This window comes from Caulobacter sp. P1_D6 (genome assembly GCF_056406095.1).
In genome coordinates this window covers 167,258-331,342 of the sequence record NZ_JBFUAW010000008.1, presented here as the reverse complement: position 1 = coordinate 331,342, position 164,085 = coordinate 167,258, and the positions used below count along the sequence as shown (strand labels likewise).

Annotated in this window: 127 protein-coding genes and 1 tRNA gene (1 of these 128 running past the window's edge); 72 read left to right on the top strand and 56 right to left on the bottom strand. The window is 68.8% G+C overall.

What is annotated here, in order from left to right; all coding sequences use genetic code 11:
* Positions 1-434: 434 nt before the first annotated feature.
* A complete protein-coding gene (locus AC1DYP_RS06315) occupies positions 435-563 on the top strand; it encodes a hypothetical protein (RefSeq protein WP_477045617.1) in 129 nt (42 codons plus the stop codon).
* A gap of 171 nt (positions 564-734) precedes the next feature.
* On the opposite strand, the gene AC1DYP_RS06310 is transcribed toward AC1DYP_RS06315, so the two are convergent.
* Entirely contained in the window at positions 735-1,313 is a 579-nt protein-coding gene (locus tag AC1DYP_RS06310) for a hypothetical protein (RefSeq protein ID WP_477045616.1), read from the bottom strand.
* Between the two features lie 120 nt (positions 1,314-1,433).
* Here AC1DYP_RS06310 and AC1DYP_RS06305 point away from each other — a divergent pair, with 120 nt between their 5' ends.
* Together AC1DYP_RS06305 and AC1DYP_RS06300 are read left to right on the top strand one after the other, a co-directional pair.
* On the top strand, positions 1,434-1,748 hold the full coding sequence (locus AC1DYP_RS06305) for a hypothetical protein (protein ID WP_477031510.1): 315 nt from the start codon (positions 1,434-1,436) through the stop codon (positions 1,746-1,748).
* A gap of 276 nt (positions 1,749-2,024) precedes the next feature.
* Complete coding sequence (locus tag AC1DYP_RS06300; protein WP_477045615.1) at positions 2,025-3,194, top strand: DUF3089 domain-containing protein; 1,170 nt, start codon at positions 2,025-2,027, stop codon at positions 3,192-3,194.
* A gap of 161 nt (positions 3,195-3,355) precedes the next feature.
* Here the strand turns inward: AC1DYP_RS06300 and AC1DYP_RS06295 are convergent, their stop codons facing one another.
* The gene (locus tag AC1DYP_RS06295; RefSeq protein WP_056436239.1) at positions 3,356-3,535 is read right to left on the bottom strand and encodes a DUF1328 domain-containing protein; all 180 of its coding nucleotides are present in this window, start codon (positions 3,533-3,535) and stop codon (positions 3,356-3,358) included.
* A gap of 134 nt (positions 3,536-3,669) precedes the next feature.
* Between AC1DYP_RS06295 and cobT the strand changes: the two genes are divergently transcribed.
* Positions 3,670-5,598: a cobaltochelatase subunit CobT gene (gene cobT, locus AC1DYP_RS06290; protein ID WP_477045614.1), complete on the top strand. Its 1,929-nt coding sequence runs from the start codon at positions 3,670-3,672 to the stop codon at positions 5,596-5,598.
* Positions 5,595-6,659, top strand: coding sequence for an esterase-like activity of phytase family protein (locus AC1DYP_RS06285; RefSeq protein WP_477045613.1), 1,065 nt, complete (start codon positions 5,595-5,597; stop codon positions 6,657-6,659). The genes cobT and AC1DYP_RS06285 overlap by 4 nt, the downstream gene beginning before the upstream one ends.
* A 1-nt stretch (position 6,660) precedes the next feature.
* Here AC1DYP_RS06285 and AC1DYP_RS06280 read toward each other — a convergent pair whose 3' ends face one another.
* Entirely contained in the window at positions 6,661-6,921 is a 261-nt protein-coding gene (locus AC1DYP_RS06280) for a hypothetical protein (RefSeq protein WP_477045612.1), read from the bottom strand.
* A gap of 119 nt (positions 6,922-7,040) precedes the next feature.
* Positions 7,041-7,910 (bottom strand): aldo/keto reductase family oxidoreductase, encoded by an 870-nt coding sequence (locus tag AC1DYP_RS06275; protein WP_477045611.1) that lies wholly within the window; start codon positions 7,908-7,910, stop codon positions 7,041-7,043.
* Positions 7,911-8,233: 323 nt separating this feature from the next.
* On the opposite strand from AC1DYP_RS06275, the gene AC1DYP_RS06270 reads away from it, so the two are divergent.
* Both AC1DYP_RS06270 and AC1DYP_RS06265 read left to right on the top strand, forming a co-directional pair.
* Positions 8,234-8,533, top strand: a complete 300-nt coding sequence (locus tag AC1DYP_RS06270) for a hypothetical protein (RefSeq protein ID WP_477045610.1) — start codon at positions 8,234-8,236, stop codon at positions 8,531-8,533.
* Between the two features lie 349 nt (positions 8,534-8,882).
* Positions 8,883-9,173, top strand: a complete 291-nt coding sequence (locus AC1DYP_RS06265) for a hypothetical protein (protein WP_477031518.1) — start codon at positions 8,883-8,885, stop codon at positions 9,171-9,173.
* 121 nt (positions 9,174-9,294) lie between these two features.
* Here AC1DYP_RS06265 and AC1DYP_RS06260 read toward each other — a convergent pair whose 3' ends face one another.
* The 4 genes from AC1DYP_RS06260 to rpmB form a co-directional block, all read right to left on the bottom strand.
* On the bottom strand, positions 9,295-9,819 hold the full coding sequence (locus AC1DYP_RS06260; protein WP_477045609.1) for a hypothetical protein: 525 nt from the start codon (positions 9,817-9,819) through the stop codon (positions 9,295-9,297).
* Between the two features lie 180 nt (positions 9,820-9,999).
* On the bottom strand, positions 10,000-10,743 hold the full coding sequence (locus AC1DYP_RS06255) for a hypothetical protein (protein WP_477045608.1): 744 nt from the start codon (positions 10,741-10,743) through the stop codon (positions 10,000-10,002).
* Positions 10,744-10,797: 54 nt separating this feature from the next.
* Positions 10,798-11,151 (bottom strand): hypothetical protein, encoded by a 354-nt coding sequence (locus AC1DYP_RS06250; RefSeq protein WP_477045607.1) that lies wholly within the window; start codon positions 11,149-11,151, stop codon positions 10,798-10,800.
* 201 nt (positions 11,152-11,352) lie between these two features.
* A complete protein-coding gene (rpmB, locus tag AC1DYP_RS06245) occupies positions 11,353-11,655 on the bottom strand; it encodes a 50S ribosomal protein L28 (RefSeq protein ID WP_477031522.1) in 303 nt (100 codons plus the stop codon).
* A 234-nt stretch (positions 11,656-11,889) separates the two neighbouring features.
* On the opposite strand from rpmB, the gene AC1DYP_RS06240 reads away from it, so the two are divergent.
* Positions 11,890-12,348, top strand: coding sequence for a DUF3617 domain-containing protein (locus AC1DYP_RS06240; protein ID WP_477045606.1), 459 nt, complete (start codon positions 11,890-11,892; stop codon positions 12,346-12,348).
* 286 nt (positions 12,349-12,634) lie between these two features.
* Complete coding sequence (locus tag AC1DYP_RS06235; protein ID WP_477045605.1) at positions 12,635-13,942, top strand: DUF1254 domain-containing protein; 1,308 nt, start codon at positions 12,635-12,637, stop codon at positions 13,940-13,942.
* Between the two features lie 202 nt (positions 13,943-14,144).
* On the opposite strand, the gene AC1DYP_RS06230 is transcribed toward AC1DYP_RS06235, so the two are convergent.
* Positions 14,145-14,552: a nuclear transport factor 2 family protein gene (locus tag AC1DYP_RS06230; protein ID WP_477045604.1), complete on the bottom strand. Its 408-nt coding sequence runs from the start codon at positions 14,550-14,552 to the stop codon at positions 14,145-14,147.
* Between the two features lie 71 nt (positions 14,553-14,623).
* On the opposite strand from AC1DYP_RS06230, the gene AC1DYP_RS06225 reads away from it, so the two are divergent.
* Complete coding sequence (locus AC1DYP_RS06225) at positions 14,624-15,544, top strand: LysR family transcriptional regulator (protein WP_477045603.1); 921 nt, start codon at positions 14,624-14,626, stop codon at positions 15,542-15,544.
* Between the two features lie 180 nt (positions 15,545-15,724).
* Here the strand turns inward: AC1DYP_RS06225 and AC1DYP_RS06220 are convergent, their stop codons facing one another.
* A complete protein-coding gene (locus AC1DYP_RS06220; RefSeq protein ID WP_477045602.1) occupies positions 15,725-16,312 on the bottom strand; it encodes a methylated-DNA--[protein]-cysteine S-methyltransferase in 588 nt (195 codons plus the stop codon).
* Positions 16,313-16,389: 77 nt separating this feature from the next.
* Between AC1DYP_RS06220 and AC1DYP_RS06215 the strand changes: the two genes are divergently transcribed.
* Positions 16,390-18,024 carry an amidohydrolase gene (locus AC1DYP_RS06215; protein WP_477045601.1) on the top strand — a complete coding sequence of 545 codons (1,635 nt, stop codon included), beginning with the start codon at positions 16,390-16,392 and terminating at the stop codon, positions 18,022-18,024.
* A 1-nt stretch (position 18,025) separates the two neighbouring features.
* On the opposite strand, the gene AC1DYP_RS06210 is transcribed toward AC1DYP_RS06215, so the two are convergent.
* The 5 genes from AC1DYP_RS06210 to AC1DYP_RS06190 form a co-directional block, all read right to left on the bottom strand.
* The gene (locus tag AC1DYP_RS06210; protein ID WP_477045600.1) at positions 18,026-19,051 is read right to left on the bottom strand and encodes an alpha/beta hydrolase; all 1,026 of its coding nucleotides are present in this window, start codon (positions 19,049-19,051) and stop codon (positions 18,026-18,028) included.
* Between the two features lie 67 nt (positions 19,052-19,118).
* Positions 19,119-19,547, bottom strand: a complete 429-nt coding sequence (locus tag AC1DYP_RS06205) for a nuclear transport factor 2 family protein (RefSeq protein ID WP_477031529.1) — start codon at positions 19,545-19,547, stop codon at positions 19,119-19,121.
* A gap of 101 nt (positions 19,548-19,648) precedes the next feature.
* Entirely contained in the window at positions 19,649-20,320 is a 672-nt protein-coding gene (locus AC1DYP_RS06200; RefSeq protein ID WP_477045599.1) for a hypothetical protein, read from the bottom strand.
* A 54-nt stretch (positions 20,321-20,374) separates the two neighbouring features.
* Positions 20,375-21,895: an MFS transporter gene (locus tag AC1DYP_RS06195; RefSeq protein WP_477045598.1), complete on the bottom strand. Its 1,521-nt coding sequence runs from the start codon at positions 21,893-21,895 to the stop codon at positions 20,375-20,377.
* Between the two features lie 86 nt (positions 21,896-21,981).
* Complete coding sequence (locus tag AC1DYP_RS06190) at positions 21,982-22,554, bottom strand: hypothetical protein (RefSeq protein WP_477045597.1); 573 nt, start codon at positions 22,552-22,554, stop codon at positions 21,982-21,984.
* A gap of 87 nt (positions 22,555-22,641) precedes the next feature.
* Here AC1DYP_RS06190 and AC1DYP_RS06185 point away from each other — a divergent pair, with 87 nt between their 5' ends.
* A complete protein-coding gene (locus AC1DYP_RS06185) occupies positions 22,642-25,185 on the top strand; it encodes a helicase-related protein (protein WP_477045596.1) in 2,544 nt (847 codons plus the stop codon).
* Positions 25,182-25,481: an RNA-binding S4 domain-containing protein gene (locus tag AC1DYP_RS06180; protein ID WP_477031533.1), complete on the top strand. Its 300-nt coding sequence runs from the start codon at positions 25,182-25,184 to the stop codon at positions 25,479-25,481. The genes AC1DYP_RS06185 and AC1DYP_RS06180 overlap by 4 nt, the downstream gene beginning before the upstream one ends.
* Before the next feature lie 22 nt (positions 25,482-25,503).
* Here the strand turns inward: AC1DYP_RS06180 and AC1DYP_RS06175 are convergent, their stop codons facing one another.
* On the bottom strand, positions 25,504-26,958 hold the full coding sequence (locus AC1DYP_RS06175) for a hypothetical protein (protein WP_477045595.1): 1,455 nt from the start codon (positions 26,956-26,958) through the stop codon (positions 25,504-25,506).
* A gap of 114 nt (positions 26,959-27,072) precedes the next feature.
* Positions 27,073-29,151 carry a putative bifunctional diguanylate cyclase/phosphodiesterase gene (locus tag AC1DYP_RS06170; protein WP_477045594.1) on the bottom strand — a complete coding sequence of 693 codons (2,079 nt, stop codon included), beginning with the start codon at positions 29,149-29,151 and terminating at the stop codon, positions 27,073-27,075.
* A 244-nt stretch (positions 29,152-29,395) separates the two neighbouring features.
* Here AC1DYP_RS06170 and fdxA point away from each other — a divergent pair, with 244 nt between their 5' ends.
* Together fdxA and AC1DYP_RS06160 are read left to right on the top strand one after the other, a co-directional pair.
* Complete coding sequence (fdxA, locus tag AC1DYP_RS06165) at positions 29,396-29,737, top strand: ferredoxin FdxA (protein WP_012288128.1); 342 nt, start codon at positions 29,396-29,398, stop codon at positions 29,735-29,737.
* Positions 29,738-30,041: 304 nt separating this feature from the next.
* Positions 30,042-30,548 carry a CarD family transcriptional regulator gene (locus AC1DYP_RS06160; RefSeq protein ID WP_019848404.1) on the top strand — a complete coding sequence of 169 codons (507 nt, stop codon included), beginning with the start codon at positions 30,042-30,044 and terminating at the stop codon, positions 30,546-30,548.
* 109 nt (positions 30,549-30,657) lie between these two features.
* Here AC1DYP_RS06160 and AC1DYP_RS06155 read toward each other — a convergent pair whose 3' ends face one another.
* The 5 genes from AC1DYP_RS06155 to AC1DYP_RS06135 all read right to left on the bottom strand — a co-directional run bounded on the left by AC1DYP_RS06155 (position 30,658) and on the right by AC1DYP_RS06135 (position 38,604).
* A complete protein-coding gene (locus AC1DYP_RS06155; RefSeq protein WP_477045593.1) occupies positions 30,658-32,136 on the bottom strand; it encodes an OprO/OprP family phosphate-selective porin in 1,479 nt (492 codons plus the stop codon).
* A 96-nt stretch (positions 32,137-32,232) separates the two neighbouring features.
* A complete protein-coding gene (locus AC1DYP_RS06150) occupies positions 32,233-33,237 on the bottom strand; it encodes an alpha/beta hydrolase (protein ID WP_477045592.1) in 1,005 nt (334 codons plus the stop codon).
* Between the two features lie 38 nt (positions 33,238-33,275).
* Positions 33,276-35,147, bottom strand: coding sequence for a methyl-accepting chemotaxis protein (locus AC1DYP_RS06145; RefSeq protein WP_477045622.1), 1,872 nt, complete (start codon positions 35,145-35,147; stop codon positions 33,276-33,278).
* Between the two features lie 493 nt (positions 35,148-35,640).
* On the bottom strand, positions 35,641-36,033 hold the full coding sequence (locus tag AC1DYP_RS06140; protein WP_477045591.1) for a response regulator: 393 nt from the start codon (positions 36,031-36,033) through the stop codon (positions 35,641-35,643).
* Between the two features lie 69 nt (positions 36,034-36,102).
* Positions 36,103-38,604, bottom strand: a complete 2,502-nt coding sequence (locus tag AC1DYP_RS06135; protein WP_477045590.1) for an ATP-binding protein — start codon at positions 38,602-38,604, stop codon at positions 36,103-36,105.
* A gap of 194 nt (positions 38,605-38,798) precedes the next feature.
* Here AC1DYP_RS06135 and AC1DYP_RS06130 point away from each other — a divergent pair, with 194 nt between their 5' ends.
* The 3 genes from AC1DYP_RS06130 to AC1DYP_RS06120 all read left to right on the top strand — a co-directional run bounded on the left by AC1DYP_RS06130 (position 38,799) and on the right by AC1DYP_RS06120 (position 39,889).
* Complete coding sequence (locus tag AC1DYP_RS06130; RefSeq protein WP_477045589.1) at positions 38,799-39,173, top strand: GFA family protein; 375 nt, start codon at positions 38,799-38,801, stop codon at positions 39,171-39,173.
* Between the two features lie 102 nt (positions 39,174-39,275).
* The gene (locus AC1DYP_RS06125) at positions 39,276-39,680 is read left to right on the top strand and encodes a hypothetical protein (RefSeq protein WP_477045588.1); all 405 of its coding nucleotides are present in this window, start codon (positions 39,276-39,278) and stop codon (positions 39,678-39,680) included.
* Positions 39,677-39,889, top strand: a complete 213-nt coding sequence (locus AC1DYP_RS06120) for a helix-turn-helix transcriptional regulator (protein ID WP_477045587.1) — start codon at positions 39,677-39,679, stop codon at positions 39,887-39,889. Before AC1DYP_RS06125 ends, AC1DYP_RS06120 begins: the two co-directional genes overlap by 4 nt.
* On the opposite strand, the gene AC1DYP_RS06115 is transcribed toward AC1DYP_RS06120, so the two are convergent.
* From AC1DYP_RS06115 to AC1DYP_RS06105, 3 genes are all read right to left on the bottom strand, one after another.
* Positions 39,886-40,254: a response regulator gene (locus tag AC1DYP_RS06115; protein ID WP_477045586.1), complete on the bottom strand. Its 369-nt coding sequence runs from the start codon at positions 40,252-40,254 to the stop codon at positions 39,886-39,888. The genes AC1DYP_RS06120 and AC1DYP_RS06115 overlap by 4 nt on opposite strands.
* Positions 40,251-41,414 carry a sensor histidine kinase gene (locus AC1DYP_RS06110; protein ID WP_477045585.1) on the bottom strand — a complete coding sequence of 388 codons (1,164 nt, stop codon included), beginning with the start codon at positions 41,412-41,414 and terminating at the stop codon, positions 40,251-40,253. Before AC1DYP_RS06110 ends, AC1DYP_RS06115 begins: the two co-directional genes overlap by 4 nt.
* A gap of 128 nt (positions 41,415-41,542) precedes the next feature.
* Complete coding sequence (locus AC1DYP_RS06105; RefSeq protein ID WP_477045621.1) at positions 41,543-42,829, bottom strand: dicarboxylate/amino acid:cation symporter; 1,287 nt, start codon at positions 42,827-42,829, stop codon at positions 41,543-41,545.
* A gap of 113 nt (positions 42,830-42,942) precedes the next feature.
* Between AC1DYP_RS06105 and AC1DYP_RS06100 the strand changes: the two genes are divergently transcribed.
* Both AC1DYP_RS06100 and AC1DYP_RS06095 read left to right on the top strand, forming a co-directional pair.
* A tRNA-Arg gene (locus AC1DYP_RS06100) sits at positions 42,943-43,019 on the top strand.
* Positions 43,020-43,264: 245 nt separating this feature from the next.
* Entirely contained in the window at positions 43,265-45,847 is a 2,583-nt protein-coding gene (locus tag AC1DYP_RS06095; protein WP_477045584.1) for a calcium-binding protein, read from the top strand.
* Between the two features lie 162 nt (positions 45,848-46,009).
* Here the strand turns inward: AC1DYP_RS06095 and AC1DYP_RS06090 are convergent, their stop codons facing one another.
* On the bottom strand, positions 46,010-46,138 hold the full coding sequence (locus AC1DYP_RS06090) for a hypothetical protein (RefSeq protein ID WP_477045583.1): 129 nt from the start codon (positions 46,136-46,138) through the stop codon (positions 46,010-46,012).
* Between the two features lie 183 nt (positions 46,139-46,321).
* Complete coding sequence (locus AC1DYP_RS06085) at positions 46,322-47,269, bottom strand: calcium-binding protein (RefSeq protein WP_477045582.1); 948 nt, start codon at positions 47,267-47,269, stop codon at positions 46,322-46,324.
* Positions 47,270-48,062: 793 nt separating this feature from the next.
* On the opposite strand from AC1DYP_RS06085, the gene agaR reads away from it, so the two are divergent.
* Positions 48,063-48,857, top strand: a complete 795-nt coding sequence (agaR, locus tag AC1DYP_RS06080; protein ID WP_477045581.1) for a transcriptional repressor AgaR — start codon at positions 48,063-48,065, stop codon at positions 48,855-48,857.
* 61 nt (positions 48,858-48,918) lie between these two features.
* Here the strand turns inward: agaR and AC1DYP_RS06075 are convergent, their stop codons facing one another.
* The gene (locus AC1DYP_RS06075) at positions 48,919-50,829 is read right to left on the bottom strand and encodes an NPCBM/NEW2 domain-containing protein (protein ID WP_477045580.1); all 1,911 of its coding nucleotides are present in this window, start codon (positions 50,827-50,829) and stop codon (positions 48,919-48,921) included.
* 14 nt (positions 50,830-50,843) lie between these two features.
* On the bottom strand, positions 50,844-51,953 hold the full coding sequence (locus AC1DYP_RS06070) for an amidohydrolase family protein (RefSeq protein WP_477045579.1): 1,110 nt from the start codon (positions 51,951-51,953) through the stop codon (positions 50,844-50,846).
* 168 nt (positions 51,954-52,121) lie between these two features.
* Between AC1DYP_RS06070 and AC1DYP_RS06065 the strand changes: the two genes are divergently transcribed.
* The 8 genes from AC1DYP_RS06065 (at position 52,122) to AC1DYP_RS06030 (ending at position 63,999) form a co-directional block, all read left to right on the top strand.
* The gene (locus AC1DYP_RS06065) at positions 52,122-54,173 is read left to right on the top strand and encodes a glycoside hydrolase family 36 protein (RefSeq protein ID WP_477045578.1); all 2,052 of its coding nucleotides are present in this window, start codon (positions 52,122-52,124) and stop codon (positions 54,171-54,173) included.
* On the top strand, positions 54,170-55,084 hold the full coding sequence (locus AC1DYP_RS06060) for an EamA family transporter (RefSeq protein ID WP_477045577.1): 915 nt from the start codon (positions 54,170-54,172) through the stop codon (positions 55,082-55,084). Before AC1DYP_RS06065 ends, AC1DYP_RS06060 begins: the two co-directional genes overlap by 4 nt.
* Before the next feature lie 182 nt (positions 55,085-55,266).
* Positions 55,267-56,556, top strand: a complete 1,290-nt coding sequence (locus tag AC1DYP_RS06055; RefSeq protein WP_477045576.1) for a D-tagatose-bisphosphate aldolase, class II, non-catalytic subunit — start codon at positions 55,267-55,269, stop codon at positions 56,554-56,556.
* Positions 56,549-57,712, top strand: a complete 1,164-nt coding sequence (locus AC1DYP_RS06050; protein ID WP_477045575.1) for an SIS domain-containing protein — start codon at positions 56,549-56,551, stop codon at positions 57,710-57,712. Before AC1DYP_RS06055 ends, AC1DYP_RS06050 begins: the two co-directional genes overlap by 8 nt.
* 2 nt (positions 57,713-57,714) lie before the next feature.
* The gene (locus tag AC1DYP_RS06045) at positions 57,715-58,689 is read left to right on the top strand and encodes an N-acetylglucosamine kinase (protein WP_477045574.1); all 975 of its coding nucleotides are present in this window, start codon (positions 57,715-57,717) and stop codon (positions 58,687-58,689) included.
* 13 nt (positions 58,690-58,702) lie between these two features.
* Positions 58,703-59,401, top strand: a complete 699-nt coding sequence (locus AC1DYP_RS06040) for an HAD family hydrolase (RefSeq protein WP_477045573.1) — start codon at positions 58,703-58,705, stop codon at positions 59,399-59,401.
* A 270-nt stretch (positions 59,402-59,671) separates the two neighbouring features.
* Positions 59,672-62,467, top strand: coding sequence for a TonB-dependent receptor (locus AC1DYP_RS06035; protein ID WP_477045572.1), 2,796 nt, complete (start codon positions 59,672-59,674; stop codon positions 62,465-62,467).
* Between the two features lie 77 nt (positions 62,468-62,544).
* Positions 62,545-63,999 (top strand): DUF4832 domain-containing protein, encoded by a 1,455-nt coding sequence (locus AC1DYP_RS06030; protein ID WP_477045571.1) that lies wholly within the window; start codon positions 62,545-62,547, stop codon positions 63,997-63,999.
* Positions 64,000-64,101: 102 nt separating this feature from the next.
* On the opposite strand, the gene AC1DYP_RS06025 is transcribed toward AC1DYP_RS06030, so the two are convergent.
* Both AC1DYP_RS06025 and AC1DYP_RS06020 read right to left on the bottom strand, forming a co-directional pair.
* On the bottom strand, positions 64,102-66,159 hold the full coding sequence (locus AC1DYP_RS06025) for a response regulator (RefSeq protein WP_477045570.1): 2,058 nt from the start codon (positions 66,157-66,159) through the stop codon (positions 64,102-64,104).
* Positions 66,152-67,663: an ATPase domain-containing protein gene (locus AC1DYP_RS06020; RefSeq protein WP_477045569.1), complete on the bottom strand. Its 1,512-nt coding sequence runs from the start codon at positions 67,661-67,663 to the stop codon at positions 66,152-66,154. The genes AC1DYP_RS06025 and AC1DYP_RS06020 overlap by 8 nt, the downstream gene beginning before the upstream one ends.
* A 477-nt stretch (positions 67,664-68,140) precedes the next feature.
* Between AC1DYP_RS06020 and AC1DYP_RS06015 the strand changes: the two genes are divergently transcribed.
* A complete protein-coding gene (locus AC1DYP_RS06015; RefSeq protein ID WP_477031591.1) occupies positions 68,141-68,350 on the top strand; it encodes a hypothetical protein in 210 nt (69 codons plus the stop codon).
* Positions 68,351-68,365: 15 nt separating this feature from the next.
* Here AC1DYP_RS06015 and AC1DYP_RS06010 read toward each other — a convergent pair whose 3' ends face one another.
* From AC1DYP_RS06010 to AC1DYP_RS05960, 11 genes are all read right to left on the bottom strand, one after another.
* Positions 68,366-69,889 (bottom strand): sensor histidine kinase, encoded by a 1,524-nt coding sequence (locus AC1DYP_RS06010; RefSeq protein WP_477045568.1) that lies wholly within the window; start codon positions 69,887-69,889, stop codon positions 68,366-68,368.
* Positions 69,890-69,905: 16 nt separating this feature from the next.
* Positions 69,906-70,232, bottom strand: coding sequence for a circadian clock KaiB family protein (locus AC1DYP_RS06005; RefSeq protein WP_477031593.1), 327 nt, complete (start codon positions 70,230-70,232; stop codon positions 69,906-69,908).
* Positions 70,229-70,567: a circadian clock KaiB family protein gene (locus tag AC1DYP_RS06000; RefSeq protein WP_477045567.1), complete on the bottom strand. Its 339-nt coding sequence runs from the start codon at positions 70,565-70,567 to the stop codon at positions 70,229-70,231. Before AC1DYP_RS06000 ends, AC1DYP_RS06005 begins: the two co-directional genes overlap by 4 nt.
* Positions 70,564-72,258, bottom strand: a complete 1,695-nt coding sequence (gene kaiC, locus AC1DYP_RS05995) for a circadian clock protein KaiC (protein ID WP_477045566.1) — start codon at positions 72,256-72,258, stop codon at positions 70,564-70,566. Before kaiC ends, AC1DYP_RS06000 begins: the two co-directional genes overlap by 4 nt.
* Positions 72,259-72,610: 352 nt before the next feature.
* Complete coding sequence (locus tag AC1DYP_RS05990; RefSeq protein WP_477045565.1) at positions 72,611-72,853, bottom strand: ComEA family DNA-binding protein; 243 nt, start codon at positions 72,851-72,853, stop codon at positions 72,611-72,613.
* A gap of 138 nt (positions 72,854-72,991) precedes the next feature.
* The gene (locus AC1DYP_RS05985; protein ID WP_477045564.1) at positions 72,992-75,184 is read right to left on the bottom strand and encodes a TonB-dependent receptor; all 2,193 of its coding nucleotides are present in this window, start codon (positions 75,182-75,184) and stop codon (positions 72,992-72,994) included.
* A gap of 123 nt (positions 75,185-75,307) precedes the next feature.
* Positions 75,308-76,312, bottom strand: coding sequence for an ABC transporter substrate-binding protein (locus AC1DYP_RS05980; RefSeq protein ID WP_477045563.1), 1,005 nt, complete (start codon positions 76,310-76,312; stop codon positions 75,308-75,310).
* Positions 76,312-77,157, bottom strand: coding sequence for a class II aldolase/adducin family protein (locus AC1DYP_RS05975; protein WP_477045562.1), 846 nt, complete (start codon positions 77,155-77,157; stop codon positions 76,312-76,314). The genes AC1DYP_RS05980 and AC1DYP_RS05975 overlap by 1 nt, the downstream gene beginning before the upstream one ends.
* Before the next feature lie 11 nt (positions 77,158-77,168).
* Positions 77,169-78,119: a D-isomer specific 2-hydroxyacid dehydrogenase family protein gene (locus AC1DYP_RS05970; RefSeq protein WP_477045561.1), complete on the bottom strand. Its 951-nt coding sequence runs from the start codon at positions 78,117-78,119 to the stop codon at positions 77,169-77,171.
* Positions 78,116-79,291: an acyl-CoA dehydrogenase family protein gene (locus tag AC1DYP_RS05965; RefSeq protein ID WP_477045560.1), complete on the bottom strand. Its 1,176-nt coding sequence runs from the start codon at positions 79,289-79,291 to the stop codon at positions 78,116-78,118. The genes AC1DYP_RS05970 and AC1DYP_RS05965 overlap by 4 nt, the downstream gene beginning before the upstream one ends.
* Before the next feature lie 182 nt (positions 79,292-79,473).
* On the bottom strand, positions 79,474-80,121 hold the full coding sequence (locus AC1DYP_RS05960; protein WP_477031602.1) for a helix-turn-helix domain-containing protein: 648 nt from the start codon (positions 80,119-80,121) through the stop codon (positions 79,474-79,476).
* Between the two features lie 135 nt (positions 80,122-80,256).
* Here AC1DYP_RS05960 and AC1DYP_RS05955 point away from each other — a divergent pair, with 135 nt between their 5' ends.
* From AC1DYP_RS05955 to AC1DYP_RS05900, 12 genes are all read left to right on the top strand, one after another.
* Positions 80,257-82,299 (top strand): serine hydrolase domain-containing protein, encoded by a 2,043-nt coding sequence (locus AC1DYP_RS05955; protein ID WP_477045559.1) that lies wholly within the window; start codon positions 80,257-80,259, stop codon positions 82,297-82,299.
* Entirely contained in the window at positions 82,299-83,312 is a 1,014-nt protein-coding gene (locus tag AC1DYP_RS05950; RefSeq protein ID WP_477045558.1) for a dipeptide epimerase, read from the top strand. The genes AC1DYP_RS05955 and AC1DYP_RS05950 overlap by 1 nt, the downstream gene beginning before the upstream one ends.
* Complete coding sequence (locus AC1DYP_RS05945) at positions 83,309-84,601, top strand: peptide MFS transporter (RefSeq protein WP_477045557.1); 1,293 nt, start codon at positions 83,309-83,311, stop codon at positions 84,599-84,601. Before AC1DYP_RS05950 ends, AC1DYP_RS05945 begins: the two co-directional genes overlap by 4 nt.
* Before the next feature lie 143 nt (positions 84,602-84,744).
* Positions 84,745-86,982 (top strand): TonB-dependent receptor, encoded by a 2,238-nt coding sequence (locus AC1DYP_RS05940; protein ID WP_477045556.1) that lies wholly within the window; start codon positions 84,745-84,747, stop codon positions 86,980-86,982.
* Between the two features lie 4 nt (positions 86,983-86,986).
* Positions 86,987-88,042 (top strand): N-acetyltransferase DgcN family protein, encoded by a 1,056-nt coding sequence (locus AC1DYP_RS05935; protein ID WP_477031607.1) that lies wholly within the window; start codon positions 86,987-86,989, stop codon positions 88,040-88,042.
* Positions 88,039-89,160: a YkvI family membrane protein gene (locus AC1DYP_RS05930; RefSeq protein WP_477045555.1), complete on the top strand. Its 1,122-nt coding sequence runs from the start codon at positions 88,039-88,041 to the stop codon at positions 89,158-89,160. The genes AC1DYP_RS05935 and AC1DYP_RS05930 overlap by 4 nt, the downstream gene beginning before the upstream one ends.
* A complete protein-coding gene (locus tag AC1DYP_RS05925) occupies positions 89,157-90,731 on the top strand; it encodes a serine hydrolase (RefSeq protein ID WP_477045554.1) in 1,575 nt (524 codons plus the stop codon). Before AC1DYP_RS05930 ends, AC1DYP_RS05925 begins: the two co-directional genes overlap by 4 nt.
* Before the next feature lie 135 nt (positions 90,732-90,866).
* Entirely contained in the window at positions 90,867-91,388 is a 522-nt protein-coding gene (locus tag AC1DYP_RS05920) for a hypothetical protein (RefSeq protein WP_477045553.1), read from the top strand.
* Between the two features lie 283 nt (positions 91,389-91,671).
* Positions 91,672-91,998 carry a helix-turn-helix domain-containing protein gene (locus AC1DYP_RS05915; protein ID WP_477031611.1) on the top strand — a complete coding sequence of 109 codons (327 nt, stop codon included), beginning with the start codon at positions 91,672-91,674 and terminating at the stop codon, positions 91,996-91,998.
* A gap of 20 nt (positions 91,999-92,018) precedes the next feature.
* Complete coding sequence (locus AC1DYP_RS05910) at positions 92,019-93,299, top strand: hypothetical protein (protein ID WP_477045552.1); 1,281 nt, start codon at positions 92,019-92,021, stop codon at positions 93,297-93,299.
* Between the two features lie 263 nt (positions 93,300-93,562).
* A complete protein-coding gene (locus AC1DYP_RS05905) occupies positions 93,563-94,714 on the top strand; it encodes a glycosyltransferase (RefSeq protein WP_477045551.1) in 1,152 nt (383 codons plus the stop codon).
* Complete coding sequence (locus tag AC1DYP_RS05900) at positions 94,711-96,084, top strand: ArnT family glycosyltransferase (RefSeq protein WP_477045550.1); 1,374 nt, start codon at positions 94,711-94,713, stop codon at positions 96,082-96,084. Before AC1DYP_RS05905 ends, AC1DYP_RS05900 begins: the two co-directional genes overlap by 4 nt.
* Here the strand turns inward: AC1DYP_RS05900 and AC1DYP_RS05895 are convergent.
* Positions 96,059-97,645 (bottom strand): tannase/feruloyl esterase family alpha/beta hydrolase, encoded by a 1,587-nt coding sequence (locus AC1DYP_RS05895; RefSeq protein WP_477045549.1) that lies wholly within the window; start codon positions 97,643-97,645, stop codon positions 96,059-96,061. The genes AC1DYP_RS05900 and AC1DYP_RS05895 overlap by 26 nt on opposite strands.
* Positions 97,642-99,060, bottom strand: a complete 1,419-nt coding sequence (locus AC1DYP_RS05890) for an MFS transporter (RefSeq protein WP_477045548.1) — start codon at positions 99,058-99,060, stop codon at positions 97,642-97,644. Before AC1DYP_RS05890 ends, AC1DYP_RS05895 begins: the two co-directional genes overlap by 4 nt.
* A gap of 95 nt (positions 99,061-99,155) precedes the next feature.
* Here AC1DYP_RS05890 and AC1DYP_RS05885 point away from each other — a divergent pair, with 95 nt between their 5' ends.
* On the top strand, positions 99,156-101,105 hold the full coding sequence (locus tag AC1DYP_RS05885; protein WP_477045547.1) for a cellulase family glycosylhydrolase: 1,950 nt from the start codon (positions 99,156-99,158) through the stop codon (positions 101,103-101,105).
* 137 nt (positions 101,106-101,242) lie between these two features.
* Here AC1DYP_RS05885 and AC1DYP_RS05880 read toward each other — a convergent pair whose 3' ends face one another.
* Together AC1DYP_RS05880 and AC1DYP_RS05875 are read right to left on the bottom strand one after the other, a co-directional pair.
* Positions 101,243-103,447 carry a TonB-dependent receptor gene (locus AC1DYP_RS05880; RefSeq protein ID WP_477045546.1) on the bottom strand — a complete coding sequence of 735 codons (2,205 nt, stop codon included), beginning with the start codon at positions 103,445-103,447 and terminating at the stop codon, positions 101,243-101,245.
* A 53-nt stretch (positions 103,448-103,500) separates the two neighbouring features.
* Entirely contained in the window at positions 103,501-105,075 is a 1,575-nt protein-coding gene (locus AC1DYP_RS05875) for a carboxylesterase/lipase family protein (RefSeq protein WP_477045545.1), read from the bottom strand.
* A gap of 177 nt (positions 105,076-105,252) precedes the next feature.
* On the opposite strand from AC1DYP_RS05875, the gene AC1DYP_RS05870 reads away from it, so the two are divergent.
* The 3 genes from AC1DYP_RS05870 to AC1DYP_RS05860 all read left to right on the top strand — a co-directional run bounded on the left by AC1DYP_RS05870 (position 105,253) and on the right by AC1DYP_RS05860 (position 109,601).
* Positions 105,253-105,864: a TetR/AcrR family transcriptional regulator gene (locus AC1DYP_RS05870; RefSeq protein WP_477031620.1), complete on the top strand. Its 612-nt coding sequence runs from the start codon at positions 105,253-105,255 to the stop codon at positions 105,862-105,864.
* Between the two features lie 94 nt (positions 105,865-105,958).
* Positions 105,959-106,345: a hypothetical protein gene (locus tag AC1DYP_RS05865; protein WP_477045544.1), complete on the top strand. Its 387-nt coding sequence runs from the start codon at positions 105,959-105,961 to the stop codon at positions 106,343-106,345.
* A 7-nt stretch (positions 106,346-106,352) separates the two neighbouring features.
* Positions 106,353-109,601 carry a family 78 glycoside hydrolase catalytic domain gene (locus AC1DYP_RS05860; RefSeq protein ID WP_477045543.1) on the top strand — a complete coding sequence of 1,083 codons (3,249 nt, stop codon included), beginning with the start codon at positions 106,353-106,355 and terminating at the stop codon, positions 109,599-109,601.
* On the opposite strand, the gene AC1DYP_RS05855 is transcribed toward AC1DYP_RS05860, so the two are convergent.
* Positions 109,553-111,028, bottom strand: a complete 1,476-nt coding sequence (locus tag AC1DYP_RS05855; protein ID WP_477045542.1) for a LytR/AlgR family response regulator transcription factor — start codon at positions 111,026-111,028, stop codon at positions 109,553-109,555. The two genes, AC1DYP_RS05860 and AC1DYP_RS05855, sit on opposite strands and share 49 nt — an antisense overlap.
* Before the next feature lie 75 nt (positions 111,029-111,103).
* Here AC1DYP_RS05855 and AC1DYP_RS05850 point away from each other — a divergent pair, with 75 nt between their 5' ends.
* Entirely contained in the window at positions 111,104-112,603 is a 1,500-nt protein-coding gene (locus AC1DYP_RS05850; RefSeq protein ID WP_477045541.1) for an alpha/beta hydrolase, read from the top strand.
* A gap of 75 nt (positions 112,604-112,678) precedes the next feature.
* On the opposite strand, the gene AC1DYP_RS05845 is transcribed toward AC1DYP_RS05850, so the two are convergent.
* Positions 112,679-114,127, bottom strand: coding sequence for an MAC/perforin domain-containing protein (locus tag AC1DYP_RS05845; RefSeq protein ID WP_477045540.1), 1,449 nt, complete (start codon positions 114,125-114,127; stop codon positions 112,679-112,681).
* Between the two features lie 380 nt (positions 114,128-114,507).
* On the opposite strand from AC1DYP_RS05845, the gene AC1DYP_RS05840 reads away from it, so the two are divergent.
* The 5 genes from AC1DYP_RS05840 to AC1DYP_RS05820 all read left to right on the top strand — a co-directional run bounded on the left by AC1DYP_RS05840 (position 114,508) and on the right by AC1DYP_RS05820 (position 126,283).
* Entirely contained in the window at positions 114,508-115,197 is a 690-nt protein-coding gene (locus AC1DYP_RS05840) for a response regulator (RefSeq protein WP_477045539.1), read from the top strand.
* Positions 115,184-117,157 carry a sensor histidine kinase gene (locus tag AC1DYP_RS05835; protein WP_477045538.1) on the top strand — a complete coding sequence of 658 codons (1,974 nt, stop codon included), beginning with the start codon at positions 115,184-115,186 and terminating at the stop codon, positions 117,155-117,157. The genes AC1DYP_RS05840 and AC1DYP_RS05835 overlap by 14 nt, the downstream gene beginning before the upstream one ends.
* Positions 117,158-117,410: 253 nt before the next feature.
* Positions 117,411-119,108: a ShlB/FhaC/HecB family hemolysin secretion/activation protein gene (locus AC1DYP_RS05830; protein WP_477045537.1), complete on the top strand. Its 1,698-nt coding sequence runs from the start codon at positions 117,411-117,413 to the stop codon at positions 119,106-119,108.
* Positions 119,109-119,135: 27 nt separating this feature from the next.
* A complete protein-coding gene (locus tag AC1DYP_RS05825) occupies positions 119,136-125,450 on the top strand; it encodes a YDG domain-containing protein (RefSeq protein WP_477045536.1) in 6,315 nt (2,104 codons plus the stop codon).
* Positions 125,451-125,548: 98 nt separating this feature from the next.
* Positions 125,549-126,283, top strand: coding sequence for a TRADD-N-associated membrane domain-containing protein (locus tag AC1DYP_RS05820; protein WP_477045535.1), 735 nt, complete (start codon positions 125,549-125,551; stop codon positions 126,281-126,283).
* A gap of 45 nt (positions 126,284-126,328) precedes the next feature.
* Here the strand turns inward: AC1DYP_RS05820 and AC1DYP_RS05815 are convergent, their stop codons facing one another.
* Complete coding sequence (locus tag AC1DYP_RS05815) at positions 126,329-126,706, bottom strand: hypothetical protein (RefSeq protein ID WP_477045534.1); 378 nt, start codon at positions 126,704-126,706, stop codon at positions 126,329-126,331.
* Between the two features lie 338 nt (positions 126,707-127,044).
* On the opposite strand from AC1DYP_RS05815, the gene AC1DYP_RS05810 reads away from it, so the two are divergent.
* From AC1DYP_RS05810 to AC1DYP_RS05795, 4 genes are all read left to right on the top strand, one after another.
* A complete protein-coding gene (locus AC1DYP_RS05810) occupies positions 127,045-127,680 on the top strand; it encodes a response regulator (RefSeq protein WP_477045533.1) in 636 nt (211 codons plus the stop codon).
* A gap of 84 nt (positions 127,681-127,764) precedes the next feature.
* Positions 127,765-129,123 (top strand): DUF1254 domain-containing protein, encoded by a 1,359-nt coding sequence (locus tag AC1DYP_RS05805; protein ID WP_477045532.1) that lies wholly within the window; start codon positions 127,765-127,767, stop codon positions 129,121-129,123.
* Positions 129,120-129,950, top strand: a complete 831-nt coding sequence (locus tag AC1DYP_RS05800; protein WP_477031632.1) for a DUF2092 domain-containing protein — start codon at positions 129,120-129,122, stop codon at positions 129,948-129,950. The genes AC1DYP_RS05805 and AC1DYP_RS05800 overlap by 4 nt, the downstream gene beginning before the upstream one ends.
* Positions 129,947-130,933 carry a hypothetical protein gene (locus AC1DYP_RS05795; RefSeq protein WP_477045531.1) on the top strand — a complete coding sequence of 329 codons (987 nt, stop codon included), beginning with the start codon at positions 129,947-129,949 and terminating at the stop codon, positions 130,931-130,933. Before AC1DYP_RS05800 ends, AC1DYP_RS05795 begins: the two co-directional genes overlap by 4 nt.
* Positions 130,934-130,996: 63 nt before the next feature.
* Here AC1DYP_RS05795 and AC1DYP_RS05790 read toward each other — a convergent pair whose 3' ends face one another.
* The 4 genes from AC1DYP_RS05790 to AC1DYP_RS05775 form a co-directional block, all read right to left on the bottom strand.
* A complete protein-coding gene (locus AC1DYP_RS05790) occupies positions 130,997-131,728 on the bottom strand; it encodes a hypothetical protein (RefSeq protein ID WP_477045530.1) in 732 nt (243 codons plus the stop codon).
* A 73-nt stretch (positions 131,729-131,801) separates the two neighbouring features.
* Positions 131,802-133,169 carry a sensor histidine kinase gene (locus AC1DYP_RS05785; protein WP_477045529.1) on the bottom strand — a complete coding sequence of 456 codons (1,368 nt, stop codon included), beginning with the start codon at positions 133,167-133,169 and terminating at the stop codon, positions 131,802-131,804.
* A gap of 82 nt (positions 133,170-133,251) precedes the next feature.
* A complete protein-coding gene (locus tag AC1DYP_RS05780; protein ID WP_477045528.1) occupies positions 133,252-133,959 on the bottom strand; it encodes a DUF3313 family protein in 708 nt (235 codons plus the stop codon).
* 116 nt (positions 133,960-134,075) lie between these two features.
* Entirely contained in the window at positions 134,076-135,737 is a 1,662-nt protein-coding gene (locus AC1DYP_RS05775) for an OprO/OprP family phosphate-selective porin (protein ID WP_477045527.1), read from the bottom strand.
* A gap of 152 nt (positions 135,738-135,889) precedes the next feature.
* Here AC1DYP_RS05775 and AC1DYP_RS05770 point away from each other — a divergent pair, with 152 nt between their 5' ends.
* The 10 genes from AC1DYP_RS05770 (at position 135,890) to AC1DYP_RS05725 (ending at position 147,676) form a co-directional block, all read left to right on the top strand.
* Positions 135,890-137,131, top strand: coding sequence for a DcaP family trimeric outer membrane transporter (locus AC1DYP_RS05770; RefSeq protein ID WP_477031638.1), 1,242 nt, complete (start codon positions 135,890-135,892; stop codon positions 137,129-137,131).
* A gap of 22 nt (positions 137,132-137,153) precedes the next feature.
* The gene (gene glsA / locus AC1DYP_RS05765; RefSeq protein WP_477045526.1) at positions 137,154-138,200 is read left to right on the top strand and encodes a glutaminase A; all 1,047 of its coding nucleotides are present in this window, start codon (positions 137,154-137,156) and stop codon (positions 138,198-138,200) included.
* An 18-nt stretch (positions 138,201-138,218) separates the two neighbouring features.
* On the top strand, positions 138,219-139,784 hold the full coding sequence (locus AC1DYP_RS05760) for a hypothetical protein (RefSeq protein WP_477045525.1): 1,566 nt from the start codon (positions 138,219-138,221) through the stop codon (positions 139,782-139,784).
* Positions 139,785-139,799: 15 nt separating this feature from the next.
* Positions 139,800-140,861: an amidohydrolase family protein gene (locus AC1DYP_RS05755; protein WP_477045524.1), complete on the top strand. Its 1,062-nt coding sequence runs from the start codon at positions 139,800-139,802 to the stop codon at positions 140,859-140,861.
* Between the two features lie 123 nt (positions 140,862-140,984).
* Entirely contained in the window at positions 140,985-141,566 is a 582-nt protein-coding gene (locus AC1DYP_RS05750; protein ID WP_477045523.1) for an OmpA family protein, read from the top strand.
* A 132-nt stretch (positions 141,567-141,698) separates the two neighbouring features.
* Positions 141,699-142,469, top strand: coding sequence for an outer membrane protein (locus tag AC1DYP_RS05745; protein ID WP_477045522.1), 771 nt, complete (start codon positions 141,699-141,701; stop codon positions 142,467-142,469).
* Positions 142,470-142,681: 212 nt separating this feature from the next.
* Positions 142,682-144,019 carry an MFS transporter gene (locus AC1DYP_RS05740; RefSeq protein WP_477045521.1) on the top strand — a complete coding sequence of 446 codons (1,338 nt, stop codon included), beginning with the start codon at positions 142,682-142,684 and terminating at the stop codon, positions 144,017-144,019.
* A 7-nt stretch (positions 144,020-144,026) separates the two neighbouring features.
* Entirely contained in the window at positions 144,027-145,007 is a 981-nt protein-coding gene (locus AC1DYP_RS05735; protein WP_477045520.1) for a helix-turn-helix domain-containing protein, read from the top strand.
* 77 nt (positions 145,008-145,084) lie between these two features.
* Positions 145,085-146,065, top strand: coding sequence for a polysaccharide deacetylase family protein (locus AC1DYP_RS05730; RefSeq protein ID WP_477045519.1), 981 nt, complete (start codon positions 145,085-145,087; stop codon positions 146,063-146,065).
* A gap of 15 nt (positions 146,066-146,080) precedes the next feature.
* On the top strand, positions 146,081-147,676 hold the full coding sequence (locus AC1DYP_RS05725) for a carboxylesterase/lipase family protein (protein WP_477045518.1): 1,596 nt from the start codon (positions 146,081-146,083) through the stop codon (positions 147,674-147,676).
* A gap of 141 nt (positions 147,677-147,817) precedes the next feature.
* Here AC1DYP_RS05725 and AC1DYP_RS05720 read toward each other — a convergent pair whose 3' ends face one another.
* Positions 147,818-150,352: a glycoside hydrolase family 9 protein gene (locus tag AC1DYP_RS05720; RefSeq protein WP_477045517.1), complete on the bottom strand. Its 2,535-nt coding sequence runs from the start codon at positions 150,350-150,352 to the stop codon at positions 147,818-147,820.
* Between the two features lie 675 nt (positions 150,353-151,027).
* Between AC1DYP_RS05720 and AC1DYP_RS05715 the strand changes: the two genes are divergently transcribed.
* From AC1DYP_RS05715 to AC1DYP_RS05695, 5 genes are all read left to right on the top strand, one after another.
* A complete protein-coding gene (locus AC1DYP_RS05715; RefSeq protein ID WP_477045516.1) occupies positions 151,028-154,135 on the top strand; it encodes a TonB-dependent receptor in 3,108 nt (1,035 codons plus the stop codon).
* A 138-nt stretch (positions 154,136-154,273) separates the two neighbouring features.
* On the top strand, positions 154,274-154,996 hold the full coding sequence (locus tag AC1DYP_RS05710) for a SapC family protein (RefSeq protein ID WP_477045515.1): 723 nt from the start codon (positions 154,274-154,276) through the stop codon (positions 154,994-154,996).
* Between the two features lie 34 nt (positions 154,997-155,030).
* Complete coding sequence (locus tag AC1DYP_RS05705) at positions 155,031-156,062, top strand: cupin-like domain-containing protein (RefSeq protein ID WP_477045514.1); 1,032 nt, start codon at positions 155,031-155,033, stop codon at positions 156,060-156,062.
* Positions 156,063-156,163: 101 nt separating this feature from the next.
* On the top strand, positions 156,164-157,708 hold the full coding sequence (locus tag AC1DYP_RS05700; RefSeq protein WP_477045513.1) for a tryptophan halogenase family protein: 1,545 nt from the start codon (positions 156,164-156,166) through the stop codon (positions 157,706-157,708).
* 194 nt (positions 157,709-157,902) lie between these two features.
* A complete protein-coding gene (locus AC1DYP_RS05695) occupies positions 157,903-160,020 on the top strand; it encodes a multicopper oxidase family protein (RefSeq protein WP_477045512.1) in 2,118 nt (705 codons plus the stop codon).
* A gap of 155 nt (positions 160,021-160,175) precedes the next feature.
* Here the strand turns inward: AC1DYP_RS05695 and AC1DYP_RS05690 are convergent, their stop codons facing one another.
* Positions 160,176-162,161 (bottom strand): sensor histidine kinase, encoded by a 1,986-nt coding sequence (locus AC1DYP_RS05690; RefSeq protein ID WP_477045511.1) that lies wholly within the window; start codon positions 162,159-162,161, stop codon positions 160,176-160,178.
* Entirely contained in the window at positions 162,158-162,877 is a 720-nt protein-coding gene (locus AC1DYP_RS05685; protein WP_477031655.1) for a response regulator, read from the bottom strand. The genes AC1DYP_RS05690 and AC1DYP_RS05685 overlap by 4 nt, the downstream gene beginning before the upstream one ends.
* Before the next feature lie 434 nt (positions 162,878-163,311).
* Here AC1DYP_RS05685 and AC1DYP_RS05680 point away from each other — a divergent pair, with 434 nt between their 5' ends.
* Positions 163,312-164,085 carry the 5' portion of an autotransporter outer membrane beta-barrel domain-containing protein gene (locus AC1DYP_RS05680; RefSeq protein ID WP_477045510.1) on the top strand. The gene runs 2,469 nt beyond the window's last position, so only the first 774 of its 3,243 coding nucleotides appear in the window; its start codon is at positions 163,312-163,314; its stop codon lies beyond the right edge, outside the window.

The window sequence follows — 164,085 nt, the reverse complement described above, 5'->3', positions numbered from 1 at the left end:
CCAGTCGGTGGGCTTTCAGGACGTCAGCAATACCCTTCACCCACGTCCCACCAACGGCCACAAAGACGAAGATCATGAAAGCTGCAAAGATGAGCGCAGAGAGACGGTTCATAAGCGCAGCTTAGCAGCAGCGTGACCGCCATCCACCCTTCCCGGACGATCGGAATGTCCGCTCTCGGGTGGCAACGTGCGTCAGTCATGCCGCACGGACCTAGCCGGGCGGTGGCCCGCCGCATCGGGATCGATGCGATCATTCGCGAAGGCGTCGTGAGCCCTCAGGCCTGTCCGCTCTGATCGTTTTCGACGCAAAAGGCGCCATCGCCTGCTCAGGTTGTGGATAACCGATCACAGCCACGTTAACTCATGCAGCGAAAATACGGCCAAGCCCGTTCCAGACTCCGCGAACGCAAAGCTGCGTTTCCTGGAGGCTGGGCATGGCGCGTCATCAGATCCACGAGTTCCGCGACCGTCGGTCGCCGCGTCCGGTCTTCATCGTGCTGGGGCTCGGCCTGTGGCTGGTCCTGGGCGTCATCAGCCAGGCGGCGTTCCAGGTCTTGGGGTAGGACCGCGACGGCTAGGGTGATGCCGCATCTTTTGCGAGAGCATGGCCCTATGTACCGTTCAAGATTGCAGGCGTACTCTGCCGGCAAGGCACGCGCATGACGTGTCCGCTGGGAGAAACGCGATGCGTGACGGGCTCTCTCGCCGGTCGCCGGAGCCGCATGTGGCGGGGATCAACGTGGTCCTTGTGGATGTGGCTCTGTGGCTGCTCCTGGGTATCGCCGCCCAGGTCGCGATCCGCCTGATCCGCTGAGCGGGGCGGCGCCGCCCCAGGCGTCCCAGCAGGCGAACTTCTCCTCCTCGGTCATGTGCTCGTCCGACTGGCCCCAATCTGGCTGACCAAAGCAGGCGCGCTTGTAGCGGCGATCCTCGGCCGCCTCCCAGGCGCGACGCGCGCGACGGGCCGTGGCGGGATCCAGATACTCGCCGCCGCCCACCCGCCAGCGGGGCTCCACCGTCCTGGAGAGGTCGGACCCGGTCGCGGCTGGAGCCGTGGCGAGGGGCTCGACGTCCGGCGGCGGCGGGAGGCGCGGCGAGGCCGTCGAGGTCGGCGCCCCCGCCCGGCGCGCGGTCGGGGTCCGCCGCCGGTCGACCCTGGTCTCGCGCGGGTCCAGGGTGACCAGGACGGCGGGCGGATCGACCATCGGCGGCGCTTCGGGGACCAGGGTCAGCAGGGCCAGCAGGCCGGCGTTGACCGCCATGCCGACCCCGCCGGCCGCCAGCCGCGTTCTCCACCGCCCTCGCGCGATCATCGACCGGCTCCGCCCGCTTTCGCCCGAAGGTTGTGTGGAGCCGACGGGCCGATTTACGGCGGCGCTTAGGCCGATTGTGGCGGAGCTTGAGCCGGCCCACGAAATCGCTACACCGGTCGCATGTTCCGCCAGCGCCCCGACGCCGATCTGATCGTTCAAGGCTGGGTCGTCGGCGTGATGGTCGAGATCGCGGGCGAACGCCTGCCGGTCCGCCACTACTTCGCCGTCGGCAAGCCCGACCGCGCCCAGGCCGAATGGGCCGCCGTCGACCTGGCCATGCAGACCGGCCCCGTCGCCTCCAGCCCCTCGGGCGGCCGCGAACCGGTCGAGGCGTTGCGCGAGGTCGTGGCCTTCAAGATGCGCGAACTGGGCCTGAAGTCCGGCGAGGCGCGGGCCCTGGGCGACAAGTTCCCGAGGCGCTGGCTGCCGGCGTAGGCTGGGGACATGCACTTGTGCGTGTCGGCGAGGCGCGGCTGAAGGCGATCGTGCCCGGGATCTGAGGCCCGGCTTCGAAAAACGGCTGTCATCCCGGGCGGAGCAAAGCGAAGACCCGGGACCGACGCCTGAGCGCGGCGCTTCGGGGCGGTCCCGGATCGGCGCGCTGCGCGCTTGTCCGGGATGACAAGCTCTATTGAAAGCTTGGGGTTGGGCTTCCCTTCCACGCCCGCCCAAGCCATCCTCAGCGCCAAACAAACGTTGGAGGGGATGTCGATGTCACGGAAGCTTTGGGCCGCGCTGGGCCTGATCACGATGCTCGGCCTGAGCACGACGGCCTGCGCCCGCAATTCGGCCACCCCGCCGCCGGTGCCCAACGACTATGCCAAGGAAGAGAACTGGCTGTGCCGGCCCGGCCGCCAGGACGCCTGCGCCGCCGACCAGACCGCCACCGTGGTCCAGGCCAACGGGGCGACCAGCGTCGAGACCTTCAAGGCCGACCCCAACGCCCCGATCGACTGCTTCTACGTCTATCCCACCGTGTCGTCCGACCCGGGCGGCAACAGCGACATGACGCCGGACCTGCCGGAAAAGGCCGTGGCCGACCAGCAGTTCGCCCGCTTCGGTTCGGTCTGCAAGCTGTACGCCCCCAGCTACCGCCAGGTGACCATCGCGGCCCTGCGCAAGGTGATGATGGGCCAGGCCTCGACCGGCGACGGCGAGCTGGCCTATGCCGACGTGCTGGCCGCCTGGAAGGACTACCTGGCCCGCGACAATCACGGCCGCGGCGTGGTGCTGGTCGGCCACTCGCAGGGCTCGCGCGTCCTGCTGCGGCTGATCAAGGAGGAGATCGACGGCAAGCCGGTGCAGAAGCAGCTCGTCTCGGCCCTGATCCTGGGCATGAACACGCCCGTCGACCCGGTCAAGGACAGCTACGGCTCGCTGCCCCTGTGCCGCAAGACCGGCCAGATCGGCTGCGTGATCAGTTACGTCTCGTTCCGCGCCGACGTGCCGCCCCCGGCGACCAGCAAGTTCTTCGGCAAGGTCGCCGAGCCCGGCATGAAGGCCGCTTGCGTCAACCCGGCGGCCCTGGCCGGCGGCTCGGCGCCGGTGCGCAGCTACTTCAGCGACCGCACGATCATGGGCACGGCCATGCGCCCGGCCACGGTCTGGGCCAAGGACGTGACGGTCTCGACGCCTTATGTGGAGCTGCCCGGCCTGGTCTCGGCCGAATGCGTCAGCAAGGACGGCTTCGACTACCTGGCCGTGACGGTCCACCCCGACAAGGCCGACGCCCGCGCCGACAACATTCCCGGCGACCTGCTGGTGCTGGGCCAGCCGCTGAAGGACTGGGGGCTGCATTTGGTGGACGTCAACCTGACGATGGGGGATCTGGTGGCCGTGGTCGGGGAGCAGTCGAAGGCTTACGTGGCGGCCGCGAAGTAGGTCAGCGGATCACCCACTTGCCCCCACCTGACCGCTGCGCGGTCTGTCCGCCCCCAGAGGGGGCGGAGGACGCGCCTCTTCCCTCTTTTGGGGGAAGACGGTCGCGAAGCGGCCCGTAGGGGGCAAGTGTTCGCCGCACGAACACTTGCCCCCTAGTCTCGTCAGTCCCTGGTCACGCTCTTGAACACCGTCACGCCCAGGACGGCGAAGATGATGAAGCCGATCAGGAACAGGAAGAACAGGATCTTGGCGATGCCCGCCGCCGCGCCGGCGATGCCGGTGAAGCCCAGGGCGCCGGCGATCAGGGCGACGATCGCCAGGATGATGGCCCACTTCAACATGGTCGTTTCCTCAAAAGCACTGGCCCGCCCGTCGCGAGCTTGGATCACGCAAACGCGGCCTTGAGGCGCACTGTTCCCTTTGGCGCCCCCATCCGCGCCTTGTGTTCGCCGCCCTGGCTGGGTAACCCACTGACATGGCCTCCAAGCCCGAAAGCCCGACCGAACCGTTCAAGCGCGCCCTGGCCCACGCGGCGCGGTCGCTCGCCGAGACCCCCGACCTGGAGGTGGTGTTCTCGGGCGAGGGGCCCAGCCTGATCGGCAACCGGGCGGTGCTGCCCCATCCGCCGCGCGACCTGAACGCCAAGGAGGCCGCCCGCATCCGCGGCCTGGCCGACCAGATGGCCCTGCGCCTGGCCCACCACGACGCCGCCAAGCACGCCCGCGCCCGCCCCAGCTCGCCCGACGGCCAGGCGGCCTTCGAGGCCATCGAGCAGGCCCGGATCGAGGCGATCGGCGCCAACAACCTGGGCGGCGTGCGCGCCAACCTGACCGCCGCCCTGGAGGCCCGTCTCGAAAAGCAGGGCCTGACCCGCGCCGTCGCCACCGACCGCCAGTCCGCGCCCATGGCCGAGATCCTGTCGCTGCTGGTGCGCGAGCGCCTGACCGGCGACGCGCCGCCCGACGGCGCCAAGGCCCTGGTCGACATCCTGCGCGCCGACATCGAGAACCGGGCCGGCAAGGACCTGGACCGTTTGGCCGCCGCCATCGACGACCAGGCCGCCTTCGCCAAGGTCACCCGCGAGATCCTGCGCGACCTCGACCTGGGCGAGGACATGTCCGACGCCACCGAGCAGTCCGACGAGGACGAGGGCGACGAGGACCAGAACACCGAGGCCTCGGAAGACGATTCCGGCGAAGGCGAGGGCGAGCAGTCCGACGGCGCCCAGCCCGAACAGGCCGAGACCTCGGACCGCGAGTCCGAGGCCGGCGACGAGGAGATGGTCCAGTCCGAGCAGGACGGCGAGGCCGAGGACACCGAGGAAGCCCCGGAGATGGGCGACGGCGCCAAGCCGGCCCGTCCCGACCCCGGCGCGGGCGGCGCCAACGAGCCGAGCTACAAGGTGTTCACCACGGCCTTCGACGAGGTGGTGCCCGCCGAGGACCTGTGCGACGCCGACGAGCTGACCCGGCTGCGGGCCTATCTGGACCAGCAACTGGCGGCCTTCTCCAGCGTGGTCTCGCGGCTGGCCAACAAGCTGCAGCGCCGCCTGCTGGCCCAGCAGAACCGCGCCTGGACCTTCGACCTGGAGGAGGGGATGCTGGACGTCGCCCGCCTGACCCGGGTGATCATCGACCCCACCGCCCCCCTGTCGTTCAAGCAGGAGGAGGACGTCGAGTTCCGCGACACGGTCGTCACCCTGCTGATCGACAATTCCGGCTCGATGCGCGGCCGGCCGATCATGGTGGCCGCCGTCTGCGCCGACATCCTGGCCCGCACGCTGGAGCGCTGCGCGGTCAAGGTCGAGGTGCTGGGCTTCACCACCCGCGCCTGGAAGGGCGGCAGCGCCCGCGACGAGTGGATCAAGGCCGGCAAGCCGCCCGCGCCGGGCCGCCTGAACGACCTGCGCCACATCATCTACAAGAGCGCGGATGCGCCTTGGAGAAGGGCCCGCAAGAACCTGGGCCTGATGATGCGCGAAGGGCTGCTGAAGGAGAACATCGACGGCGAGGCCCTGATGTGGGCCCACCAGCGCCTGATCGGCCGGCCCGAAGCCCGCCGCATTCTGATGGTGATCTCGGACGGCGCGCCGGTGGACGACTCCACCCTCAGCGTCAATTCGGGCCACTATCTGGAGCGCCACTTGCGGCAGGTGATCGCCGAGATCGAGACGCGGAGCCCCGTCGAGCTGATCGCCGTCGGCATCGGCCACGACGTGACGCGCTACTACCGCCGGGCGGTGACCATCGTCGACGTCGAGCAACTGGGCGGCGCGCTGGTCGACCAGCTGGCCGGGCTGTTCGACGAAGAGCCCAAGGCGGTGAAGCGGGCGAGGGGGCTTCTGGCCGCCCCGCCGACCGTCCAGCCGTCCGCCCCGAAACCGGCCCGCAAGGTTCCCGCGTGATCGGACTGCGCGGCTTCCTCGCGATGGGCCTGGTGTCGGTGGCGCTGGGCCAGTGCGCCAAGGCCCCGCCGCAGCCGGCCGTCCTGCCGGTGGCCCCGGTCAAGGTCGGGCCCGAGATCAGCCTGACGACCACGCCCGTGCCGCTCAGCTCGGCCAACCCGCCGCCCGTTTCCATCGGCCGCTTCGTCTATGCCGGCGGCGTCGCCATCAGCAGCCCGGACACCCAGCGCCTGCATGGCCTGTCGGACCTGAAGTTCGACCCCGACGGCGGCATGGTGGCGATCAGCGACGACGGCGACCTGTTCGAGGCCCGGCTGAAGCTGGACGAGACCGGCCGCCTGATCGGCTTGACCGACGGCAAGCTCTCGCCGCTGAAGGGCCTGGACGGCCAGCCGCTGCAGGGCAAGGCCCGGTCCGACGCCGAGGGCCTGGCGATCCTGGCCAACGGCGACCGCCTGGTCAGCTTCGAGCGCGAGCACCGCATCTGGCTCTATCCGCGCCAGCCGGACGGGACCTACGGCCTGCCGCGCGCGGTCAACAAGCCCGCCACCACCTTCCCCGACAACGAGGGCATGGAGGCCCTGACCGCCTATCCGATCGCCGGCCCCGACGCCTATCTGGTGGGCGGCGAGGAGGGCGAGGTGTGGCTGTGCAAGCTGTCGGCCCCGTGCGTGGGCCTGGCCCCGCAGTCGCCGCCCGACTTCACCTGGGGCCTGACCAGCTTCGCGGCCTTCGAGGGCCAGTCGATCGCCAGCCTGTTCCGCGCCTACGACCCGATCCGCGGCTGGCGCGGCCAGGTGCGCTTCGTGATCGACCCCCGCGCCCCGGCCGCCAAGCAGTTCCTGGCCGCCACCCTGACCCTGGACGGAGCGGTCAGCCGCGACAATTTCGAGGGCGTGGCGCTGAGCAAGAGCTCTTCGGGGGCGACGCGGATCTACATCCTGTCGGACGACAACGACGCCCCGCAGGAACGCACCCTGCTGATGGCGTTCGACTGGACGGCGCCCCCGCCTCCGCCGCCGGGACCGCCGTCGACGAAGAAGCCGGCGCGGCGCCGGTAAGCTAACGTCGGCCGGCCGTGACCGTGGTTTTGAGCAGCCGGAAGCCGATCAAGCCAAGGCCCAGCGCCCCGAAGACCAAGCTGGCCGCGCAGGCGAAATTCAGGATAACGACCGGGATGAAGGCTCCCCAATGCAGCGCACCAGTGGCCGGGTCGTGGAACTCGCCTTGATTGTTGTTGTCCAGCGCCATCTTTCCGCAGAGCGATGCGAACGAAAGGCCTGAGGCGAGGGCGATCCAGGCGAAGGTTTTGAGCGGTTTCATGCGGCTATCCTGGCGCCGACCTGTCGAGACATCGTGCAGGGATTATGGAATGGGCTGAGCACACTTGCCTCCGACCACTGTCATCCCGGGCACAAGGCCCGCGATGACCGCGTGTTGAGTTAAGCCCTCGCGATCCCGTCCAGCGCCGCCATCGCCTCATCCGGCAGGACCAGTTCCGCCGCCGCGAGGTTCTCGCGCAGGTGGGCGACCGAGGAGGTGCCGGGGATCAGCAGGATGTTGGGCGAGCGGCGCAGAAGCCAGGCCAGCGCCACCTGCATCGGCGTGGCGTTCAGACTCGCGGCCACCCGCGACAGGGCGTCCGACTGCAGCGGGCTGAACCCGCCCAGCGGGAAGAACGGCACATAGGCGATCCCGTCTTCGGCCAGGGCGTCGATCAGCGCGTCGTCGTCGCGGCGAGCCAGGTTGTATTCGTTCTGCACGCAGACGATCTCGGCAATCCCGCGCCCTTCCCGCACCTGGGTCATGGTCGCGTTGCTGAGGCCGATGTGGCGCACCAGGCCCTGCCGCTGGAGGCTCGCCAGCACTTCGAGCCACTTGGCGATGGAGCCCTCGGCGGGTCCATGCATGTCGAACATGATCCGCAGGTTGACGACGTCCAGCGTCTCCAGGCCCAGATTGGCCAGGTTGTCGTGCACCGCGCGTTCCAGCTGGTCGGCTCCGAAGGCGGGCTTCCACGAGGCGTCGTCGCCGCGCGTCGCGCCGATCTTGGTGACGATCGTCAGGTCATCGGGATAGGGCGCCAGCGCCTCGCGGATGATCTGGTTGGTGACGTGCGGACCGTAGAAGTCGCTGGTGTCGATATGGTCGACGCCGGCCGCCACCGCCTCGCGCAGGACGGCCAGGGCCGCGTCCCGGTCGCGCGGCGGGCCGAACACGCCGGGGCCGGCCAGCTGCATGGCGCCGTAGCCCAGCCGCTTCACCGTCCGGTCGCCGAGGGTGAAGGTTCCTGCGTGATCGATCGCTCGCATGTTTCGTCTCCTTTGAAGGTGACCCAAGTTAGGGATCGGCGGACCTTCCGATAACCGGGCGTAATCGGCACGGGCTGTGCGGATTTGCGAACAATGCGGTCGTCGCGCGCGAAGGACTCAGCACCCTGGCGATCGCCGCCCGCCGCGCCCATTTTATGGGCGCCCGGAGGTAGTTTCTTTTGAAACTCAATATTTTAATTCAAACGACAACGTTGTCATGTTACCGCTACCTTAGATGACTGAGCAGGGCGAGATCCCAACGGTCATCAGAGGAACGCGTCGGGAGGTGGTTGAACCCCAACCCCCTTTCGGAAGTAAACATCATGAAGACTCTGTTTGTCCTGGCCGCTTCGGCCCTCGCCCTGACTACCGCTTCGTCGGCCTTCGCCGGCGAGCAGCACGTCAAGGTCCGCGGCCGCACCGACGCCGCCATCCACGCCGACATCGTCTCGGCCGCCTCGTCGATCTGCCGCGAAGACCTGGGCGGCCGCGCCGACGACCTCTACGCCTACTGCGTCCGCGAAGTGACCCGCGACGCCGTCCTCAAGGTCGGCAGCCCGACCCTGAAGGCCTATGACCGTCAGGCGTTCCGCGCCAACGGCCTGATCAAGGCCAGCTTCTAAGACTCTGTCCGAGGCGGCGGGATTTATCTCGCCGCCTCACTCCTCTCCCGTCTCCCCGGCGAAGGCCGGGGTCCAGGTGAAGCCATGAGCTGCTCTGGATGAATCTGGGTCCCGGCCTTCGCCGGGAAGACGGGAAGAGGATGTGCTGCGTAGATGCGAACGATCCATTTCAGCGTCATTTCGTGTCAATCGGTTTTGCGACCGCACTGCAACATAACCGTTGATAAGTGACGTGCGGCAAGTTATAGCTTGAGCAAGGCGGCAGAGCGGGCGAGATCCTGGACCAGCCGCCCACGGGGAAACGCATTTCGGACGGGTTGAAAATCAACGCTGTCCTGGAATCCGTCCCATGATCCGCACCATCGTTCTGGCCGCCTCGGCCGCCGCCCTGTTCGCCGCCGCCCCCGCCGGCGCCGCCGAAATCCGCATCAAGACCGCCGGCAAGGCCCCGGCCGAGCTGCGCGCCGAGATCGTCAAGGCCGCCTCGACCGTCTGCTGGCAGAACGTCCGTGGCGAAACCCTGGCCACCTACCTCTACCCCTCGTGCGTGCGCGCTTCGGTCAACGACGCGGTCAGCAAGCTGAACAACCCGGACCTGGTCGCCTACAACAGCGCCAACCCGGCCGTCTTCTCGCGCTAAGGCCAGTACCGCTTACAGTTCGAGGGGGCGGCGTACCGGCCCTCTCCGCCTTTGACGTGAGCAGGAAGAGCCCTCCCCGGCGACGGGGAGGGCTTTTTCGTGGGCGTCCGCGCCCGGGAGGCTATTTCTCGGCCTGCGACTGAACCAGCGGCATGGCCGAGGCCACCTTCAGGTCGACGGCCATGCTGATGCGGCGGTCGATCTGGAAGAAGCTCGCCGCCTTCACCCCCGGCAGCGCCTTGCCAACGATCGGCACGTATCTGGCGCGCAGGGCGGTCGTCTTGGCGTCGATGTCCACCCAGCGGGCGATGAAGTCCGCCGCCGTCTTGTCGTCGTACTTGCCGAAGGTGTTGACGTATTCGGCCACCAGGGTCGCCTGGCCGTCCCTGATCGCGGCCGTTTCCGCGGCGTACCGGTCGTAGATCGGCCAGAACCGGGTGGCCTCCGCGTCGGTCAACACCAGCAACGAGGCGGTCAGCTGCTTCTTGGACGACTGCAGCTCGGCGCGCAGATTCGCGAGGTCGGCGGCGGTCAGCGGCTTGTCCGCCGCGGCGGCGGCCGGGTCGGCCTGGGCGTGGGCCGGAGCCTGGGCCAGGGTGACGCTTGCGCCCAGCAGCAGCGCGACGGCGAGGGTCTTGAGGGTCATGAAATGCTCCTGGGAGAGCCCCAGGGAACGGAGCGTCGCCGCCGAAAGCATCTTCAAGGGACCTGGGCGCCGCAATCGGGGTTTACCCGGTCAGGCGGCAGGGTTTTGCCGGGGGCTGGGGATCGGAGAGGCAGGCGCGCCTCCGGAAACGGTCCGGAGGCGCGCGCCGTTCAGCGTCGTTTAGTACTGGCGCGGCGTATCGCCCAGGCCCGGGGCCGACTGGGCGCGGCGACGCTCTTCGTCGTCGATCACCGGATCGAGGCCGGCGTCCGAGAACGAGCGGTCCTCGGCGGCGTAGAGGCCGCGTTCGCGGCGCACCTGCTCGGCGGTATAGGGGGCGGCCTCCTGGTCGAACCGCGACCAGCCGTCCGCGCGATAGGCCTCGCCTCGCGTCCGGGCGTCGATCCCGCGCCGGCCGTTGAGGATCTGCTCGATCCGAGCCGCGTCGTCGTCATCGGCCTTGACGCTGACCAGGGTGCCGCCGCGACGGACGCCCTCGGAATAGACATTGGCCTCCTCGTCGGTGTGGCCGGCTTCCTTCAGCGCGCCCAGCAGGCCGCCGGTGGCCGCGCCCGCCACGGCGCCGATCGCCGCGCCGACGGCGGTGGAGGCCAGCCAGCCGGCCGCCACGACAGGGCCGAGGCCGGGAATCGCCAGCATGCCCAGGCCGGCCAGCAGACCGGCGCCGCCGCCGATCAGGCCGCCGGTGGCCGCGCCTTCTCCGGCACCCTCGGCCGCTTCGTTTTCGCCATCGCGATTGGCGTCGCCCAACGGGCCGGCGTCGCGTTTGCCGTCATGCCAGTTGTCGCTGTTGTTGGAGACCAGGCTGATGCGGTCGCGATCGACGCCGCCGCGTTCCAGGTCCTCGACGGCGCCGAGGGCTTGGGTGTGGGTGTCGTACAGACGGGTGATGGTGCGGCTCATGGTCGTGTTCCTCGAATATCTTTTGATGGGTGTGTCGATGGGGGGCGGCGCGACCTAGAGCGCGGTGACGGCGCCCTTGTAGTCGACCGAGACGGTGACCGACTTGCCGTCCTTGGTCGCCGGTCCCTGCCACAGGCCGTTGGTGTTCTGGGTCAGGGCGCCGACGCCGGTGTAGCCGGCCGACTCGATGGCGCTCTTGGCCTGGGCTTCGGTGTAGGAGCTGGCGCCGGGGGTGGGGCCGCTCTCGCCGGTGGTCGGGGTGGTGTCGACCGCTTCGTTGCGCGGCGCTTCCGAGGTGGAGACGGCCGGACCTTCGGTGCGGTCCTTGCCGGCGTCGGCCTCGGTCTTCGGGCCGCAAGCGGTCATCGTCGCCGCTGCGAGAGCGACGGCTGCTAGGGTTCTGATCATCGTGTTGTGCTCCCAAAAGTGGGATAGGAAGCCCCCGCCGGTTGGGTTTGTTCCAACCGTCAGCACGAGGTTTTAGAGCTTTCGACCCCTAAGTCGGAAGGGCGACAGACGGGCGCTCAGCTGACTTCGCGGACCTTCAAACGCGAAAAGGCCCGCGAGGCGAACCTCGCGGGCCTTACGTCGGTCGAAACCGAGAAAGTCTTAGGCGGCGGCGACCGCGGCGGCCTTGGCCTTGGCCTTGACCTGCGTCTTGATCTTCAGGGCGCGCGGCGACAGCTGCTCGTCCTTGGCGTTCAGCAGGAACACGTCCAGGCCACCGCGGAAGTCCAGGGTGCGCAGGGCGGCGTTGCTGATGCGCAGCTTGAAGGTCTGACCCAGCGAGTCCGACTGCAAGGTGGCGGGCGACAGGGCCGGCAGGAAGCGGCGCTTGGTCTTGATGTTCGAGTGGCTCACATTGTGGCCGACCATCGGACCGATCCCGGTGAGTTCGCAACGGCGCGACATGGTGGATACCTTGGCTTGGGCGAAGCTAGGGCTCCGCGACATGAAATTTCGGCCACGCGAGGGACGGACCGCCGCGCGAGAGCGGGCGATATAGGCGAAGGGGGCTTGCCGAGTCAAGCCGCGCGGCGCCCAACCCGCCGAATGTAAGCCGCCCAAACATGGCCATCAGACGCGGTTCATCTGCCGGCCTTATATCGTCCCCTATATAGAGACGAGCTGATGAGAAGGAATCCCATGCGCCTGCTTGCTCCTGTCGCGGCTTCGGTCGTCACCGCCTGCGGCCTGCTGGCCGCCAGCGCCGCCGTCGCCCTGGTCGGACCCCAGGAGGCCGACGCCAAGGCCCCGGTGACCACGATCCTGACCGGCCAGTGGGAATACAATACGCGCTTGGGACCGATTCCCATCGACAGCGACCTGCACTGCCTGACCCAGAAGGACGTCGAGAACTTCAATCGCGGCATCTGCCTCAAGCGCTACACCTGCGACTACGACACCCGCGTGGTGGCCGACGGCAAGATCGCGCTGAAAGGCACCTGGACCGACAAGAAGGGCCGCGTGGCCCCGGTCAACGCCAAGGGCTCGTACACGCCCGAGAGCTTCACGATCGCGGTCAACGGCAAGACGGTCAACGGCCTGCCCATGGCCGCCACCCTGAACGCCAAGCGCGTCGCCGCCACCTGCCCGGCCAGCTAGGGGGTGAGTTCGCGTAACGGCGATTGCCAAGCTCGCGCTGGAGGTCTGGCGCCAGTCGATGGCCGAGGCCGTGGAGACCTGTCGCCAGGCGTTGGGCGCGGCGATCGACCTGGGCAAGACGATCTCGCCCTGACGCGCGCGATCCGGGAAATGATGCGAGCCGCCTGAGGGCGTGACCCGATAGCGGGCCCGTCCCGCCGAGGGTTCTCTGTCGCGAGCCGACAGGAGCCTCGCCATGACGAAGCCAGCCGCGACCTAGTCCCGGGAACAGCTGGCCGAGCGCACCGTGCACCGGCGGGCGGTCGAGGCCATCAACTGGGGCATTCCGGCGGTCAACACCGAGCTGATGTTCCAGGCCGCCTTCAAGGCCGGCGCCCAGGCCAACCAGATCGTCTACTGGTCGCGCCTGCTGGACTGGAAGAACCAGACCCTGACGCCCAATCCCGACACGCTCTATCTGATGCCGTTCGTCGACACGACGGAGGCCGGGCCGATGGTGCTGGAAATCCCGCCGGCCGAGGGTGGCTCGATCACCGGCTCGATCATGGACCTGTGGCAGGTCCCGCTGGAGGACGTCGGGCCCGCCGGCGTCGACAAGGGGCAGGGCGGCAAGTACCTGATCCCGCCGCCGGGCTGGGCGGAGACGCCGCCGGAGGGCTACATCCTCCTGCCGTCGCAGACCTTCAAGGGCTACGCGCTGCTGCGGTCGATCCTGAGCAGCCGCGACGAGGCGGGCATCGAGGAGGCCGTCGCCTACGGCAAGCAGGTCAGGCTCTATCCGCTGTCCCAGGCCGCGAATCCGCCCGAGACGGTGTTCGTCGACGCGGCCGACGTCCTGTTCGACAGCGTCATTCCGTATGACGCGCGGTTCTTCCAGTCGCTGGACCGGGTGGTGCAGGGCGAGCCGTGGCTGGAGCGTGACCGGGTGATGATCGACATGCTCAAGTCGCTGGGTCTCGAGACGGGCAAGCCCTTCGCGCCCGATCCCGCGACGACCACGATCCTCGAGACGGCGGGCCAGGAGTCCCTGGCGCGCTTCGACGTGCTCTACGAGACCCTGTACGAGCCGCACGCCCCTGGCGCCCGCTGGTTCCTGCCCGCCGACAAGGCGATGCTGGAGGGGGCCGGCAACGGCTTCACCACCCCCGGCACTTACCCGATCGATGCGCGCGGCACCGCCTACTACTGCGCCTTTAGCGGCATCAAGCACATGGGAGCGGGCCAGTTTTACCTGTTCGCCACCCGTGACAAGGACGGCCAGCCGCTGGACGGCGACGCGGCCTACCGCCTGCACGTGCCGCCCAACCCGCCGGTCCAGCAGTACTGGTCGGTGGTGCTGTACGACTTCGCCACCCACGCCCTGATCCGCGACATGGCCTGGGCCAGCCGCTCCTCCCAGTCGCCGGGCCTGCAGACCCGGTTCGACGGCTCGGTGGACGTGTTCTTCGGCCCGAAGGCGCCGGAAAGCGGGGAGTCCAACTGGATTCCCACCAAGGCCGGCGGGCGGTTCGAGGCGCTGGTCCGCTTCTACGGACCGACCCCGCCGCTGTTCGACAAGACCTGGGTGCTGCCCGATATCGAACGACTGGGCTGACCCTGGCCGAGGGAACGTCCGGCGAGAAACGCCGCCATGCCGATTGTGGTTAATCCGAATTAAGCTACAATAGCTTGTAGGGAACAAACACTGAATCGGGCGAAGTCGCTGATTCGGTCATGATTCGTTTCGCTCGTGTTCGGGCCAAGGTTAGCTGGCGTTAACCGGTCAAGCTCCCAGTCCTCACGCATCTTCCAGGACCTCACCTGACCGGCGCCTCCAGGGCGGTCGCGACCAGCTGGGTGTCCATGTATTCCGTCAGCGAGGCGATCTTGTCGCCGGCCATGCGGCACACCCAGCAATAGGTGTTGTCGTAGCGCTTGCCGGCTTTGGTGGTGACCTTGCCCCGGCATTCGACCACCACCGTGTCGCCCTCGGCGATGATCGCGTCGGCGACGTTGACGTACTGATCGGCGAACTGGGCGAACAGCGGGGTCAGCAGGTCGCGGCGGATGGCGGTCTTGCCGGTGTAGACGCCGCTCCAGGCGTTGGTCCCGATCATCCGCCAGACGGTGGTCTCGTCCAGGCTGTCGAGGAACAGGCGGGCGTCGCCGCGCGCCAGGCCGTCGAAGATCCGTTGCATCAGGTGTTTATGGTCGGTCGCGCTCATGGCGGCTCTCCGGGTTCGAGTGGAGCCCCATGATCCGGCGATAAGCATCATTCATCCAATCGATGCTTATGATGATCTATATTCGTCGCATGAACCTGACCGGCCTCGACCTGAACCTCCTGGTCGCCCTCGACGCCCTGTTGGCCGAGGGCGGCGTCAGCCGCGCGGCCCAGCGCCTGAACCTGTCGCAGCCGGCGGTCAGCCACGCCCTGCGCCGCCTGCGAGAGGCCACCGGCGATCCCCTGCTGGTGCGGGTGGGACCACGCATGGAGCTGACGCCCCGCGCCCAGGCCCTGCGCGCGCCGCTGGCCCAGACGCTGGACCAGGTGCGGGGGCTGTTCCAGGCCCAGGGCTTCGACCCGGCCACCAGCGCGCGCGGCTTCCGGCTGATGATGCCCGACCTGTGCGTCGACCTGCTGATGCCCGCCGTGCTGGCCCAGGTCGCCGCCGCCGCGCCGGGCGTGCGGCTGGACGTCGTGCCCTGGCGCGGCCCGGCGGTGCTGACCCCCGACTTCGCCCGCACGGTCGACCTGGTGGTGGCCTGGACCGGCGAGGCCTATCCCGGCTTCCACCGCCAGACGCTCTATACCGACCGCGACGTCCTGGCCGTGCGGCGCGGCCATCCCGACATCGGGCGGCTGTCGACCCTGGAGGGCTTCAACGCCGCCCGCCACGTGGCGGTGGTCGGAGCGGGCGAGCGCGACGACGCCATCGAGCCCTTCCTGCGCCAGAACGGGATCGAGCGCCGCATCGCCCTGGCGGTGCCCAGCTACCTGCAGGCTCTGCGGATGACCGCCCGCTCAGACCTGGTGGCCTTCGTGCCCGGCCGGCTGCTGGCCGCCCTGGCCGGGCCGCTGGACCTGGCGCGGGTCGAGCCGCCGATCGATCCGGGCGAGGACCAGCAGTACCTGTTCCACCCGGTGGTGGCCCAGATGGACCCGGGCTCGGCGTGGATCAGGGAGCTGGTGTTGCGGGTGGGCAGGGGGCTTTAGGGCGTTGCTCGCTTCAGCTAAAGGCGAACGATTCCCACTCCCGTCTTCCCGGCGAAGGCCGGGACCCAGATTCATCTGGAGCGTCTCGTGGGTTTCACCTGGGCCCCGGCCTTCGCCGGGGAGACGGAAAGAAGCAACGGCCAGCGAGGTCCTAGAGAAGTCGGACGATGGCGGTTTGAACTACCGCCCCCGCTGCGGGGCCACCGAGAACTCCATGTCGAACAGGGTCGGCGCGTCGTTGGTTTTGGCCCGCTCGATGGTCAGCATCCGCGCCTTGGTCTCGACCCCGCCGGGGGCCGAGAAGCCGCCGCTCTTGCCGTCGGCGCCCAGCACGCGGTGGCAGGGGACGATGATCGGCCAGGGGTTCTCGCCCAGGGCCTTGCCGACGGCGCGGGCCGCGCCGGGATCGTCCCCGGTCTTGGAAATGGCCTTGGCGACCTGGCCGTAGGTCAGGGTCTGGCCGGGCGGTATGGCGCGGGCGATCTCGTAGACCCGGCGGTTGAACGGCGAGACGACGCTGAAATCCAGCTCGACGTCGGTCAGGTCGTCGCGCCCGCCGGCCAGCAGGTCGTTGATCCGCTCGATGACGCGCTGCACGGGCGGCGGGGGCGGGGAGGTCTCGACCGCGTCCGGATAACGGCGGCGCAGGCGGGCCCAGGCGGCGCCGGGCGCGGCCTCGGGCAGCTGGGCCCCGACCAGCCCCTGCTCGCCCCAGGCCAGGCCGCACAGTCCGATCGGCGTTTCGAAGAGCGTGAAGCCTTGTTCCATGACCCAAACATAGCATCGCTGTTGCGCGGATCGAGCGGCGCCCTACGATTTCCGTTTCTTGCTGTCGGGAGATCTTCGTGCGCCGCACCTTCGCCCTCGCCGCCCTGTTCGCTGTCTCCAGCCTGGCGACCGCGAACGCCGGCGACATCCTGATCCACGGTGGTCCGATCCACACCGGCGTCGCCGCCGCGCCGACGGCCCAGGCCGTGCTGATCCGCGACGACAGCATCGCCTTCGTCGGCGACTTGGCCGCCGCCAGGGCCAAGGCCGCCAAGGACGCCCGCGACATCGACCTGAAGGGCGCGGCGGCCTTCCCCGGCTTCGTCGACGCCCACGCCCACCTGACGGGCATCGGCCTGCGCGAACTGACCCTGAACCTGGACCAGATCGACTCGGTCGAGGCCCTGGTCGCCGCCGTGAAGGCCTACGCCGCCGCCCATCCCGACGGTCCGATCTTCGGCCGGGGCTGGATCGAGACCCACTGGCCCGAGAAGCGCTTCCCCAACCGCGCCGACCTGGACCGCGCCGCGCCCGGCCGGGTGATCGTGCTGGAGAGGGCCGACGGCCACGCCTCGGTCGCCTCCACCGCCGCCCTGGCCAAGGCTGGGGTGACCAGGGACACCGCCGCCCCGGCCGGCGGTCAGATCCTGAAAGGGGCGGACGGCGCGCCCGACGGCATGCTGATCGACCACGCCCAGAACCTGATCGCCGCCGTGATCCCGCCGCCGTCGCAGGCGCTCAAGCGCCAGGCCCTGGAAAAGGCCGGCGCCCTCTACGCCTCGCGCGGCTGGACCGGCCTGGGCAACATGAGCGTCGAGGCGCCGGACCTGGCGATCCTGACCGGCCTGGCGGCCGACCGGAAGTTCAGCCTGCGCGTCGACAACTACATGGACCCCAGCGGCGCGGCCGAGGTGCTGGCCAAGGGGCCGTTCGCCGACTCGACCGGCCTGATCCGGGTGCGCGGGATCAAGCTTTATATGGACGGCGCGCTGGGCTCGCGCGGCGCGGCGCTGCTCGAGCCCTACAGCGACGCCGAGGGCCTGGGGCTGCAACTGACCCCGCGCGACAAGGGCCTGGCCCTGATGAAGCAGGCCAAGGCCGTGGGCGCCCAGGTCGCCATGCACGCCATCGGCGACCGCGGCAACCGCATGACCCTGGACTGGTTCGAGCAAAGCCTCGGCGGCGACACCATGGCCCGCTGGCGGATCGAGCACTCGCAGATCGTCGCCGACACCGACGTGCCGCGCTTCGCCAAGCTAGGCGTGATCGCCTCGATGCAGCCCAGCCACGCCATCGGCGACCTCTATTTCGCCCCCGCGCGCCTGGGCAAGGACCGGCTGCACGAGGGCTATCGCTGGAAGGACTTCCTGGACAGCGGCGCGGTGATCGCCGCCGGCTCGGACGCCCCGGTCGAGGTCGGCGACCCGCGCATCGAGTTCTACGCCGCCGTCTACCGCCACAGCCTGACCGGCTTCGCCAACGCCGACTGGCATCTGGACGAGGCCGTCAGCCGCGACCAGGCCCTGCGCATGCTGACCTGGGCCCCCGCCTACGCCGCCTTCGCCGAGAAGGACCGCGGCACGCTGGAGGCCGGCAAGAAGGCCGACGTCACGGTGTTCTCCAAGGACCTGATGACGATCGCCCCGCCCGAGATCCTGAAGGTCGACACGGTGCTGACCGTGGTCGACGGCAAGGTGGTGTTCGAGAAGTAGGCTACCGCCGCGTCCGCTCCACCATCTCGCGCACCGCGTCGATCACCGCCTGGGGCTGGTCCAGTTGGATCTGGTGGCCGGTGTTGGGCACGGTGACGACCCGTCCGCCGGGCGCGGGCGCCTGCGCGGCCTGCTGGGCGGCGGCGTCGCCGATCAGGCCGTCGAACACCGCCTGGTCCATCGCCGGCGGCTTGGCGATCGGGCGCTTGAGCAGGATCACCGGCAGGTCGGCGGCCAGCGGCGGGGCGGCGTTCCACTGCACCTCGTCGGGCCGGGGCGCGGTCGGCGTCTCGCCGCCGAAGCTGAGGTCTTCCGACGAGGTCGCCGCCTGGGTCTGGGCCCGGGCCAGCTGGCGATCGGTCTCGGCGTGCAGGACCGGGTCCTCCAGAGGCGGGTCGTCCAGGCACGCCGCGTCCGAAGCCCGGCCGGGAACCAGCTGCCCGGCCTTGGCCAGGTCCAGGCAATGGCGATAGCGCGCCACCTGCTCCAGCCGGGAGGCGTCGCGCTTGGCCATGGTCTCGGGACCCAGCAGCTTCAGGAAGAGGTCGCGCCGGTTGAAGGTCGAGGGATCGACCAGCACCAGGCCAGCGACCTGTCCGGGGCGCGTGCGGGCGTAGTAGCCGACATAGAGCCCGCCCAGCGAATGGCCGACCAGCACGGGCTTGCCGAGCCCGGCGGCCTTGATCAGCCGCTCCAGATCGGCGGCGTTGTTCACGAGGTCGGACGGATGGTCGGCCGCATCGCTGAAGCCAAGGCCGGCGCGGTCATAGGAACAGGCGGTGGCGAAGGTCGCGATCCGGGCCTGCACCTTGCGCCAGGTCATGGTGGTGTCGCTGAAGCCGGTCTCCATCAGCACGACCGGGCCCTTGCCCTCGCAGAACAGGTTCAGCCTGCGGCCGCCCCCGACGTCGATCAGCCGGGCGGGCGCGGTGTAGGTCGCCGACGGGATGACCTCGGGAGCCTGGGCTTTCGCCGCGCCGGCCAGCGCGCAGGCCGCCAAGACCGCGGCCCCGATAGGATGTCTCATGCTCGCCCCCGTTTCGGGAGAAGCTAAACCGGCGAATGGGGTGTGATCATGGCGCGGGCACGCGCCCCTAGCGCACGATCGTCGCCTGCCGCGCCGTCAGCAGCCAGGCCTCGCCCTCGGGCCGCCACAGCTCGGTGAAGCGGCGGCGCACGGTCTGGCCGGCCAGCGGGTTCTTGCCCTTGGGCACGACGGTCTCCTCGCCCATCAGCAGCACCATGTCGCCGCGCAGGGACGCGTGCTCGATCAGCCGTTCGTACTGGCTGTAGCTGATCTTGCCGTCGGCGTTCAGCTGGCGGACCACGGCGCGCGGAGCGCAGATGTTGACCGGGTTGTTGACCACCAGCTCCGGCGCCAGGGCGGCGGCGAACACCGCGTACTCGTCGGCGACCAGGGCCGCGTCCACCTTCTCGACGGCGTGCATCACCGCGGCGATCTTCGTGTCGCGCAAGGCCTCGTGAACCTCGGGACTGGCGGCCTTCCATCGGGAATTCTGCACGGCACGAGCCTCCGGTCGATGACTTGAAGGGCTGACGTCGAACCATAGGCCTCGCGGGAGCTGAGTCCATGCGGGCGAACCCGGCGAACGGCGGGGCGGCCCTAGTAGACCGGATCCAGCTTCCATCCCGTCAGGCCCAGGAAGGCCAGGCCGACCTTGTGGACGGGACCGGCCTTCGGGGACCAGCGGTCGGCGTAGCTCAACTTGCCGCCCTCGACCCCCTCCAGGATCCATTGGGAGCCGTCCAGGCCCATGTCGCATGAGGTGGGGGCGACGGTCTTGGCGCGGTCAAGCAGGCCAAGGATGGCCCGGGTCTCGTCGGGGGTCAGGAACCGCTCGGTCTTGCCGGTCACTTGGCCGGGATCATAGCCGCCCTTGCCCGACAGCCGCTTGGCGGTCATCCAGAACCGACCCCCGTCACGTTCGTCCAGCCTGACGACGACGGGCGCATGGAAGGTACGCAGCCAAGTGAAGCGATAGGTCCGACGGAGCGGCGGCTTGGCGTCCCGGCTCTGCAGATAGAGCGATGGCTCGTCGGCGGCCCGCCACACCTTGGCGTACCATTCGGCCCGGAGGTCATCGGCGGCCGGCCGCCCGTCAGGGGCGTCTCCCGGGCATTTCACGATCGTGCCAAGGACTTCCTGGGAAAAATAGGCCCTCTGGTCGCTCAGGGTCGGTGTCGTCATCACGAACCAGCCGATCCCCGCGACCAGGGCGCACAACAAAATGGTGAGCAGCGGCGGCGGCGATTTCAGCATGGCGTTCTTAAGCATGCTCTCAGGATGTTCGCCCACCCACATGGTGGTCAACGCCTAAGCTTGGACCGTCTAGCCGTCCACGTTCCGCGGCCCGTGCCGGTGGAACAGGTTGGCCGGAAACTCCGTCAGCGATTTCAACCCCGCCACCGGCATGAACCGCCGCCGGCCGTGGCGCAGGCGTTCGAACAGCTCGTGCATCATCTCCTGGCGTTCGACCTCGCCTTTCTCGTGCACCAGGGCCAGGCGGTGCAGGGCGTAAAGGCCGAACAGGGCGGAGATGAGGAAGTAGAAGTCCCACGCGCGGATGGCCAGGTGGACGACGTCGCCATGGAAGCGCGGCCCCGACCACTCCAGCACCAGGCGGAACTCGCGGGCGGCGAAGAAGTCGGCGCACAGGCCGCCGACGATCGGCGCGAGGCCCGCCGCCGCCGAGGTGATCAGGGCGTTGGCGGCCATGTAGGGCTCGGCCGCGCCGCGCGGCGACAGGCGCATGACGATGTTGCCCGAGGCCAGGGCCACCCCGGCCGAGGCCGCGCCCATCACCAGGTGCAGGACGACCAGATAGATCCCGGCCTCGACCTTGTCGGGGAACTGCGAGGCCACGATCATCGCGGCGATGCAGGCGATGAAGGCCGGAGCGGCCAGGTTCAGCACCGACTTGTTGCTGAACCGGTCGGCCAGGTCGCCCCACTTGCGCAGGGTGAGCAGGTTGGCGAACTGGCTGATCAGGCTGAGCGCCATCACGAAGGTCATGCCGAAGCCCAGCTGACGCAGGAAGAACACCGTGAAGAACGGCTGGGCCAGGTTCACCGCGAACTGCCAGCTGGCCAGGAAGGCGATCAGCTTGCGGAAGTTCTCGTCCATCAACGGCTTCTTCAGCAGCGGCAGCAGGCGCTCGCGCGCGTCGGACGGCGGCATGGCCGGCTCGGGCGCGCGGCTCAGCACCGTGGCGCTGGCCAGCTCCGCCAGCAGGCCCGTGGCGAACAGGGCCAGGAACACCCAGCTGCGCCCGGGCGAGCCCTCGGGCGCGCGGTCCAGCAGCCAGGCCGCGGCCAGTCCGGACACTAGGCCGACGGCCGTCGATAGGGCCGAGCGCCGGCCGAAGAAGCGTCCGCTGACCTTGCCCGGCACCAGGTCGCGCACCCAGGCGTTCCAGGCGCAGCCCGCGAAGGCGCCGGCCCCGCCATAGAGCGCCACGGCGATCACCACCCCCGTCCGCGAGGCCGAGGAGGCGTGGGCGAAGGCCAGGGCCGCCAGCATCGCCGGGGCCAGGGCCGAGACCAGGCTGCCGACCACGGCGATCAGCTTGCGCCGCTTGAGCCGGGCGACCAGCAGCACGCCGGGGGCCTGCAGCAACTGGTCCCAGAAGGTGATGGCCGCCAGCGTGCCGATCAGGGCGTTGGACGCGCCCAGGTGCAGGGCGAAGGCCGTCAGGATCACCCCGCCGGCCACCGCGTCGGCCAGGGTCGAGAAGATCACCTCGGCCGTCAGCACCCGCATGCCGCGCCGCTGCTCGGCGTCGTCGAGCTCGGGGACCGGCTGGAGGGTCCAGGCCGGCTTGGCGGACGGGAAGGTTTCGTCGGCGGCCATGGACGCCGAGCCTAGGGCGCGGAGCGTGGGGAGCTATCCAGCCGAACCCTCGCGGCGGCGGGGAAGAGGCCGTAGGGCGGAGCGCCCTAGAGCGTCGCCAGATGGGCGTGCAGCACGGCGACTTCCTCGCGCAGGCCGCCGAGGCATTCGACTTCCATGGCGACCGGATCGTCGACCCAGAGGTCGCCCTTCAGCAGATCGTCGAGCTGGTGATAGGCGCCGTAGACATATTCCAGGCCCAGTTCCTGCTCGGCATAGGCGCCGTCGGGGCTGTCGGTCAGGCGTTGGGGGTGGACCACCAGGCGGCGCTCGCTGACGTTCACGAAGCGGGCCATCACCAGGTCCATGGCCTCGACCAGCCGCTCGTCGGGCTGGACCATGGCGACGGCCAGGTGCAGGCGCAGGGCGATCGGCAAGGCCTCGTCGCGCGACAGCGGCGCGCCGGTCAGGGCGGTAAGGACACGTTCGAAGCGCGGGCGCAGGTCCTCGATCCGGGGATCGACCTCGCCGGCCAGCACGGCGACGTCCGGCGCCTGTTCGTCGAGACCCTCCTCCAGCCAGGCCAGGCAGACCTGGACCACATCCCGGGCCGTCAGCAGGTCCAGTCGCCACAGGGCGGCCAGTTCGGTGGGCGAGGCGGCTGCGACGATGGCGGACATGCGTCTTCGATGACCGATCGCCGCCGCGACGTCCAGTCGCTCAAGCCTCCGCTTGCCCCGCCGCGATTCCCATCCCACCTTTGGAGCATGAGTGACCGTTCGACAGGCCTGGCCCCTTCCAAGCTGACGGCGGTGCTGGGCCCCACCAACACCGGCAAGACCCACCTGGCCGTCGAGCGGATGCTGGGCCACGCCTCGGGGATGATCGGCCTGCCGCTGCGCCTGCTGGCCCGCGAGATCTACGACCGCATCGTCAAGCTGCGCGGCAAGGCCTCGGTGGCCCTGATCACCGGCGAGGAGAAGATCGTCCCGCCGCGCGCGGCCTATTTCGTCTGCACCGTCGAGGCCATGCCGCTGACCCGAGAAGTCGAGTTCGTGGCCATCGACGAGATCCAGCTGTGCGCCGATCCCGAGCGCGGCCACATCTTCACCCACCGGCTGCTGCACGCCCGGGGCCGGTTCGAGACCATGCTGCTGGGCGCGGGCACCATGGCCCCGCTGGTGCGCCGCCTGCTGCCCGACGCCGAGATCGTCACCCGCGAGCGGTTCTCCAACCTCACCTATTCGGGCTCCAAGAAGCTGACCCGCCTGCCGCGCCGCTCGGCGGTGGTCGCCTTCTCCACCGACGCCGTCTACGCCATCGCCGAGCTGATCCGCCGCCAGCGCGGCGGGGCGGCGGTGGTGATGGGGTCCTTGAGTCCCCGCACTCGCAACGCCCAGGTCGCGCTCTACCAGTCCGGCGAGGTCGACTTCCTGGTGGCCACCGACGCCATCGGCATGGGCCTGAACATGGACGTCGACCACGTGGCCTTCGCCGGCCTGCGCAAGTTCGACGGCAAGCGCACCCGCTGGCTGCACCCCCAGGAGGTGGGCCAGATCGCCGGCCGCGCCGGGCGCTATACCCGCGACGGCACCTTCGGGGTGACCGGCGACTGCGAGGAGATGGACGAGGACCTAGTCGAGTCCGTGGTGAACCACCAGTTCGAGCCGGTGATGGGCGCGGAGTGGCGCAACGCCCGCCTCGACTTCGGCTCCCTGCCCGGCCTGCTGCGCTCGCTGGCCGAGCCGCCAAAGCGCGGGGGGCTGTCGCTGTCGGAAGAGGCGCTGGACGAGCGCACCCTGCGCAAGCTCGCTCAGCAGGAGGACGTGGTCGCCCGCTGCAAGGCCGACCGCTCGGCCCTGATCCGGCTGTGGGACGTGTGCCAGACGCCCGACTTCCGCAAGACCACGGACGACGACCACCAGCGCATGGTCCGCACCCTGTTCGACGACCTGACCACGGGCCGCAAGCGCCTGCCGGAAGACTGGATCGCCGGCCAGTTCAAGGCGCTGGACCGCACCGACGGCGAGATCGACAGCCTGGCCGCGCGGCTGTCGGGCGTGCGCACGCTGAGCTACATCGCCAACCGCGGCGACTGGCTGCACAACCCGGTCCACTGGCAGGGAACGACGCGGCAGCTGGAGGACCGGCTGTCCGACACCCTGCACGAGAAGCTGATGGCCCGGTTCATCGACCGGCGCACCAGCGTGCTGATGCGCCAGTTGGGCGACCGCGAGACCATGCTGGCCGGGGTCGGCGCCGACGGGGCGGTGACGGTCGAGGGCCACATCGTCGGCCGGCTGACCGGCGTCACCTTCGTCCAGGAAAAGGGCGGCAGCGCGCTGGAGGAGAAGGCGCTGCGCAACACCGCCCAGCGGGCCGTCACCCCCGAGATCGCAAGACGGCTGGGCAAGCTGGCGGCCGAGGCCGACGACGCCTTCACCCTGACGCCGGACGGCGCGGTGCTGTGGAACGGCGAGGCGGCCGGGGCGGTGCGCTCCGGCGGAAACCTGCTGGCGCCGCGCGCCCGGCTGCTGGGCGACCTGGGCGACGCCTCGGCGCGGGAGCGGGCCGAGCGGCGGCTGGACGCCTTCCTGGCCGGCGAGGTCGACCGCAAGCTGTTCGGCCTGCGCAAGCTGGAGCGCGCCTTGAGCGGCGGCGAGCTGAAGGGCCTGCCGCGCGGCCTGGCCCACCGGCTGCTGGAGGCGGGCGGCGTGCTGGACAAGCGCGCGGTCGACACCGACCTGAAGGCCATGAGCCAGGCCGAGCGGCGCAATCTGAAGGCCCTGGGCGTGCGGATCGGGGCGTTCAGCCTGTTCCTGCCCTCGGTCCTGCGCGACGAGGCCCTGGCCGCCGCCCGGGCCCTGACGCCGGGCGGCTGGCGCGGCCAGAGCGAGCGCCTGGCCGCCGCGCCCAGCCCGACGCCCGACGCCCGCGCCCTGGCGGCCAACGGCCTGCGGCTGGTCGGCAAGTTCGTGGCCCCGGTCGAGATGCTGGAGCGCCTGGACGCCCTGCTGCGCGAGGGCCAGAAGCCCGGCGGGGTGGTGCTGACCGACGCCGCCCGCGACAGCCTGGGCTGGACCCCGGCCGAGGCCGCCGCCGTGCTGCGCGCCCTGGACTACACCCCCGCCATCCGCCCCAAGGAAGGCGACCCGATCCTGTGGAAGCGGCGCGGCGCCCAGCGGCCCGAGCCCAAGGTCACGGCCCGTCCGGACTCGCCGTTCGCGGCGCTCGCCAAGCTGACCGAGCCCCCGCCGCGGCGGAAGAAGCCGCGCCGGAGGAGGCCCGCCGCCGTGAAGGCCAGCGCATGAGCGAGGAGGACGGCTTTTCCGATCCTGGGCACTGCCGCGCCGACGTCTGGCTGTGGCGCGCGCGGTTCTTCAAGACCCGCTCCCTGGCTGGCCGCTTCGTCGAGGAAGGCCGCATCCGCCTGACCCGGGCGGGGGCGGAGAGCCGCGTCGACAAGCCCTCGCGCGGCCTGCGCATCGGCGACGGCCTGGTCTTCGCGATCGGCGGCCGGATCGTCTCGGTGCGGGTGCTGGGGTTTGGAGAACGACGCGGGCCGGCGACCGAGGCGCGGGAGCTTTACGAGGCGGTGGAGGGGTAGGACCGGCGCCGAGGCCCGTCGCTCAATAGATGAACGCCGCCTCGATCGGCTGGCGATTGATGCGCCCCACCTTGTCGACGGCCTGCCGAACGTCGGGGCGATCGCGCAGGGCGACCCTGCGCGTCTCCATCTGGGCCTCGAAAGGGGTCTGGACCGGCGGTGGCAGGAAGATCTGGAGCGCGCCGAGGATCAGGTGCCGTCGACGCGGATCGGCCAAGCTGTCCCGGACATGACGCGCCGCGCCTTCGGCGTCGTCGACGCAAAGCAGGGCGTTGAGCGTCTGGCCCGGATCGTAGAGCGGGTGGGCGCGCAGATAGTCCAGATTGTCGCGTTCGACCGCGCGGTCGCCGGCCTGGTGCGCCGCGCAGACCCGTAGGGCGGCGAGATAGGCGCGGGTCGGCAATTGCTTGGTGGCGATGTCCACCGGGGCCAGGACTTTGAGCGCCCGACGTCCCTCTCCCAGCGCGACCAGCCATTGTCCCATGAGCTGCGGATCGGCCTGCACACGGGCCTCTTCCAACGCCTCCCCCGTGCGGCCCAGCTTGAAGAGGATGAAGGATCGCTGGACGACCGCGTGGTCGTACTGCCCCAAATAGTCCGGATCCCGCTGGTTCAACGGAAGCGGCGCCTGTTGCAGGGCTCGATCCAGGATGGCGAGCGCTTCGGTTTCACGTCCCATGGCGGACAGGTGCCCGACCACGGCGCTCTGGTAGGCCAGATTGTCGGGCGCGTTGGCCGCCAGGGCCTTGAAGCGCGTCAGGCGCCTGAAGTTGGCCAGGGCGACGTTGGTGCGGTCGGGATGGCCGGCCACGATGGCGTCGAACCGCTTGTCGGCTCCGACCGTCGCCACGACCATCGGCTCGTCGAAAGTGTCGATCAGCCAACCTAGGTGAATGGTGACGCCGTCCTCGGCCTGATGCAGGGCGCGGTGGAAGCCGACGACGTCGGGCGAGAACAAGGGATCGACCGGCTTCCAGTCCATGGCCGCCAGGTAGCTTTCGAACATGCGCTGCTTGGCCGGGCCGTCGGGCAGCGTGCCGAAACCCTGCTCGAGCACCGAGATCGTCAGGTCTTCGGCTTGCCTGGCGACGAACTCCGGACGTTCGTTGGCCAGACGCAGGAAGCTGGCGAACGTATCGTCGAAGTCGTCCGTCAGCTTGGCGGTCTCCATGCGATACCAGAGATCGCTCGGCGCGTGGCTTTGCGCGTCGCTGGCGCGCACGTAGCGGGTGTGAGCTTGACGCCATTGGCGCAGCTGGAAGAAGGCGAAGCCGGCGGTCTGGTCGAGGTCGTGGCGCTGGGCGTCCGTCATGCCGCCGTAGAACTTCCCCTCGATGGCTGGCGTGACGGCCTTCAGCACCGCCCGGGGGTCATTAACGGCGGCGGCGACATGGGCCTTGTCCATCGCCCTCCGATACGCCTCCTGCGGCGTGGAGGGACCGGCGCAGCCGCTGGTGGCGATGGTGAGCGAAAGCATCGCTCCGAGCATTCCAAGTCGCAACAGTCGCACAGGCCCAGCCCCACTCTACTCGACCGGTGGTTTAAGCGGCGGGATTAAACGCGGCGTTGAGCGACGTGGTGAATCGCGAAGCTACTTCCCAAACCCCTTCAGATACCCCGGCACCATCGCCGCCGGCATAGGCCGTGAGAAGTGGTACCCCTGGATCTGGTCGCAACCGTAGTCGGCCAGGGCGTCCAGCTGTTCCTGGTCCTCGACCCCCTCGGCGACGACCTTCATGCCCATGGACGAGCCCAGGGTGATCACCGCCTTGACGATGGCGGCGTCCTCGGCGTTCTGGACGAACGACTTGTCGATCTTCAGCCGGTCGATCGGGAACTGGCGCAGATTGGCCAGGGACGCGTAGCCCGTGCCGAAATCGTCGAGGGCGATCATCACCCCGGCCTCGTGCAGTTGGCGGACGCTGTCGCTGACCATCTCCGAGCCCCAGCCCATATAGACGTTCTCGGTGACCTCGATCGTCAGGCGGTCGCACGGCACGTTCCAGCGCTTGAGCCGGTCCTGGACCTCTTCGGCCAGGCGCCCGCTGCGGAACTGGGCGGCCGAGATGTTGACGGCGACCCGGCCGAACTCGACGCCCTGGTCCAGCCAGTCGCGCATCTGGGCCAGCGCGGCCTCGAACGCCAGGTCGCCCAGCTTCAGCGACAGGTCCTGGTCCTCGAAGGCGGCCATGAAGCGGTCGGGCGTCAGGATGCCCTGCTCGGGATGGTCCCAGCGCATCAGCGCCTCGAAGCCGGCGACGCTGTGCGAGGCGATGTCGACCACGGGCTGGTAGTAGAGCACGAACTCCTTGGCGGTGATCGCCGCGCGCACGTCGCGCAGCAGCTCGACCCGTTGCTCCAGCGACGAGCGCATCGAGGGCGTGAAGACGACGCTGCGGTTGCGGCCCTCGTCCTTGGCCCGGTAGAGCGCGATGTCGGCGTTCTTGATCATGTGGCTGGGGTCGGCGTCGAGGTCGCCGTGCAGGGCCGCCCCGATGCTGGCGCTGACCGAGAAGCTGCGGCCGCCGTGCTCGATGGGCCGGCGCAGCAGGTCCTGCAGGGCGTTGACCGGCCGCATCATGTCGGCCTCGGAATGCAGGCCGCGCAGGATCACCGCGAACTCGTCGCCGCCCAGCCGGGCCACGGTGTCGCCCGCGCGGAACGCCGCGTGCAGCATCTCGGCCAGGCGTTTCAGCAGGGCGTCGCCGGCGTCGTGGCCCAGGGTGTCGTTGATGTCCTTGAAGTGGTCGACGTCGATCATGATCAGGCCGAACAGCTCGCCCATGATCTCCGAGGCGTCGACGGCCTCCTGGAACTTGCGATTGAAATACGCTCTGTTCGGCAGGCCGGTCAGGCTGTCCTTGAAGGCCAGGTTCTCGACGGCCTCGGTCTGGCGGCGGCGGTCGGTGATGTCCTTGAACAGGTTGACCAGGCGTTCGGGCTTGCCGTCGGCCCCGAGGAACTTCTTCCCCACCGAGCGCACCCAGGTCTCGACCCCGTCATCGCGGTTGAGGCGGAACTCGAAGACCTGGGCCTCGCCGTCCTTGCGGGCGCGGACCAGCTCGGCCATCCGCTCGCGGTCGTCGGGATGGACGATCTCCAGCGGATCGTTCTTGAACAGGCACCACTTCTCCAGCTCTGGCGAGGTGCCCGAGCAGTAGATCTCGCCGGTCCGCAGGTCGTATTCGCGGACCATCAGGTCGTCGAGCTCCAGCGCCATCTTCAGGCGCTGCTGGTCGCGTTCGGCCTTGAGGGCGGTCTCGGCGTAGCCGCTGACGTCGCGGGCGGTGACGATCACCGCCAGGGTGCGGCCGCTCTCCGTGAGGGTGGCGGCGAATTCGGTGCGCCAGATGCGGGGTTCCGCGCCCCCGAGCGAGATGGAGCGGTAGCGCGAGAACGGCTCGCCGAACGCCACGCAGCGCTCCAGGCTGTCGACGTCCTCGGGGCTGAGCAGGGCGCGGCGGAAGTCGTCGCCGATCTCCAGATCGGGGCTCAGGCCGTGGCTGGCCCAGTCGGGGCTGACGGCCGTCAGGCGGAAGGCGTTGTCGACCAGGGCGGCGGCGAACGGCGCATGGCGCACGAAGGTCTCGAAGGCGTCCATCTGGGCGCCCGGGGCCTTGATCTCTGGGGGAGTGGTCGAGACAGGGGTGCGCACGGCCGTACTCGTCATGGTCGGGTTGTCGACTTCTTGTTTGTTTTCCTCGGCTTGGTTGTGACCGAGGTTCGATAAGAAAGGGTAACGTAACGACGGTATATGAAGAACCACGCCTATTTAACGCGGCGTCGGACGTCCCTATCCGGGGCGGTGTGAGAAATCCTGGGCCCCCGCGCAGCCAAGCCGCATTGACAAGCGGGCCCATGGCTTCGAAAACGCGGCCTCTCTCGCGCTAGTCCCGGAACGCACCGAGCCTTCGATGACCTACATCGTTACCGACGCCTGCATCAAATGTAAGTTCATGGACTGCGTCGAGGTGTGCCCGGTCGACTGCTTCTATGAGGGCGAGAACTTCCTGGCCATCAATCCGGACGAATGCATCGACTGCGGCGTCTGCGAACCCGAGTGCCCGATCGACGCCATCAAGCCCGACACCGAGGACGAGCCGGACGGCAAGTGGCTGCGGATCAACTCCGAATACGCCAAGATCTGGCCGAACATCACGGTCAAGGGCGTGCCCCCCGCGGACCGCGAGGCGTTCGAACGGGAAACCGGGAAATTCGAGAAATATTTCAGCGAAAAGCCCGGCAAAGGCTCCTGATCCGGTCGGATCGGGCGGCTAAACAGGTCGCAAGCCTTTCATCAAGCTGAATTTTATGATATTGTCGATTTCGACGTAACGGTCGCGAACACTCGCGCCTGCCCGTCATGTGGACGATATCTGCCGGGAAACCGGCGCGCCCGATCGAAGGCGAAGGGTGACTTAAGCACTATCCCAATCCCTGACCGGTACTGGCCCCGCAAGCATTTCGCGGACGGGTCCCTATCGCCGTTTTGGGACGCCCTTTGGATGCCTTCGAGACGCGGTGTTTTGGGCTTGGCCCGAACTTATTGAGGACGAACGAATGAGCAAGAGCGGTCTGGAATTCTCGGTCGGCGATCACGTCGTTTATCCCGCGCATGGCGTGGGCAGCATCCAGGGCGTCGAGACCCAGGAAGTGGCCGGGATGTCGCTCGAGGTCTACATCATCACCTTCGACCACGAAAAGATGACCCTGCGCGTGCCGACCAAGAAGGCCAAGACGGCCGGTCTGCGCCCGCTGGCCGAAGGCAATGTCGTGAGCCAGGCCCTGACCACCCTGAAGGGCCGCGCTCGCGTGAAGCGCACCATGTGGTCGCGTCGCGCCCAGGAATACGAAGCCAAGATCAACTCGGGCGACCTGATCTCGATCGCCGAAGTGGTCCGCGACCTGCACCGCGCCGAGAACCAGCCGGAACAGTCCTATTCGGAGCGTCAGCTCTATGAATCGGCTCTGGACCGCATGGCCCGCGAAGTCGCCGCCATCGAGCGCATCGACCGCGAAGCCGCCATCGGCATCCTGACCAAGTCGCTGGTCAAGAACGCCGCCTAAGCTTTCCAGGTCGGAATGAAAAGCGCCCCCGGACTTCGGYCCGGGGGCGTTTTTCGTTCGGGGTCCCGACGACCGGCGCGGGGCCGGCCGTCGGGCGCCGGGTCGGGTCCTAGAACGCCAGCTCGCCGCGGATGCTGAGGCTGTCGCCGGTGTCCTTGCCCTTGAAGCTGCCGACCTTGTTCTCGGTCGTCCAGTGGACGTAGTTGGTCATCAGGCGGGCCCAGTCGTTCAGGTACCAGTTCAGGCCGACGGTGACCGCGTCGCCCTCGCCGCCGTTGGCGACGTCGGTGAAGTCGATCTTGTCGTAGCGGCTGGTGACTTCGAACGCGCCGGGGCCGCCGGCCGTGAACGGACGCGTCACGTGCACGCCGCTCCAGATGCCCGAGCGGGTCGAGAAGCCGGGGCGCTCGCCGGTCAGCAGGTAGCCGGCATAGACCGAGGCGGCCTTCTGCTTCACGTTCGGACCGACCTGCAGGCTGATGTCGCGCACGCCGTACTCGGCGAAGGCCCAGAACGAGCCCTTGGCGCCGCCCAGCTCGTAGCCGTAGCCGTTGTCATGCTCGGGATTGGCCAGCGAGCTGGCCGAGACCTTCAGGTTGTCGTTGAAGCCCGGGCCGATGTAGCTGGTCTTGTTGATCGTGGCGGTGGTCGGCGCCAGGTCTTCGCTGAAGCCCCAGACGCCCAGGTGGACGAAACCGTCCTTGGTCTTGACCGGGTTCCAGTGGGCGCGGCCGGCCAGGGTCAGCGGGCTGCGGTCGGTGCCCGCCTGGCTGATCGGGCCGCCGGTCAGCGAGACGCTGGCGTGCCAGCTGTCGCCATAGACCTTGGTCATCACGCCCAGGCCGAAGAAGCCCTTCTGCGGGGCGACGACGTTGGCCACCACGCTGCGCTCCATGAACGGCAGCGAGACGCCCGAGGTCGAGCCGTCGATCGTGCGGTCGTTCAGCTTGTTGCCCAGGTAGTACTCGGTCTTGTGGCCGAACAAGGTGGAGTCGTAGGACAGGTAGGCTTCCTTGATCGACACCACCTCGTCGGCGAAGTCGGCCTCGACCTTGTAGCCCAGCTTGCCCATCGAGCCCTCGGCGCCCAGGCGCAGCGAGGCGGCCTCGGTGCCCGAGATGTTGCGGGCGTCGAAGTTCGAGCCGCGGGTGGTCGAGGCGTCGATCTGCACCCGGCCGCGCGGGTGGAAGGTGAAGAAGCCGTCGCCGCTGGTGAATTCCGGACCGCCGTCGGTCCACTTCACCTTCACCGCGCCCTGCTGGCCGTCCTGCAGCTGCAGGATCTGGGCCTGAACGGCCTGGATCTCGGCGGTGTGGGTCTCGACGGCCTGGGCGCTGGCCTGGACGGCCTCCTGGGTCTCGGCCGGAACGGCCGGGGCGGCGGCCTTGGCCTCGACGGCCGACAGGCGCTGCTCCAGGGCGTCGATCTTGGCCTGCTGGTCCTTGACCAGCTGGATCAGGGCCGCGTTGGCGTTCGAGCCGGCGGCGGCCTTCTTCGGCGCGGCCAGGGCCACGCCGCCGGTGGCGACCGACAGCGCCAGGGCGCTGATCGTCACGGCCAGGCCGTGCTTGAAGGTGAGTTTACGCATGAGTTTCCCCTCCGCGCCGAGCAGCGCCCCCCTTGGGCCCGCTTGCGGCGCGTTGACTTGGATGGATGGGTGGTGGGTTGACGGGTGGAGCGGTGGTCAGTCGCCCTGCGGCGCCCGGGCCGCGACGGCCTTGCCGCCGAAGAAGCCGTGCGACTTGGCCCAGGCGGCGAACAGGCCTGGCCAGGCCGAGGTCGGTCCGCCGGGCACGCCCATGTTGAAGCTGTGGCCGCCCTGCTCGAAGACGTGCAGTTCGACCGGCGCCTTCGCGGCCCGCAGCGCCTGGTACATGATCAGGCTGTTGTCGATCGCCGAGATGGCGTCGTCGGTGCATTGGGCCAGGAAGGTCGGCGGGGTCTTGCCGTCGACGTGGGTCTCGACCGACATCGCCGCGCTCTGCGCCGCGGTCGGGTTCTCGCCCGCCATCATGCGGCGGGTCTGGGTGTTGTCGAACGGCGGCTTCAGCGTGATCACCGGATAGATCAGGCCGCAGAAGTCGGGGCGGGCCGAGACCTTGTCGGCCTCGTCGACGGGCGCGTAGAAGGCCTCGTCGGCGCGGCTGGCCTCCATGCCGACCAGGTGGCCGCCGGCCGAGGCGCCCACGGCGCCGATCTTGGCCGGATCGACCGCGAACTCGGCCGCGCGGGCCCGGACCAGGCGCACGGCGCGCTGCATGTCCTGCAGCGGCGCCTCGGGCGCCCAGCCGTCGACCGGCATGCGGTAGTAGAGCACGAAGGCGGTGACCCCCATGATGTTCAGCCAGCGCGCCATCGCCTCGCTGGTGTTGCGGATGTTGATCCGGCGATAGCCGCCGCCCGCCACCACGATCACGGCGGTGCCGTTCGGCTTGGGCGCGCGGAACACCCGCATCCGGGGACGCATGACATTGGTCACCGAGCCGTCGTGCGAGCCGTCCTGCAGGACGACCTCGTCGCCGCCCTTGCCCTTGCCGGCCGCCGGCGGGGCGCCGGCCCACAGGTCGACGACTTCCGGCGCGGCGGGCGCGGTCGAGGCCGGGGCGGGCGTGGTCTGGGCTTGCGCCGCGCTGGCCGCGGAGAAGGCCAGGGCCGCGCCGCCCAGCAGGGCTCTGCGATCAAGTTGCATGGTGCTGACTCTCGAAGGGGAGGTGGAAAGGCGGAGCTCTAGAATTCGGTCCAGCCGTCGGGCTGGACCTTGCGGGCGGCCGTGCCGCCGACCACGGCGACGCGGGGCCGGGCCTTGGGGGCGGGAGGCGCGGCGGCGGGCGGGGCGGCCCGCGCGTCGCCGACCTCGAACTGGTCGACCAGCCGGGTCAGGTCCTCGGCCTCGCGGGCCAGGGCGTGGCTGGCCGCCGTGCTCTCCTCGACCATCGCCGCGTTTTGCTGAGTGACCTGGTCCATCTGGCTGACGGCGACATTCACCTGGGCCAGGCCGCTGGCCTGTTCCTGGGCCGAGGCGGCGATCTCGCCGACCACGGTGTTGATCTCCAGCACCTGGCGGACGATGCGCTGCAGGGCCGCGCCCGTCTGGCCGACCAGGTCCACCCCGGCGCCGACCTGGGTGGCCGAGCCGGCGATCAGCAGCTTGATCTCCTTGGCGGCCTCGGCCGAACGCTGGGCCAGGGCCCGGACCTCCTGGGCGACGACCGCGAAGCCTCGGCCGGCGTCACCGGCGCGGGCGGCCTCGACGCCCGCATTGAGGGCCAGCAGGTTGGTCTGGAAGGCGATCTCGTCGATGACGCCGATGATCTGGGCGATCTCGCGGGCCGAGGCGTCGATGGCGCTCATCGCCTTGACCGCTTCGCCGGCGATCGTCCCGCCCTGTTCGGCGTCGACCTTGGCGGCGGCGACGATCTGGCGGGCGTGGTTGGCGCCCTCGGCGGTGCGCTTGACCGTGGCGGTGATCTCCTCCAGCGCCGCGGCGGTCTCTTCCAGGCTGGCGGCCTGCTGCTCGGTGCGGCGCGACAGGTCGTCGGACGCCTGGCTGATCTCGCCGCTGCCCGACTTGATGCCCTGGGTGTTGCCCGAGATCACCGCCATGGTCCGCTGCAGCGTGGCGACGGCGGCGTTGAAGTCGTCCTGCAGCTTGCGATAGTCGACGGCGAACGGCTTATCCAGGCGGTGGGTCAGGTCGCCGCGCGACAGGCGCGAGAGGCCGTCGGCGATCTGCTCGACCACGAAGGCCTGCTCGCGAGCGGCCTCGGCGCGGGCGGCTTCGTTGCGCTGGCGCTCGGTTTCGGCCAGGCGGCGCGCCTCGACGGCCTCGCCCTCGATCCGCAGCTTCTCGAGCGCCGCTTCCTTGAAGGCCAGCACGGCCTGGGCCATCTGGCCGACCTCGTCGTGACGGCCCATGCCCGGCACGGCGACGCCGTTGTCGCCGGCGGCCAGGCGGCCCATCACGCCGGTCATGCCGACGATCGGCTGGGCGATGGTGCGCGACAGCAGCCAGGCCATGGCGACGGCGATCAGGATCGCCATGGCGCCGCCGATCTCCAGGGCCAGTCGGGCGTCGCGCAGGGCCCTGTCGCGTTCGGCCAGGCGGACGGCCGAGCGCTGGTCGGCGGCGGCGTTGATCTCGGCCTGCAGGTCGCGGATCGGCTGGAGCTTGCCGGTGGTGATCATGGCCGCCGCCTGGGCGTGGGTGGCCGGGTCGCGGGCCAGGGCGATCTCGACGTCGCCGCGCGTGCGGCGCCATTCCTTGGCCATGGCCGACAAGCGCTCGGCGCGGGCGATCTGGTCGGCGCGGGTGCTGCCCTTGATGAAGGCCTCGATGTCGCGATCGAACGCCTCGCCCTTTTCCCGATAGGTGCGGGCGAAGGCCTCGTCGCCGGTGATGATGAAGCCGCGCACCGCCGCCTGCTGCTCGTTGATCAGGGTCTCGGTGTGGGCGGCGAACTTGGCCAGCTTGAAGCTGCGCTCCACCGCCACCGCGTTGTCGCGGATGACATTCAGGCAGGCGAAGACCACCCCGCTGGCGACGAAGAAGGCGCTGATCAGCGCCACGAACGTCAGAACGATCTTCCCGGTGATTTTCATGCGGATCACGGCCGGCCCTCGAAGCAATGCGATCGAACAAATCCGATCTTGCCGCCGACGGTTTGAATGTATTTTGTTACTTAAAGGTTTATGTCGGCATTAATACTGCAAGATATGTGAATTTATGAGAATATATAACGACGATATACACTACACAGTAATGTCATAATTCAGATATTCGCCGAAATTCGCATGTATATGCTTCTGGCGGGCACGAATTCGCCCTGGGAAGACTGCTTCTCCAGGTCGCTGGCTGAGGCTGATTGAAGGCGCCTGAAGCTTGGCTGTCTCGACGCCCTTAAGGCAGCACGGCGGACCAAGTCGGCGCAAGTCGCCGGCGAGTTTGATGTTTCGCATTGAAAAGTATAGGGTTTTCAGACAACTCGGCCGGTCGGGCCGTAGTTCGCGGAGCGTCTTTCCGCATGCTTCTGGCAGCATTTGTGCGGAAAACCGCATCGCCTCGTTCGGCGAAGGAGAGGGTCGAGGCCCGCGCCTAGCTCAGGACCAGTCCGCCTTCGCCCCGTCGGGCGATCAGGTCGCCGATGGTGGTGAACAGGGTCGACAGGTCGACGGGCTTGCGGATGACGTCGTCGGCGCCGGCGGCCTGGCAGTCGGCCTCCAGGGTCAGGCCGCTGTCGGCGGTGACCACGATCACCGGCAGTCGGGCCTTGGCGTCGGTGCGGGTGCGGATCTCGCGGATGGCGGTCAGGCCGTCCATGCCGGGCATGCGCAGGTCCATCAGGATCAGGTCGTAGGCGTTGGCGTCGATCATCGCCAGGCCGGACGGGCCGTCCTCGGCCTCGTCCATCTCGACGCCGCCGGCCCGCAGCATCTCGGCGATGACGCGGCGGTTCATCTGATTGTCCTCGACGAACAGCACCCGCATCGCGGAAGGATCCCCGGCTTTCCTGGCGTTAGGCGTCTAACCTAGGTCAAACAATAGTTTAGACGGCGTTCAGGCCGTGGCAATCGTCCTGGCGTCGCGATCGTCCGGCGCCTGCGTTTCGAGCAGGGCGGCCAGGGCCTCGACGAGCCCGGCGGCGGTCACCGGTTTGCGCACGATCAGGGCGGCGCCGGCGTGGCGCAGGGCGGTCTCCTGGTCGTCGTCGCCCTGCGCCAGCAGCACCGCGATCGGGGCCGGGGCCAGGGCGTCGCGCAGCGCGCTCATCGCCGCCCGGCGCGCGTCGAGATCCTCGCCCAGCTCGGCCGCCTCGACCAGCGCCAGGTCGAAGCGCTCGTTCCGGGCCGCGTCCAGGGCCTCCTGACGGCCGGCGACGGCGCGAAGCTCGCGGACCTTGGGACGCAGCACGCCGGCGATCACCGACCGCGTCAGGGGATTGGGATCGCAGAACAGCAGGCCGCAATCCCGCAGCCCGGGCGCGCCCTGGGCCGAGGCCGTCGCGACCGCCCGTTCCAGCGGCAGGTCGACGGTGGCGGTCGTGCCGACGCCCACCGTGCTGTCCAGGCGGATCTCGCCGCCCATGGCGTCCACCAGCCGGCGGCAGATCGCCAGGCCCAGCCCGGCCCCGCCATGGGCCCGGGTGCGGCTGGAATCGACCTGGCCGAACGGCTCGAACACCTCGGCCAGCTTCTCGGGCGGGATGCCGGCTCCGGTGTCGGCGACCTGGAGGATCAGCCGCTCGCCAATCTGTCCTTGGCCGGCGGGGCCGGGCTCGACCGACGCCGACAACCGCACGGTCCCCTGGTCGGTGAACTTCACGGCGTTGGACAGCAGGGCGAACAGGATCTGGCGCAGGCGGCCCGCGTCCTCGACGATCCGGCCGGGCGCCTGGGAATGGTCGCAGGTCAGGGCCAGGCCCTTGGCGGCGGCCTTGTCCGACCACAGATGCACGGCCTCGCGGCCCAGCCCGGGCAGGTCGAAGGCGGTGCGGTTCAGGGTGACGCCGTCGGTCTCGATCCGCGCCATGTCGAGGATGTCGTCGACCAGGGCCCGCATGGTCTCGGCCCCGGCGTTCACCACGGCGACCCGGTCGCGCAGCTTGGGGTCCAGGTCGGGCTGGGCCAGCACCACCTCGGTCATGCCCAGGATGCCGTTCAGCGGGGTGCGCATCTCGTGGCTGGTGTTGGCCAGGAACTCGGTCCGGGCCCGCACGGCCTTGGCCAGCGCCTGGTTGGCCTGGCGAAGCCGCTCGTTGGCGGCGCGGGCCAGGTTGCGGCCGCGACGCACGCCCAGGACCGCCGCCAGCAGGCCGGCGGCGACCAGCAAGGCACCGACCAGCAGCAGGGTGACGACCAGGTTGCGGGCCCGCGCCAGCTTGATGTCGCGCTCCAACTGGCCGGCCTTGAGCTGGGCGATGCGCGAGGCCTGGTTGGCGTAGTCGAACTGGGCGGCCATCAGGGCGGCGTTGGTCGAGGCGGCCAGGGCCTGGCCCTGGTCGTCCAGCCGCTTGAACGCCTCCAGGTGGTCCAGGGCCAGCTGGGTCTGGCCCAACTGCTTGTAGGTCTTGTAGGCGGCCGAATGCAGGTCGGCGTAGTCGGGGCCGGTGGTCTTGAGGTCCACGCCGTCGAACAGCGGGGCCAGCACCTCGGCGGCGGCCTTGGGGCGTCCCCGCGCCAGCTCCACCTGCACCGTGGCCTTCATCACCGAACGCTGGGCGCCCTGGGCGTCGGTCAGCGGGCGCAGCAGGGCGTTGGCGGCGTCGATCAGGCTCTTGGCGGTGTCGGGATGACCGTTGTGCGCCTCGGCGATGGCCTGGTTGGCCACGATCCGGGCCTCCAGCTGCGGGCTGCCCATCTGGCGGGCGATCTTGCGGGCCTTCTCGAACTCGGTCACCGCCCGGCCGTACTGCTCGTCCGACATCAGGGCGTTGCCGATGTTGTTGGCCGCGCTCAGCTGCAGCAACTGGTCGGCGGGATAGGCCTCGGCCGACTGGGCGTAGTAGTGCAGCACCTTCTTGTAGTCGTGGGCGTCCTGGTAGATCGAGCCGATGTTCTGCAGGGCCACGGCCTGGCCGCGCGGATGGCCGGCCTTGCCGAAGATGCGGTAGGCGGCCTGGAAGTCGCGCAGCGCCGACTGGACCTGGCCGCGATCGGCCTCCAGCGCGGCCTGGGTCATCACCAGGTCGCCGTGCAGCTTGGTGTTGGGGACCTTCCGGGCGGCGACCGCCAGGCCGGCGGCGATCACCGGCGCGGCCTCGTCGGAACGATTGAGCCGCAGCAGCGCCTCGCCCTGCAGCCACTGGGCGGCGGCGATCTCCTGGTCGCGATGCGGACCCACGTCGGCCTTGGCCATCGCCAGGGCCTGGCTCGACAAGGTCAGGGCGGCGGCCGGATCGCCCATCATGGCGTCCTTGGCGGCGGCCAGCTGCTTGTCGATGGGGCTCGCGGGAGGCTTGGCGACGGGATCGGCGGCGCCGGCGGCGCCGGCGGCCAGGGGCGCGGCGACCAGCAAGGCGGCGAGCGCCGCCGCCGACCAAATCCGTGTCCTGCCGACCATGCACCCGCCCGATTTTTCGCCGACGTGTCGCGAACGCTCCAAGGAGTCGTCGCGAGCGCGTGGAGAATTCGTGAACCGTGACGATAGCAGGCCTGGGGCGGACCTCCCGCCGCGACCGGACGTCGCATGTTGACAGCAGGCTGTCAGCAGGAGCCGCCTAAGGTCCCGGACGTTGATCCACGAAGGAGAGCGCCATGACCGACCTGCCCCTCAAGGCTCGCTGCCACTGCGGCGCCACCCAGTTCGAGGTGACCCAGGCGCCGACCGAACTGGCCGACTGCAACTGCTCGTTCTGTTCTCGGCGCGGGGCGCTGCACGCCTACTACAAGCCGGCCCAGTTCAAGCTGACCACGGCCCGCGACCGGGTCGCGACCTACCAATGGGGCCACTACATCGGCCAGCATCACCACTGCGCCATCTGCGGCTGCCCGACCTATTCGGAGTTCCCCAGCTTCGACAGCGGCCAGCCGGACTTCGACGACCCCCGGATCAGCATCAACGCCCGCCTGTTCGTCGACTTCGACTGGGCGGCGCTGCCGGTGCGCAAGCACGACGGCAAGGCCTACTGATCGCCGACCTCTCTTGCCTGTTCGCCGCCCGGGCCTGTAAAAAGTATTTGACAGATGCTCGGTGTCTGTAAAATACTTTTTACAGGCAAGAGGGCGAACGACATGTCCATCGAAAGACGACAGAAGGCGATCTGGGTCGCGGGAGGCATGGCTCTCCTGGCGGCGATGGGCGTGGGACTGCTGGCCGGGATGTTCGTCCGGACGGGCCCCGGACATCTGCCGCCGAGCCTGGTGGTTCTTGGCTGCGCCGTGCTGGTGGGGACGGCCCTCCTGGCCTCCGTGCCCTGGTGGCGAAAGCTGGACGACATGGCGCGGGACGCTCATCTGACCTCCTGGTATTGGGGCGCCTCCTTCGGCGGCGGCGTCGCGCTCATGGTCACCGCGGCGATGGGCGGCGTCCAAGGCGAACTCTTCCAAGGCGGCGTCATGGTCTTCGGAGCCCAGGCCGTCGTCTACCTTGTCTTCTGGCTGGGCTGGTGGGCGCTGCGCCGGCCGAGGGCCTCGTGAAGAACCGCCTGCGCGAAGAGCGCGTGGCCCGCGGCTGGAGCCAGGGCGAACTGGCGGACCGAGCGGACGCCTCCCGCCAGACGATCAACGCCATCGAGGCCGACAAGTACGACCCGTCCCTGCCGCTGGCCTTCCGCCTGGCCGCGCTGTTCGACCTGCCGGTGGAAGGGCTGTTCTTCAATCCGTTCAAGGACGTGAAGGAAGGCTAGGCCGCCTTGCCGAACGCCTCGACCGCGTCCTTCAGCAGGTCTGGATTGATCGGCTTGTTCAGCACCGTGATCCCCTCGAACCCGGGCCTGGGCAGGGCGCCGTAGCCGGTGGCGAACACGAACGGGATGCCGGCGGCCCGCAGGCGCTCGGCGACCGGGAAGACCATCGTCCCGCCGATGTTCACGTCCAGCACCGCCCCGTCCAGCGCCGGCGGCGGCGTGGCCGCGTCCTTCAGATAGGCCAGGGCGTCGTCGACCGCGCCGAACGAGCCGGAGATCTGGCAGCCGAAGTCGGTCAGCAGGTCCTCGACCATCAGGGCCACCAGGGCCTCGTCCTCGACGATCATGATGCGGGGGGCGGTCATGCCGACGTCCTCGTGACGGGGCCCGCGACGATCCGGTCCGACAACGGCACGCGCAGGAGGTAGGTCAGGCCTTTGGGCTGGTAGGTCAGCTTGGCCTCGCCGGCCAGGTCGCGGGCCACGCCGCGCTCCAGCAGGCGGGTCCCGAAGCCCTGGCGCTTGGGCGCGAACACCGGGGGACCGCCGCGCTCGACCCATTCCAGGGCCAGGCTGGGAACGCCGTCCACGTCCTCGACCCGCCAGACCACGGTGACCTGGCCGCTGATCGCCGTCAGCGCCCCGTGCTTGGCGGCGTTGACCATCAGTTCGTGCAGGGTCATGTGCATCGCCACCGCCGTCTCCGGCGTCAGGGCGATGGCCGGACCGCGGGCGGTGAAGCGCGGATCGGCCAGGCCGCCGAACGGCTCCAGCGCCGCCTCCAGCACGTCGCGCAGGTCGGTGCGGCCCCAGCCCTGGCGGGTCAACAGTTCGTGGGCCCGCGACAGGCCCATCAGCCGGGACTCGAACGAGTCGGCGAAGTCCGCGGGCGAGGGGGCGTTGCGCAGGGTCTGGCGGGCGATCGACTGCACCGAGGCCAGGGTGTTCTTCACCCGGTGGTCCAGTTCGCGCAGCAGGAAGGTGCGGCGGTCCAGGGCCTCGGTCAGCGAGGCGTAGAGGTTGGCGTTCTCGATCGCCGCCGCCGTGGCCCGGGCCATGGTCTCCAGCCTGATCACCGTGTCGGCCGAGGGCGTCTGGCCGACCGCCCAGTAGGCGCCGATCGCGGCGATCGGGTCCTTGGCGCGCACCGGCGTCATCACCAGGCTTTTGACGAAGGTCGGGCGGTAGGCGTCGTGCGGGATGCGGTCGTCGGCGTAGATGTCGGGGATCACCACCGTCTGGCCGTGCAGCATGGCCCAGCCCGAGATGCAGGCGCTCATCGGGAAGCGCTGGCCCTTCCACATCGGGCCGATGGCGTCCTCGTCCAGGTACCAGCACAGGTCGCCGTCGCGCAGCACGAAGCACACGCCGTCGGCCCCGGAGATGCGCCGGGCGGCCGAGCGCACGACCGCGGCGACCTCCTCGATCGTCCGCGTGGCCGACAACGCCTCGATCGTCTCGACCAGGGTGATCAGGGCGGCGTGGTCAGCCTGTTCCGAGCGTTCCGCGTTCGCGACGTTGAGCAATCTTGGATGTTCCCGGATACGCGTGTCCCTTCGCCAGCCTACCAGCGGCAAGGGTCGCGACAAGGTGGAGTCTATCCTTAACGATCGTCGCTCGCGGCCATCGGGGAGGTCGGGCGGCGGCCCCTCGTTCAGTCGGCGGGAAGATCCTCAAGGACTTCAAGGCGCGTGGCGTTGGGACCCCGGGTCAACTCCCGCGACAATCGGTCGCTGTCCAGCGCGCCCTCCCACTTGGCCACCACCAGCGTGGCCACGCCGTTGCCGACGAAGTTGGTCAGGGCCCGGCACTCGCTCATGAACCGGTCGATCCCGACCAGCACGGCCAGGGCGGCGATGGGGATGTCGGGGACCACGGCCAGGGTGGCGGCCAGGGTGATGAAGCCCGCCCCCGTCACCCCGCTGGCCCCCTTGGAGGTCAGCATGGCCACCCCCAGCAGGGCCGCCATCTGCATGAAGCTGAGATGGGTGTTGGTGGCCTGGGCCAGGAACAGGGTGGCCAGGGTCATGTAGATGTTGGTGCCGTCGAGGTTGAAGCTGTAGCCGGTGGGCACCACCAGGCCGACGACGGACTTCCTGGCGCCCAGGCGCTCCAGCTTCTCGATCAGCTGGGGCAGGGCGCTTTCCGACGAGCTGGTGCCCAGCACGATCAGCAGCTCCTCGCGGATATAGGCCAGGAACTTCAGGATCGAGAAGCCGCTGGCCCGGGCGATCGCCCCCAGCACCACCAGCACGAAGATCAGGGCGGTGACGTAGAAGGTGGCCACCAGGGCGCCCAGCTGGATCAGGCTGGCCACGCCGTACTTGCCGATCGTGAAGCCCATGGCCCCGAACGCGCCCAGCGGGGCCAGCTTGACCACTACGTGGATGATCCCGAAGAACAGCTTGGCCATGTCGCTCATCGCCGTCGCCGCCCGGTCGCCGAACGGACCCATGCGCGTGCAGGCGAAGCCCGTCAGGATGGCGACCAGCAGCACCTGCAGCAGGTTGCCCTCGGCGAACGCCCCGAAGAAGGTGTCGGGGATCAGGTGCAGCAGGTAGGGGACCAGCCCCTCGCCGTGATGGGCCTTCTCCAGGTAGCCGGCGGCGATCTTGGGATCCAGGTGCGCGGGTTCGATGTTGAAGCCGCGGCCCGGCTGCAGGATGTGGCCGACGATCAGCCCGACCAGCAGGGCCAGGGTCGAGACCACCTCGAAATAGACCAGGGCCTTCACCCCGACCCGGCCGAACGCCTTGATGTCGCCCATGTGGGCGATGCCGCTGGCCACGGTCAGGAAGATCACCGGGGCGATCACCAGCTTGACCAGCTTGATGAACGCATCGCCGAGCGGCTTCAGCGCCACCCCGACGTCGGGCCACAGCGCCCCGACCAGCACCCCCAGGGCGATGCCGATCAGCACCTGGACATAGAGCGTCTTCAACGGCCGCAGCAGACCCATGCCCGTTCCCCTTTGACGCCCCCCGGCGCCGCTTTTCCACCCCGGGGTTCGCACGCCCGGAAACTTGCGCTATGGACCCGAAGCCCGCGCAACGCGGCCCGGTAGCTCAGCAGGATAGAGCAGCGCTTTCCTAAAGCGAAGGTCAGGGGTTCGAGTCCCTTCCGGGCCGCCATGCGAGTGTTTGTCGTTTGTCGTCACTCCGCTGGCCAGTGCTCGCCGCCGCTCCTACGCCAGCCAGGCGATGAGGCTGGAAGGTGAGCTCCGCGTTGCGGCGGGTGCGGTGAAGGCGCAGCTTTTTTCGCAGCTCGCAGGATCTGAAGATGCAGCATCGCAACCTGAGATCTGTCTGTTAAGACTTGTGTCAGTTCACGTTAGCCCGCCCGCTGAGTGGCGCCTGCGCGAGAGTTGGGGGAAAACATGCAAATCGACGGGACCAACGGGAACGACGTGCTGGTTGGCACGGACGGCGCGGATGTCATCCGTGGCATGGCGGGTGATGACATCATCACCGGCGGCGACGGCGACGACGACATCGATCCCGGCTCAGGCGTCGATGTGGTCGATGGTGGCGCCGGTTCCGATCTCCTCCGTCCCAGTTCAGTGAGTTCAGGCTACGACGACTCCCGGTACGATGGTGGGGCCGGCCGAGACACATTCGACTACTCGGTCGCGGGATCGGGGTTGTACTGGGGCTTCCACGCCGACGGGCGCGTAACGGTCGCGGACAACGCGATCATCAATGTCGAGCGGTTCATAAGCGGTAGCGGTAACGACACTTTTGGTCTGACTTACAGCCCGTTTAGCCTCGAAGTGTACGGTGGTGCTGGAGACGATTACTTCGTGTCCTCCAACGTCGGTCACACAATCTATGGGGGGCTGGGTGACGACTATGGGCAAATCGCGCCGGGCACTACCCTGTTCGCCGACGAAGGCGACGACAGGTTCTTCGTATCCGGCAAGTTTGGTGGCTCCCCCGTTTATGGCGCGCTAGACGGCGGAACAGGCCGCGACATACTGCAGACCAACATTCAATTTGAGGTCGATTTGGCCGCCGGCACCGCCGTCAGCGGCGTAGCTCATTATTCGGTCGCGGGCTTCGAAGAAGTCCAAGTGGACGCCAACGGCAGCTATATTTCGACCGTTTACGGCGACGACGGAGCCAACACCTTCGCCGTAAATTCCATCTTTGATGGCGGAGCCAGCGTCTTTTTCTTCGGTCGGGGCGGCAACGATACTCTGAAGAGCGGCGCGGGGAGCGACACTCTCGATGGCGGCGCCGGCTACGACTTGGCAAGTTACGAAATGGCTAAGTCCGCCGTTACGGTCAGCCTGGCTCTAAGTGGCGCGCAGAACACTGGAGGCAGTGGCCAAGATATCCTCTCGGGCATCGAGGCACTGCTGGGTTCGCGCTACAATGACAGTCTTTTTGCGGGCCTCAGCAACGACAGCGCCAACCTATCTGGCGGCGATGGCGACGACCAATTGTATGGTGGAGCTGGTGCGGACTACCTCGTGGGCGGCGATGGCGGCGACCATCTTTACGGCGACGCGGGCAACGACATCCTCGACGGCGGGGCGGGCTTCGACATTGTCCGTTATGATCTTTCCGACGCTCGAGTTGCCGTAGACCTTGTGAATGGCCTCGGCTCTGGAGGGTTAGCCCAGGGCGACGCCTACATGAAGCTGGAAGGCGTTGTCGGTAGCCGCTTCGCCGACATCATGTTCGGCAATAGCGCTGATAACCTTTTCTACGGGCAGGGCGGCGACGACGTGCTTAGCGGCGGTCTGGGCGCTGACTCCCTGGAGGGCGGCGACGGCAACGATCACCTTTATGGCGGAGCGGGCGGGGACGCACTGCGCGGTGGCGCGGGCTACGACTTCGCACGCTTTGACGAGGCCTTAGCCAGTGTAGCGGTCAGTCTCGCGCCGGGGGCGGTTTCAGCCGGGGACGGCCTCGGCGACGTCCTTTCCGACATTGAAGGCCTGGTTGGCTCCAACTTCTCGGACCTGCTCGGTGGCGACGCCGGCGCCAACACCATCTATGGCCAAACCGGCGACGACGTATTGCGCGGCGAGGCCGGCGCCGATCTCCTCGACGGGGGCCTTGGCAACGATCATCTCTATGGCGGCGCCGGAGGCGATGTGCTCGACGGCGGCGCGGGGTATGATTTCGCGCGCTACGATGACGCCTCCAGCGGCGTGGAGGTCACCCTGCGCTTGAGCGTGTTCACGGTACAGGGCGGAGGCGCGGCCGGCGACGAACTTTACGGAATCGAAGGCCTAGTCGGCTCGTCCTTCGCGGACACGCTCTTCGGCAGCTATGGCAGCAACACCCTCTACGGCGCGGCCGGCGACGACGTGCTTCGCGGCGGAGAATCGGGTGATGATCTGCTCTACGGCGGGGTGGGCAACGATCGCCTTTATGGTGATTCCGGGAACGATGCGCTGTATGGCGAGGACGGCGCCGATCATCTCTACGGCAGCAGCGGCGCGGACCTGATCGATGGCGGCCAGGGCTTCGACTTCGTCCGCTTCGATGGGGTGGGCGACGGCGCCGTTATTGTCGATCTCAAGAACGGCCTGACCGCCGAGGGCGACCAATTGGTCTCCGTCGAAGGTATTGTGGCCACCGACGCTGGCGACATCCTGTTCGGCGGCGATGGCGACAACGTGATCTATGGCCAAGGGGGCGACGACCGGATCGTCGGCGGAGGCGGCGGCGATCACCTGTACGGAGGCTCCGGAGCCGACGTTTTCGCTTTCGACTCCCGTTCGGGCGCCGACGTGATCTTCGGCTTCGAAATCGACGGGGCCGGCCATGATGTGTTCGGCGTTCAGACTAACGTCAACGGCTCTGGCATCGTGAACTACGCCACGTTGGTCATGCACGCGACCGATGTCGGCGCTAACCTCGTCATCGATCTGGGTGGGGGCAACACCGTGACGCTGGTCGGCTTGCATGTGGCCGATCTGTCGGCGTCGTTGTTTATGTTCTATTAGCGCACGCCACCGAGCGCAGGATGTTGCCTCGGTTGGCTGATGTTTTTGTCGTTGAGCCGCTGGCATCCCGGGCGATGGGGATGCCGCGGCGCTTGGACAGGCATTCCGCCGAACTCGCGGCCTCCTCGCACCGGCCGGCACGAAGCGCCTGCTCAGCTTTCCTCAGACTGGTATCTGGCCGCAGCCAGCGTCGTTGTCCGCGCGGACCATCATGACTTCGAGGAGATCTGACAGCTGCCGGCGCACCAGCGAGGTCGTCATACCGGGGGTCGATTTGAGCAGGGCGGTCATCGCGTGTCCTGGGGCGTGAGCCGGCGTTCCGCTTATCGAAGCGGCAGGACCATTTTACCGCGGAATGCACGAGGGGAGGACGGTCAGGTCTGGGAAGCCGCCATTAGCGAACCTCAACCCGATACGCACGAGGTTGAGGCCTCGCCACACTGGTGCTAGACAATCCTCACGTTTGGAGCAGACCTAGAAGAAGATGAAGCTGTCCGTCCAGTCCGTCGGTACAGTCGAAAACTCAGTCAAGATTATTTGATTTCTGGCGCCCAAGTTTATTACGAGCTGTCCCCCAGGGGTTACTTCCATGTGGGGTAACAGGGAGGCGTAGTCGACGACGTCTGTGCCGTTGATATGCTTCTGTATTTTGATGAAATCTTCGTTTGGGTCAAAGTCAGGCAGCGCATCAGAGCCAAAGTCGCTGTCGAAGCCGAAGGTATCAGAACCAGGCCCGCCATAGATGCTGTCGAAACCGTTCAGCCCGACAATGTAGTCATCGCCTTCTTGTCCATAGATTACGTTGTCCCAGCGGTCGCCAAAAATTATATCGTCGCCGCCCGATGCGAAAATGTTCTCGATGTTAAACAGCTGATCCCCGTTAGCTGTCACGCCGTTTTCCAAGTCGATGATAACGCGGTTCACGTCGTCGAACCGGACGTAGTCCACGCCGTAGCCGCCATCGATCCAGTTGATTCCGGCGCCGCCATACAACTGGTCGTTGCCTTCGCCGCCATACAGCTGGTCTGCGCCACCGCCCCCGTAAATGACGTCCTTACCTTCGCCGCCGTAGAAAACGTTGCTCCCGGCGTCGCCGGTCATCTGGTCGGCAAATACAGATCCGATCGCACCTTCGATGGAGACGTAGTGGTCTTCGGTCAGGGTGTGGCCGCCCTGTTGAAGCGATAGGTCGATGATCACGCTGGCGGCGGTGTCATAATTCACCAAGTCGTAGCCGCTACCGCCATCCAGAAGGTCGTCCCCGCCACCGCCACTGAGGTGGTCGTTTCCATCCTCTCCGAACAATTGATCGTCGCCATCAAGTCCGTAAAGGGAGTCATCGCCTTCATCAGCGTAGATCAGATCCGCGTTGAGCGTTCCGAGCAGCATTTCACTACTGGTCGTGCCGTACAGCGTAGCCATGGCGCGCCTCGAGGTTGACCGAAGGTAGTCATCTTGCCTCAAGGTTGCTCGCGCGTCGATGTTCCTGACGCCCAGATGCCGTTGACGGCCAAACGGAACATGTTGCGATCATGGAAGATCGTCGAGACGACCCGGCCCCAGAAGCTAGAAAAGCCCATCCCTCCGCCTGGTGAGACCGGACAGGTTTTGCAGTTTCGGCCGCTGTCAGAGCCGTCTGACTGACCCGTGCGCGTTCGCGACCTCGTGGTCGCCACGGACGCGACAGTTGCCGCATCGGCAAGCTCGACCGGTGCGCATGGCGTTCCGTGGGCGGCCTTAAGTTGGATCGTCCCCTCCAAGGCTAGTCTTAAGTTGGGACCGCCAAGTTGGCAAAATGCCCGGTTGAGGGATTTCAACGCATCCGCCTGCATGCGTTAAGTCGGCTCCACATGCGGCGAAAATACACTTTATTTTTCAATGGGTTGATCTGAATTTTGTCTAACTGGCTCGGCTGGGTTGGGCTGACTTCGGTTCTGGCTTTGTGTTTTGGCCGGTGATCGCGGCGATCTGGCGGACCGTGCAGCCAGCTTCGGCCAGGCGGCGGGCGGCGGCTTTGCTTAGGCCGTGGGCGCTGCGTCCGTAGTCCTTCGTTTTCTATCCGATGGAGGGGAGAAACGTTGCAATAGCTTGCTGTGAGACGGGCGCTGACAGCTTTGTCCCATCATTGACGATGAGTGGCTTAAAAGGCACGCTGATGCGCGCTATACCGAAAGCCGTGCCGGCCAGTTGCGGTTCGGCCAGGGAGATGCGGTTTATGGCGGATGGCTCCGTGAAGGTGATGCGCGATACGTCCGAACGCCGCCGCGAAATCACGGCCATGCTCCGCAGCCGCGGCAGCGTTCAAGTCACGCCTCTGTCCGAACAATTCGGCGTGTCGATGCAGACCATCCGCAAGGACTTGCACTACCTCGAGGAACACGGCGTGGCGACCCGCGCCTACGGCGGCGCCATCTCGTCCGAAGTGGTCAACGCCGGCGCCGAGCCGGCGATCGAAACCAAGCGTGTCAGCCACACCGAGGAGAAGGAACGGATCGGCAAGCTGGCCGCCGGAATGGTCAAGGCCGGCGACTCCATCATGCTTGATTCGGGCACGACGACCTTGCAGATCGCCCGCTTCCTGCCGGACGAGGAAGACATCACCGTCGTCACGAACGATTTCGATGTCCTGGGCGTGCTCAACCAGAAGCGAAAGATCAAGATCGTCATGCTGGGCGGCGAACTGCGCCGCCGCAACATGGCCTTCTACGGCGCCCAGACCGTCGCGGCGCTGGACGACCTGTTGCTGGACAAGCTGTTCCTGGGCGTCGACGGGTTCGACGTCGAGCGCGGCATCACCACGCATCACGAAGCCGAGGCGCAACTGAACCGCAAGATGGTCGAGACGGCGCGCGAGGTCATCGCGGTCACCGACGCATCCAAGTTCGGCAAGGTCTGCCTGCACCGGATCATCGATGTCGGCGACCTCGATATCCTGATCACCGACGCCGCCGCTCCGGACTATATCGACCAAGCCGCGGAGCGTCTGGGGATCAGCCTCCACAAGGCCTGACGCCAATCGACATCTAGAGCGTAGCGGACGCCGAAACCGCTCACACTTTCGGCTGCCACGCTCAGCGGCGCAGGGCCGCGTCCCCCCAGGTGACGACCAGCGGAAGGTCGCTGGTCGCGGTTTCCGATCGGGCGACGATCTCGACGATGCGCACGCCCTTGATGTCGGCGGTGAGCGGACGCGAAGCCTCGCCCAGGCCCATGGGCGGGCTTTGGGTCAGCAGCTTGCCGTCGCCGTAGACGGCGAAGCGCACCTTGTCCTTGGTGTTGCGCGTGGAGTCGTCCACGCCGACCCGGGCTTCGAAGCGGGCATGGCCGCTGTTGCGCACCTCGATGCGGGAATTGGCCAGCACCCCGATGCCGGTGTCGAAGCCCTGGCCGTCGATGCGCAGGGCCTGGTCATAGGGCGTTGCGTCGGCCTGGGCGCCGCCCCAGCCGGCATAGGTCGGGCGCTCGCCCGAGCCGCGGGTCTCGCCCCAGGCGTTGCGCATGCGGTGCACGACCGGATCGGGCTCGGGCGCGATCACGCCGTCGACCGCCACGTTCACGTCGCCCGGAATTTCCGACAGATAGACGCCGTCGCCGAGCGCTCGCGCGCCCGAGGCTTCGAAGACCAGGGTCTGGCGCGCCTCCAGCGTGAAGCTGGTCTCGCCCGTGAACGCGGTCGCGGTCCTGTCCCACAGGTTCCTGAGCTGGATCGGCCCGTCGCCCGCGAACTTCAGCTGCGCGGCCGTGAGGGTCACGTCGGTCTTGCCCAGGCCCCGGTTGAACAGGGCCACGGCCTTCTTGCCGTTGGCCAGGGTCTTGACGATGATCTGCACGTCGTCGGAGGCGTAGGCGATCACGCCCTGGTGGCCGCCCGGATCCTGGTTGAGCCGCACGATGTCGCCGTTGCCCCAGATGTCCATCAGGCTTTGCGGCGCCTGGCGCAGGTCGTAGCTGATCAGCAGCGGTGCGTTGATCATGGCCCACAGCGCGAAGTGCGAGCGCGCCTCGGTCAGGTGGTTCTGGTCGAACTCGCCATGGCCGATGAACAGGATGTCCGGATCGTTCCATGCGCCGGGCTTGGCGTAGAGCGCGCGGGTCGAGGCGCTGTCGAAATTGTGCAGCATGCGCGTCCAGGTCGGGGTGATGTCGCCGCTGGTGCGCCACATGTGGCCGACGTCCTTGCCCCAGGACCGGACGTCGGCCGAGCCCCAGTTGCAGATCGCCAGGATGTAGTCGCCGTCCGGATTGTAGGTCTTCAGCGCCTGGGCCACCTCGGCGTACCGGGCCCGCACCGCCGGCACGTCGGTGCGGTTGATCGTCACCTGGTCGATCAGCGGCGGCTGCGCCCTGTAGGCGTGCTCGCGCACGATGTCGGTCTCGGGGCCGTAGACGTTGATGCCGCAGGCGTCGACCTTGATGTAGTCGAAGCCCCAGTCCTTGAAGTAGAGGGCGATGTCCTGATCGACGTGGCCCTGAAGCCCGACCTCGCGTTCGGCCGTCGTGCCCTCGGGCAGGTTGGGGGAGTGCAGGTCGTAGGCCTGCGAGCAGGCGTTGCGGCCGATGTCGGTATAGATGCCGGCCTTCAGGCCCATCTTGTGCAGGGCGTCGGTGTAGGGGCGGAAGCTGGTGTCCTTGCCCTTGACCTTGGCCGACGGGAAGATCGCCGTGCGGATCTCCAGCCGCCCGTCCGACTGGCGGCGCTTGAGCCACCAGCCGTCGTCGATGTTGACATAGGTGTAGCCCAGCTTGGACAGGCCGCTGTCGACCAGGACCTTGGCCGCGCCCACGACCTTGGCCTCGTCGACCTCGGTGCGGAAGGCGTTCCACGAATTCCAGCCCATGGGCGGCGTGCGCGCCTGGGACCGCTCGGGAATGGACCACTTGCCCGTGGCGGCCAGAGGATCGGCGACCTGGGCGACGGCGGGCGCGGACAGGGCCAGAAGGCCGGCGACGGCGGCCGAAGCCAGCAGGAAGCGGACGGTCATGAAGCCCCTCGTGATCAGTGCTGGCGCTTGGCGAGGAACTCGCGTTGGGCGTTGCCGTAATAGATCTTGTCGATCACCGACTTGGGCAGGGCCAGGCCTCGCGCGTCGGCGTCGATGTCGTCGACGCGCTGGGTCTCGCCGGTGGCCAGATAGGTCCAGTCCGACGTCCAGTAGTCGTGCGCGACCTTCTTGAAGCCCTGGGCGTCGTCGCCGGGATTGAGCGTCAGGTCGGTGCCGTAGAGGATGCGGTCCTGATACTTGATGAAGAAGGCGCGCACCTTCGCGTAGTCGCGGACCGACTGGTATTGGATCTGGGCCATGCGGGCGGCGGTTTCGATCACCGCGTTCGGATGGGCGTCCAGGAATTTCGCCGCCTCGTCCACGTTCCATTCCAGGCTGGCCATGTGCGCGCCGACAAAGTGCATGTCCGGGTGCTTGGCGACCATGGCGTCGCGCTTGGCCATCAGTGTCTCGTAGCGCGGCATCTCCGGGTGGAGATACATGTGGTATTCCGGGTGCTCGCTGAAATAGGTCTTGTCGTTCTTGGTCGTCATCTGATCGAGCGGCAGCCAGCAGTTGTACGGCTCGCCCTGGTGGGCGATCAGGGGAACGCCCTTGGCCGCCAGGTGATCGAAGACCGGATCCAAGCCCTTGTCGTCGATGAAGATCAGCTGGCCGGCGGCGTCGCGCTCGACCATGCCGATGTTCTTCCAGACCTTGACCGCCAAGGCGCCCTGTTTGAATTCGGAATCGAGATAGGCGTTGGCCTTCTGCGCCCAGCCGTCGGTCCCAAAGCCCTTCATCGTGAAGGTGGCGGCATAGTGGAAGCGTTTCGGATCGATCTTCGTGAAGTGATGGGCGGCGTCGGCCTGGAGGGCGATCGGCGGGAAGGCCGGATAGTCGACATTGATCGACAGGAGCTCGAAGTTGTCGGCCGCCGCCTGGTCGAGGAACGCCGGGTCCTTGGCGTTGACGTGGACGTGGGCGTCGAACTTCCGTACGCGGGCGAAATCGGCGACGCTGTAGGTCGCGGCTTCGGGCGCGGGTTGAGCCGATCGCGGCGCGCAGGCCAACAGCGCCAGGGGCGCTGCAAGGGTGAGTAGCAAACGCCTGTCGAGCCGCATGGCCGCCTCCATTTTCCTGAAACGCACCCTAAAACAACGAAATCGAAACTTGTTGTTTCGGTTGTATGTGTTTTTGTTTGCCTTTTAAAAATGACCTATGCAAGATCATTTTTGTACGCATCGAGGGGGCTGCCCGTGATCACGAAACCGCTTGTGAACAGGCGCGGCATGCTGGCCCTCTTCGGCGGGACCGTTCTGGCGACCGGGGCGCTCGGCGCCAGCCGGGCCTGGGCCGCGGTGCCGGTGGCCCGCGCGGGCGATGCGGCCCTGACGATCGAATTCGACGCCGCCCTGAACAGCCGGCTGATCTCCAGCCTGACCGGACAGGCCACGCCCCTGACCGACTTCGCGCCGTCCGAAACGGTGACGCTCAAGAGCGGCCAGGTGATCGACCGCTTCACCTTCGCCGAACACGGCCAGGCGCCCGTCAGCGACGTCCACGGCAAGGGCGTGCGCCACACCGTGCGCGGCGTCTCGGCCGAGGGGCTGGAGAAGACCGTCAGTCTGACCTTCTACGAGCGCTATCCGGGCTTCCCGCTGATGACGGTCACGTGGCGGCACACGGGCGGCCAGTCGCTCGAGGTCGAGCGCCACCGGATCGGCGCGCACGTGCTGAAGTCGTCGGGCGCGGGCTTCTGGTCGTGGTCGGGCTCGACCCACTCCGACCGGCGCGACTGGGTGCAGCCGATGAAGGACGGCTTCGACCAGCCCAACTTCATGGGCATGAACGCCTCCGACTACGGGTCCGGCACGCCGGTCGCCGATGTCTGGCGGCCGGACGCCGGCATCGCCGTCGGGCATGTCGAACTGACGCCGAAGCTGGTCTCGCTGCCGATCGTCGCCTCGTCGGCGGGCGCGTCGGTGGCGCTGGAGGAGGCGAGGGCGGTGACGCTGAAGTCCGGCGACACCCTGGTCTCGCTCGACGCCTTCGTCGCCGTCCACCAGCGCGACTACTACGCCACGCTCGACGCCTACCGCCGGGTCATGGCCGACCGCGGCCTGGCGGCCCCCAAGGCGCCGGAAGGCTCGTACGAGGCCATCTGGTGCGCCTGGGGCTATGACCGCAACTTCACGGTCGCCGAGATCGAGGGGACTTACAGCAAGGTCAAGGAGTTGGGCTTCAAGTGGGCCGTGCTCGACGACGGTTGGCAGACCAACGAGGGCGACTGGGCGCTGGACCCGCGCAAGTTCCGCACCGAGGCGGAGATGGTGTCCTTCGTCAAGGCGATCCGCGCGGCGGGCCTCAAGCCCAAGCTGTGGCTGGCGCCCCTGGCCGTCGATCCTGGCTCGGACCTGCTGCACGACCACACCGACATGCTGCTGCTGGACGCCGACGGCGCGGTGCAGAACGTCACCTGGTGGAACGCCTTCTATCTGTGCCCCGCCTACCAGCCGACCCGGGACTACACGCAGAAACTGGTGCGGAAGATCATCGGCGAGTGGGGCTATGAGGGCCTGAAGCTGGACGGCCAGCACATGAACGGCGTCGCCCCCTGCTACAATCCGGCCCACAACCATGCGCGCCCGCAGGAGTCCGTCGAGAAGCTCCAGGACTTCTGGAAGCTGGTCTACGACACCGCGCGAGAGGTCAATCCGAACGCCGTCGTCGAGTTCTGTCCCTGCGGCACCTCCTACGCGTTCCACAATCTGCCCTACACCAACCAGGTGCCGGCCTCGGATCCGCTGTCGTCGTGGCAGGTGCGCCTGAAGGGCAAGTCGCTGAAGGCCTTGATGGGGCGTGACGCGGCCTATGCCGGCGATCATGTGGAGCTGAGCGACGGGGGCAATGACTTCGCCTCCACGGTCGGGATCGGCGCGGTGATCTCGACCAAGTTCACCTGGCCGGGCGAAGGTCGGGGCAAGGACGCCAATTTCCGCCTGACGCCCGAGCGCGAGGCGGTGTGGCGCAAGTGGGCCGACCTCTACAACGCCAAGATGCTGCCCAAGGGCCAGTACCGGGGCGAGCTCTACGACATCGGCTTCGACAAGCCCGAGGCCCATGCGATCGAGAAAGGCGGCCGGCTCTACTACGCTTTCTACGCCCCGCAATGGGATGGACAGGTCGAGCTGCGCGGCCTGGGCGACGGCGCCTACCGCCTGACCGACTACTACAACAACAAGGGTCTGGGCACAGTGACCGCCAAGACCGCCCGCATCCCCGCCAAGTTCGAGAAGTTCCTGCTGATCGAAGCCGTCCCCCTGAAAGGCGGCCGCGCATGACCGACGCTTCCGTAGCCGCGCCCACTGAACCCACCGAGCCCGTTGTCGCGCCCCGGCGCTGGCTGCTGTTCGCGCTGCTGACCGTCGCCCTGTGGGGCGTGTGGGGCGCGTTCGCCAGCATCTCGGCCCAGCGCGGCTTTCCCGAGACGCTGGTCTATTGCGTCTGGGCCGTCACGATGATCGTGCCGGCGGTGATCGTCATGCAGCGCGAAAAGTGGAAGCTGGACCGCGACCCGAAGTCGATCTTCTACGGCCTTCTGATCGGCCTGACCGGGGCCGGCGGCCAGATGATCCTGTTCTACGCCGTCTCCAAGGGGCCGGCCTATCTGATCTTCCCGATCATCTCGTTGTCGCCCCTCGTCACCATCCTGATGTCCTTCGTCCTGCTCAAGGAGCGCACGACCAAGCTCGGCGCGCTGGGGGTGGTGCTGGCGCTGATCGCCTTGCCGTTGTTCGACTTTTCGCCGCAGGGCTTCTCGTTCGCGCAAGGCGGGGCCTGGTTCCCGCTGGCCCTGGTCATCATGCTCTGCTGGGGCGTGCAGGCCTACTTCATGAAGCTGGCCAATGCGCGCATGAGCGCCGAGAGCATCTTCTTCTACATGATGGTCAGCGGCCTGCTGGTGGCGCCGGTGGCGCTGGGCATGACCGACTTCTCCAAGCCGATCAACTGGGGCTGGGACGGGCCGTGGCTGGCGGCCGGCATCCAGATGCTCAACGCCGTCGGCGCCTTGGCCCTGGTCTATGCCTTCCGATACGGCAAGGCGATCGTGGTCGCGCCGCTCACCAACGCCGGCGGACCCTTGGTGACCGCGGTGATTTCGCTTCTCATCGCCGGGGTGATGCCCGGCGAGCTCAAGATGATCGGCCTGGCTTTGGCCGTCATAGCCTCGGCGCTCCTGGCCCTGTCCTAGGACGCGCCGCACCTCCCCCCTTGGAGCGGTCGTTGCCTGCAGCGGCCGCTCATTTTTTATCAAGCGGGCGGAGTGCGGGTCGAAACGAAATATGTATGTTTCGTTTTCATTGCTTTCATTGCGTTGTGGTTGGGGTTGCGTTAGGTTGGCGTCTGTTCACCGAAGGGTTCCCTATGAAGGCGATGCTCGATCTGGTCGCCCGGCATAAGTCCGGTCAGGCGTGCGGCATATATTCGGTCTGCTCGGCCCATCCGCTGGTGATCGAGGCGACCTTCGTCCATGCGCTGCGGGCCGGCGTCGACGTGGTGCTGATCGAAGCCACCTGCAACCAGGTCAATCAGGACGGCGGCTATACGGGCATGACGCCGGACATGTTCCGCGACTTCGTCCACGCCATCGCCGACAAGGTCGGCCTGCCGCGCGAGCGCATCCTGCTGGGCGGCGACCACCTGGGTCCCAATCCGTGGACCGGCCTTGGCGCCGAGGAGGCCATGGGCAAGGCCGAGGTGCTGATCGAACAGTACGTGGCCGCCGGCTTCCGCAAGATCCACGCCGACTGCTCCATGTCGTGCGCCGACGATCCGACGCCGCTGCCCGAGGACACCGTCGCTCGCCGCGCCGCGCGTCTGATCGGCATCGCCGAAGCCACGCAACGGCGCGTGGGCGGCGAGCCCTGCGTCTATGTCATCGGGACCGAGGTGCCCGTGCCGGGCGGCGCGGCCGAGGATCTGCCCGAGCTTGAGGTGACGACGCCGCAGGCCGCGCTCGCCACGATCGAGGCCCACCGCGCCATCTTCGCGGCGGAAGGCCTGTCGCAGGCGTGGCCGCGCGTCATCGCCGCCGTGGTGCAGCCGGGCGTCGAGTTCGACCATCACAAGGTCATCGACTACGACCGGGCCAAGGCCGTCGCCTTGAGCCGCGCGCTCGACGATCAGCCCCACATCGTCTTCGAAGCCCATTCGACCGACTACCAGACGCCCAAGGCGCTCAAGGCCCTGGTCGAGGACCATTTCGCCATCCTCAAGGTCGGGCCGGGCGTCACCTTCGCGCTGCGCGAGGCCTTCTGGGCCCTGGACGCCATCGAGCGCGAATGGATCGGCGAAGACCGCGCCTCGCGCTTCCGCCATATCACCATCGAGCGCATGAAGGCCGATCCGCGCAACTGGGGCAAATATTATCACGCCACCGGCGCGGACCTTCAGTTCGACCTGCAGTATAGTCTCTCTGACCGGATACGCTACTACTGGCCCGACCCGCAGATCACCGCGGCCCAGGAGGTGATGTTCGCCAACCTTACCGACAATCGCCCGCCCCTGGCGCTGATCAGCCAGTACATGCCGGACGCCTATGCGGCCGTCCGCAATACTGACCTGACGCCCAGTCCGGCCAATCTGGTGATCGCCCATATCGGCGCGACGCTCGACGCCTACCGCGCGGCCTCCACCGTTGAGCCGGAGTTTGCTTATGCCTGACGTCACCCATCTGGGCCTCACGGAGTCCGCGCTGGACCAGCTGGGCGGTCTTTGGACCGCGCGCGAGATCGCGCAGCAACCCGCCATGCTGCGCGAGACCCAGGCCCTGCTGATGGCGCGCCGGGCCGAGATCGAGGCCTTTCTCAAGCCGCTTCTGGCCTTGCCGTCGCTGCGCGTCATCCTGACCGGCGCGGGCACGTCGGCCTTCATCGGCGAATGCCTGGCGCCGGTCCTGTCCACGCGTCTGGGCCGCCGGGTCGAGGCCATCCCGACGACGGACCTGGTCTGCGCCCCTCAGCTCTATTTCGAAACCGACACGCCGACCGTGCTGGTCTCCTTCGGGCGCTCCGGCAACAGCCCCGAGAGCGTGGCGGCCGTCGAGCTGGCCGACCGCCTCGTCAAGACGCTGCATCACCTGGTCATCACCTGCAACGCCGAGGGCGCCCTGGCGGCCTACGCGCAAAGGTCGCGAGGCCTCATCGTGCAGCTGCCCGAACCGACCCACGATCGAAGCTTCGCGATGACGTCGAGCTTCTCGTGCATGACCTACGCGGCCCTGGCGGTGTTCAGCGGCATCGCGCCGATGGACGCGCGGATCGACGCCATCGCGCGCGCCACCGAGCAGGTGATCGACACCTGCGCCGCGGTCATGCAGGCCGCGGCCGGCGAAGGTTATGAGCGCGTGGTCTATTTGGGCAGCCACATCTTCCAGGGCCTGGCGCGGGAGTCGGGGCTCAAGCTCCTGGAGCTGACCAACGGCGCCCTGGTGACGATGTTCGATTCACCGCTCGGCTTCCGGCATGGTCCCAAGACCATCGTCAACAACCGCACCCTGATCGTCGTCTTCTTCTCCAACAACGCCTATACGCGCAGCTACGACGTGGATCTTCTCGGCGAGCTGCAGCGCGACAACGACGCCGCCCGCGTCATCGCCATCACGGCCCAGGACGGGGTGGGGCTGGCCAAGAGCGACGAGTTGAGCGTGCTGGGCCTGGAGACGGCGGACGACGCCGAACTGCTGTTCCCCTATATCGTGGCGCCGCAGATCTTCGCCTTCTTCGAGTCTCTGCGCCTGGGGCTGACGCCGGACAATCCCAACACCTCCGGCACGGTCAATCGCGTCGTCCAAGGCGTGCGCATCCACGAGCTGAGCTGACGATGGACCAGGCGAACCTGTCCGCAGGATGTTTTCTGGGCGTGGACGGCGGCGGCACCAAGACCGCCTTTGTCCTGACCGACGCCGGCGGGCGCGAACTGGCCCGCCACGAAGGCGGGTCCAGCTACCATATCCAGGTCGGTTTCGAGGCCCTGCACGCCTTGCTGCATGACGGCGTTCGCGCCGTGCTCGATAAGGCCGGCGCTTCGCCCGAGGACGTGATCTTCGCCTTCTTCGGATTGCCCGCTCACGGCGAGGACTCGCAGGTCCAGCCCTTCCTCGACGTGATCCCCGAGGCGGTGCTCGGTCATCATCGCTACGCGTGCGGCAACGACATGATCTGCGGCTGGGCAGGCTCGCTCGGCGGCGAGGACGGCATCAACATCGTCGCGGGCACGGGCTCGATCGGCTATGGCGAGCGCCAAGGCCTGTCGGCGCGAGGCGGCGGATGGGGCGAGGTGTTCTCCGACGAGGGCTCGGCCTACTGGATCGCCGCGCAGGGGCTCAACGCCTTTTCGCGGATGGCCGACGGGCGCCTGCCGCGCGGGCCGCTGCATGATCTGCTGACGCGCGAGCTGGAGCTGCAAAGCGATCTCGACATCTGCGCCTACGTCTACGCCAAGTCCGCGCCCCAGCGTGACCGCATCGCCGCCCTGTCGCGCCTGGTCGCGCGAGCGGCGACGCAAGGCGACGAGGTCGCGCGCCGCATCTTCACCGAGGCCGGCCGGGAGTTGGCGGCGATCGTCGAGGCGATCCGCAAGCGGCTGCGATATCAACCCGGCGAGACGGTGAACCTGTCCTATTCGGGCGGGGTGTTTCAGGGCGGCGAGCTCATCCTCCAACCCTTCCGCCAGCAGCTGTCGCTCTATTCGCCCGACTACCACCTGATCACGCCGCGCTTCAGCCCCGCCATCGGCGCGGCCCTCTACGCGGCGCGCCTGAGCGGCCAGGCCGTGAGATTGCCGATCGATGCCTGACGATACGGGAACCTTGCGTTTTCCTGCTGATCGTTTCGCGTTCGCGCGGCTCGAGGCCTTGCTGTTCGACATGGACGGCACGCTGAGCGACACCGACGCGATCCACCGCCAGGCCATGGTCGACACCTTCGCGGCCCGAGGCGTGGGCATGAGCGACGAGGACTTTCACCGGCACGTGTCGGGTCAGTCGAACGACGCCATCTTCGCGCGCTTCTTCCCCGGCCTCTCCGAAGACGAGCGCCGACGTCTGGCCGACGAGAAGGAGGCGCTCTATCGCCGACTGACGCCGCGGATGACGCCTATGCCCGGCCTTGCGCGGTTGATCGACTGGGCGAAGGCGAGGGGCGTGGCCTGCGCGCTGGTCACCAACGGTCCCCGGGCCAATGTCGAGCACACGCTGAAGGTTCTCGGCCTCGCCGACAGCTTCGACACCCTGGTGCTGGGCGAGGACCTGCCGCGCGCCAAGCCTGATCCGCTGCCCTATCTGGAGGCCCTCCAGCGGCTGGGTGTCGCCGCGGAAAACGCCATGGCCTTCGAGGATTCCGAGCCCGGCGTGACCGCCGCCCTGGCGGCGGGCGTGTTCACCGTCGAGGTCACCGGACCGTCGCGAAAGGCGGGGCTTGGCCTCGGCGCCGACCTCACCGTGCCCGATTTCGGCGCGCCGGCGCTGTGGGCGCGCCTGACCGCAACCGATGTTCACGCTACCACTTGATCGAAAGGATGTTTGGTGGCTGTGGGGGCGGTGCGCGATTCCAAGGCAATACAAGGTCTTAAGGGAAGCTCTGGCGAAAATTTCGACATTTATGCAACGAATATGCTTCCGAAGCGCGCTTTCGTTAAGTAGCGATTTGACACAACATCGAAACCGTTGTTACCTTTTGTAATATAAATAAGGTGCAAACCGAAACTTCGGAATTGCATCCGATCAAGCGAGGAAAAGGGGTTCGCTATGGCACGTCGTCCATCACACCGGGGGGCCATCATGGCCGGCGCAGGCATTGCTGCCCTGCTCACCGCAAGCGCGGCGATCGCGCAGGTTCCCGCCAACGCCCCCGATGACGATACGGTCGAGGAAGTCGTCGTTGTCGGCGTGCGCGCCAGCGTGGCCAAGGCCGTCAAGCTGAAGCGCGACGCCACCACGGTCCAGGACTCGATCAGCGCCCTCGAACTGGGCATGTTCCCGGACGACAACGTCGCCGACTCCCTCAGCCACATCACCGGGGTCTCGATCTCGCGCACCGCCGGCGGCGAGGGCCAGAAGGTCAGCGTCCGGGGCCTGGGTCCCGAATACACGCTGTCGACCTTCAACGGACGCATCCTGGCCACCGACGGCGCGGGCCGTGACTTCGCCTACGACGTGCTGCCGTCCGACGTCATCAGCGGCGCCGACGTGATCAAGGGCGCCGAGGCGGCCAACACCGAGGGCGCCATCGGCGGCTTGATCAACCTGCGTTCGGCCAGCCCCTTCGACAAGCTCGGCCAACAGGGCATCGTGCGCCTCGAGGGCGATCGAAACCAGATGTCGGAGATGGACGGCCGCAAGCTGTCGGCCGTGTACAGCAACACCTTCGCCGGCGACACGCTCGGCATCCTTCTCGGCGTGGTGCTCGAGAAGCGCGACGACCGCACCGACGTGGCCGGCAACGACGGCGGCTGGAGCCGCAACGCGGACCCGACCGACGAAAGCTGGCTGTGGGGCAATACCTGGGGCGGCGCCATCGACCCCAACAACAACGGCGTGCTGGACCCCGAAGAATACGGCCTGATCGGTCCCGGTCAGTTCCGCGTCGGCTCGATCCTGGAGAAGAAGAAGCGCACCGCCTTCACGGGCAAGCTGGAATGGCGGCCGTCCGACACGTTCAAGCTGGTCGTCGACGGGCTGGCGACCAAGCTGGATTCCCCGCAGGTCGGCTACCAGCAGTCCTTCTACCCGCTCTATGCGCCGGGTCGCTGGTCGAACATGGTGATCAAGGACGGCATCGTCACCAGCTTCGACATGGACAATCCCGATCCGGAGATGCGCCTCAATCCGGAGCTGCTCAATCAGACGTCCTACCGGGTCGTCGAGACGCAGCTCTACGGCGCCAACGCCGAATGGAACGTGTCGGACAACCTGACCATCGTCGGCGACGTCTACCGCTCGACCTCCAAGCGCCATTCCGGCGGACAGGACAGCTACGTCGTTCTGCGGATGAACCAGGCCAACACGGCCCACATCTCGCTGACGGGCGCGCGCGTGCCGAACGTGACGGTCGACTTCGATGACGGCCGCGACCTGGCCAGCGGCCTGGCCAAGGGTCAGTTCGGCGACTCCGACTTCAACACCCACTACTTCTCGCTCGCCGGCGACAACATCGACGACAAGATCACCGGCGCCTCGTTCAAGGGAAAGTGGGACACCAAGCGCGGCTGGCTCGACAACGTGCAGTTCGGGGTCAACTACACCGACCGCACCAAGTCGCGCGACCTGGTCAACAATGCGCTGACGGGCGGGGCCGACTACTATTCCGGCAACTACGCGATCAATGTCGGCGCCCTTCAAGGCAACGTCATTTCGAACAATTTCAGCCTGCCCAACTTCATGAACAAGGTTGACGCGGAGTTCCCGCGCACCTTCCTGGCCTTCGATGTCGCCAGCTATCAGAAGGCGTTGGCGGCCTATGACGGCACGCCGCGGCCGGGCGGCGGCGTCTACGACTATTCCGCCGCGGCGCCCAAGTGGAACCCGCTGAGCAGCTACCGCGTGGGCGAGGAGACTTGGTCCGGCTTCGCGCAGGCCAACCTGGAGGCCGAACGCTGGAGCGGCAACGTCGGCCTGCGCGTCGTGCACACCACGACCAACGCCCAGGCCTGGGACGCGAAAATCCTGGAGATCATCCAGAACGGCGCCTTCAACTATACGGCCGTCTATGACGAACCGACGACCGTCGAGCAGAAGAACGACTACACCTATGTTCTGCCGTCGCTGAACCTCAACTACCGCATCACCGAGGAGCTGCGCCTGCGCTTCGGGGCGGCCAAGACCATGGCCCGTCCGTCGGTCGAGACCCTGGCGCCGAGCAGCACCACCGAAAGCGTGTCATGGGGCGAGTTCACCCAGATCTACAGCGGCAACGCGGATCTGAAGCCCTATTCGGCCAAGCAGTTCGACCTGTCGCTGGAATACTATTTCCGGCCCAACTCGATCTTCAACTTCGCGGTGTTCCAGAAGCGCATCAAGGACCAGATCACCACGAGCTGGGAGCCAGGCCAGGATATCGGCGTGCCAAACCCGGACCCCACTGTGCCGGGTAACCAGCTGTTCAACATCAGCCGTCCGATCAACGGCGACTACGCCAAGGTGAAGGGCATCGAGGTCGGCCTGCAGCACTTCCTGGACAACGGCTTCGGCGTGCGCGCGCAGTACACGCGCAACTGGGCCAAGAGCTATGTCGGCGAACAGGAGCGTCCGCTCGAAGGCATCGCGCCGTCGGTCTATTCGCTGGGCGTCTTCTATGAACACGGCCCGGTGTCGCTCAGCGTGTCTGCCGACCACACCGACGGCTTCGCCACGGCGGTCAACGTGCTCGGCGAAGGCTACAACGAACAGGCCGATCCGATCACCTGGGTCACGGCCCACGCGTCGTACAAGATCACCGAGAAGATGGACATCTCGATCGAAGGCCAGAACCTGCTGGACGAGGCCAACACCTACAGCATCAACGGCAATCCGATGCTGCCGCAGGGCTACTACCGCTACGGCGCCAGCTACAAGCTGGGCCTGAGCTACCGCTTCTAAAGCGCGCCGCCGCCGGTCTCGCCCATCATGGCGGCCGGCGGCGGATTCTTTCCAGTACACATCAAACAGGTGGCGTCTTGCCCTCATCGCCCAAGGCGAAGGAACGGCTCAGCCTTGCGCGGTCGGCGTTGCTGTCGGCCGCCTTCCTGCTGGCCGGAGTCCCTCAAGCCCAGGCCCGGGCCGAGGCTGGGCCGAGCTCGCCCGCCGCCGTCGCGGGCGCCGATTTTCGCTTCACCGAAGCCGATCTCGCCAACCCCGAGCGGGGCTTCTACCAGGCGGCCGACACCGATCTCGACGCCCTGGGCGCGGCGTTCGTGGCGCGGACCTACGCCAAGGGCGATCGGCTGATCTATGCGCGGATCAACCTCGAACCCTATCGCGACAGCGACCTGCCGGCGGCGTTCCTCGACCGGATCGACGCCGCGTTCGAGACAGCGCGCCAGGGCGGCGTCAAGCTGATCGTCCGCGCGACCTACAACTATCCACGCGGGGAGACCCAGTACCGCGACGCGCGGGACGCGTCCCTGGCTCGGGTGTTGGCGCACCTGACGCAACTCAAGCCGCTGCTCCGGCGCAATGAGGATGTGATCGCCTTCATGCAGGCGGGCTTCATCGGCGCATGGGGGGAATGGCACACCTCGTCAAACGACCTCACCACGCCCGCGAGCCGCACCCGGATCAAGGACGCCCTGCTGGATGCGACGCCCGTCACGCGCTTCGTCCAGTTCCGCTATCCGCCCTACATCCAGGCCTGGACGCCCAAACTGCCGGGCCTGGACGCGGCGCTGGACGGCTCGTTCCGCATCGGGTTTCACAACGACTGCTTCCTGGCGAGCGACACCGATGTCGGCACCTATGACGAAGCGGCGGACCCGCGCGAGCGTGAGCGGCGATATGCCGACGCGCAGGGCGACCTGGCGCCCTTCGGCGGAGAGACCTGCAATCCGGCCGACGATCCCGATCCTCGGCCGCGCACGGCCTGCGCCGACATCCTGGGCGAGGGCGCGCGCTATAACCTTACATATCTGAACGACGACTATTACCGCCGCCTGTTCCATGACAACTGGCGCAAGCAGGTGTGTATCGACGAGGTGCGCCGCCGGATGGGTTACCGCTTCGCCCTGGTCAAGGTCAGCCATCCCGCCGCGATCGCCCCGGGCGGCGTGTTTTCGGTCTCGCTCGTGTTTCGCAACTCGGGCTGGGCCCGGCTCTACAACCCCCGGCCGGTGGAGATCCTGCTGCGCGACCGCGCGTCGGGCGCGGTTCGCCGGCTGCCGGCGCGGGGCGCCGATCCGCGCCGGTGGCTGCCAGGAGCGGACACGAGCGAAACGCTGGCGGTCACCCTGCCCAACGACGTGTCGGGCGCGCAGGAAGTCTGGCTGGCCCTGCCGGACGCCGGACCGCGCCTCAAGGACGATCCCCGCTTCGCCATCCGCCTGGCCAACGCCGACGACGGCGCGAAGGGCCAGGGGTGGGATGAACAGCGCGGCGCCTTTGCGTTGGGGACCACGGTGGACGTGACGCCGAAGTAGCAACTTCAACTTCGCCGCGGAGGCTTGGCCCCGCCATGGGCCGCGATGAAGGGCCGGCCCTTCGACCCATTCCGGCGAGAAGGGCGCGCCGACGCCTGACGTTCAGCCAGCTTGGTGCGGAAGAAGCGCCGGGGGGCCGGCTTCCTCCAGGGCGCGCCGCACCGCGATGGCCAGATCGCTGACCTTGAAGGGCTTGCGCAGCACGGCCTCGGACTTGACGAGGTCCTTGATCGCTTTGGCGTCGGCGTAGCCCGTGACCAGCAGCACGGCCAGGGCGGGCGACGCCTCCCGGGCCTGGGCCGCGACCTGGGCGCCGTTGACGCCCGGCATCGCGAAGTCGACCACCATCAAGTCCGGCCGGTCGGCGGCGATCCGATCAAGGCCGGCCTGGCCGCCCGACGCCTCGGTCACCGCGTATCCGAGCGATCGCAGGCACTGGACGATGAACCTGCGCACGCCGGCGTCGTCGTCGACCACGAGGATCCGTTCGCCGTGGCTCAGGGGCGTTTCGCCGGTCGGGATTTCGCTCGCATGCAGGCGTTCGGCCGCGTCGCTGACCGGCAGCCAGATCTCGATCGTGGCGCCTTCGCCGACGGTGCTGTCGATGCGCACCGTGCCGCCCGACTGGGTGGCGATGCCATAGACCTGACTGAGGCCCAGGCCGGTGCCCTTGCCCACGCCCTTGGTGGTGAAGAACGGGTCCAGCACCTTCTGCAGCAGCTCCGCGGGGATGCCGTGGCCGGTGTCGCTGACGGCGATGACCACGTGGCGTCCCGGCTGCAATCCCTCGTGCCAATCCTCGGCCAGGCGGCTCGAGACCGTGACGGTCCCGCCGTTGCTCATGGCGTCGCGGGCGTTGATCGCCAGGTTGAGGATCGCCAACTCCAGCTGGTTGGGATCGGCGTTGGCCCGGGCCGAGCCCGCCCGCAGATCGGTCCGGATCTCCACCGTGTGGCCCAGGGTCCTGGCCAGCAGATCGCCCATGCCGTCGATCAAGGCGTCGACCTCGACGGCCTGCAGGTCCAGTTGCTGGCTTCGCGAGAAGGCCAGAAGCTGGGCGGTCAGCTTGGTGGCCCGCTCCACGCCCTCCCTGGCGTTGGCCGCCATACGCTGAATGCGCGGGTCGTCGCTGCGCCGTTCGATCATGTCGATATTGCCGACGATGGCGGTCAGGAGGTTGTTGAAGTCGTGCGCGATGCCGCCCGTCAGCTGGCCGATCGCATCCATCTTCTGGGCCTGCACGAGGGCCGCCTGGGCCTGCTCTCGCTCGCCGATCTCGTTGAGCAGACGCTCGTTGGAGCGCCGCAGCTCATGGACGCTTTCACCGATGCGGCGCTCCAGCGTCTCGTTCATCGCCAGCAACGCGGCCTCCGCCGCCTTGCGTTCGGTGATGTCGAGCGTCACGCCCGTCATGCGTCGCGGCGCGCCCGGCTTGTCCGAATTCAGCCGCCCGCGAACCTGCAGCCAGTGGACGCTTTCGTCGGGCCAGATCACCCGGTACTCGACGTCGTAGTCTCCGCCCTTGCTGAGCGCGGCGCCCAAGTCGGCCGAGCGTCGTGCAGCGTCGTCGGGATGCACCGCCGCCTCGACATCGGCCAGCGTCAGGGTCTGCTCCGGCGCGCGGCCGAAATGCGCCTTGGCCATGGGCGAGGCGGAAAGCACCTGGCTTCCGAGCTCGAGCTCCCAGGAGCCCAGATGGCCCGCGTCCAGCGCGAAACGCAGTTGCTCCTCGGCCTTGATCTGGTCTGCGAGGTGATCGCGGGCCCGGTATTGCCGTTGCCGGGCCCGCACGGCCGAAGCCGCCGCGCTGACCAGCGTTTCGGCGTTGATGGGGCGCTCCAGCAGCACGACGTTGCCGATCGCCCGCAGCCGCTCGGCGTCGACTTGAGCGCGTTTGCCCGGCTGCTTGGTGACCAGCACGATGAACGGAAAATCCGACCAGGACGGCTGAGCCGCGAGCCAGGCGGTCAGGGTTTCGGTCGCATCCTGCGCCAGCGCCTCCTCGGTGAGGATCGCGGCCCCGGCGTTTTGAGCGAGGGCCTCGGTCAGGGTCGACAGGTCCGGGCAAATCAGGACGCGGTAGCCGGTAGAGGTCAGGGTTTCAGCGATCACCGGCGCGTCCCGACCCCGGGGGGCCAGGATCAGGATGCGCTTATCCATTCGCGCCGGGCTCCGCTGCGCCGAGCATGGCGACCTTGCCTTCATAGGAGGGCAGGCCCGACATGACGCCCTGGAAATCGGTCAGCGCCTCGCCGACCTGGATGCCGGCGCTGGTCAGTCGGATCTCCCGAATGGTCTTTTCGTGTTCGGTGGTGCGGCTCTTGACCGCCGAGATCGCCGTGCGCACCGACCCCGCCGCCTCGAAGAACCGAAACAGCAGGATGCCGTCGCTGAGATAGCTGAGGTCGATGTCGCTGCGGACCTCGCCGATGAAGCCGTGCTGACCCAGGATGAGCAGGGTGACGACGCCTTGCTGGTTCAGATAGGTCAGCAACTCGTGCATCTGCAGAAGCAGGAACTTCTGACCCGGCATAGCTTGCAGATAGGCGTTGAGGCTGTCGATCACGACCTGGGCCGCGCGGCCCTTCTCGACCGCATCCCGGACGTGGCAGGCGAACTCGCCCGGCGACAGTTCGGCCGGGTCGATCGCCCGGATCGTCAGCTGGCCGTTGTCGAGGAAGGGCTGCAGCTCCATGCCCAGGGCCCTGGACCGCGCCAGCAGGGTCGGCAGGCCCTCGTCGAACAGGTAGTAGGCGACCTTCTCGCCGCGTTCGAGCGCGCTGAGCACGCACCGCACCGCCGTGGTGGTCTTGCCCACGCCGGAGGGGCCGCTGATCAGGGTGTTGGTGCCGCGCGACAGGCCGCCGCCGATCAAGGCGTCCAGTTCGGCCGATCCGGTCGAAACGATCTCGTGAGTGAACTCCGCGTGATGACGGGCGGCCACCAGCCGCTCGAAGACCGTGATCCCGCCGGTGTCGAGTTCGAAATCGTGGAAGCCGCCGCGGTACTTGATGCCGCGCATCTTGACGATTTCCAGCCGGCGGCGCTGGGAGCCGTATTCCTGGGGGCTGCGCTGCAGGCTGATCACGCCATGGGCGATGCTGTGCAGCTGCAAGTCGCCGTCCTCGGCGGTCTGGTCGTCCAGCAGCAGCACCGTGCATTTGCGGGTCGAGAAGAAATGCTTGAGCGCCAGGATTTGCCGGCGGTGGCGCAGGGGGTTCTGGGCCAGGAGGCGCATTTCCGACAGACTGTCGAACACGACCCGCATCGGCTTGGTCGCCTCGACCTGTCGCATCACGCCGCGGGTCGTTTCGCCGAGTTCGACGTCGGAGGGGTGCAGGACCGATTGTTCGCTGTCGGGATCCAGGCCTTCCTCGCTGACCAGCTCGAACAAGTCGACGCCGTCCAGCGACCAGCCATGGCTGGCGGCGGCGGCCTTAAGTTCGGTCTCGGTTTCCGACAGGGTGATGTAGAGGCCGCTCTCGCCCAGCTCGCGCCCCTTGAGCAGGAACTGCAAGGCCAAGGTCGTCTTGCCCGAGCCTGGCGTGCCCTCGACCAGGTAGATGCGATCGCGGGTCAGGCCGCCGCCAAGGATCTCGTCCAGGCCGGGCACGCCTGTGGCGACACGGGGCTCTGTCGTTGGCGGGATGAGATCGACCGGCATGCACGCTCCTCGCAGCGGGTCTCCCGACCCTGTGGCGGTCGTCCTTGGGCCGACCCGCTGGAAGATAACCCCGAGCTAAAGCCAAGGTTTCTTCGACGGGCAGAGGCGTTGGACGATGGGCGCGCGACCGAGACGGGAAGGCGCCGCAGTCTTGCCGTCGCGCGAACTCGCGGATGAAGTCGAATTGCCAGGCAGTAATGTCGGACTCATGACATAGCCGCGTCATGTTCTCGCGAACCTACAGGCGCCTGCGGGCGGACGAATGTGAACGGCTCGCCGCCGCCGCCTTAGATTCCTTGAAGCGCAGGCAGTATGAGGTCGACGCCCTGGAATGGCGGCTGCTTGCCGGCGAGTTTCTCGAAACGCCTCCCGTCTTGAAACTCGTCTGGATCGCGCCCTGACGTCCGGCGGATTTTTCTGAAGCACTTATATTTTCGGCGACGCCGGGCCAAACCCCAGGGCACGCGTTGCTAGCGCATGCGCACCGCCGAGGATTGTCGCCGTCAGGCGACGAAGATGAATTTGCTGGCGGCCCAATCGCCCGTGTTGCGCGACCAATACCTGCGGATGGCGCAACTTTGGGAGCGTCTCGGAGACGAGTCCGCGCAAACCGAAGGGCTGGAGGATGAGCAACCCTCGCGCCCGGGCGAACCTTCCAGCGCGGGGGCGCCGTCCGAAGACGATTAGCCCGCCGACGCGGCGTCAGCCGACGATGCTGAGCTCGCGCGAGGAAGCCGCCACGGGCGTGATGACGGCGGTTATCACGCAGATGACGCCGCTGGGGGCGAAGTCGATCGCGGCGTCGCCGCCCAGGGCGGCCGAGAGGCTGCGTTCGATCAGGCGGGATCCAAAGCCGCGGTGCAGGGGCGGAGCCACGACCGGGCCGTCCTTTTCCTCCCATTCGAGGCGGATGACCCCGGCCTCCAGGGTCCAAAGGATGCTGAGCCGGCCCGTCGGCGTCGAAAGCGCGCCATACTTCACCGCGTTGGTGGCCAGCTCCTGCAAGGCCATCGCCATGGCCAGCGCCATGGTCGGCTCCAGGCGGACCTCGGGACCGCCCGTGACGATGCGAGACGCGTCCGCGCCCACATAGGGCGATATGGCCAACGTGACGATTTCGCGCATTTCCGCCCCTTCCCAACTTTCGCGGGTCAGGACGTCATGGGCGAGCGACAGGGCGATGAGGCGCTCTTCCAGCGCGGCCCGGGCGTCGTCAACGCTCGCCGCGGAGCGCAGGGTCTGGGCCGCGATGGATTGAACCGTGGCCAGCGTATTCTTGACCCGGTGGTTCAGCTCGTTGATCAGCAGGCTTTGCTTCTCGTCCGCGGCGCGCTGCTCGGTGCGGTCGCGAAGGATTTTCAGGAAGCCGATCAGCTGACCGTCGTCGCGGCGAAGCGGCGTCATCAGGGTGTGGGACCAAAAGGCCGTTCCATCCTTGCGCACGTGCCAGCGCTCTTCTTCGGTCCGGCCGTCTTGCAGGCAGCGCGCGCGCTCCCGGTCGTCGGCCTGGAGGGCCTTGTCCGCCTGGGTCCAGATCGGGGGGAAGGCCCGCCCGATCAGTTCGGTCGCCTGCCAGCCCAGGATTTGCTGGGCGCCGGCGTTCCAGATCGTCACGGTCTGATCGAGATCGGTGGCCATGATCGCGTAGTCGCGCACGCCTTCGAGGATCAGGCGGTAGCGTTCGTCGCTTTCACGGTGCGCCGCTTCGACCGCCAGCGCGGATTTGGCTTCGGCCACTTCCCTGGCTTGCGCGTAGGTCGCGGTCAGGTCGGTGAGCACGCCGCAGAGAAACGGGCCGTCCGGCGGGTCCATCTGGGTCAGGGACAGCTGAGCGATGAAGGTCTCGGCGGTGGCCGCGCGCTGCAGGGCCAGTTCGGCCTTGCCGCCCTCTCCGAGCAGGCGTTGCAGGTCGGCCAGCGACTCCGGCCTGACGAACGGTCGAAGGCCCGTGGCGATCAGGGCGCTGGGCTCGGCGCCCAGCATCTCGGCCAAGGCGCGATTGCCGTACAGCAACGCGCCGTCCCGGCTGACCATCAGGGCGCCTTCGGTCATCTGCTCGATCAGAAGCCGGTAGGACCGGTCGGCCGTTTCGAGCGTGTAGACCTTTCGGTTGTCGGGTCCCCCCACCACCACGGCGTCCACTTCGCCGTTGCGGATCGCCTCCAGCGTCTCGAGCGCCTCGGCCAGTTGCAGCCGAAGGTCCAGAACCTCCGAGGCAAGCGACATGGGCGCGGAGCGGGGACTACTTTGATCCATCGTCAAGGCCGCCTTTCGCCGGCAGGCCAAGGCCGCGCAGCACGCGGTCGGTGTCCGAAAGGTCGCCGATCATCCGTTGCACGGGTTCCGGCTGCAGCTTGATCAGGGTCGGCGCGGCGAGGATCTGATGCTCGCTCGCCGCCTCCGGGTTTTCGTACATGTCGACGACTTCCAGGTCGTAGCGGTCGGGCAGTTCGCTTTCCAGCACTCGCCGCAGGTTGGCGATCGCCCGGGTGGACCGTTGCGTCGAACCGGTGACGTAGAGCCTCAGCACGTGCCTGGAAGCAGGGGTGTTGTTGTCCGGGCGGGTCATGACGCGGGCCTGCTGTAGTCGAGTCCGATGAGGAACTTCTCGGGATCGGCCAGCGTGCCGATCATGCGCTTGAGCGGCGGGGGCAGGCTGCGCACCAGGGTGGGGATGGCGATGATCTGGTCCTGGGCCGCGAGTTCGGGATTCTCGGCCAGGTCGAGCACCTCGATCTTGTGGCGGCCCGGCAAGTGCGTGTCGCAGAGCAGGGTCAGGTTCCTGATCGCCGCGAGCGACTTGGGCGTCTGGCCGGCGACATAGAGCCGGAAATGGAAGATCCCGCCGTCCGGAACCTCGGCGTCTCCTTCACCCGGCGCGTCCGGCGTCGTGGGCGAGGTCATGTCGTCGCCCCGCGGCGGGTGGCCGCCGCCGACCGGCTGGCGGTCAGGGTCTGTTCCTTGCGCTCATCGACCGTGTCCAACGCAAGCAGTTCGGCTTCCTCGCGCTGGAGCGCCTCGCGGGTTTCGGTGATCTGGCGTTCGGCGGCGTTCTTTTTCTCGGCGAATTCGCGCTGGCGACGATTGACCTCGTCCCGGCGTTCGAGGGCGGCGGCTTCTTCCTGCGCCTCCTGGACGATGCGGGCGCTGCCGGTCAGCACGCCGTGAGGTCCGATATAGGGTTCCATCAGGGTGACGCCGTCGGAGCTCAAGTGATACTCGCGGATCTGATTGGAGTGGCTCATGCCGCGCGCCTTGAGCACGAACAGGCCGCGGTTGCGTTCGCCGTTGGCTTCCAGGTCGTGCAGGCCGATCCAGACGTCCATCAGCGAGGACAGGCTCTGTTCGTTGCGGTCGTCCTGCTCGCCGTTGACCAGGTTGTTGAAGACCACCGTGATGCCCTTGACCTTGAGGTAGTCCACCAACCTCAGCAGCGTGGCGTGGATCTCGCTTTCGGAGCCCCGGAACGCGGAGATCGGATCGACGACGACGACCGCCGGGTTGAAGGCGTCGATCTGGCGGATCATCAGCACCAGGTGCATCTCGAGGCCAAAGAGGCTGGGCCGGGACGACTCGAAGCGCAGCAGGCCGGCGGCCACGTGCGAACCCAGGTCCAGGCCGACGGAGCGCATGTTTCGCACGATCTGCTCGGGAGATTCCTCGAACGAGAAATAGATCGCCCGCTGTCCCGCCAGGCAGGCGGCGTTGACGAAGTTGGATCCGAAGGTGGTCTTGCCGGTCCCCGAGGGACCCGACAGCAGCACGCTCGAGCCGCGATAGTAGCCGCCCACGCCCAGCATGGCGTCGATGCCGCCGATCCCGCTGGAAACAACCTCGTCGGAGATCGAATGCGAGAGGCCGGCCGAGGTCACCGGCAGCACGCTGATGCCGCCCTTGTCGATGAGAAACGGGTACTCGTTGGTCCCGTGGGCCGAACCCCGATACTTCATGACCCGCAGGCGCCGCGTGGTGATCTGTTCCTCGACCCGGTTGTCGAGCGCGATCACGCAGTCGGAGACGTACTCCTCCAGGCCGTGGCGGGTGAGCTGGCCTTCGGAGCCGCGCTCGGCGGTGATCACCGCGGTGACGCCGCGATCCTTGAGCCACTGGAAGAGCCGGCGAAGCTCCGCGCGGAGCACGGGACCGTCGCCCAGGCCGGAAAACAGCGCTTCCAGCGTGTCCAGGACAACGCGTTTCGCCCCGATCTTGTCGATGGCGTGTCCGAGCCTGACGAACAGGCCTTCCAGGTCGTATTCGCCGCTATGCTCGATCTCGCTGCGCTCGACGCGCACATAGTCGATGACCAGCTTTTTCTCGGCGATCAGCCTTGGCAGGTCATAGCCAAGGGAGCTGACGTTCTGCACCAGATCGTCGGCGCGTTCCTCGAAGGTCATGAAGACGCCTGGCTCGTCATAGGCGGTCGCGCCCTTGACGAGGAAGGTCAGGGCAAAGAGCGTCTTGCCGCAGCCTGCGGCGCCGGCGATCAGGGTCGGGCGGCCCTTGGGCAGCCCGCCGAAGGTGATCTCGTCCAGGCCGGCGATGCCGCTCGGCGCCTTTTGGAGGTGTTCGGCTGTCGTCTTGATCTGTTGGGTCATGGCGTCGTCGCTAGCGTGAACTGTCAGGCCGAAGTACAGCAGCGATGGCCTCAAGTCGCGCGAAAGATCGAATTTTATAGAGTAAAAAGGCGTGAATCTCGGCGCGCCTTCAAAATAATTCGCAGTAAAAATTCGATATTTTCTAGTTTTTGGACGCCGTCAGGAAGGGGTTTTTACGGGCAAGATCCGAGCAAAATCTACGAGATCAGGCCGTCCAATCGACGAATTTCGCCGGCAATAACTTGATAAAACTTTCGTCGGATGCCCCCCCGCTGTCGAGGCAAGGGCCCTGGCCGTGCAAGCCGCCCGCCGCCGATCGCGGGCGCTCCACGAGCACCGAAATCAGGCCTTCTCAGTGGGCTGTGCTGGCCGCGGAAAGTCTGAACGGCTTTGGCATGGTCCAGTTTGCGTCGGCGCCCCGGCCAATCTCGAATTCCGTTCTCAGTCGATCCAGGATCGCGTCGTCGACGCCCTGGATCCAAAGGAGATCTTCCCAGGTCCGGAAGGGGCCCCAGAACACCACTTCGCGGGCGACCGCGGGCTCGATCCCGGCGTTGGCGATGTCGTGGATGCTGGCGCTGTTGAGATCGATCATGGCGATAGAAGGTTCGGCTAAGGCTAAGGTTCCACCGCCGAGGGCAAGAGCGCCTTCATCGTATTCGCCGGCTTGCGCGACGCCCTCCCCGGACCGCTTCGCGCAGCCCGGGGAGGCGGCCCGCTCACGCTGGGCGAATCACAGCGCGTATTTCAGCGTGACCAGCCAGGTCCGCGGGTCCGGGTAGTTCTTGTAGTAGACCCCCGTGGCCGGCGTGTAGGTGACGCTGACCGGTTCGTCGGACTCCAGCAGGTTGCGGCCCGACAGCACCACGCTCCAGCGCGGGTCCGGGGTCTGCCAGGTGACCACGCCGTTGAGGAAGGTCTGGGCCGGGGCCTCGTCCTGCGGGCGCTGCAGGGCGTTGAAATAGGTCTTGGTCTGGAACTGGGCGTTCAGCCCGACGCGCAGTTCGCCGGGGATGTCGATGGGAACATCGTAGGTGATCGCGCCCGACAGGCTCCAGCGCGGCGAGTTCAGCAGCCGGTGGCCGTCGGCGTTGACCCCGATCCCGCCGGCGTTGCGGTACTTGTCGTAGACCGCGAACAGGTAGCCGGCCGAGGCCTGGAGGCTCAGGCGTTCGGTGGCGCGGATGTCGGTCTCCAGCTCCACGCCGTAGGTGTGGGCCTTGCCGGCGTTCGACCGCACCGAATTGCCCGGATAGGCCGGGTCGCTGTAGCTGACCTGCAGGTCCTGGTAGTCGTTGTAGAACACCGCCAGGTTCACCCGCGCGCGGTGGTCGAACAGCTCTGTCTTCAAGCCCGTCTCGTAGGCGTCGACGTTCTCGGGGGCGAAGGGGCGGGTGGCCAGGTCCAGCCGCGTGGCGCGGTTGTCGAAGCCGCCCGACTTGAAGCCCTTGGACCAGGTCACGTACTGCAGGACGTCCGGCGTCCACTGGAACTGGGCCGACAGCTTGGGCGTGACGGCCGAGAAGATCTTGTCGGCCTGGCCGGCGATCGACTGGCCCACCACCTGGCCCTGCAGGTTCAGGACCTTGTTGTCGAAGGTGAACTCCTTCTCCTCGTTGGTCCAGCGCAGGCCGCCGGTGACGCTGAGGCGATCGTTCAGCGCATAGCTGGCCTCGCCGAAGACCGCGTAGGCGTCGGTGTTGGTGATGTTGTGGGCGCGGGCGAAGCCGTAGTTGCCGGGCGTGGCCACGGGGTCGGTGGGCAGGGCGTTGCGGCGGCTGTAGCCGTCGCGCTCCACGAAGAACCGCTCGTGCAGATAGAACAGCCCGCTGGTGAAGGTCAGCTTGCCGTAGTCGCCGTTCAGCTGGACTTCCTGGGTGACGTACTGGTCGTTGTAGTGGATCAGGTTCTTCTGGATCAGCGCCGCCTGGCCGTCATTGTCGTAGTAGACGGGGTTGAGGTTGAAGCCGCCGTACGAGGTGACGGACTTCAGTTTCAGATTGTCGTTCAGCTCGTACTGCACGCGCAGGGCGCCGCTGATCTGGTCCAGATCCTGCTTCGGCTCGACTTCCGAATAGGAGCGGTCGGTGCGGTGCGCGCCGTTCGGCTGGGTGACCGGCACATAGCTGCGGCTGTCGCTGCGGTCCTTCAGGGCGTTGAGCGTCAACAGCACGTCCCAGCGATCGGTCGGCGTCCAGCGCAGCTTGGCGCGGTAGGCGTCCAGGTCGATGCGGTTGACGTCGTGGTTCAGGGTCGGGTCGAAGGTGACGCCGTCGCGGCTGTGGTGGATGTAGGACAGGCTGCCGGCCAGCTTGCCCTCGACCAGCGGCCCCTCGATCAGGCCGCGCACGTCGACCGCGCCGTAGTTTCCCAGACCGACCTCGGCCTTGGCGCGGAAGGCGTCGCCCGGGTCGCGGGTGATGATCCGCAGGGCCCCGGCGCTGGAGTTGCGGCCGTACAGCGTGCCCTGCGGGCCGCGCAGCACCTCCACCCGCTCCAGGTCGTTGAACTCGACCATCGAGCCGATCTGGCGCGGGATGTAGACGTCGTCGACATAGACCGCCAGCACCGGCTCCTGGATCGGATCGCTCTCGCCCACGCCGCGCAGGGCGTAGGTCTGGGTGGTGTGGCTGATCGTGACCCGGCTGATGCTGAGATTGGGGATCTGGCCGGACAGGTCGCGGATGCTGTCGACCTTGCGGTCGGCCAGGACCTGCTGGCTGAAGGCCGAGATGGCGATGGCGGTCTTCTGCAGGTCGGTGGCCCGGCGCTCGGCGGTGACGACCACCTGCTCGACGGCCGGGGCGGCGTTGGCGTCGGGCTCGGCGACGGCGGGCGACGTCGGCGTCGCGGCCTGAGCGGCGGTCGCCAGCGCCAGGGCGGAGGTTCCGGAAATCCAGTACAGCGAGATAGAGCTTAGCGACATGATTATCCCCGTTCTTGTTGTCGAGGATAAGTGTCGAAGACTTGTCGCGCCTCAATCCATATAAAATCTATAGGCTTAGAGGTTCGCTCATATCGTGATCTCGAATATACTGATTGAGTATTTCTATCCCTTGGGAAGAACACTGCTCAGGCGGTCGTCCCACAGGGGGCGAACGTCGACCTTGCCGGGAATCAGGCCAGCGGCCGTGAAGGCGTCGGCGACGCCCTGCTGCGAAGCGATGGCGGCGTCGCTGATCCGCAGCAGCCTGGTCGGGCTGCTGCGCTCCTTGAACTCGCGCAGATACAGCTCGGCGGGAACGCCGGTGGCGACGCTTCGGGCCTGGGCCCACCGCGCGTCGTCGGCGTTGGCCCATTCGGCCACCTTGGCGTAGCGGCCCAGATAGTCGCCCACCGCCTGGCGCTTGAGGGGATCGTCCAGGGCCGACTTGGAAGCGGCGACCAGGTAGTTTCCCGACAGGATGCCCAGGGCCGTTCGCAGCACCCGCGCTCCGGCCTGGCGAGCCTGCTGGACGACGACGCCATAGATCACCCAGGCGTCGACCGCACCGCTCGAAAACGCCGCCAGCCCGTCCTGCGGCGACAGGGCGATCGGCTTGATGTCGGTCCAATTCAGGCCGGCTTCGTCGAGCAGGCGCAGCAGGATGTAGTGCGAGGTGGTGGCCTTCACATAGCCGATCCGCTTGCCCTTCAGGTCGGCGAAGGTCTGGGCCCGGCTGTCCTTGGGGACCAGCACCACCTGATTGTTCACGTCGCCCTGCAGCACGGCGACGATGCGGACCTGGTTGCCGGGCGCGCCGGCCACGAAGATCGGCGGGATCTCGCTCATGCCGCCGACATCCAGGGCCCCGGCGTTGATGGCCTCGGCGATCAGGTTGCCGCCGGCGAACTGCGACTTGGCGACCTTGTAGGGCGTGTCGGCGACGCCGGCCTCCTGGAAGAAGGCGTCGAGATTGCCGCGATAGGTGGCCGCGCGCAGCGTCAGGTCTTCGAGCGAACCGGGCCTGGCGGTCTTGCCGGGCGAGCAGGCGGCCAGCGCCGAGAGGCCGGCGACGGCCAAGCCGGCGACTGGGAGGCCGCCGGCGAGGAGGTGGCGTCGGGAGAGGATCATCAGTCGAACAGGTCCGGCTCTTCTTCGGTGACCACGTCCCAGTAGGGCTGGAAGGCCCAGAAGCCGCCGGCCTCGCTGCCGACCTGGCCGGCGGTGTGCTTGGCGACCTCGGGCGGCATCGGCTTGGTCGGGCCGGCGGCCTCGGCCAGCAGCTGGGTCTGGCAGGCGTTCTCCAGCGCCAGGTAGCGCCAGACGGCGGCCTCGACCGACTGGCCGACGGTCAGGATGCCGTGGTTCTGCAGGATCACGGCCTTCTTCGGCCCCAGGGCCTTGGCGATCTTCTGACCCTCGCTGGCGTCCAGCACCACGCCCGAGAATTCCTCGAACAGGGCGTGGTCGTCGTAGAAGGCGGCCGAGTCCTGGGTCAGGGGGTCCAGCAGCCGGCCCAGGGCCGACCAGGCCTTGCCGTACAGCGAGTGCGAATGGGCGGCGGCGACCACGTCGGGCCGCGCCTCGTGCAGTTGGGAATGGATGGCGAAGGCGGCGCGGTTCAGCCGGGCGGGGACCTTGGCCGGCGGCTGAACGATCTCGCCGGCATGGCTGACCAGCATCAGGTCCGAGACCTTGATCCGCGAGAAGTGCACGCCGAACGGATTGACCCAGAAGTGGTCGGTCAGCTCCGGGTCGCGGGCGGTGATGTGGCCGGCCCCGCCCATGTCGAAGCCGTAGCGGCCGAACAGGCGATACGAGGCGGCCAGCCGCTGCTTGCGATAGAGCCGCTCCTGCTCGTGGGTGGGTTGGACCGGCAGGACCTTGGAGCCGAATTCCGGCAGCACGGTCTCGATCTTGGCGGGGTGCGAACCCCCTTGAGCCTGGAAGGCCCGGGCCGGGCTGATGGCGGTCATGGCGATGTCCTTCAGTAGCCGCGCGACAGATCGACGACGTCGGCCAGGGGCGCGCCGGACCGGAAGCGGGCGAGGTTCTCGGCGAAGCGGGTCGCCAGGTTGATGCGGGTGTCGGGGGTATGGACCGAGGTGTGCGGCGACAGCCGGACCTTGGGGTGGCTGTAGAACGGGTGGCCCTCGGTCAGCGGCTCGGGATGGGTGACGTCGAGGCTGGCGCGGGCCACGCGGCCGTCGTCCAGCGCCTCCAGCAGGGCCTCGTCGTCGATCAGGGCGCCGCGGGCGATGTTGATCAGGTGCAGGCCGGGCTTGGCGGCGGCCAGCACCTCGCGCCCGATCAGACGCTGGGTCTCCGGCGTGGCGGGGGCGGCCAGAACGACATGGTCGCTGCGGGCGAACAGGGTCTTCAGGTCGGCGACGCGCTCGACGCCCGGGGTCGGGATCGGCTTGTCCGAGCGGCGGGTGGCGATGACATCCAGGCCCAGGGCCTGGGCGCGCGGGGCCAGGGCCTCGCCGATCGCCCCGAAGCCGACCAGGCCCAGGGTGGTGCCGGAGATCAGTTTCAGCGGCGACGGCGACCAGCGCTCGGCCTTGTCGATCCAGATGTCGGGAAGTCGCTTGGCCTCGGCCAGGATGGCGGCCAGGGCGAACTCGGCCAACGCCACGGCCGAAGAGCCGCGCGCCGAGGTCACCACCGGGCCGTCGAACAGCCAGTCGGGATAGAAGTCGATGCCGACCGAGACCAGCTGCACCCACTGGACGTCATAGGGCCAGCCGGGCGGCGCCTTGGCGGGCAGCACGCCGCCGGCCTTGCGGAACGGGGCGGCGACCAGGACCTTGGCGTCGTCGGGCAGCGGCGCGTGCAGGCCTGGCGGCACGGCGATGATCTCGGCGTCGCCGACATGCTGGGCGAAGACGCTGTTGAACAGCTCGGGCAGTTGGCTGGCGACGACGAGACGGCTCACTTGGCGGCCTCATGCGCGGCGAAGGCGGCCTTGCCGGCGCCGGTCAGCACGACGTCGGACTGCGGTGTGTGGACCCGGCCGCACAGCACGTCGCGGTGATGGCGCTCCAGGTCGTTGTGTCGCGTCAGGCCGGGGTTGCCGGTCAGCTTCAGGGCCTTCTCGACCACGCTGATGGCGTTCTCGGTGACCAGGTGCTTGACCAGGCCCGCCTCGACCCCGCCGACCTCGTCGCGCGCGGCGGTGTCCAGCAGGACGCGGTTGGAGAGCAGCAAGCCGTCGATGTCGCCGACCGCCTCCTGGAAGCGGGGCAGGGTGGACAGCGCCGCGCCCAGATTGGCCGGCTTGCGGTTGGCCAGGAACTCGACCAGCCAGTCGCGCGCCGCCCGGGCCACGGCGTCGTAGATCGCCGCCGTCAGCACCGCCGACCAGGCCGCGAAGGTCGCCGGATAGGGCGGCGGGGCGCCGACCGGCTGCGGGTCCAGGGCGTGGTCCAGCGGAACCAGCACGTCCTCGAAGATCACGTCGTGGCTGGCGCTGGCGCGGAGGCCCAGGTGATCCCAGGTCTCCTCGATGACGACGCCCGGCGTGTCGGCGCGGACCAGCCAGCCGCCGACCAGGGGTTCGGGATCGTCCGAGCGGGCCCAGACCACGAACCAGGTCAGGGCGGTGGAGCCGGTGGAGTAGATCTTGCGGCCGCTGATCCTCCAGCCCTCGGGCGTGCGGCGGGCGATGGTGGCGGGCAGGCCGCCGCGCGCGGGCGTGCCCAGGTCCGGCTCGACCCGCAGGGCGTTGATCAGGGCGCCGTCGGTGATCGCCTCGCCGATCACCCGCTGCTTCAGGTGCTCGGGCCAGCCGGAGCGGCCCTCGACCGAGGCGTGGAACAGGTACTGCATGACCAGCACCAGGGCCGTGGCCGGCTCGCCCCGGGCGACGGCGGAGACCACCTTCAGGGCGGTCGGCAGGTCGGCTTCCAGCCCGCCCAGCCGGCGCGGCGCGGTCAGGGCCAGCAGGCCGGCGTCGCGCAGGGCCGCGAAATTGGCGGTCGGGAAGCTGGCCTCGCGGTCGTGTCGGCCGGCCGTGGCGGCGAAGGCGGCGGTCAGGCCGGGCAGGACCGTGTCGAGATCGGGCAGGGCGGGCGGCGCTTCGGTCACCCGCAAAGCGGCGCCGCTCACGGTGCGACCTCGCGGGGCGGCTGAGAGTTTCTGGGGGTGACCGTCGAGGGCATGGGCGGCGCCGTTCCGTGAACCGTTGCGGCGCGAGCGCCCTTCTTCCCAGAGAAGGGCGCTTAATTCCTACTGAATCAATAGACTTATCCTAAGAAGCCTTATCAGGGTTTCTGATGGTCCGTCCGCGATCAGGCGCGCGACAGGTGGATCTGCTTCTGGTCCTCGTGGATATCCAGCAGGGCCTTCATCAGCTCTTCGTCTTCGCTGGACATCACGCCCAGGACCTCGGCCTCGTCGCAGCCTTCGGCCGCCAGGTAGGCGTGGCCCATGCTGGAGTCGAGATAGATCGACTGGCCCTGGTCCAGGATCACGGGGTCGTAGAACTCGGTGTTCACGACGATCCGGCCCTTCAGCACGTAGATGTATTCCTCGCCGGCGTGGCGGACGAGATCGCCGAACTGCTCGGCGCTCTTGGCGCGGATCTTGGTGATCACCGGGATCATCCGTTTCCCGCGCAGCTCGGTGTGCAGGTAATAGTAGTCGTAGTTCGGGGTCTCGACGCGCACGGCGCGCTCGACCTCGCCCAGGCTGCGGCGAGCGGTGACCGCCTGGGGCGGGCTGGCCGCGTCCTCGGCGAACAGTTCCGACATGCGCATGCCCAGGCGCTGGGCCAGTTGGTGCAGCTTGTCATAGGTCAGGGTCAGGCGGTCGTGCTCGACCTTGGAGAGCGTCGAGACGGGGATGCCGCTCTTCTCGCTCATCTGCTTGAGCGTCAAACCCTCACGATCTCTCAGGCCACGAAGCAGGGTTCCAAGCGTGTGGGGGTTTGCAGGCACGCGCCGCGACTCCTCATGGCTGTTGACGAATTCTCCAATCAGGATAGCAATTGTCCTGATCAGGATAGTTGCTTCCCAATTTATCGGCTGGGCCGTGTGGGAGCAATCCTGCCATTGGCCGAGGGGAGTCAAGGAATGCGAGCGATCAAGGGGGCCGCAGTCGCGGTGTTCGCGCTGCTGGCGGGGCTGGGCTCGGCCCAGGGCCAGACGCGTCAGGAGACGGCGACGCCGCCGGTCGTCAAGGCAGGAAGACCTCCCGCGGCGGCAACGTCCGCCCTGACCGCCCCGTCGGCCAACCCTGTCCTGACCAAGGCCGACGTTGACCTTTGGCTGGACGGCTACATGCCCTACGCCCTGCGCACGGGAGACATTCCCGGCGCGGTGGTCACGGTGGTCAAGGACGGGCAGATCCTGACGACGCGCGGTTTCGGCTACGCCGACCGTGACAAGGGCACGCCGGTCGACCCCTACAAGACCCTGTTCCGGCCCGGTTCGATCTCGAAGCTGTTCACCTGGACCGCCGTGATGCAGCAGGTCGAGGCCGGGAAGATCGACCTGGACACCGACATCAACACCTATCTCGACTTCAAGATTCCGGCGCGCAACGGCAAGCCCGTGACGACGCGCCAACTGATGACCCACACGGCGGGCTTCGAGGAAGTGGTCAAAGAGCTCATCTTCTATGGCAAGCCAGAGCCGGAGCTGGGCGCGTACCTGAAGAACCATGTGCCCAAGCGCATCTTCGATGCCGGCACGACGCCGGCCTATTCGAACTACGCCACGGCCCTGGCCGCCTATATCGTCGAGCGCGTGTCGGGCGAGAAGTTCAACGACTATCTCGACCGCCACGTGATGGGTCCGCTGAACATGCCGAACACCACGTTCCGGCAGCCGCTGCCCGCGAACCTGGTCGGCCGTGACGCCACCGGCTACGACAAGCCCGGCAAGCCTTCGAAGGGCTTCGAGATCGTCGGCCCGGCCCCGGCCGGCTCGGCCTCGTCGACGGGTTCGGACATGGGCCGCTTCATGATCGCCCAGCTGCAGGGCGGCGAGCTGGACGGGGCGCGCATCCTGTCGGCCGAGACGGCCAAGACCATGCACGACAGCCCGCTGGACAAGGTCGATCCGCGCTCGCTGATCCCGCCGCTGGACCGCATGGAGCTGGGCTTCTTCCAGACCTCGATCAACGGCCGGACCGTGATCGGCCACCTGGGCGACACCGAGGGTTTCCACTCCTCGCTGCACCTCTACATGAACGACGGGGTCGGCCTCTATCTGTCGCTCAACAGCGGCGGTCGCGAAGGCGCTGCGGGCGTGCTGCGCACGGCCATCTTCCGCGACTTCTCCGACCGTTACCTGCCGTCCGCCGGCGGGCCAAATTGGGCGGGGGGCGGCAAGGTCGACCCCAAGACCGCCGCCGAACACGCAAAGGCCATGGCCGGCACATGGGATGTCAGCCGCCGCGCCGACAGCACCTTCCTGTCGCTGTTCTACATGCTGAGTCAGGCCAAGGTCGCGGTCGGGCCGAAGGGCGAGCTGGTGGTGCCCAGCATACTGGGCCCCAACGGCCGTCCCAAGGCGTGGGTCGAGGTCGCTCCCTACGTCTGGCGCGAGGTCGGCGGCCATGATCGCCTGGCGGCCCAGGTGGTCGACGGCAAGCCCGTCCGCTGGAGCTGGGATTTCGGCTCGCCGTTCATGGTCTTCGACCGCATCCCGGCGGGCCGCGACAGCGCCTGGCTCCTGCCGGCGATCGCCGCCAGCGTCGGCGTCCTGCTCCTGACCTTCTTCTACTGGCCGGTCGTGGCCCTGGTGCGTCGCCGCTACAAGACCAGCGCCGACATCTCGGGCAAGGCGCTGACCGCCTCGCGGGCCGCGCGCGCCGGGGCGGGTCTGCTGCTGGCCCTGATCGTCGGTTGGGGCGTTGGCGTGACGAAGCTGACGTCGAGCGCGGCCGCCATGGCCGGCGGAATGGACGGCGTGCTGATGCTGCTCCAGGGGCTGGGTTGGATCGTGCTGCCGCTGGCCGTGCTCACCGCCGGGTGGAACCTGTGGCTGACCTGGACGGACGGACGCCGCTGGGGTCGCAAGGCGTGGAGCGTGCTGATGCTGCTGGCGCCGCTGATGCTGCTCTATGTCGCCCTGACCTTCCATCTGCTGGCGATGTCGGTGCACTACTGATGGGCCCGCTGACCCTGGACATCGCCAGCGAAACGCTGCGGCTGGCCCAGCCCTTTCGCATCGCCGGCCATGTGTTCGACAGTTGCGACATCATCGTCGTGACGTTGGCGGACGGACGCGCGAAAGGGCGAGGTGAAGCGTCCGGGGTCTTCTTCCTGGGCGAGACCGCCGACGGCATGCGGGCGCAGATCGAGGCTGTCCGCGCGGCGATCGAGGCGGGGCCGACGCGCGAGGCCCTGCGGTTCATCCTGCCGCCGGGCGGCGCCCGCAACGCGGTCGACTGCGCCCTGTGGGAGCTGGAGGCCGCCCGGACCGGCCAGCCGGTCTGGCGGCTGGCGGGGCTGGACGCGCCCCGGCCGCTGCGCACGACCTTCACCCTGGGCGCCGACACGCCCGAGGCGATGGCCCAGGGCGCGGTGGCCTACGCCCAAGCCCGGTCGATCAAGATCAAGCTGACCGGCGATCTGTCGCTGGACCAGGCGCGGGTGCGGGCGATCCGGGCGGCGCGGCCCGACGCCTGGCTGGGCGTCGACGGCAACCAGGGCTTCGTCCGCGACCAGCTGGACGACCTGGTCGCCACTCTGGTCGAGGAGCGCGTCTCGCTGCTCGAACAGCCGCTCAAGCGCGGTTGCGAGGCCCAGCTCGAAGGCTTCGACAGCGCCGTGCCGATCGCGGGCGACGAGAGCGTGGTGTCGCTGCCCGACGTGGCGGCGGCGGTCGGGCGCTTCCAGGTGATCAACATCAAGCTCGACAAGTGCGGGGGGCTGACCGAGGGCCTGCTGATGGCCGCCAAGGCGCGGCGGCTGGGCCTGGGCGTCATGGTCGGCACCATGGTGGGCACCAGCCTGGCGACGGGGCCGGGCTTCGTGCTGGGCCAGGTCTGCGATCTGGTCGATCTGGACGGCCCGACCTTCCTGGCCAAGGACCGGCCTCCCAGCGTGGTCTATCGCGACGGGACCGTCTGGGCCGACGACGGCGTCTGGGGCGGCCCCGCCGCGGCGGCCGCCGCATGAGCCGGACGGCGCTGGACGCCCCGCCCTGGTTCGGTCAGCCGCGCGGCCTGACCGTGCTGTTCCTGACGAACATGTGGGAGCAGTTCTCCTACTTCGGCATGCGGGCCCTGCTGGTCTACTACATGACCAAGCAGCTGCTGGTGGCCCAGGGGACGGCGTCCCTGATCTATGGGACCTACACGGCCTGCGCCTATTTCACCCCCATCGTCGGCGGGGTGATCGCCGACCGGCTGCTGGGCAAGCGCCGGGCGATCATCATCGGCGCCAGCGTGATGGCCGCCGGCCATTTCATGATGGGTTTCGAGAACCTGCTCTATGTCGCCCTGGCCACGATCGCCCTGGGCAACGGCCTGTTCCTGCCCACCCTGCCCAGCCAGATCAACGACCTCTACGCGGAGGGCGATCCCCGGCGCGGCTGGGCCTACAACGTCTACTATCTGGGCATCAACATCGGCGGCTTCCTGGCGCCGCTGATCTGCGGCACGCTGGGCGAGGTGTTCGGCTGGCACGTCGGCTTCGCCGCGGCCGGGATCGGCATGCTGGCCGGCCTTGTGATCTATCTCTGGGGGCAACGCTACCTGCCGGCCGAGCAGGGAAGGGCGCGGGCCGCGCCAACGCCGCCGGCGTCGCTGGCCGCGCGCGGACGGATGGGCCTGCCCACCGTCCTGGTCCTGGCCGCCGTCGCCCTGTCGGTCACCGTCTTCCGCGGCGCCTACGAGCAGGCCGGCAACACGGTGGCCCTGTGGGCCGACGCGGGCGTCGACCGGGCGCTGGGATCCTGGACCGTGCCGATGACCTGGTTCCAGTCGCTCAATCCGCTGCTGGTCATGGCCATGACGCCGATGCTGCTGGCGAGTTGGAAGAGCCGCGCCGACGCCGGACGCGACACCTCGCCGGCCCTGCGGATGTCGACCGGGGCCCTGATCGTGGCCGGCGCCTACCTGATGCTCTGCGCCGTCGACGCCTTCAGCGGCGGCAAGGCGCACTGGCTGTGGCTGGTGGCGTTCTTCGGGGTCTACACCTTCGGCGAGCTGTTCATCCTGCCGACGGGCCTGGGCCTGTTCGCGCGCCTGGCCCCGCCCGGATTCGGGGCGACGACCGTGGCGGCCTGGTATCTGACCATCTTCGCCGGCAGCCTCAGCGCGGGCCTGGTGGGGACTCTATGGGGCCGGATGTCCCACACGGCCTATTTCGCGCTGCTGGCCGGACTGGCCGTCGTCGCCGCGATCCTCCTGCGACTGATCGATCCTTGGGCGCGCCGCGTCGAAGCGGGCGAACCGTCCGCCTGACCGCGCGATTGCCGTTGACAATTCTCTAATTGGGATAAAAGTGTCCTGATCAGGATTAAATTTACGTAATGACCGGGGTCGAGCACGGGAACATCCGAGCGGACTCCAGCGCCGGCGGGGGCGCTTCAACAAGGGGGAATGGGATGAAAATCAATCGTGAGGCCCTACTGATCTCCAGCGCCATCGGGACGCTGTTGGCCCAGGCTCCGGCCTTCGCGGCCGAGGAGCCCAAGCAGAACGCGTCGATCATCGAGGAGATCGTCGTCACCGCGCAGAAGCGCGAGCAGACCCTGATCGACATTCCCCAGGCCATCTCGGTGGTCTCGGGCGAGACGCTGGAAACCCAGCAGGCCACCAACTTCACCGACTACCTGAAGCTCGTACCCGGCCTGCAGCTCACCCAGAGCGGGCCGGGGGAGGGGCGTCTGGTCATGCGCGGCGTCAACACCGGCGGCGTGGCCTCTACCGTGGCCATCTACATGGACGAGACGCCGTTCGGCTCGAGCAGCGCCCTGGTCAACGGCGCGGTGCTGGCCGGCGACTTCGACACCTTCGACGTGGCCCGCATCGAGGTGCTGCGCGGGCCGCAGGGCACGCTGTACGGGGCCAGCTCGATGGGCGGCCTGCTGAAGTTCGTGACCAACGCGCCCGACACCGACGGCTATAGCGCCCGGGGCCGCGTTTCGGTCGAGGACACCAAGGGCGGAGGCCTGTCGTATCGGACCACGGCGATGGTCAATATCCCGCTGAGCCCGACGGTGGCCGTGCGCGGCTCGGGCTTCTACCGCAAGGAAAACGGCTTCATCGACTCGATCGGCACCGCCGGCTCGGACGTCGAGAAGGACATCAACGACACTGAAGTCTATGGCGGCCGCGTCTCGCTGCTGTACAAGCCGAACGAGGTCTTCGACCTGCGCCTGACCGCCATGCTGCAGGACATCAAGGCCGACGGCTCGACCGTCGCCGAGAGCGATCCCGACACCTTGAAGACCCTGTACGGCAGGCCGAGCCTGTCGCAGTTCGTGCCGTCGTTCTCGGACATCGACTACCGAGTCTACAACGGCCTGTTCAACTACGACCTGGGCTTCGCGACCCTGACGTCGTCCAGCAGCTACACCGAACTGAACCAGACCAAGCGGGACGACGCGACGACCAATCTGAGCGGCCTGATCGAAGCGGTGTTCGGCCCGGCCAACGAGCTCTATCTGGGCCAGAAGACCAACAACCGGAAATACACCCAGGAGGTGCGCCTGGCCTCGAACGAGGGCGCGCCGTTCGAATGGCTGGTCGGCGGCTACTACACCGACGAGAAGGGCCTGATCTTCCAGGAATACGTGGCCGTGACGCCGGGCACGCTGACCGAGCTCTCGGGCCTGCCGCTGCTGGCCGAACTGAACCTGAACTCGCGCTACAAGGAATATGCCGGCTTCGCCAACGGCACCCTGCACCTGGGCGAGCGTTTCGACATCGACGTCGGCGGCCGCTACAGCCACAACAAGCAGACCGCCAGCCAGGAGGCCGACGGCGTGCTGGCCGGCGGCATTCCGATCAACAGCGACCTGAGGTCCTCGGACAACGTCTTCACCTATTCGGTGGCGCCGAAGTTCAAGCTGGACGAGCGCCGCTCGATCTATGGCCGGATCGCCAACGGCTACCGGCCCGGCGGCCCGAACGTGCTGCCGCCCAACGCCCCGGCGGACACCCCGACCAGCTTCGCGCCGGACAAGGTCACCAGCTACGAGGCGGGCTTCAAGGGCGAGAGCGCCGATCGCCGCTTCAGCCTGGACCTGGCCGTCTACCACATCGACTGGAAGGGCATCCAGCTGCTGACGGTGGTCAACAACTTCGGCATCAACGCCAACGGCGCCGACGCCGACAGCGACGGGGTCGAGTTCAGCGCCACCGCGCGCCTGGCGTCCGGCCTGACGGTGTCGGCCAACGGCGCCTATACCGACGCCAAGCTGTCCGGCGACACCAGCGACCTAGTCGGCGGCAAGAAGGGCGACCAGCTGCCGTTCACGCCAAAGATCAGCCTGGGCTTCAACGGCGATTACAGCTGGTCGATCGGCGACAAGGAGGCCTATGTCGGCGCCTCGTTGCGGGTGATGGGCAAGCAGAGCGGCAGTTTCGACGCCGACTATCGCGCCGCCAACGGCGCCCAGCGCAAACTGGACTCCTACGAGGTGGTCGACCTGCGCGCGGGGATCAGTTTCGGCCGGGTCGACCTGGAGGCCTACGTCAAGAACCTGACCGACGCCGAGGGCAAGACCTCGACCAGCGCGGTCACCGCCAACGGCCTGCCGATCTATCCGAACGGGGCGATCGGCACGGGCGTGATCCGGCCGCGCACCATCGGCGTCAGCCTGACCGCAGGCTTCTGATCGCATGAGCGCCATCGCCAGGGCCCCGCGTGACGAAGCTTCGGGGGAGATCGGCGGCCTGCCGTCGCCGTACCTGCTGTTCCTTGGCGATACGGTCGAGGCCGGCTACGCCAAGACCGCGTTCGGCCTGCGCGACTGGGTGGGCGAGCGCTGCGTCGGCGAGTTCGCGCTGCCCGGCGCGCGGGTCAGCACCGGCTTGCCGGCCATGACCCCCGCCCAGGCGGCGGCCATGGGCGCGCGCGGCCTGGTGATCGGCGTCGCCAACGCCGGCGGAATCATCCCGCCGGCCTGGATCGGGGGCCTGGTCGAAGCGCTGGAGGCCGGGCTGGACATCGTCTCGGGCCTGCACGCGCGGCTGTCGGACATCCCCCAGCTGAAGGCGGCTGCCGAGCGGACCGGGCGGCGGCTGATCGACGTGCGCACCCCGCCGCCGGGGATCCCGGTCGGCTCGGGCAAGCCACGCTCGGGACACCGCATCCTGACCGTCGGCACCGACTGCGCCCTGGGAAAGAAGTACGCGGCCCTGGCGATCGCCCGGGCGCTGAAGGGCCGGGGCCTGGACGTCGACTTCCGCGCCACGGGCCAGACGGGGATCATGATCGCCGGCGCGGGCATGCCGATCGACGCGGTGGTCTCCGACTTCGTGGCCGGCGCCGCCGAGATGCTGAGCCCGGCCGCCGCGCGGAGCCACATCGACGTGATCGAGGGGCAGGGCTCGCTGCTGCACCCGGCCTATGGCGCGGTGTCGGTGGGCCTGCTGCAAGGCAGCCAGCCCGACGCCTTCGTCGTCTGCCACGAGCCGGGGCGGACCGAGATCCTCGGCCATGCCGGCCACGCCATTCCTTCGATCGAGGCGGTGATCTCGGCGACCATCGCCCTGGGACGGGTGACCAGCCCGCACATCCGCTGCGCGGGGATCAGCCTCAACACCGGCAAGCTGTCGCCCGAGGCGGCCCTGGCCGAGATCGAGGCGACGGCCGCGCGCCTGGGCCTCCCGACCGCCGACCCGCTGCGCGGCGGGCCGGCGTTCGAGCGCCTGCTGGACGCCTGCCTCGCATGACCGTCAAGACGCCCGGTCGGTTCAGCCGCTGGCTGCTTCCGGGACTGGCCTTCAAGGCGGCCGTGATCGGCGGCGGCTACGCCACGGGCCGCGAGATCGCCGAGTTCTTCCTGCCGTCCGGACCTTGGGGCGGCCTCGTCGGCCTGACCCTGGCGACGCTGATCTGGAGCGGCATGTGCGTCCTGACCTTCCTGTTCGCGCGGGCGACCGGGGCGCGGGATTATCGCAGCTTCTTCCAGGCCCTGCTGGGGCGGGGTTGGATCGCGTTCGAGCTGGCCTACGCCTTCTTCGTGGTCGTGGTGCTGGCCGTGTTCGGCGCGGCGGCGGGCGAGATCGGCCACGCGTTGTTCGGCGCGCCCAGGTTCGCCGGCATGCTGGCCCTGCTGCTGGGCGTCACCGTCTTCGCCGCCTTCGGCAACAGGCTGGTCGAGCAGTTGTTCGCCTGGGTGTCGATCCTGCTCTACGGCGTCTACGCTCTCTTCCTGGTGCTGGCCCTGGGCGCGTTCGGCCACGACATCGCCGCGGCCTTCGCCGTTCCGGTCCAGGTCGGGGCGGACGCCCTGATCGGCGGGACCACCTATGCCGGCTACAACATCATCGGGGCGGTGATCATCCTGCCGGTGACCCGCCACCTGCTCAGCGACCGCGACGCCGTCACCGCGGGCCTGATCGCCGGGCCGCTGGCCATGATCCCGGCCTTCGTCTTCTTCGTGTGCATGTGCGCCTACGCGCCGGAGGTCGGCGGGGCGGCCCTGCCGTCAGACGTGCTGCTGGCCAAGCTGGACCTGCCGGTCTTCCGCCTGCTGTTCCAGCTGATGGTCTTCGCGGCCCTGCTGGAAAGCGGCACGGGCGCGGTGCACGCCATCAACGAGCGCGTCGCCGTGGCCTTCCAGGCGCGGCTGGGACGCACGTTCGGCGTTCGGGCCCGGGCGCTCTGCGCGCTGGGTCTGCTGGTCTTCTGCATGCTGCTGGCTGAGCGGGTCGGGCTGGTCGGCCTGATCGCCGGCGGCTATCGCCTGCTGGCCTACGCCCTGATCGCCCTCTACGTCGTTCCGCTGGCGACGTTGGGGCTGTTTCGTCTCGTCCGGCGTCCCGCCTTCCAAACGGAGGTCCCATGATCAGCCTCGTCCTCGCCGCCGCGCTCCAGGCCGCGCCCATGGCGGCCGGTCCCGTCGTCCAGCCGCCCAAGGGCTTCGACGCCCATGTCGAGCAGCTGCGCCAGAAGGTCGGCGCGCCGGGCCTGTCGATCACCATCGTCGACGAGGGCCAGACGGTGCTGGCCAGGGGCTGGGGCGTGCGCAGGCAGGGAAGCCCCGAAAAGGTCGACGCCGACACCCTGTTCATGACCGGCTCGACCGGCAAGGCCGTGACCACGGCGGCCCTGGCCACCCTGGTCGACGCCGGCAAGCTGTCGTGGGACGACAAGGTGACTGAGCGCCTGCCGGGCTTCCAGATGTACGATCCGTGGGTGACGCGCGAGATGACCGTGCGCGACCTGCTGGTCCACCGCAGCGGCCTGGGCCTGGGGCAGGGCGACCTGCTGTTCGTGCCCCGCAGCAACATCCCGCGCGCCGAGGCCGTGCGCCGCCTGCGCTACCTCAAGCCCGCGACCAGTTTCCGCAGCGGCTACGCCTATGACAACGTCCTCTACATGGTGGCCGGCCAGCTGATCGAGGCGGTCAGCGGCCAGACCTGGGAGGACTACGTCCGCGAGCACGTCTTCGCGCCGGCCGGCATGGCGACCGCCACGACGGACGGCCGCCGCTTCGACTTCGCCAACCGCGCCCAGCCGCACGCCCGCATGAACGGCGGCCTGCGCGGAGCGGGCGACCAGGAGGTGCTCGACGAGCGCGAGGAACTGGCGACCAGCGCCGCCCCGGCCGGCGGCATGGCGGTCAGCGCCAACGACATGGCCAAGTGGCTCAAGCTGCAGCTCGCCCATGGCGCGCTGCCCGGCGGCAAGCGCCTGTTCAGCGAGGCCCAGCACGAGGCCATGTGGCGGCCCGAGGTGATCCAGCCGATCGACAGGGTCCCGCCAGGCATGGAGATCACCAAGCCGACCTTCTCGGCCTACGCCCTGGGCTGGGACATCCAAGACTACCGTGGGACCCAGATCGTCTGGCACAGCGGCGCGGTGTTCGGCTTCAAGACCGTGGTGGTGCTGATCCCCGACCGCAATGTCGGCTTCTCGATCGAGCTGAACAGCGAGGACGGCGAGCTGCCGCGCGGCCTGATGTTCGAACTGCTGGACCACTATCTGGGCCTCAAGCCCGAGCCGTGGACCGAGCGCTACATCGCCTACAAGAAGCAACTGGTCGCCGGGGCGCTGAAGAGCCTGGGCGGCGCCCAGGCCAAGCCGGCCGGCGTCGGCCCCTCCCTGCCGACCGCGAAATATGCCGGGACCTACAGCGATCCCTGGTACGGCGACATCGCGGTGACGCAAGGCGCCGACGGCCTGCGCATCGACTTCAAGTCGACGCCGCGCATGGCCGGCAAGCTCGAGCACTGGCAGTACGACAGCTTCGTCACCCGCTTCGACGACAAGACCCTGGAGCCGGCCTACGTCACCTTCGGCCTGAACGCCGACGGCGGCGTCGAGCGGGTGACCATGAAGCCGGTCTCGCCGATCGCCGACTTCAGCTGGGACTACCAGGACCTGCTGTTCACGCCGAAGGCCGCGCAGCCGTAGGACATCGGCTGATTCTCTGTTCGAGATTAAATTCTCTGATCAGAGAATTTTGATTGCCATCGGTATGGGCCTGGGCTTAGGTCACGCTGTCGCGGAAGGGCGAGGGCGTCCGTCTGAAGACCAGGCGAGGCGCCCGTGAACCAGCTCAGACCCGGATCGCTGAAACCGTCCCGCGGCCTCGCGGCCGGAGGCGACAGCTTCGAGGCGGACCTTCAGATCATGGCCCGGCTGGAGGGCCGGCCCCTGCCCACGACGCTGGAGCTGGCGCGGCTGTTCGACGTCTCGCAGACGACCGCCTTCCGACTCCTCATGCGTGTCAGGCGCAATGGGATGCTCAAGCTGGTGGACCGCGTCAGGCTGCCCGAAAACGCCTGCCACTCCATCGTCGACCTGCGCACGCGTCTGATGGACGCCGACGACCTGCGCCGGCTGGAGGCCAGGCTGGCGGGCGACGCCCACGTGTCCCTCGCGGCGGCCGTGACCGGCAAGCACAGCTACCGGGTCACGCTGGTCCACGCCAACACGGCGGACGCCAACGCCTGGTTCAGGGCCATCCTGGCCGAGCCCGCGGTGATCGACGGCGTCCTGCGGTTCTGCCGGCCGATCATCGAACGCCACCACTACGCCCAGGCCCTGGTCGGCGATGATGGCGGGTGAGGTTTGGCGGAGGAACGAGAACCGGCGTGGCGGTCCTCGAGGGACGCCGCCGGATCGACCTGCGATCAGTCGGGGGGAGACTTGATCATCGGTGATCCTGGATCAGTGATCCGGCGGCGAGATGCATTCTATCGCATCTAGTTATAACTGAAGTCAAGGGCGCCCTCTTTCGGACGTCCCCGGCGCATCCACCCGCTGGCATTGCGTGATAAAGCATTGCATAATTACTGTTGTCGGCGCGGCGACCAGCCCGTCCGGCGCCGCCAGATCACCAGGATGCCGCATGTCACGATCCGCTCCCGACGCCGCCAAGGCCGCGCAGACCAAGGTCCTGCGGCAAGAGGCGGGGCGCTGGCTCAAGGCCGCGCGGGAGCGCGCGGGCCTGACCCAGGCTCAGCTCTCCGACGAGGTCGGGCTGCGCTACTACACCTTCGTCTCGCAGGTGGAGAGCGGGGTCGGCCGCCTGCCGATCGAGACCCAGGCCGCCTGGGCCAAGGCGCTGCGCCTGGACGAGGCGGAGTTCGCCAGGACGCTGCTGGCCTATTATGAGCCCGAGCTGCACCGGTTGTTGTTCGGGAACGCCGCCCCGGCCAGCCAGGCGCAGGCCTAGGCCGCGGCGAGTTTCCTGACGTGGGCACCATCCTTTCCCTGGCCGAATGGATCCGCGACAGCGGCCAATGGACCACGGCCGAGCGCGGCCGGCTCCAGGCCCTGACCGAGCATTTTCCGGGCGGCGGCGACCTAGAGGTGGTGTTCGGCGCCACCGACGACGGCGCGCCGTGGTGCGCGGTGATGAACGGCGAGGGCGAGGTCCTGGTCCACGTCGCCCGTCTGGCCGACAAGTTCCTCGTGCACGTGGCCGGCGAGGAGGTCGTCTCGCGCGGCGACAACCTGCGCGAAGCGCTCGGACGATGGCTGAGGCCCGAGCCGGAACGCCAGGGCGTGGTGGTGCCGTTCGCCAGGCTGCAGAGCGGCGTGGACATGATGATCCTCGTGGCCGTCGCGGCCCTGCTGGAGGAGGCGCTGCGCCACCACCAGGCCCAGGGCATGGACGGGCTCGCCTGGCCGATCGCCGACACCCCCATCGCGGACGCGACGAAGGGGCCGACCCAGCACCTGGCGCCGATCGAGGCCGAGACGGCGGGCCACGCGCCGGCGCATGGGGCCGGCGTCGACGATCCGGACGGACGGTCGGCGCCGGTCTTCGCGGCGCTCGCGCCCGCGCCGGCCGACAGGGACGATCCGCCCCCTTCCGTTTCGCATCCCGTCGTCGCCGAGGCCGCCGCGCCTGTCCAGGTCGCCCAGGTCGCCCAGGTCTCGCGGGCCGATGGGCAGGCGATCCATGAGACCCTCCACGTGGACGGGAAGGCGGCGTTGCTGGTGCAGATCCGCGGCGGCGACGGCGACGACGTCCTGGTCGGCGGGGCCGAGGCCGAGCACCTGGTCGGCGGCGACGGCGACGACGTGCTGATCGGCGGCGGCGGGGCCGACATCCTCGACGGCGGAGCGGGCGACGACTGGATCGTGCTGACGTCCCAGGCCCTCGCCTCCGGCGGCAGCGGGGCCGACACCTTCGTGATCAGCGCGCCCAAGGTGATGGACCACGCCGACACCCTGCTGGGCACGATCCTCGACTACAGCGCCCGCGAAGGCGACCGCCTGGTGACCGCCAAGGGCGAGGTCGTCACCGTGCCGCCGTCGAACGAACCCGTCGACACGCCTCCGGACGCCCGCGGCGGCCAGAAGGTCGAGGTCGATCTCGACGGCAACGGGCATGTCGACGGCTACGTGCTGATCGGGCCCCAAGGCCACGCCGCGCCGGCCGATCCCGCGCCGGTCGACCACGGATTCGACCCCTGCCTGATCGCCCCCAGCGAGAGCTGGTCGGGCTGGACCGACATCATCGGCTGAGTGATCGCCGCCTGGCGCATGCCCGACGCGACGATGCAGCGTCGGATGTATAGTAATAACTAGACAAGCGAAAACTATGTGACATAGGGTTCGGGTGACGCCGCCCCAGGGGCCGCGCGCCCTCGCGAGGCGCCCGGTCCGTCCACCGATCAGGCCTGGGCTTCACTTCTCAGGCGACGGCTCAGCCGACCGCAACCCGGACCCCATCCATGTTCCCACGCTCCATATCTGGCGCGCTCGCCGCGCCGCGCCGCGATGTTCCCATGCCGACGCCTCAGCCCCTTCCAAGGGTGTCGGTGGTCATCTGCACCCTCGACGAGCACGAGGCGATCGGCGGGGTGCTCGACGACGTGATCGCCGACCTGGCGGGGATCCCGCACGAGATCATCGTCGTCGACGACTCCATCGACGACGCCACGGCGCAGGTCGTCCTCGACCGCGCCCGGGGGCGACCCGCGGTTCGCCTGATCCGCCGCCACGGCGCCGGCGGTCTGGCCTCGGCGGCGATCGCGGGCTGGGACGCGGCGCGGGGCCAGACCCTGGCGGTCATGGACGGCGACGGCCAGCATGATCCCCGGCTGATCCGGCGGATGCTGGACCGCCTGTCCCAGACGCCCGCCGACGTCGTGGTGGCCAGCCGCTACCTGGACAACGGCGGGTCCGGGCTGACCGGCCTTCGCCACTGGGGCAGCCGTGCGGGCGTCGAGGTCTCGAGGCTGCTGCTGGGCCTGCGCCTGGCCGATCCGCTGAGCGGCTGCTTCCTGATGACCCGGGCCTGGTACGAGACCGTTCGGCCGCGCCTGTCGGGCCTGGGCTTCAAGATCCTGATCGACGTCGTCGCCTCGGACCGTCGTCGGCCGAAGCTGCTGCAGGTCCCGACCGCCCTGCGGGCCCGGGTCGGCGGCGTATCGAAGCTGGACCTGCGGGTCGTCTTCGATCTGCTGGCGCTGCTGGTCGAGAAGCGGACGGGCGGGGCCCTGTCGGCGCGCATGACCCAGTTCCTGTTCGTGGGCCTGACGGGCCTGCTGGTCCACCTGACGACCCTGAGCACCGGACGGGCGCTGGGCGTTCCGTTCTGGCTGGGCCAGAGCGCGGCCATCTTCCTGGCGATGAACTGGAACTTCATGCTCAACAACGGCCTGACGTTCCGGGATCGCCGCCTGCACGGCCGCGCCCTCTGGCAAGGCCTGGCGAGCTTCTACGTCGCCTGCCTGGGCGGGGCCGCCGTCAGCGAGGCGGTCGGCGCGGGACTGCATGCGCTGGACGTTCCCTGGTTCGCGGCCGGCGCGGCCGGCGCGTTGGCGGGCGCGTTCTGGAACTATCGCGCCGTGCAGCGCCTGACCTGGCGTCCGGCCAAGGCGGTGCGCAAGGCCGGAACGATCCTCGCGACCTGGGCGGGGAGGACCATCCGATGAGCGGGTCGTTGCTGAAACGATTGTCGGCGCTCGACGGCCGCCGGCGCTGGGCGGTCGTGGGCCTGATCCTGCTGCTGGCCGCCTTCGCCATCCGGTGCGCGCAGTTCGGCAATCCGCTGATCCATGTCGACGAGAACTTCTACCTGCTGGTCGGCGACCGCATGCTGCACGGGGCCGTTCCGTATGTGGACATCTGGGACCGCAAGCCCGTCGGCCTGTTCGTGCTGTTCGCCGCGATCCGGCTGCTGGGCGGCGACGGGATCGTCCAGTACCAGGTCGTCGCCACCCTGTTCGCCGCCGGCACGGCCCTGATCGTCGCCCGGATGGCCGCGCCGATGGCCGGGCTGAAGGCCGCGACGATCGCCGGCGTGATCTATCTGCTGCTGCTGGGCCTGGTCGGCGGATCGGGCGGGCAGGCGCCGGTCTTCTACAACCTGTTCGTCGCGGGGGCGGCCCTGGCGACCTTGACCACCGTGACGCCCGGCGGCGTCTCGGCCGAACAGATCCGGCGCAAGGGCGCCCTGGCCATGGGCCTGATCGGCGTGGCGATGCAGGTCAAGTACACGGCCGTGTTCGAGGGCGTCTTCCTTGGCTTGGCGCTGATGTGGGCGTCGTGGCGGGTCAGCCGTCGGCCGGGCCGCCTGGCGGTCGACGCGGCGATCTGGATCGCCGTCGCCCTGGCGCCGACCCTGGCCGCTTTCTACTGGTACGCCTGGATCGGCCAGGCCGACGCCTTCATCTACGCCAACTTCCTGTCGATCGGCGATCGCTCGGGCGCGCCGCCGCAGGAACTGGCGCGACGCCTGGCCAAGGCCTGGAAGCTGCTGCACATCCCGGTGTTCGCGGTCGTCCTGGCGACGCTGCTGGCGTCGTGGCGGGCCTTCCCGCGCGGGCCGTCGACCATGAAGTTCGCCCTGGCCTGGCTGGCCGCGGCGATCCTCGGCTACCTGGCGTTCGGCACCTATTTCGATCACTACGCCCTGCCGCTCTTCGCGCCGCTGGCCGTGGCCTGCGCGCCGCTGTTCCTCTATCGCCCATACCGGCTGGGCCTGGTCGCGGCGGCGCTGATGCTGCTGTCCGGCGCGGTCGCCAATGTGGCGGTGGTCCGCAAGATGCACCTCAAGCGGGGCGGCCAGGCGGAAATGACGGCCATGGTCGAGGCGATCCGTCCCCGCCTGAACGGATGCCTCTACGTCTGGAACGGCGATCCGCTGCTGTATCACCTGACCGGGTCCTGCCTGCCCACGCGCTACCCCTTCGCGGGCCACCTGAACCTGATGCGGGAAAACGGCGCGATCGGCGTCGTTCGAGGCTCCTCCGCCGCGCGGGGAGGATGGTCGACGGCTAGGACGCGGGGTTCTTGCAGCTGAAGCTCGCGGCTTGATCGGTCGAGCCCTTGCCGTCCCACTGGGCCGTCTGCGGATAGGCGCAGAGGGGGCGGGTCTTGAGGGTCTTGGCCGGGAAGCCCAGCAGGCCGGCATAGTCGTTGTCGGTCTTGGCCGCGATCACCACGTCCGGCGCCGCGCCGCCCTCGACCCAGCCGTCCAGCGTGGCCAGCATGTCGAAGGTGTCGGGGCCCGGACCACCGAAGCAGTGCGACATGCCCGGAACCATGAACAGCCGCGAGAAGCCGTCGGCCGACTTGACGCCCATCCTGGCGCGGACGGCGTCGTAGTACTGGATCGTCGAATAGGGCGTGATCGCCGCGTCGGCCCAGCCGTGATAGAGGATCAGCTTGCCGCCCTTGGCCTTGAAGGCCGACAGGTCGGGGTTGTCGGCGGCGACGGTCGGGGCCAGGCGCCTGGCGGCCTTCAGGTCGCGATCCAGGTTCAGCTGGGCCAGCTGCCAGCCGGTGTCCGAATAGACGAAATTGGCGAAGAACGACCGGGCGAAGGACGGGTGCTGGGCCTTCTCGCCGCTGATCCACAGCGGCCAGGCGTTGGGCACGGCTTCGCCGCCGGCCGGATAGCCGGGGAAGATCGCCTTGCCGCCGGCGCCGCGCGGACCCTGGTACAGCTTGCGCAGGCCGTCGACCTGCGGCGGGGTCAGGCAGTCGCCGGTCTTGCCGTCCTTGCACTGGACGACGGCCGGATCGAAGCGGCACTGGCGCGGATCCTCGATGACCCCGTCGGCGACGCCGTCCAGCTTGTCGCACTGGGCCAGGACCGCCTTCTGGACGATCGCCAGGCTGGTCTCGGTGAGGCGGCTTTCGGGGCGTTCGTGCACGGCCTTCCACGACCAGGCGAAGCTGCCCATCAGCCGGGTCCAGGGCGCGGCCGGCGCGCCGGCGACGATCCCGTCGAAGTCGCCCGGATAGCGCTGGGCCTCCATCAAGGCCTCGCGGCCGCCGTCGGAACAGCCGGAGAAATAGGCGCGCTTGGGAGCCTTGCCGTAGCGGGCGGCGATCAGGGCCTTGGCGAAGACGGCGGTCTCGTGATTGGCGCGATGGCCCCAGTCGACGATCTTCTCGGGCTGGTTCAGGGCCCAGTTGGCGTCGCCGCCGGCCCCGTCCTCGGTGTGGCCCATGTCGGTTCCGGCCGTCGCGTAGCCGGCCTTGACCGCCGGGCGCATGGCCAGGCGCGGACCGCCCAGCGTGCCGCCGTAGCCGCCGTTGCCGGTGGCCATGAACTTGCCGTTCCAGCTGGCTTCGGTCGGCAGCCAGACCTCGACCTTGATCGACGAGGACGGGGTGGGCGCCAGGGTCGCGTTGATCCGGCAATAGGCGGCGGCGCTGGGCAGGGGCGGGATGCCGAAGACCTCGATCTCCTGCAGGCCGCCGACCGGCACCGCCTTGACCGCGGTGATGGTCGCGCCGGGGATCTTCACCTTGGCCAGGTCGTCGCAGGACGTGGCGGCCTGGGCCTGGCCGGCGAGCATGGCCGCGCCGACGGCGGCCAGGGATGCGATCGAGGCGACGGCGGCGGAGCTCATTGGATCACCGTTTCTTGCAGGGAAATCTTGGTGGGGGCGACCGGCGCGTCGGCCGAGCGGGCGGCGATCTCGGCCACCATCTTCTCGTGCGACGCCCGGGTGATCGGATAGAAGGCGATCAGCCCGGCCGAGGTCAGGCCGCCGACCAGCGGGATCCAGAACATCATCGCCTTGATGCCGGCCAGGGTCTCGGGGCTCTGCGGCGCGTTGGGCACGTAGCCGACGTGGGTCAGGGCGATGCCCAGGAAGCCCGCGCCCAGGCCCAGCGCGGCCTTCTGGCCCAGGACCAGCAGGCCGAACACCAGGGACTCGGTGCGCACGCCCGTGCGCCATTCGCCGTACTCGACGGTGTCGGGCAGCATGCCCCAGAAGCAGACGATGTAGGACGCCAGGCCCATGGCCTGCAGCACCACGGCGGCCAGCAGCAGGGTCACGCCCTGGCCGTCGGCGAAGTGCCAGAGGACCAGGCCGGCCAGGCCCGGAACCGCGCCGATCAGCCAGGCGGCGCGCTTGCCCACCAGCCGCACGATCACCGCGAAGGCGGGCACGCAGATCGCCGCGGTCAGGGCGCCCACGGCCAGGGCCGCGCTGCCCAGCTTGGCGTCGCCGACCACGTACTTGAAATAGTAGAGCAGGTTCTTGGAGAACATCGTGCCCGAGAAGGCGCTGAGCACGACCGCGCCCAGCACCAGCAGCAGGGCGCGGTTGGCCAGCAGGCTGCGGACGACGTCGCGCACCGGGCGCGGGGCGGGCGGCGCCTCGTCGGCGACGTCCAGGCCGCGCGCGGCCCAGGCCACGGCCAGCAGGCACAGGGCCGAGATCGCGCCGTAGACGGCGGCGACGATCAGCCAGCCGCGACGCGGCGCCTCGGGCGTCGACAGGGCCTGGGCCAGCGGCAGGGTCAGGGCCGCGACGGCGATCGCCGCCAGGGTGCCGAACACCATCCGCACGCCCGCCATGTCGCCCCGCTGGGTGCTGTCCTGGGTGATGCGGGCGAACAGGGCCGCATAGGGGATGGAGACCACGGCGTAGAGGGTGCGGAACAGGATGTGGGTGACCGCCGCGAAGGCGATCGCGCCGGCGGTCGGGGCGGCGGGACCGACGAACAGGGCCATGAAGCCCAGGGCCAGCGGCGCCGCGCCCAGCAGCAGGTACGGACGATAGCGGCCCATGCGCGAGCGGGTGCGGTCGACCAGCGCGCCCAGGATCGGGTCCAGCGCCGCGTCCCAGATCAGGGCCGCCATGTAGATGAAGCCGGCCGTCGCCGCCGGCAGGTCCAGGGCGTCCGTATAGAAGAACAGCAGGTAGAGCCCGGCCGTCTGCCAATACAGGTTGAACCCGAAATCACCGACCCCGATCGCCGCCTTGCGGACGGCCGTCAGCCTGGGCGCGTCGCCCTGCGTCAAGCTTGGCATCTCTTCCCCGTTTCCTCGTCGGGGCTGGACCAATCGGCGCGCCCCGTTTATTCACCAGTTGTATAACGAAATCACAATGCCTCTGGGGGAATGGAATGTCAAAGCCGCTGATCGATGTTCGTGGAAGCCGGTTCGTCGATGCGCACGGGCGGCACGCCATCCTCCGCGGGGTCAATCTGGGGGGCGACTGCAAGGTGCCCTGGCCCGACGGCGGCACCGACCGGCCCAGCGATTTCTCCGACCATCGCACGGTCAGCTTCGTCGGCCGGCCGTTCCCCCTGGAGGAGGCCGACCAGCACCTGGGCCGCATCGCACGCTGGGGTTTCAACACCCTGCGCCTGCTGACCACCTGGGAGGCGGTCGAGCATGCTGGCCCTGGTCATTACGACGAGGACTATCTCGACTACTTCGCCGCCGTGGTCGAACGGGCCCGGGCCCACGGCCTGTTCGTGTTCGTCGATTTCCACCAGGACGTCTGGAGTCGGATGAGCGGCGGCGACGGCGCGCCGGGCTGGGTGTTCGAGGCCCTGGGCCTGGACTTCACGCGGTTCGACGCCGCCGACGCCGCCCACGTCATGCAGCACCGCTACGACTACGCCAGCGAGGAGGCGCGGCAGGAAGACCGCTATCCGATGATGAGCTGGGCCGGCAACTATCGCCTGGCCGCCAACGGGATCGCCTGGACCGCCTTCTTCGCCGGCGAGATCCTGACGCCCGACTGGAAGATCGAGGGCCGCAACGTCCAGCGCTTCCTGCAGGACCACTATCTGGGCGCGATGACGGCCGTGGCCCGGCGCGTGGCCCACCTCGACAACGTCGTGGGCTTCGACAGCTTCAACGAGYCCGGCCTGGGCTGGGTCGGCCTGCCGATGAGCGCGCCGCGCCTCCAGGCGACCCCGGCCGATCCCCTGCCGATCTGGCCGGGCCGGGCCTGGACCCCGCTGGACGGCCTGCGGGCCGCGCGCGGACGCACGGTGTCGATCGCCCGGCTGGGCTGGAGCGACGAGCGCGGCGTGCTGCGGGTCATCGACGAGGAACCGGCCAATCTGACGGGCGCCTCGATCTGGCTGGACGACGGCCCCGATCCGTTCGAACGGGCCGGCGCCTGGCGGTTCGATGACGCGGGCGACCAGGTGCTGGACGAGGACTTCTTCCGCCTGCGCGACGGCGCGCCCATCGATCACGAGAACCAGTGCATGGCGCCGTTCTTCGCCCGGGTGGCGCAGACGATCCGCGCCGTGCGGCCCGACTGGCTGCTGTTCGCCGAGCTCTGCCCGTACCTGGTCGGCACCGGCCGGATGTTCCCCGACGCCATGCCCGAGCGCAGCGTCAACGCCACGCACTGGTACGACATCGACATCCTGCGCAAGAAGCGGTTCGACCCCGACCAGGACGCCGACGCCCTGCGCGCCCGCTACTTCAACCAGATGGCCTATATCGGCTGGCTGGGCACGCGGTTCGGCCAGGACGGCGCGCCGACCCTGATCGGCGAGTTCGGCATTCCCTATGACCTGAACGACGGCGAGGCCTTCGAGGCCTGGGCGCGCGGCGAGCGCGGCGAGGGTGTATGGACCGCCCACGCCCAGGCCCTGTCGCTGATGTACGACGCCCTGGACGCCCTGCAGCTGTCGTCCACCCAGTGGAACTACACGGCCAGCAACCGCAACGACCTGCGGATCGGCGACGGCTGGAACCAGGAGGACCTGTCGATCTTCTCGCCCGACCAGGCCGGCGATCCGGGGCGCAACGATCCCGACGCGGGGGCGCGCGGCCTGCTGGGCTTCTGCCGGCCCTACGCGCCGCTGACCCAGGGCGTGATCAGCACGATGGCCTATGCCGACGGACGCTTCGAGCTGGGGGTGGAGGCCGATCCCGCCATCGCGGCGCCGACCGAGATCTATGTTCCCGAAGTCCGCTTCCCGAACGGCGTGCGGGTCAGCGTCTCGCAAGCCGGGGCCCGTTGGACCCATGACCGCGCGGCGCAGACGGTGCGGGTCTGGGCCGTCGAGGCCGGTCCGGTGGAGATCGTGGTGGAGGGGGCCTGAGGCCCCCGTTCGCCCGGGTCCCCGAACGAAAAAGACCGGAGGGGATTTTCCCCCTCCGGCCAGCGAACGCGAAGCCTCGGGCCTCGGCGTTTCGAGGTCGGCCTGGCTTGCAAGACCGCAGGCCGACCCCGCTTTCGTCAGTAGCGCAGGTTCAGGGTGACGCCGTAGCGGCGGAAGGCGTCGCCGGTCAGCACCTGGCTATAGTCGCCCTTGCCGCCGAACGGGGTGCCGAACAGGGCGCTGGGATAGCGCTTGTCGGTCAGGTTCTTGCCCCACACCGCCAGCTTCCAGCGGTCGTTCTCGGACCCGATCCCGATGGTGGCGCCCAGGATCCCGTAGCTGTCGATCTGGGTGGCGGGATCGCCGGTGGCCGAGGCGCTGTAGCGGTCGCGCCAGCCGTAGTCGGCCGAGGCGTTGAACGCCAGGCCGTGGCCGATCGGACGTTCGTAGATCGCCGCGAAGCTGGCCTTCCACTTGGACACGCCGCTCAGCCGCTGGCCGGAGGCGTCGTAGCCGTAGAGGCCGGGCGCGATCAGCACGCAGCCCGTCGGCGTCACCAGCGGGTCGCACGAGATCGGCGCGAAGTCGCCGTAGCGGGCGTCGATATAGGCCGCCGCGGCGGTGACCATCAGGCCGGGCGCGAGGATCGCCGTCAGGTCCGCCTCGATCCCCTTGGTCTTCAGGTCGCCGGCGTTGATCGTCCGGAACGCCGGCGGGGTCAGGGTGAAGTCGACGGTCTGGGCCTGGTAGTCCTCGAACTTGGTGCTGAAGGCCGCCAGGTTCAGCACGGCCAATCCGCCCAGCAGGGTGGTCTTCACGCCCAGCTCGTAGCTGGTCGGGATCTCGGGGCCGACCTCCTGGCTGGTCGTGGCGTTGCTGACGCCGGTCTGGTTGAAGCCCGGACCCTTGTAGCCGCGCGAGATCGTCGCGTAGCCCATGGTCCGCTCTGCGAACTGGTACTGGGTCCCCAGCCGCCAGGAGACGTTGGTTTCCTTGGCCGTGTCGTCGAAGGTGACGGTGGGGTTGATCCCGAAGAAGCCCGGACGGGTGAACTGGTGGAAGTCCAGGCTGACCTTGTCGTGGGTCAGTCGAGCGCCGGCGATCAGGGCCAGCTTGTCGTTCAGCTGATAGTGGGCCTGGCCGAAGGCGGCGTAGCTGGTGGCGTCCACCAGGCTGTTGATCGTGGAGTTGACCACCGGGGCCGGGAAGACCCCGAAGGTGCCGGTCTGGTCGGTCACCTGGTTGGTCTTCTGGCGGTAGTAGTAGAGGCCGGCCACGTATTCCAGCTTGCCGCCCGTCGGCGAGGCCAGGCGCAGTTCCTGGCTGACCTGGCGCAGGTCCTGGTTGGAGATGTTGTCGTTGAGGATGTTGATCGGCAGGCTGTCGGAGTCGCCGTTGCTGTAATCGAAGTCGCGGCGGCCGGCGGTGATCGAGGTCAGGGTCTGGCCGCCCGGCAGGCTCCAGTCGACCTGGGCCGCGAAGCCATAGTTCTCGCGGTCTTTGTACTGCGGGCCGTCGATGCAGAGGTCGGTGTTCTCGGGCGAGGCCTTCACGCCGCAGCCGGCATAGACGAAGGCCAGGGCGCCGACCGGATTGACCGCGTAGGGCGACCAGGTGAGCGACTGGTCCTGCTTGGCGTAGTCGGCGGTGATCAGCAGGTCGACGGTGTCGCTGGGCCGCCACAGCAGCTTGGCGCGGCCGCCCCATTCGTCGTTGCCGTTGAAGCGGCGACCGTCGAACTTGTTGTTCAGCACCCCGTCCAGCTTGTTGACGAAGCCGCCGACCCGCAGGGCCGCCTTGTCGCCCAGCGGCAGGTTCACGGTGGCGTCGGACTTGTTGTAGCCGTCCTCGCCGAGGTTGAAGTTGCCGATGGCCTCCAGCCGGCCGATCTTGGGCGCGTTGGTGGTGATGCTGACCAGGCCCGCCGAGGCGTTCTTGCCGAACAGCATGCCTTGCGGACCGCGCAGGATCTCGACCCGGGCCACGTCGTAGAAGCTGCCCAGCGCCATTTCGGGCCGGCCCAGCACGACGCCGTCCAGCACGGTCGAGACCGTGGGCTCGATCGAGGTCGAGAAGGTCGAGGTGCCCACGCCGCGCACCGACACGCCGAACGAGGTGGCCTCGAAGCTGGGCACCACCAGCTTCAGTTGGTCGATGTTGCCGATGTTGCGGCGCTGCAGCTCGGTCTCGCCGACCACGCTGACGGCCACCGGCACGTCCTGCAGCTTTTCCTCGCGCTTCTGGGCGGTGACGACCACTTCGGTGATCATCATCACGTCGCCGGACTTGGTCTCCTGGGCCATGGCCCGGCCGGCCGCCAGGGCGGTGAGCGAGACGCCCACGGCTAGCATTGTCTTCAACCTGATCATTGTTTCCCCTCTTTCTTGTTGTCTGTTCAGCGTCCGGCCTGGTCGTCCCTCAGGGCTCCCAGGGCGCGGATGCGGTCCGGCGTCGGCTTCAAGGCCGCGCCGTCGTTGGCCACCGTCATGCGTTGGTCGGTCGCCGGGTCGTATCGGGGCCAGCCGGGATCGCCGGTCTTGGCGAAGGTCGCCCACGTGTCGGCCCAGCGCGTCGCCGTCGCCTGGTCGGCGGGCGAGGGCGGATCCTTCAGCTTGCCCAGGGTGTCGAAGACGTAGCCGAGGTCGCTGGAATGCGGCGCGCCCCGCCAGTCCTTGCGCTTGGCCTCGGCCACGTAGCCGAAGCTGTAGGTCCAGACGGGCTGGCCGGACTTGGCGGCGCGGCCGGCCAGGGCGTGGGCGGGCTCGACGAACGTCGCGTCGCTGGGCAGGTCGGCGTTCATCGCCGACTTGTCGCCGTAGACAGCCAGCAGCCGGTCCTCGGGCAGGCCCAACTGGCCGATCAGCCGGCCGGCGAACATGCCCTTCAGGAAGCTCGGGATGATGCCCAGCTCGTCGCTGTTGGCCCCGATCAGCAGCGGGACCTTGGCCTGCTTGCCGGCGGCGAAACCCTCGACGGCCGAACCCGTCACCAGGCGGCCGTCGACCACGGGGCCGGAGAAGGTGGCTTCCTCGCCGTTCAGCAGGTCCAGCTTGCCCAGCAGCTTGGCGGCGGGCAGGGCGCGCAGGGCCGCGGCGTCCGCGTTCTTCGCGCCGGCCTTGTCGGCGAAGGCGACGCCGATGCTCTCGGCCGAGACCTTGCCCGGCCGGTCGGTCGCCAGGAACGGCCAGACGTCGCGGCCGCCGCCCGACTGGACGACGGCTTGCTGGAACAGGCCTTGGGCCTGCGGGATCAGCATCAGCTGGCTGACCGAGCCGCCGCCCGCCGACTGGCCGAAGATCGTCACGCGGCTGGGATCGCCCCCGAGGGCGGCGATGTTGGCCTTGACCCAGGCCAGGGCGGCCACCTGGTCCATGAAGGCGTAGTTGGCCTTGGGCTCGTCGGGATGCTCGGCGTCGATGGCCGGGTGGGCGAAGAAGCCGAAGCGTCCCAGGCGGTAGTTGAAGGTCACGACCACGACGCCGCGCCGGGCCAGGGCCGCGCCGTCGAACACCGGCTGGCTGCCCGAACCCATCACGTAGCCGCCGCCGTGGATCCACACCATCACCGGGGCCTTCGTGGCGCTGGCGGGCGTCCAGACGTTCAGCGTCAGGCAATCCTCGCTGACCGGCAGCTTGGTCTGGGTGTCGTCCCAGCCCACCCGGTTCTGCATGCAGTCGGACCCGAAGACCTGGGCGTCGCGCGCGCCGGCCCAGGCCTGGGCCGGTTGCGGCGGCCGCCAGCGCAGCGGGCCGACAGGGGGCTGGGCGTAGGGCACGCCCTTGAAAATCCGCACGTCGTTCTCGAGGTAGCCGCGCAGGCCGCCGCTCGCCACCGTCGCCTCGACGGGCGCCAGAGGTGCGGTCGGCGCCGGTGTCTGGCTCTTGGCCCCGCAGGCCGCCAGGCTGATCGCCACGGCTAGCACGGGCGCGACGCGGCGGGTCAGGGTGGATTTCGGGCGCAAGTCGAGCATCGGCGTTTCCCTCGGACTCTCTCGGTCCGTCCCATATGTTACGTTATGCAGTTGTATAATGAAATGTCGAGACTGATTCACCGATTGGTGAGCCAATTTCCATTCCCGTGCGACTATTGCTAGTCTCACGTCCCCGCGCGCAGGTTGCGTCGAACCCGATTCCACGAGGATTCCGTCTTGAACATTCGCGCGCGCCAGAAGGCGGCCACCCAGGCCAGCATCCTCCAGGCGGCCCTGGAGATCTTCTCCGAGCAGGGCTTCGAGGGCGCGTCGACGCGGGAGATCGCCGCCAAGGCCGGCGTCCACCATGCGCTGATCAAGTATCATTTCGACAACAAGGACGCCTTGTGGCGCGCCGCCGTCAGCTTCCTGTTCAAGCGTCAGGCCGAGGAGCTGCAACTGCCGGCGCCCGGCGACCCGGCCCATGGTTCGTACCGGGATTTCGCCAAGGCCGTGATCCGCTCGGTGGTGCTCTATTCGGCCCGTCATCCCGAACACGCCCGACTGATGGTCCAGGAGAGCGTGCGCGACAGCGAGCGATTTCGCTGGGCGGCCGACGAATTCATCGTCGAGACCCGCAACGCCGCCGAGCGCTTCATCGTGTTGTGCCAGAAGGAGGGCATCCTGCCCAAGGTCTCGGTGGCGGCCTCGGTCTACATCTTCGTGGGCGCGGCCCAGCTCTTCTACACCCTGGCGCCGGAGGTCCGGCGAGTGTGGGGCCTGGATCCCTCGGATCCGAAGGTGATCGAGGACCATGCCGACGCGCTGGTGGCGATCATGGTGCGCTGAGACCTCTCGACTTTCGTTATGCATCTGCATAACGTGATCGTCGATAACTCGCGCCGCCAAGTAGGGCGGACGCAAGGCAAGGGGAGATGAAGCGATGGCGCGGACGACGATGACGGCCCTGGCGGCGGGCGTGATGGCGATGGCTCTGTGCGGCGCGGCGCCCAGCGCGGCCTTCGCGCGGCAGGCGGCGGCGGCCCAGCCCTACTTCACCCTCGACACCAAGATCGCCGACATCTTCGCCGACCCCAACGCCCGCACCGTGTTCGGCGAGTTCTTCCGCAAGCGCGGCGAGGCGGCCGGCCAGCCCGAGGCCACGCCCGAGGAACAGGCCAACACCGCCCAGGTGATCAAGAACTTCACGCCGCGCCAGCTGGCGGCTTTCCCGCAGGCCAATCTCGACGAAGAGGGCCTGAAGGCCCTGGGCGAGGCCCTGGCCAAGGTGCCGGCCCCCGCGACCCCGGCCGCGCCCGCCGCGAACTGATCTTGCGATGACCGGCACGACGCGACGCGGCGCCCTGGGCGGGGCGGCTGCCCTGGCCGGCTGGCTGGCGGCGGACAAGAGCCTGGCCGCGACCTCCAAGGGCGACGCCGGCGGCGTCACCGCCGCGCCCGTCCAGCCTCGCGCCGAATACGCGGTCGATCCGATCGGCCTGGACGAGCCGCAACCCAGGCTGATGTGGCGGCCGCCGGTCGCCGGCCAGAGCGCCTGGCGCGTGCAGGTCGCGGGGGCCGAGGCGGATCTGCTGGCCGGCCGCATGACCTGGGACAGCGGCAAGGTCGCGGGCGTCCACACGGTCGAGGCCGCCTACGCCGGGCCGCCCCKGGCGGCGCGCGACCGCCGGGTCTGGCGCGTCCGCCTGTGGGACGCGTCCGGCCGGCCCGGCGCCTGGAGCGCGCCCGCCGCCTTCGAGATGGGGCTGTTGTCGCCCGCCGACTGGGGCGACGCGGCCTGGATCGGTCGCCGCCCGGCCCCGCCCAAGGGCTGGGCCGACCAGACCCTGACGATCGACTTCACCCTGAAGGGCCGGTTCTTCGACGTGCTGTTCCGGGCCCGTCCCGAGGGCAAGACCTACGGCGAGGCCTACATGCTGCGCGTCGGCGAGGTGGACGGCGCGCCGTCGCTGATGCTGCAGGTGCGGCAATATCCCGGCGGCTCCAGCCCGGCGGTCAAGCTGAGGCGTCTGCAGGTCTGGCCCTTGCCGCCCACGCTCGTCCCGCTGGCCGGCCGTCGTCGGCGCCTGACGATCGAGGCCAAGGGGACGTCGCTGCGCTTCGCCCTGGACGGCGCGCCGGTCGGGACGCTGGACGACGCGACCCAGGGGGAGGGGACCTTCGGCTTCCTGGCCCCCGAGGCCGAGGCCGCGACGATCCACGCCGTCGAGCTGAAGGCGCCGGATCGGCCGGGCTTCGCCAGCACGTTCCCGGACGGCGACAATCCCTTCACCGGCGGCGACGTCGGCGACCGGGGCCTGGTGATCGCGGCCGGCGTGCCCGGCAAGGACATCGTCGCGCCCCTGGCCCATCCCGCGCCCTTGCTGCGACGGGCCTTCGTTGTGAACGGGACGATCGTCCGGGCACGGCTCTACACCGCCGCCGGCGGCTGGGCGGCGCTCAGCCTGAACGGCCGGCCGGTCGGGGTTCATGCCATGGCCACGGGCTGGACGGCCTACGACAAGCGCGTGCTCTACCAGACCCACGACGTCACCGACCTGCTGAAGGCGGGCGACAACGTGCTGGCGGCCGAGCTGGGGCGCGGCTGGTACGGCGTGACCGAGCCCAACGAATGGTATTTCCACAAGGCGCCCTGGACCGCCGAGCCGGCGCTGAAGGCGCGGCTGGAGATCGTGCTGGCCGACGGCTCGACCCAGGTGCTGATCAGCGACGGGACCTGGCGGACCCTGGACGGTCCCTGCCTGTGGGACTCGATCTATGCCGGCGAGCGGCGCGACGCCCGACGCGAGCCCGCCGGCTGGCGCGCGAGCGGCTTCGACGACCACGCCTGGGACCCGGCCCTGACGGCGAAGGGGCCGGCCGGTCGCCTGGTCGCCGCCGTCCACGAGCCGATCGCGCCGGTCGCGCGCCATGCGGCCGTGTCGGTGAAAGAAGTGAAACCCGGCGTCTGGCTGTTCGATTTCGGCCGCATCCGCACGGGCGCGCCGGAGCTCAACACCGCCGGTCCCGCCGGGCGGACGGTGTCGATGGTGCTGGCCGAGAAGCTGCGCAAGGACGGCGCGATCCAGGTCGCCAGCGGGCTGATCGACGCCCAGCTGATGACCTATCGCTACACCCTGGCCGGGACAGGGCGCGAGACCTGGCGGCCGGCCTTCGGCTATGGCGGCTTCCGCTATGTGCAGGTCACGGGGCTGGAAGGACCGCCCGCCGCCGACGCGGTGGTCGCCGTCGAGATCCACTCGGCGGTGGCCTCGAACGGCGAATTCGACTGCGGCGACGACCTGGTCAACCAGATCCACGACGCCGCCCGCCAGGGCCTGCTGAACAACCTGCACGCCGCCCAGACCGACACCCCCAGCCTGGAGAAGAACGGCTGGACCGGCGACGCCCAGGCGTCCTCGGCCGCCGCCGCGATCAATTTCGACGTCGTGCGCACCTGGGAGAAATGGCTGGGCGACTTCGTCGACGCCCAGGCGCCCAGCGGCGAGCTGCCCGAGATCGTGCCCTCGACGCCGTTCTACGGGTTCGAGAACTCGCCGGGCTGGAACTACATCTGGGGGCCGACCCCCGCCTGGGACGTCGCCGCCTTCATCCTGCCCGAGGAGCTGGCCCTGCGGTTCGGCGACGACCGGATCGGGGCCCGGTTGCGCGGGATGCAGAAGCGCCTGGCCGACTACACGGCGGGTTTCCTGAAGGCGCCGGACTATCGCTACGACCACGGCCTGGGCGAATACGCCGCCGCCGGGCCGACGGGGCCCGTCGACGCCACCTCGACCGCCTTCGCCTTCCACATGCTCAAGGCGACCGGACAGGCCGAGCTCGCGGCCAAGGTCCGCGCCGCCTACAACGCCCGCTACTGGGACGCGGCGGCCAGGCGCTATGTCGCGCCGGCCGAGGGCGGCAAGCCCGCGCCCTACGCCCAGACCATGAACGTGCTGCCGGTGGCGCTGGGCCTGGTTCCAGACGGACAGGCCCAGGCGGTGATGGACGGCCTGGCCGCCGACATCGCCGCGAAGGGCTACAAGCTGGACGTCGGGGTCTACGCCCTGCGCTACCTGCCGCGCCTGCTCAGCGACCACGGCCATGGCGAGGTGGTCTGGAAGGTCGTGACCCGCACCGACGAGCCCAGCTGGGGCTTCTGGTTGAAGAACGACATCCGCAGCATGCCCGAGGGCTGGGGCCTGGGCTCCCGCTCATGGAACCACCACTACTTCGCCTCGATCAGCAGCTGGTTCTACGAGGGCCTGGCGGGCATCCGGCCTGCCGCGCCGGGCTATGCGCGCGTCCAGGTGCGTCCGGTCGTGCCCGACGGGTTGACCGGGGCGGGAGCCCGTCTGGTCACGCCGCGCGGCGAGGTCGGTTCACGCTGGCGTCGCGAGTCCGACAGCGCGGTCACGCTGGACGTCGCCATTCCGGGCGCGTGCGACGGCGAGGTCTGGCTCCCGAACGGCGGCGCGCGGCTGACCCGTCCGCCCCCGGGCGCGCGTTGGCTCGGCCGGCGAGGCGCCGCGGCCGGCTATGGGGTGGGGGCGGGGGAATGGACCTTCCGGTTCAGGCCGGCCTGAATCGTCTCCACGGGAGGAGGCGCGTCCAGGGCCTCGCGCAGGGCGGGCTGGCGGGAGCGGCTGACGGGCAGGGGCGGACCCTCGTTCAGGTGCAGCCGCCAGCGGTCGCCGTCGCGCTCCAGCCGCTGCACGTGGTCCAGATTGGCGATCACCGAGCGGTGGATGCGCAGGAAGTTCGCCGGCAGCTGGGTCGTCAGACCGTCCAGGCGCGCGGCGTGCAGCAAGCTGCGGCCGCCCGCCATTCGCAGCTCGACATAGTCGTCGGCGCCCACCACGGCCAGGATCTCGGCGAGGGGCGCCAGCTCGACGCCGCGCGCCGAGGCCACGGTCAGGCGGTCGGGGCGGCTGGCGGCGCGGGTCAGGGCGGCCTCGCGGCCCCGGTCGTCGCGGCCCAGCCGCACCATCTCGACCACCAGCAGCGGCAGCACCAGGCCGGCGGCGAGTAGGAAGTAGGAGAAGTCGGCCAGCCATTCGGGGAAGCCCAGGGCCAGCACCAGGAACAGCGCCAGATAGGCCAGGGTCAGCCGCGCGCCGGGTCGCTTGTCCCACACGCCGGCCGCGGCCGGCAGGGCGGCCAGCGCCACCCCCAGGATCAGCGCCCAGACCGTCTTGAAGTCGAAGCCCGGAAGCAGGGCCGTGGCGCCGACCACGCCCAGGGCCAGGCCGATCATCAGGCCGCGCGCCCTGGGCAGGAACCGGGTTGCCACATAGCTGACCAGCAGGACCGCGAAGGCGGCCGCCAGCAGCCAGATCGCGCTCATCCGCCAGGCGTGCAGGGGATAGGGGTAGTCGAACATCGTCCGCAGGGTCTCGACGATGGCCTGCAGGGCCGCGACCCCGGCCATGGCGGCCAGGAGCAGGCTGGACCCGGTGCGGCGCATGGCGTGGATGACGCCGAAGCCGAACGCCGCCGCCAGCAGGGCGCCGGCCGTCACGAAGGTGACCGCCAGCAGCGCGATGCGCGACGGATAGGGATGGGGCAGGACGACGATCGCGCTCATCGGGCGAGCGAACCGCAGGCCGCCGTGGAAGGACGACAGGTGCAGCACCAGGGTGTTCGCGCCGGGCCGCCAGGCGGTCTCGCGGATCGGGAAGACCGCCTGGTAGCGCCCAGGGGTCTCTTCCCGGGCCGTGGCGCCGGGGCGGCCGTTGACGCCCAGGGGCTTGCCGTTGAGCCAGACCTCCGACGAGGCGACGCCCGCCACATAGAGGGCGCGGGGCCGGGTGTCGCTCGGGACGGCGATCGTGGAGCGGATCCAGAGCTCGCGGCCCTGGGGATCGACGAAATCCTGGATCGGGCGGCAGTCGCTGAGCACAGGGCCGTCCGGCCCGGCCGCGCCGCGGCAGGCCTGCCATTGCGTATCCCCGGCGTGGGCCAGGGTCGTCAGGCCGGCCAGGAGCAGGCCGAGAAGCAGGGTTCGGAACATGGTCCCACTCTAAGGCGCCGCTCGCCGAGATGCGCCGCCATTCGCCGATGACGGGGCGCCGTTGACCGAAGCGGCGTGGCGGACGGCGCCGCCGACGGCTCAGCTGTCGGCATGACCCACATCTCGCTCAATCGCCGCGCCCTGCTCTCCGCCGCCGGCCTCGCCCTTCCGGTCCTTGCCCTTCCCGCCCTGGCGTTTGGCCAGGCCCCCGCCGCTCCGACGCAGGCGGGCCCTTTCCGCTTCAAGGACCGGAAGGGCCAGGAGACCGACGCCGAGCGGGGCTTCTTCGAGGTCCCGGAGGATCGGCGCGATCCCGGCTCGCGGAAGATCCGGCTGGGCTATGTCCGCTTCGCCTCGACGTCGGCCACGCCCGGTCCGCCGATCGTCTACCTGGCGGGCGGTCCGGGCGGCGAGGGGACGGGGGCGGCGACCGGACCCCGCTTCCCGATCTTCATGGCGCTGCGCGAAGTGGCCGACGTCATCGCCTTCGACCAGCGCGGCACGGGCCTGTCCAGGAGCATCCCGGCGCGGCCGGCCTCGACGCGCCCGCCGCCGGTGTTCACGGAAGCCGGACTGACGTCGTATTTCCGCGACGAGTTCCAGAAAGCCTGGGTCGACTGGACCAAGGGCGGCGTGGCCATGACCGGCTACAACACCGAGCAGAACGCCGACGACATCGATGATCTGCGACGCCATCTGGGCGCGGAGAAGATCGACCTCTGGGGCATCAGCTACGGCTCGCACCTGGCGCTCAGCGTGCTCAAGCGCCACGGCGACAGGGTGAACCGCGTGGCCCTGGCCAGCCTGGAGGGCCAGGACCAGACGGTGAAGCGCCCGGCGCGGACCGACGCGCTGTTGCGCCAGGTGGACGACCTGCTGGCCGCCGACCCGGCCGTCCGCGCCGCCGTGCCGGACCTGCCGGCCCTGATGCGCCGCGTGCACGCCAATCTGGAGGCGCGGCCGGCCGTGACGAAGGTCACGCTGAAGGGCGCGCCGGGCGAGATCCGAATGGGCGGCTTCGGCGTCCAGCTGCTGGCGGGCGGGCTGATCGCCAATCCCAACACCCTGTCCATGCTGCCGGGCCTGTACCTGGCCCTCGACGGCGGGCGGACCGACGTTCTGGCGCCGTTCCTGGGCGATGTGGCCGACCTGCTGGGCGTGACCGGCATGCCCGAGGCCACGGACCTGGCGTCCGGCATCTCGCCGGGCCGCCTGGCCCTGATCCGGCGCGAGGCGAAGACCGCCGTGCTGGGCGAGGCGCTGAACTTCCCGATGCCGCAGCTGCTGGGCGCCGTCCCGGGCGCCGACCTGGGCGAAGCCTTCCGGACCTCGATCCGCATCGACCATCCCGCCCTGCTGGTCGCCGGCACGCTGGACGGCCGCACGCCGCTGGCCGAGCAGGACGAGGTGGCGGCCCAGTTCCAGCGCAAGTCCCGGGTGATCGTCGAGAACGCCGGCCACAACGTCTTCGAGGCCCATCCCGACGTGCAGGCCCTGCTGGTGCGGTTCTTCCGCGGCGAGGCGGTGGCCGACACCCGCCTGAGCCTGCCGCCGCCGAAGTTCCGGCTGGCGTGATGGAAACGGAAGCCGTGGAGGGCGCCGGTCAGGGCGTCCTCCACGGTGATCCGTCCGTCTTCGGACGATCTGGATTCAGGCCTGGTCGACCAGGTTGGCCGAGATGTTGTTCCAGGCCGCGCCGGTCCATTGCGCCCTGGCGACGGTCGTGTTGATGGCGTCGCCACCGATGTCGACGCGCGCGCTGTCGAACAGATAGTCGTCGTTCCAGTACCAGCGCGTGACCAGGTAGTCGCCCTGCGGGTCGCTGCCCACGTGGACATAGAGGTTGGCGACCCCGTCCTTGTGATCGACCGAGATGATGCTGGGCATGGTGCTCATCGGCACGTTGACCACCCTGCTGTGCTGGCCCCAGTTGACGAAGGCCTCGTCGGTGTACCAGGCCACGTTGATCCGCAGCGAATTGTGCGTCAGCGCCTGCACCTGGTCGTTCAACCCGCCGGAAATCAGCAGGCTCTGCGGCACGCCGGAGGACATCGCCTGCAGCTGGGCCAGGCTCTGGCTCTGGATCGTGGCCTGACCCGCGGTGGCGGCGCTGATCAGTCGACCGGCCAGACCGCGTTGGGCGGGGATGGCGAACTCGCCGTTGGTGATCATGCTGCGGCAGGTGCCGATGATATAGCTCAGCGCCGCGTATTCCGCCGACAGCTGGCTCAGGGCGTTCAGCGCCGAGCCGAGGCTGAGCGCGTTGGGTTGGCCGATGTCGTTCAGCTTCTGCTGGATCTGCGAGAACTGGTCCCAGGTCACGCAGATGAAGGAGACGGGCGCGCCCTTGACGTCCGGGATCCCGCTGTCGCTCAGGATGATGGCCTGGGCGGCGCCGAGCATGCCGTCCGGGTCGGTGCGGCTGAAGCCGGCGCCGGGGGAGGCCCCGACCAGACTGGAGTTGGAGGTCAGGTCATAATATCCGACGATCGAGCTCAGGCCGGTGCTGAAGTCGGCGTTGACGGAGCCCTTGATCCCAAAGCCCGAGGCCGAGGCCGACATCGAGGCCGAGATCGATTCCTTGTGGCTGGCCGAGTGGGTGTCCAGGCGGATGTAGCCGGCGAACGAGCCGCCGTACGAAACCCCGATCACGCAATGGGTGCCATACCGGTTGATGAAGTTGGTCGGGCCGTTGGGACCGCCCAGCAAGGCCAGGGCGTCGGCCGAGATCGTGGCCTTGGTGATGTCGAGATAGATGTCGGCGGTGCGAACGTCGCGCAGCGCCATGTACGACATCGAGGTGTCGGTCGAGGCGTTCGCGCTGGCGAAGGCCACCGAGGCGGTGGCGGACCAGCTCAGGCCCGAGGCCGACACGGCGCCGCCGGCGTTCAGGAAATCGGAGAAGTCCGAGCTGCTCTTGACGACCTTGACGTTGAGATTGTCCTGGTTGCGCTGTTGCGGCGCCAGCTTGACGATGTTCCCGACGCAGTTGGCCCCGGACACCACGCCGCCGGTGATGCAGTTCACGCCGGAGCCGAAGATGTTGCCGGCCCGGGAATCGATCGCGCAGATTTCGAGAGTCGTGTTGAAATTGGGCATGCCGCCCTCCCTGACGAAATTTGTTTTTTTTGGCCGTGGTGGCGCTCAAGGCCGCCCACCAGGATCGCGGCGCACTTGGCGGGAGGATGCGGTGGGGCTCGACGAGGGACGCCTGAGCTGATCGTCGTCCGGCCCCCAGCCGGACGACGCCGACCTGGCGTCCCTCGTCCCTCGCCCCCCGCGCGCCCCCCGGCGTTCTTGCTTGCTCCCCGCGTCTTTCGCGAAGGTTCGTCTCGATGACCCAAGCAACGCCTAGTTGCCTCGTCGACGCTCGGAGAGCAACGTTCGGCCTGTCGCAAGATATGATGACGTCAACTCGCGCGAGCTCTGCGAATCCTTATGGGATCGGGTTTTCCGGTCGACGCGCGCAGGGGAGGGACATGACGACCGAGGCGACGCCCCATCCCACTCCCTTGGCCATCGTCCTGGTCGAGGACGACGTGGCCTTTCAGGACGCCTTCCGCGCGGCGGTGGGCGCCGCGTCGGACCTTTCGGTGATCGGCGTGGCGGCCACCGTGGCCCAGGCGCGGATCCTGTTGCGGGGCCCGGCGGCCGACGTTCTGGTCGTGGACCTGGGCCTGCCCGACGGCTCGGGCATCGACGTCATCCGCGAAGCCCACGCCGTGTGGCCCGACTGCGCCATCATGGTCTCGACCACCTTCGCCGACGAGCGGCACGTGATCGCCTCGATCGAGGCCGGCGCCAGCGGCTACCTGCTCAAGGACAGCGCGTTGCCGGCCATCCCCGAGGACATCCGCGTGCTGCACGGCGGCGGCAGTCCGATCAGCCCGCGCATCGCCCGCCAGGTGCTGATGCGCTTCCGGCCCGACGAGAAGCCGGTCTCGACCGACGCGGCGGCCGCCGACAAGGCCGCCGCGCCCAGCCTGTCGGAGCGTGAGCAGGAGACCCTGCAACTGATCACCCGGGGCTTCTCGTTCGACGAGATCGCCGAGCTGATGAACGTCTCGCGCAACACGGTGCTGACCTTCGTGCGGCGCATCTACACCAAGCTGGAGGTCCGCTCGAAGACCGAGGCGGTGTTCGAGGCCCGGGCCCATGGGCTTCTCTAGCTCCGCCTCGTCCGAGGTGGCCTCCGGCGCCGCGCCGCCGTTCGCGCGGTGGCCGTCCTGGCTCGGCTTCGCGGCGGCGGCGGCCATCCTCGTCGTCCTGGCCCTGGCGATCTCGATGGCCGGCGGCGGCGAGCGGATCGGCTCGGCCAGCCTCGTCCGGTACGACACCACCGGCTACCAGCCGCCCCCGGCGACCAGCGCGGGAGCCGTTCCGCGCGACGGGGCCGCGGTGGTGCGGCTGCCCTACGCCCCGGCCCCGGCCTGGCTGCCCAGCACCGATCCCTCGCCCCAGCGCATCGCCACCCAGGTCAGCTGGTACAGCCTGGACGTCCCGGCCCTGGCCGACGACGGCGAGCAGCTCTACCTCTACATTCCGCGCTGGAAGTCGGACGGCTCGCTGGCCGTCTACGCCGATGGCGCGCTGGTCTACCAGTCGCACGCCAACTTGCAATGGAACGGCTCGAACCAGCCGATCTGGATCGCCCTGCCGCACACCACCAGCTCGCATCCGCCGCGCACCCTGGACCTGCGGCTGCAGCACGTGCGCGGCATCGGCGGGGCGTTCTCGTCGGTCTGGATCGGGACGCATCGCCAGCTGGCGCCGCGCTACGACCTGCGCGACACCTTCCAGGTGAGACTGCCGGCCTTCTCGGCCGCCTCGTTCCTGGCCACCGGGGTCTTCGCCCTGTTCGTCTGGTTCAGCCGGCGGGGCGAGCCGATCTACCTGCTGTTCTTCCTGATGTCGGTGGTCTGCTTCCTGCGCATGCTGCACACCTTCGTCGGCCTGCAGCCGCTGATGGTCTCAGACGCCTGGTTCGGCTGGATCACGGTCAATTCGCTCTACTGGATGATGATCGTGCTGCACCTGTTCGCGGCCCAGCTCCACGGCGTGCGCCAGCCCCGCCTGACCTGGGCGATCGTCGCCAACGGCGCGGCCTGGACCTTGGCCACCTTGCCCGGCCTGCTGGACGCGACGCTGATCTCGTCCCTGGTCTACATCAACATCCTGATCGTCGGCCTGGTGGTGTCGGTGAACGGGATGCGGCAGTCGGTGCGGGCCGGTTCGACCTTCGCCATGCTGCTGTCGGCCTGGAGCCTGCTGGCCATCGGGGCCGGGGCCTACGACTGGGGCCTGCAGCAGAACCTGGTGAACATCGAGAGCGTGTTCCTGACCAACTTCGCCGGCGTCGGGATCACCATCGTCTTCTGGTACATCATGTTCCGCCGCTACATCGAGGCGCTGGAGACGGCGACCCTGGCCAAGGCCGACCTCGCCCGGCGCCTGGCCCAGCGCGAGGCCGAACTGACCGACAGCCACGCGCGGCTGCGCGAGGTCGAGCACCGCGAACTGCTGCACCAGGAGCGTCAGCGGCTGATGCAGGACATGCACGACGGCCTGGGCTCGACCCTGGTCGGCGCGCTGCGCGTGGTCGAGAACGGACGGGCGGCCAAGCTCGACCTGGTCGGCGTGCTGCGCGGCTGCATCGACGACCTGAAGCTGACCATCGACTCGATGGAGCCGGTCGAGACCGACCTGCTGCTGCTGCTGGCCACCCTGCGGTTCCGGCTGCAGCCGAGGCTGGAGGCCAGCGGGGTCAAGCTGATCTGGAACGCCGACGACGTGCCGCCCCTGGAGTGGCTGGACCAACGCCACGCCCTGCACATCCTGCGCATCCTGCAGGAGGCCTTCGCCAATATCCTGAAGCATTCGGGAGCCGGCGAGATCCGGGTCTCGGTGACCGCCGTGGGCGACCGCGTGGAGATCCGGGTGCGCGACGACGGCGCCGGCTTCGACCCGGCCGCGCCGTCGAACGGCGGCCGCGGCCTGGCCAACCAGCTGCGCCGCGCCGAGGCGATCGGCGCGACCATCGTCTGGGCCCCGAGCGAGCAGGGCGCGTGCCTGGTCTTGGCGCTGCCCGTCGTCAAGCCGGCGGCCGAGCCGCGCCAGGCGGCGGAATAGCAGCCTCACATCGGTAGGGGTCATCCACGCGGCGGCTTAAGGGCATGATCCTCTGAAGGTATCCGCGCTCGACCCGGCTGATCCGACAACGCCGACCGCCCCGGAAGACCATGACTACGGCGTCGCGTAAGCGCGTCTTCGGGCGGATCGTTCCGCGATCGCTGTTATCCGGTTAAGATTTGCGGCATAGTGCCGCGAAAATGGGCGGCGCCACGCTGGGTGGCCGGAGGGGCTGTTGCGAGTTTTGTTCAGGATGCGTCGCGCCGTCATGGGCGCGAGCGCCATGGCGTGTCTGGGCGCGGCCCTGCTCGCCGCGACCCCCGCGGCGGCCCAGGTGGCCCTGCCCTCGCGCCAGGAATTGGACCCCGCGCGCGCCGCGCCGATCGCGGCCGCGCCGCGCGGCGACCTGTTCAAGGGCGTCGAGGCGGGGCCCTGCGCCTTCCGCGACAGTCCCATCAAGGTCACCCTGAAGGCGGTCGAGTTCCAGGGCGCGACGGCGGGAGCCCTGGCGCTGTCGGACCAGGCCCTGGCCTCGACCTATGCCGAGTTCATCGGCCGCGAGGCGCCGCTGAGCGTGGTCTGCGACATCCGCGACCGGGCCGCGGCGCTGTATCTGCGGCGCGGCGTGCTGGCCAGCGTGGTCATTCCCGAGCAGCGGATCGCCGAGGGCAAGCTGACCCTGACGGTGGTCGAGGCGCGGATCGCCTCGGTGAACTATCACGGCGACGCCGGCCCGGCCCAGAAGCAGGTCGTGCGCTTCCTCGACCATCTGCGCGGCATGGCGCCGTTCGACCTGGACGTCGCCCAGCGTTACCTGCTGCTGGCCTCCGACGTGCCCGGCGCGCGCATCCAGTCGGTGCTCAAGCCCTCGCTCGCCGGCCCGGGCGCGCTGGACCTGGACATCACCGTGTCGCGCGACGCCGTCGACGGCTCGGTCGTGGCCCAGAACTACGGCTCCAAGACCGTCGGCCGCGACCTGACCCTGGCGCGGCTGGACCTCAACGGCTTCACCCCCCTGGGCGAGCGCACCTCGATCATCGGTTACGGCACGCTGTCCAGCGACGAGCAGCAGGTCGTCCAGGTGGTCGAGCGCTTCTTCATCGGCGGGGACGGCCTGGCGGCCGACTTCTCGGGCTCGTGGGCCTGGACCAAGCCGGGCGACGTGCTCAAGCCGTTGGACCTGGAGGGCGAGTCGTTCGCCGGCGGCGTCCGCCTGACCTATCCGCTGATGCGCCACCGCCGCCACAACCTCAACATCGGGGTCGGGCTGGACTGGATCGACCAGAAGGTCGAGTTCGGCGGCGGCGCGGCCGTGCTGACCGACGACAAGCTGCGGGTGTTCTTCCTCCGCCTGGACGGCCACTACGCCCCGGCCAGCCTGGCGGCCAATTCGGTGGCCCTGACCGGCACGGTCGAGGTGCGCCAGGGCGTGCACAGCCTGGGCGCCAGCCGCTATGGCGAGTTCACCGCCTCGCGCTTCCTGGGCGTGCCGGACGCCACGGTGATCCGGGCCGAGGGCGAGATCGGCGGCCGCGCGGGACCGATGATCGGCAAGCTGAAGGTCGCCTGGCAGCACACCGACGACCCGCTGCTGTCCTACGAGGAATACGGGGTCGGCAACCTGACGATCGGGCGGGGCTACGACCCTTCGGTCGCCTCCGCCGACCGCGCCGCCTCGGCCTCGGTCGAGATCAGCACCGTGCCGCTGCCGCTGGCCGGAGGCCGCGCCGCCTGGCGGCCCTACGCTTTCTATGACGCGGCGGAGTTGAAGAACATCGGCTTCGGCGCGAACGAGCTGGACCTGTCCTCGGCCGGGGTCGGCGTCCGCGCCCAGGTCACTTCGCGGGTGGCCTTCGACCTGACCTGGGCCAAGCCGTTCGACAGTCCGTACGGCGTGGGCGACGAGCCGTCGTCGCGCGTCCTGATCTCCCTGTCCGCCGCCCTGTTCTAGCCTGCTGAAAGTTCCGGAGCGTCCCCCATGACCTCGCCGCCGACCCGCCCGATCTCTTTCCGCACCGGCCCCGCGCGCCGGACCAGCCTGCTGGCGGCCTCGGCCCTCTGCGGCGTGGCGGCGATGCTGGCCCAGCCTGCCCTGGCCCAGACCCTGCCGGGCATCCCGTCGGCGGCCAACATCTCGGTCTCCACGGGCGGCTCGCAGCCGGTGATCACCGCGCCCACCGCCAATGACCTGGACATCGACCTGAACGCACCGCGCACGGTGATCAACTGGGCCAGCCTGCACGTGAGCGGCGCCGACGCGATGACCTTCCACTTCGACGCGAACAGCGACATCGTCCTGAACAAGACGACCAGCCAGATCGCCATCGACGCGGGAGGGACCGTCTCGGGCCTGGTCGGCGCCTCGGCCGGCGGCAACATCTGGTTCTACTCGCCGCAGGGCGTGATCGTCTCGCCGGGCGCGGTGATGACGGGCGGCGGCTTCCTGTTCAGTCGCGGGACGGGGATCGTGGACGCCGGCTTCGTCGACGCCGCCGATCCGCTGGCCAACCTGCGCGCCGCCACCAACGCCCTGATCCGGATCAACTCCATCACATCGGCGACCAGCGCCTCGATCGACTCCAGCGGCAACGTCCTGCTCAGCGCGTCCAGCGGCGCCCTGAACGTCGGCATCGCGGCGGGCGCCACGGTGGACATTTCGACCACCTCGGGCTCGATCACCGCCAGCGAGGTCACGGCCACCAGCGGCGCGGCCTCGGTGACGGCCGGCGGCCCTGGCGCCACCGTCAGCGCGATCACGGGCGCGACCGGCGTGACGGTCTCGTCGGACAGCAACACCTCGGTCGGTTCGGCCACCACCACGACCTCGGGCGACATCGTCCTCGGCAGCGGCGGCTCGGTGTCGCTGACCCTGGGCAACTCGGCGCGCGACACCCTGCTCACCGCTCCGCTCATCTTCCTGAGCACCCTCGACACGGGGCGTGACGCCATCCTGACCGGCGATACCGGGGTCACGGTGACCAACCGCATCTTCGCGGGCGACGACATCGAGCTGACCGCGTCCAACGGCGACATCACGGCCGGCGGCGCCTTCCTGAGGTCGACCGGCCTGGGCGCCAGCGACGATGCGCACATCCTCCTGCGTTCCGACACCGGCTCGGTCACCGCCACCAACACGCTCCAGACCCAAGGCGCCGGCGCGCGGGCCGGCGACATCACGATCCAGGCGGCGACGACCGCCAGCGCCGGCTCGACCACCGCCACCCGCGACATCAAGGTCACCGGCGTCACCGCCAGCCTGACCAGCGGTTCGGCGGCGCGGGACATTTTCGTCACGGCCACGACGGGCAACGCCACCGTCGTCACCAACGCCATAGCCGGCGACGATGTCGAGGTCACGACGGTCAGTGGGAACGTCCTGGCCAGCGGCGCGACACTACGGTCGACAGGCGTCGGCGCGAGTGACGACGGCCATGTGTTGGCAAGATCGGTCAGTGGGTCCGTCAATATCGGCACGGCCCAGACCCAGGGGACAGGCGCGGCGCTGGGCAGCGTGGTCATCGTCGCGGCGGGCGCTGCAATTCTGGGCACGGGCGACGCGACCGCGATCCTGAACATCACCGGCGGCTCGGCCAGCCTGACCAGCGGCTCCGCGGGGCGAGACCTTCAGATCACAACCACCACGGGCGACGTCACAGTCGTCACCAGCGCCACCGCCGCCGACGATGTCGATATCACGACCACCGACGGCGACATCCTGGCAGGCGGCGCGACGTTGACGTCCACCGGACTCTCGACCGGCGCGGGCGACGGCCACGTGTGGCTGACCTCGACGAACGGCGCGGTCGCTTTCGGCACGGCGATCACCCAGGGCACGGGCATATCCGCCGGTGACGTCACCATCCTGGCGGGCGGCGCGGCCGCCGGGACGTCGGCCCGGGCGACGCGGGACGTCTCCGTCACGGCGGCGGGCAATATCGACCTGGACTCCGCGACGGCCGGGCGCGACATCACCGTGTCGTCCACGGGCGGCGGCGCGATCCTGGGCGCCGCGGAGCTGACCGGAACCGGCGCGGGCCACGACCTGCTGGTCTCGGGCAGCGGCGACGCGATCCTGGGCGCGCCCGACTTTTCGAGCATCACCACGGCCAACACCTTCAGCCGGACGGGCGGCAACACGGGCACCGCGACGGTCCGGTCGACCACCGGCGACGCCAAGGTCTATCTCGACGCCAGCGCCATGATCGACACCCTGGAAGGCGAGGACGTCGACGTCACCATCAACACCGGACCGGCCTCGTTCGGCACGATCACGGCCAACACCAGCAACATCTATGTCGAGGCGCTGGACGGCGCCCTGACCGTCGGCGCGGCCACGGCGGCCAACGGCGACGTGGAGCTCTACAGCGGCGGCGGCGACGACCTGACGATCACCGGTGCGGTGCACGGCGCTGGCCTGGTCGACATCGAAAGCGATGGACTGCTGCACGTGACCTCGACCGGCTCCGTCAACAGCGACGACGAGGTGGTGCTGGGCGGCGACACGGTGACGATCGCGGGTTCGGTGCACGGCGACGGCCCGGTCCAGATCGGCGCCAACGGCCTGATGGACGGAACCGCGGCCACCCTGATTTCCAGCGGCGACGACCTGACGATCCTCGGCGGTACGGTCGATGTCGGGACGCTGGAGGCCGACGGGATCATCGGGGTGGTGGCGAGCACCGGCGACGCCGACGTCCAGTCGGCCCATGCCGGCGTCGCGGTCACGGTCGCGGCGTTCACCGCCAATGTCTTCGTCGGCTCGGCCGAGGCGGACGACCAGGGCGTCGCCGTGCAGGCGGCAGGCAACGCCGTGGTCGACCTGGCCAAGGTCAACGGCGCCAACGGCGTCATCGTCGTGCAGGCCGACGGCGACGCGACGCTGCGCGCCGGCGAGGCGGCCCTCGGGATCCTGGTCGAGGCCACGGACACGGGGACGGCGACCTTCGGCGCCGACACCGCGGCGCTGATCACCAACGCCAACTACGCCCTGACCGGTCCCAGTTCGGGCTGCGGCTGCTCGCCGGCTCCGGACGGGCTGCAGGTCTATTCCGCGTTCGGCGACGCGGTGGTCAATGCGTACTCGGTCAGCAATCCGATCGTCCTGGTCGCTTCGGGAGAGTTCAACAACGCGACCGTCACCCTGCAGACCGGCGACCTGAAGATCGACGAACTGGCGGGCTACAACATCACGCTCGATGCGCAGGCGGGCACGCTGGAGACCGGCGCGGCCTTCAGCGGCGGGGGCGACTACACGGTCACCGCCCAGGACTTCCTGGGCGACGTGCTGACTCCAACCCTCACCACCGGCCTCATCCACGACGTCACCGTCACCGACACTCTGGGCGACCTGAACCTGGGGACCGCGGCCATCCACGCCGACCGCCGGCTGACCATCGTCGCCCAGGACGGCGCGGTGACCGGTGCGGCGCAACTCTCGGCGGGAGCCGGGCTGGTCAACGGCCGGGTCGACGTGACGGCCGACGCCATCGCCATCGATACGGCGTCGAGCAACGGCTCGGTGTTCCTGGACGGTGGAACCGGCCTGGTGGACGTGGCCACCAGCGTCAGCGTCGACGGGAACTACAGCCTGTTGGGCGGCGATCTCTCGGACAACGCCCTGGCGCCGGTCGGCCTCCAGACCGGATCCTGGTTCATCACCGACCGGGCCGGCGGCTTCGACTTCAGCGGCAAGACCCTGCACTACGGCGGCACCATCGTCCTCGACGTGCAGGGCGTCGTCAACGGCGGCGACATGACCGTGGACGCGGGCAATATCCTTGTCACGGCCCAGAGCGGGCATCTGGGCAAGCTCACCGCCGTGAGTTTCGCCGGGGCGGACAGCAGCGTCGGGAGCATCGACGTGGATTCCATGGCCGCGTTGTCGGTCCAGGTCCGGACCCTGAACGGCGGCACGGCCCGCCTGGGCGCGGCGACCCTGACCGGTACGGGCGCCAACACCCTGGTGGTCGACGCCCTGGCGGGCGGCGCCGCCATCCTGGGGGCCGCGACGCCGGGCGCGATCACGGCGGCCAACTTCGTCACCTCCGCCGGCACGTCCACGACGGTCACCGTCGGCAGCGCGACGGGCGGCGCCGACATCAACCTGGATCACACGACGAACGCCAAACTGACCACGGTCAGCGCGTCGAACGACGTGAAGATCAAGGTCGTCAACGGCCCGCAGGCGATCGGCGCCGTCACCTCGACCAACGGCGCGGTCACGATCAACGGCCCGACCGGCCTGCTGACCGTGGACCAGCTGACGGCGCACTCGACCTCGCGGATCAACGCGATCGGCGACATGCGGCTGGTCGCGGCCGACGCCGACGCCCAGCTGACCTTGCAGTCGCTGGCCGGCGGCGTGCGGCTCGGCGACGGGACGCCCGGCCGGCTGATCGACGTCGGCGGCGGGCTGACCCTGCAGGCCTTCACCGACATCGTGCAGGAGCAGGGCGCGCTGAAGGCCGATACGCTGACCGTGGCCGCGAGAAGCGGCGTCACCCTGCTGGGCGACAACCTGATCCCGAACCTGCTGTCGGTCACCGTCTCCAACGGCGGCTTCGCCTATCATGGGACCAGCGCCTTCATCGTGCAGGGCGTGGTCGACGTCCAACACGGAACGGTGGACCTGCGGTCCGACGGGACGATCGGCCAGAACCTGGCCGGCGTCATCCTGGCCCAGAAGCTGACCGGCTCGTCGGTCGGCGCCGCCAACTTCCGCGCCGCCAACGAGATCGTCGAGCTGGGCGATTTCACCAACACCGGCGGCCTGTTCAAGCTGGTCGACAATCGCGCCCTGACCGTCAGCGGAACCGTGCTGAGCACGGGGACCCTGTCGATCGCCTCGCACGGCGGCATGACCATCGCCGGCACGGGCACGGTGAGGGCCAACGGCGCGGGCGACGCGGTGGTGCTGGCCTCGGACGGGGTGTTCACCAACGCCCGCGGGGCCGACGCGGTGACCGCCGCCAGCGCCGGCGGCCGGTGGCTGATCTACACCCAGGCGTTCGGCGATCCGCAGGGCTCGACGGCGGGCAACACGTTCAACGGCCTGTCCGGCAAGAGCTACTACGGGACGGCCTACGACTTCGCGGCCTCGGGCTTCACCGCGGGCGTCAACAACGGCGACCGCTTCGTCTACGCCTACCAGCCGACCATAACCGTGACGCCCGACAGCAAGATCGTGACCTATGACGGGGCGATCCCGTCGCTTTCGGCGACGGTCACGGGGTTGGTCAACGGCGACCTCTTCACCGACGCCTGGACCGGCGCGCTGGTGATCAACGGCGCGACCAGCAAGAACGTCGGGACCTACACCCTGACCGCCGTCACCAGCGGCCTGACCTCCGACCTCAACTACGCCTTCGCCGCCGGAACCTCCGGCTCGCTGCGGATCGATCCCAAGGCCCTGAACGGCGTGCTGGCGGCCAACGACAAGACCTATGACGGCGCGACGACCGCCACCGGATCGGTCAGCCTGACCGGCGTGGTGACCGGCGACACCGTCACCGCGTCGGGGACCTACGCCTTCGCCGACAAGAACGCCGGGACCGGCAAGACGGTCACCGCCTCGGGCGTGACCCTGGCCGGCGCCGACGCGGGCAACTACACCCTGGCCTCGACCGCCACCGACACCGCCGACATCGCCAAGAAGGGCCTGACCGGCGCGCTGACGGCCAACAACAAGACCTATGACGGCACGACGACCGCCACCGGGTCGATCAGCCTGACGGGCGTGCTGGCCGGCGAGACGGTCACCGCCTCGGGCGCCTACGCCTTCGCCGACAGGAACGCCGGGACCGGCAAGACCGTGACGGCGTCCGGCGCCGTCCTGGCCGGCGCCGACGCGGGCAACTACAGCCTGACCGGCGTCAGCGCCGCCCTGGCCGACATCCTGCGACGGTCGGTGACGGTCGCCGCCGACAACGCGTTCAAGGCGTTCGGTCAGGTCGAGCCGACCTTCAGCTATCGCATCACGGTGGGCGACCTGGCCGCCGGCGACGCCTTCACCGGCGCCCTGGCGCGCGCCGCTGGCGAGAACCCCGGCGACTACGGGATCACCCGCGGGACGCTGGCCCTGTCGGCGAACTACGACCTGAGCTTCATCGGCGCGGTGTTCACGATCCGGCCGGTGCCGTCGAACGACCAGGGCGGCTCGTCGGCGCTAAAGCACCTCAACGAGGGCCCGGACTTCACGCTGGACTGGGATCCCGAGCTCAATCTCACGACCGAAGGCCAAGCCCCCCAGGGCGCCCAGTCTGGGAGCAGCCTGACGGTGGCGGCGCTGCGCTAGGGTGCCGGCGCGCCACCGCTGCACGGCGAGGGCGTCGGCCTTAAGCTTCGCTTATCCGGTTGCACGTCTAGGATGCGTGACATCGGAAGCGGACTGAGATGAAACCCCAGATCACGATCAAAGACCTGTTTTCCTTCGATCGAACGAGTACGGTCCAGGCGCTCGTCCTCTCGGGACTGGGCTGCGTGCTCATGATTCAGTTCGTCTTCTCGCCGAACCATCCGCCGGGCGAGCTGGGCTGGCGTTTCGCCCTCTTCTGGATCGGCCTGGCGGTCTTCCTCGCTTCGGCGCTCTGGGTCGACGGCCTGCGCCGGCGCTTTCGTCTCGAAAACAAGATCGAAGAGGTCGAGCAACGCCTGCAAGAGTCGCCCCGACAGGTCCGGCCGGTCTGGGAGTTGGCTCGCGCGAAATTGGAAGACTATCTCGATAGGAATCTCGCGCAGGTTCAGTTGATATTCCTGCTTACGGTCGCGGTGTCGACGGCCGGCTTCGGCTTGCTGGCTTTCGGCGTCTTCAAGGCCTTCTCCCAGCCTCAGTCGATAGCGCCGGCCGTATTGACGGCGGTGTCGGGGATCTTCGTGCAGTTCGTCGGCGCGACCTACCTAGCGATCCATCGCTCCACCATGGCCCAGGCTGGAGCTTACGTGGACGTTCTAGAGCGCATCAACGCCGTCGGAATGTCGGTCCAGATCCTGGAATCGATCGAGGGCGAGGATCCCGCCGATCGCAATTCGGTCCGGACCCGGCTCACCCAAGATCTGCTCACGATGTACAGCCTCGCCCCGAGGTCGGCGCATAAGGCTGTTCGTGAGCCTCGTTCCCGGCGAGGCTGACCCAATGGCGCCGGGCGACCCGTCGGCCTGACCGCCCTCCAGCGCTCACCCCGGCGTCTGGCCCGCCTTCTCGCGTTCGACGCCGCAGGGGCCGCTGGTCTCCTTCTGGCCCGAGGCGCCGACCGTCTTCCAGGACCCCTGGCCGCGGGTCTGGTCGACGCGCAGCGTCAGGATCAGCGAGGCCGAGGTCATGACCCCTTCCAGCCGATCGCGATCGGCCGTGCAGCTGAAGACCTCGCACAGATTGGGCCCGTACTGCTTGTCGGCCGGCTTCCATTCCTGCAGCAGCCGAGGCGCGACGCGGAAGGTCCGCTCGGCCTGCGTCGTGTTGTCGACACGACAGCGCAAGATCCAGGCGTCGCCCGCCGAAGCCTCGGCAAGACCAGGGGTCAGCAACGTGATGAACAAACCGGCCAGGAGCATGGAGAACCTCCAATTCAACCCATAATGCGCCTCGGTCCCCTCTACGCCTCTTAGGTGAAGGCCTGAGATGAAGTGGATGTTTTAGCCGATGGCGCCCAAAGGCCCGCGGGTGTCTGCTGTTCCTATCGAAACAAACAGTTGGGGCTGTTTGGGGCGGGGGGAAGTCCCTTGGACGGAGGGGCGGAACGATCAAGAAAAACCCTCGTCTCGGTCCATAGGTTGGCGTTGAGGGGCATGGTTTCGCGAAGGCGACCGCGTGAGCGGGCCTGTCCCCTGTGTTGCCGACTGTCGTGCACGGCCATGGCCGGGCGCGACGCGTGTCCACAGGGAGGGGCGTGATGCTGCGTATTCTGATTGCCGACGACCACGACATGGTTCGCCGTGGCGTTCGAAACGTCATCGAGGACCATCCGGGCTGGATGGTCTGCGCCGAAGCTTCCGACGGCCAGCAGGCCCTGGAGCTGGCGCTGAAGGAAAAGCCCGACGTCGCCATCCTCGACGTGTCGCTGCCGATCCTGAACGGGGTCGCCCTGACCCGGCTCCTGCAGAAGGAATGCCCGAAGATCCGCGTCCTGCTGTTCACGATGCATGACGACGACGAGACCGTCAGCAGCGCGCTGGCGGCGGGGGCCCGGGGCTATGTGCTGAAGTCCGACACCGGGACGAACCTGGAGGCGGCGATCTCGGCGCTGCACGTCAACCGGCTCTACTTCTCGTCCCCGGTCTCGGAGCTGCTGCTCTACGCCGCGCTCAACGAACGCAAGAAGTCGCGGTTGGAGAGCTTCACGACCCGCGAGCTCGAGGTCGCCCAACTGATCGCCGAGGGCAAGGTCAACAAGGAGATCGCGCGGCAGCTGACGATCAGCATCAAGACCGTGGAGAGCCATCGGGCGGCGGGCATGCGCAAGGCCGGCGTGCGGACCGCGGCGGCGTTCGTCCGCTTCGCGATAAAGCACAAAATGATCCAGGCCTAGGTCGTGAACGCCCTCGCCTCCGGGTTCGGCCTGATACCCCACCCGCCGTGATCCCGAAACACTCCGTGTGTACGGAGGCCGACGGTGACCAAGCAGATCTTCAGGCAGCGAGGCCAGAACACGACCCGCGCGGTCGCGGCCAATGTCTTTTCGCTCTGTTTTCCGCTGTTCCTGGTCGACGCCGTGCGGCGGGCCCATCCCATGGCGCTGCAGCAGTTCCACCTCCTGCCCCCGGACAGCGCCGACCTGGCGCCGGGCCTTCTGGAGGACGATCCCTGCATCGTCATCGCCAGCGCCTGGATCGACCTGACCGACGGGCCCGTGGTGCTGCACCTGCCGCACACCCATGGGCGTCATTTCGACCTCACCCTGATCGACACCGCCGGCGAGCCGTTCGCCAGTCTCGGATCCCGCACCGACAACGACGGGGGCGTGGACGTCGCCGTGGTCCCGCCGCGCTGGAACGGCGAGACCCCGCACACCCACCTGGCCCGCCGGGCGCCCAGCGACGCCTGCTGGGCGGTCAGCCGCATCCACGCCCATTCGCCGCTCGACCGGCCCGAGACCCTGGCCATCGCCAGGCATCAGTGCCTGAGCTCGATAGGACGGCGGCCGGATCACCAGACCAGCCACATCACCAGCCTGGAGCCGCCGGCCGTCTCGAGCCTGCGGCAGGTGATCGAGCTGGGGCCCGCCGTGTTCTTCCATCGCCTGGACGCGGTGCTGGATCGAGCGCCGATCAGTTTCGAGCGGTCGATGCGGCCGCTGCTCGACCAGTTCCGCCGCGACCTGGACGGGCCGCCGCCGGCCGCCAACTGGTCGTCGGACATGGCCGAGGCGCTGGAGCTGGGGTTCGCGGACGGCCTGGCGGCGATCCGGGCGGCCACGGCCGCGATTTCCGAGACCCGGGGGGTAGGCTGGCACGCGGTGGCCGTGCCGCAGCACGACGAGTCGGGGGCGTCTCTGGCCCAGGCGGGGCGCGCCTATTCCAGCCTCGGCGCGCCCGCGCGCGAGGAGCTGCTGACCCTGGTTTGCGAGCATGACGGCCATGGCCGGCCGTTGCGCGGCGACCGCTGCTCGCGCCTGCGTTTCCAGGCCGAAGCCCTGCCGCCGGTGCGCGGCTTCTGGCGGCTCTACACCCGGCCGACGGCCTCGGCGGACAAGCGGCATGGGATCGGCAACCGCAACGACCTGAGCCTCGACGACGACGGCGCGCTGGACCTGATCATCCACGACAAGCCGCCGGCCGGAGGCGACCTGGCCAACTGGCTGCCGGCGCCACGCGGCGAGATGTGCCTGGTCATGCGGCTCTACGGGCCCCGGGGCGCGGCCCTGTCCGGCGCCTGGCGCATGCCCTCGATCGAGATCGTGGACCTGGACGCCGATGGCCCGGGGCCGCGTCCCTCATCGTCTGAAAAGCCAAACAGGAGGACTCCCTCGTGAGACCACTGCCCTTCGTCGCCTGCTGCGTCCTGAGCGTCGCGGCCGCGACCTTCCCGTCCCTGGCGCCGTCCCTGGCTTCGGCCCAGACGGCGCCCCCGGCGACCGCTCCTCCGGCGACCGCCTCCGACACCGACCTGGTGGCGCCGATAGTCGAGCCCGAGGCCCGCCAGGCCCTGGAGCGGATGAGCGCCTATCTCGGCACGTTGAAGACCTTCGAGATCCGGACCCAGACCAGCCTGGACATCGTCACCGAGACCGGACAGCGCGTGCAGATCGACGGCACGGCCCACTACAAGGTGCGCAAGCCCGACGGCTTCGTCATCGAGGTCGTCACCGACCTGAAGAAGCGGACCTTCTTCTACGACGGCAAGACCTTCACGGTGTTCTCGCCGCAGCATGAATTCTACTCGACGGTCGCGGCGCCGCCGACCACGCTGAAGATGCTGGACCTGCTGTGGGACGAGTACGGCCTGGCCCTGCCGCTCGAAGACCTGTTCCGCTGGAACGAACTCAAGAGCCGGCGGTCGGAAGACCTCACGGGGGCCTTCCTGGTGGGGCCCGCCACGATCGACGGCGTGCTCACCAATCAGTACGCCTTCCGCCAGGGCGAGGTGGACTGGTCGGTGTGGATCGAGCAGGGCGAGCGCCCGCTGCCGCGCAAGCTGATGATCGTCGACCGATCCCAGACCGAACAGCCCGCCTATGTCGCGCGGCTGGCCTGGACCCTGAATCCGACCTTCCCGGCCGACACCTTCACCTACCGCGCCGGCCCCAAGGCCAAGTCCATCCGAATGAGTACGCTCGAACCGACCGGGAGCACGCCATGAAAGTCCGCATCCTCCATCTGATCGCCATATCGGCCGGGGTCTTCGCGTCGATGGCCCTCTATGTCGCCGAGGCCACCGCCGGTCGAGGCGGCGGCGGCGGACGCGGCGGCGGGGCCCGCGGCGGCGGCATGAGCAGCATGAGCCGGGGCGGCGGAGGCGGCGGCTTCAGCAGCCGAAGCTCCTCGATGGGCGGCAGCCGCTCCAGCTATAACCGCGGCTCGTCCAGCTTCAGCCGGCCGTCGACCCAGCCCAGCAGGCCCTCCACGGGCGGCGGCGGTTTCGGCGGCGGTTCCGCCTCGCGTCCGAGCACCGGGGCGGGCGCGGGGGGCGGCTTCGGCGGCGGCGCTTCCGCCGGCACGCGTCCCAGCACCGGAGCCGGCGCGGGCGGCGGCCTTGGCGGGGGAGCGGCCGGCTCGCGACCCAGCGCCGGCACGGGCGCCACCGGGGGCGGCCGGGACACGGCCAGCACCAGGCCCTCCGGCGGCAATCGCGGAGATGGGGGGAACCGCGGCGATGGAAGCCGGGGAGACGGCAATCGTGGAGACGGTAATCGCGGCGATGGAAACCGCGGGGACGGCGACCGCAACACCAACATCAACAACAACACCAACATCAACATCGACGACGGTTGGGGCGGCTGGGACGACCACTTCCACCACCCGATCGCGGCCGGCATGGTCATCGGCGCCACCGCCGCCGTGACCGCGGCGGCCCTGAGCCCCTACTACTACGGGGCGGCCTATTACTCGCTGCCGATGGGATGCGGGGGCTATCCGTACTACGGCGCCTCCTATTATCGCTGCGACGGCTACTACCTGGAACCGCGCTACGAGGGCGACACGATCGTCTACATCACCGTGCCCGATCCCGCTTCGGCGGAGGCGAAGAAGGGTGGGACCTCCACGGCGCCGGTCCCCTCGACGGCTCCGGTTCCCAGCACGCCGCCGGCCGCGCCCGTCCCCACGACGCCGCCTCAGCCCTAGGGGGCTTGAGGCGCTAGTTCTCCGCTCATCCCGGCGAAGGCCGGCATGAGCGGAGAATGGGGTCTAGTGGTTTGGCGCGGCCGCCGGCGGCGATTTCAGGGCGTTGGCCAGCGAGAACTGGCCCAGGGACGCCGTCGGGATGGTCAGGATCAGCTGCAGTCCGATCAGCCAGGTGACGATCGACACGGCGGCGAGGGTGAAACGCACGGAGGTCTGGCGGAACACCTGTCCGATGCCGCCGAAGAACATGGCCGTGGCCAGGACGACGCCCGCGCGGTTGTAGGCGTAGGAGGTGCGGCTGGCCGCTTCGCCCAGGGCGAACTGCGCCTCGGCCTCCCTCTCGGCCCGATCGGCCTCGGCGAAGCCGGGAGGCTGGTAGCCGGCCATGGCGAACGGGGTCGGGGGCGCCTTGGGGTCGTCCAGCGGACGGGTGGCCAGCCAGGCCTCGAACTGGTGGTGGAAGTTCGCCGGCATGCGGGTGCGGTAGAACTGCGCCAGCGCCTCGTTGCCGCGGCTCTTGGCCTCGATCCAGTCGCTGAACAGGTCGATCTGCACGGCGCGGACCATGTCGCCCTCGAACCTGGCCCGCGAGGCCGCGCCGCGCTCGAAGTTCGCGCGGCCGAAATGGACGGTCTGCATGCCGTTCCACATCGCGCCCTGATGGCTGGCCCATGAGGCCATCAGGCCGGCGACGGACAGCACGACGGCGGTCACCGTCTCGATCAGGCTGGCCCTGGCCGAAGCGGTGGCCGCGATATCGGCGGCGCTGTCGTTGGAGTCGGTCTTGCGGACCATTCTCTCTCCGGGTCCCGATCAAAGAACGGCCCCGCACGAATGCGGGGCCAGTCAGGAAGGCCTGAAAAACCTTCTAGTCCACCGTCAGGGGGGAGGAGGGCGGACGATCCAAACTCGCGCCTGGCGAGGGCCGAGACGATCCGTGATTACCCTGACGTCGGGAGCGGAGGCGCCGGGGTCGGCCGTTCCGGGACGCCGACGACGAGAGACGGGAGCCGACCGGCAGGGCGACGACCACGACCGTGCCCTGACCGGGGCAGGAAACCTCGACCCGTCCCTTCAGCTGGGCTGCCCGGGTGCGCATGCCCGCGATGCCGACCCCGGACTCCAGGTTGGCCGGCTCGCCGCGCATCAGGGCCGCCACGCCCTTGCCGTCGTCGCTGACCCGCACGGTCAGGACGCCGCCCTCGCTGACCAGCTCGACGTCGGCGTGCTGGGCGTCGGCGTGCCGGTAGACGTTGGAGAGCGCCTCCTGGACGATACGGTACGCGGCGTGCTGCACGTCCTGCGGGGCCGCGTCGACCGGGCCCCGGGTCAGGAAGCTGACGGTCAGGCCGGTGCGCGCGCCGAAGCCGTCGACGAAGCCGCGCACCGCGCGCGCCAGCCCGTTCTGCTCCAGCCCGGCGGGCTTGATCAGGTAGGACAGGACGCGGATCTCCTTGACCACCTCGCCGACCGATATCGACATGTCGTCGAGCACCGCATTGGCCTTGTCGCCGCACACCAGCGGCCGCAGCCGTCCGAGCGACAGGTTGAGCGCCGCCAGGTGCTGGCAGGTGGAGTCGTGCAGCTCCATGGCGATGCGCACGCGTTCCTCTTCCTGGGCCGCCAGCAGGTCGCGGGCCCGGGTCGCCGAGGGACGTCCCTTGGCCGGAAGGGGCAGGTCGTCGTGCACCGCCACGAACACCGGCCGGGGGCTGAAGGGCAGGGGCGTGATCCGCACGTGGCGACGGCGCGGCGGTTCGCTGTCCGCCACCGTGTAGCGATGGGTGAACGAGGCGCTCTTTCCGGCCAGCAGGTCCCGGACGCCCTGGCGAAACGCCGGCCGCGCCAGGATGGGACTGATCCGTGTGCAGAAGTCCAGGTAGGGCTCGCTCAGTCCGGCCCGACGGGAAGCGCCCGTGCGCCGGGCGGCCGCTCTCCAGGCGGGATTGACGGCGATCAGCACGCCGGCCTCGTTGAGCAGGGCGGTTTCCTGCACCAGCGCCTTGGAGACGGTGGCCAGCAGCCGGGTGGCGGCGCGGCTGGCGGGCTTCAGCACGGAAACCTCGACGGGCCGCGCATCCGACGTCGCCAGGGCCGACCTTGCGCGGCGCAGGATCGCCGTCACCGACGAGGCGAGGCCGTTGAGGGAGGCGGACGGCGCGAAACCGTCGCGACCGTTGAAGATCGGCCCAGGCCATAGAGGCATGGGCAGGGTCTGGTCGAGCCGTTGGGACATCTCGAACGTCCTTCTGTTGGCGTCTACCGACAGATAAGCAAACCGGGGCCACGCCGACGCGCGGCCCCTTACGTCACAAGCGTTACGGCGCGCTCCCCGCGAACTGTCCCGCATCGTTGATCGGCGCCCGGGCCTTCAGCTCGTTGAGGCCGCGAATGCTCAGCTCGGCCCATCGCTCGACCAGTCGCCGGAAGTCCGAGCGGTTGGTAGCGCGGTTGCGCTGGCCGATCGTGTTGTCGCCCGCCAGGCGCCGGTCGACCGCGCGGCCCAGCAGGGCGCCGGTCTGCGAGTCCCGCACCTCGATGAAGTAGGTCGCCTCGCCGGCGTCGTTGGCGAAGGTGTAGGTGCGGCCGGGCTCCATGGTGTCCGGCGCCGAGACGCGGACGTTGAGCACGCCCGTCCGCAGCCAGAGCACGTCGGGGCCCGCCTCGGTGACCACCTGGTAGCCGCCCTTGTTGAACTCCTCGACGAAGATCTCGCTCGCGGCGGCGACACCCTTGGTCACGGCCTTCTGGAGATCCTTTTCGGAGATGTCCCGCGAGATGCCGATGCCCTGGCTGTTGTAGTCGCGACGCCAGTTCTTTTCGAAGGACACCTCGGTGGGGTCGAGCTTGACCTTCGTATAGCCGGTGAACGTCGCGCCTGGCGCGAGATAGACCAGGTCGAAGCGCTTGGTCTTGATCTGGAGCAGGCCGTCCCAGGTGGTGGGCGGCTTGGCGGCCAGGGCGGGTGTCGCGGTGGCGACGACGAGCGACAGGAGCGCTGCTTGGAGAAGCTGTCGATGATCCATTTTTCCGGCCTCGATCTGCTTGAGCTAAGCAGCGCCTTGCTGTCGAGAACCACCATCGGGGAAAACCCTTGGACCCGCGTCGCACACCCCGAGGTGGGATATCAGGATTAGCTCGCTCAGAAGGCGTATCGGACGCGCATGGCCGCCACATCCAGCGATTGCCCGATCTGCACGCCGGCCGGCGGCGTCAGGGGAGCGGGGCCGAAGGGTTCGGGATCGACGGGGCCGGCGGGGTTCAGGCGATCCACCCGCACGTGCATGGCGTTCAGCATCACGCGGATCCGGTCCGAGGGATACCAGTTCAGCGCCAGGCTGAGGATGGCCTGGTCGCCGCCGCGCACGCCGCCGACGGGGGTCGGCGCGCCGGCCTGGCCCTCGTGCGAGTTGGCGTCCATGCGGCTGTAGCGGAAGGCCAGCTCCCAGGCGCCCCAGCCGCCGGCCCGCAAGGGGTGCTTGGTCCTGGGCCGTCCGAACACGGCTCGGGTCTGGTCGAAGCGACGCGCCTCGCCGGTCAGCATCCAGCTGCCTTCCACGTAGAAGCCGAAGAAGCGCGGGTCGCGGGGTGTTTCGCCGGAAGCGCGCTCCACCGCGAAATGGAAGGCTTCGGCCTGCAGGTAGAGATTGCGGCGTCGGGCCGCGAACTCCAGGCCCAGCACCCTGGCGCGGTGGGCGACGATGTCGCCGGTGTCGAGCAGCGGCGTGTCGTCGACCCGCACTTCCGGCGTGGCCATCAGGCGGACGCCGAACCCCCGGATCCGGTCGTCCTGGGCCTTGCCGGGCGACAGCACATAGATCAGCGATCCGCCCACGTGCACGCTGGAGTCCGCTTTCGGATAGAAGGCCCGCGACGTCCGGACGATGATCGCGGACCGGGGCGAGGTCTCGTCGTCCTCGTGCAGCACGGGTCCCGTCAGGCTGACGGCGGTCATCCAGTTGCGGGTCGCGCGCCGCACGGTGATCCCCAGCCGGCCGTCGCCGCCGCCCAGGCCCCGCGCCAGGTTGGCCGCCGTCGCCCGTTCCAGGAACGGATTGGCGTCGGTGCTGGTGGCGTCCTCCATGTTGGCCAGCTGTGGATAGGCGCCGACGATCAGCACCCAGGGCGCGAAGCGGCTGTAGCGGGCCCAGACCTCGGCGATGCGGGCCTCGCCCTGCTCGTCGCGCCCGCCGATGTCGAACATCGCCCGATAGGACAGGTTCTCGCCCCACTGTCCCTCGCCGCCCAGGCGGGCCTTGCGCAGGTAGGAGCCGTCGGTCAGGGCCTGGGCGTCCAGGGTGTCGCCGCTGCCGATCGCGCCGCGCCGGAAGTCGGTCTCCGGCGGGCCGGCGGGCTCCTGGGTGTAGTCGGCGCCGTCGAACTGGATGTAGCCCCGGAAGGTCCACGGCCCCAGGCTGAAGTCCTGGTCCAGCACCGAGAGCAGCTTCAGGGGAACGTACAGCAGACCGCTGGGCGCTTCCGCCTGGGCCTCGGCCGGGGGCGCTTTCGGCTGTTGCCCGGCGGCGGCGGGGCTCGCCTGCGGGGCCGGCTCGCTCGGCGTCTCGCCCGGCGTCTCGGCCGAGACGAGCGCCGCCGCGACGAGCAGGGCCAGGGTCAGACCCGGTCTCCGGCGGCGCGCAGGGAGCGGGCCGCCGTGCCGGCGGCGGCGAGGGTTCGGGCGTGGGACATGGGGAACCTCCGGGTTTGCCGCCACCGTCGGGTGGGCCGCGGGCCGGGGCCATCCGGCGTATTCCCGAGCCGCCGGGGCGTGGACGCCCGAGCCGCTTGGGTCCCGACGCGACACGGCTCGGGGGCGGCGGACGTCCGGGCAATCCACCTGCGGTCGTATCAGGCGCCCACCTGATACTTTCTCCGGCGGGTCGGCTCCTAACCTGACCAGGAGACGCGCGGCATAGGCGCGCCGGTCACCGGGTCCAGGACGAGAGGGGCGACACGATGAGAACTCCGTACGCGCGGCTGCTGCCGCATCTACTTTTGGCGACCGCGATCACGAGCGTCGCTGGGGCGGCGCAAGCGCAAGACGCGCCGAAGTTCGAGGTCTACGGCTTCGCGCAGGTCGACTTCACTCAGGACTTCATGCGGGTCGACCCGGACTGGGACGACGCTCTGAGGCCCTCGAAGATTCCGACGACCGAAGACACCTTCGGCGACAACGGCCAGACCTCGATCAGCGTCAAGCAGAGCCGGTTCGGCGTGAAGGCGCAGCAGGACATCGCCGGCAAGCCTCTGTTCGTGAAGTTCGAGTTCGACCTGTTCGGGGTCGGCGGCGACGCGGGCCAGACAACCTTCCGCCTTCGACACGCCTATGGCCAGTGGGGCCCGGTGCTGGCCGGCCAGACCAACAGCGTGTTCATGGACGGCGACATCTTCCCCAACACGATCGAATACTGGGGACCGACGGGCATGGTGTTCGTGCGCACCCCGCAGATCCGCTACACCTTCGCCTCGGGCCAGAGCCAGTTCGCGATCGCGGTCGAAAAGCCCGGCAACGACATCGACGCGGGCAACGTCCGCATCGTCGATCCGACGTTGGGCTCCAACATCCAGGGCGACGAGGAACTGCCCGACCTGACCGGGCACTACCGCTACGCCGGAGACTGGGGGCACGTCCAGCTGGCGGGCATACTGCGCCGCGTCGGCTACGAAACCAAAGGCGCGCCCGACAACGAGCCTTCATCCCACAAGATGGGCTGGGGCCTGAACCTGACGTCCAACATCAAGGCCGGTCAGAAGGACGTCGTCCATCTGGGCGTGGTCTATGGCGAAGGCATCGCCAGCTACATGAACGACGGCGGCACCGACATGGGGCCCAAGGCCAAGCCCGGGGTCTCGCAGCCGATCGTCGGCGCCCCGCCCGTGCCGCCCGGCTCGCTGTATGGCGACGTGCTGCCGCTGCTGGGCCTGACCGCCTATTACGACCACTACTGGAACGACCAGTGGAGCAGCTCCGTCGGCTGGAGCATGACCAAGGTCGACAACACCAACTTCCAGTCGGCGGACGCCTACCAGACGGGGCAGTACGCCTCGGCCAACGTCCTCTACACGCCCGATCCGCGGATCCTGGTCGGCGCCGAGCTGCTGTGGGGCGAGCGCGAGGACTTCAACGACAACAAGGGCGACGATCTGCGGATCCAGGTGTCCTTCAAGTACAGCTTCTCAAGCAACGATTTCAAATAGTCAGCGACTGGAGGGCAATCCGATGTTGCATCAAAACGCCTCGCGTCGGGACCTCGCCAGAGGTCTCGCGGCCCTGGGTCTCGGCCTCGCCGGGGGCGCCGGACTGGCCGCCACGCCGGCCTTCGCCCAGCCCAGCGGCGCCGCCGCGGCGGACGCCGCGGTCAAGGCCGCCTACGAGAAGTTCAAGGGTCTGAACGAAGGCAAGAACGCCGACTACATCCCCGCCCTGGCCAAGGTGCCGTCGAACTATTTCGGCATCGCCCTGGCTACCCCGCAGGGGGCCCTGTCGACCGCCGGCGACATCACGCCGACCTTCTCGATCCAGTCGATCTCCAAGGTCTTCACCCTGGCCCTGGTGTTCCAGGAGTCGGGCGAGCAGTTGATCGAAGACAGCATCGGCGTGGACGCCACGGGCCAGGTGTTCAACTCGATCGTCGCGGTGGAGCAATATCGCGGCAAGGAGATGAACCCGCTGGTCAATCCCGGCGCCATCGCCACCACCGGCTTGGTCAAGGGCTCGCCCGAGGAGGTGTGGCGCAAGATCCTGGCGCTGCACTCCGACTTCGCCGGCCGCCAGCTGTCGGTCGACCAGGAGGTCTACAAGTCCGAGGCCGACACCAACCAGCGCAACCGCGCCATCGGCGCCCTGATGTGGGCCTACGAGCGGTTCAAGAGCGACCCGGCCGTGGCCACCGACATCTACACGCGCCAGTGCGCCATCGCGGTCAACGCCAAGGACCTGGGCAACATGGCCGCCACCCTGGCCAACGGCGGCAAGAACCCGATCACCAAGAAGCAGGTGATCGATCCCAAGCACGTGGCGCGACTGCTGGCCGTGATGGCCACCGCCGGCCTCTACGACGACAGCGGCAAGTGGCTGTTCCACGCCGGCCTGCCGGCCAAGAGCGGGGTGGGCGGCGGACTGATCGCGGTGTCGCCGGGCAAGTTCGGGATCGGGACCTTCGCCCCGCCGCTCGACGCCGCCGGCAACAGCGTTCGGGGTCAGCGGGCGATCATCGACATCTCCGAAGCCCTGGGCGGCAATCCCTACGACGTGAAGCCGACCTGATCGGTCCGAGGAGTTTTCATGCGACGCGTAACGGATCGACGTCGGGCCAAGCCCGGCGCGGCGTTTCCCCTCGCCTGCGCCGCCGCCGGGTTGATCCTGGCGGCCGGCGCGGGAACCCCGGCCCTGGCTCAGGACGCTGTCTCCACCGCGCCGACACCGCCCCAGGCGGCCAGCGCCGAGACCCTGGCCGCCATGCAGCGCGAGCTCCAGGCCCTCAGGGCCGAGGGCGAGGCGGCCAAGGCGGCCGAGGCGGAACGGACCCGGCGCATCGACGCCCTGGCCGCCCAGCTGTCGTGGGCCGCCGGCGAGGCGCCGCCGGCCCCCGCGGTCCCGCCGCCGGTGGAGATCCAGCGGCTCCAGACCGCCGAGGGGCCAGCGCCGCCAGAGCGCTGGGGCGGCTTCGAGACGGGCAAGGGCCTGGTCCTGATGCGCTCCGACATGGGGGAGGTGGACCTCGGCCTGGTCAGCTACCTCCGCTACCTGAACCAGCACGGGCTGGATAAGGCCTATGTGGACTCGTTCGGGCGGGCCAAGACCATCACGCCGCGCGAGGACTTCCAGCTCGCGAAGGTGCAGATCACCGTCCGCGGCTGGCTGTTCGATCCGAGGTTCGGCTACAACGCCTATGCCTGGACCTCGCAGACCGCCCAGGGCCAGGGGGCCCAGGTGGTGCTCGCCGGCAACCTGAACTGGACCTTCAGCGAGGCCCTGCGGGTCTATCTCGGCATCCAGTCGGTGCCGTCGACGCGCTCGACCAACCGGACCTTCCCGTACTGGCTGCGCAACGACAACCGGCCGATCGCCGACGAGTTCTTCCGGGGCTCGTACACCCAGGGCATCTGGGCCGACGGCAAGCTCGCCAAGGGCCTCGAATACCGGGTGATGATCGCCAACAACCTGAGCGCGCTCGGCGTCAACGCCGGCCAGCTCGACGCCAAGCCCAACACCTGGTCGGGGGCCCTGACCTGGATGCCGAGCACCGGCGAGTTCGGCCCGATCAACGGCTTCGGCGACTTCGAGAAGCACGACAAGGTCGCGACCCTGTTCAGCGCCCACTACACGCGCAGCACCGAGACGCCGCAGTCGCAGCCGAACACTGAGTCGATCGAGAACACCCAACTGCGGCTCTCCGACGGCACCCTGCTGTTCGCCGTGGACGCCTTCAACACGCCGGGCCGGATCACCGAGGCGCGCTACCAGATGCTGGCCCTGAACGCGGGGGTTAAATACGGGGGCTACGCGCTGGAGCTAGAGTACTACACGCGCTGGCTCGACAATTTCAAAGTCAGCGGGATCGTCCCGGTCACCGACCTCAAGGACACCGGCTTCCAGCTCCAGGCCTCGGCCATGCTGATCCCCAAGACCCTGCAGGCCTACCTCTCCGGCTCGAAGATCTTCGGCGAGTACGGCGATCCCTACGACATCGCCGCCGGCGTCAACTACTTCCCGTTCAAGCGCCGGGACATGCGGATCAACGTGATGGGCCTCTACACCGATCGCTCGCCGGTCGGCTACACGGCCTATCCCGTCCCGGTCGGCGGCAACGGGTTCACCTTCGTCTCGGATTTCTCCCTCGCCTTCTAGAGCAGGATGTCGCCGATGCCCCGCCGATTGCTCGCCGCCCTGGGTTTCGTGCTGGCGCTCGGCGCCGGATCCGCCTCGGCGCAGACTCCGAAGGACTGCCAGTTCAGCGACAGCCACTTCCATCTGACCAACTACATCCAGGAAGGTCCGTCGGCCGGCGAGGTTCTGAAGCTGATGGGCGACCGGGTGTGCCGCACCACCCTGTTCGGCATCCCCCTGCAGCAGGAGTGGTCGTACCGCGAGAGCGGCGACGTGGCGCCGACCTACTATCTCGAGGCCGACGCGCCGCTCTACTACTACTCGTTCACCGACGCGGCGATCGCCCTGGAATATCGCGCGCTGACGCCAGCCCAGCAGAAGCGGGTCGATCCGATGATCACCGGCTTCAACCCCGCCGACATGTACGCGGCCGACCATGTGAAGCGGGTGCTGACCCTGTTTCCCGGGGTGTTCACCGGCATCGGCGAGTTCTCGGTGCACAAGGAGTTCGTCTCGCCCAAGATCGCCGGCGGCGGGGCCAGCCTGACCGACCCGTCGCTGGACCGCCTGCTCGACTTCGCCGGCCAGGTCGGGCTGGTGGTCGTGCTGCACAACGACATGGTCCGGCCCTTCACCAAGGACGCCAAGGTCCGCGGCTATTTCGACCAGCTGACGGCGCTCTACGCGCGGCATCCCGACACCACGATCATCTGGGCCCACGCCGGCATGGGGCGGATCATCCAGCCGGTGAAGTCGGAGGCCGCCTACCTGGAGGAGATCCTCGGCAACCCGGCCATGAAGAACGTGATGTTCGACCTGTCGTGGGACGAGGTCGCCAAGTACCTGGTGGCGTCCGACGAGGCGTCGACCCAGGCGGCCGCCCTGATCAACAAATACCCCGACCGGTTCCTGTTCGGCAGCGACGTGGTCGCGCCCCGTTCGCCCGGGCAGTATTTCGCCGTCTACGAGACCTACAAGCCGCTCTGGGCCAAGCTGACGCCCGAGACGCGCGAGAAAGTCCTCAAGGGCAATTACCAGCGTCTTTTCGACGCCGCCCGGGTCAAGGTGAGGGCTTGGGAAAAGGCCAACGTCCGGTGATAGTAGTCCATCGGCCGCGCTTCGGGTGTGGCTATGTCTAGGCTCAGGTCTACACCTGATATGTCTTGCCGCTCCCAGGACCAAACTCCTCCCTGAGTTTGACAGAAAACTGGGAGATCCATCATGGGGCGTTATCTATCGGGCGTCGCGGCCGTCGTCGCGATCGCCGGCGGGCTGGCCCTGGGCGGCTGCGCCACCGAGTCCTACGTCAACGAGCAGGTGGGGGCCGTGAGCGCGCGCGTCGACGCCCTCGACTCCAAGGTCACGGCGTTGTCGGGCCACGTCGACGAGGTGGACAAGACCGCCCAGGCGGCGGGTCAGAAGGCGGACTCCGCCTACACCCTGGCCGAAGGACACCTGGTCCGCACGGTAGTCAGCGAAAGCGACACGATCACCTTCGAGACCGCCAAGTGGGACCTCTCCGACGAAGCCAAGGCGACCCTCACCGCCTTCGCCGACAAGCTGAAGGCCGCCAACAAGCGGGTCTTCATCGAGATCGTCGGCGGCGCCGACGCGCGCGGCGACGTCGACAAGAACCGCATCCTCGGCGAAAAGCGCGCCCTGGAAACCCGGCGGTTCCTGTCGAGCCAGGGCATCCCGCTGCACAACATGTCGACGGTCTCCTGGGGCGAGGAGCACGCGACGGGCACGTCGGACGAGGAACTGGCGGCCGCCCGCAAGGTGACCCTGCGCGTCCTGAACTGACGGCGGACGGCGCGCGGGTCCTCCGCGCGCCGTCTCGGGTCTCGCGCGCCCGGCCCTCAGGTCCGCACCGGATATCGAGGCGCGGATGTTCCGGGAAGCCTTGTCCTCCATCGAATCCCCTGGAGGACGAGTATGCGTAGGTTCGAGTTCATGGCCGCGCTCGCGGCGGCCGGCTTTGTTTGCCTGGGCGCAGGCGCCGCCGCCGCGCAGGACGGTCCCTGGAACGGCTTCTATGTCGGCGGCAACATCGGCGCGTCCTGGGGCGACACCACCCTGAGCATGAAGGCGGCGTCCGGCTCCGGCGGAACGGTCATCCCCCCGGGCGACCTCGGCCTGATCAACGCCCCCATCTCGGAAGACGACGACAACGAGCTGGGTTTCACCGGCGGGTTCCAGACCGGCTACAACTACTGGGCGGGCGGCTGGATGCTGGGGCTGGAAACCGACATCAGCTATTTCAACCTCGGCGAGGACCGCAAGAAGACCTACCGCTCGGGGCTGGCGATCGCTCCGCCCGTCGACTTCACGATCGAGCAGAAGATGAAGACCGACTGGATCTGGACTCTGCGTCCCCGGATCGGCTTCGCGACCGACACCTGGCTGTTCTACGCCACGGGCGGGGTGGCCGCCTCCGACATCAAGCTGACGACCAAATACTCCGACACCCGCGCCACGCCGATCACCGGCAGCAACGAGGAGTCAGACGTCAAGTTCGGCTGGATCGCGGGCCTGGGCGGCGCCTACGCCCTGAGCGACTACACCTCGGTGCGCGGGGAATGGCTGTACACCGACTTCGGCACGATCAAGTCGCAGGGGACGGTCGGCAGCGGCTACGCCACCCTCAGCTCCGAGGCCGACGCCCGGGGCAACCTCTTCCGGATCGGCTTCGACTACACGTTCTGACGCTCGCCATCCGGGCGATTTGTGTGTCTCCGGAATCCCTTTTCAGGCGACGGCGTCCGATCGGTTGACGATGGGGGCGCCGTCTGCCCTTTTGGCGCGAATAATTTCGAGCGTCGGTATGTCTGAGTCTGTTGTCGAGCTTCCGTCCAGGCGCCGATCCGGCGTCGCCGCGCCAGCGCCGTTTTCGGTCTAGCGGGAAGCCGGGGGCGGACATGGCGCAAGCGAGCGCGGCGCGAGCGACAGGGTGGGGATGGACGACGGGGGCGCCGCTGGGCCTGCTGGCCCTGACCCATTTCCTGATGCAGGCCGACCGCAACCTGCCGGCCCTGATCCTGCCCCTGCTCAAGCGGCAGTTCCTGCTCAGCGACACGGCCCTGGGCTTGCTGCAGGGGCCCGCCTTCGTGCTGTTCTTCGTGGCCTCGACCCTTACCCTCGGCCAGCTGGTCGACCGGGCGCCGCAACTGAAGGTGCTGGCCGGCAGCCTGCTGCTGTGGACCCTGGCCGGCGTCGGTTTCGGCCTGGCCCGGACCTGGGAGCAACTGGTCCTGTGCCGGCTGATGCTGGGCCTCTGCCAGGCCCTGGTCCAGCCCGCCGCCCTGTCGCTGATCGTGGCGCTGACCCCCGCCCGGGACGTCGGCCGCTCGATCTCGGTGTTCACCACCGGCTCGGCCCTGGGGCGCAGCGGGGCGATGCTGCTGGGCGGCGCGCTGCTGGCCTGGAGCGCCTCGCCGCTGGTGCGCGCGGTGTTCCCCGGACTGGAGGCCTGGCGCGTACTGTTCTTCCTCAGCGTCCTGCCCAACCTGCTGGTCGCCTGCGGGCTGCTGATCGTCGACGGCCGCGAGCCCGGCCCGACGACGGCCCCGGTCCGGCGGCCCTCGATGCCGGCGGCGCTGGAGCAGATGAGGGCCCGGCCCGCGACGTTCGGTGGGCACCTGCTGGCGGCCGGCTGCGTCATCGTGCTGATCCAGGCGGCCAGCGCCTGGCTGCCCACCCTGCTGCAGCGCGAGCTGGCCGTGTCGCCGGCCCAAAGCGGCCTGATCAGCGGCCTGATCGTCCTGATTGGCGCGCCCTTGGGCCACCTGAGCGGCGGGGCGCTGACCGACCTCTGCCGCCGCGCGGGACGTCCGCCCGCCCTGGTGATCGTCGCGGCCCTGGCGCTGTGCGTGGTGGGCGCGGGCCTGCTGTGCCTGACGCCGACCCTTATCTCGCTGAGCCTCGGCTTCTTCATGCTGACCGTGTTCGGCGGCGCGGCGGCGGTCGTGTTCCTGGCCATGTACCAGCCGATGCTGGCCGCCGCCCACGGGGCCTCGAACGCCGTGTTCTTCGCGGCCACCACCCTGATCGGCGTCGGCCTGGGCCCGCCGGTCATCGGCGTGCTCAGCGACCGGGTGTTCGGACCCGGCCAACTGGGCAAGGCGCTGTTCTGCACCACCCTGGCGGCCGGTCTGGCCGCTTCGCTGTTGGCCTGGGGCGGCCGTCGGGCCTGGGTAAGCGCTGTCGACGCCGCGCAAACGGAATCTTCGAAAGAAGCGACGGGACTCGATGGCTGAGCAGTTCATGCAATTCGCGTCCGAGCCGGACGGGGCCGGCCTGGAGGTCTATCGCGAGCTCTACGCCTCGGGCGCCGACGTGACGGGCCTGGACGGCGCGTTCTTCGCCGAGGTCACGGGCTGGCGCCTGGCCGGGATTCTGCTGTTCGACCGTCGCCTGGCCGGGGTGGCCCACGAGCGCTCGGCCGAACGCGTGCGCCGCGACCAGTTCGACCACTTCACGGTCCAGTCGGTCGTCGAGGGGCGGTTCGAGGTCGACAGCGGCGACGGCTTCGTCGCGGTGGCCCCCGGCCAGATCGCCCTGCTGGACATGACCCGCCCGATGCGGAACCGGGCGACCGCCACCCGGCTGATCACCGCCAGCGTCTCGCGCGAGGTGCTGCAGGCCTCGCTGGGCGCGACCGGGGGCCTGCACGGCCGGATCATCGACCAGGACAAGGCGCTGCTGCTGGCCGACTACATGAAGTCGCTGGCCGCCCGCGCGCCCGAGATCGGCGAGGCCGACCTGCCGGCCGTGTCGCGGGCCTTCATCGACCTGCTGACCGTGGCGGCCGGCAGCGTCGAGTTGAGCCGGGGCGCGGACCTGCGCCGGCTGGAGTTCGCCCGCCGGGAGTCGGTCAAGCGCTTCATCGAGGCCAATCTCGCGTCCGACCTGACGGCCGATGCGATCTGCGAGGCCACCGGCGTCTCGCGCGCCACCCTCTACCGCATCTTCCAGCCGGACGGCGGGATCGGCGGCGCGATCCAGGCCCGTCGCCTGGTGCGGCTGCGCGCGGCGCTGGGCGATCCGGCCGACGAGCGTCCGCTGGCCGACATCGCCCAGGTCTGCGGCTTCAAGTCGGAGAGCCACATGGGCCGGCTGTTCCGCAAGGCGTTCGCGGCCAGCCCGGGCGAGTACCGCCGCCAGGTCCGCGCCGCCACCTCGGCCTCCGAGCGGGCCGAGCTGTCGCGGCGGCGCTGGGACGCGCTGATGGGCGAGATCACCTGAACGCCCTTGCGGCGACGCCGGTGGGCGGCATAGATGGTAGCGTTATCATTCGCCAAGGAATGAAACCGGGAGGACGCATGGGCATCGCGGGAATCGACGGCGTCGGGCGACGCCTGGGACTTTGGGCGCGCTGGATCGCGCCGCTGGCCTTCGCCGTGGCGACGGCGGGCGCGGCCCAGGGCGCCGCGCCAATGGCCGCCACGCCGGTGAAGATGGCCCTGACCTTCGACGACCTGCCCAACCACAGCGCCCTGCCGCCGGGCGTCAGCCGCATCGACGTGGCCGGCCGGCTGCTGGCGGCCTTCCACGACGCGGGCACGGGGCCGGTCTACGGCTTCGTCAACGGCGTGGGCGAGGAGCGCGAGCCGGACTCGGTGGGCGTGCTGTCGCTGTGGCGCGCGGCGGGCCATCCGCTGGCCAACCACACCTGGTCGCACATCAATCTGAACGACAATCCGGTCGAGGTCTGGGAAGCCGATCTCGTGCGCAACGAGCCGCTGCTGCAAAAGCACATGGCCGGCGGGGACTGGCGTTGGCTGCGCTATCCGTTCCTGGCCGAGGGCGAGCATACCCCGGGCAAGCACGCCGAAGTCCGCAAGATGCTGAAGGCGCGAGGCTACAGGATCGCCAGCGTGACCATGAGCTTCGGCGACTACGCCTGGAACGAGCCCTACGCCCGCTGCATGGCCAAGGGCGACGCGGCGGCGGTGGCCGTGCTGGAGACCAGCTACCTGAAGGCCGCCAAGGACAGCCTGGACTTCGAACGCGGCCTGTCGGCCACGCTGTACGGCCGCGACATCCCCTACGTGCTGCTGATGCACGCCGGCGCCTTCGACGCCCGGATGATGCCGCGGCTGCTGGCGATGTATCGCGAGAACGGCGTGACCTTCGTCGGCCTGGAGGAAGCCGAGCGCGACAAGTTCTACACGGCCGACTTCAAGACCGAAGCGACCGACGTGCCGACCACGCTCGAGAACGCCATGAAGGCCAAGGGCCTGCCGCTCCCGCCGCAGGCCCCCGCCTGGGGCGGGGCCGACCTCGACAAGATGTGCCGCTAACGGGGCATCGGGACCTTGGCCGTCCCGATGGTCGCCTGCGCCGCCGACACCGCCTCCGAGACCGTGGAGATCCAAGTCGCCGAGGGGCGGCTGCGCGGCGTGAGGTCGGGCGGCGTCGACGCCTACAAGGGCGTGCCGTACGGGGCCAGCGTCTCGGGCGCCGCCCGCTTCAAGCCGGCCAAGCCGGTCGCGCCCTGGAGCGGGGTGCGGGACGCCACCAAGCTCGGCACGCCCTCGCTGCAGGACGCCAGCACGGTCTACGGCGTCAACGAGCCCGCGCCCGGCGAGGACTGCCTGGTGCTGAACCTCTGGACCCCGGCCAGCGGCGGCAAGGGCAAGCCGGTGATGTTCTACAGCCACGGCGGCGGCTACACGACCGGCTCGGGCGGCAGCACCGCCCAGGACGGCGCGATGCTGGCCCGCGAGCATGACGTGGTGGTGATCGCCACCAACCATCGCCTGGGCGTGCTGGGCTATCTGTATCTGGGCGAACTGGGCGGGGCCGAATACGCCGGCTCGGGCAACCAGGGCCTGTCCGACATCGTGCTGGCCCTGAAGTGGGTGCAGCGAAACATCGCCGCGTTCGGCGGCGATCCGAACAACGTGACGATCTTCGGCGAGTCCGGCGGCGGGGCCAAGACCTCGTGCCTGTACGCCATGCCCTCGGTCGCGCCGCTGTTCTCCAAGGCCATTATCCAGAGCGGCCCGGTGGTGCGGGTGACCACCCCGGACGTCGCCGCCCAGACGACGCGGATGTTCCTGGAGCAGCTGGGCATCGCCCCGGCCGATTGGCGCAAGGTGCTGGACGTTCCCGCGCCCCAGATCCTGGCCGCCCAGAAGGCGCTGAACGCCAAGGTGAAGAGCGACAGCGGCGGCTGGCGGGGCATCCAGTCGCTGACCCCCGGGACCTATGGCCCCATCGTCGACGGCGACCTGCTGCCGCATCATCCGTTCGACCCGACCGCCCCGGCCAGCGCCGCCGACAAGCCGCTGGTCATCGGCTGGATGGACACCGAGGCGGCGTTCTTCGCCTGGACCAGCAAGGACGTCGAGGCGTTCCGGCTGGACGAGGCCAAGCTGAAGGCGCGGCTGTCGGGCAAATTCGGCGACAAGGCCCAGACGCTGATCGACGCCTACCGGTCCGATCGCCCCGGCGCGACGCCCAGCGACATCTACCTGGCCGCCGCCAGCTACTACGCCATGGGCTCGGGCTCGGTGGTCACCGCCGAGCGCAAGGTCGCCCAGGGCGGGGCGCCGGTCTATGTCTACAACATCGCCTATCGCTCGAACCGCAAGATGGACGGGACCGACATCGAGCTGGGGGCCATGCACGCGGCCGACATCCCGCTGGTGTTCAACACCGTCGCCTCGCCCACCACCCTGGCCGGCGACCGCGCCGACCGGTTCGCGGCGGCCAAGAACATCAGCACCATGTGGGCCAATTTCGCCCGGACTGGAAAGCCGAGCGCGCCGGGGCAACCGGCCTGGCCGGCCTATGACGTGAAGACGCGCGAAACGATGGTGCTGGACGTGGCGTGCAAGGTGGTTCCAGACCGGTTCGCGGCCGAGCGGAAGGTCTGGGCGCAGGTGGATCCGGTTACGACGTCCTAACCTCATCAAAACGCTGTCATCCCGGACAAGCGCGTAGCGCGCCGATCCGGGACCGACCTGGAGTGCTGAGCTCAGGCGTCGGTCCCGGGTCTTCCCCGGCTTTCGCCGGGGTGCGCCCGGGATGACAGTCGGGGAGGGGCGCTAGCGCTTCTCCTTCGCCAACGCCGCCGCGGCGTTGACCAGCTGGATGTAGCTGGCGCCGACGTTGATCACGTACTCGTTCTCGCCCCAGAAGAACGGCCAGTCCTCCTTGTTCTCGGGGAAGTCCGGCTTGACGATCAGTTCGCCCGGCACCACGCCGCCGGCGATGAAGCTGAAGTCGGCGCGGTTGTTGCCGTAGGCGACTTCCTTCGACACCGTGCCGACCGCCGAGACCATCGAGATGTCCGAGCCCGGATGGGTCCCGTACAGATAGTTCAGGGAACGGAACACCGCCTCGCCGTCGATGATCTCCGGGAAGGCCTTGTGCAGGGCCCAGTGGGTCAGGCCGAACTCGGCCACCCCGCCGCTGCCGGCCCAGCCGCCCATGGCGATCGGCACGCCGAACGGGTTCTCGGCGGCGATCTTGTCGCTGGCGGCCTTGTAGGCCCGCACCGCCGGCTCCATCCGCGCCTTGAAGGCCGGCGGCATGAACGGGACGGCCCGGGCGGCGAGGTCGGCGTTCTGGATGAAGCGGGCCTCGACCTTGGGCCACAGCTCGTCGATCCGCGCGGCGTATTTCGGGTCCTTGGTGGCGATCAGCAGCTCGACGGCGGCGCTGAACTCCTCGTCGACGATGTCGCCGCCGGTGGTGTTGCCGTGGTGGAAGAGGTCGGGGGCGTGGGAATGCTCCTCGTCCCAGACCCGTTGGGCGGTGGCCAGGCAGTCGTCGGCCAGGGCGTCGCGATAGCCGCGCAGGGCCCGGCTGGCCGCGGCGAGGGCGGCGATCGAGCCGTAGTTCAGCGGGGTCGACTTGCTGGTGAAGGCCCAGCGGTCGTCTTTGGCCCCGCTGCGCCCGCCCTTGACCTCGTCGGGACCCAGGCCGGCGTCATAGACCAGGCCGTCGGTCTTGGTCACCGCGTCGCCCAGGTGGGTGTACTGGCCGACGTCCGGCTCGACGATGCCGTGGATCGCGTGGCCCACGGCCTTGTGCTGGGCCAGCAGTTGCAGCGTGCCGTGCTCGATCTGCTGCAGCATGTCGGGCGTCCCGTCGGGGACATGGATCTCGACGTGGCGCCGCTTCTGGTCGACCGAGGTCTCGTCGCGGGTCAGGTGGAACTGCTCCCAGGTGTCGACCAGGCTGCGCACGACCGCGTAGTGGGTCTGGGTGCGGATGTCGAAATCGCCCGCGTCGAACCAGCCGCCGACGTTCAGGCCGGGGATGTGCTCCATCGGCTTGAACGGCGTGTCGGTGGTCGGGCCCTGGCGGTAGAGGTCGATGTGCTCGTGGTTCAGCGGGGCCTGCAGGGCGTCGTCGCGGTGGCTGTCGCCGTGCCAGACCCGGTAGGCCTCGTTGACGAACATGTGGTCCATGGCGACCGGGAAATAGACGTCCAGGGTCGGATGCCAGGCGTCGTCATAGAGCGCCGGATCGATGCGGAAGGGCGCGGTGCGCCGGCCGGCGTATTCGATCACATAGAGGCCCGGGGTCTTCACCGACGAGAAGTCGAACGGGGCGTAGGCGTAGCGCAGCCAGGGCGTCCAGGCCCCCAGCGGCGCGGTCAGCGCCGGGGTGAAGGCGCCGGTCTCGCTCACCCGCAGCAGCCTGGCCTGGGCCTTGGGCGGATCGGCCGGATCGCGCTCGACGATCGCCACCTTCTTCTGGCCGGGGGCATAGCCCAGTTGCGAGTGGGCGATCGACGGCGGGCGGACCCAGTCGGGCAGGGCGTTGGCCGAGACGGTCCACTCGACCACCCGGCCCGTCTTGCCGGCGGGGATGGGGGCGCGCAGCACGTACCAGCCGTTCTGGGCCTGGTTGCGGCCGTCGTACAGCGACAGCGGCCCGCCGGTCGCCGCGCTGATCGTGATCCGCCGCGCCGGGTCCTCCGGGGCCAGAACGAAGCGGCCGGCCGTGACCAGGGGCAGGGGCTCGGCCCGACCTTCTGGACCGCTGGCCGCCGCCATCGGGCCGCTGGGATACAGCGGGAAGCTTCCCGGCTTGCCGTCGGCCAGGAAGGTCTTGCGGAAATAGGCCGAGGGCAGGACCTCGAGATTGAAGCCGGCCTTGCCCTCCAGGGCGGCGGGCAGGGGCTTGTCGAGGTTGACGCTGATCGTGAAGGCCTCGCCGCGCGGCTCGACCCGGATCGTGTAGCGGAAGTCCTGGCCGACGAACTCCAGGGTCGCGGTGATCACGCCGGTGGCCGGGTCGACCTTGCGCTCGACCAGCTTGGCCATCGGGTCCCACTGGCCCGGCGTGGGGCTCAGCCGCACGTCGCCGTTGGTGACGGTGCGGACCCCGTGATGGATCAGTTCGACCCCGCTCATCTTGGCGTCGTTGAACAGGTCCTCGGAGCCGTTGCTGAACACCAGGACGTTCAGGCCGCGGGTCTCGAAATAGTCCTTGGCGTTGAGCTTGAGAGCGGCGGCGGCCGGCTTGGAGGGCGGGGCGGCCGTCTGGGCCAGGGCGGCGGGCGCGGCGCCGACCATCAGGCTCGCGGCCAGCGCGACGGCCCCCAGGGACCGCGACAGAACTTCCATGGTGCTCTCCTCCCATCCTGGATGTGTCTCCAGGTTCGGCGGCAGCTTTCCCGTGTCGCGGGTCGAGCGTCAACGCACTTTTGTTACCGGTCCCATATTTCTTTGGAGGCAGCGATCCATCGCGGTGGAAGCGAAAAAATCGGGGCCGCCATCCAGGACGGCGGCCCCGTGAGGGATCCACGGGCGGATTGAGCAAGCGGACAAGAGCGCGCCGGCTCTCAAAGCCAAGATAGCGGTAACATTCTTCGAGGTTGCGTCAACGGGATTTCTCTCGCCGCGTCTCGCCGGCGGTGGGGACCTTGCGTTCGGCCGAGTTTCCGCCGCGTCAAGGTAGAGCTTGATTTCGGGCCTGACGCGGAGATTGCCGAGGGCGGGCTGTGTCCGAGCCGCAACAATCGATACGCCTTGTGAAAAAGGCGTTTGCGTCAAAAAAGCGGCAATCCGCTTATTTCGTCAGGGTTTGGTGTCATTTGTATGAGAAATGGGCCGGTACAGCGCTGTCAAAATCGTTTTTGGGTCGCTTGACCGCTTTCGTGGACTGATGTTACCGCTAACGCAGTCGCCGATATTCGGTCATTTTTGATAAGAATCTCAAAAATGGCCGGCCAACCTTGTCGGCGCCGAAACAAAAAAACCAAGCCCCTCGGTAGGGGCGACTTGTGCGGGGAAACGGCTATGAAGCGACTACGTCGTCTGAACACTTCTGCGTCTTTGATAGCGCTGTCCATGGCGATCTTCGCCGGCGGTCACGCCCAGGCCCAGAGCAACAACGACAGCAGCACGGTCGATGAGATCGTGGTCACCGGCATCCGCGCCTCGCTCGAGCGCGCGATGGACATCAAGCGCAACAACAGCGGCGTCGTCGACGCCATCTCGGCCGAAGACATCGGCAAGTTCCCCGACACCAACCTGGCGGAATCGCTGCAACGCGTTCCCGGCGTGTCGATCGACCGCTCCAACGGCGAAGGCTCGCAGGTCACGGTCCGCGGCTTCGGCGGCGGCTTCAACCTGGTGACGCTGAACGGCCGCACCATGCCCACGGCCAACGTGCCCACCGTCGGCGGCGACCAGTCGGCCGACTTCATGACCGGCACCAGCCGCTCGTTCGACTTCTCGAACCTGGCGTCGGAAGGCGTCTCGACCATGGAGGTCTACAAGACCGGCCGCGCGGGCATCCCGTCGGGCGGCATCGGCGCGACGATCAACGTCAAGACCCGCCGTCCGTTCGACGCCGCCGTGCACGGCCTGTCGGGCAGCATCGGCGCCAAGGCCGTCTACGACACCAGCATGGACGAGAAGCTGGAGGACGCGGCCAAGATCACCCCGGAAGTCTCGGGCCTGTTGAACTGGACCGACGCGGACGAAAAGTTCGGCGTCACCCTGTTCGGCAGCTATCAGAAGCGCAACTTCACCAGCCGCAGCGCCACGTCGAACGACTGGAACATCCGCACCTATTCCGACTTCATCAATCCGGCGAACGGCTTCGTCCGCAACGGCGGCGCGACCCAGATCACCAACGCGCCGGCCACCGGCAGCACGCTGGTGGCGATCCCCAACGACAGCCGTTACCACTTCTCGCAAGGCAGCCGCGAGCGCATCAACGCCCAGGCGACCGTGCAATGGCGCCCGACCGAGAACGTCGTGATCACCGCCGACGGCCTGTACGCCGACAACAAATCGTTCGAACGCCGCAACGACCAGACCAACTGGTTCAACCGTCCGTTCGACAAGGTGACCTTCGACAAGAATCCCACCGTCGCCACCGCCGTCTTCCTGCAGGAAACCCTCAGCGGGACGAAGGACACCGGCTTCGAGCAACAGTATCGCGCCAACGAGGACAAGCTGCAGTCGTTCGGCTTGAACGGCGTCTGGGACGTCAACGACCGCTTCAAGATCTCCTTGGACGGCCACGTCTCCAAGGCGTCGAGCGACCCCGACGCGCCGAACGGCACCAGCTCGACCTCGGTCAGCATCGGCGCGCCGATCATCTCGTCGCACTCGGTCGACTACAGCGGCAAGGTCCCGGTCCAGGCCGTGACCATCAATGACGCCCTGCCGCGCGGCGACGGCAACGGCGTGCTCAGCATCGGCGACCTGGGCAGCCAGGTGGCGCGCACCTCGGCCCAGAGCCAAGACCAGAAGATCAAGGAATTCCGCGCCGACGCGTCCTATGATCTGGACGACAACGGCAGCAAGTTCGACTTCGGCTTCGACTACCGCAACTCGAAGATGAAGCAGGCCGCGATCAACACCCAGCAGGACCTGGGCAGCTGGGGCATCTCGAACCCGCGCGACGTGCAGCAGTACGCCGGCAGCCTGGTCAAGCAATTCTGCATGTCCTGCCGCTTCGACGACTTCGATCTCAAGCAAAGCGGCGCGGGCCTGGTGGCCTTCCGGGCCGACGCGATCGACCTCTACAACGCCCTGTCGAAGCCCTATGTCGCGCTCGGCAATGCGGTGGGCGTCACCAGCCAGGACAACAACCAAGTCGAAGAAGACGTCTGGGGCGTCTATGGCCAGTTGACCTGGAATGGCGAACTGGCGGGTCGCCGGGCCAGCATGGTCGCCGGCGTGCGCTACGAGGAAACCAAGTCGGAATCCGTGTCGCTGATCCGCACGCCCCAGGCCATCGTCTGGACCGCCGACAACGACTTCCGCGTCGACACGACGACCACGTACTCGCCCATTTCGGGCAAGAACAAGTACACCAACCTGCTGCCTGCCCTGGACTTCCAGGTGGACCTGGTCGAGGACGTGGTGGGGCGCTTCTCGTTCAGCCGCACGATCGCGCGGCCGGACTACGGCAACCTGTTCGCCTCGGTCTCGGCCCAGGCGCCGAACCGCCCGATCGCCAACGGGGCCATCGCCCTGGGCACGCGCGGCAACCCGGAACTGCAGCCGCTGATCTCGGACAACTTCGATGTCTCGGTCGAGTGGTACTACAAGCCCAGCAGCTATGTTTCGGCCGGCTTCTTCGAGAAGCGCGTGAACAACTTCGTGGGCACGGGCACCTTCAACCAGAGCCTGTTCGGTCTGCGTGACGCCAGCTCCGGCGTCGCCGGGACGCGGTCGGGCGACGCCCGCGCCTCTCTGACCACGATCGGCGCCAACCAGACCGACGTGAACCTGTTCACGATGACCTCGCTGATCCAGACGACCGGTTCGGTGGCGGCCGCCACGGCAGTGTTCCAGGCCAATCGCGGTCCTTCGGGCGACCTCAACCAAGCCTTCGTCGACCAGGTTCTGGCCGCGACGGACGTGTCGCCCAACGCCGCCGATCCGCTGTACACCTTCCAGGTCGCCCAGCCGATCAACAACAAGACCGGCAAGATCCACGGCTTCGAATTCGCTGTTCAGCACTTCTTCGGTGAAAGCGGCTTCGGGGTTTCGGGCGCCTACACCCTGGTGCGCGGCGACGTCGGCTTCGACATCGCTTCCGACCCGGGCCAGGATCAGTTCGCCCTGCTGGGTCTGAGCGACACGGCCGCCGCCACCCTGATCTACGACAAGAACGGGGTCTCGGCGCGGCTGACCTACAACTGGCGCGACAAGTTCCTGCAAGCCACCAACCGCGGCGGCTCGCGCAACCCGGTGTTCGTCGCCCCGTTCGCCCAGGTCGACTTCAACGTCAGCTACGATGTGACGCCAAGTCTGGCGATCTCGCTGGAAGGCATCAACCTGCTGAACGAGAGCCTGCGCACCTACGCTCGCGACGAAAACGAGCTGTGGTACGCGCAGGAACTGGACCGCCGCTTCCTGCTCGGAGCGCGCTACAAGTTCTAAGGGGGCGAAAGCCATGGTCGGGTCTTCGGGCCCGACCTAGGTCGGGGGAAGGGCCGCTGTTCGCAGCGGCCCTTTCTTCTCTAGAGTACCCGGACATCGAACCTCGCGGCTCTTTCGCCCGGGGGCCGGAAGGCGGACATGACCAACAGAGTGCTGCTTAACAACGTCGATCACGGCGACCTGCGCGTCGCCACGGGCCACGGGCCCGAGTTCGGCGACGCCATCAACCAGGTGCTGATCTTCCCCACCGAGTTCGAGGGGATCCAGCGCGAATATCCGATCTTCTTCCGCAAGGACGCCGACGGGGCGTTCCAGTCGGTCGCCCTGCTGGGCCTGGACCGCGACGAGAACCTGTTCCTCGAAGGGGGCGGCTGGAACGCCCGCTACGTGCCCGCGATCCAGCAGCGGGGACCGTTCTCGATCGCCTTGCAAAGCGGGAACGGCGAGCCGATGATCCACGTCGATCTGGACGATCCTCGCGTGCTCGCGGCGGAGGCCGAGGGCGGAGGCGAACCGGCGTTCCTGCCGGCCGGCGGCAACTCGCCCTATCTGCAGCACGTCGCCCGCCTGCTGGGCGTGATCTATGACGGGCTGGAGATCAGCAAGGCGATGTTCGCGGCCTTCGAGACCCACGGCCTGATCGAGCCGGTCGACGTCGAGATCAAGCTGGACGAGCACACCCAGTACGACCTGCCCGACCTCTTCACGATCTCCCAGGAACGGTTCGCGGGCCTGGACGGCGCGGCGCTGGAGGCGCTGCATCGGCCCGGGTTCCTGGCCGCCGCCCAATGGGTCTTGTCGTCCCTGGGCAATGTCGGATTGTTGGTCGAGCTGAAGAACCGCAAGCGCGCCCGGGCTTGAGCGCACGTCGCCAGATCGAGGGAGCGGACATCCGATGATCGACATCGCTCGCAAGACCCCGGTGGTCGAGGGCCTGACGCCGGACCAGATCCCGTTCGACGAGATCCTGGCCCAGCAGCGGCCGACGATCTTTCGCGGCCTGGCCCGCGACTGGCCGCTGGTGCAGGCGGGCCTGACCTCGCCCCGCGCGGCGATGGACTACCTGCTGGAGCACGATCATGGCGAGCGCTTCGTCGGCTATACGGGCGCGCCGGAGATCAAGGGCCGCTTCGGCTACGACGAAGACGTCACGCGCCTGAACTTCCAGACCGAGCGCACGCCGCTGCGGGCGTTCCTGGAGCGGATCGAGCAGGAGCTCGAGATCGCCGGCGGGCCGTCTCTCTATATCGGCTCCAGCGACATCGACGCCTATCTGCCGGGCCTGCGGGCCGAGAACGACCTGGGCCTGGACCTGGTCGCCTTGGGCGACGAGACGCCGCTGGCCAGCATCTGGATCGGCAACCGCACGATCGCCGCCGCCCACTACGACATGTCCAACAACATCGCCTGCTGCATGGTCGGCCGGCGCCGCTTCACGCTGTTTCCGCCCGACCAGATCGACAACCTCTATCCGGGCCCGCTGGACCTGACGCCGGGCGGCCAGGCGGTCAGCATGGTCGATTTCGACGCGCCGGACCTCATACGCTTCCCGCGGTTCAAGGACGCCCTGGCCGCCGCCCAGGTGGCGGACCTGGAGCCCGGCGACGTGCTGGTCTACCCCGCCCTGTGGTGGCACCAGGTCGAGGCGCTGGAGCCGTTCAACGTCCTGATAAACTACTGGTGGAACGCCGCGCCGGGCTTCATGGACACCCCCATGAACACCCTGCTGCACGGCCTGCTCAGCCTGCGCGACCGGCCCGATTTCGAGAAGCAGGGCTGGAAGCGATTGTTCGACTACTACGTCTTCGGCCCCGCCGACCGGGCGGGCGCGCACCTGCCCGAGGGCGCGCGCGGCGACCTTGGTCCGATGGACGACCGCAAGGCCCGGCGACTGCGGGCCTATCTGCTCAATCGCTTGAACCGCTAGAGCGTGGCAGCTGAAAGTGTGAGCGGTTTCAGCGGCGGCCACGCTCGAATATTAAACAGGGCCTGCCCCAAGGGGCAGGCCCGGCGACCGGAAGGGACACCATGCAAGACCAGGTCGTGAAGAGGGTCGTCGTCGCCGGGGGCGGCACGGCGGGCTGGATGGCCGCGGCGGCGCTGGCCAAGCAACTGGGCCCGTTGCTGGAGATCAGCCTGATCGAGTCCGACGAGATCGGCACGGTCGGCGTGGGCGAGTCGACCATCCCGACGGCCCGCACCTTCAACGCCCTGCTGGACATCGACGAGCCGGCGTTCATGCGCGCCACCCAGGCGACGTTCAAGCTGGGCATCTCGTTCGAGAACTGGGGCGAGATCGGCGACCGCTACATCCACTCGTTCGGCCAGGTCGGGAAGTCGAACTGGATGGGCAGCTTTCATCACTTCTGGCTGCAGGCGAAGGCGGCGGGCTTCGGCGGCGAGCTGGGCGACTACTGCTTCGAACTGAAGGCGGCCGAGGCCGACAAGTTCTCGGTCGGCGAGGGGTTCGAGCTGAACTACGCCTACCACCTGGACGCCACGCTCTACGGCCAGTTCCTGCGCAAGATGAGCGAGGGCCTGGGCGTCAAGCGGATCGAGGGCAAGATCGCCAGCGTCCAGCAGAACGCCGGGAGCGGCTTCATCGAGGCCCTGGTCATGGAGAACGGCGACCGGGTCGAGGGCGACCTGTTCATCGACTGCACGGGCTTCCGGGGCCTGCTGATCGAACAGACGCTGAAGGCGGGATACGAGGATTGGGGCCAATGGCTGCCGACCAACAGCGCCCTGGCCGTGCAGACCAAGTCGACCGGCCCGGCCGTGCCCTATACCCGCGCCATCGCCCACAAGGCGGGCTGGCGGTGGAAGATCCCGCTGCAGCACCGGGTCGGCAACGGCCTGGTCTACTGCAGCGACTACATGGGCGACGACGAGGCGCGCGAGACCCTGCTGGGGGCGCTGGAAGGCGACCGGCTGATCGAGCCGCGGCTGATACGCTACGCCACCGGCCGCCGGCGCAAGACCTGGCACAAGAACTGCGTCGCCCTGGGCCTGGCCAGCGGCTTCGTCGAACCGCTGGAGTCGACCTCGATCCACCTGATCATGATCGGGGTCACGCGGCTGATGCAGCTGTTCCCGTTCACCGGCGTCAGCGAGGCCGTGGTCGACCGTTACAACCAACAGGCCGTCGACGAGCTGGAGAAGATCCGCGACTTCATCATCCTGCACTACAAGCTGACCGAACGGACCGACAGCCCGTTCTGGGATCACTGCCGCACGATGGCCGTCCCTGACAGTCTGGCCCACCGCATCGAGCTGTTCCGCGAAAGCGCCCAGGCCTTCCAGGCCCCCGGCGAGCTGTTCCAGGTCGACTCCTGGCTGCAGGTGATGCTGGGCCAGCGGCTGCGGCCGACCGGCTATCACCAGATGGGCCGCCTGATGAAGCCCGAGCAGCTGCGCGGGGCGCTGACCGACCTGAGCGGCAACATCGCCCGCGCCGTCGGCGGCCTGCCGGGCCACCAGGCCTTCCTCGACCGGTACTGCGGGCGCCAAGGCGCTTCACCGTCAGCTGAACCAGGGGTTCCCGCCACAAGGGCGGGAATGACGGTGAAATAGCGAGCCACACTCGAACGTCGGTCGAGCCCTAGGTCCGAAGCCGTAGGTCGATCCTACTTCAAGCTGCGCCTTTTCAATCAACCACCAATGCGCGATAGTTCGCGCATGGGTGGTTTTTGAACGAGTCTCAATCCTTGGTCTATCCGCGTCGCGCGGCCGGACGGGATGGGGCCGCCCCCGGGAGGTCGCAGATCATGAAGCTCCACGCCCGTACGCGCCCCGCCGCCCTGGCCGGGGTCTCGCTGGCCGCCATGGCCCTGGCCGCCGCGCCGTCGCCCAGCCTCGCCCGGCCCCAAGCGGCGGCGACGGCGGTGTCCCAGGCGCTGGAGAACGTCTTCGCCAACCCGCCCGCCGCCCTGCCTGAAGCCGAGCCCGCTCCGCCCCGGCTCTCGGCGCAGAAGGGTCTGGTCCAGGCCCTGCCGCCCAAAGTCCAGGCCGCCGACACCTTTGTCGATCCGCGCCAGAACATCCTCTACAAGTTCTCGATCCAATTCACCGAGGGCACGGTCCGCAACCCGTGGACCCTGAGCCAGGACAAGGTCCGGCTGCGCTCGTATCGCGGCTCGTCGATCGATCCGAACACGCCCTTCCTGGCCCCGACCATCACCATGCGCCCGGGCCAGACGGTGCGGATCAGCCTGGCCAACAACCTGTTCGAGACCAAGGACGGCAAGCGGGTTCCGGCCGAGAAGTGCAAGACGCCCGACGGGGGCGTGAACGTTCCCCACTGCTTCAACGAGACCAACCTGCACGCCCACGGCCTGTGGGTCTCGCCGTCCGGCAACAGCGACAACGTGCTGATCTCGATCAATCCGGGCGTCACCTTCGACTACGAATACAACGTCCCGTCGGACCACCCGGCCGGCACCTTCTGGTACCATCCGCACAAGCACGGCTCGACGGCCCTGCAGGTGTCCAGCGGCATGGACGGCGCCCTGATCATCAAGGACGACCGTGTCCCGACGGCCACCACGCCGGGCGACATCGACGTGCTGCTGCAGGACGCGCAAGGGCAGGCCTTTCCCGACAAGGTGCTGATGTTCCAGCAGGTGCAGTACGCCTGCTTCGACGCCGCCGGGAAGATCCAGAAATCCGCGAACCCGGACGGCCAGCCGTGGATCTGCAATCCCGGCCAGACGGGCGAGATCCGCGACTACGCCCAACTGAGTTCCAGCACCAACTGGAAGAATTCCGGCCGCTTCACCTCGATCAACGGCAGGGTTCAGCCCGGCGTTACGGGGCTCCGGGCGGGCCGGTTCGAGCGTTGGCGGCTGATCCACGGCGGCGTGCGCGAGGCCGTCAACTTCCGCCTGTTCCCGATGAAGCCCGGGGCGCCCGACTGGAACACCGTGCCCGCCGACAGGCAGGCCAAGTTCATGAGCGAAAACTGCGTCGGGACGGCCCTGCCGATGTGGGAGGTGGCGCTGGACGGCCTGACCCGGTCGGACGTGTTCCGCACCAGCGAGGCGCGGCTGGAGCCCGGCTACCGCGCCGACGTGGTGGTCTATTTCCCGACGGGCGGAAGCTACTGCATCGTCGACGGGGCCAGCGACGCCGCGGGAAGCCCGACACAGCAGGCCGAGTTCATCAAGCTGCTGGGCGTGGCGGTGGTCGAGCCGGGCGCGCCGGCCGGCGATCCGGACAGGGCGCTGCAGAACCAGATGATCGCCGCGGCCGAGCGCAACATCGCGAACCCGCAGGTCAAGGAGGTGGTGATCCGCGACCTGCTGAGGAACCTGGCCCTGTCGAAGTTCGTCTGGCATCCGACGATCACCAAGGAAGAGCTCAACGCTCCGGTCCAGGAGCTGGCCTTCAACATCGACATCAAGGCTAAGCCCAGGACCACGTTCGAGGTGCTCAATCCGCGCCTGCCGCCGGGCCAGAGCGGCCAGTACGTGCCTTCGCGGATCGACCGCACGGCCAATATCGGCGACGTGCAGGAGTGGCGGCTGACCTCGAAATTCGTGGGCCATCCGTTCCACATCCACGTCAATCCGTTCCAGGTGGTCAGCGTGGCCAACAAGGACGGCAAGTCGGTGACCGACCCGCGCACCCCGGACTTCGACCCCGACTATGCCGGGGTGATCGACCAGTGGAAGGACACCCTGTTCGTCAAGCAGGACTACCAGATCGTCACCCGCACCCGGTACCAGCGCTACATCGGCGAATACGTCCTGCACTGCCACATCCTCGACCACGAGGACCAAGGCATGATGGCCAATGTCAGCATCGGCATCCCGGACGGCCTGGGCGGCACGGCCGAGGCGCACGGGCCGGGCGGGCACGGGGATCATGGGGGGATGGCGCACTAGGCCTTTCGCGTGGGGTCACACCGGACTTGCCCCCACCTGACCGCTTCGCGGTCTGTCCGCCCCCCATAGGGGGCGGAGGACGCGCCTCTTCCCCCTGTGGGGGAAGACGATCGCGAAGCGATCCGTAGGGGGCAAGTATTCGCCGCCGCGTCGCCTTATTCGGCCGCCTGCAGCCTCACCGGCGGCTGAACCGCAACGCCCTCGACCAGCGGCAGCCGCACCTGCACCAGCAACCCTTCGCCGGGCAGGCTCAGCCGGATATCCCCGCCATGCGCCCGCACGATCGAGCGGGCCGAGCTCAGCCCCAGCCCCACGCCCTGCTTGCTGGAGGTCCGGGCCTCGACGCCGCGATAGAACGGGGTGAACACCCGCTCCAGTTCGCCGGCCTCCAGGCCGGGGCCCCGGTCGCGGATCTCGACCACCGTCTCGTCGCCCTCGAGATGCAGGGCCACCCGGGCGCTGTCGCCGTACTTGACGGCGTTGTCCACGAGGTTGGCGAACACCCGCTGCAGGCCCAGCACCGAGACCTCGACCTCGGCCGGTTCGCCGGGCTCCAGGGCCACGTCGGCGCCGGTGACCTCGGCCTCGTCGATCACGCATTCCAGCAGCGAGCGCAGGTCGACCCGCTGGCGGGCCTCGGCCTCGGCGTCCTCGCGCATGAAGGCCAGCACCGAGGTGATCATCGCCTCCATCTGGTCCAGGTCCTGGCCGATCTCGCGGCGCAGGGCGGGCGAGGCGCGCTCCAGGCGGAAGCGCAGGCGGGCCAGGGGCGTGCGCAGGTCGTGCGAGATGGCGCCGATCATCGCCGTGCGGTCGGTGATGTAGCGGCTGAGCCGGCCCTGCATGGCGTTGAAGGCCCGGGCGGCGCGGCCGATCTCGGCCGGTCCGTCGGCGACGATCACTCCAAATCCACTTGGCGAGGCCGGGTCGCGGCCCAGCTGCTCGGCGGCGGCGGCGAAGCCGGCCAGGGGCGCGGCCAGGCGGCGGGCGAAGATCCAGCCCAGCGGCGCGACCACGGCCAGCGACAGGGCGAACCACATCAGCACCCGGCGCTGCCAGTTGTTGGGGAAGGCCTCGGGCTGGGGCCGCAGGGTCACCCACTGGTCGGGGCCCACCCGCAGGGCGGCCACGAAGTCGCCCTCGATGAACGGCGGCGGGGCCAGGCCGAACAGGCTGCGGTTGACGGGCGCGGCCAGGGGGCGGCCGGTCGTGGCCTCGGGCTCCGGCGCGGGCGGGCTGGGTCGAGGCGCGGGCATGGCGACGTGCGGCGCGGCCTGGACCGGTTCGGTGACGGGCACGGCGCGGGTCAGGGGCTGGGGCGGCGGCGGGCGCTTCAGGGTCGGCTCGCGCGCGGCCGCGTCGGCGACCGGGTCCAGCGGGGCGGACGGCTGGGCCACGCCCCGCAGCGAGTCGGGCAGGGTCACCACCCGCGAGCGGAACGGCGCGGCGAACAGCGGGTCGGCCGAGCGGCCGGCGTCGGCGGCGGTCGTCGAATAGCTGAAGGTCCGCTGGGTCCCGCCGGGGCCGGCGTCGCCCGACCGGAAGACGCGCTGTCCACCAACGGCGCGCGTCGCCCCGCCGGGCGATCCCGGGAAGCTCTGGCGGACCTGGACGCCGCCCCCCTGACCCATGGCGCCGCCCATGGGCCCCATCGGTCCGCCGACGCCGACGCGAACGCCGCCGCCGGGTCCCGGTCCCTGCGGCAGGGTCTGGGCCTCAGCATAGGTGGTGAACAACAGCAGGGCCAGCGGCGGATGGCCGGGGCGGCGGCTCTCGGTCCCGGCGAACGGCGGCGGCGCGTAGAACAGCAGGCGCACGTCCTCGCGCGGCACGTTCAACAGGCGGGCCAGGTCGGCGCGGGCAGGCTCGGAGGCCACCCAGCCGGGGCTCTGCAGGCTGGGCGGCTGGGTCTCGACCGTGCGGACCAGCGGCCGGTCGCTGTCGTTGTCGGGCACGGCGCCGCGCAGGCCGGCGGCGATGTCGGCCAGGGTGTGGTGCATGGCCGGGGCCGGCGGCAGCAGCACGGTCAACACCAGGGTGACGGTCTGGGCCACCACCAGGCCGGCGATCAGCAGGGCCAGGATCTGGAAGGCGATCGGCGGGCTGGGCCACCGCTTGAACAGGCCCCCCCGGGCGGTCATTCGATCGTGACCTTGGCGTCCAGCATGTAGCCCATCCCGCGATAGGTGCGGATCAGGGGGTGCTCGGACTGGGCCTCGATCTTGCGGCGCAGGCGGCTGATGTGCAGGTCGACGCGGCGGCCCAGGTTCTCGACCGTCTCGCCGGCGATGATGGTCAGCAGCTCGTCGCGCGACACCACCGAGCGGGCGTGGTCGACCAGGGTCGACAGGATCGTGAACTCGCCCGGCGTCAGCAGCAGCAGCACGCCGTTGGGCGCGGTCAGCTGGCGGGCGGCGGCGTCCAGCTTGAAGCCGGCGAACAGCCGCACGTCGCTGCGCGGGCCCTTGCCTCCGGCCCGGCGGCGCAGCAGGGCCTTGACCCGGGCCAGCAGCTCGCGCGGCGGGATCGGCTTGACCACGTAGTCGTCGGCGCCCAGCTCCAGCCCGACGATGCGGTCGACCGGGTCGCCCAGGGCGCTGAGCAGCAGGATGGCCGGGCCGTCGGTCCCCGACACCTGGCGGCACAGCGACAGGCCGTTCTCGCCCGGCAGGTTGACGTCCAGCACCAGCACGTCGACCGGACGGGTCTCGATCACCTCGCGGGCGGCGGGCACGCTGGCGGCCTGGCGCACGGTGTAGCCCTGGGCGACCAGATAGCCGGCCATCTCCTGGCGCAGCACGTCGTCGTCCTCGACCAGCAGGACGGTGGCGGTTTCGGAGGGCAGGGGCTGGATCATGGCGGCTGGCATACCCCCAGAATAAGGCGCGGCCGGGACCTTCGCCATGGGCGAAGAGTCGCGGTCTGGCTGTTTTCCAGGTCTTCAGGCGCTGTTTTGGATATAATTTTGTATCGGCCTCGACACATTACTGTATCTGGCCGAAACACTACTGCCCGTTTGCTTGCGCGGCGGGCCAGGCGGTCGGGTTCAGCCGCCGCGTTCCACGCGCCCCAGGGTCTTGTCGACCAGGGCGTCGAGGTCCCCCGCGCCGTGCCGCCGGTCCGTCGAGCCCGAACGAAGGGGTTTTGGAAACAGGTCCGTGTATCGGCCGACACACTCTCGAAACATTCGATGAGCTTGGAGCGGTCGAGCTTATCGACGCCGATACTTAGGGGTCATTCGCCAGCCATGGCGGCGCTCTAGGTAAGAACGGCACACATTACAGGCCGTTCATGTCCCGCAAATTTCTCGCCTCGGCCGCCATGGCTCCCCTGCTGCTCTGCGCGGGAGGGGCGGCGGCCGAAACCCAGGTGACCAGCAGCTCGCGCACCACGCCGATCGCCACCTCGACGGCCGCCTCCGGCGCCGCCGACGACGTCAAGATCACCAGCGACGGGGTGATCACCCTCTCCGCCTCGGGGGCGATCGCCACCCTGGACAGCGACAACATCCTGACCAACAACGGCACGCTGACCAGCGTCGGCGTCTCGGACTCGATCGGCGTCCTGGTGCTGGGCGGCCATACGGGGACTTTGCTCAACAGCCTCACGATCAGCCTGACCGAGGACTACGACTACACCGACGACGATGACGACGGCGACTACGACGGCCCGTTCGCCAAGGGCTCGGGCCGCTACGGCATCCGGCTGACCGGGACCGATCCGTTCGTCGGCACGATCACCAACGACTCCACCGGCGTGATCACCATCGAGGGCGCCGACTCCGCCGGCATCAGCCTGGAGGCGCCCTTTACGGGCTCGCTGGTCCATGCCGGCACGATCAGCGTGGTCGGCGACCGGAGCTACGGGATCCACAACACCGGCACGATCAGCGGAAGCCTGACCAGCACCGGCTCGATCAGCGTCGTGGGCGCCGGCAGCGTCGGCCTGGCGGTCGACGGCGACGTGGGCGGCGCGGTCGTCATCCAGGGTTCGGTCTATTCCACCGGCTACCGGGTCACCTCGCGCTATTCCGACCCGGACGACGAGGCCCTGCTCGACGCCGAC

Excerpts from the sequence above, each read along its gene's own strand:
- AC1DYP_RS06220 (WP_477045602.1), bottom strand. The coding sequence starts at position 16,312 with ATGGAACAAGGCTTCACGCTCTTCGAAACGCCGATCGGACTGTGCGGC.
- AC1DYP_RS05710 (WP_477045515.1), top strand. The coding sequence starts at position 154,274 with ATGACCAACAGAGTGCTGCTTAACAACGTCGATCACGGCGACCTGCGC.
- AC1DYP_RS06010 (WP_477045568.1), bottom strand. The coding sequence starts at position 69,889 with ATGTCGCTTGCCTCGGAGGTTCTGGACCTTCGGCTGCAACTGGCCGAG.
- AC1DYP_RS06050 (WP_477045575.1), top strand. The coding sequence starts at position 56,549 with ATGCCTGACGTCACCCATCTGGGCCTCACGGAGTCCGCGCTGGACCAG.
- AC1DYP_RS06145 (WP_477045622.1), bottom strand. The coding sequence starts at position 35,147 with ATGAAAATCACCGGGAAGATCGTTCTGACGTTCGTGGCGCTGATCAGC.
- AC1DYP_RS05945 (WP_477045557.1), top strand. The coding sequence starts at position 83,309 with ATGAGCCGGACGGCGCTGGACGCCCCGCCCTGGTTCGGTCAGCCGCGC.
- AC1DYP_RS06265 (WP_477031518.1), top strand. The coding sequence starts at position 8,883 with ATGATCCGCACCATCGTTCTGGCCGCCTCGGCCGCCGCCCTGTTCGCC.
- AC1DYP_RS06085 (WP_477045582.1), bottom strand. The coding sequence starts at position 47,269 with ATGGCTACGCTGTACGGCACGACCAGTAGTGAAATGCTGCTCGGAACG.
- AC1DYP_RS05950 (WP_477045558.1), top strand. The coding sequence starts at position 82,299 with ATGGGCCCGCTGACCCTGGACATCGCCAGCGAAACGCTGCGGCTGGCC.
- AC1DYP_RS05925 (WP_477045554.1), top strand. The coding sequence starts at position 89,157 with ATGATCAGCCTCGTCCTCGCCGCCGCGCTCCAGGCCGCGCCCATGGCG.
- AC1DYP_RS05750 (WP_477045523.1), top strand. The coding sequence starts at position 140,985 with ATGGGGCGTTATCTATCGGGCGTCGCGGCCGTCGTCGCGATCGCCGGC.
- AC1DYP_RS06180 (WP_477031533.1), top strand. The coding sequence starts at position 25,182 with ATGAGCGAGGAGGACGGCTTTTCCGATCCTGGGCACTGCCGCGCCGAC.
- AC1DYP_RS05785 (WP_477045529.1), bottom strand. The coding sequence starts at position 133,169 with ATGTCCCAACGGCTCGACCAGACCCTGCCCATGCCTCTATGGCCTGGG.
- AC1DYP_RS06065 (WP_477045578.1), top strand. The coding sequence starts at position 52,122 with ATGCTGGCCCTCTTCGGCGGGACCGTTCTGGCGACCGGGGCGCTCGGC.
- AC1DYP_RS06140 (WP_477045591.1), bottom strand. The coding sequence starts at position 36,033 with ATGCGGGTGCTGTTCGTCGAGGACAATCAGATGAACCGCCGCGTCATC.
- AC1DYP_RS06020 (WP_477045569.1), bottom strand. The coding sequence starts at position 67,663 with ATGCCGGTCGATCTCATCCCGCCAACGACAGAGCCCCGTGTCGCCACA.
- AC1DYP_RS06115 (WP_477045586.1), bottom strand. The coding sequence starts at position 40,254 with ATGACCGCCCCCCGCATCATGATCGTCGAGGACGAGGCCCTGGTGGCC.
- AC1DYP_RS06230 (WP_477045604.1), bottom strand. The coding sequence starts at position 14,552 with ATGAGCGCGACCGACCATAAACACCTGATGCAACGGATCTTCGACGGC.
- AC1DYP_RS05790 (WP_477045530.1), bottom strand. The coding sequence starts at position 131,728 with ATGGTCCGCAAGACCGACTCCAACGACAGCGCCGCCGATATCGCGGCC.
- AC1DYP_RS06305 (WP_477031510.1), top strand. The coding sequence starts at position 1,434 with ATGTTCCGCCAGCGCCCCGACGCCGATCTGATCGTTCAAGGCTGGGTC.
- glsA (WP_477045526.1), top strand. The coding sequence starts at position 137,154 with ATGTTGCATCAAAACGCCTCGCGTCGGGACCTCGCCAGAGGTCTCGCG.
- AC1DYP_RS06315 (WP_477045617.1), top strand. The coding sequence starts at position 435 with ATGGCGCGTCATCAGATCCACGAGTTCCGCGACCGTCGGTCGCCGCGT.
- AC1DYP_RS06130 (WP_477045589.1), top strand. The coding sequence starts at position 38,799 with ATGACCGACCTGCCCCTCAAGGCTCGCTGCCACTGCGGCGCCACCCAG.
- AC1DYP_RS05990 (WP_477045565.1), bottom strand. The coding sequence starts at position 72,853 with ATGATCGATCTCAACAGCGCCAGCATCCACGACATCGCCAACGCCGGG.
- AC1DYP_RS05840 (WP_477045539.1), top strand. The coding sequence starts at position 114,508 with ATGACGACCGAGGCGACGCCCCATCCCACTCCCTTGGCCATCGTCCTG.
- kaiC (WP_477045566.1), bottom strand. The coding sequence starts at position 72,258 with ATGACCCAACAGATCAAGACGACAGCCGAACACCTCCAAAAGGCGCCG.
- AC1DYP_RS06175 (WP_477045595.1), bottom strand. The coding sequence starts at position 26,958 with ATGCTTTCGCTCACCATCGCCACCAGCGGCTGCGCCGGTCCCTCCACG.
- AC1DYP_RS06055 (WP_477045576.1), top strand. The coding sequence starts at position 55,267 with ATGCTCGATCTGGTCGCCCGGCATAAGTCCGGTCAGGCGTGCGGCATA.
- AC1DYP_RS06270 (WP_477045610.1), top strand. The coding sequence starts at position 8,234 with ATGAAGACTCTGTTTGTCCTGGCCGCTTCGGCCCTCGCCCTGACTACC.
- AC1DYP_RS06005 (WP_477031593.1), bottom strand. The coding sequence starts at position 70,232 with ATGACCCGCCCGGACAACAACACCCCTGCTTCCAGGCACGTGCTGAGG.
- AC1DYP_RS05745 (WP_477045522.1), top strand. The coding sequence starts at position 141,699 with ATGCGTAGGTTCGAGTTCATGGCCGCGCTCGCGGCGGCCGGCTTTGTT.
- AC1DYP_RS05875 (WP_477045545.1), bottom strand. The coding sequence starts at position 105,075 with ATGCTCGACTTGCGCCCGAAATCCACCCTGACCCGCCGCGTCGCGCCC.
- AC1DYP_RS05740 (WP_477045521.1), top strand. The coding sequence starts at position 142,682 with ATGGCGCAAGCGAGCGCGGCGCGAGCGACAGGGTGGGGATGGACGACG.
- AC1DYP_RS06150 (WP_477045592.1), bottom strand. The coding sequence starts at position 33,237 with ATGCAACTTGATCGCAGAGCCCTGCTGGGCGGCGCGGCCCTGGCCTTC.
- AC1DYP_RS06250 (WP_477045607.1), bottom strand. The coding sequence starts at position 11,151 with ATGATCAGAACCCTAGCAGCCGTCGCTCTCGCAGCGGCGACGATGACC.
- AC1DYP_RS06090 (WP_477045583.1), bottom strand. The coding sequence starts at position 46,138 with ATGACCGCCCTGCTCAAATCGACCCCCGGTATGACGACCTCGCTGGTG.
- agaR (WP_477045581.1), top strand. The coding sequence starts at position 48,063 with ATGGCGGATGGCTCCGTGAAGGTGATGCGCGATACGTCCGAACGCCGC.
- AC1DYP_RS05865 (WP_477045544.1), top strand. The coding sequence starts at position 105,959 with ATGGCGCGGACGACGATGACGGCCCTGGCGGCGGGCGTGATGGCGATG.
- AC1DYP_RS06155 (WP_477045593.1), bottom strand. The coding sequence starts at position 32,136 with ATGCGTAAACTCACCTTCAAGCACGGCCTGGCCGTGACGATCAGCGCC.
- AC1DYP_RS06060 (WP_477045577.1), top strand. The coding sequence starts at position 54,170 with ATGACCGACGCTTCCGTAGCCGCGCCCACTGAACCCACCGAGCCCGTT.
- AC1DYP_RS06025 (WP_477045570.1), bottom strand. The coding sequence starts at position 66,159 with ATGGATAAGCGCATCCTGATCCTGGCCCCCCGGGGTCGGGACGCGCCG.
- AC1DYP_RS05830 (WP_477045537.1), top strand. The coding sequence starts at position 117,411 with ATGCGTCGCGCCGTCATGGGCGCGAGCGCCATGGCGTGTCTGGGCGCG.
- AC1DYP_RS06035 (WP_477045572.1), top strand. The coding sequence starts at position 59,672 with ATGGCCGGCGCAGGCATTGCTGCCCTGCTCACCGCAAGCGCGGCGATC.
- AC1DYP_RS05735 (WP_477045520.1), top strand. The coding sequence starts at position 144,027 with ATGCAATTCGCGTCCGAGCCGGACGGGGCCGGCCTGGAGGTCTATCGC.
- AC1DYP_RS06125 (WP_477045588.1), top strand. The coding sequence starts at position 39,276 with ATGTCCATCGAAAGACGACAGAAGGCGATCTGGGTCGCGGGAGGCATG.
- AC1DYP_RS05890 (WP_477045548.1), bottom strand. The coding sequence starts at position 99,060 with ATGCCAAGCTTGACGCAGGGCGACGCGCCCAGGCTGACGGCCGTCCGC.
- AC1DYP_RS06310 (WP_477045616.1), bottom strand. The coding sequence starts at position 1,313 with ATGATCGCGCGAGGGCGGTGGAGAACGCGGCTGGCGGCCGGCGGGGTC.
- AC1DYP_RS05715 (WP_477045516.1), top strand. The coding sequence starts at position 151,028 with ATGAAGCGACTACGTCGTCTGAACACTTCTGCGTCTTTGATAGCGCTG.
- AC1DYP_RS06195 (WP_477045598.1), bottom strand. The coding sequence starts at position 21,895 with ATGGCCGCCGACGAAACCTTCCCGTCCGCCAAGCCGGCCTGGACCCTC.
- AC1DYP_RS05685 (WP_477031655.1), bottom strand. The coding sequence starts at position 162,877 with ATGATCCAGCCCCTGCCCTCCGAAACCGCCACCGTCCTGCTGGTCGAG.
- AC1DYP_RS05940 (WP_477045556.1), top strand. The coding sequence starts at position 84,745 with ATGAAAATCAATCGTGAGGCCCTACTGATCTCCAGCGCCATCGGGACG.
- AC1DYP_RS05705 (WP_477045514.1), top strand. The coding sequence starts at position 155,031 with ATGATCGACATCGCTCGCAAGACCCCGGTGGTCGAGGGCCTGACGCCG.
- AC1DYP_RS05820 (WP_477045535.1), top strand. The coding sequence starts at position 125,549 with ATGAAACCCCAGATCACGATCAAAGACCTGTTTTCCTTCGATCGAACG.
- AC1DYP_RS06260 (WP_477045609.1), bottom strand. The coding sequence starts at position 9,819 with ATGACCCTCAAGACCCTCGCCGTCGCGCTGCTGCTGGGCGCAAGCGTC.
- AC1DYP_RS05720 (WP_477045517.1), bottom strand. The coding sequence starts at position 150,352 with ATGGAAGTTCTGTCGCGGTCCCTGGGGGCCGTCGCGCTGGCCGCGAGC.
- AC1DYP_RS05780 (WP_477045528.1), bottom strand. The coding sequence starts at position 133,959 with ATGGATCATCGACAGCTTCTCCAAGCAGCGCTCCTGTCGCTCGTCGTC.
- rpmB (WP_477031522.1), bottom strand. The coding sequence starts at position 11,655 with ATGTCGCGCCGTTGCGAACTCACCGGGATCGGTCCGATGGTCGGCCAC.
- AC1DYP_RS05935 (WP_477031607.1), top strand. The coding sequence starts at position 86,987 with ATGAGCGCCATCGCCAGGGCCCCGCGTGACGAAGCTTCGGGGGAGATC.
- AC1DYP_RS05700 (WP_477045513.1), top strand. The coding sequence starts at position 156,164 with ATGCAAGACCAGGTCGTGAAGAGGGTCGTCGTCGCCGGGGGCGGCACG.
- AC1DYP_RS06170 (WP_477045594.1), bottom strand. The coding sequence starts at position 29,151 with ATGACGAGTACGGCCGTGCGCACCCCTGTCTCGACCACTCCCCCAGAG.
- AC1DYP_RS05795 (WP_477045531.1), top strand. The coding sequence starts at position 129,947 with ATGAAAGTCCGCATCCTCCATCTGATCGCCATATCGGCCGGGGTCTTC.
- AC1DYP_RS06045 (WP_477045574.1), top strand. The coding sequence starts at position 57,715 with ATGGACCAGGCGAACCTGTCCGCAGGATGTTTTCTGGGCGTGGACGGC.
- AC1DYP_RS05810 (WP_477045533.1), top strand. The coding sequence starts at position 127,045 with ATGCTGCGTATTCTGATTGCCGACGACCACGACATGGTTCGCCGTGGC.
- AC1DYP_RS05955 (WP_477045559.1), top strand. The coding sequence starts at position 80,257 with ATGCGAGCGATCAAGGGGGCCGCAGTCGCGGTGTTCGCGCTGCTGGCG.
- AC1DYP_RS06225 (WP_477045603.1), top strand. The coding sequence starts at position 14,624 with ATGATCTATATTCGTCGCATGAACCTGACCGGCCTCGACCTGAACCTC.
- AC1DYP_RS05855 (WP_477045542.1), bottom strand. The coding sequence starts at position 111,028 with ATGTTCCGAACCCTGCTTCTCGGCCTGCTCCTGGCCGGCCTGACGACC.
- AC1DYP_RS06255 (WP_477045608.1), bottom strand. The coding sequence starts at position 10,743 with ATGAGCCGCACCATCACCCGTCTGTACGACACCCACACCCAAGCCCTC.
- AC1DYP_RS06295 (WP_056436239.1), bottom strand. The coding sequence starts at position 3,535 with ATGTTGAAGTGGGCCATCATCCTGGCGATCGTCGCCCTGATCGCCGGC.
- AC1DYP_RS05915 (WP_477031611.1), top strand. The coding sequence starts at position 91,672 with ATGTCACGATCCGCTCCCGACGCCGCCAAGGCCGCGCAGACCAAGGTC.
- AC1DYP_RS05695 (WP_477045512.1), top strand. The coding sequence starts at position 157,903 with ATGAAGCTCCACGCCCGTACGCGCCCCGCCGCCCTGGCCGGGGTCTCG.
- AC1DYP_RS06135 (WP_477045590.1), bottom strand. The coding sequence starts at position 38,604 with ATGGTCGGCAGGACACGGATTTGGTCGGCGGCGGCGCTCGCCGCCTTG.
- AC1DYP_RS05825 (WP_477045536.1), top strand. The coding sequence starts at position 119,136 with ATGACCTCGCCGCCGACCCGCCCGATCTCTTTCCGCACCGGCCCCGCG.
- AC1DYP_RS05980 (WP_477045563.1), bottom strand. The coding sequence starts at position 76,312 with ATGATCCTCTCCCGACGCCACCTCCTCGCCGGCGGCCTCCCAGTCGCC.
- AC1DYP_RS06000 (WP_477045567.1), bottom strand. The coding sequence starts at position 70,567 with ATGACCTCGCCCACGACGCCGGACGCGCCGGGTGAAGGAGACGCCGAG.
- AC1DYP_RS05845 (WP_477045540.1), bottom strand. The coding sequence starts at position 114,127 with ATGCCCAATTTCAACACGACTCTCGAAATCTGCGCGATCGATTCCCGG.
- AC1DYP_RS06210 (WP_477045600.1), bottom strand. The coding sequence starts at position 19,051 with ATGAGACATCCTATCGGGGCCGCGGTCTTGGCGGCCTGCGCGCTGGCC.
- cobT (WP_477045614.1), top strand. The coding sequence starts at position 3,670 with ATGGCCTCCAAGCCCGAAAGCCCGACCGAACCGTTCAAGCGCGCCCTG.
- AC1DYP_RS06015 (WP_477031591.1), top strand. The coding sequence starts at position 68,141 with ATGCGCACCGCCGAGGATTGTCGCCGTCAGGCGACGAAGATGAATTTG.
- fdxA (WP_012288128.1), top strand. The coding sequence starts at position 29,396 with ATGACCTACATCGTTACCGACGCCTGCATCAAATGTAAGTTCATGGAC.
- AC1DYP_RS05900 (WP_477045550.1), top strand. The coding sequence starts at position 94,711 with ATGAGCGGGTCGTTGCTGAAACGATTGTCGGCGCTCGACGGCCGCCGG.
- AC1DYP_RS06200 (WP_477045599.1), bottom strand. The coding sequence starts at position 20,320 with ATGCTTAAGAACGCCATGCTGAAATCGCCGCCGCCGCTGCTCACCATT.
- AC1DYP_RS06095 (WP_477045584.1), top strand. The coding sequence starts at position 43,265 with ATGCAAATCGACGGGACCAACGGGAACGACGTGCTGGTTGGCACGGAC.
- AC1DYP_RS05760 (WP_477045525.1), top strand. The coding sequence starts at position 138,219 with ATGCGACGCGTAACGGATCGACGTCGGGCCAAGCCCGGCGCGGCGTTT.
- AC1DYP_RS06185 (WP_477045596.1), top strand. The coding sequence starts at position 22,642 with ATGAGTGACCGTTCGACAGGCCTGGCCCCTTCCAAGCTGACGGCGGTG.
- AC1DYP_RS06240 (WP_477045606.1), top strand. The coding sequence starts at position 11,890 with ATGCGCCTGCTTGCTCCTGTCGCGGCTTCGGTCGTCACCGCCTGCGGC.
- AC1DYP_RS06275 (WP_477045611.1), bottom strand. The coding sequence starts at position 7,910 with ATGCGAGCGATCGATCACGCAGGAACCTTCACCCTCGGCGACCGGACG.
- AC1DYP_RS05755 (WP_477045524.1), top strand. The coding sequence starts at position 139,800 with ATGCCCCGCCGATTGCTCGCCGCCCTGGGTTTCGTGCTGGCGCTCGGC.
- AC1DYP_RS05895 (WP_477045549.1), bottom strand. The coding sequence starts at position 97,645 with ATGAGCTCCGCCGCCGTCGCCTCGATCGCATCCCTGGCCGCCGTCGGC.
- AC1DYP_RS05975 (WP_477045562.1), bottom strand. The coding sequence starts at position 77,157 with ATGACCGCCATCAGCCCGGCCCGGGCCTTCCAGGCTCAAGGGGGTTCG.
- AC1DYP_RS05770 (WP_477031638.1), top strand. The coding sequence starts at position 135,890 with ATGAGAACTCCGTACGCGCGGCTGCTGCCGCATCTACTTTTGGCGACC.
- AC1DYP_RS06075 (WP_477045580.1), bottom strand. The coding sequence starts at position 50,829 with ATGACCGTCCGCTTCCTGCTGGCTTCGGCCGCCGTCGCCGGCCTTCTG.
- AC1DYP_RS06160 (WP_019848404.1), top strand. The coding sequence starts at position 30,042 with ATGAGCAAGAGCGGTCTGGAATTCTCGGTCGGCGATCACGTCGTTTAT.
- AC1DYP_RS05930 (WP_477045555.1), top strand. The coding sequence starts at position 88,039 with ATGACCGTCAAGACGCCCGGTCGGTTCAGCCGCTGGCTGCTTCCGGGA.
- AC1DYP_RS05730 (WP_477045519.1), top strand. The coding sequence starts at position 145,085 with ATGGGCATCGCGGGAATCGACGGCGTCGGGCGACGCCTGGGACTTTGG.
- AC1DYP_RS06190 (WP_477045597.1), bottom strand. The coding sequence starts at position 22,554 with ATGTCCGCCATCGTCGCAGCCGCCTCGCCCACCGAACTGGCCGCCCTG.
- AC1DYP_RS05905 (WP_477045551.1), top strand. The coding sequence starts at position 93,563 with ATGCCGACGCCTCAGCCCCTTCCAAGGGTGTCGGTGGTCATCTGCACC.
- AC1DYP_RS06070 (WP_477045579.1), bottom strand. The coding sequence starts at position 51,953 with ATGCGGCTCGACAGGCGTTTGCTACTCACCCTTGCAGCGCCCCTGGCG.
- AC1DYP_RS05690 (WP_477045511.1), bottom strand. The coding sequence starts at position 162,161 with ATGACCGCCCGGGGGGGCCTGTTCAAGCGGTGGCCCAGCCCGCCGATC.
- AC1DYP_RS05815 (WP_477045534.1), bottom strand. The coding sequence starts at position 126,706 with ATGCTCCTGGCCGGTTTGTTCATCACGTTGCTGACCCCTGGTCTTGCC.
- AC1DYP_RS05835 (WP_477045538.1), top strand. The coding sequence starts at position 115,184 with ATGGGCTTCTCTAGCTCCGCCTCGTCCGAGGTGGCCTCCGGCGCCGCG.
- AC1DYP_RS06300 (WP_477045615.1), top strand. The coding sequence starts at position 2,025 with ATGTCACGGAAGCTTTGGGCCGCGCTGGGCCTGATCACGATGCTCGGC.
- AC1DYP_RS05985 (WP_477045564.1), bottom strand. The coding sequence starts at position 75,184 with ATGTCGCTAAGCTCTATCTCGCTGTACTGGATTTCCGGAACCTCCGCC.
- AC1DYP_RS06280 (WP_477045612.1), bottom strand. The coding sequence starts at position 6,921 with ATGAAACCGCTCAAAACCTTCGCCTGGATCGCCCTCGCCTCAGGCCTT.